Genomic DNA, 230,686 nt, shown 5'->3' with positions numbered 1-230,686 from the left:
CATCTATTCCTGCTTCTTCCCGAACTTCTTTTACTGTATTAGAACCTATCGATTCGAGAACATCACACCAACCTCCAGGCAAAGACCATTTGCCGTTGTTTTCCCGAACAAGCAATATCTTATAATCTTTAAAAATAACTGCACGGGTATCGATTTTAGGTGTCTGATATCCTTTTTCATTGCAGAAAAGCACTTTCACCTTGTCTTTGGGTATCTCTGTTTTTGTACTGATCATTTCAGCAGATATTTCCCTAAGTCGTTCATAGCGTTCTTTATCAAAAATATCTTTGCAATATGTCAGTCCATTCTGAGCAATACTTTGTATCTCTATTGCCCATTTCAGCCACGGCTCGTTAAGAAATACATCATCACGCATAGTTTATTACTTCTGCCATATTGCAGTCGAACCGCAAGGCAATACTCCGCCGGTAGCCTCGACAGGCAGTCCTATCTCATCAGCTGTTACCTTTCCGCCAAAACGTGTTCCAAGAACATCATTGAGTATATATGCCATTACAGATGGCGAAAGTCCTGTTGTATAGCTGTTAAGCAAGAAAAACAGCGGATCATCACTAAGTACACCGGCACAGGTCTTAACAAGGTCATAAACACAGTCCTCAAGCTTCCAGACCTCTCCGCCCGGACCACGTCCATAACTCGGTGGATCCATAACTATTGCATCATAAGTTTTTCCACGCTTTATCTCACGTCTTACGAACTTTTCACAATCATCTACAAGCCAGCGTATAGGCTTATCGGAAAGTCCCGATGCAGCTGCGTTTTCCCTCGCCCATTGCACCATGCCTTTTGATGCATCAACGTGTGAAACACTTGCCCCAGCCTCAGCACAGGCAAGAGTAGCTCCACCCGTATATGCGAAGAGATTGAGAACCTTTATCTCACGTCCCGCATTTCTGATCTTATCAGCCATAAAGTCCCAGTTGACAGCCTGTTCAGGGAACAGACCAGTGTGCTTAAATCCTGTTGGTCTGATAATAAATTTCAGATCACCATATCCTATATTCCAGCTTTCGGGAAGTCTTTTTCTATACTCCCACTCTCCGCCGCCTTTTGAGGAACGATGATACACTCCGTCAGCCTTTCCCCACATATCAGAACGCTTTGGAGATTTCCAGATTATCTGCGGGTCAGGTCTTACAAGTATCTTGCCGCCCCAGCTTTCCAGCTTATCACCGCTGGATGTATCTATTATTTTATAGTCTTTCCAGTTTTCTGCAACTCTCATGATTTTAGTCCTTAATTAATATTTTTTATTGTCTAGATTGCTTAAATACTACTTTTTCCAAGGCCTTTTATTCTCTGTCCAGCCTTTTGCTTTCCAATATTCACTATCAGCAGGATTCCAACCTTTTTTATTAGCAAAATGAAAAACAGTAAAGTACAGCCAGCCTTTAAGGCTTACCTTAGGTTTGAAATCTGAACTTTTTATCTTAGAAGCTATCCTATCTGTTTTTCGTTCTATTTTTGCCCGCATCTTCTCAGATACGCCCTGCCAGTTTACTGCATGAATACCGAATCCGATATTATATATTGCAGGGATTCCCCAGAACGACAAGCTGTCAGCCATATCTTTATTAGTAGATCTCATTCCTGCACCTGCTGCTGTTGAAATAACTACGGCTTTCTTTGAAAACATTTTTTCTTCAGGACGGTGTACTATCCACCGCCAGCCGTAATGATCCAGCCATGCTTTCATCGAACCTGTGCAATGATAAACATAGACAGGAGACGTGAGAATAATAACATCTGCCTCATCAACAGCATTTGTCAAAGGTTTTAATTTGTCATAATGCGGACATTTATCCTCACCCTTTAGGAAGCAGTTTGTACAGCCGCAGCAGAACTCACCAAAATCCTTTGGAAGAAAAAATTCTTTTACCTCACCGCCAAGCTTATCAGCAAGCATTTTACCTATATGGTATGTCGAACCTTTATGATTCTGACCATTTACTACACAGATCTTCAAATTAATTACCTCTGATTTTGACGTACAGCTCACATTTTCTCTACAAGTTCAGCTATCTTATAAGCATACTCTGTGATTATACCTGTTCTTTTACCCTCTATCATTACTCGCACAAGCGGTTCTGTACCCGATTCACGAACAAGTATCCTGCCTTCGTCACCAAGCTTTTCTTCATACATCTTTATAGCATCGGTTACTTTTTTGCACTTATCCCACATACCCTTTTTATCAGGAGTTATTTTTACATTTACAAGTATCTGCGGATAACATTCCATACATGAAGCAAGCTCGCTTGCTTTTTTACCTGTCTTAGTCATTATTGAAAGCAGCTTTGTTCCCGTTAGTTCTCCATCACCTGTATTGGCATGGTCAAGGAGAATAATATGACCTGACTGCTCACCGCCGATATTATATCCGCCTTTCTGCATCTCTTCAAGAACATATCTGTCGCCTACCTTAGTAGTTGTTGCAACGATACCATTTGCCTTAGCGAACTTGAAAAATCCAAGATTAGTCATTACTGTTACAACGCAGGTGTTGCTTGCAAGAGTACCCTCATTTTTCATAAAATCGGAGAATATCGCAAGAAGCTTATCACCGTCAATAAGCTCACCATTTTCATCTACCGCAAGACATCTGTCAGCGTCGCCGTCAAAGGCAAGACCAACATTGCACTTGTTCTCAACAACAGCTTTTTTCAAGCTTTCCATATGCGTTGAACCGCAGTTTTCGTTGATATTCGTTCCGTCAGGCTTATCATGTATCATAATGCATTTTGCGCCAAGTCCTTCAAAAATCTTCTGAGCGCATACGCTTGAAGAGCCGTTAGCGCAATCTATACATACTTTAATTCCCTTAAAATCAGCGTCTACTGTTTTCATTATGTATCTGATGTAATCCCATACGGCATCTTTCTCATAATAAATTCTTCCGACTTCAGAACCTTCACATAGAGCCTTATCCATTTCTTCAGGTCTGTCGAGAATAAGTTCTTCGATCTCGTTTTCGATCTCATCTGAAAGCTTGAAACCGCTGCCTGAAAACAGCTTTATTCCGTTAAACTCAACTGAATTATGTGAAGCGGATATCATAACGCCTGCGTCAGCCTCATATTTTTTTACCAGCATTGCTACCGCAGGAGTAGGAACTACGCCAAGAATATGTGCGTCTGCGCCAACTGAACAAATACCTGCAATAAGTGCTGATTCAAGGATATCACCGGATATTCTCGTATCTTTTCCTATAATTATCTTAGCTTTATGCTTTGTTTCCTTTGTTAAAACCAATGCGGCAGCTCTGCCGATTTTCATAGCGAGTTCGCAGGTAAGCTCTGTAATTGCTACCCCTCTCGCTCCGTCAGTACCGAATAATCTACCCATTATCGTAATTCTCCTTCTAGCAATTTATATAAATTATAGCATTGAGATCTAAAGATGCGTTTGTCCGTCCTTTAAAAATCCAAGATGATCGTAGGCAAGCTGAGTTGCACATCTTCCTCGTGGAGTTTTTGAAATAAAGCCCAGTTGCATAAGATACGGTTCGCACTCATTTTCAAGAGTTATAGCCTCTTCACCAATAGCTGCAGCAAGCGTAGCCAAACCGACAGGTCCGCCGTTATAACCCTTGATTATCATTGTAAGATAACGCTTATCCAGCGTATCAAGTCCAAGATTATCTACTTCCATGCGAATAAGAGCAAGCTTAGCTATATCCTTAGTTATTCTTCCATTTCCCTCTATATCCGCAAAGTCACGCACACGTTTAAGATATCTATTAGCAATTCTCGGAGTTCCTCTTGAACGGCTTGCTATCTCCTCTGCACCGCTCCTGTCACAAGGTACTCCAAGCAGAACGGCAGAACGCTTAACAATATCTGCCAGCTGTTCCACAGTATACAGTTCAAGGTGCTGAATGATACCAAAACGATCTCTCAAAGGTGATGAAAGCTGACCTGAACGTGTTGTTGCACCTATAAGAGTAAATTTATTAAGTTCTATTCTTATAGATCTTGCGGCAGGGCCTTTGCCCATAATAATATCCAGTGCAAAATCTTCAAGCGCAGGATATAAAACCTCTTCTACCTGTCTTGAAAGACGGTGTATCTCATCAATAAAAAGCACATCTCCCTTTTCAAGATTTGTAAGCAGTGCAGCCAGATCACCCGGTTTTTCAATAGCAGGACCTGATGTAGTCCTTAAATTTACGCCCATTTCATGAGCAATAATATTTGAAAGTGTTGTTTTTCCAAGTCCCGGAGGTCCATACAGCAAAACATGGTCAAGGCTGTCGCCTCTGTTTTTAGCTGCCTGAATATATATCTTCATATTCTCCTTGACTTTATCCTGACCTATATACTCACTGAGAGTCTGCGGTCTGAGGCTGACTTCAAAATCGTCGGTAGTTTCCTGATTAGTTTCTTTGGGAGTAACTACACGTTCAAACTCAAAATCTCCCTTTTCAATCATTTAACAGCCTCTCCTTTGTTATATTCATAAAATATCATAAATGTTAATAGTCTTATCTGAACATTTTTCCTGCAAGTCCACGAAGCGACTGCTTTATAAGTTCTTCAACTGACAATTCAGGATCAAGTTTGGATATGACCTGCATAGCCTCTCCCTCTGTATAACCAAGAACAACAAGTGCGGTAACAGCTTCATCGACATTGCTTCCGCTCACTGCAACAGGTGTTATGCTTTCGCTGTTTCGTACTGATATAGCATTATCCTTAGCTACCTTATCTTTAAGTTCAAGTACAATACGCTGTGCAGTTTTTGCACCTATTCCTTTGCATTTAGTCAGGCTTTTTGAATCCCCGGTAGCAACTGCAAGCGCAAACTGTGACGGCGTATTTGCTGAAAGAATAGATATTGCAGCTTTCGGACCTACTCCCGAAACAGTAATAAGCATTTTGAAACACTTAAGCTCTTCCTGTGAACTGAAACCAAACAGTTCAGCAGCATCTTCCCTGACAGCAAGATGAGTATAGAGCATTACCTCTTCCTGCCCTGCAATTTTCTGTAATGTATAAAATGTTGTACGGCAGCCATAACCTACTCCGCCGCATTCAACAACAGCAAGCTCATTATCTGTATGAATAAGCTTTCCTCTTACTGAATATATCATTATATCACCTATTTCTGATTTAAAGCTGTCCGCCCGTCTTGCCCATTATCTTTCTTGTATTGACAGAAAGTCCATGAGTAATAGCAATAGCGACAGCGTCCGCTGTATCATCAGGTTTTATTATGCTTTTAAGTCCAAGCATTGTTCTTGTCATTTCCTGGACCTGCTTTTTTTCTGCTCTTCCATAACCAACGATCGAACACTTTACCTGAAGCGGTGTATATTCATATATTGGTATACCATGCATTATTGCGGGCAGCATTGTAACTCCCCTTGCCTGAGCAACATCAATAGCAGTTTTTTCGTTGGTGTTGAAAAAAAGTTTTTCTATGCCCATTTCATCAGGCTTGTAAGTTTCCACTATCTCACACATATCAAGGTAGATAGCTTTTAATCTTGACTGAAAGTTCATTCCGGCTTTGGTAGTGATCGCCCCAAAATCGACAACATTAAAATTACCGTGGGAAAAATCTAGCACTCCATAGCCGACAATAGCATAGCCAGGATCAATTCCAAGTATTCGCAAAACCAAAAGCCTCCTCGAAATGCAATGCGCAACTAGATACAGCATCTCATAATAACAATTAATTATACCACATATTTCGCACAAATGCAAGTAGAATTCCTGTTTTAACACAATGTTATTTGTTGAAGATCAAACGTATATTATACTTTTTTAACAAATTTCTCCGCAGCATTCCGCAACGGCGAAAACCATAATCTTTGTGTACAGATACCTGTAAAGAAACCTGTTACTATTCCGCTTATTATCAGATAAGGAGCAATACCAAACACAGCAGACTGACCAGTAATAAAGCAAGCTGCGGTCAGCTGACCAATATTATGAAAAATTCCGCCTAAAACCGAAACTACCCATATCTTATGCTTGTCAAGTCTGTTTACAGTCAATGCCATTACGGCGAAAGCAAATACACCGCCTGTTACTGAAAAAACAAAGCTTACAAAAGTACCATAAAAAGCCGTCGCCAATACTATACGCATAGCAAGTATTATTCCTGCATCACGTCTGCCTATAAAAAGCATTGCTAAAAGTGTAACTATATTGGAAAGACCAAGTTTTATCCCTGCCATAACAGGAAGCGGAAACTGTGCTTCAATAACAAATATAGTGAGAGAAACTGCCGTAAGCACAGCCATTAGTGCAATTTCTTTAACAGATATCTTCATTTTTTCTCCTACTGAACCGCATCAATACTATCATCTTCACCGACAAGTATTACGACCAGCTTATGCGGCGCACAAATAATACTCTGACCCGAACTTTTTATTTTTCCGAAATTAACACATACCTGATTACTGCAGTCTGATGTTTTCATCCAGACAGCGCCATTGCCATACACGATCATATTTTCACCAAACTTATTCGATATTTTATACTTAGACTCATCACCATTTATATCATAAATAACCTTTACTAACTCGCCGTCAACATACACTTCTACATGAACTGCATCACTATTTGACCTAAAGATACAAAAAAGACAAATAATTATTATGATAATAAAAGACAATGCCCACATAATATTGCTTTTTTTATTATAAGACATAAAGCAGAAACTCCAAACAAAAAAATAACAGCCCTCAACTGCTGTTGAAGACTGTTTAAATGGCGGAGAAGGAGGGATTCGAACCCTCGATGAGCTATTAACCCATACACGAGTTCCAGTCGTGCGCCATAAACCGGGCTAGGCGACTTCTCCACAGTTATTAAATTCACAACAATATGATTATAGCATATATAGATCAGAATGTCAATACTTTTTTCAAAAAAGCACACAAAAAAAATTTCACTACCCTGCTATGGCTTGGCAGGATAGTGAAAAATCTGAATTACCTAAAATCTATTCATCATCAGATTCGTCTTCAATGTCAAGATCATTTGCTTCATTAACATCGTCGATCGAAGGGATATCAAGATCATTTAACTGATCCGGTGTCAGCGGAACTCTTTCCTTTGGCTTTTTATACAAATGCTCTATATCATTCATATAGAATGAAGTTTCAACAGGCAGTTTCTTTTTGCGTAATTTTTCTTCAACATAGCTTCTTGAGAAACTATACAGAAGTGCAAATGCAGGTACAGCCAGAACCATACCAACAAAGCCGAACATTCCTCCGAATACAAGCAGCGATATAAGCACCCAGAACCCCGGAAGTCCCGTTGAATCGCCAAGTATCTTAGGACCAAGTATATTTCCGTCAAACTGCTGAAGTATCAGAATAAATATAAGGAAAAATATCATTTTCTTTGGTTCGATAAGCAATATAAGAAGCGCAGACGGTATTGCTCCGATGAACGGACCGAAGAAAGGAATAATATTTGTAACACCTATCAATACGCTTATCATTATATTGTATGGCATATCCATTATTGTCATACCTATAAAACAAAGCAAGCCTATGATAATAGAGTCAATGATCTTACCTGTGATAAAACCTGAGAATATTTTATTTGCTTCAGAACTGAAATTCATTATCCTTTCGCAGTTCTTTTTTCTGGTAATAGAAATAATTATCTTTTTTATCTGCGCAAGCAGTTTTTCTTTACTGCAAAGCATATAAATAGATACGATAAAACCAAGCAAAAAGTCTTTTACAACGGTAACTACACCCCATGCGCCTGTAAGTATGTTTTCAAGCATAGGCTGAATTCTTTCGATTATTGCTCCGATATTAGTATTGAAATCCTTGAGAACACTTGTTGCAGCCGCTTCTATATCAGGATAGTTGCGGAAGATCTTATTTATCCAACCCTGCACATTTCCTGCAATAGTAGATGCGTTGTTGAAAATATCTATTATCGAATTAATAAGCTCAGGTATTACTATCGCTATCAAGCCTATAACAATGCCCAAAAAGACAATAGATGACAGCGTTACAGAACAGGCTCTCAAAAGTTTTCCGCTCTGCTCCTTTTTGCTTTTGCTGAAGGCACGTTTACAAAGCTTTTCTATCTTTACCATTATAGGATTCATAAGAAATGCGATAACAAGTCCCCAAATAACAGGACTAAGCACAGATAAAAATCCCATAAGTGTATTTACGATAGAAGGAAGCTTAAACAGCGCAAGCACCAGAAGGACATTTATCGCAATGACTATCACAGCGTAAAAAGCAATAGTTGCGTAACGTCTGTTGGTATACAGTTTCATAATTTATCCTCTCTGTTCATATTCACAAAAAATTATTATAAAATTATTATACACTAATTCAAACATAATTGCAATAGTTTTACTATTTTATGTTTCATTTTTTATGTAAATTTATCTGCAATATTATCAGAATCATAGTATTATTGACAAAAACATTTCACAATATTATAACACTAGTAATTAATCTATTAACAAAAAATTAATCGACGTGCGTTAAATAATTCTGTAAAAGCTATTGACAAATTACTAAAAAGAGAATATAATAGCATTAAAGTGAATATAAGAAATCCGATGAACAAAAGTAAGTAGCCGTTGTGAATGAGTTTCAGAGAGCTGTTGTTTGGTGCAAAACAGTACAAAGTCTTTCGGTGAATGGATTTGTGAGGAGCAGTGTGAAAGTATTTTATATAAGTATCACTCGCCGTGTTTCCTACGTTAGTGTGACAGGATATTGATTTTCTTTACGAAATGCGTATCTGTGAGCCGATAAGTCTTCTTATCGGGAAATTGGGTGGCACCACGGTTCTATCGTCCCATAACTATCAGGTTATGTGGCATAGGACTTTTTTTATTGTCTGAAATAAGTTCTTTCCCCATTTCGGCTTAAAATTTATCAGGAGGTAGTTGTTATGCTTTACCCGTCAATGGAAACTGTAAAAAAATATTTTGAGGATTATGAAACAGTTCCTGTTTTTTATGAACTGCTGATGGATTCATACACACCGATTCAGCTTTTTAACTGTCTGCATGAGACGTATGATAATTGTTTCATACTGGAATCTGTTGATAATAAAGACAAATGGGGCAGATATTCATACGTCGGCATTGATCCGACAGCAGAGATCATTCTTAAAGACCATGTTATCACCATGAAATCAAATGGTGAGGTAATTGAAACAACAGAAGTTGATAATCCGATAGATTATCTTTCAAAAATTATAGACGCACACAAATCGCCAAGATTTAATAATTACCCTAAGCTTACAGGCGGTCTGATGGGATTTTTCACATATGATATGGTCAGATATTTTGAGAAAACTCTGACAAACATACCAAATGATGATCTTAATCTCCCCGATGCTGATCTTCATCTTTTTGAAAAAATCGTTGCTTACGATCATCTTTCAAATAAAGCAGTAATAATTCTTAACATTAATAAAAGTGATGATTTTGAAAAGAAATATGCTGAATGCGAGAAGATAAGTGAAGAGATAGTTCAGATACTGAGAAATTACAAGCCTGTAATAAAAGCTCCAAAAACAGCAACAGCTGATATCACAGTTAAATCAAATATAACTAAGGAACAGTATCTCGCCAACGTGGAAAAGGCAAAAGAATATATCAAGGACGGAGATATATTCCAGGTAGTTCCTTCACAGAGATTTGAGATCGACAATCCGCCTGACAGCTTTGATGTTTACAGAATGCTTCGTTCAACTAACCCTTCTCCATATCTGTACTATTTTAAACATAATGACTATGCAGTTGCAGGTGCTTCACCGGAAATGCTCGTAAGCGTCGAGAACGGAACAGTCGTTACAAGACCTATCGCAGGTACTATTAAAAGAGGCGAAACTCAGGATGAGGATATCAAAAATGAGCAGCAGCTTATAAACGACCCTAAGGAAAGAGCCGAACACACAATGCTCGTTGACTTGGGAAGAAATGATATCGGAAAAGTTTCAAAGTTCGGCAGTGTAAAAGTCACAGACTTTATGGTAATAGAAAGATACTCAACGGTAATGCATATAGTATCCAACGTCAAAGGTGAGCTGAGAGATGATAAAAAGCCTCTTGACGCACTTATGGCAGTTCTTCCAGCAGGAACACTTTCGGGAGCACCTAAAGTCAGAGCTATGGAGATCATTGATGAACTTGAAACAACCAAAAGAGGTCTTTATGGCGGCACAGTCGGCTATCTGGCTTTTGACGGATCAATAGATACCTGCATCGCTATAAGAACAGTACTTTTCAAAAACAATAAAGCCTATGTACAGGCAGGCGGCGGAGTCGTTGCTGACTCGGTCGGTGAAAATGAATATATGGAATCATGCAACAAAGCTCTTGCAGTTATTAACGCAGTAAAAGAAGCAAGCAGATTATAAGGAGTTTTAATTATGTCAAATTCAGCAAACACAGAAAAGAAAATAATACTTACAGGTGACAGACCGACAGGTTCTCTTCACCTCGGACATTATGTTGGTTCACTCAGAAAGAGAGTTGAACTTCAGAACACAGGAGAATACGATCAGTTCGTTATGATCGCAGACCTTCAGGCACTGACCGACAATGCAGACAATCCCGGAAAGATAAGAGATAATATTCTTGAAGTTACTCTGGACTATCTCGCAGCAGGATTAGAGCCTGATAAAACTACTATCTTTGTACAGTCACACGTTCCTGCACTTACAGAACTTCCTATGTTCTATTCAAATCTCGTTACAGTTTCAAGACTTGAAAGGAACCCCACAGTTAAGGCTGAAATAAAGATGCGTAACTTTGAAAGAAGCCTTCCTGTTGGATTTATGACATATCCTATAAGCCAGGCTGCCGATATAACAGCTTTTAAGGCAAGATATGTTCCAGTTGGCGATGACCAACTGCCTATGATCGAGCAGACAAGAGAGATCGTTTCTAACTTCAACCGTATTTATGGTGAAGGTATACTTGTTGAACCGGAAGCTATCCTTTCCTCAAACAGTGCTTGCAAGCGTCTTGTCGGAACAGACGGCAATGCAAAAATGAGTAAATCTCTCGGCAACTGCATTTATCTCAAAGATGACGCAAAAACACTCAAGCAGAAGATAATGTCAATGTACACCGATCCGCTTCATATAAATGTTTCTGACCCAGGTCATACAGAGAACAACCCTGTTTTCATTTACCTTGAAGCATTCTCAACAGATGATGATTTTGCAAACTTCATGCCTGATTATAAAAATCTTGCAGAGATGAAAGAGCATTATGAGAGAGGCGGCTTGGGCGATATGAAGTGCAAGAAGTTCCTTAACAGCGTAATGCAGCAGATGCTTGAACCTATCAGACAGCGCCGTGAAGAATATGCTAAGGACAAAGGCGCTCTTCTTGAAATGCTTAAGAAAGGCACAGAAAGAGCTGTTGAGGTTTCAAATGAAACTCTCGCTCAGGTAAGAAATGCTATCGGAATAAATTATTTTGATGATAAAACGTTCCTTGACAAATACATCTGATAATAAGGAGGAAAAAGCAATGATTCTTTTAATAGACAATTATGACAGCTTTACCTATAACCTCTATCAAGCTATCGGCGTACTTAACAGTGATATAACAGTAGTCAGAAACGACGAAATAACAATAGAAGAGATCGAAAAAATGGCACCGCAGGCTATCATCGTTTCTCCGGGTCCATGCTACCCTAAGGACGCAGGAATATCTGTTGAGGCGATAAGACATTTCAGCGGTAAGATCCCTATACTTGGCGTTTGCCTTGGACATCAGTCCATTGCGGAAGCTTTTGGCGGTAAGATAATCCACGCTAAAAAACAGCTGCACGGAAAACAGACGGAAATTTTCCTCAACACAGCAAATCCACTTTTCAGCGGACTGAAAGATACTATAAAAGCTGCAAGATATCATTCTCTTATAGTTGACAGCGTTACACTTCCAAGCTGCCTTTCTGTTATCGCAACAGACGATCAGGCTCAGATAATGGCTTTAAGACACAGAGAACATCCGACATACGGAGTTCAGTTCCACCCTGAGTCAATACTTACAGAAGTAGGTACTATTATAATAGAGAATTTTCTCAATGATATCGCAGGTATCAAGACAACAAAATCAAAGGCTGCTGCACTTCCTGATAATGAGAGAGTTGAGCTTAAGCCTTATCTGAAAAAAGCTGCTGACGGAATCGACCTTACAGAAGATGAAGCTTACAAGGCAATGGACATAATCATGTCAGACAGAGCAACTACTGCTCAGACAGCCTGCCTGCTTACAGCACTCAGAATGAAAGGTGAAAAGATCGAAGAGATCACAGGTTTTGCTAAGGTAATGAGAGAGAAAATGGCTAAGGTAAACTGCTCAGATTCTCTTGATATAGTTGGCACAGGCGGAGATCTTGTAAACAGCTTCAATATTTCTACTACATCTTCATTTGTAATCTCAGGTGCAGGACAGACTGTTGCAAAACACGGCAACAGAAGTGTATCTTCAAAAAGCGGAGCAGCAGATGTTTTAGAGGCTCTCGGCGTTAAGATAGCGTCAACACCTGCTCAGGCGGAAGAGTGTATTAAAAACTGCGGAATTTCATTCCTTTTCGCTCAGTCATATCACTCAGCAATGAGATTTGTCGGACCTGCCAGAGCACAGATCGGAATAAGAACTGTATTTAATATACTCGGCCCACTTGCTAATCCTGCAAAAGCAGATTACATGATACTCGGTGTTTATGATCCTCAGATACTTGAAATAATGGCAAAGGTATTGATGAACCTTGGTATAAAGAGAGCCATGCTTGTATACGGAAATGACGGACTTGATGAGATATCCATATCTGATTCTACGACTGTTTGCGAGATCCGTGACGGAAAGATAATCAAGTATGAGATCTCTCCTGAAGAATTTGGTCTGAGAAGAGCTAAGAAATCAGATATCGTTGGCGGAAATGCGAACGAAAATGCCGAAATAACAAAAGGTATTCTTGAAGGCAAAATCAAAGACGCTAAGAGAGATATCGTTGTACTTAATTCAGGATGCGCTCTTTACATTACCGGAAAAGCTGATACTATTGAAGATGGTATCAGACTTGCTGAAGAGTCGATCGACAGCGGAAAAGCACTTGAAAAACTTAATGAGCTTATAAGCTTTACAAACAAAGAATAACGGTGAAAAAATGATACTTGACAAAATCGTTGACAGACGCAAGGAACAGCTTGAACGTGAAATATCGGCTGTTTCAAGAGATGATATCAAGGCAATGGCTGCACAGGCAGACTTCCCTTCTCTTTCTTTTTCAAAAGCTATAAAGAAAGATACGCTTTCGGTGGTAAGCGAAGTAAAAAAAGCTTCACCGTCAAAAGGACTTATATGCGCTGATTTTCATCCTGTTAAAATAGCTTGTGAATATGAGGAGCATGGTGCAAATGCTATATCATGCCTTACAGAAGAATATTACTTTCAGGGCAGCTCGGCTTTTCTCTCTGAGATAAGAAAAAACGTGAGTATACCTATTCTCAGGAAAGATTTCATAATAGATGAATATCAGATATATGAGGCAAAAAAACTCGGTGCAAATGCAGTTCTTTTAATAGCAGCAATTCTTTCACCTGAACAAATGAAAGAATATTCCGAACTTGCACATACGCTCGGTCTGGAGTGTTTAGTGGAAGTCCATAATGAGGAAGAATATGCAAAGACAACTGCTTTCAAGCCTGATATGCTGGGTATAAACAACCGAAATCTTTATACATTTGAAGTTGATCTTGAAACCACAGGCCGCCTGAAAGAAATAATCGGTGAACATTCTGTTCTTGTATCTGAAAGCGGCATAAAGGATAATGCCGATATGAAAAAGGTACGTTCACTTGGCGCAGACGCAGTGCTTATAGGTGAAACACTTATGAGAAGCGGAAATATAGGCGCAACGCTTTCAGCTTTACGGGAAGGCGTATAACAAAAATAAATATGAAAGAAGGATCACAATGAATAAAACAGGACGCTTCGGTGAGTTCGGCGGACAGTATATACCTGAAACAGTAATGACTGCCGTACAGGAGCTTGAAGAGGCTTACAATAAATATAAAGACGATGAAGAGTTCAAAGAAGAATTGAAAAAGCTTTATCGTGATTACGCAAACAGACCATCTATGCTTTACTATGCTGAGAAAATGACTAAGGATCTCGGCGGACCTAAGATCTATTTAAAGCGTGAAGATCTTAACCACACAGGTGCGCACAAGATAAATAACGTTCTCGGACAGCTTCTTCTTGCTAAGAAAATGGGCAAGAAAAGAATAATTGCTGAAACAGGTGCAGGTCAGCATGGTGTTGCTACTGCTACGGTATGCGCACTTATGGGGCTTGAGTGTGAGGTATACATGGGTGCAACCGATATGGAAAGACAGTCACTCAACGTATACAGAATGAACCTGCTCGGCGCTAAGGTAACAGGTGTTGACAGCGGTACTGCAACACTTAAAGATGCGATAAATGAGGCATTCAGAGATTGGTGTTCAAATATCGACACTACTTTCTACTGCATAGGTTCTGTAATGGGTCCTCACCCATATCCAACTATGGTTAGAGATTTCCAGAAGATCATCAGTGAAGAGATCAAAGCACAGATGATCGAAAAGGAAGGCAGACTTCCTGACTGTGTCGTAGCGTGTGTGGGAGGCGGCTCAAACGCTATGGGCGCTTTCTATGACTTTATTGGTGATGAAGGTGTCAGACTTGTCGGCGCTGAAGCAGCAGGAAGAGGTGTTGATACACCTGACCACGCAGCAACTATGGCAAAGGGTACACTTGGTATTTTCCATGGTATGAAGTCATTGTTCCTGCAGAATGAATATGGTCAGATCGATCCTGTTTATTCTATTTCAGCAGGTCTTGACTACCCAGGCGTAGGTCCTGAACACGCATATCTTAAGGAGATCGGCAGGGCTGATTATCTCAGTATCACTGACGAAGAGGCTGTAAGCGCATTTGAATATCTTTCAAAGACTGAGGGTATTATCCCTGCAATAGAATCTTCTCACGCAGTTGCAGCTGCATTAAAGATCATACCTGAAATGAACAAAGATCAGATACTTGTTATAAACATCTCAGGACGAGGCGATAAGGACGTTTACGCTATTGCAAGATACAGAGGAGTGAAATTAGATGAAGAATAGAATCGATATCTGCTTTGAAAAACTGAAAAAGCAGAATAAAAAAGCGCTTGTTACTTTCCTCACAGCAGGTGATCCTGATATGGCAACAAGCGAAAAATGTGTACTTGAAATGTTCGATAATGGAGCTGATATAGTTGAGATAGGTGTTCCGTTCTCAGATCCTATCGCAGAAGGTCCGACAATTCAGAAAGCTTCCAAGCGTTCACTCAGCAATGGTACGAACCTTGATAAGATATTTGACCTTGTTAAAAGCCTTAGAACTAAGACAGACAAGCCGATACTTCTTATGATGTATCTTAATACACTTTTTAAGTTTGGCACTGAAAAGTTCTTTAAGCTTTGTAACGAATGTGAGATCGACGGTGTAATAGTTCCTGATCTTCCTTTTGAAGAGCGTGACGAAATTCAGGACGTTGCAGATAAGTACGGAGTTTACAGCATATATCTTGTTGCTCCAACATCTCATGAGAGAATAAAGATGATAGCATCTGAGGCAAAAGGATTTCTTTATATCGTATCATCGCTCGGTGTTACAGGCACAAGAAAAGAGATCAATACTGATTTTGATTATCTTCTTGAACCTCTCAAGAATGGCAGCTACTGTCCGTCATGCATTGGTTTCGGTATTTCTGACGGTAAACAGGCTAAAAAAATGGCTGCATACTGTGACGGTGCGATCATGGGAAGCGCAGTTGTTAATATCATAGCTGAACATGGCGTAAATTCTCCTGAATACGTTGGTGAATTTATAAAGAATGTCAGAACAGATATGGATGCATAAAATATAAAATTAAAACCGACAGGGAGCATTTCAGAATGACTTCCCTGCCGGTTATTTTTATTTATGCATTGTCGCTGTTGAATTTCTTTATGCTTTCGTTAAGAGTTTTTATTTCTGAATCTACTGTTGCAGAATATTTTTCTCTTACCTGTGCCCAGGTCATCTGAGAATCTTCTACTATCTGTGAAGAGTAATTATACAGAGCGTCAGTAAGACAGATATTGCCGTCAAAGGAATTAGGATCGCCGAGCATTGATGATACACCAAAAGCATAGTCAAATATCATATGATATTCGTCAGACTGAACATCCATTTTAACCTGATACATCTCATCTGTCCAGTTAGGATTGTTCTCCATAAACTTCTGCTTATTAGTTTCAAGATACTGTGGATCTGAATATGCAGATCTGTAACACTCGAACCAGCACTTTACAGCTTCAGGTTTAGTGGATCCTCTTACCCACATAAATGCTTTCATATCAGATGTAGTGATCTTCTGCGGATTATCAGGATACTGCGGATGAGGAACTATTGCCCAGTTTTCTCCGTCCTTAGGAGTATTTGTACCTGTATATGCCCAGTCACCCATAGCATAGAACAGACAGCCCTTCTTGAATGCATCTCTTGCAGAACCTACCCAATCAGTGTAAATAAGATTGCTCTTCATCATTTCATAAAGTGCATTCTCACCCTTTTCAATATCAGGGTCTTTAAGGTTTGATTCAAACTCACCTGTTTCCTGATTGTAATTTACCATATTTTTGCCTGTCTGCTGAATAAAATGCTGTCTGAAGAAACCATTGATACCATATCTGTCAGTACCTGCTTCAGCACCGCTGACATATTCGCTCATAATATCTTCAAAAGCATTCCAATCCCATGTACCTTCAAGATACATCTCATATGGATCATCAAGTCCCTCAGCCTCAATAACGTCTGTATCATAGCAAAGCATTGATGATGCCACGAAAGTCAATGGTGCAACGTAATGCTTACCGCCAAGTACAAACTGATCTGCTGTGGATTTTACACCGCTCCAAAGAGGCTGATCGAAATCAACAAGTTCATCTATTGGCTGGTACATATCCTTAACGACCTGAGCAGGGAAAGAAAGCCACTCATAGTTAACGATATCCGGAACGTCCTTGTTTGACATAATAGCATCTGCGAGCTTATCAAATCTTTCAAACTGAGATGTCTGAGAATACTGGATCGAACCGCCCTTTGACTCAAAAAGTGTAAGCTCTGTACTCTTCTCAGGATTTCCTCTTGTTGGATTAAGATCCTGAACACCAAGATAAAGTATTGTTCCGTCAACACCATCAGGGATAGCCTCGATAGCCTCTGCATCAGCTACTTCAACATTTTCTGTTGCCTCAAAGCTGTCATCATCTTTTTTTGACGAGCTGCTGTCAGCAGAACTGCCGCAGCCAACTGTTCCAAAAACAATTCCTACTGCAAGAAGTGTGGCAATATACTTCTTATAATTCTTCATATGAATTTTCCGCCTTTCTGATTTAAAATTTTAATTAGATACGTTATTATTAAAGGCAATATCCTACAAAAGCATGATATTGCCTTTAAACACAATTAATATTTTATGAATGATTATTTATTCTTTGCAATATAATCAGCTACTGACTGATTAAGAGATTTAAGCTCTGAATCAACAGTTGCAGAATATGACTGACGAAGCTCTGACCATGAATACTGCTTTCCTGAATCATCGCTCTTATTTGTATATTCATACAGCTTTCTTGTTACGCAGCTGCCGTCTTCTGAAGCATTGTCGTCAGAAAGTGTTGATGAGATACCGTAGCCATAGTCAAATACCATCTTATTTTCGTTTGAAGATGCGTCCTGAAATACCTGATACATTTCTTCTGTCCAGTTAGGATTTGCATTAAGGAATTTTTCCTTACCATTTTCCTTATACTGCTCATCAGTATTAGCCATACGGCAGCACTCATACCATGTCTTAACAGCTTCCTTAGCTGTTGAACCTCTTACCCACATATAAGCGAGCATATCAGCTGTCATATACTTTTCTTCTGAGTTAGGATCAGAAGGAACTGGTACGATTCTCCAGTCATCACCTTCAGAAGGACCATTATTGCCTGTCATAGCCCATGTACCCATGCAATAGAACAGAATATTTCCGTCCTTAAGAGCCTTCTTAGCGTTACCTGTCCAGTCACCGTAAACAAGACCCTTCTTGCCTATATCGTAGAGCATATTTTCAGCACGTTCGATGTCAGGGTCATTAAGGTTTGAAGTGAATGTATTGCCGTCATAGTTGACCATTGTTTTGCCTGTCTGCTGAATGATCTGAGTCTGGAACCAACCGTTGATACCATATCTCTCAGTATCGGCAGCTGCACCGTCGCAGAATTCCTGCATGATATCCTGCCATGTATCCCAGTTCCAGTTGCCGTCAAGATATTCTTCATAAGGATCGGAAAGACCATTAGCTTCAATAAGAGCATGATCGTACATCATTACAGTACCTACTGTAAAGCTGATAGGCGCAACATAGTGCTTTCCGTTAAGAACGAACTGATCTGCATTATCCTTAACATCAACCCAAAGCGGATCATCAAAATTAACTATATCGTCAACAGGCTGATACATATCTTTAAGTACCTGTGCAGGGAAAGCCATCCACTCATACTTGAATATATCCGGAACGTCTTTCTGTGACATAATAGCACTGGCAAGCTTATCGAACTTTTCAGAATCAGTTACCTGAATATATTCAACTGTACCACCTTTATTATTAAACAGAGTCATTTCAACTGACTTATCTTCGCCCTTTCTCTCGTTAGGGTTAAGATCGTATGTACCCATCCACTTGATATTTTTCTGAGCATCATCAGGAATATCTTCGATCTCTTTTGTATCCTGAACTTCTACTTTCTTTACAGTTGTAACCTTTGAGCTTGAATCACCTGTCGAACCGCCGCAGGAACAAACGCCCATAACTGAGGCAACAGAAACTGCAAGTGCAAGTGCTCTTTTAATTTTGGTCATAGCAATCACATACCTTTCAAAATATTAACTTGTTTAAAATAAATTAGGTCAAAAATTTAGCTTTATAAATGCATCCAAAACAAGTTCGTATACGTTTATTACTTTTAAATTATATTACATAATGTAAACGATGTCAATTCTCAAATTACACAAAGCAAATTGATGCTTTTGTACAAAATTAACAAGTTAAACGTTTAAAATTTGTACGTTAGCTAAAAAAATTATATAGTTTATTTTTTTTATATACCAAAACAGCTATAATAATCACTAAGCTGTAAGTTTGAAACTGCTGCAATATCAGAGCAATATTGTGCTAATTATATTACAATAATCAGCTTCAGAAATAAATTTATGATTAAACAAAAGCATTTGACATCTGAACTTTCTGAACACAGCGACAATACAGCTTTTTTCATTTACGTAAAGAATAAGGCTTGAAAAAAAGCAAAAAATGTAGTATAATATATTCTGAAATAATTGGAACGGAGAATTTATTTTGTCAATGAAAAAGATAGAGATATTTACCGACGGCGCTTGTTCGGGCAATCCGGGACCTGGCGGTTATGGAGTTATATTAAGGTATAAAGACAATACCAAGGAATTATGGGGCGGTGAACCCGAAACAACAAACAACAGAATGGAACTTACCGCTGTTATCACAGGACTATCGGCTTTAAAAGAACCATGCGAGGTAACGCTTTACAGTGATTCAAAATATATAATAGACGCAGTGACAAAAGGCTGGGCTGTGAAATGGAAAAGCAACAACTGGATAAAGAGCGATAAAAAGCCTGCTCTCAACTCAGATCTATGGAGCAAGCTGTTAGATCTCCTTGATATCCACAAAGTTCAATTTATCTGGATCAAAGGTCATGCAGGTCACCCCGAAAACGAACGCTGCGACGCATTAGCCGTTATGGGTTCAAAACAATTCAAGTAGTAACTTACACATTGCTGGGGCTTGCCTTTCACTAACATATGTATAAAATATTAAATTTACAAATTATGATTTTACCCCTTGCAATTCCTAGTAAAAAGGTATATAATATACTTGTACAAATTATATATGAAAGGTATGATTTAATTGAATAAGCGTTTTGTTTATGCGGATAACTCCGCAACCACAAGAGTTTCAGATAAAGCACTTGCAGCAGCATTGCCATATTTCACAGAGCAGTATGGCAATCCCTCCAGCATATATACTCTCGGAATGGATGCTGCAAAGGCAGTTCTGGCAGCACGTCAGCAGGTTGCCGATGCACTCGGCGCACAGCGTGTTAATGAGATCTACTTCACCAGCGGCGGTTCAGAGGCCGACAACTGGGCAATCAGAGGTGCAGCTGCACTTGGTGCGAAAAAAGGCAAGAAGCACATTATCACAACTGTATTTGAGCATCATGCTGTTCTTCACACCTGTGACTACCTCGAAAAGCTTGGCTATGAGGTAACATATCTACCTGTTGATGAAAATGGACTTATAACTGCACAGCAGGTCGAAGACGCTATCCGTGAGGACACCTGCCTTGTAACAATAATGTTTGCAAACAACGAGATCGGCACTATCATGCCGATAGCTGAGATCGGTGCTATCTGCAAAAAGCATGGTGTGCTTTTCCACACTGACGCCGTTCAGGCTGTTGGCCATATTGACATCAATGTTAAGGAAATGAATATTGATATGCTGTCACTTTCAGGCCATAAGATCCACGCTCCAAAGGGCGTAGGCGCACTTTATTGCCGCACAGGTATCAATCTTCCAAATCTTATTTACGGCGGCGCTCAGGAGAGAAACAAGAGAGCCGGTACAGAAAATGTTCCGTCTATCGTTGCTCTCGGTGTTGCTATAACTGATGCAACAACAGGTATCGAAGAAAAGAACAAGAAGATCAAGGCTATGCGTGAAAAGCTTATTGACGGCATACTCAAAGTTCCTCAGACAAGACTCAATGGTGACAGAGATCAGCGTCTTGCGGGAAATGTAAACATTTCTTTCAGAGGAATCGAAGGTGAAAGCCTGCTGCTTACACTTGATATAAATGGTATAGCTGCATCTTCAGGTTCAGCTTGCACAAGCGGTTCGCTTGATCCGTCACACGTTCTGCTTGCGATCGGACTTCCTCATGAGATCGCTCATGGTTCACTCAGACTTTCTATAAGCGAAGAAAATACAGATGAAGACGTTGATTATATACTCAGCGTTATCCCTGGTATCGTAAAGAAACTTAGAAAGATGTCCCCTCTCTGGGAAAGAATATGCAGAACCGAGAATATTGAGGACTATACATTAGAATAATATAACAGGAGGTTTTAACTATGATATACAGTGAAAAGGTTATGGATCATTTCGCAAATCCAAGAAATGTCGGCGAGATCGAAGACGCTGACGGAATAGGCGAAGTAGGTAACGCTAAGTGCGGCGATATAATGAAAATGTACATCAAGGTAGATAACGGCATTATTACAGATGTTAAGTTCAAGACATTCGGCTGCGGAGCTGCTGTTGCCACATCTTCTATCGCTACTGAAATGATTAAGGGCAAGAAGCTCGAAGATGCTCTTAAGCTTACAAACAAGGCAGTTGTTGAGGCTCTTGACGGACTTCCGCCAGCAAAGCTTCACTGCTCAGTACTTGCTGAGCAGGCAATGAAAGCTGCTATTTCTGACTACTACACCAGACAGGGCATTGATCCAACTCCATTTGTAGGAAAGAATACTGCTCCTGACTGTGAAAATTGCAATGTCTGATAGAGTTCTTGTTGCAATGAGCGGCGGTGTTGACAGCTCAGTTTCTGTTAAATTGCTACTTGATGAGGGATATGACGTTGCGGGTGCAACTATGCACCTTTACAACAATGAAGATATCGGACTTGAACGCAGCCGCACCTGCTGTTCGCTGAATGATGTTGAGGATGCAAGACTGGTTGCGCTTAAACTCGGTATAGATTTTCATGTATTCAACTTTTCAAGTGATTTCAAGGAATATGTTATCGACAATTTTGTGGATACCTATCTCCATGGTGCAACACCAAATCCCTGCATAGAATGCAACAAGCATTTAAAGTTCGGAAAATTTCTTGACAGGGCATTGCTTCTTGGCTATGACCACATTGCAACCGGTCATTATGTAACAAAAGAGTTTGATGAAAATTCACAGCGCTGGCTTTTAAAGCGTTCTGGCGACAGAATGAAAGATCAGAGCTATGTACTTTACGGAATGACACAGGAGCAGCTGAAACGTACGCTCTTCCCTGTCGGCGAAATGAACAAAGATAAGATACGCAGCATAGCAGAAGAAAACTCACTTGTGAATGCTGACAAGCCTGATTCTCAGGATATATGCTTTATTCCTGACGGAGATTATGCAAAGTTCATTACAGAACGTGCAGGTGAACAGCCTGACGGTGATATAGTTTTATCCGACGGAAGTGTACTTGGCAAGCACAAGGGACTTATAAACTACACTGTTGGTCAGCGACGTGGAATTGGTGTTTCATATTCTGAACCGCTTTTTGTGATAAACAAGGACATCAACAGTAATAAACTTGTTATGGGAACTAAGGACGAAGTTTTCAGCATCAGTCTTACAGCATCTGATGTGAACTTTATACCGTTTGACAAACTGACTGAACCGATCGAATGTACTGCTCAGACTAGATATCATCAGCAGGACGTTCCTTGCTGTGTTTATCCTCTTGATGATAACCGAGTTCGTGTTGAATTCAAAACACCACACAAGGCTATCTCAAAGGGTCAAGCAGTAGTTTTCTATGACGGCGAATATGTTGTCGGCGGCGGAACTATTGAATAAAAAACTAATAGCAGCATCACAATACAGATGCTGCTATTTTTAATGTGCGTTTAATATTTTTACATACCTGCTTTTTTATGAAGTGAACGGAACTCTGCCGGTGAAAGCATTTCATGCTTTTTAAATACTGCGCAAAAGTAGCTGCAGTCATTATATCCGACCTTTGCTGCTATCTCGTTTATGTTAAGCTTATCCTCCAAAAGCAGCATTTTCGCCTGCTGTATACGTTTTCTTGCAAGGAACTCAAATGGTCTGAGATTAAGGCACTCCTTAAACAATCGACAAAGATACTGTGGTGAAAGGTCTATAAGTTCAGCAAGTTCAACAAGTGTAAGTTCTTTCTGATAATTATTATTTATATAGTCGATTACAGGCTGGAGCTGATTAAGCTTCTGACTATCCTGACTGCCGTTCTGCAGATTTACTACTCTGTTAAGCTCAATAAGGAACTGATAAAGATATGCAGAACACTGATGACCGCAATAATAGTAGTTAGTTTTCATAAGATATACTATCTTCTTAAAAATAGCGTCAACTGCATTGAGATCATTTATATGAAAGACCTTAGCTTTATCAAGGCGTATATGTTCCAGCAGCTGAGGAAATTCCCTGCCGTCAAAGGTTATCCAATGAGTTTCCCAGATATCCCCCACAGGGTAATATTCATGCGGAACTTTAGGAGGAAGATAAAAAGCGTCACCCGCACCTATATTATACGTTTCTTCGCCCAGCTTCAGAACGCCTGAACCCCTTGTACAATAAATAATCTGATAACTCGGATAGCCGTCATCTCTTATAAAATGCCATTCACGATCTCTTGCACCTGCTCCTAAAACATACATAGGCAGATTATATTCATCACTAAGCACAGGATAATAAAAATCCGTCACAAAACTCACCCTCCAGATCAAATATATAACTAACAAGTAAATTTACAAATTTCATATTTTTTTATTATATAATATCACAACACGGCAAAAAAGTCAAGAAACAATCTATTAATTGGCACATTTTCCTACATACAAATGATTTTTTGTAATAAATATTTTGATATTGAAACATGACTTTTCATATAATAAAATAATTTCATTCCGTATCTTGAAAAAAGCGAAAAAACAGTTGTACAATATTATAAAATGTGGTACAATATAATAAATATAGAATGGGGGAATGAGAACCATGAAACGATTTATTGCATTTCTTACAGCCGCTGCTGCAGCGATCTCAATGACTTCGTGCATGAAAAAAGACGTAGAAGTAGAACATAAGGTAAGTCAGCCTCCAAAGCTTGTATTCATGGGGGACTCAATAGCTGCAGGTTATGGACTTGAGGGGTACACTTCCACTGACAATTACAACTGCCAGTCATATTCAAATATACTGAAAGATAAGTATACAGACGCATTAAAGGACAGCTGTGGGCATGAAATGCTGAATGTCGCTGTATCTGGAGATACTTCTGCAGAACTTCTTGAACATATCGACAATGGTGAATTTGATAAGGATCTTAAAGGCAGCGACGCTGTTGTCATTTCTATTGGTGGAAATGATATATTAGAGATTTTCACAGAATTTCTATCTGAGAATTTTGACAGTGATACAGGAATAATGGGGCTTTTCTCAGCCATTGATTCTATCGGAAGCATTGGTGATGATGTTGATGCGGCACTTGATAACTTTGAGCCGAATTTGAAACAGATCGTTATGGATATACGCAAAAGAACCAATGGCGAAATATTTATTCAAACGCTCTACAATCCACTTGAATATTTCGATAAGCTTTCTTTTCTGGTTGACTTTTCAAACGAAAAAATCGGAAAACTTAACGATATCATAAAGGAAAATTCTGAAACGAACGGAATACCTCAATATACTGTTATAGATGTTGCCCCTACTTTTAAAGGAAAATGCGGTGAGCTGACAACTATAAAGAATTTTGATATTCACCCCAATGCAGAGGGACACAAAGTTATCGCAGATGTTGTTGATGAAAGCTTACAGAGTAAAAAATACAGTTATACAGTCATAGAGAAACAAACAGACGTAAAAGCTGTGGTAATGCTTACAGTTGCGTGTTGTGCAGCAGCCGCAGTAATAATAACTACAAGTGTAGTGATCTACAAAAAGAGAAAATCACGCAAATAGTAAATGAAAGGAATTGATGTAATGAAAACCTATTTGGTAGATTTTGAAAATGTAAAATCAAAAGGTCTTACTGGTATTGACAGCCTTGATGAAACAGACAGCGTCATTATATTTTACAGCGAAAACTCAGATACTATCAGCTTTGAAATGCATCAGAAAGTACTTTGCTCAAAGGCTGATATTGAATACTTTAAAGTAAATGTAGGCGGAAAAAACGCACTTGATTTTCAGCTTTCCACACTTCTTGGTTATCTTGTTGGAAAAGGTGTTTACAGCCATATTTTCGTTATTTCAAACGACAAAGGCTTTGATTTTCTTCACGACTTCTGGCATGGTAAATACATATCGTCACCGAATTGTGTAGTTTACAGGACCCGCACAATTTCAGCGGCTATTAATTATTCAGGTGACAAGAAAAAAATACAAGCTGATACTGAAAATCAAATACAGATCGAAATATCAGAAGAAAATACTGAACCCGTGCTTTCTGTTGAAAGCGACAATACTACAAATTCTGAGCCTGTGGAAGTTGAACCTATCAAAACGGAAGTTGTATTATCAACAGAAGAAAATAATGATACAGCTGTACTTGATGGCACAGAAAATGACAGCATTATGATAAATGCTTCTGAGGATAATAACGTTTCAGCAGAGGAAGTTTATTTAACAGCACCAACTGAAAAACCTGATACAACAGATAAAGCTGAAAATTCTGAGATCATATTAACTGATGAAAAGATAACTGCCGTAGAAGCTACTGATTACAGAAGTAAGCTTGATGAGATCTTATCCAAAACGGATTGCTCTAAAGAAGATATAGATACAATATCTCAGCTGCTGCCTGCATCTTCAACGAAGGAAGAATTTCATAATCTTCTTGCCAAAAGCTTTAAGCAACAGGCAACAGATCTATACAAAATTCTGCGTCCAATGTATCTGAAACTCAAAGATCTCTACAATACAGAAAGCCCAAAAACAGATATTATTGAAAGCCCTGATTTACAAGCTAAATCGTCAGAAGAAATAAAAAGCATTGACAAAGATGAGAAGTTGCCTGCAAAGAAAAAGAACAGATCCAAAGCGGCTAAAAGAGAAAAAAATGCAGCTGCCAAAGACGAGGAGAAAATTTTCAGCGGTGAGATATCCCCTAGGCTCGCTGAGCTGCTTGCTGGTCAATGCTCAGATGATGAGTTAAAAACTATCAGTGAGCTGTTTGAAAGCGCTGCAACACGTCAGCAGCTTTATATACGAATGATAAAAGCTTTTAAAAAGGATAAGGGCTGCCAGTTCTATAACGCTGTCAGGGCGGAATATGCGGCTCAGCACAAATAATAACTTACAAAAAGGAAGATAAAAATGAAATTATTTATTGCATCTGACATTCACGGCTCTGCATACTGGTGCAGAAAAATGCTTGAGGCATTTAATGCAAGCGGAGCAGAAAAACTTATTTTGCTTGGTGATATTCTTTACCATGGTCCTAGAAACGATTTACCGACAGAATATGCACCTAAAGAAGTTATTGCTATGCTTAACCCTTTGTCAGACAAGATACTCTGCGTCAGGGGAAACTGCGACACAGAAGTAGATCAGATGGTTCTGAACTTCCCTGTTCTGGCTGAATATGCACTTATTTATGCAGACGGAAAAACTATTTTTGCTACTCATGGTCATAAGTTCAACTGCGAAAATCTGCCGCCGATTTCTGACGGTGATATTCTTTTACATGGACACACACACGTTCCTGTTATAAAAGACTGCGGAAAATACACATATATAAATCCCGGATCAGTTTCAATACCAAAAGAAAATTCGGATCACAGCTATCTGATCTTTGAAAATGGAGAGTTTACTTTTGGCAAACTCGATTAACAACAAAACCACAAAATGCACGCTGAGTTTGACTCAACGTGCATTTTTTATAAATATTTAATTTCTCCACATTTTGCGAAAGGCAGTGCCTGTCATTCCCTCTGCTTTTTTAAACTGACGATTGAAATAGCTCTGATCAGAAAATCCGCAGGCAGCGGAGATCTCATCAATGGTTTTATCAGTAAATCTAAGCAAACGTTTAGCAAGCGTTATACGTTTGGTGTTTATGTACTCAAAAATAGTTATACCGCAGCATTTTTTAAATTCACGTTCCAAATGATACTTTGACATAAAAAACTGAGCAGAAAGCTGTTCAAGGGTGATCTTGTCTGTAAAGTTGCTGTTAAGATATCTCTTAACAGCCTTAGCGGTTTCAGGTACAGCCTCTTTGCTGATACAGGTGCTTTCAAGTATGTCTGTAAGCAAAGAAACTATCAATAATGACGAACGTATTGCGCAGTTCGCAGTTGCTGCGTCATTAAGCTCGATAATATTTCTCAGTATATTTTCCATAGAGAATGAATTTTCAGGCACAAAAACAGCCGCTGATTTCTGATAGAATACATTAAAATACTCTTTAGAAGTTGCACCATTAAAATGCACCCATAATATCTCCCAAGGGTTGTCCTTGCTGCTGCGATAACTATGCTTTTTGGAACAGTCAATAAAAAAAGCCTGACCTTCCCGCAGATTATAATGCCTTCCGTCATATTCAAGAGAGCCTGTGCCGCCAAGAACAAAAACGATCAGAAATGAATTGAGATTTTCTCTCTGAGTAGCTTTACTATCGCCAAGCTTTATATATCCTGTTTCCTGAACGTAAAAAAAGCTTTTCCTGACTTCATCTGACGGAGTATTGATAATGCGCACCGAACGCTCCTCCGTCTGCAAGTTCTTTGTCATCGGCTGCCCTCCTTTTAAAAAATTACTTATTTTTTCGGAGCAGGCTTTTTGCTGTATTCTTCAAAAGCCTCTTCAACAGTTCCATCTACCTTGACCATACCGTCTTTCAAAAATATTGCTCTGGAACAGGTTTCCTGCACTGCGTCTTTTGAATGAGAAACAAAAAGCACAGTAACTCCCGATTCAATAAGGTCATTGATCTTCTGACGGCACTTCTTCTTAAATTCTGCATCTCCGACGCTGAGTGCTTCGTCTACTACAAGTATATCAGGTCTGATATTGATATTTATAGCAAATCCCAAACGCATTTTCATACCGCTTGAGTATGTTCTCACAGGCTGGTCGATATACTCTCCAAGATCAGCAAATTCAATTATATTAGGTTCGATCTCTTTTATCTCCTCATCAGTAAGACCGAGAAGATATCCTTTCAGGTATATGTTCTCCATACCCGTCATATCTGGTGAAAAACCTGCTGTAAGTTCAAGGAGAGCTGCAACCTTTCCTCTGACAATGACTTCACCGTCAGTAGGAAAAGATACACCTGTTATCATTTTCAATATGGTAGACTTTCCTGCGCCGTTCTTACCAATTATGCCAACAGATTCTCCAGGATAAATTTTAAAACTAATGCCTTTAAGAGCGCTGTGTCTTTTTACACCTTTGTTTTTAGTGAATATAGCTTTAAATCTCTGCTTTTCATTCTTGTAAAGCAGATATTCTTTTTTTACGTCTTTAAACTCTATAATTGGTTGTTTTTCCATTAACCAACTTCCGTCCTTTCAAATTGCTTTACAGTACATCAGGCAGAATTTTTCTGAATTTCTTATAAAAATGCGATCCCACAAAAATGAGTGCAATAAACTCTGCGTAGAACACAACAGTTTCGGTAGTATAATTGCTGTCGAAAATAAAAGTGTCAGTAAGGAAAGATTTTCTGTATCCGTTGACAAAATAGTTTACAGGATTAAAGTACATGATTTTTTTCAGCCATGGCTGTGAAAGATCATATGTACTCCAGAAAATGCCTGAAAGCCAGAAAAGTCCTGTAATTATAGAGTTTACAAGGTTTTCAAAGTCCTTGCTGAATGCACTGAGCGGTGCAGTTGCCCAAGAAAGCACAAGGAAGAACAAGAACATCATTGCACAGTAGTAAAAATACTGCAAATTATATATGCTCGGAGCATATCCCATACAAATAAGAATAATATACATTATCACGCAAAGCATAATATGGATATACAAAGACGCTAATGATGTAAATGTCATAATATTTGAAACAGGGAAACTCAGTTTTGTAACGAATTGCTTATTACTGCGAATCGACCTTGAACCGCCGACGATCATTTCAGAAATATAAAACCAAGGTACATAACCTGTCAGCATAAACACAAAACGTTTATACTTTTCACCCATAAAAATTACATCACTTGAACCTCTGAGACCGATCGCAAAAGCGAACCAAAGTATAAATAATGTAAATGACGGCTTGATAACCGCCCAAAGCGGACCAAGAGCTGCTCCCTTATATTTTTTCTTAAGTTCATTTACGGACAAAAGTGCAATTTGTTTGAATTTACCTTTATGTTCGGAAATTATTTCAGTAATTCCCAAACTGCTGTCCTTACTTTTTTTATTATCTATTTTTATCATCTCCGTATATATTCAAGTATCCTGCTGCTGGAGTGTCCGTCACAGGAGGACATATATTTATCAGCAAATGCCTGCATCTTTTTTTGATCGTAATTTTCAAGTGAATTGATTACCTCAACAGCAAGTTTTTCTCCGTCAGTTATGATCTTAGCCGGCATTTCATTTTCAAAATCAAGATAAAAACTTCTGCTTTTACTATACTCCTCATAATCGGGACAAAAAAGTAAAAGCGGTTTACCAAAAAGCGAATATTCAAACACCAATGAAGAATAATCGGTTATCAGCAGATCTACCACAGGAAAAAGCCTGTTAGTTTCAATATTACAGTTAGTAAGATCACTTTTTAGTCTTGGGTGCATCTTTATCAGAACAGCATAATCATCACCAAGCTTATTTTGAAGCTGTGCTGCATATTCCTGACCTACGCAATACGCTCCCGATGCATTTCCACGAAAAGTTGGTGCATAAAGAATAATTCTCTTACCCTTATACTGTGGATAATCTTCATAGAACTCATCTATACAGCGCTGTTTAAAATCAGCTTCAAAAAACGTATCTGTTCTGCTTATTCCCATAGGCTTTACAGTATCGTCATTTAATCTAAATGCTGAACTAAATGGCTTAACACACTCAGGGCTGCTTACCGTAATAAGATCTATGTTTTTTGTAACACTGCCTTTATAGTGTACAGAGATATCATCTGCACTATCATAGCCAAACTTTTTTAAGCAGCCTGCACCATGCCACAACTGTACAACAGTCGTTTCCTTACGTTTTTTGCATGATGTCACAGGTACAAAATAATTGCATATAAACACAGCTTCTGCGACTGCATATTCTTTCATAAAGTCCAGCATATATTTCATAATGCTTTTCAAGCCATGACCGGAAAAATCAAGATACATTTCTGATACATCATAACCATTGCTTTTCAAACATTCTTTCATGCATATCATGCTGTCAGGTGTGCTATCACAGTTTGAATCAGCCAATATTACATAGTTCTTTTTTACAGGTTTGTTTTTATACAAGCTATAATAAAAAGGCAACAAGGTTTTCTGTAAGGCAGACTTGAAATATTGCTTTAATACTATTGAAATCTTATTCATCAGCCTCGTAAAAACCTCTTATATATCTTTCCTGTCATTGATGCAGGCAGCAGGAATATTACAAGCTGTCCTAGGCATGGTATAAGAAAATCACTAAGCTTTGAATAGCCGGAACGGTATATCCTCCAGCGAACGTTTATAAATGATTTTGTGTTTGCCCAGTTCTTTCTGCGTTCATAATTGCCTTTTGTAACTCTGTAACGAACAAGCACACGTCCAAGATTTCTTCCTCTTGCGCCTGCCGCAAGCATTCTGACAACAAAATCATAATCCTCACAGCGTTTTATATCAGAATATCCTCCGCATTTTTTTGCTAAAGATTTCTTATAAACAAGAGTCTGATTATTAAACGGATTTCTGCGCTTTGAATATTTTTTTATCTCCTTATGACTCAAAGGTGTTTTTCTGACTGCAATAAAGCTGCCTTCTTCGCTGTCAAACTCTTCAATATATGCACCAAGTATATCTATTTCAGGGTGTTTAGCCATTGTGTAAAGCGAAACCTCGCATCTGTTAGGCAATGCAACATCATCAGAATCCATCTTAACGATATATTCGTTTACGCATTTATCAATTCCTGCATTGGCACATTTTCCAGTACCAACTTTTTTAGACATACGCAGCGGATGAAAACACTCATAGTTATCCTCAAACTCAGTAACAACACTATCCAGCTCAGTTGTAAGATTTCCGTCACAAACTAATACAAAGTCATTTGTAAGATATGTCTGATCCATCATGCTTTGAATACTTGCTCTCAAAAATTCCGGCTTTTCTCCTGCATATACAGACATAAGCACGCTGTATTCAGGAAGCTTAACATTATTCTTTATCATAGTTGACACAGCGCACACCACCTCACAATAATTATTATCATAAAACATACAAAAATACATTTTACAATCTATATTATTATATCATTTACAGTGTGTTTTGTCAATGACAGATGCCCTATTTTTCAGGCTTTTTACAAAATAAAACATCCGCAGGAAAACTATCCTGCGGACAAGATCAATTGAAAATTTTTATTCTGTATCACGTTTTATCTTAAAAATCATTCTGAGAATTCCTGACAGAGCCTTAGGGCTTTTTACAACTACAACTTTCATAAGTAAAACCTCCATATAAGTTATAGTACATAATATTCATTCTTCAGAATTTGGTGCATAGATCAGACTGTATTACCAGCAAAACACCCTTATTAAACTCAATTTCAGCATGATCTGCCGTAATTTTATTTGATATACCAAGCGGAAAGTTATTGGTGAGAACGCAATCATCTACTTCATATTTAGCACCCTTTATGCTCAGCCCTCCGACTATTTCAGAATAGGCGGCAAGGGAAAGTGAAAAATCTTTTATCGGATAAATATTATATTTTCCGGGTGAAAGCAGCTGTATACGTTCGCTGTCTGATATTATTCTTCCGACACAATTATGTTCGAGCAGATACGCAAGGCTTTGGATATTTCCTATCATATGGTCAAATCTTCCGCCTGTTGCGCCAAAAATCGTAAAATCATTATAACCAAGCGCAATGCCCTCCTTTATGGCGAGCATTAGATCTGTATCATCTTTTTCAACCGGATAAACCTTGGTCGGTTCATTTTCAGGCTTTAGCGACGAATCAAAATCACCGATCACCAGATCAGGCTTTATATCATTTTTATCCGCAAGCTCCCAACCCTTATCAGCGCATATCACATATGGCTCTTTAGGAAGATATGAATAGATCATCTTTCTGCTGACAGGTTCTCCGCCTGCAAAGATAATGCAGTTTTTACTCATTCTTAAACTCCCACTCTTTCAGCTGCTTTGCCTGCTCATACATCTCAGCATAACTGTCAAAGCGTGACTGTGCTATTTTTCCTTCTTTGACAGCATTGATAACTGCACAGCCCTTTTCTTTTGTGTGACTGCAATTCGGAAATTTACATTTGTCTGTATAATCTCTGAATTCTATGAAACAATCTGCAAGCTCATCTTTGAAAATAATATCATAGCGGTTTGTATCAAAAGATGAAAAACCTGGCGTATCAGCAATGTATCCGCCGCCGTCAAGCTTATAAAGCTCAACGTGCCTTGTAGTATGTTTACCTCTTCCAAGCTTCTTACTTATCTCATTCGTAGCAAGCTCCAGTTGAGGGAACATATTGTTCAAAAGCGAGGACTTCCCTACTCCCGTATTTCCCGTAAATGCTGAAAGTTTACCTTGCAGCGCAGCCTTTACAGCCTGTGCGCCGTCACCGCTTAAATTATCAACTTCGTATACCTGAATCCCAGCCTTTTTGTATATATCAGAATATTCCTTACTGCTCTGTTTATCTATCTTAGTAAAAACAATTATAGGAGTGATTTTTTTGTATTCAGCAATAACTATAAACTTATCGAGCAGAAGAAGATTAGGCTTAGGCTCACAGGTAGCACACACAAATCCAAGTATATCAAGATTAGCCAGCGGTGGCCGTATAAGTACTGATTTTCTCGGATATATCTCATTTATCACACAAGAGCCGTCTTTTTCGATCAGTATTTCAACATTATCACCGCATACAGGTGAGATCTGTTTTTTACGGAAAATGCCCCTTGCTTTACATTCATAAATGCCTTCGGAGGCTTCTACTGTGTAGAGACCTCCGATTGCTTTCGTTATTATACCATTCATAACTCACACTTACTGCTGCTCATCTGTATTTTCCGTCTGTGGCGGTTCAACAGGAGCCTGTGTTGTAGTTGTAGTAGTTGTTGTGGTAGTTTCTTCGGTTGTAGTAGTTGTGGTAGTTGGTGTGATATCAAGAAGTCCTGACTCATTCAGTGAACCATTAAGCTTTACAGTCTTTTCATCATAGTCGATGTCATATACTGCGTAGTTTACAGTTCTTCCTGTTTCATTATTTCTGATAGAAATTGTAAGAGTTTCTTTCTTCTTACCTGTGATATCAATATTTACTGTGCTTCCCGCAACTGTTTCACCACTAGCAATAGGCTGGGTATAAGCAACGTTTCCATTCTTGTAGACTTCGATAGAATATGAACCGTGGATACCAGTCGGCATCGGAAGTGCGATCGTCAGGTCAACCGGATCAGTTTCACCTGTTGAAACATAGATCGTTACTTCTGTATCTCTGTCTACCTTTTCGCCCTTATCAATAGACTGGTCAACAACCTTGCCCTTATCACCCTCGTGTGCGATTTCTTCGACCTTAGGTGTGAGCTTATTCTCCTTAAGTGCTGCAATAGCCTTTTCCTTAGTCATACCAACAACGCCAGGAACCTTTACCTTAGTATCAACAGGGCCCTTACTTACAAAAACTGTTACAGAACCGCCGACAGGATATTCCTTGCCTGCTGCTGGCTCTGTCTTGATAACAAGGCCTTCTGCTACTGAATCATCAAACATAGTTCTCAGAACTACTGTAAAGCCTGCTGCTTTAAGTTCACTCTGAGCGACCTCAGACTCTGAACCATTCATATCAGGGATTATAGTCATCTGCTTACCCTTAGATACCTTGATCGTAAGAGTATAGCCTTCCTTAACTGACTTACCTGCTGACTGGCTCTGCCAGAATATGATACCCTCATCATACTCGTCATTATATTCATTTACAAGATCAAACTTAAGCTTATCCTTCCAGTCCTGCTCGACCTGAACAATATTCTTTCCGACAAAGTTAGGAAGAGTAACTGTTCCTGTATGGATACTGCCGTTTCCTGCAAATGACTTAATTACTACCCAGCCGATAACAAACGCTGCAATAATTACAACTGCTACTGTTACAGCAAGAAGTATCGGAACAACATATGAACGCTTCTTTTCGTCCTCTTCATCGTCCTCATCTTCATCATCTGAAATATCATCATCGTCATACTGGTCATCATAATCATCATACTGATCGTTGATATGTTCAACAGGCGGTTCATACACGCTCGGTGCTGCATCCTTATAACCGAATACAACTGACTGATTGAGCTTGAATGTGTCGATATCTCTTATCATCTCAGCTGCTGACTGATAACGTCTTGCAGGATCTCTTTTCATTGCATGGATCACGATCTCTTCAAGTGCCTCAGGTATAGAAGGCATGATCTCTCTAGGACTTACAGCCGTTTCCTGCATATGTTTCAGAGCGATAGCAACAGGGTTTTCACCGTCAAAAGGCTTTCTGCCAGTAAGCATTTCATAAAGCATTACGCCTACTGAATAGATATCTGAACGCTCATCAGTCATATCACCTCTTGCCTGTTCAGGTGAAATATAATGAACTGATCCGATAGTCTTATCGGAAAGGGTCTTGCCGTCGATCCTTGAAAATCTTGCAATACCAAAGTCCATTACCTTTATAGTGCCATCAGTAAAGAGCATGATATTCTGCGGCTTGATATCTCTGTGTACAATACCCTTATCATGTGCGTGCTGAAGCGCTCTGAGTATCTGTGTCACAAAATGCAGAGCATCTTTCCACTTGAGTACTCCCTGCTGTTCAATAAATTCTTTAAGAGTAATACCGTCAATATACTCCATAACGATAAACTGAATCTCGTCAGTAAATCCTACGTCATATATTTTTACGATGTTAGGGTGTGAAAGCACAGCAATAGCCTTGCTCTCATTTCTGAATCTTCTCAGAAACTCTTCATTCTGAGAGAATTCAGGTTTAAGAATTTTAACAGCAACTGTACGGTTTTCCATTACGTCATTAGCCTTATAGACATCAGCCATACCGCCAACGCCGATAAGTTCTGTGATTTCATATCTGCCGTCAAGCTTCTTACCGATGTTAGAATCCATTTTATTCAACTCCTATATATTAATTGTTTACTTAATTTGCTATAACAGCGGCTGAAATATTATCACGTCCGCCCATTTCGTTTGAATGATCTATAAGCGAAGCTACCGCATCATCCAGATTATTTCCAAACACAGTATCGTAGATAAGCTGTTCGTCACAGTAGCCCGACAATCCGTCCGAACAAAGCAGAACAGAGAAGTTTTCTTTTTCCTCAATTTCAAAGTAATCCACTTCAACGTCAGGTTCAACTCCCACCGCCTTAGTGATAACATTTTTCATAGGGTGATTTTCTGCTTCTTCGTCTGTGATCTGACCGCTTCTGCGGAGCATTTCCACATATGTGTGATCGGTAGTGATCTGTCTTATTCCGTCATCGTCCATAAGATATGCACGGCTGTCGCCGACATTTACTGCATAAATGCTCTTTTCGATAACCAATACCGCTACGCAAGTCGTACCCATACCGTTTTTGTCGATATCTTCACGGCTTTTTTCATACACGATAGTATTGGCAAAATGCACAGCATTCATCAGCATATTCCTAATGGAATTTACATTCATATCCTTACGGAAATTTTCATGTATCCTTTGCATAAAAGCGTCAATAGCGACCTGACTTGCAACGCCGCCAGACGCTGCACCGCCCATTCCGTCGCAGACAACTGCAACAGCAGTATTTTCGTCAAGAAATTCTGCACGGACTCTGTCCTGATTTTCACTTCTTCTTTTGCCTATATCAGTAGCCGATGCCAAAAACAAACAGCTCACCACCCTTCTTTGATTCAATTAAATCTCATACTCACGTCTGAGCTGACCACAGGCTGCGTCAATATCTGCACCAAGCGTCCTTCTCACCGTAGCATTTATGCCAAGATCCTCAAGATACTGTCGGAATCTGTTGGCAGATTTTCTGTCAGAACGGTAATTGCGTTCCTTTATCTTATTAACTGGGATTATATTTACATGACAGACAAAATTCTTCAGCAGATCTGCAAGTTCTTCTGCATCTTTCCTTGAATCGTTATGCCCGTCGATCAAAGCATATTCAAAAGATATCCTTCTGCCTGTGACTTTAAAATAATGTCTGCAAGCAGTCAGAAGCTCATTTATATCATACCTGTCATTTATCGGCATGATCTCACTTCTAGCCTGATTATTTGAAGCGTGAAGTGAAATAGAAAGCGTTATGCCAAGCTTAAGTTCAGCAAGTTCATATATCCGTGGAACGATTCCGCAGGTCGATACAGAAACGTGCCGCAATGACATATTCGTTCCGTTTTCATCAGAAAGCAGCCTTAAAAAGTCAACAACATTTTCAAAATTGTCAAGCGGTTCGCCTATTCCCATAAGCACCACACCTGAGATCTTTCGACCGCTGTCACGTTCAGATTCATATATTTGAAGTAAGATCTCAGACGCCGTAAGGCTTCTTTTATAGCCTGCAATAGTTGAGGCACAGAACCTGCAGCCCATTTTACAGCCGACCTGAGTTGACACACAGATCGTATTGCCATAGCTGTATTCCATTATTACAGATTCTATATGATTGCCGTCATTTAATCTATATAGATATTTTACAGTATTATCGGTATTAGATTCAAGTCTTTTTGCTATAAATAGTGATTTTAGACAAAATTTTTCTTTCAGCAGGTTTCGTAATTGTACAGAAAGATTAGTCATATCATCAAAACTTTGCACTCTTTTTACGTGCAGCCAGTTAAAGATCTGTTTAGCACGAAATTTTTTCTCTCCAAGTGCTAAAAGCTGTTCTTCAAGTTCATTTGGCAAAAGACTTAAAATATCAATTTTACCATCATTATATATAAGCATATGTCACCTCCGACGGACGAATTTTGCTATAAAAAATCCGTCAGAATTATACTCAGCAGGTGTAATAGAAATTCTGCACTTGTCAGAATTTACACTAAATACAGAACCAAGTGGAGCAGGCTCAAATTCACTATGTTCCTCTAAAAACTTATCAGCAACATTATCATTTTCCGCCCTTGAAAGAGTACAAGTGGAATATACCAGTGTGCCGCCGACTTTAACGTATGTCGATGAAGTGTCAAGTATTTTATATTGAATATCAGGCAAACGCTCAAACTCAGCTGGGTCTTTATATTTTATTTCAGGCTTACGTCTTATAACACCCAGTCCAGAACATGGAACATCACAAAGCACTCTGTCAGCCATTGGAAGATCATTGTTAAACTCTTTTGCATTGTTGACAGAAGCTTCAACAATATCTAAACCTAAACGTTCTGCACCAGATTTGATAAGCCGCACACGATTAGCATGAAGATCAAAAGCCATTACTTTTCCCTTATTATTCATAAGTTCGGCTATCGTAAATGTCTTACCGCCTGGAGCAGAGCAAAGATCCAATACTGTATCCCCCTCTTGCGGATCAAGTGCTGCACAGCAAAGCTGACTTGAAAGATCCTGAACATGAAATCTTCCCTCTTTGTATGCAGTTGTTTCTTCAGCGCCGCCTGCAAAACAAACATTAAGTGAATTTTTCACCATACTGTTTCGTTCAAAAGTCGCACCGTCAGCCAATAGCACATCAAGAGTATCATTAAAATCATCTGTCAATGTATTCACCTTTACAACAGTAGGCGCACGTCCGAGTGAACTGCTTAACATATTGATCGTCATTTGCCTGCCGTATTCACTATCCCATTTTTCAACTAGCCACACTGGACATGAATATTCAATAGCAAGATTTTCAATATCATTATTACCCTGAGGAAGTTTTTTATCATTTCTGATAAAAGCTCTGAGCATTGCATTGACGAACCCTGGAATAGCAGGATTTCTGTTCTTTTTAGCAAGCTTTACAGCCTCATCAACGGCAGCTGAATCTGGTACCGAATCCATATATTTCAGCTGATAAAGGCCCGTACGCAGTATATTTCTGACAGTATGATTTATCAGATTTTTAGGATTTTGAGATAAACTCTTTATTATCTCGTCAAGAGTATATCTTCTCTCAAGCACACCATAAAACAGTGCAGTAGCAAACTTCTTATCCTGCGGTGTAAGACTGCTTCTTTTTAAAGCTTCGTCAAGCAGGATATTTGAGTATGAGCTGTTATCATCTATACTTGTAAGAAGTTTCACAACAAATTTCCTGGAATTTCCCAATTAGCTACCTCCATAGCTGTAAAGTAAATAGTCTTTACAGCTGATATTTATCCTAAAATCGTACCCTCAGCAACAGGTTTTCCTCTGAGATAATCTTCAGCTTTCATTCGCTTTGAACCCTCTGCCTGTATCTCAGTAAACCTGATAACACCGTCTGAACAAGCTACCAAAAATTCTTTGTTTCCGACAAACGTTCCTGCCGCTTTGCCGCAAGGCTTATATGATACGATCTCTGATTTATAAACCTTTAGCCTTTTACCATTAAGCATTGTAACTGCACAAGGCCAATCAGATAATCCGCATATCTGCTTATGGATATTTCTAACGTTGTTATTAAAATCTATTGCACAAAGGTCTTTTGAAAGCATTGGTGCATAACTTGACAGCTTTTCGTCCTGCGGAACTGGGGTTATCTCGCCCTTTTCCAACTTTTCAAGAGTTTCAGCAAGTACATCTGCACCCATTTCGGCTAATCTGTCAAAAAGTTCAGCAGCTGTTTCATTCTCACCTATGGCTGTTTCTCTTTGAATCAGCATATCACCTGTGTCAAGTCCCTCTGCCATAAGCATTGTTGTTATGCCTGTCTTTTCCTCATCATTCAATACAGCCCATTGTATAGGACCTGCACCTCTGTACTTCGGAAGCAGTGAGCCATGAACATTTACACAGCCATACTTTGGAATATCAAGTACAGCTTTAGGCAGCAGTTTTCCGTATGCTGCAACAACTATGCAGTCAGGTTTAAGATCCTCAATTATCTTAATATACTCCTCGCCGTTTTTCTTCAGGCTCTCCGGCTGATAAACAGGAGTATCATGTGACAAGGCAAGCACCTTTACAGGCGGCGGAGTGAGTTTATATCCTCTGCCCTTCGGTTTATCAGGCTGTGTAAAGACTGCCTGCACATTATGACCATCTTCATAGAGCCTTTTTAATGTAGGAACTGCAAAATCAGGTGTTCCCATATAAATTAAATTCATTTATTCATCGACCTCAACAAATTCTTCAACGATCTCAGTAAAAAGATGACCGTCAAGGTGTGCAAGTTCATGGCAAACTGCCTGTGCGAAAAGTCCTTCTGCGTCCATTTCATACCACTCGCCATGTCTGTCCTGTGCCTTGAATTTTACTTTCATAGGACGTGTAACATATCCCCATTCACCTGGGCAAGACAAACAACCCTCAACAACTCTCTGCTTTTCTTCAGATTCCCATGTTATCTCAGGGTTGATAAGCTCATGAACAATTCCGTCACCAACATCAATGATGCAGAAACGTCTGACTATCGCCACCTGTGGTGCTGCAAGACCAACACCCTGTGCTTTAGCAAGAGTCTGAGCCATGTCATCAAGCCAAGTCCACAGTTTCTCATCAAATTTATCAACAGGCTTGCAAACCTTATGCAGAATTTCATCATTTTTATTCAGTATATTTCTTACTGCCATTAATAATTCCTGTCCTTTCTTATACTTTCTTATAAACCTATATCGCCGTTTATGTCGGCATGAATATGTACAGTCCTGAAATCAGTGTTCTTGTAAAATTCATTAAGCACAAATTTTATCATCGAACGGAAATCCTTTGTATTCTTTGATTTAAGTATCAGTCTGTACCTGTATTTATTATTTATAATTTCCAAAGTGCAGGGTGATGGACCTATTGCACGGAGCGGAAATGTTATTTTATTGTTTCTTATATACTGCCCGATGAGATTTGTGACCCAGTTTGATGCAGCAATAACCTTGCTCTCCATAGGGGCAGAAAATCCCAACACACAGATATCGCAGAACGGCGGATAGATCAACGCCTGTCTTAGAGCTATCTCTTCATCATAGAACTCATCATAATTCTGCTGTGCAGCAAGATTAAGTACATAGTGATCCGGAACAAAAGTCTGTACAAGAGCTGTACCGGACTTCTCACCCCTGCCGCTTCTTCCTACGACTTGTGTGAGCAATGAAAAAGTTCTTTCATAACTTTTAAAATCACCTGTAAAAAGCGACTTATCAAGCGATATTACACCAACGAGAGTAACTTCCGGAAAATTTAATCCTTTGGCTATCATCTGTGTACCGAGCATAATGTCATACTCATGATTTCCAAATGCCTTGAAATTTTCCTCATAAGAATATCGTGATGTAGTAGTATCTGCGTCCATACGAAGAATCCTTGCCTGTGGGAACAATCTTGCAATCTCGTCCTCAACACGCTGTGTACCTACTCCGCCTGCTTTAAGCTTATCTGAACCACATGACGGACAAACACTGTGATTATCCATAGTATAGCCACAATAATGACACATAAATCTGTCATTCTTTTTATGATACGTCAGCGGTATATTACAGTTAGGACACACAACAGGCTGTCTGCATTCTGTACAGCTTATATAAGTTGTAAACCCTCGTCTGTTAAGCAGCAGGATAACCTGTTCATTTTTCTCAAGTGTTTCTGTTATCTTATCCGCAAGCCGTCGGCTGAGCAGACTGTCATTGCCCTGTGCAGCCTCATTCAGCATATCAACGATCTCGACCTCAGGCAATGAAACATCAGAAAACCTATGTTTCAATTCAAACAGATTAAAACGGTTATTCTTTGCATAATAAAATGTTTCAAGAGATGGCGTAGCTGATGCCATAAGCAGCACACAGTCATTATAACCGCATCTTTGGATAGCAACATCTCTTGCATGATACCTTGGAGATGAGTCCGATTTATAGGACTGTTCACCCTCCTCGTCCATAATTATGATGCCGAGGTCTGATACAGGTGCAAACACCGCACTTCTTGTACCGATAACTATCCGTGCATCACCATTTTTTATCCTTTTAAATTCGTCTGTTCGCTGTCCAAGCGACAGTGAGGAATGAAGCAGAGCGATCTTATCTCCAAAAAACGATTTAAACTTACTGACTGTCTGTGGAGTGAGAGATATCTCAGGAACAAGCAGAATAGCTGTCTTGCCCATTTTGACCACAGAATCTATAAGTTTAATAAAAACAGAAGTTTTTCCGCTTCCCGTAACACCATACAGCAATGCCCCAGCAGGCTTTTGTGCCTTTACCAAATCAAAGATGCCATTATATGCTTTCTGCTGTTCATCATTAAGTACGATATCATCAGGATCCTGATGCTGCGATATATCACTGACAGCATTTCTCATAACATCATACTTAAAAGCGTGTAAAATCTTCTTATCACACAAGCGCTTTACAATAGTAGGGGTACAGTTTGTCATATAACACACCTCTTTTACAGATGCGCTTCCGCAGTCCTCCAACAGCTTTATTACTAAAGACTGTTTAGGTGTAAAAGCAAACTTTTCACGTTCGTTAAGGAATTTTTCTGAAAGCTGTACCATTTTTACGCTTTCGTCCCCAACTTTACGCTTAAGATTATCGACTACCTCAATATAGCCTTTATCTATAAGTCCCTCTACAAGTTTCTTTTTCCTTGTATCATTTTTGGTATCAAGAAAATTATCAAGTTCACGCTGATTTTTAGAAACCTGCATAAACTCAATTATATTTCTTTCGTTTTCATCCAGCGTATCAAGGTCGATATAAGTATTGACCAGTTTATAATGCTGAGAAAAGCTATATGAAAATCCCGTCGGAACAACAGACTTGTACGCATCAAAGAAAGTACAGAATGTATGCTCTTTAAGCCAGAAAATTATATTCATCATTTCCTCAGTAAGAAGGCTTTCCTCGTCTATTACTGAAAAAACAGGCTTTATTTTCTCGTTATAAGCTGAATCAAGATACGTCCTTGTAACAAACCCTATAACGTGTCTGTTACCCTTGCCGAATGGAACGATAACTCTGACACCGCATGATATCTTATCATTTAGTTCGCTTGGAACGATATAGCTGTATTCGGCATCAAAGCTGTATGCGGCGCTGCTTACAGCGATTTTTGCAACTGTAAATGGACCCCGCATAGCTTATCCCTCCGTAAAAATCAGCCTCTGAGGCTTGGGTCTTCTATGATCTTATATTCGCCAGCGGCAAACTCATCTACTGCTGTCTTAACAGGCTTTTCATCAAGTGATATCTCATTTTCAAAAGCCTCTTCAGTTATCTCTCTCGCTCTTTTTGCTACTGCGATAACAAGTGAATAGTAGCTCTCATTGTTCTTTAAAATCTGACATATTGCCGGTCTAAGCATTTTCAAGCACCTCTCCGATTAATTTCTTTGTTTCTTCTCTATCTGATTTGAATTTATCAGCTTTATCATCTTCAGCTTTTGCTGAATTAAATACTATATTAAAATCTTCAACAGCCTTTTCAAGTTCGTCATTCATAATGACATAATCATACTTGTCAGCCTGTTTTATCTCACCAACGGCTTCGCTGAGTCTTTTCTGAATAACAGATTCTTCCTCAGTACCTCTCTTATGAAGTCTTCTGTCTATCTCTTTTATAGACGGCGGAAGAATAAACATAAGCACGGCTTCAGGCATTGCCTTTTTCACCTGAAATGCTCCCTTGGTTTCGATCTCAAGTACAACATCTCTTCCCTGCTCCAGATTGCCCTTTACAGTTTCAAGCGGTGTTCCATAGTAATGATCTGCATAACCTGCATATTCAAGGAACTCATTATTCTGAGCCATTTTCTCAAACTGGTCATTCTTTATAAAATGATAATGAACTCCGTCTATCTCACCCTCACGAGGCTTTCTGGTGGTACAGGAAACTGAATAATACACATCTCTGTTCTTAAAAACTTCTGCGAGTATGGTTCCCTTTCCGCAGCCTGACGGAGCCGAGATAACAAACAGCTTGGCATTATTGTTCATTAGCTTCACCCTCCTGATAATCTTTTTCATCATCCGATGCTCTTCCGCCAATAGTTTCCGGAGCAACGGCAGACAAAACAACATGGTCGCTGTCCATAACAATAACTGTTCTTGTACGTCGTCCATAAGTCGCATCAATAAGCGTTCCCTTATCCTTTGCGTCCTGTATGATCCTCTTTATGGGCGCAGAATCTGGGGCAACTATTGCGATAACTCTTGCTGAGGAAACCATATTACCAAAACCGATATTTATCAGCTGCATTGCATTTCCTCCGCACTATTCTATATTCTGAATCTGTTCTCTGATCTTTTCGATCTCAGCCTTAAGATCTACTACCTTCTTTGTAATAGTAAGATCATTAGCCTTTGATCCGATAGTATTGACCTCACGATTGACTTCCTGCACAAGAAAATCAAGTTTTCTTCCGACAGGCTCTTCCGAATTTATAAGATCACGGAACTGAGCAATATGACTTCTAAGTCTTACCGTTTCTTCATCGATAGCAACCTTGTCGGCAAATACTGCAACCTCAGTCAGCACTCTCTGCTTATCGATATTATCAAGTTCTGCCTGACCGAGTGTTTCCATGATCTTTGCATAAAGTCTTTCGCTGTATGCCTGTGAAACGGACGGCTGATGCTCTTCTATCTCGCCGACAGTTTTCTCGATATAATCAAGTCTGCCGCTAATATCATCATACATCTTTTCACCCTCTGTGACACGCATACTAACAAATCTGTCCAGAGCTACCTGAGCAACAGCTTTTACTTCATTCCATATGACCTCTTCGTCCTCTGTTTTCTTCACAACAGTAAACACATCAGGCAGTCTTATAATGTTTGAAAGCACAAGATCATCATCAAGATCAAGGTCGTCAGCGGCATTTCTCAGAGCGTTAAGATAACCCATTGCAACAGGCTTGTTAAGCTCGATCTCGGCGTCAGTACCCTCCTGATTATATATCGAAACCGAAGCCTCGACCTTTCCTCTGGAGATACCGCTTTTAAGAAAGCTCTTAAGCTTTTCATCAAGGTATCCGTAGGCTCTTGGTGTTCTCGATGTAAATTCGTAATATCTGTGATTAACGGAACGTATCTCGACGATTATTTCACGTCCGTTTGCCACAATATGTTCACGGCCGAAACCGGTCATACTCTTTATCATTTTCAGCAGATCCTTTCATTTTTCATAATACAGACTGCATAATTAGTCAAATTATATTATACCATTTCTATTACAAATAAGCAAGCTTTTTTCATAATATTTTAAAATTGTTTTTACCTACGCTTAACATATAGCACTGTCAGCTGTTAAATATGTCAAGCAGGCTGCTGCCTATATAAACATGAGGATATTCCTTAAAATTCTTCCTGTCTGTAGAACCAGTTGTAACACCTGCAAAATCAACACCTGCATTTAACGCAGTTTCTGCATCTATATAGCTGTCACCAATGTAAAGAACATCGCTCTTATCAAGATTAAGACGCTTTATCATTTCATTAAGTCCCTGCGGATCAGGCTTTGCATTCTTTACATCTTCTCCGCCTATTATCTCATCATATGGATGTGAATTTGCCTGAACAGAAAATGTGTCTTCTATCCTGTAACGGAACTTTGTGGAAACTATACCTACTTTCTTTCCTGCGTGCTGCAGCACCTGCATAATAGCGATCGTATCATCATAGAAGTATGTGTATTTAACCATAACTTCATCGGCTTTATGTACATACTCCTTGCGCATATCCTCACGCTGAGGATTATTCTCTATGCCTGTCAGTACATCAAAAGCGTCTACAAGCGTAAGACCAATGGTATTGTATATCGTTCTGTCGTCAGGTATCTCATAACCAAACTTTTCAAGAGTATGCTTAAAGCATATCAATATTCCCTTAGATGAATCTGCAAGAGTCAGATCAAAATCAAAAACATATGCCTTATACTTTCCTACTATACTCATTTCATATCTCCATTTCTGAATATTGCTGTTTTACACAAACAGACAGCCACATTGACTGTGCTGTCTGCTTGAAATAAATTATTCTACTGTAACTGATTTTGCAAGGTTTCTCGGCTTATCAACATCGTTTCCTCTGAGTACAGATGTATAATATGCAATAAGCTGGAGCGGAACAACAGCAGTCATAGGCATAAGAAGATCATCAATAGTCGGCAGACCTATTTTATAATCTGCTACGTCTTTATCTACCTGTTTTCCTTCATGTGTAACAAGAACAACATAAGCTCCTCTTGCCTTGACTTCCTTTACGTTACTTACTGTCTTATCAAAAAGATCACGCTGTGTTGCTACTGCAATAACAGGCATACCGTCTGTAACTAGTGAGATAGTACCATGCTTAAGCTCACCGGCTGCATATGACTCTGAATGGATATATGATATCTCTTTAAGTTTCAGTGAACCTTCCATTGAAAGAGCATAGTCAAGACCTCTTCCGATATAAAGGAGGTTTTCTGAATTTACAAGCTGTGATGCAACATACTGACATTCATCAGGTTTTTTAAGGATCTCTTCAATTACATAAGGAACATTCTGCAGTTCAGATGTAAGTCTGATACATTCGTCCTTTGTGATCTTTCCGACAGCATAAGCAAGTGAAAATGCTATCAGATAGAAAACAGAAAGCTGAACCATATATGCCTTGGTCGATGCAACTGATATCTCAGGACCAGCGTGTGTATAGATAACCATATCAGCAGTTCTTGCAATGGATGAACCCTTTACATTAACTATTGCAAGCGTATCAGCTTTATTCTTCTTTGCAAGTCTGAGAGCTTCAAGAGTATCGGCGGTTTCACCTGACTGCGATACAAGTATAACAAGATCCTTGTCTGTCAGTATCGGATCACGATATCTGAATTCAGATGCCACATCAACTGTAACAGGCACTCTCGCTATCTTTTCAATAACATACTTGCCCACAAGACCTGCGTGCATAGCTGTACCGCAGGCAACAACAAATATGTTGTTGTAATTTCTAAGTCTTTCATATGTCATACCACATTCTTCAAGACATGGCATACCATCTGCGATTCTAGGAGTGATAGTTGTTCTTACAGCTGTTGGCTGTTCATGAATTTCCTTTATCATATAGTGAGGGAAATTACCCTTCTTTGCAGCCTCTTCATCAAAATCAGCAACAAGCATCTGCTTCTTCACAGGTGCTCCGTGGTCATCATAAAATTCGACCTTGCCGTTATCAAGCACAGCTATCTCGTCCTGTTCAAGAAGATAATAATTCTTTGTATATTTGAGGATAGCAGGAACGTCAGAGGCAATAAACGCTTCATCTTCACCAACTGCAACTATAAGCGGAGAATCTTTTCTTACAGCATATATCCTGTTTGGATAATCTCTGAACATTATACCCAAAGCATATGAACCCTCGATCTCGTCCAGAACTCTCTGTATAGTAGAAAGCGGATTACCTTCATAGAAACAATCAAGAAGCTTTGCAACAGTTTCGGTATCTGTCTGGCTCTCAAATGTGTAACCCTTTTTCTCAAGAAATTCTTTTATTTTCTTATAATTTTCGATAATACCATTATGAACGATAGTCACATTAGCATTACCATGCGGGTGAGAGTTGATATCCGAAGGCTCGCCATGAGTAGCCCACCTTGTATGACCTATTCCGCAGTGACCGCTTAATCTGCCTTCTGCGTCCATTTTTGCAATAAGATCTGATATCTTACCCTTTGATTTCTGAGTTTTTATCTCTCCATTTTCCATAACAGCAATGCCTGCTGAATCATATCCTCTGTATTCAAGCTTGGCAAGAGAGTCAAGCAGCACTTCTGTACATTCTCTTTTTCCAACATAACCTACTATGCCGCACATAAAAAACAGCTCCTTTCGACCGGCTTAAAGCCATAAACATTTTATTTATATAATCAAACTAATATTCAAAATTTATATAATAAAACTAATATTCAAACAAACCTATGATCCTTTATATACAGGACCGCTATGAAAATTTATCTGCTCATATTCAAATAATAACACAAATCCTGCTTAAAATCAATAGAGGTCGTAAAAATTTATAAAAAATACTTTTCTTATGTCTAAAAGTGTGATATACTTACTTATAATATTAGTGATAATAGCCAATACAGTTTTACATACAGGAGGTTCTATATGTCAAATATAACAGATAATAAAGAGAAATTTGTACAGATATATCAGGAACACATTACAAGACCGGGTTCAGAAAAACTGCTTAAATACCTTTTAAGCGAAAGCAGCGATTTTTTTACAGCACCTGCATCCACAAGATATCATGGAGCATACGAGGGCGGGTTATGTGAACACAGCCTGCACGTTTATGAATGCCTTAAAGATTACCTTGAACGCACAAGGGTAATAGAAGAATACGGACTTAATTTTCCAGATGAAAGTATAGCTATATCTTCACTTTTACATGATATATGCAAGGTCAACTTATACAGAGTCAGCTATCGTAATGCAAAAAACGAGCAGGGTGTGTGGGAAAAAGTACCTTATTATGAATATCACGATATGCTGCCATATGGTCATGGTGAAAAATCTGTTTACATAGTCAGCAGTTATATGCGACTTACTCGTGAAGAGGCTATGGCTATACGCTGGCACATGGGCTTTTCTGGAGAAGAAAATACAAATACCATAGGACGTGCCTTGGAAATGTACCCTCTCGCCTTAGCAGTACATATTGCAGACATGGAATCAACATTTTACATTGAGGGCAAACAGGAAATATGAAATTATACATAGATGCCGACGGCTGCCCTGTTATAGATGCAGCTATCAAAACAGCGGAGAAATACGGCATAAGATGCGTTATAGTATGCGACAGTGCCCACATTTTCAATAGGACAGATGCTGAAATAATAGTCGTAGGAACTGGTGCTGACAGTGCAGATTTCAAATTAGTAAATATGATAGGCAAAGCAGATATTGCAGTCACACAGGATTATGGCCTTGCTGCAATGTGCCTTGCTAAAAGTGCTTTCGTACTAAATCAGAACGGACTTGTATTTACCAATGACAATATCGACGGTCTGCTGCTTTCACGTCACACTGCCAAAAAGCTAAGGAACAGTGGAAAAAAGCTTAAAGGACCGTCAAAACGTACCCCTCAGCAGGATAAAGATTTTATAGCAGCTTTAGAGCAGATCATCATTAACAATATGTAAAATTCTCACAAAATATGTGGATTTGTAAACGATTTTATGTTAAAATCATACTAGCAAATAAATCAGAAGCAGGAGGTAAATTCAATGAATATAAAGAAAATTCTTAATGAACTTACGTTGGAAGAAAAGGCATCACTTTGTTCGGGTGCTGATTTCTGGCACACAAAGGCGATCGAAAGACTTGATATTCCTCAGATAATGGTATCTGACGGACCTCATGGATTAAGAAAAAACGTTGAAGGATCTGAAAATCCGAATGAGGCAATAAAAGCTGTATGTTTTCCTACTGCCAGCGCTCTTGCATGCTCCTTTGACAGGATTCTTATTGAAAGTATGGGAAAAGCTCTCGGTGAGGAATGCAGAGCTGAAAATGTTTCAGTTATTCTTGGACCGGGCTGCAATATCAAGCGTTCACCGTTATGCGGAAGAAACTTTGAATATTTTTCAGAAGATCCGTATCTTGCATCTGAAATGGCAGCTGCACATATCAAAGGCGTTCAGAGCAAAGGTATCGGCACTTCTTTGAAACATTTTGCTGCAAACAATCAGGAAACAAGGCGGCTTACAGTTGACGAAAAGATTGATGAACGCACACTTCACGAAATATATCTTGCGGCATTCGAGAACGCAGTTATCAAAGCAAAGCCATGGACTGTCATGTGTTCATATAACAGGATAAACGGAGTACATTCATCACAGAATAAAATGCTGCTCACAGATGTGCTCAGAGATAAATGGGGATTTAACGGACTTGTTGTCAGCGACTGGGGTGCAGTTGATGACAGAGTTGAGGCTGTTAAGGCAGGACTTGACCTTGAAATGCCCGCTAGTTTCGGAAAGAATGACAAGCTTATAGTCGAAGCCGTACAGAACGGCGAACTTTCTATGGACGAACTCGATAAGTGCGTTGAAAGGATTCTTGCGCTTATCGACCGAGCAGACGAAAACAGTACAAAAACTGAATGGAACATGGAAAAGCAGCATGAACTTGCAAGAAAGATATCTTCACAATGCTCTGTACTTTTGAAAAATGATGAACATATACTTCCGCTTAATAAAAACGATAAGATCTGTTTTATAGGTTATTTTGCTGAAAATCCAAGATATCAGGGCGGAGGAAGTTCGCATATAAACTCATTCAAAACTACATCTGCACTCGAAGCAGTTAAGGAATACTGTGATGTTGAATATGCTCAGGGATATGTAACAGACAAAGACGCTACGAATAAAGCATTGCTTGATGAGGCAGTTGAATGTGCAAAGCGCAATGATAAGGTTATTATTTTAGCTGGACTTCCTGACGCATTTGAGTCAGAAGGTTTTGACAGACAACATTTAAGAATGCCGAACTGTCAGCTTGAACTTATAGACGAAATAAGGAAAGTAAACCCTAATATCGTTATCGTACTTCATAATGGCGCACCTGTTGAAATGCCGTTTGTAGATGATGTAAAGGGTATACTGGAAGTTTATCTTGGCGGACAGGCTGTCGGCGGAGCGGTTTGCGACATTCTGTTCGGCAAAGTCAATCCGAGCGGAAAGCTTGCTGAAACTTTCCCTATCAAGCTTGAAGATAATCCGTCTTATCTGAATTTCCCGGGAAAAGGTGATGATGTGCATTACAGTGAGGGAATATTCGTTGGTTACAGATATTATGAAAAGAAACAGATGGAAACGCTGTTCCCATTTGGATTTGGTTTATCATACACAACATTTGAGTACAGCAATATGAGCATTTCATCAGAGGAGATAGATGAAAATAAGACTCTTACAGTGTCCTGTGATATAACAAATACAGGTGAAACTGACGGTATGGAGATAGTTCAGCTTTATGTCAGCGACAAGCAGTCCTCGGTTATAAGACCTATAAAAGAACTCAAAGGTTTTGAAAAAGTATTCTTAAAGGCGGGAGAAACTAAAAAAGTAGTATTCCACCTGAATAAAAAGTCATTTGCATATTATGAGCCTGCCATTTCTGATTGGTTTGTTGAATATGGTGAATTTGAAATACTTATCGGTGCATCTTCAAAGGATATTAGATCAAGCAAGTCGGTATATGTTAATTCTGACGTAAGACTTCCTCTGAAATTTGATTTTAACAACACTGTTGGTGATATAATGTCATGTGATGAGGGAAAAGAAGTATTCGGCGAATTTGTGGAAAGCTTCTGTAATTCTATGCTCTCCATAAATGGTGACGGACTTGGCGAGGCATCGAAAGATATGGCAATATCTATGTTCAAGGATACTCCTCTCAGAGGAATGCTCTGCTATGATCCAAGAGAAGAATATAACAGGGCAAAGCTTGCAGAAATGATCGACAAGGTCAATAATATGCTTGAGATAAACCATTCATAAAATGAAAAACAAGATCAAAGAATTTCTTAGCGACAAAGGAATTTATATCATTCTTATTGTTCTAATATCTGTTACAGCTGTTGTTTCGGTAATTATAGAAAACTATAAAAGCCGTGAGGTATATATTTATAACAGCAATGATATCCCACAAAGCAGTTTAAGTGACAGCTCTTCGGACACTAAAAAGAAAAGCAGCTCATCGGCAACAAAAACAACTTCGATCAGAACATCGCACAGCAGTTCAGCTGAACTATCATCAGAAACTAATAGTAATGATGAAAATTCTGAAAGCGAAGAGGAGTTCACATTCCCTGCTGATATCAATAAAATTACATATGAACAGCTTATAGCGATAAAAGGCATAGGCGATGTTACAGCCAACAAGATACTCGATTACCGCAGTGATATTGGTGTAATATACAATATGGATCTTCTGACAGAAATATCAGGTATCGGCGATGCTACTCTTGAACTTTTAAAAGAGTATCTTTATGTATCTGATGAAGACTACAAAGACATTACTGATATTTCTCAGCCCGACGAAACAGAGCAGCCATATGAAGAGCCGTATGAAGAACCAGAGGATAACACAAATGAAGAGGAACAGACGCATACAGCACAGACAACTGCTGAACAACCGTCTGAACCGGTAAGACAAGCGGTTAATATCAATACGGCTGACGCTGACGAGATATCACAAAAACTGCTTATCGACATCAAGCTTGCTGAAAATATTGTCGCTCTGCGTGAACAGATTCATGAATTTTCTGATCCGTTGGAATTATTATATGCAGACGGAATGACTCATAAACTGTTGTCAGAACTTAAAGATTACATTGAAATATGAGCAGACGTATAATGCGCCTGCTCATTTGCGCTGATATTATGCATTTTACTACTTGAAATTCAGCGTAATATGTAGTATAATAATTAAATGTAACATCTTCTGAAAGGACTGAAATGTATAGAATGAGCAAGTGTAACGTTATTTTAAACAGCAAACCTGAAAAAGTAATTGCAGCAGCTTCTGCCTCAGTTGCAATGGCTATACTTTTCAGCGGCAATAAAAAACATAAAAGGAACAGGAAAAATAACAAGAGTTTCTTTTCAAAAGTTGCATCAAATTACAGGATTGCAGACAGGCTGCTTTCAAATACTATTGCACGTTCTGCTGCTGATGAGCTGAAAAACAAGCAGGAATTTAAAACAAAGCTTAAAGATCTTGAAATTATAGATGCGATACCTCTTGATCTTTCGGAGGAGCTGACGCAGAATGACTAAATATCTTACAGAATACAGAAAATATATTCTGTCGTGTCTTGAAAACGAAAACTGTGATTTTAAGCAGCTGCTTGATTACCACACAGAAAAGATAAGATTTTTTCAGCATGAGCGTTTGATACATCTTATTGTAACGGTGCTTTTTGCGTTATGTACAGTTGGTGTTCTTACTGCGGTAGCTATAACGCAGACATTGGTGCTTATACCTTTAGGGGTTCTGCTGCTTGTGCTGCTCATACCTTACATCAAGCACTATTATTTTCTTGAAAATACAGTTCAGCTGCTGTACAAGGATTACGATAAGATATATAAGAAAGTATATGGATTTTCTCAGGAGGCATAATATGTCCTTTACTAAATACACAAAAGAACATTGGAAAGGCAGCGTTATAACCTCTCCCCTGCCGCCGACGCTTGTAAGCTGCGGATATGAGGGGAAAGAAAATGTTTTTACAGTTGCCTGGACAGGTATTCTTAACACACAGCCTCCTGTTACTTACATCTCGGTAAGACCGGAGCGTTTTTCTTACGAGCTTATAAAAAAGAGTGGCTGCTTTGTAATAAATCTTCCGACGGAAGAACTGGTAAGGGCAGTAGATTACTGCGGTGTAAAAACCGGTGCAAAGATAGACAAGTTTAAAGAAACGGGTTTGCATACAGAAGAAAGCATTAATGTATCTGCTCCGCTTATCGCAGAATGTCCTGTAAACATAGAATGCAAAGTCCGTGATATCGTCAAGCTTGGTACTCATGATATGTTTATTGCTGATATTGTTGGAATAGACGCAGCAAAGGAACTTCTTGATGATAAAGGCAGACTTTGTCTTGACAAGGCAAAGCTTATTGCTTATGCACACGGTGAATATTTTGCACTCGGCAGAAAACTCGGCAGTTTCGGATATTCCGTCAGAAAGAAAAGCAAGAAAAAGAATACTGCTAAAAGATCGGTAAAATAATAATTATGATATAGAAAAGGATTTGGATCTATGAAAAAAGAACTGGCACTTGCTGCCGCTGTTACGGGGCTTTACTTAAAATTCGGCATAAGAAAAGCCTATGCATGGAGCGGTATAACCCATGAGGACATTACAAAAAAGGCTCTCGTTTTGCTTGAAAAGGAGAAAAAGCTCAGACCTGCCGCTTTTTATAAAGATTGGCACACGCAGCTTTTTGAAGGCTCAAAAGCGCCTGACAAAGAGGGAGATATTGATAAAGGTCCCGGAAAGCACTACTATTCCTGCATAAATTCAAAGGGCAAGGAGCTTCCCGAAGTAAACGGCTACTACAAGAACAGACTTGGAGATTTTATGCCAAGTGCAAGAACGCTTTTTACGACTAACTACACAGCGGCTGTTTCATACTATAAAAGCGGCAACACTGAAAAGGCCATGACATACCTTGGAAGAGCTATTCATTTTATTTCAGATATGGGCTGCACAGTTCACGTTGCGAATATGAAATATCAGGAAAAGACAAACAATGTACACTTTGCTCTTGAAAGACACGTTACGACTACCTGTGCTAAGCACACAGCACAGTCTTATGACAAACGTCTGAGCAAGTACTATGAAAAAGACAATGTTGGTGAAGCTTTAGGCAAGCTTATAAAATACGCAGGAAAATTCTATGACACGATAACTCATCTCGATCCCCGTGCATTTGACGATACAGCAAAGAATACTCTTCCTGTAACACAGCAGAACGTTATGGCTGTACTGCTTAAATTTTATAACGACTGTACATCTGACAAGGGAAATTATGTTGTAGACAAAAAGCTTTACACTTTCAAAAACGAAGCTACCGGTCTGGTCATGACAGTTTCACCTAAAGGAATTTCTCTTGAAAAGCCTGATAAGGAATCAGAACAGAAATTACAGGTTTGTTTCAGCGACAATGGTACTGTCGGATTTAAGATAGCTGACGGCGGATATGTTAATGCGTCATGCAAGGGATACGATTATCTTAAAATTGACGGTGAACCTGCTCAGTTCCGTTTTCATGGACTTGGAAACAGAAGATTTGTTATCACTACTGAATCCAGTGATTATGAAAAGGTACTTACAAATTCAAAGGGCGGAAGTGTTTCAGCAACTGCATTTGAACCCGAAAATCCTCTTCAGGTATGGATACTTAACTAAATAGTATAATAAAAAAGTCATTTCTGAGATGCACTCGGAAATGACTTTTATTTTTATGATATTATACCGAACGTTTTGTAAATCCGTCCCATGCTGTAAGAATGAACACTGTCATATATGCTATAATAACACCTATTGCAAATGTCAGAGAATGCTGCGGGAACATTGATGAACCCTGTGAAATCGAGAGAAGATCTGTATTTGCAAAAATAAGGTATCTTGCCCAATCCTGTCCCAGCTGTGCGAGTATAGTTGTTATTGTTTCACCTGCAAACATAAGGAAAACGCTCAGACCGATAGCCAGTGCACTGCTGCGGATAAGTGATGACACCGCAAACGCAAGTGTTGCCATTACAACCATTTCGATACTCGAAACCAGATATGACCTTGCTGCAACAGCAAATGAATTTATAGAAACTATGTTTCCGTTTTCTACTGTAAGATACGGTGTTGATATTCCGTCAAAGCCTATTATCAGGCCGACTATCGGTATACAGATAAGGAATAAGAGGACAAGAAGAATATATCCAAGACTTATAACAGAGAAATACTTTGACATAAGTATCTTCCAACGCTTTACTGGATTTATAAGCAGGAATTTGATAGTACCTTGATTAAATTCAGAGGCGACTGAACCTCCCGCAATTACGATCATCACCATACCAATTACTGTTACGAGGTAAGGAGTCATCATATACACATTCCAGAATCCGAACTTTTTAGACGGATCAAGATTTTCAAGACTTGACATTTCAGCAGTATTATCATACACACCATTTTCAAGCTGATATGTGCCTATGAGTATTTCATTAGTTGCTGCTGTTTTTTCGGCTGAATCTCCCGCATCGCTATATGACAGTGATGTTTTTGCAGCGTTTACGGTTCTGATTATTTCAGACTGCTTATCAAACTCTTCTGTATATCCTATATCCTTTTCAAGACGATATGCATACTCCCACTTGTCGCCGTCAGTTGCAGCATTTTTCAGCATCACCTTGCAGTAGCCTTTCCAGTCGCTGTCTTTAAGTGCTGCAAGCGCAGTGTTTACATCACCATTGCTGATATTATCAATATTCATAATATCAGTTATCAGATCCTGACGCCAATCATCATAGCCTATTTTATTATTAAGCATAAACTTATATATTCCGACCTGTTTTTCATATCCCTCAGGCTTAGTCTGTTCATACCAATCTATCTGATTCTGATAATCCTCTGCATAGTTGCTCGTGTCATAATAGAAATCAGATTCACTCATACCTGTTCTGTTCATAAGCATCATTATGAAAGAAAGTCCTACGGCAGTTAAAAGAACAATGGCTATCATAACTTTGGTAGATATTTTTTTCAGTATCTTTATATACTCGTTATGGACAAGTCCGAAAAATCTAACCAATCTGACCATCTCCTTCCTTATTACCTGTAAGTTCAATAAATACATCTTCAAGCTTTTTGTTCTCAGTGCGGTGGACGGTATAAAGCTTAAATCCGCTGTTTATAAGCTTCGCATTGATCCTTGAAATTTCTTCACGTTCGTTTTCAATATTCACGCTGATAACAAGATCATTATTTTCTGACACTCTGCATGGGAACAGCTCTGAAAGAAGTTCTGACGCTTTTGCAGCGTTGTCTGTTTCAATGATATATTCTGCTGCGCTGCCGTTTGAGCGGGAGGTAAGTTCCTCCATAGAATATGTACCGATCATTTTTCCGTTTGCTATGATGCCCACACGGTCGCACATAAGCTCCATTTCACTCATAAGGTGTGATGATACTACCACGCAAACGCCGTCATTATGAGCAATATGCTTCAGCACATCACGAAGTTCCTTTATGCCCTGCGGATCAAGACCATTAGTAGGTTCATCGAGGACAAGCAGCTTAGGTTTATGAAGAAGTGCCTGCGCTACTCCCAATCTCTGACGCATACCGAGAGAATACTTTGAAACCTTCTCATCTATCCTATTGGAAAGCTTAACAAGATTTACTACTTCGTCGATACGCTTTTCATCTTCGACTCCTCTCATTCGAGCATATTGTCTGAGGTTCTCCCTGCCTGTCAGATATTTATACATTTCAGGATTTTCGACAATGCCGCCGACGTTTGCCATTGCCTGCTCAAACTTCTTTGAAACATCATAGCCGCATATTTCAATAGTACCCTCGTCAATATTCAAAAGACCTACTGCAATTTTTATGGTGGTGGTTTTTCCTGCTCCGTTAGGACCTAAAAAGCCGAACACTTCGCCGCCGTAACATTCCATATCAATATCGTGAAGTATATGCTTTTTGCCAAGCGTTTTGTTAAGTCCCTTTATACTAAGTATTACATTATTCTCCAACACTGTCTGCCTCCTCTGCCTTTTCTGAGGATATTTCCGAAGTTACTTCGGAATCTGATGACTCACTATCAGTTTCAGTATCGTCAAGTTTTCTTACGGATGAACTATATCCATGATAGTCATTCATAGACGCAATTTTCCAGCCGTCACTTTCTTTTATCATATAAAGCTCGGCATTGCCCGAAATAGTTTCAGCATAGCTTCCGTCATATTCGGTAGGTATTTCATTGCCATATTCATCATACTCATAATTATCGTCAAGATAAGTGATACCATTAAAAGTAAGAGCAACAGGTGCGCTGCCGGAATATTCAAAGTACATGGAATAGCCTACATTAACTGTTGCGCCCGTTTTTCCGCTTTTTGAAACGCTTATGTCTGTGATCTCAGCCTGTGCAGCTGTGATAGTGCCAATATTTTCACCGAAGCCATATTCCGACTGTATCTCGCTGATAATATCTGACTTTTTGATCGAGTAATCATTCTGATTCCGATAATCGGTCATATAACTACCCACAAAACCTCTCCAGCGTCCATAATTATCTTTCAGCTCACCAATGTTGGATTCAGCCATTGCTGTTATGGACTGTTCAGCTGTTTTTTCTATATCCGGAATATTCTTTTTAAAGGCATGGTTGCCATATACGACATAGCATACTGTGCCGACTATCAATACTCCGCCAAGAACAAGTCCACGATTGATATTCTTTAGTTTCATTTATCGTTCTCCCTTTCTTTAAGTTAAATTAATTATATCATCTTACATTATAAGTGTCAACACAATTAAGAATCACTTAAGATTATTTTAAGAACGCAAAAAGGGGCAAAATGCATAGGACTTGCAGATTGCGGCATAAAATTAATCGGGGTCAGAAAGCGGCGTTTCCGAAGCCATAGGCGGGGGCGCTGCAAGCCCCGACAAAGATATGAAGGGCGGTATTTTTATGCTGATAACTTTGCTTAATTTTCTAAGCTCAAACTTTTTATTCTTTGCACTGCATTTTGACAACACAAGCGTTTTTCCAAAACCCCTTTCAGCCAAGGAAGAACGTGAATGTTTTGAAAAAATGGCCGACGGTGACAAAGGAGCGAGAGATAAGCTTATCGAACACAATCTTCGTCTTGTTGCTCACATTATAAAAAAATACTACTCCGCTGCCTCTGAGCAGGATGATCTGATCTCTATCGGTACTATCGGTCTGATAAAGGCTGTTTCAACGTTCGACTATAAGAAGGGGTGCAGATTTGCTACTTATGGGAGCAGATGTGTGGAGAACGAGATCCTCATGCATTTTCGTGCGCTTAAAAAGAGTGCATCTGATATGTACTTTGATGAACCTGTTGAATCAGATAAGGATGGTAACAGCCTTCGTCTGATAGATATAATTTCAGACGGAGCTGATCTGGGTGATAAAATAGAATTGATGATAAAATCAGAGCAGCTGTATAAATTTATAACAGAATATCTTGATGACAGAGAACGTCAGATAATCTCCATGAGATACGGATTGTACAATGGTATTCCCCTGACGCAGCGTGAAGTTGCGGCAAAGCTTGACATATCACGCTCATATGTTTCACGAATTGAGAAAAAGGCTTTGCAAACTCTGCGAAAAAAATACGAAAGCGGCTGAATCCAACCGCTTTCGTATTTTTATTTATATTATGCATAATTACATATATTGGTGATACAATAATATCGACGAGTATGAAACGAATTTGCCGTCGGTATCAAAATTTACGCTCAGAACGACAGGCTGCACATCACCGCTGTCATTTTCATACCAGTATCTGTAACCATATGACACGCTGTCTTTGGTATAGGTCACGCTGTAATAATCCATATCAAGCTCGGTTTCAACATTTTTTAGTGACGCACCTTTTTGAAATTTGTCGAGATTTACAGTATGGTCTTTTTTATAGCCTTTGATATCGCTTTTTATGAGATCAAAGTTGGTATATTTAACTGTGAGTATTCTTTCCTGTTCGTCAAGAGTAACTGTAACAGACCATTCGGGATATGTTACGCCGTCTACCTTAACGCTTTTATCTGACTCTGCCACACGGCTGTAATCTATAACATTTGTAAGACCTCTATAGGCGGAATCCTTTTTGAATTTTCCGTTAAGCTTTTTTTCTGCGGTATCAAAGTCAGCACCGATAAAATCAGATGTTCTCTGAGCAAGCTTTTCGCCCTCACCTTTACTGAGTGAAACCACAATTACAACCACAACGACTATCAGCACGATAACCGCAGCTGCTATAAGGATAAACTTCAGCTTTTTACCTGTAACCTTATTTTTTAACTTGTCAAGCTTTTCCGATTTTTCACGTTTAGATTTTTTACTGCCTGAATCTTCAAGGCTTTCTTTCTTTTCAAAAATCTTATCGGCAAGAGCCGTATCAATGAACAGTTCCGCTCCGCAGTTGCCGCATAATGCATCATGGTCGCCAACAGGTTTGCCGCACTTAGGACAATTCATACTCACACTTCCTTATAATTCTGATATGACCTTTTAATTATTATATCAAATACATTCAGAATTGTCAATCAGCACATATAAGGCATAATTCTTAAAATTTATATAAAAGGACTGAACATAAATGAAACAGGAAAACCGCAAGATAAAAATAACACACTTTATAAATCTATACTTATTTCGTGCGCTTCTGACAGGTGCGCTGGCGCTGATACAACTGGGATTGATACTGGCTTGTTTTTGTTGTGCATATTATGCATTTGTTATTTTCAGATATGTTCTGTTTTTCACTGCTCTTTTTACTGCGCTGAAAATCGCATCTTACCCTGAACACTATCCCACTAAGACAGGGTGGATAATCGGGATAATGGCTCTGCCTGTAATATTTCTTCCGCTGTATTTTCTGTTTGGAAGAGGGAAAATTATCAGAAAGATAAAAGAATACACAAAGGATCATCCTCTTACCGCCGAAGGCTGTATAGATATAAAAGATAAAATACCTGCAAAGTATGCAATGCAGTTTTCTGCTGTTGCCAAAAAAGGCGGGTTCGGTATTTACGACAACACCGCTTGTGAATATTTATCTGACGGAATGGATATTCTCATAAAGCTGAGAAATATGCTTGAGTCAGCCGAAAAATATATTTTTATCGAATTTTTTATTATTGCAAAAGGTGCAATGTGGGGAGAAGTTCTTGAAATACTAAAACGCAAAGCCGCAGAGGGAGTAAAGATATATATACTGATCGACGATATAGGAACAATATGCCTGCTGCCTTACAAATATCCGAAAAAGCTTAAAAGTTTCGGTATAGAGTGCAGACGTCACAATAGCTTTGCGCCTAAAATAACCCCTGCGGTAAATTATCGTGACCACAGAAAGATAGTAGTTTGTGACGGCAGGACTGCGCTTACTTGCGGTGCTAATATTGCAGATGAATATATAAACCGAATATCTCCATACGGATACTGGAAAGACACTGGCATATTTTTTGAAGGTCAGGCTGCTGAAAGCTTTGCGGATATGTTTATTCAGATGTGGAATTTAAACGGCGGTGATCTTAAAGCTGAGGATCATATTACTCCGTATAAAAATAATCAAAACAACAATAATGAGTTTGGTGTATGTATGCCGTTCGGTGATTATCCTACCAGAAGTATTGGCTATTCTGAAACGGTATTTTTAAATATGATAAACTCGGCGGAGAAGAGCATATATATAACCACACCATATCTTGTTCCCGACGAAAACATAACCTCTGCACTTTGGAGGGCGGCTGAACGTGGGATAGATGTCAGGATAATTACACCGCTTACGCCAGACAAGCGATTTGTACACACGATAACAAGGCAGAATTATATTCCTATGATCGAAAAAGGCATAAAGGTTTATGAATATGATCCGGGATTTATCCATGCTAAAAACATTCTCTGTGACGGGAAGTTTGCTTATGTTGGTTCGGCTAATCTTGATCTTAGAAGCTTGTATCTTCATTTTGAATGTGGTGTGCTTATGTATAAATGTGAAGCTTGTGAACAGCTGAAAAAAGATTTTGACGAACTATTTACAATATCTCATCTTATGAAAGATACTGACGAAGTGCTGATACAGGCGAAAAAAAGCTTTATCGGACGTATTATGCGGTTTATTGCTCCCCTTTTATAAAAGCGAAAAGGACAAGCGTAATATTCACATACGCTTGTCCTAATTTTTAGTCTTTCTTATTTACTTTATTGAATATCATAGCAAAAAGTGAGAACGCTATCTCAGCTATTGCGGCAATAGTGAAAATATTCATTACTGTTTTTCCTGCGGAAGATCCTGTTTTTGGATTTTCACTGCTTGGTGATGATGCTTTCTCTGCCGCACTGTCTACTGCATCAATTATCTCCTGCGCTTTGGTCTGTTCAGTCTGAACTGATGAGGAACTATCGGCTGAGCTTTCAGACATTTCAGGAGCTGAGGTCACTGCGCCTGACTCCATTTCAGATTTCTCCGGCTCTGTAACTGTTTGACTGTCAGAAGAAGTTTCCTGTGGGGCGGCTGCTGTTTCTGTTACGGCAGGTTCAGATGCAATAGTATTCTCAGACTCACTGGTAGTCTGTTCATATGATGTAACAGTTTCTGCATGGTCGGTAGTTGTTGTCTGCGTTGGCTCATTGGATTCTGCAGGCTGTGCTGCTGACTCTGTTGTTACAGCTGTTGTGGATATCTCAGCAGGTGTATCGAAAGTATCCGAAGGAACTACCTCAACAGATGTTATATCCAGCTGGGCATTTGCCTTAAGGTAATAGACCTGCATATAAATAAGATCTGCAGTTGTATTTGGATCGACATTATAAAGCGTCCAATGATCGCTGTTTACACCAAAGCTTTCATAATAATTGGAATCCCATTCGCCATTAACAAGCGTACCAACTGCACCGCTTACATTTCCTGTGGTGTTGAAATTAAATCTTACATCATAGTTCTGTGTATAATCGGTGATATAATCTGAAAGTCTTGCAGAGAACTGCAGTGCCTCTTCACTTTCAAAATCATTTTCTCCCTGCACATATGAGAACAACGGCTCTGTATAAGAAGATGTTGTCTGAGCAGTAGTTTCGGCAGTGGTTTCAGAAGTTACTGGCTGAGTAGTTGTTGTAATCGAAGTGGTAGTTGTAGTTTCCGCAGAAGTTGTTTTTGAGGTAGTTGTTGACTTTTCCGTAGCAGTTGTGGTGGTAGTTGTGGCTTTTGTAGTTGTGACAGCTTCGGTAGATGCTGCTGTAACGGTCGTAGTCTGAATGGGAGCTTCTATTGTGAATGGCGAGCTTTTTGATGGTGCGGAATATGCAGCTGAATCATAGCCGTCATCAGTTTCAGCTACCATAGTTTCAGCCTCTACCCAGAAATCAATGTCACCCTGTGCGCCGTCAAGAACAGTAAATTCAGCACGGGCAACAGGAGTTCCCTCTGTTACATTTCCGCCGCCAAGCTTTGCTCCGACAATTTTAACCGTACTTTCCGATGCTGCATAGTTAGTAATTACTGAAAATTCACCGCCAAGGTCAAAATCAGTATCCATTTCATCATCTGTCGGGACATACACAGCTGTTTTCTGAGGATCGTAATGAAGAATAAGCGTCACACCAGCCACACCGACATCGTCAGGTGAATAGCTGACAGTAAGTTCTATCTTATCACCAGCCTGAGCAAATGTTTTATCAGCTGACAGCTTTATTTCATTTGTACCGGCAGCGGAAGTTGCCACAGATACAACTGATGATACCATTAGGAATGCTGTTGAAAGTGATAATGCTGCTTTATTTACTCTTAATTTCATTTCAGATCCTCCTTTGCGGATATTTAGTTAATACATTTTAATTCTTGTAAGCAATAAAAAGTTACGGGTATTGTAACTTTTGAATATATAAATATTACATTTTGTTACCTTTTGCAAATAAAATTATAGCATATTTTCATAGACATCGTCAATAGTCAAAACAGCGAAAACAGGCTGCTTTTTTTAGTCACAATGATATGGATAGAATTTACTGACTACATATATGTATTACTGATATGCGATTATCCAATATATATTGTAACTGAATTGTAATTTAAGCTAGTATAACTGCTTTTTGTATTATAAATTTTTTATGAATTATATAAGTACATACGATCATATACCTGTACAGCATAACGGATAGTTATTTATATCCATTATTAAGCATAAAAAAGACAGATGATCGTGCGATCACCTGTCCAAAATATTACACTTTTTTAAATCCTGTCGAAATTCCTCCGACGGTTTCTGAAACGTCGGTAACTGAGGCAAATGCATCTGAATCAGCGGTTTCTACGATCTTCTTGACCTTTCCGATCTCAAATCGGTTTACAACCACATAGATAACAAGCTTTTCTTCACCAGAATAAACTCCTCCTGCCTTATAAACTGTTGCACCTCTGCCAAGAGTTTCCGTCAGCAGCATAGGAAGTTCGCTGTCCGCTCTTGTGATAATCATAACCGCTTTTGCCTTATCAAGACCTTCAACTACAAAGTCAACTGCTTTGATTCCTACCGCATATGTAATTATTGAATAAAGCGGGATAAGCCAGCTATGGAATATAAATGCAGAAACTGTATAAAGTAAAATATTATATGCCATTACAAAAGTTCCGACAGAACAGCCGATTTTTTTAGAAAACAGCACTGCCATTACTTCAACTCCGTCGATCGCTCCGCCAAATCTTATTACTGTTCCGCTGCCGATACCCGAAAGAAGTCCGCCGAATATGGCTGAAAGCAGCTTATCTTCTCCTGTAAAAGGTGAGCCTCCTGAGAAATCTATTGGAAGGACATTTCTAAAAAGCAGTGCGGCAAGTGAATATATGCCGATAGCATAAAGGGAATAAATTATGAAATCCCAGCCAAGTTTTTTACCGCCAAGAATATAGAATGGCACATTCAAAATAATAAGAAACATACTCATTATAAGGTATGGCGGCGTTATCATATCAAGCAAAAAGGCTGTTCCTGAAATTCCGCTGTCGAACAATTTTACGGGTGCTAAAAACAGTGTTACACCCACAGCATTAATGATACCAGCCAGCGTCAGCATTACAAAATTCATCAGTTTAAGATTTAGTTTTCTCATTAGCATCTCCTTATCTGTCTATATTTTACATTTTATAAAAAAACCGCAGGGATATTGTTCTCTGCGGCTTTGCATTCCTTGTTATTTTTGCAGACTATCAATCCTTAAGCGAATTGAGAAGTCCGTTTGCATTGATAATATTTATCAGAAACTCAGGGAAAGACTGTCCCTTATAAGTTTCGTTCTTTGTCTTATTTGTTATAAGACCGCTGTCAAAGTCGATCTCAACTTCATCGCCATTTTCGATCTTTTCAGCAGCTTCTTCACACTCAATGATCGGAAGTCCGATATTGATAGCATTTCTGAAGAAAATTCTTGCAAAAGATTTTGCGATAACGCATGAGATTCCGCTTGCCTTAATAGAAGCCGGTGCGTGTTCTCTTGACGAGCCGCAGCCAAAGTTTGCCTTCGCTACCATGATGTCGCCCTCTTTGACATTTTTCGCAAAGTCAGCATCTATATCCTCCATACAATGCTTTGCAAGCTCCTGCATATTTGCAGTGTTAAGATATCTGGCAGGAATAATAACGTCGGTATCAACATTATCTCCGTATTTATGTACTTTTCCGCAAGCCTTCATTATGAAAACTCCTTTCAAAATTAGCCTCTTTTATATTCCTTGGATTCAAAAATATTATCACCGTTAGCCTGTTTTGACAGTTCATCATATATCTGCTCAAGATATTTTCCGTCAACATTATCCTTACTGCGGGTAATAAACCAGCAGACTTTGACCTTATGGAACATACCTTCCTTTGCCAAAGCATACACAGATTTTCCGTTGACCTGTGTGGTATAAAAATTATTGAAACCAATTTTATTTATCAGCAGCTGTGTTTTTTCAACAATAAGAAAATTATTTTCATGCAGTTCGCTGATAAATTCTTCAGCCTTTTCTTCCTTCTGGCTGTCGTTAAGCGATGTACCAAATTTTTTGGTTACAATGCTAAGTATGACATCATACAGCACATCTCTGAGATAATCCTTCATTTATTTTCCTCCGAATATAACCATTCAAGTAAAACAATAATTGATAATTCTATTTAATGATGTACCCCTACGTCATATTTTATTTTTATGTAAAAGTTATACTACTTCAGAAGGCTGAGCGATCTTTCCTGCTATTGCGGAAGCCGCTGCTACATATGGTGATGCGAGATAAACTTCTGATTCAGTATGTCCCATTCTTCCCACAAAGTTACGGTTTGTGGTCGCAACAGCCTTTTCGCCCGCTGCCAGAATTCCCATGTGTCCCCCAAGACATGGACCGCATGTCGGTGTTGAAACAACACAGCCAGCATTGATGAATGTTTCAAGCAGACCTTCCTTCATTGCTGTAAGATAGATCTTCTGAGTTGCCGGGATCACTATGCATCTTACATGCTTAGCGATCTTTTTGCCCTTAAGTATCTCAGCAGCGCATCTCAGGTCTTCTATTCTTCCGTTTGTACATGAACCGATGACAACCTGATCTATTTTGATATTAGGGATATCGTCAAATGTTCTTGCGTTCTCAGGAAGATGAGGGAAAGCAACTGTCGGCTTGATCTGAGAAAGATCAATAGTATACTCTTCATCATATTCAGCGTCAGGATCAGCCTCATATACACGGAACTCTCTGTCCGTCTTATCCTTAAGGTAATCATATGTAACCTGATCCACAGCAAAGATACCGTTCTTAGCGCCAGCCTCGATAGCCATATTAGCCATACAAAGTCTGTCTTCCATAGTCAGATTTATAAGACCTTCTCCTGAGAATTCCATAGACTTATAAAGCGCACCGTCAACGCCGATCATTCCGATTATATGAAGGATAACGTCCTTAGCAGCGCTGTACTTAGGCAGCTTGCCTACTATGTTGAACTTTATAGCAGAAGGAACTCTGAACCAATCCTTACCCTTAGCCATACCTGCACACATATCTGTTGAGCCTACGCCTGTTGAGAAAGCACCGAGAGCGCCGTATGTACAGGTATGAGAGTCAGCACCGATAACGCAGTCGCCTGGAACTACCAGACCTTTTTCAGGGAGAAGAGCGTGTTCGATTCCCATATCTCCTACATCATAATAATGCTTGATATCATACTTAGAAGCAAACTCCCTGCACTGTTTGCACTGAGCCGCAGCCTTGATATCCTTATTAGGTGTGAAATGGTCCATTACCATTGTAACCTTAGTGTTATCAAATATTCCTGTAAATCCGGACTTATTGAACTCATTTATAGCAACCGGTGTTGTTACGTCATTTCCGAGAACAAGATCAAGATCAGCCATTATCAGCTGACCAGCCTTTACCTCGTCAAGACCGGCATGAGCAGCCAGGATTTTCTGAGTCATCGTCATACCCATAAATATCATCTTCTCCTTAATTCTATAATCCCTTTTAAAAAATAAAACTTTTCAAATCTATATGAATATATTATACTCCAATTTGCATGAGTTGTAAAGTGTTAAATAGTATTTTTTATATGAATTTTGTTATACTGAAACGTTTTAGAGATAAACTATTAAATTGTTTTGTGCATATCATAAATATTCTGAACGGATAAAATTTATGATTAAGTTTATCTGAACCAAGATTTCTTCCGTCATTATCCTTGTATTTTAGTCGGCTGCCGTGCGATAATAATATCGAAAGGAAGTGATTAACTTGAAAATGAAGCCTATTATAACAGGGATATCAATGGGAATTGCAGCAGGCACAGTTGCTTACGCTATGACGACTGCAAGTTCCAGAGATAAGCGTATGCTCAAAAGCAGAACAGGCAAAGCTCTTCATGCAATGGGCGATGTAGTAGACGGAATTTCTATGATGATGAAATAGTTTTCCCTTAACGAGCCGCAGTTATGCAGATACAAACAAAAACCGATATTCTTTATTTTGTTTTATTGTGTCTGCATATTCTGCGGCTTTACATAAAAACAGCGGCAATTTTCAAACTGCCGCTGTGATTCTTTTATCCTTATTTTTTACTTGCTGTTTTTCTTCTTTCTTTTACCTTTTACGGTAGCCACAGCTGTACCGAAAGCGGCTGCTGATATATAAAGCGCAGCTGCTGTACCTGTTTTAGGGTTTTCGCTTGGTGCTGAATTAACATTTTTATTGCCGTTAGCGTTTGGCTTTATGCCGCCGTTGTTTTTATTATCACCTGAACCCTTTACGGTTATTTTAACAGCATTGCTGAAACCTATACCGAACTCATTCTCAGCATAATATCTGATAAATGCGCCATTATATTCAGATGTCATGACCTGTTCTGGATCAAAAGTCTGCCAGTTGTTTCCGTCAAAGCTTATCTGCCAGAAACACTTGCTATCTGAATTTGAGTCAACATCAGGAACAGTAAGTTCAAGTTTTTCTCCTGCCTTGACAGCCTTAGGAGTTTTAAGTGCTCCTACGACCGGCGCTCCGCCTGCATAGACAGCTGTATTATAAGCCTTATCCATTACAGAAATGCTGAAAGATTCAAGGTCTGTAACATCATATTTTACACTCATAGTACCGTCAGAATTTTTATCAGCAGGAATAATATCAAGAAAATCTATCTTATACTCTTCCTTGCTCTCCGAATCAGCAGAAATATACTGAGTTATAGGAATAATAGATTTCATATCTACCGAACCAGCACCGAAGTCCGATTCTCCGCTGTTAGTCAGCAATGAGATAAGTTGAAGCGTTTGTTCAAGTGTTTCGATATCATATCCGCACTTTGACGGATCATCAGGATCATACTTATCCGCAGTTCCGCCTGTTCCGTTTCCAAGAACATAGATGCCCTCTATATTATCATCACTTACATTAAGTGTGACATATTTTCTGCCGTTCTCTTCTGACAGTTTAGCAGAATTGATCTTAGGAACTGTATTATCCACAGTAAAATCAAAAGTAAGCTTCTGAGGATCCTGTTCTGCACCGGGATAATTTATATAGCCTGATATCTCGCCAACATATTCTCCGTCTGCAATATCTGTCGGAACATATGTGTACATATTGAACTGTGATTGTCTGTCATAAAGCATAGGTGACATTTCATCGGCAAATATCTCATTTCCGCTCTTATCATATATATTTACGCCGCTTACATACGCTTCACGGAGATTGCTCAAATTGTAGTTGATAACATCACCGATATAATCTTCATTAGGTGAGAGATAGAAATTCTGAACTACTCCCTCAAAAGTAGTACTGATGCCGTCAATCAGCTCCTCCATAGACATACCTTCTGCATCTTTCATTATTTTAGCGAGCTGTGACAATGAAAGTCCTGCTATGGTCTGATAATTGCCTATGTATGTGCCTGCAAAATTAGAACCTAATACGGAATTTTCAGAGAACATATTTTCATCAAAGATCGGAACTTTCGTCCAGTCACCTCTGAAACCAGTGAGAGGTATGGAAATATCACAGCAGTTTTTCGCACCGCTGAGCAGAATATATCCGTCAATAAAGAAACCGTTTGTAAATACAGAAGCTATTTCTTCAAGCTGTGACGGATCAAGTTCAACATGGATATTTTCAGTTAAGCTTTCGCCTGCGCCAATAGTTTTAAGAGATGACAGATCAGCTGTGCAGTCAAGAGCAACTGCTCCGGATATTACAGTACCCTCTTCAGAATTGCCAACGTCGTCGGTAGTCAGAACGAGTTCAGCATTTTTAAACTTAACAGTGTCACCGCTTATGTTCTTTATGTTGACATTCATATCAAAGCTGTCATTTATTTTATCATACAGCTCGATCTTAGCTTCGCCGCTGTCACCTGTAAGAATTACTTTATCATCAAGAAGATTTGAAAGGCTTACAAAACCTGCACCCTGTCTTCTAGGTGTGATATAAAGTCCATTATCGTCCTTATACAGCTTTGCAGAATTCATGAGCAGATTTTTAATATATTGATTTTTCTCCGCTCCCTGCAAATCTGAACCGCTCTCCTTAAGATACTCATTTACAAGAGCGCAGCAGCCTGCAAGATAAGGAGTAGCCATAGAAGTTCCGCTTAAGGAACAATACTCACCGTTATATCCTGCTGACGTAACATTACCGCCAAGACCTGTTATTTCAGGTTTAAGTTTCAGATCTTCGCTGACTCCCCATGATGAAAAGCTGCTTATTGATGATGTAGTAGATACCATATCTCCCCACCCATCAATATAAGAGATAGTTTTCTTTTTCAGCGCTTTAAGCTTATCACCGTCTGCTTTTGAAATAAACGCAGCTGAGATCTGATAGCTGCTTATATCCAAAAGGGGTTCATCAATATTGTCACAAATTATAAGACCAGCCGCACCAGATAGAATGGCATTGAAAAACTTCTCTTCAAAGCCTACCTCTCCCCTGTCGCAAAGAGCGATCTTATTCTCCAAATCAAGATCTTCAAAGTCCTCAGAGCTGCCATATCCACAGTAAACATACTCTGCATCGTCAAGTTCATCAAGATCATACGCAAAGCTTCCAGCCTCAATATAATCTATCAGACTTCCATCAGACAACTCAAAACGCTTTGTAGACGCATAGATATTGTCTGCTGAGGCTACTGATATAACAGAGTTATATACCGACGGCATATTTACAGTTGAAGTATCAACGTTCTCTGGCTTGTTTTGACCGGCTGTCAGATAGCCGTCAGCCTCATTTCCTGCCGCAGCACATACAGTTACTCCTGCATTATCTGCAAGCTCAAAAGCCTCATCAAGGACAGAACCCTGATAGCTTTCCGTATCTGATCCAAGGCTGAGATTTATAACAGAAACATTGAGTTTTACAGCATCTTCAACGGCAGCCGCAATAGTTGCATCATCGGCAAGATAGTCGTCTGTCGATTCATCATATGAGAATATATCCATGAAAACTATTTGTGCATCAGGAGCAACACCTGAAATTTCTCTGCCTGCTTCATCAATAGTTTTATTTCCTGCTGCGATACCGCTGACATGAGTTCCGTGATAAGCATTTTCATCTGCAACGCTGTACGGATCATCATTTGTATAGCTATATACGAACGGAAGTTTACTGCTTACATAGACCTTTTCAGGGTCAAAATCTGCATTAAGTTCATCTGATCCGGCAAAGGCGGCTATGTCATTCTCTGTGAACTGAACATCTTTATCATCGATAGGTGCAAACATAGGATGAGTTACATCAAGTTCAGTATCAAGCACCGCAATAGTTTCGCCCTCACCATATGAACCTGTACTTTCATAATACTTATCAGCACCGTTCATTTCATATGATCTATAAAGCTGAGGTTTACGGTAGCTATGAACCTTTTCAACACTGACTACCTGAGGACACTTTTCGATATCCTCTACAATACTTTCAGGAATTTCGCAGGAAAATCCATTGAGTACAGAGGTATAGCTGTATTCAGTTTCAAGGTCGGGATAAAAGCCCTCGATATAACATTCAGCCTGTGACTGGACTTTTTCGAGGTCCTTTTCAGCGTCCTTTGCATCGTCTGTATTAAGATAATCTATACCATAATCCTCTGCGGCAGCTGCTGCAAGGACAGGATCTCCATCGACCTTTACAATAACGGAGATCATTTCATCGTCATCATAATCTCTGAACTGTCTGAGATCAACACCGCTCGATGTTATCACATTAAAGCAAACACAAGCTGTGCAGACAGCGGCAGGCAGAGCTTTCTTCATAATTATGCTCTTCATATATGTTCCTCTTTCTTACAATATAAAATAATTGTAATATATTTATGAACTAATTATACATATATTATTATGCTTTGTCAATACCAAAAGTTAAAAATTAAGAAAAAAGGCGGAAATGAATCGATCATTTTCGCCTTTAAACATATATTTGGTTTTCGCAGTAAAAATTACTGACCTATTCTCGAAATAGCTTCCTTTGTGCTGTTTACAGCATCAAGGTTCTTCTGGAGAACTGCACTAGCTTCTGAAAGTGCAGAATTGATATTCTCTACCATAGCCTCTCTGATAGCGATCTCCTTTTCTCTTGCCTGATTAAGGATAGCGGCAGCTTCTTCGTCAGCTCTCTGAGCCTGAGCCTTTGCATATTCATTTGCTCTGCCGATGATCTCCTGCTGAGAAACAAGCTGATCTGCCTGTGCCTTAGCCTCTTTAAGAAGCTCGTCAGCCTGCTGTCTTGCCTGACTGATTATATTGTCAGCTTCCTTATTTGCATCAGAAAGGATAGCTTCCTTTTCTCTAGCCATATCATTTGCACGCTTGATCTCGTCAGGAATGTTAAGACGAACTCTGTCAACCAGTTCATGTATCTGGTCAGCGTCGATCATTTTTTTATTTGCAAATGGAACAGTAGATGCTGTATCCACGATCTCATCTAATTCTTCAAGAAACTTTTCGTATTCTCTCTTTTCTTTTGCTTCACTCATATTATTACGTCCTTTCATGATCTGATTTATAATTTAAAATTTAATTTACTCAGGCTTATAAAGTCTGTTTTTGATCGTTTGAAGAATTTCAGGCGGAACAAATCCGTCAATATCCCCTCCGAAGCTTGCTATCTCCTTAACAACGCTTGAAGAAAGGAACATATTCTCGCCCGTTGTAGTCAGAAACACAGTTTCGGCATCATTATAAAGCTTTTTATTTGCAAGCGCCATCTGAAATTCATATTCAAAATCCGACACTGCTCGCAATCCTTTAACAATGGCAGTTGCATTTGACATTTTTAGATAGTCAGCAAGCAATCCGTCATAACAATCAACCACAACATTGTCAAGATGTTGTGTGACAGCCATTATCATTTCCATACGTTCCCGTGATGTAAAACTTGCTGTATTCTTACTTTTATTAAAAGAAACAAGTACAATGACTTTATCAAAAAGCTTTGAGGCACGATTTATAATATCAAGATGTCCAAGAGTTACCGGGTCAAAACTGCCCGGACAAACAGCTATTCTCATTAATTACTCATCCTTTGATGGTATTTTATAAATTGTCACTGCAATTTTACCGTATTTGTATCGTTTGTGGAGAACCAATCTGCCAACTGTTTCTGGCAGCTGAAGTTCCTTTTCATGCTCACAGACAACTATCGCACCCTCGTTCAGCTTTGGATCAAGCAAAGGCAGAGCCGTTTCGATCAATCCATTATTATACGGAGGATCAAGCAAAGCTATATCCAGACCACTTTTAGCGACTTTGAGGTACTCGATACTATCCATATTAAGCACTCGTGAAGAATTATTAAGATGACAGGACATTATATTTTCTTTTACAACAGCAACTGCTGCAGGATTTTTGTCTACAAACACGCAATGGCTTGCACCCCTGCTGAGTGCCTCGATACCAAGCTGACCGCTGCCTGCAAAAAGGTCAAGTACATTTGAACCTGCAACGTCAAACTGGATAGCAGAAAAAATAGCCTCTTTCACCATATCGGTAGTCGGACGGGTATCCATATTTTCAAGAGTTTTCAGTTTTTTTCCTCTGCACATACCGGTAATTACTCGCATAAAAAATACCTCATCCAATCACATAAAAAAGTTAATATCACTAAAACGATACTATAAAATTATTATACAATATTTATTTTGATTTGTCTAGTATATTTTACACATTTTTTGATTTTCTATACACGCCACAAAAAAGGGACCTCCTATCGGAAGTCCCTTAGTTATTTTTTAACAGCAGTAATTATATTACTTAATTACTTTCTCTTAGCTACAACGATTGCTGCGCCTGCAAGTGCAAGACCTGCAAGAGCAATACCTGCTGATGCGCCTGTGCTTGCATTTGTGTTGTCAGAAGCCTTTGAGCTTGTTGCAGCAGCTGATGTTGAAGTTGTACCCTTCTGTGTGCCTGTTGTGCCAGCCTTAGATGATGTAGAGCTGCTCTTTGAAGAGCTGTCCTTACCAGCTGTTGAGGAAGAATTATCCTTACCTGCATTTGAGGAAGAGTTATCCTTGCCTGCGTTTGAAGAAGAAGTATCAGCAGCCTGTGGCTCATAGCTCTTGTTCATAGCCCACTTAAGAGCGTCGCCGTTTCTCTCTGTACCGTCATCAAACTTCTGGATCTCACTGTTGATAACACCGCTTGTAGCGATAGAGATAGAATATGTACCGTCACCATTAACTTCTGTATCCTTGCAGTCAACGGCTGTATCAAAACCATAAGCAGCACCCTGAACACCTACTGTTGCATTTGGGAATGTTGCTGGGCTTGCATCACCATAGCAGTTACGGAAGTTCCATGTTGTATTTGTCTGGAATGCGATACCAGCATTACCTGCTGTGCCGCCAAGACCTTCGATTGTGAAGTCGATCTCCATTGTATCGCCCTCGCCAGGGATAACATAATCAAATGTGTCAAGCTTATTGTTGTATGTATTGATGAGCTGGAACGTAAGATAATTAGCATCAGACTTATGAGGAGCAACAGCGAGCTGATACTCATTTCCTGCCATCTTAAGTGTAACATCCTTACATGTAACAACGTTGCCATCAACAACAGCCTCATCATTGTCATTAACTTCGCAAGGGATATCTGTTGTGATCATAATAAGGTTAAATTTATCAGTTTCCTTCTCACCTTCGCCAAGTTCAACAGCTGATGTAGACATAGCAAAAGCAGTCATTGCAATAGCTGAAGCAGCCATGCCTGCAAAAATCTTCTTAAGTTTCATTATAAAAACTTCCTTTCTTAAATTGTTACTTGTATTATACTTTATTTTGCTTAAAATTTCAATCGACTAATTTAACAAATGTGATAACGTTTTCTTATTCACATTTAACAATTTTGAACATCAAAAATTATAAATAACAGAGAAAATACCAAGGCGCATATAAATATTTGAAACTATATTTAGTAATTAAACTTTGTTATTTTAACTTTTTGCTCTGAACGCCTGATGCAAGTCTGACAAGGACCTTTCTCGGAACGAATTTTGAACCGCCTGCAACAAAGCGCATTTTCTTCTCAGGTATGATTATAAGTTCACGGGAGAACATACCGTCAACGGCAGCTCTTGCACAAAACTCCGCTGTTATGCCCCTTATTGCAAAATTGCACTGTGCCACATCATTGAATTCTGTATCAACCGGTCCTGGGCAGAGGGCAGATATATGCACGTTTGAATGCATTTTCTGAAGTTCTCCGTATATAGAGCTGGTAAGGCTTGTCACATAAGCCTTTGTGGCATAATATGTTGCCATAAGCGGTCCGCCAGGCATAAGTCCTGCCGACGATGCAACATTAAGTATATATCCCCTGTCGGCTTTTACAAAGTCTTTAATGAACAGCTTAGTAAGCGTATGCAGAGCTGTAACATTTGTATTTATCATATCTATCTCGCTTTCAAGCGGAATATTGACAAACATTCCAAGCTTACCAAAACCTGCGCAGTTCACAAGTACAGAGATACGCTCGTCCTTTACCTCATTATAAAGTCTTTCACATTCGCTCACTTTTGAAAGATCACATACTATTACTCTGCTTTCGCCGTTAAGCTTTTCAGCGACCTCCAGAAGTCTTTCCTCACGCCTTGCACAAAGGATAACTTTAAAACCTCTGTTGCTCAGCTGTTCTGCAATAGCGCTTCCTATTCCAGAACTTGCTCCTGTTATCAATGCTGTTTTAGCCATATATCAACGTCCGAACCGATGTGATACACACATTCGGACTGCCTCCGTTTCTAATATAATAATGGCATATTTTATGCTGATAATCATTATAGTACATTACTTAACATTTGTCAACTGTTTAGTTTTATTATTTTATGTACAATCTTTCATAATATTAAGAGTATGTTTACATTTCTGAAAACGTAATCAGTATTGACAAATTAGCAGAAATATGAGATAATTAACCTATGACAAAATTAAACATTTGTTCACAATCAAAGGAAAATTTACGAACAAAATAATAATAGGATTGGAGATCAGAATTATGGGATGTACATTGGTTATCATGGCAGCAGGTCTTGGCAGCCGTTTCAAAGGCGGTATAAAGCAGCTTGAGCCATTCGGACCTAATGGCGAGATCATTATGGATTACTCTATTTACGATGCTGTTGAGGCTGGATTTGACAAAGTTGTTTTCATTATCAGAGAGGACATAAGAAAGGCTTTTGATGAGATGATCGGCAACAGGATCTCAAAGTATGTCAAGGTGGATTATGTTTATCAGGAGCTTACTTGTCTGCCTGAAGGTTTTTCACTTCCTGAGGACAGAGTAAAGCCTTGGGGACATGGTCATGCAGTATGCTGCTGCAAGGGCGTTGTAAACGAGCCTTTTGCTGTTATAAACGCTGACGACTTCTATGGCAAAGAAGCTTTTGTAAAGCTTCATGATTTTCTTGTTGAAGATCACGATGATGATAAGATAAGCCTTGCTATGGCCGGTTTTGTTCTTAAAAACACTCTCAGTGATTTTGGTTCAGTAAACAGAGGCGTATGCAAGATCGACGAGAATAATATGCTTGAGGACGTTGTTGAAACATACAATATCCGCCGTGAAGCTGACGGAAAGGTTTATTCGGGTGAGAATGAGAGCAACGAACTCAGCGAGAACTGTTATGTATCTATGAATATGTGGGGTTGCCCTGTTAAGTTCATTGACAGAATAAACGAGCTTTTTGTAGAATTTCTTAAGAAGAATCAGAACAACATAAAGGCTGAATTTCTCCTGCCTGAGGGCATAGATTATATGATAAAGCATGGTGAAGCGACCTGTGAGCTTCTTGAAAGCAATGACAAATGGTTCGGCGTAACTTATGCTGAGGATAAGCCAAGCGTTAAGAATGCTATTGCAAAGCTTATTGAAGACGGAGTTTACCCGGAGAAACTCTGGAAGTAATTATTTAATTAATGCATAAAAAATTAAGACGTTCGGATAAGCGATTTTCCGAACGTCTTATTTTGTTAAAATGTCATCTGATCGGGGTCTTCAAGATCCTTTGCAAGGCAGCCTGCAACAGGTATAGTCTTGCTTCTGAATTTTTTCAGATCTGCTGTTTCATTAGTATCTACAAGATAAGCCTTTTCCACAAAAGCAGATTTGGCTTTCAGAGTCATTACCTGAACGCCCACAGTATTTCTTGTTGCTTTCGGCATAAGAAGAGCTGTATCAAATATCATTGCTCTGCCGTTTGAAGTCCTCAGCATTATCTCTGCATTTTCCTTAACGAATATGACCGCTGTAAGTGCAGCCTTATCTGAATAAGCATTTGTAAGCTTCTTGCGGTTTGTTTTTGTTTCATAAGCGTTAAGAGGAACTTTGGCTGCTTTTCCGTTATCGTAGATAAATATAAGATATCCGGAATAATCAGCGGTTTCTATCAGAGCCTTTACTCCCTCGCCGCTGTCAAAGCAGAGAACAGCAGGGATATAATCTCCGAGATCGCTCGCTTTGGTATTTTTGAACTGCGATGCTTTTGTCTTATAGACGTTAGCCTTGTCTGAGAAGAAGAGAAGTTCAGCCTTATTTGACGACTCTATTTCCTGCGACATAACATCGCCTTCTTTAAGTTTTTGATCGCTTGCCATTCTAAGCGACTGCATTGTACACTTTTTAAAATATCCGCTTTGTGACAGGAAAAATCTGCACGGATAATCTTCGATCTCTTCCTCAACATCTATATCTTCAATATCTGTTCTATAGAAGAACTGGGTCTTTCTTTCCTGTCCATATTTTTTAATAACATCTTTAAGCTCAGCTATAATGATATTCTTTATCTTTCTGTCGCTGCCAAGAGTTTCTTCAAGGTCGGCGATCTCACTTTCAAGCTTATCGGTTTCTGCGGTTCTTTTAAGAATATACTCTCTGTTGAGATGGCGCAGCTTGATCTCAGCCACATATTCTGCCTGTATCTCATCTATTCCGAAACCGATCATAAGGTTTGGCACTACCTCTGCCTCTTCCTCAGTTTCTCTGATAATTCTTATAGCCTTGTCGATATCGAGAAGTATTTTTCCAAGGCCTTTAAGTAAATGGAGCTTTTCTTTTTTCTTTTTGAGATCAAAGCTTACTCTTCTTCTGACACAATCCATTCTGAACTTTATCCACTCATCAAGTATCTGATAAACTCCCATTACCTTTGGATAGCCATGCACAAGGATATTGAAGTTGCATGAATAGCTGTCCTGAAGTGGTGTAAGCTTATAAAGCTTCTGCATAAGCTTGTCCGGATCTGTTCCCTTTTTAAGATCTATACCTATTTTAAGACCATTGATATCCGTTTCGTCACGCAGATAGGATATTTCTCTTATCTTGCCTGCCTTGATAAGAGCGATTATTTTTTCGATTATGGCTTCAACGGTAGTGGTCGCAGGAATTTCAAGTATCTCCAGACAACGTTCTGACGCATCATAACGATATTTTGCTCTGAGCTTTACAGAGCCTCTGCCTGTGCGGTATATCTTGTCAAGCTCCTCTTCATCATAAAGGAGATAACCTCCGCCCGGGAAATCAGGTCCTTTAAGTGTATCCAGCACGTTATGATCCGGATTTTTCATTATTGCAATGGCTGTTTCACAAACCTCGCTGAGATTAAACGGGCATACCGCAGACGCCATTGACACGCCGATGCCGACGTTTGCATTTACAAGAATAGTCGGAAAGCTTGCAGGGAAAAGCGTAGGTTCCTGCATTGTATTGTCATAGTTAGGAACAAAATCGACTGTTTCCTTATCTATATCCTTAAAAAGCTCTTCACAGATTGGTTCAAGCTTTGCCTCAGTATATCTTGATGCAGCATATGCCATATCTCTTGAATAGGCTTTACCAAAGTTACCTTTACTAAGGATATACGGATGCAAAAGCGCCTCATTGCCTCTGGACAGTCTTACAAGAGTTTCATATATCGCACCGTCGCCGTGTGGATTAAGACGCATGGTCGCTCCGACAATGTTTGCGCACTTTGTAAGTTTGCCGTTCAGAAGTCCCATCTTATACATTGTATAAAGCAATTTTCTATGTGAAGGCTTAAAGCCGTCGATCTCAGGGAAAGCTCTTGAAACAATTACGCTCATTGCATACGGCATATAGTTTTTTTCAAGAGTCTGAGTGATTTTTTCTTCAGCCACAAGACCTGCGCCTTCTATATAAGCGTCGATCTTATGGGCGGCAGGCTTTTTAGGCTCTGCTTTTTTTCTTGCCATAAGATTTTTCCTTTCTCAGATTTTTATGTCTATGGGGTTAAGAAATATCCGCCATTTCGAGATAGTCTGCACCGTTATTTGTGATAAATTCCTTTCTGCCTGCAAGATCATCGCCCAACAGCATATTGAACATCCACTGGGTCTGCTCAACATCATCAGGATTTACCTTTATAAGTCTTCTGGTTTCAGGATTCATTGTTGTAAGGCTCATCATTTCGGCTTCGTTCTCACCAAGTCCTTTTGAACGCTGGAGAGTAAAGCTCTTATTACCTATCATTTTAAGTATCTTATCCTTTTCAGGCTCGTCATAGGCAAAATAAGTCTTATCCTTTGTTGTTATCTCAAAGAGCGGTGACTCTGCAATATAGACATAGCCCTTCTCTATAAGTGTAGGAGTAAGCCTGTAAAGCATAGTCAGTATAAGTGTTCTTATCTGAAAACCGTCAACGTCCGCATCGGTACATATAACTATCTTATTCCAACGCAGGTTATCAAGGCTGAACTGTGAAAGATCTTTTTTCTTGCCAGTATTTACCTCAACTCCGCAGCCAAGCACCTTTATAAGGTCTGTGATTATCTCATTTTTAAAGATTTTATCATAGTCGGCTTTAAGACAGTTCAGTATCTTTCCTCTAACAGGGATAACAGCCTGAAACTCCGCATCTCTAGCAAGCTTTACAGAGCCGAGAGCCGAGTCGCCCTCCACTATATAAAGCTCTCTCTTTGAAAGGTCCTTAGAACGGCAGTCAACGAACTTCTGTACCTGATTAGACAGATCGATAGTACCCTGCAATTTCTTTTTAAGGTTAAGACGTGAGCTTTCAGCACTTTCACGGCTTCTCTTATTTACAAGCACCTGTTCAGCTATCTTTATGGCTTCATCAGGATTTTCGATAAAGTAAATTTCAAGGTTATGCTTAAGGAACTCAGTCATACATTCCTTGATAAATTTATTTGTTATAGCTTTTTTAGTCTGGTTAGCATAAGAAGTCTGTGTAGAAAATGAACTTGAAACAAGCACCAGACAATCTTCTACATCCTGAAAAGTTATAGGCTTTTCATTTTTATTATATTTATTATTGTTTTTCAGATAAGCATTTATCTGTGAAACAAAAGCTGATTTTACAGCGTCCTCCGGTGAACCGCCATGCTCAAGAAAGCTTGAGTTATGGAAATATTCTATCTGCTTCACTTTATTTGAAAAAGTAAATGCAACGGAGAGCTTTACCTTATAATTGTCCTTATCCTCTCTGTCACGTCCCTTTCTGTCGCCTGTGAAATACTGAACAGAAGTAAGGGAATCTTCTCCTGCTATTTCCTTAACGTAATCGGCAATACCGTTTTCATAGTAAAAAGTCTGTTCTTCAAAAGAATTATTCTTACGCTGGATCCTGAGTACAAATGAAATGCCGGGGTTTACCACAGCCTGCTTTTTCATGACGTCTTCAAAGAACTCACGATGTATATTTATATCGGTAAAAACTTCAAGGTCAGGACGCCAGCGTGTTTTTGTACCTGTTTTCTTGCTCTTTATCTCTTCCTTTTTCAGTCCGCCTACGTTTGCGCCCTTTTCAAAGTGAAGATCGTATTTATATCCGTCACGGTATACCTCAACGTCCATATACTCAGATGAATACTGAGTAGCACAAGCGCCCAGTCCGTTAAGTCCGAGAGAATATTCATAGTTTTCGCCGCTGTTATTATTATACTTGCCGCCTGCGTAAAGTTCACAGTAAACAAGCTCCCAGTTATATCTTTTTTCACGCTGATTATAGTCTACGGGACAGCCTCTTCCGAAGTCCTCGACTTCAATAGAGTTATCGTTATACTGTGTAACGATTATCTTGCTGCCATGACCATCTCTCGCCTCGTCAATGGAGTTGGAGAGTATCTCAAATACCGAATGCTGGCAGCCGTCTATGCCGTCTGAGCCAAAAATTACTGCCGGACGCTTTCTTACTCGGTCAGCGCCTTTCAGCAGTTCTATATCCTCATTGCCGTATTCTTTTTTGGTAGTCTTGCCTGCCATTGTCAGCTTCCTTTCTGTAAATTAAGATCTTTTTGATTGCATACTTATTTATTATAGCACAAAATATTTGATTTTGTAAATACCTTAAAAAATTTTCTCTGAAATGCACAAACTTTTTGTTAAACGTTATTTTATCCAGCTTAAACGATTATATTTGCAGTTTTTCTCCGTCAAAGTTTAAAAAGTTACAAAGTTAAAACAAATTAAAAACGTCACAAAATCTCGCATCTAGGCGGTTTTGGGAATATATTTCCTTTTTAATTGTGCAAAATGCAGAATGTTTTAGTGCAAATAGGAGAACAGGGAGAAAATCTGTTGTCATTTTGTAACCTTTGTGATATTCTAAAACTATCGTATTAAAATATGTATATATTTAACCAAATTCTTCATCTTCACAAAATATTTTTGGTTATAAATAAATCAAGGAGGAACAGCCACTATGAACATACAGCACAGGCAGACAGCAAAAGTTACGGTACTTATTATATTTTTTCTGATAATTTCTATATTCATGTCTGGTATGTCATGCGGCAGTATGCTTGACAGATCAGTTTCATTGACTGCTTCTGCTGCCGGTTACACTGAAAAAACTATTACGGTAGATCATGAAGGTCAGGTAGTTGACAGCTTTTATGGCATTGACGCAATGTATGTGACTACATACTCAGATGTCGGCGAATACAGCTGTGCAGGATATGTATCACGTTTTTACAGCGAGCTGTTCGGCGTAACAGTATACAACATAAACATTATAGATGATAAGCCTGACGTTTACTGCTGGGGAAAGAATGTTGAACTCCGTGCGGTAGAAACTCCTCAGCCTGGTGATATAATGCAGGATAAGGATTATTCACACGTTGCTATCGTAAAAAGCTGTTCAGGCGATGAAGTCACAATAATCGAGCAGAATTACAAATGGTCATCAGGCACAGGTGATGACAGAACAGTATATACAGTAGTAAACAGAAAACTTATCAAAGACAGACACTATTATTACAGACTCTATATTGACGGCAAGGCACAGTCGCTCCCAGGAACAGCTCCTGCTGAAGAGGCTGACAAGACTGCTCCTGTAATATCCAACATGGCAGCAAGCTCGGTTACATCAAGCGGATTTACTGCATCAGCAAGCATAACAGACAACAAGGCTGTTTCCAAAGTAAAGGTAGGCATTACAGTTCCAAGCGGAACTACTACATATAAAACTTACACAAACCCTTCTTCCAACTTTAAATATGTTCTTAAAATAGCTGATTTTGGCGGTACAAGCGGAACATACACAGTTGCTTTTACAGCATATGATGCCGCAGGAAATTATATTGCAAAATCAGTAAAGAAATACATTGACGCAGACTCCCCTGTTATTTCATCTCTAAAAGCAGAAAATATCAATGCAAAGGGATTTGATGTAAGCACAAAGGCAGTAGATGTCGGCGGCATAAGCAAGGTCACATTTGAAGTAACGCCTGTCAGCGGCAGTTCATACAAGAAAACTTATACGGCAAAACTCAGCGGTTCTACCGCATCTTACAGCGTACTTCTTGCAAATCACAACGGCATTGCAGGCACATACAAGATAAAAGCAACAGCTGTAGATAAATTCGGCAACACATCTTCAAAGACAATACAGATAAGCGTAAATCCTGCAAAGTCTGTCAAGCTTGACACATCATCATGCTCAGTTGCAAAGGGTTCATCTAAGACTATAAAAGCTGCTATGACAGGCAATGTAACAGGAACGATCACAGATTCGGTAGTCTGGAAATCATCAAACACTTCCGTTGCAACGGTAAAGGACGGCAAGATAACCGCTAAAGCTTTAGGTACTGCAAAAATATCCGCCACTACAACAGGCGGAAAGGTTGCTACCTGTAACGTTAAAGTAACTACACCTATCTCCAAAGCTTCGGCTACATCTATCCCTGACAGAACATACAATGGTTCTGCTCACAAACCTGCTGTAACAATAACCCTTGACGGCAAAAAACTCAGCAGCACAAATGACTACAATGTGGCTTACTCAAACAATGTAAGTACAGGAACTGCCACTGTAAAGCTTACAGGAAAAGGCTATTACACAGGCAGCAAGACTGTTACTTTCAGGATCATTCCTGCACAGGTCAAAAATCTTAAAACAACAGTTGTGCTTGATAATGAGTTAAGAATATCATGGTCAGCTGTAAGCGGTGCTGACGGATATGAAGTTTACAGATACAACAGTTCAACTGCAAAATGGGATAAGATCAGAACAACATCTGCATTGAAATTCGTTGACAGCAAGCTTTCCGGCGGAACTGTATACAAATACAAAGTCAGAGCTTACAGACTCTATGACGGAAAGTCTGTATTCGGTTCATATTCAAGTACGCTTTCAGAAAAAACTCTTCCCGCAAAAACTACTATGACTGCGTCATCGACTAAAAGCGGAAGCATAAGCGCTTCATGGAAAGCACTGAACGGTATTTCATCTTATGAGATATACATTTCTTCAACAGGAAAAGAAGGCAGCTTTACAAAGCTCACAGAAGTTAAGGATACTTCCTGCACAGTAAGCGGACTTCCTAAAACCTGTCTGAGATTTGTTAAAGTAAGAGGTGCTTATGTACTTAATGGCGAGAAAAAAGTCGGCAGTTTCTCCCCTGTGGTCATGGTAATGGTAAAATAAAATATAAAAACGCACAGGAAAGCTTTTCAAATGGACCTGTGCGTTTTTATATGTAGATTTTTGTCGAAATCAACAGCTTGACAACATATTTGCATAGTGATAAAATATTTGTAGGGGTAATATCAGGAATATAACTTGAAACGGGGGCAGATTCATACTGGGATCATTACCATAGTATGATTATCACAATGTATATTGATGATTCGATAGATTTCGGATACTCAAAGCGGTATACGGTTTATGACAAATTCAGCGGACGCATAATGCTGAACACGGACAGCTTTAAAGAAGCCAGCGGCTATATAAGACAAAACACAAGAAAGACCTGTACTAAATATGTACTGTATGACAAAAAGCTGCGGTCATTTGATACAAAACTTATCCGTGACACCGCCTTGCAGGAAAAATCACAAATAAAAGTCAAGGTGCATAGAAAAGGCACACAGAAAAAAATTACTCTGTCACATAATACTGGAGGGAAAACTATGACTTTGCAGGAGATCGTAAACAGTTCAAAAAGGATAGTATTTTTCGGCGGTGCAGGAGTTTCAACGGAGAGTGGTATTCCTGACTTTCGCTCTGTTGATGGTTTATATAATCAGAAATATGATTATCCGCCCGAAGAGATACTCAGCCACACATTCTTTATGAAGAAAACAGATGAGTTTTACAGATTTTATCGTGATAAGATGCTTTGCCTTTCCGCTAAGCCTAATAAGGCACATTTAAAGCTTGCTGAAATGGAGAAGAAAGGCATTTTAAGCGCAGTTATCACTCAGAACATAGACGGACTTCATCAGGCGGCAGGAAGTCAGAATGTATTGGAACTCCATGGTTCGGTGCTGAGAAACTACTGCATGGAATGTGGAAGATTTTATACTGCTGAGGATATCCTGAATTCAGAGGGTATACCGACCTGCTCCTGCGGAGGTGTGATAAAGCCTGATGTGGTGCTTTATGAAGAGGGACTTGACAACAACACAGTTACCGAGGCTGTAAAACAGATAGAGAATTGTGATACACTTATCATTGCAGGCACATCACTTACGGTGTACCCTGCGGCAGGTATGGTGAGATATTTCAGAGGAAGAAATCTTGTGCTTATAAACCGTGACGCTACGCCTATGGACAGTCAGGCTGATCTGGTCATACACGAAAAAGTCGGAGAAGTTCTGTCAGAGATCAAAATTTAGCGCAGACAAAAGGGAGCATTTCAATTAGCGAAATGCTCCCTTTAATTATTTTGAAATTGCTGTTCTTATAGCTCTGAGTTCGTCAGGTTTAAGCTCTCTGTATTCTCCGGGTTGGAGCATACCAAGCTTTAACGGACCGATAGCTGTACGTTTAAGTCTTGCGACTTCAAGTCCTACTGCCTCACACATTTTTCTGATCTGTCTGTTTCTGCCCTCATGTATCGTCATCTGAAGGACTACTCTACCAGGCTGCTTGTCCAATACAACTACGGAACATTCAGCTGTTTTTCTGCCGTCGATAACAACACCAGACGCAAGCTGTACAAGCTGTTCATCATTTATGTCAGGACGTACTGTAACACGATATGTTTTTGAAACATGCTTTGACGGATGCATGATATCATTTGCAAAATTACCGTCATTTGTGAGCAGCAGCAGACCTTCTGAGTTCTTATCCAGTCTTCCCACTGGATAAACTCTTTCAGGAAAATCAGAAAGCAGCTCGGTAACGCACTTTCTGTCAAGCTCATCATTCATAGTCGTTACATATCCTCTTGGCTTGTGGAGCATGATGTAATATAGATTTCTGCGCTTTGCAACTAAGATCTTGTTTCCGTCAACGGTAATAAGGTCTTTGCCTGGAATCGCTTTGTCGCCCAGACTGCATGGATGACCATTAACTTTAACTTTTCCGGCTGCGATAAATTCCTCAGCTTTTCTTCTGGAACACATACCGCTTTCTGCAATTATTTTCTGTATTCTTACTTTTTCCATAACTTCTCCTTTTATGTATGCGGCTAAGATCACCGCATTTTAACTTAACTATCCACATTCAAACAAGCTTTTGAATTTTGACCAATAATGTTCAAGCACCGACGGCTCTGCATCAGTATGGCTGAACTCCACGCTTTCAGCAGCAAGAATCGGCTTTTCTGAAATTTTTCTGTCATTATAATAATACTCTACCCTGCCGACTTCATCATTCTTTTCTACTGGAGCATAAAGGAATCTTGAAACATAAACCTTATACGTTACTTCAGATGCTCTGCTGTTAAGCAAAACTGCCGAAGTGCTTTCAGTAATACACCTGACCTTATCAGATGCACCGCCTGCCACATCGATTTCAATACCCTCAAATGGAGAATCGATACGCTGTTCTGATAAGAAGTCAAATGTCCTGTCATAAAGTTTCATATGGTCGTTCCAATCATCAGGCGCATTCAAGGTCACGCATATAAGTTCCGTCCCATTGCGCTTGCAGGCTGACACTAGGCATCTTCCCGCTTTATCCGTAAAACCAGTCTTAACGCCTGTTATATCGTCGCTCCTTTTAAGCAGCTTATTAGAGTTAGTAAGCCAACGGTCAAATGGCGGATCACCGAAATTCAGTTTTATAGACGATCGTCCGCAGATATCTCTGAACGCTTGGTTTTTCATAGCCTCTGACGCAAGCAGAGCCATATCATAGGCTGTTGAATAATGCTCATCTGTGTGATCATCAAGACCCGATGGAGTTACAAAATGAGTATTGACCAAGCCATAAATTTCTGCACGTTGATTCATTATATCAACAAAGCTTTCAACATCTCCTGCAACCATTACGGCAGCAGCATTAGCGGCATCATTTCCGCTTGGCAGCAACATTCCGCAAGCCAGATCACGCAGGGAAACTTTGTCGCCCTCTTTAAGCCCCATTGAAGAGCCTTCTGTCTGTATCGCCTGTGAATCAACAACAAATTTCTCGTCGATATCGTCCTGTTCTAGCACTATGAGCGCAGACATTATTTTAGTTGTGCTTGCCATTGGCAGCTTCTCGTAAGCATTTTTTTCAAACAGTATATCCCCTGTTTCAGGGGCATAAACTATTGCACTTTTGGCACTGATACTGCTGAGATCCTCTGCATAAACCTCCGCAGTGTTCACATAGACCATTACAGCAGCAAAACAGAAAGCCGCAGACAGGCATATTATTTTTCTGAAAATATTCACATAAACACTTCCCTTGTTTTTAAGGGTAGTTTATGCTTTCTCAGAAAAATAATTCAATGGAAAATCATGTCGCCGTAACAGGATCTAAAATTCTTCAGCATTGTCAGAAGAATCTTTTTTCTTGTCAATAAAAGATGTTATTTTATCAATTACCTGTGGCACCATATCTATTACAGCATTTTCCTTAGGTGCATTAGCTGTGAGCTGCAGAAGCTTTGCTTCACCCTGATATACTGCAATAAAAGCAACAGGAGTAATAGTTACTCCTCCGCCTGAACCTCCGCCAAATGTTTCCTTAGTCGTTTTTGTCGGCAGGTCAGATCCGCCTGATGCAAAGCCTACGGATATTTTTGACACAGGGATAATTGTAGTACCGTCCGCTGTAACGATCGGCTTTCCTACAACAGTTTCACATTCTGCAAGCTCGTGGACTTTTTCAAGAGCGGTTTTTACAAGTCCCTCGATTTTTGTGTTTTCGTTCATATTCAACAACCTTTCCTGTTAATTATCATGCGGCTTTGCCGCTGTCGCTGATCTTTTCGCTGTTATCTGAATTCTTGTTCAAAGATTTTTTCTTACTTTTATTTTTAGTCTTTTTCCTTTCAGACATAAAAATAATAAGGAAATTCACGCCTGTACATACTGCAATATGGATAAGTGTACTTGGGCGCACTCTTATGAAAGTTTCTCCCTGCGCTTCAAACTTCTTTTCATTGAAAACGCAGTTTACATTTGCCTCTTTTATTTTAACCGTAAATATCCCCGAAATTACTGCAAGAAGATTAAACAACGCTGCCTGTATCTTTCCGTAGAACATTGCACTCTCATATGCGTCCTCCTTGCCTGTGACAACGTTGATGCGCACACCGGTAAAACGTATAGTTTTAAGCAGCTTTTTAACTGATTTCCAGCCGAGCGGGATATACGGCTTTATAAGCTTATATTTCGCCTTTATCTCATCAAGCTTTCCGCCTGATTTTTCTTTTTTTGACTTTTCAGCCTTTTTGATTTTTTTCTTTTCTTTTTTATCTTTCTTATCTTTTGAGTCAGAGCTTTTTGTCACAACTGGTTTCTGTGTTTCTTTTACATCATCTTTTTCCTTTGTTACAGAAACCTGCGGAACTGTTTCCGTAAGCTCTTTCTTTATGTCCGCCTTATCTTCATTGACTGACGATTTTGTTTCATATGCATTATCATATCTTTCTGTATTGATCTGCTCTGTGCTTTCGATAATATCATCAGCCTGAGTTTGCGGAACATTCAATTCCTGCTCAAGATCATCAGCAAAATCTCCTGCGTCATCAAATGTAAAAGTATCTTTTTCTTTAACATTTTTTCTTGCTTTCTTTTTGCGACGCTTTTTCTTCGGTTTTCTTTTTTCTTTAGGCGGTCTTGGGTAGATCTGAAATCCGAAATATCTGACTTTTATAACAAACTCGCCGTCAGCTCCGCCTTTAATATACACACTTACAGAAAAATGCAGCAGCACTACTATAAGGGCAATAAGCCCCAGCAATATCCATAATACTACTATTTTCACCGCCTCATTTCTGTAATCATTACCTTTAATATTTAGTCTTTTTCGCTTTCACGATTTATAGGATTATCGGGATCGTTCTCAGCGCTCTCGATAACCTCTTCCATTGTTATCTGACCTGTCTGCTCAGGCAGTTCGGGGAGGTCTTTTAAGCTGGAAAGCTTGAAAGCACGAAGAAAATTATCCGTAGTTTCATATGCGATAGGTCTGCCTGGGAGATCAAGTCTGCCTGCCTCCGCAAGCAAGCCTTTATCCACAAGAGAATTTACAACGCCCGATGAATCCACACCTCTTACGCTTTCAACAAAGCCTTTTGTTACAGGCTGGTTATATGCTACTATTGCCAAAGCCTCCATTGCGGCTGGTGACAATGCAGAATTACGTTTTATTTCAAGGGCATTTTTTATATACTGCGAATATTCCTTCTTTGTGGCAAACTGATAGCTGCCATTCAGCGTAAGAAGGTCTATTGCGCTGTTTTCATATCTTTCTTTAAGCGTCTCGATTGCTTCTTCTATCCTGCTTATTCCGCAGCCGCAGGCAGCGCAAAGTCTGTCAGGTTCAACGGGATCTCCGCTGGCAAAAAGTATAGCCTCAACAGCGCAAACAAGCTGTTCATTAGTCATATTCTAACCACGTCTTTCATAAATTATCAATATCTGTAAAGTCCGTATTTCCAATAGTTGCCCTGTACATTATCACCCTCCGGAGAATATCCCCAGTAATAATGTATATAACCTTTATAATTAGGTTTGAAAACAGGTCTAATATCTTCCACAGGCAGTTTTGAGAGCAATTCCAGCTCTTCGATCAAAGCCTCATCAACATCATTCATATTGTTTTCCTCAACTTTTTCAATAGGTTCTGTAATATCAGAATTGTCAGGAGTTTCCTCAGTATATTCACCTATCTCAGTAACTTCATTTTCAGCCGTTTCAGATTTTTCAAAAACTTCATCTTCCTGTTCTTCTGAAATATCGCCAACAGGAGAATAAACATCTGAATGTACTGTTATAGGTGCTGTACATTCAACAGCTGCTATTTTTGCCGTAGCATAATGCTTTTTAGGCTTGGCAGGCTTATAACTTGTTGCAATTTCAGAAGTCTGTACATATTCAGCTGTACTCACCGATTCAATTTCATTATGTAAACTATTTGAAGTATCAAGCTCTTCAAGAGGGACAGCTTCTGACTGTGTACTAGCATTCTGAACCGTCGGCTGTTCTTCGACCGGCTCATATTCAGATGTGACCTTTGCATTTCTTCTGTTATGACTAATGGAATTCATACGGATCATCGTATTATCATCATTTAAAAATATCCTGCCCGATTTCGTAAGTTCAAGGACAGCAAGAAAAGTTGCTACTCTTTCACTTTTTCCCTTTATGCCGTCATAAAGTTTATCCATTTCAAACTCACCGACAGTATAAAGCTTTTTCAGAATAAAAATGATTTTTGATGTGACCGATACTATTTTATGAGAAACAATAGGCTGAAAAACATTAGCTTTCAGCGGCTTTGCCGTTCTTGCTTTTTCGGAGATACCGAGCATTGCTGCACGAAGTGTTTCTGGGTCACGCTCACCAGTAAAGGTTTTATTTACAGGAAATTTTATCGGTGACCGCACAAAGACATCTCCGCCCACATAATTTTCAGCAAGTCCCTGAGCAGCTTTTTTGCAAAGCGAATATTCGATTATTCTTCCCTCAAGTTCTTTTTTCAGTTCATGAGCTTCTTCGTCCTGCGGGAGAAGTGAACAGGTCTTTATATAGATAAGCCTTGCTGCCATTTCAAGAAAATCCGCAGCGTCCTCATAGTCCTCATGGTCAAGATTAGCGAGATAATCGAGGTACTGTTCAAGCAGCACAGCTATTTCTATATCATAAATATTCAGTTTATGCTTGCTGATAAGATGCAGAAGAAGATCAAGAGGTCCTTCAAACATATCCAGCTTAAACCGAGCTGATGTCATTTATCCTATTCCTTTCAGAAGATCATATTTACTATCGGGTCTACCCAGAAAGTCAATTTATCCATTATCCAGAAAAATCCTGACTGGAGATATGCTATCGGACCGCTGAGAGCGCCGACAAAAAGCAGTATGAGAAAACCGATTGAAATATACTGATGATACTTATACATAAATGCATTGAATTTCGGACCTGTAAAATAAGACAGTATCTTTTCGCCGTCAAGCGGTGCGACAGGTATAAGGTTAAATACTGCAAGTCCGATATTGATAACAACGATATACTTTGATATCAATGTAAGCCAGTACAGCACCTCTGCTCCGCTGCTAAAATATGCACCATAGAGTACCTTATATATTATCATACCGACAAAAGCGCAGATAAGATTGGATATCGGACCTGCCGCAGCTGTGATAGCCATACCCTTGCGATACTTTTTGAAACGTATCGGATTTACCTGAACAGGTTTTCCCCAGCCAAAACCGCAAAAGAGAATACCGATAGATCCCAGCGGATCAAGATGTGCAAATGGATTAAGAGTTAATCTGCCCTGATATCTTGGGGTATCATCACCCATTTTTGTGGCAGCCCATGCGTGTGCAAATTCGTGGATCGGTATGCACATAAACAGAACTATCAAACGTGAACCGATCTGAAGTAGCATTTCCTGCGTCATTTTACGTTTCCTTTCCTTTAATAACAGCCGACAATTATTAAGGTCAGCCGTATGGATTATAGTCATTTGCGAATGAATTTATACAGTTTTAATTATACAACATTTCTAAACAGATTTCAAGAGTACAGGCATAGTTTTTATAATTTTGACGAAAATAAATTTTTTCTGTAATTTTGTATTTTTTTTTGCAAAAGGGGTTGCATTTTCAAAAAATGTATGCTATAATATTAAATATTGTGATTTAAGTTATTGTATGTAAAGGAGGTGCAACCTGAAATGGCAAAATGCGAAATTTGCGGTAAGGGTGTTACTTTCGGAATTAAGGTTTCTCACTCTCACAGAAGATCAAACAGAACCTGGAAGCCTAACGTAAAGAGAGTTAAGGCAGTAGTAAACGGTTCTCCTTGTCATATCTACGCTTGTTCAAGATGCCTCCGTTCCGGTAAGGTAGAGAGAGCGTAAGATCAAACGGGAAAATTATTCCACAAATTAGACTGAAGCTGTAAAGCTGAGGTCTTTTTTTGTTTTGTAGTATTGCGAACTTATGCATAATTAAAAGCTCCCAGCGGTTGGGAGCTTTTTTGTCATATCATATTCTTTTCAGCTAACCATTGCACTGCATCAAAATATCGTATATTTCATCAGCTGTCATTCTCTTATAGCTGCCCGACGAAATATTACAGGATTCAGCAACTGTTTTAAAGTCAACCGCTTTTTCTCCGATAAGCTCGGATATAGTCAGCGGAAGTCCTATTTTTCTTATAAAATCTTCTAGTGCATCTATTCCTGCCAGAGCCGCAGCTTCATCAGTTAAGCCATTATGATCTATTTTCCACACGTTCTTTGCAAACCTTACAAATCTCTTAACTGCGCTTTTATAAATGTGTCTGTAATATACAGGGTGTATCACTGCAAGTCCCGCTCCGTGTACACAATCTGTATATGCCGCAAGCTGATGTTCTATCTGATGAACTTCAAAGTCGCACTTTTTTCCAAGTCTGATAAGTCCGCTGAGGGCAAGTGATGATGCCCATGAAAGATTGCTTCTTGCAGTATAATTATATGGATCTTTTATTGCAATAGGAAGATTTTTTATAACACTTCTCATAAGAGCTTCTGAAATATCATCGGAAATATTATCATTGTCATCTTCGCTGAAATATATCTCCATAATGTGGCTCAATATATCAAATCCGCCGCTTGCAGTTTGATATGGCGGTACTGAATATGTATAGCACGGGTCAATAATTGCAAAAGCAGGGTTACATTCAATATAATTATGCCCTGTTTTTATTCTGCTTTCCTCATTTGTGATTATTGAATCTCCATTGAGTTCAGAACCTGTTCCAGTTACTGTGACAACAGCGCCAACAGGTATAGGGGTAAAATTAAATTTGCCTGCATTTATAAAATAGTCCTGCCACCAATCGCCATCATACACTGTCGCTATGGATATCGCTTTTGCACAGTCCATTACAGAACCACCTCCTACGGCAAGTATAAGGTCTATATTTTTGCTTTTCGCAAGTGCTGCACCTTCGGTAACTTTTCTGTATGTCGGATTTGCCATTATTCCCGAAAACTCCGTTACGCTGCAGCCTGCGCTTTTCAGAATAGCCATTATATCATCATATATGCCGCAGTGTTTTATTGAACCGCCGCCATAACACATAAGTATCCTTTTTCCATATGTACTCAGAGCATTTTTTAGATGCTTTTCTGCCGCATTTTCTCCAAAGTAAACCTTTGTCGGGTTATTAAAAGTAAAGTCAATCATATGCCACCTCATCATAGGCTGATTTAAGATCTTCAAGCGCTTTCAGAAGAACACTTCTTGGACAAGCTATATTAAATCTTTCAAAGCCTTCGCCCTCTGCACCGAACATTTCTCCTCCGTCAAGCCAGAGTTTAGCTTTTTCTTTCATAAATTTATCAAGTTCTGACGCTGTCATACCCAGTTCCCTGCAATCTACCCACAGCAGATATGTACCCTGCGGAGCGATCAGATGCAGCAAAGGCATATTCTTTTCAAGATAGTCTTTGAAAATTCTGATATTTTCTGCAAGATATATCTTTAATTCATTAAGCCACGGCTCACTCTGCAAATATGCAGCTTTAAGCGCTGTTATACCCATACAGTTTAAAAGCTTGTGGCTTGTTCTGTTAAGCACATTTTTAAATTTTGATCTCAGTGAAGGATTTGAAATAATAATGTTAGATGTCTGAAGTCCTGCAAGATTAAATGTCTTACTTGGTGCTGTACAGGTGACAAGAATATTTTTAACTCTCTCATCAACATTCATCATAGGAAAATGTCTGCCCTCAAAGACGAAATCAGAATGTATCTCATCGGACACAAGTATAACATTGTTTCTAAGGCAGATCTCAGCGATCTTTTTAAGTTCGCATATGCTCCATACTCTGCCCACAGGATTATGCGGACTGCACAGGAAAAACATCTTCACCTTTTCAGAACGTATTTTACGCTCGATATCATCAAAATCCATTCTGTATATTCCGTCTGACAGGATAAGAGAACTATTTACAACATTTCTGCCATTTTGCTCGATAACATTTGTGAACGGATAATATACTGGTCTTTGTATCATTATTTTGTCGCCACGTTCTGTAAAAGCCTCGACAGCTGCTGCTAATGCTGCAACTACTCCCTGTGTTACGACTATCCATTCTTTTTCTATTTTCCAGTCAAAATGCTTTGCGTACCAGTCGATAACAGCATTATAGTATTCATCATCAGGCTGGCAATATCCGAAAATGCCAAACTCTGCTGACTTGCGTACAGCTTCACATACGGCAGGCGGAGATCTGAAATCCATATCTGCTACCCACATAGGCGTAGTTGAACTGCCAAGCTTTATGTCACTGTCATATTTCATTGAGCAAGTATTATGTCTGTCAATGACACTGTCAAAATCATACTTCATTATATTCATTCCTTTCCTGCTGCTTGTTTTTTCTTGCTGTTTACTACATAGATACCGATACAAACACATATCAGGGCAGCTATGTTGGATAAGTTCGCAAATTCTTCACCAAGTACGATACCAGATAAAATTGTTCCGATTATCGGCACAAGCAGATTGAAAACCGTTATCTCTTCTGTTGGGTTATATCTTAAAAGCAGCATCCATATTACAAATCCAAAAGATGATATTACTGCAAGATAAAACATCATAAGCCACGCTGACGCTCCTGACGGAGTTACAGTTCCGCCGCCTGCCAGTCCGACGATAGTAAGTGTGATACCGCCCAGTAAAAGCTGCCATCCGTTAAGGGAAACGGAATCTATTTCAGACGGAACTTTTTTGCTTATAACACTGCCTGCCGCAAAGAAAAGCGATGATAACATTATACATCCCTCATTGCTGAAAGAAAAGCTGAAATCTATCCCTCCGTCAGCTGTCAGAGCTATTACAGCACCGCCTATCCCCAGAATACAGCCTATGGATTTTTTCATATCGAGCTTTTCATTTCTGAAAAATATCAGACTCAGAACTACCATAAATACAACATAGCTTGTACTTATCAATATAGCACTTTTTACACCTGCTGTATGAAAAATCCCTACATAGAAAAGTATGTACTGCAAAAACGTTTGAAAAAATGCCAGCAGGATAATATATACGGAACTTTGTTTTGTGGGGAATATAAGCTTTTTGTTCATTACTGCTGAAAGTATCAGCGCTATAACTCCCGCTATGGAAAATCTTATGCCTGCGTAGAGTATCTTTGATGACAGGCTGTCCTGCGCAACGCTGAAAAGTTTATACCCGATCTTCACACACGGATATGCACTGCCCCACAGCAAAGCCACAATGCTTGCAAGAAAGACTATAACTGTCTTTCTGCGGAAAAAGTCTGCATTGAACATTTTACACTTTCTTTCTGTTAATCAATATCAGGTTTCCGCAAGAACGCAGAAACCTGATATTTTTGTTTTTATAAACCTGTATGAGTTGTACGATTGATGATATTTTCCTGAACTGCTTTATCCAGTTCAACAAAGTATGCTGAATAGCCTGCTACTCTTACCATAAGGTTGCGGTACTTATCAGGTTCTTTCTGCGCTTTTCTCAGTGTATCAACATCTACAACGTTGATCTGGATATGCTCACCATTGTTATCAAAATATGTTTTTATAACAGTGTCGAGTATCTCATATCCCTTTTCACCCTTTATGATAGCAGGGTCAAATTTCTGATTGAGCAGTGTACCAGAATTAACAAGCAGCTGGTCTATCTTTGCAACAGACATTACAGCTGATGTCGGACCGTTCTGATCGTAGCCGACAGTAGGAGAAGCGTTATCTGCCAGAGGATCAAATGCACGTCTGCCGTCTGGTGTTGCACCTGAACGTCTGCCCTGCCAGATATTATACGACTGTGACAGATTGATGAGAGTATACATTCCGTTACGGCTGTCCCTGTACTTTGGAAGTTCATCTGCAAACACTTCAATAAGCCAGTTTGCATAGTTATCTACCATATCGATATTATTGCCGTACTTAGGCGCTTTGTTCTTGAAAAGCAGTCTGTAATTCTCCTTGCCCTCCCAGTTGCTGTCCAAAAGCTGCATCATTTCGGAAAACGACATCATTTTCTTATTGAATATGATCTCTTCGATAGCTGCAAGTGAGTCTGCCGCATTTGCAACACCTGTTACGAATGTTCCTGTATAGCTGAACTTAGCTCCGCCTGCCTGCAAAGTCTTTCCGCTTTCGATCGTTCCGTTTACGATGCTTGATGCAAAGATCTCTGGGAATATCTCTGTATGCATACTTGATACCATATTATAGCTGTTGAGGTGCATCTTGATGAAATACTGTATCTGTTTCTTGTATGCTGCGAGGATATCGTCCATGCAGGTAAATTCAGATATATCGCCTGTTTTAAGTCCGATCTGTTTCTTTGCAATGGGATCATATCCGTTATGGATAGTAAGTTCAAATATCTTAAGGAAGTTTACAAAGCCTGCAACAGGACGGAAATCACAGTATTCAGGAACAGCAGGTTCAACACAGCCTACGATAGCGTATTCTCTTGCTTCCTTTATAGTTGCTCCGTGGGAGATAGTCAGCGGGATATTAACATCATCGTTGAAGAAAGCAGGCTGCCCCAGTCCTTTCTTTGTAAGTTCAAGAGCCTTTCTTATATACTTATAATCTTCCTTTTTATTGTATCTGAATGAGATAGCAGGCATAGTTGTCTGAACGTTCTCAGTTGCGTCAAGGACAAGATATGTAAGTTCGTTGCAGGCATCTCTTCCCTTTTTGTCTATTCCTCCGATAGTAAGGTTTATCCACATAGGATAGCCTGCATACGCCTCTGATTCTACATGGTCACGGAGTTCAAAGATAGATGTAATATTTATCCACAGGTTTTCAATGATCTCCTCGATCTTATCATCGGTCATTGTACCGTCCTCGATATCCTTTTTATAGAACGGATACATATACTGGTCAAAACGTCCGAAACTGTGATTATGACCATTGGATTCGATCTGATAGCAGAGATGTGTAAACCAGAAGAACTGTGCTGCCTGCCAGAAATTCTTTGGCGGTTCAGCAGGAACTGTACGGCAGTTTTCAGCAATAGTAAGCAGCTCTGACTTTCTCTGTTCATCACTGCATTCGGCTGCCATTTTCTCGGCAAGATCAGCATATCTTCCTGCAAAGTCTATAACAGCCTGACAGGAGATTATCATTGACTCCCACAGATCCTTTTTCTGCTGTATCTCATTATCCACAACATCAATGGCTGCGATCTGTTCACGGCACTGCTTTATGATACCGTTAAGACCTACTGAAAACAGCTTTGTAAATGCTGCAACGTGTGACGCAGTCGGAACGTTTCTCGAACCGATAGTAATTACGCCTGCGTCAACAGCCTCAAGTGCATCTGCTGAAAGCTTGGAGTTTACGATTTCCTGAAAACTAGATCCATTCCATTTTTCAAGTATCTTCTTAAGCTCTATCTTATCATTTTCATCAAAGACAAGAGGATCTGTGGTTCTTGTATCGAATGTATGCATATCCTCAAGTATCCACTTTGAACCTACCTCAGGATAAACAGGGCAGGCTCTGTATCTGCTGGAATGATTTCCGACAATAAGCTCATCATCACGGATATATATGGTCATATTTTTCAGAAGGTATTCAAGCAGATGCGCTCTTCTTGAAAAGGTGCTTTCAAAAGTGCATTTCTGATAAAACTCTGTTACAAGTCTTGCACGCTCGATACAGATAGATGGTTTTGTTCCACGAAGTTCAGACTTCAGATTTTCAATACGTTTGGTCAACATTGATAATACCTCCTAAAATAATGATTCATAGAAACATTTTTTATTTCTCAATACTGAATTAGCCTTGTCCACAAGCCTGTTCATAAACTCTGCCGACGGCTTTTCTACATTATGAAGTTCATACTTCCTTCCCAGTGCGTCATATTTATTCTCGCCGAGATTATGATAGGCAAGGAGTTCATAGCCCTTTACCATATTAAGATCGTTCAACATTTCAGCTGTGGCAATGATATTGTCCTCACTGTCATTATAACCTGGGATAACAGGTGTTCGTATTACGATCTCTGTTGTTCCCATATCGTTTATGCCTTTGAGATTTTTCAATATCATTTCATTGCTCATACCTGTGAGCTTTTTATGTATCTCAGGATCCATATGCTTAACATCAAAATACATAAAATCTATATACTTCATAGCTTGCCTGAATTTTTCAATATCACCGCAGCCGCAGCTTTCCATTGCTGTTTTTATACCATTCTCTTTGCAAAGCTTAGCTATCTCTTTAAGAAATTCTGGCTGCATAAGGGGTTCGCCGCCAGAAAATGTAACTCCGCCGCCCGAACGGTTGAAAAATCCCTGATCCTTTTTTATCTCTTCAAAAAGTTCCTGAACGGTGATCTTCCTGCCCATAAGTGTTCTCGCTTCTGCAAAACAAACCTCGGCACATTTTCCGCAGCCATCGCACAAGCTGTAATTGATCTCATATCTTCCGCTGTCAGATCTGTAAATACATTTCTTTTCGCACACGTCAATACACATCATGCAGGAAACACATCTTGAATACATATTCATTATCTGCGGCGCAAAGCTCTGAGATTCAGGGTTTGCACACCATTTGCATCGCAGAGGACAGCCCTTGAAAAATACAAGCGTTCTTATTCCCGGTCCGTCATGAATAGAACATTTCTGGATATTGAAAATTGTTCCTGTTGGCATTGCTATTCACCTTCTCATTATGGTTTCTTTACATTATTAACTATCCTGTTCACCTTGTCATATTCCTTTTTCAGATAGAACACAAGATTTCTGCTGGATATCTCCTGAAGTCTTACCAGCGATTCGTTTGAATAAAAAGCTGCGTGAGGAGTTATTATTACATTATCCATACCTGCAAAAGGATTATTTTCAAGGTCGGGGTCTTCCGATTTGAACACATCAAGACCTGCTCCGCTTATCATATCATTTTTCAAAGCGGTAAGCAGTGCAGCTTCGTCAACGCAGCCTCCCCTTGCAACATTTATAAACAAAGGTCTTTTCTTTAGGCTACCGAAAAATCCACTGTTATAGAAGTTTACATTTTTCTCGGTCTGGAGCATATGATTTGAAATAACGTCTGCTTTTTCAAAAACATCTTCAAGTTCCGCAGGCTGCGCTCCAAGCTGAGTTATGATATCCTTATTTACATAGGGATCATATGCCATGATATTCATTCCGAATGCCTTTGCACGCTGTGCAACCGCTCTTCCTATCTTGCCAAAACCCATAACCGCAAGATTTTTTCCCTTTAGTGAGGGAAGATCGCTCACCGCCTTGTATTGCCAGAGCTTTTCGCTGTCTATAAGATGTATGTATCTTTTTATTCCTCTGTTTAGCGAAAGCAGCAGAGCCATGGTATGATCTGCGACCTCGTCTGTACAATACTCTCCGATAGCTGTTACGCCTATACCCTTGCTGTCTGCATATTCAAGATCAACAAAGTTATATCCAGAGGAATTAAAAGAGATACATTCAAGCTTTGGACAGCTGTCCATGATCTCCTTATCTATCATAACGAATGCAGTTTTGACAGCGGCACAATCGGACATTACTTCGATAAGCTTTTGCTTGTCGCCGTCATAAACATATTTGATTATCTCTGCATCGGGAAGACCTTCTTTTATGATCTTTTCTTCAAGAGTTGTATCCCTTTTTATAGTTTCGGGATAATCAGTAATCAGAATTTTCATTGAGCTCACCCTGCTTTAAGATCTTTTACAAACTTTTCAATACGGATCAGAGCCTTTTTGATATCGTCCTCGGAAATAACATAGGATAATCTAACATACCCTTCTCCTGCGCTGCCAAAGCCGTCGCCCGGGATAACTGCGACCTTTGCCTCTTTGATAAGTCTGACAGCAAACTCCTCTGAGCTAAGTCCTGTATCCTTGATATTTACGAACAGATAAAATGCACCCTGCGGGACACGGCAGCTTAGACCGTCTATGTTATTTATTCCGCTGCAAAGAAGATCTCTCCGCTTTTTATATACAGATATCATATGTTTTTTATCATCCTGCGGACCTGTGAGCGCTTCAAGAGCGCCGTACTGCAATGCGGTATTAACGCAGGCGACCATTCCCTCCTGCATTTTGGTCATCAATCTGATAAGCTCTTCATTTGCACAGACGATACCTATTCGCCAGCCTGTCATTGCATATGATTTTGAAAAGCTGTCTATGGTAATTGTACGTTCTGCCATGCCCTCAAAAGCGCCTATTGAATACGGCTTTACGTCATCATCATAAATAAAGTCACGGTACACCTCATCACTTATGACATACAGATCATACTTTTTTATCACCTCTGCCAGTTCGGACAAGGTTTGTTTGTCTATAACGCTGCCAAGCGGATTGGAAGGCGAATTCAAAAGCACCATTTTTGTTTTCGGTGTGATCGCAGATTCCAGCAGCTGAGGAGTGAGTATAAATCCGTTTTCTTCAGAAAGATCGACTGTGACCAGCTTTGCTCCGCACATTGCTGCCTGAGCTGCATAGTTTGAGAAATATGGTGAACCAATAATTATTTCGTCACCCTCCTCCAAAATCGCCTGCATAGTCATATATATTCCCTGCATAGCGCCTGCGGTTATCATAACATTTTCAGTTGTCAGAGCCAATCCTCTTTCTTCTGAGAACTTCTTTGCCGCAGCCTCTCTGAGTTCAAGCAGTCCTACGTTTGCACCATATCTGGTCGCTCCATGCTCCAGCTTATCAACTGCAGCTTTCACTATATTGGAAGGAGTATCAAAATCAGGTTCGCCGACTGCAAAACTTATGATATCCTTATCCTCCAAAACCATATTGAATATTTTTCTGATCTTTGACGCAGGCACAGCCTCCATTCGTTTTGAATATGGTTTCATATCCCGATCTTTCCTTTCAACAAAATTTTATTACTTATGTTATTATGCCGCTGACGGCAGGAACTTTGAAAGTTTCTTTTCCATTATCTTGAGAAGTTTTTCTACAACGATACAAAGTATCCAGTACAATGCAGCTGCAACTATATATGCCTCAAAGAACTGAAATGTTTCTGCCGCAACGCTTCTCGCCTCACCAAGCATTTCTGTTACCGCTACCATATACACCATACTTGTGGCTTTGAGCATTGCCATAAAGTAGTTGGACATATTCGGCAGTGAAATAATTGCTGCCTGCGGGATTATTACTGTTCTTAGTGTTGCAAATGCGCTCATGCCTATGGAAGCTCCTGCCTCCATTTGCTTTGCGTCTACCGCAGCAAATGATGTCATTACCACGTCACACATATAAGCTGAATAGTTGAGCGACAAGGCGATCACTGCGATAGCTGTAAACGGCGGATCTCTCAGATCAAAATTACAGAACGGGAGAAAATTCAGCTTTACCAATGCATACGGAAGTGATACATAGCAGAAAAACAGCTGTACGATCAGCGGCACACCCTTGATAAAGGAACATATGCCTATAATGATCTGCTTTAATACAGGTATATTTTTTGTCTGAACATATGCGAAAACACAGCCGAGAGCCAATGCCCAGAACATTGATATGATTGTCAGATACATTGTCATAGGTATTTTTTTCGCTATTGGAATAATGATGCTTAACGCAAAATCAAAATCAAATGTCATAACCGATCACCTCTGTATTTAAGCAGCCTGTGCTGCGATCTTTTTATTATTCTTTTTCTTATCAGCACCGATCATTTCAAAGCCCTTGCTGTTAGCCTTTGCTATAACAGTAAACACTATCTCAACAATGATATCTATTACCCAGTATATAACTGAGGCTGTAATATATATCCATGTTGAACCCAATCCGAAATGTACGGCGCAAAGTTCATGAGCTTTTCCCATAATATCTACAACACCTATTGAAAAAGCAAGAGCGGTGGATTTAAGTCCCTCTGTGGTAAGGTTTTTCATATTCGGCATCGCTATTCTCAGACACTGTGGAACGATAACGAACATAAAGTTTTGTACTGTTCCAAAGCCGATACTTTCGCCTGCCTCAAGCTGTCCCTTATCAATGGACAGATATGCGCTTCGCCATGCTTCACAGTAATAACAAGCCTGATTAAGTCCGAGCGCTATTATCGGAAAAACTATCGGGTTCCATAGGTTTGCATTCACATCGAAATTTTCCATTACTACCGGTATACCAAAGAACACCAAAAAGATCTGTACTGTCATCGGCGTACCTCTGAAGAATGAAACAATGAGCGAAACGATCGGGTAGAATATACCCTTTTTCTTTACTCTCACTATTGCAAAGGGCACGGAAAGCAAAAATGCCAGCGCTACAAAAATGATAAACATTTCAAGTGTAACAGGTATCTGTTCCACGATCTTTGGAAATGAATTTTTTATGATCTCAAAGCCTTCCTTCATAGATACCATTCCTTTCGTTTTTTATAAGCAGCAGGTGCGGCATATACCGCACCGTTCCGCTTATATGGAGATTATTATGACTATTATTCAAGACCAAGCTTTTCAGCAGCGGCAAATACATCTTCGCCGAGCCACTGTTCGCTGAGTTCAGACAGCTTTCCTTCTTCACGGAGCTGTGCGATCGCACCGTTGATATCCTCCTGAAGCTGCTTTTCGTCCTTATTGATGAGGTAAACTGAGTCACGTCCTGCAACGTAGTCAAGGACCTTCATCTTAAATCCAAGCTCGTCTTCAAGTGCATAGTAGGAAGAACCGCCGATGATAGTAGCGTCCCATCTGCCCTCGTTTGTTCCGATAAGTCTGTCGGAAATATCAACATACGATGATGTATCTGCAAGCTTGATGTCGATGTCAGGGTACTTTGCACAGAGATCCTGATAGATCGCATAAAGTCCGTCTGTCTTGGTGAATGGGCTGAGTGTCTTTCCGTCAAGATCTTCAACGCCATTGATATCGCTGTTTTCAGGAACGATCAGATTGCACAGGTAGTAGCAGATAGGATCGGATAAGAGGTATGTTTCTGCTCTGGCATCTGTTCTGAGGTATGAGCATGATGTCATCTGATATTTACCGTTCTGAGTGCCGACAAGACCTGTATCCTGATCGACCATAGAATATTCAAATTCATACTGCGGAAGAAGTTCATCTACCAGCTTGAGTGTTTCTGTATCGTAGCCTGTATAGTCACCGTTCTCATCGGCATATGTATAAGGCGGCTGACCGCTGCAAAGTGCGACCTGAATGGTTCTTACCTCTGTTCCGTCTGATGTCGTTTTTGTAGATGAGGATCCGTCTGAGTTTCCGCACGCTGTAAGCATACCTGTTCCCATTGAGAGTACGAGTGATAGTGAGATAAAGTTTCTGAGTTTGTTTTTCATTTTAAATTCCTCCATTACAAATAAGATCATATATTTTCTATACCGCAGTCCAGCCGCCGTCTACTGACAGCGTATGTCCTGTAATATACCTTGAAGCGTCTGACGCAAGAAAGATAACTGCGCCGTCAAGTTCTTCCATATTGCCCATTCTTCTCATAGGCGAACGTCTGCCGATCCAGTCAACAAAGGCTTCATCTTTCAAACATTCGGTCAGGATCTCTGTTGCAAAATATCCGGGTGCAATAGAGTTTACCGTGATATTGTACTTTGCCCATTCACTTCCCAGTGCTTTGGTAAGTCCGATAACTCCCGCCTTTGAAGCGTGATAGCTGACCTCAGTAGCATTTATGTTTGCAACCTTGCCGTACATTGATGATGTACTGATGATCTTGCCGTACTTGCGGCTTATCATATGCTTTCCGACTTCTCTTGTCATAAGGAAAACTGCTTTCAGGTTTACGTCCAGCACCTTGTCCCATGACTCGGTGTCATACTCTTCACAAGGTTTTTCAATACAAATTCCTGCATTGTTCACAAGAATATCGATCTTTCCGAAATCACTTATAACTGTGTCTACCACCTTTTTAATGTCATCTTCATCTGCAAGATCACAGGTGATCGGCACACATTTTACCCCATATTTCTCGATAACTTTTGCATTTTCAGCAAGTCTGTCAGCACGTCTTGCAACGATGACCACATCTGCTCCTTTTGAGGCAAGCGCCTTTGCATATTCAAATCCGATGCCTGATGATGCTCCTGTCACTATTGCGATCTTGCCGCTCAGATCAAAAATGTCCTTCATTTTTAAATTACCTCCTTAGAAATTGGTTGCAAATCTTTCTTCATAATTCCGCTGCGACTCTTCATCAATGCCGCTGTTCGGATTGGTTATTCTTGAAAGGAATGTTTTTGTTCTTTCCTCCTGAGGATTTACAAGAATCTCCTCCGGCGCTCCCTGTTCAACAATGTTGCCGCCCTCCATAAAGATAACTCTTGAAGCAACTTCCCTTGCAAATGCGATCTCATGTGTAACAACGATCATTGTAATACCTGTCTTTGCAACTGCCTTGATGATCTGGAGGATATCTCCTACCAGCTCAGGGTCAAGGGCTGATGTCGGTTCGTCAAGAAGTATAACGTCAGGGTTAAGGCTCAGCGCTCTGCAAATACCTACTCTCTGCTGCTGACCACCCGAAAGCTGTATCGGATAATCGTTGCACTTATCTTTCAGTCCCACATCGTCAAGCAGCTTTAAAGCATATTTCTTTGCTGTATCGGACGGTACTTTTCTTACCTTTACCATACCCATTGTGATGTTCTGAAGAATAGTCTTGTTTTTGAAGAGGTTGTAATTCTGGAACACCATTGCGGTATGTCTTCTGAGTTCGATAACTTCCCTCTTCTTATGCTTCTTACAGTCAACGCTGCATTCGTTGATCCTGATAGTTCCTTCATCGGCACTGTCAAGGAAGTTGATCGTCCTGAGCAGTGTGGTCTTACCTGAACCGGAAGGACCGAGGATAACGACTACCTCTCCTTTCTCAACGGAAAGGTCAACACCTTTAAGCACATGATTCTCTCCGAACGACTTATGTATGTTCTTAAGCTCAACTATTGTCTTGTTTTTCATAATACACACACTCCTCAATTTATGTTATTTGACTATTCCCTGACATATAAGTTTTATCAGCGGAAGTGTTGCTAAAGATACTAATGTTGAAATTGTAAATATCTGCGATGAATACATATAATCTTTTTTGTATTTCATTGCTAAGATAAATCCTGTTACTGCGGTGGGACAAGCCGTTGCAATAATGACTATATTTTTCAGCTGTGCTGAGCAAGGGATAAACGTAAAGACCAGCATAACTGTCAGCGGTACTATTAGAAGTTTTGCTGCACAGGTCTTATAGATCTTTCTGTTTTTACAAGCCTGTCTGAAATCGGTGGAATAAACTGTAACGCCTGATATTATCATTGCTAGCGGGGTATTCATTTCTGCGACGTAACCAACTGTGGTATATATCACCTTTGGAAAACTCAGTCTGCAAACGAAAAGGATTATTCCTATGAGCGTTGCTATAAGCGTCGGGGAAAGCAAGATGTTTTTAAGATCTTCTTTTTTTATCTTGCCGCAGACAGTTGCAACACCGTGAGTCCATACCATAAGGTTAAAAGCTGTAAGATAACCTGTGAGGTAAAATACTCCGTCTGATCCATACAGACCATTGATAAGCGGTATTCCCATAAATCCACAATTTGAATACACTATCGAAAACTTTTCGATGCTCGTATCGGCTTCATCAGTTTTTGCAAATAATGCAGATACTATAATAGCAAGAACGTAAGACAAAACCGATAATCCAAATGTCACAGCCAATCCATGCAGTTTGTTCATATCAAATTTTATCTGATATGCCTGCAATATCATTGCGGGGTTTACTATATTAATAACAAACCCCGAAAGCTTATCGTTCGCTTCATCAGATATTATATTGAAATGTCTGCACAAAAAACCGATCATTATCAGCAGAGCCATAACCGCCACTTGATCGAGTATTACCATCGGCATCACCTTTACTGCGCTTTCTTTCTGCAAAAAAAATAGCAAAGGCGAAATGCTCTTCAGCATAGCTCCCTTGCTATTTGCAGATATCTTATTGTTTTTCTGTGGTAGTACCACGTCTTATCTTGTCTATAAGTATACACGATAATGTTCAAGTTGTCAATCGTAACATTTAACAAACATAAGTGTCTTATTTACACGGTACATCAACAATTTGTACAGTAAGCAGCTCAGCAAAGTCAATATTTGTGGTACTACCACAAATCAGGCGTCTTATGTTATATATGCCTTAAACACTAGATATTTTCTTGTTTTAGCATAAATATATACAAAAAGCGGTAGTACCAGATGTGCATATCTACAAAATGATCTTTCACTTACCTTTAAATTCTTGACATTATCCTTTTATTGTTATATCATAAAGTAAGGATTGGAGGGATTTAAAATGAGTCAATCATTATACCGACAGATCGCACAGCAGATAGAAGATAAAATAAAGGCTGGCGAACTTAATATTTACGACAAACTGCCTTCTGAAAGATATATGTCTGCCAACTACGGCGTAAGCAGAAATGTAATAAGAGAATCATTGAAATTACTGAATGAAAAGGGCATAGTTGAGATCAGAAAGGGACAAGGCTGTTATATCACCAAACCCGGAAAAGAAGAAATAACAGAACGTGTCAAAGACGCTATTATATATAATGATTTCAGTTTGAATGAGATACTTGATGTCAGAAAGTCCCTTGAACTGAGTTCATGTGAAAATATAGTAAAAAACTGCACTTTGGAGAACATACAGAATTTAAAAAAATACTATTCAGCTATGAGCAAAAGCTTTTCCGACAGTATGGAATATGCAAGAAATGACTTTTTGTTTCATCTTGAGCTTATAAACTGCTCCAAAAACAGGCTGTCAAAGCTTCTTGTGAATGCGATCAATGATGTGTCAGATGAGGAATTATATAAGATCAAAAGGACGCACAGCTCGCTCAACATTTCTCAGCGGCATCACAAAGAGATGATAAAGGCTATTGAAAAAAGTGATGTTCAAAAGCTCTACGAAGTAATGACAAAGCATTTTGAGGCACTTGGCAATGATATAAAGGGACTTTGAGTTTCACACTATTTAAAATATATTCTTAACGGCAAACAGCCCCGACTTATACGATATATACAAGTCGGGGCTGTTGATCTTTTAGGTTTTGAAATAAGTAAACTTAAGCTACTGTGTAAGTTTTAGTAACTGTACCTGCGAGGTTGCCCTTGCCTGTGAGTGTTACCTTGACGGTCTTTTTGTCAGATGATGTAACGTACTTTACAGTATAATTGCCGTTATAGATAGTGTTTGAACCTATCTTTACGGCTACGTTCGGCTGATATTTGTTAGCTGAATTTTTGGTAAGGCTTATAGTGCAGTTAGCGATATTTCTAGGATTGATCTTGAATGTCTTAGTAACTGTACCCTTGAGATTTTTCTTACCTGTGAGGGTAATTGTTGCTGTGCCTGCGGAGAGGTTATTGCTGTATGCAACAGTATAGTTGCCGTTATACATTTCTGTGCCGTTGCAATATACCTTTACGGACGGCTTGATTCTTGTACCGTTGAAGCTGTAAATGTCAGAATCAAGCATGACATCACAGTTATTTATAGAACGTTGAATTATATCATATGTTTTAGTCACACTGCCCGTGTACTTACCAATACCAATAATAGTAACGGTAGCTGTGCCAACAGAGAGGTTATTTGAATATACAGCCTTATAGTCTGTTCCGATTTTTAATGTTTCCGCACCGTTTTTAACAGTGACAACAGGTTTTATTCTTGTGCCACGGAAAAATTGTGACGTTGATGTTAAAGCTATATCACACAACTCCATATTTATTCCAGTTGCAGGAATATTTTCAGTTTCAAGAACAGTTTTGCAAACTGTACATTCCTTATGCTTGGAACCTGCTGTTACTTCTGTTGCAGGTTTATCAATTATCCAATCAGATGATTTATGACCCGTTGCAGATATCTTAGTTTGTGCTTTAATAACTGCACCACAAACAGAGCAATGTGAACCTTCTGTTTTGCCGTCTGTTGTGCAAGTTGCTGTCACAGCTTTGTCGATCACAGCTTTATGCCCAGTTTTATCAATGCTTTGTGTTTCTGTCTTTCCACAAACACTGCAAGTTCTTTTCTGTGATCCAGTTTCTGTGCAAGTAGCAGATTTTGTAATAGACCAAGAACCAAACGTATGTCCTGCAACAACCTTTATTTGTGCGTTTGCTGTTAATCCGTTAGTTGTTTTTGCTGTAATTGTGACTGTTCCTGCCTTTTTACCAGTTACAGTGCCACCATTTACTGTTGCAATAGAAGAATCACTAGTAGACCACACAATTGTTTTATTTGTTGAATTTGTCGGTGAAATTGTTGCTGTTAATGACTTTGTTGTTCCAACTTCTATAGTTGCAGAATTAGAGTTTAAATTGACTTTTGATGGGAGTATATAACTATCAAGTTTGTATATAGCAAATTTTTGTGAATCACTATAATTTAAATCACAAACCTGTACTTTATCACCTGCAGTGATATTACCATTTACATCAAGCACAATGTTTACACTCTTGGGTTTGAAGTAATACTCTCCGGACCATCTTCCGAAAATATACCATTTTTGCGTATTTGACCCACTATATTTTTTTGATTGAGCCAATCCACCATTGGGACTGCAGGAATCCAAATAACTTCCATCAGCACAGTTCTTTATAAGATACGAACCATCACTTTGTCTGTCAAAAAACCATATCTGTCTTGCCGAAGCATTTTCACTTTTCTGCACAGATATTGAACCATCTACATTAGTAACATTAAGCCAGTTCTTGTATATAAGTAATGAAGCGTAAAAATCATCACCTATATCCAAATACTTTCCATCTGTAATAGTAAATTTAATAATATTTGTACTCATACTGCATTCATAGCTATTTCTGCTGTCAACATAAGCTTCATAATAGCCAGAAGGCAAATTTACAAGGCAACTTGTTCCTTTTTCACCCCAAAGGATCTTATACGCTTCACCCTTTTGAGCTGTGCCTTTCCATATCTTAACATCATATTCGTCGGTATTTGCTGTTTTTAACCAAGAAATTTGTGTAGGAGTATAGTTTGTTCCTACAGCAACAGATACAGTTGTATTGCCCGGAACAGGATTGCCTTTTTCGATGGTAAACTTAACAGTATTACTGCAGGTGTATCCTGCATCATTACACGAATCAACATATGCCTCATATGTTCCTTCTGGAAGAACCACACTCCAACTCGTTCCTGCAGTAGTATTTTCTTTAAAGCAAGTGCCATTTTTCCATATTTTAATTGAGTATACATTTGTATTACTTGAACTTGTCCAATTGAATATTGTACTTTTATATGATGTACCAGTTTTAACACTTATTGTTGATTTTCCGGGAAGTGGTTTACTATTCGATTTAATGAATTGGAAGTCAGAAAATTGCAATTTGTGAGTAGACTTACACGAACTTTCCGTTTGCCAAGTATAACCATTTGCATACGTATATCTGTTTGAAGATTTATAAGAATCTAAAATGAGAAACTTTCCAGTTGAACTATCATAGTCGACAATAGCCATAAGATGACCTGGCGCACTTCCTATTGCTACGTCACCTGCTTGAAGATGGTTTCTTAATGTTGAATATGAACTTGAAGAACCATTATACGTAATCCCATATGTTCCACCACATGAATTTGCAAAAGCTTTATATAATCCTAAACTTGTACCTACACCATTGACTCTGTATCCATTTTTTACAGACCAATCTGCTAAAAATGTTGGCTCAATAAAAGAACCATTTAAATAATAAACTGCATTTACATATGATAAAATTCCACAACCTCCAGTACTAATCGTAGCATGTTGCGTACATGCGGTATCACTATATCCATAATAGTGTCCAGCCCATCTACTATCAGTTTGTGAAAATACTGTTATTGCTGCATTAGTAACAATACTCAATGGCATTGTTACTGTCAAACTGAAAACAATTAGTAAACTTGTAAACAGACTTACTATTCGTTTTTTCATTCTAATACCTCCTAAAAATACTTATATTATAATTTTACAACAAATATTTATTTTGTCAATACTTCTCAATGGATAAATTTTCTGTGTAATTTTGTCGAAATGTGACATATGTTTCAAAATACAAACTAATTAACTGACTACAATTAAATACTATAAGCATAAATAAAAATTCACCTTGACGAACTATAACAAATCCGCTGTCAGCAGAAAATGCCGACAGCGGATAGTTTCTATTTTAATTTATGATTTTTCCGTCTGAAATTTCAATGATCCTATTGCATTGCTGAGCAACTTTCAGATCATGTGTAACTATTATTATCGTACTCCCCTGCTTGTTCAGCTCTTTAAATAAGTTCAAGATCTCCTCAGAAGTTTTGTTGTCAAGCGCTCCTGTGGGTTCGTCAGCTAAAATTATCGCAGGCTCGTTGACGATAGCCCTTGCTATGGCAACACGCTGTTTTTGTCCGCCTGAAAGTTTATTGCATGGCTTTTTTGCAAGCTCCGCAATGCCTGCTGCTCTTAGCGCAGACAGAGCTTTTTCCTTTTTATTTTTCACTTTTTTCTTTGAAAAATCCAATGGTATCATTACATTTTCTATTACAGTAAAATCATCTATCAATGCAAAATCCTGCATTACCATACCTAGTTTTTCATTTCTGATCTTTGCATACTGATTTTCTGAAAGGTCTTTCACAAGTGTTCCGTCAAGGGTATATTCACCACTCTGATAGCTGTCTATACACGCCAGTATATGCAGCAAAGTGGATTTGCCTGCACCTGATTTGCCTATAACAGCGACCATTTCACCGTCCTTTATCTCCGCAGAAACTCCATGCAGAGCCTCGAATTCATTAGGCTTTTTGATGTTATATATCTTTACGATGTTTTTTAATGTTATCATTTGTTACTCCTTTTGCAGCAATTCCTTTGGATCGGTTTTTCTTAGTGTAAAATATGGTATCACCGCAGCTAAAATTATAGTAATGACAATAAAGATAATTACAAAAGCAAACGATCTGGTGTTGAAACTGATATATGTACTAAATGGTTCTTTCAGCTGATCGTATGGTATTCCTAAAGAATCAGATACCTCTTTTGCCTCTTTACAGTCAGCTGAATATCTTATTGAGCCTGATATTATCCTTTCTGCCGCAAACAATATCAAAGCCACCGCCGTCATACATATATTTCCGAGATTTGATATAAGCAAACTTTTACGCCAAGGCATACCATTTATATAATATACTGCATATGTTTTGATATCCTGAATATAACTTAACGCTGTAACTCCTATTACGCCTATCAAACAGATAACAGCTGCCATAATGATAAAAACTATATCATTTTGCATATTTTTAAGTTCTTCAGCGTATGTGTTGTCATAACAATTTTTCATAGACATAGAATAATAATTGTTATCAGAAAGATATTTAAGATATTCTTTGTACTGTGCATCTGTAATGTCATTATCGAGTGTTATTATATGAGGTTTATCGTTAAGTTCAATATCTTTCAGCAGTACATTATCCGCATCGTATAAACCAATAACACCTGTATAACTGTTAGGTGAAATATAATCGTCAAGGGTTTCACTTACTCCGTCTGCCGCACCATTGTTTTCGCAGCAGCTTTCAAGATTTAAAAAGCCGTCATTCTTTACGATGCCAACTACCGTTCCAACGATTCCGTCGCCGTAATTCAGGTTATATATACCGTTTTCCGCTGTATATGTTACTGTTTGATAATTCATTTTTACTTTATCGCCTATACTATATCCAAAGCCTTCAAATGCGATCAGCTGAAGTTCGCCGCTATCTGTATCAGGATCAAACCATTTTCCTGAAATCACTTTCATATTGCTGACAGCTGCATAATCATCTGACATAAGCAGCAATGGCATATCTGTATCACGCAGCACGATATTTGTTTCTGAGATAAAACAGTCTGAAGTTATATACGAAAGATTAGAAATACTTTTTTGCTTTGTTTTCAAGGCTTCTATTTCATGATCTGATTTTTCCATAGCTTCTGCACGCTTTTTACGATATTCGTCTTCGTCTGATATTTCTCCGTTATTGTAAGCGTCCAGCAGAGGTGTTACATATTTATCAGTTATCTTTTGACTTTGTTCTTCTATGTAATGCTCATACTCCACGGTGTTAGCGACATAATAGGAATTTTCCCCGCAGAACGGTTTCGCAATATTTGTTTTTGTAAAATAACCATCTATTCTCTCGAAAATATTTACACACAAAAGTATAGCTATGGTATACATTAAAATTATAATAAAGGTGATGATCGGACGGCGTTTAAGATGAATAATACTTTTTTTCAAATACATCTTATACCCCCCTATCGTATGCTTTTAAAGATTTCAACAGTATTCTTTTTTATGTAATAAACTGCCACAGGACAAACTGTTATCATAAAAATTATCAGCATGGACAAAGCTGACGCAACATAGTGCTTTAATGACAGACCTAAAGCAAAAGCTATATCCCTTTCACTTATTACAGGATAAATACAGAACTGGAAGAGCAATACTGCCGCTAAAAAAGCCGAAATAATTATCATCATAAACTCCGCAATGAAAACCGCCAGTATAGTACTGTTCTTCACTCCGGACAATTTGTATACATATATTATTTTCAGCTTTCTTTTAAGAACGTATATATACAGATACGCTACATTAACAGACGCTATGATACCCATACAAAGCATTGCTGTATTTTCGCTGTCAAACACACCTGCTTTGTCGTCTGCTTTTTTGCTCAGTTCTGATTGTACTTTAAATTCAGGAAAGCTGTCGGAGATGTCATTTACAAAGGCTTCAAGCATAGCATATGTCATATTTGAAGACGCTGTCTTAAATGTAATATACGAAACCGGTATATTGTTTTTTTCCACTGTACTCAAAGGGACATAACCGCACGTTGGACTGCTTTCGTTCATAATGCCCACCACATTAAGTTCTGTACTGCCGCAAAACACCTCTGATATTTCCGAATAATTCATTCCGCTCAGTACACAAACGGGTGAACTTTCTTTCAGTTCGTCATTACTGAACCATTTTCCACTATACATTATATTTGTGTTCAGCAAATCAGCAAAATAATTATTGTTATCAGACAGATCACATATAAGATATGAGTATTCATCAAAATCCTCATTGCCTGTTACTGATATATTTGCATATACATATTTTATAAAATCATTATTGCTGCAGTAAGCAGCCAGCCGTTCTGAAATTTCAGGTGAAAGTGTTATATCTGTATCTTTTGACATAACTATTTCCGACAAGTCAGTTTCGGCTGTGCTGGTTATTGCATTATAATAATCTATCCTTACAAAAGTGTAAACAAATGTAATAACTGAGGTAATCATGCCTATGACCAAAATCACAAAAGCGATATTATTAGTTTTTATAAAAACTTTTAAGTTACGCAATGCATTACCGCAAATATTCATTACTTTTCTCCTTATTGTCAGTGTTTAAGATCTGTGCTGATTTTCATTGACTAATAAATCCAATATATCACGCTTAAATTAGTCAAAATCAGCATTAATTATAATAACATATTGTTCCATTAATGTCAAGGATAATTTTATAAAAGTGTAATATTTTATCTATTGCTGTTAAATTTTAAGATTTTATAACAATACAAGATCTGAAAATAGCTATGATCGTGTCTTGTATTTGCAAATATATTAACAACGTGATAAGTTAATTTTTCTACAATATATTAAGCAACTTTTATAATTGAGCTTAAAACTCATAGTGAAATATGATCATAAATATATTCAGCTAAACAACAAAAACTGACTCCACTTAAATTGCGAAGCCAGTTCGTTATTATATTATAGTTTCATTGTTAATTTTTCTATTTTCCCGATTTCGTATCTTGCAAAAGTTTCACTTCGTCCCCATTTACTTCAACCTTTTGCTTTCTGACAAGCGTGTATATTGCAGTGATAAACTTTTCTCTGATTATCCTTCCCACACGATGCCAATCATATCCCAAATTTGCTGCATCTCTGATAAGGTTATCAATTTGCCTGCTTCCATAACCATCTTCCAGGATCTTCAGCAAAGTAACCTCATACTCATAACTTGGAATTTCCTGCGGTTTACATCCGGCATAGGCAGAACGATAATTTTTCTTCTGCTCGATCTGTATTTCCGTTTCGGTTTTCTCTGTTATATCAATATATTCTGTTTTTATGTCCTTTTCAGGGGGAATATTCATAGTTGGTTCGCTGTAATTCATTATTGAAATATTGATCGCATCGATCAAACGTTTTTTCTCTGAAACAGCATCTTTGATCCAATCCGTTGACCATATACGATAAATTTTCCACCCCATATTTTCAAGTACTGTTTGTCTGAGGCGGTCACGTTCACGGGCGGTTCTTGCAGAATGGTATGCCGCACCGTCACATTCAATACCGATAGCAAATCTGCCCTCGTAATTTGGATGATATACTGCCAAATCAATACGATATCCCGAACATCCGACCTGTGTCGCAACTTTAAATCCCTGCGATGTCAGGAAGTTATAGACCGATTCTTCAAAAGGAGAATCAAACCAAACATTCTCTTCGACCTGCAATTCGGATTTGAGAACACTTTCACCATGTATAGCAAAATCAATATAATCTCTTAAAAGGCTTGGACCAACGGCTGATATCCTGTCTGTTTTTATATCCGACGGCAGGATAGAACCAACAAGCTTTAGATTATATCTTGCTCTTGTTACGGCAACATTAAGTCTGCGTTCTCCGCCCTCACGGCTTAATGGTCCGAAATTCATAAGGAATTTACCATTCTGATCTTTTCCATATCCTATGCTGAAAATGATCGTATCACGTTCATCGCCCTGTACAGATTCAAGATTTCTGATAAACAAAGGCTCATCACGATTATCCCTAAAATATTCTTCAAATTCCGGATGTTCCCGTCTAAGCTTCAGAACCTCGTTTTCTATTATGGTCTGCTGCTTTGCACCGAACGCAATAATACCGATACTTCTTTTCGGATGATCAGTGAAATGCTCGACCAAAAGACTGCATATCTTTTCAGCTTCCTTTAAGTTTCCGCCTTTTCCGCCTCTTTCATAAACACCGTCCGATAAGTATATATATTCAACACCCAGATCAGGAGCTTTCTTTATTGCAGACGGAAAAGTGATAAGACTTTTCTGATATATCTTATAGTTTGAAAATGCGATAAGATGTTCATGCTTACTTCTGTAATGCCATAACAGCGTTTGTGACGGCAAAATTGCTGCTTCGTCCAAAAGTGATTCATAAGCACCGGCATCGTTGATCCCTTCGTCATCATCATATAATTCGTCAGGACCTAACGCTGATGAACTGAAGAAATCTGTCGGCGGAAGCTGTTTGCTATCACCGGCTATTATGACCTGTTTAGCTCTGAATATAGAGCAGACAGCTTCTTCGGTACGGACCTGTGAAGCCTCGTCAAAAATAACTGTGTCAAAGCCAAAATCTGCATTGCCAAAATATGTACTTACCGACAAAGGCGACATCATCATACAGGGTTTTAGTGCAGGTAATAACGAAGGAATAGCTGCTATCAGCTTTCTTATCGGCATAAGACGGCTTCTTTTGTTAAGTTCACGTTTCAATATTGCAGCTTCGTCACCGGCACCAGAAAAATTAAGATTAGGCAGCCGCTCAATAAGCTGACCTTTCAATATGACCTGTGAAATTTTAAGATGTGTAATATCGAGTTCTTTAAATTCTTTGATTTTTTCTTCTTGTCTGTCATGACGGAACATATTGATCTGATCAAAACGTGGTATCACATTATCAAGCCACGATCTGTAAAAACACTTTTCATAGCACGGAAGTATTTCAGAACTGTCAAGCTCCATATCCTCAATAATATCAATGAACTGTGAAAGTCCATGCTTTTCTATGACCTGTACAGCATTATTATGATCAATAAGATTTTCAAGTTTATTGAAATTATCACGACAATCAGCAACAGCCTGTGCAAGCTTTTCGACAGGAAGTTCAGTAAAGGTCTTCTGACGTTCTTCATCAAACTGACTCATGAAAAAGGCTGTCATATCATTAAACTCATGATTCCATACTGAAACTTTTTCAAGCATTTTTTCAACTGATCTAAGATGTTCGGGAACAGCGGCAGCTGTCATTTTCATAAAGCTTTCAGAGGCATTGTGAGCTTTAGCTGCTGATAAAAAGGCATCGATCCACTCCAACTTGTTCGCAATATCTTTTATATCACTGTTTTCAGTTATTGTATCATTAAGGGTTTCGGATAATGCTGCAAATGATATTGAAATATTATCTGATACTTGCTTTAAATGATCTTCATAATGTGATATCAACTGCTGTGTTTTTGTCACAAACAGATCATATGATCCCTTATACTTCTGTTTGGATAGTGGATATTCATTATTGAGATCATGTATAGTATCATTTAGTTCTTTAAGCTTATTCTGCAATTCATCGAGCTGTTCGGATATTTTACGGACAATCTTATCCTGATCTTCAAGTTCAGATCTCTTCTGCTGTGCGTCAGATATCTTTTCCAGCAATTCAACTATCATCTTATATTTTGAACGTTCATTTGTTCTGGAATAGCTTCTTAACAATTCGCAGTCTTTGCGATACTGCGAATTAAAAGATCTCAGCAATGATCTATAATTATCGTTAAATCTCACCTTAAGTAATGAAATATCAAGATCAAGTATTTCTTCTTTATAAGATACTGTTACAAGTTCATCTGCGTTCTTGCTTTTATTTCTGAATTCATCAAGAATAATATTCTGACGTGCTTTATCGTCTGTGAGATCGCTGATATTTTTTTCAATTTCTGCTTTTTCATTTTTTTCAGCTCTCAGCTTGTCAAGGATATCTTTATAATGCTGCATGGAATAAACAACATCAGATTTATTATACGATACTATACTCTCTTCTTCATTAGATAACAAAGAAGATAAATTTGTATAATCATCGTTAAACTGTTTAAGAACGATATCAAGCTCGCTGTCATTATCTGACATTATATACTCAAACATTTTTGAACCGCCGAAAGTAAGCTTGTTTATGATATTACGAACACTTGGCAGTGATTCTTCACTATTATTCCTTTGTCTGATATCCGCCTCGATCTGATAGAGCCTTTTCTTTGTTGCATTAACATCGATAGAAAGCCAACTATAAGGTACATTTGGTGACTTTAAAGCTAACTTCAGGATATTCTCAAATTCTTTTCCTCCCTTATAGTTAAGATCATCGTATCCGTTACTGATAAATATACTGACATCATTAAGCATTTCTGCACCATTAATTAAATATGGCAACAGCTTTTCAGAATATGCAAAAAACTTCTGACGAAAAAGATGATTCACATCCTTAACATTACTGCCAAGCCATGGATTATCGTGCTGATATCCGCTTTTTGCAACGATCCTTATATACTCGCTTAACGCCGCTCTGTTTACTGCCAGATCAGAAGACGACATTTCTCCTGCGTTTTTCTGCACAAAATCAATATCAGGATAATCATCGAACTTCGATATATATCCATTGACCTTAAATATAGTTTCACCAAGAGGTTCTACTTCTGTGTGAAGCTGTGCAACATACTTATTTAAACTTTCCCGCACTATTTTCAGTGATTCAAGCTTCTCAAAAGCTTCATTTTTGAATTTGACTTTACTTTCTGACAGCTTAACGGATACGGCTAACTGTTCCATTATCTCTTTTCTCTTAGCATCAGGGTTATGAAGAGTCAGACAAAAGTCACCCAATCCCGATGAAACTAACCTTCTGTAAACAACATCAAGCGCAGCCATTTTTTCTGAAACAAAAAGCACTTTCTTTCCCTGACCTAACAATTCCGCAATGATATTTGTTATGGTCTGGCTTTTTCCTGTTCCCGGAGGTCCTTGCAGAACAAAGCTTGCCCCTGACTTTGCAAGCGTTATAGCATCCTGCTGACTTGAATCTGCATCAACGACCGAATAAACTGTGCGTGGTTCTTCTGCGTCATGATCTATTGAACCAACATCCACAAATTCATTATGATCAAGCTGATTTGTTTCTCCATTTAAAGTTCGTATTATCGGATGCGATCTTATAATGTCCTTATGAATGGCAATATCATGATACATTGCCATTTTCAAATAACTCAGCATAGTCAGCTGTACAGAATTACGATCTACTGTCCAGCCCAAAGGTCTGCATTCATGTTCTACTTTATCAAAATAAGTTTGCAGATCATCATTTTCATCAAATACCGGAATATTTATGTTGAATTCACTAAGTAACTTCTGCTGGAGAGGAGTGTTTCCAATAGGCTCCTCATCGGTTTTTGATATAAAAAAAGGATCAGCAATACTCTCCTGCGTGATAGACACAGGAACAAGAACAAGCGGTGAACGCAGCTGCTGACCGGTCTGACCATTGTCTTTCCAATCTAAAAAGCCAAATGCAAGATAAAGGGCATTCATACCCTTGTTGTCCATAAATTCTCTTGATTTTCTTTTCATAGCCAAAAGGGTTTTACAGGTATCTGTTACTGATTGATCTGTTTTATATCCGTTAATAAACGTGGTATTTTGGGCGAGCCTTTCTTCATCATCTTCATTGCCTTCAACATAAGTATTCAGGTCAACAGGAAATTCTATACCTTTTTCAACGTTCAGAACAGTATCCCATAATTCTTGGATCTCAGGTATCTCTATCATTATACTGGAACGTGAAACACGTTTGCCTGTTTTAGGCAGAGGGCAATTTATCATTCTGTTTCGTTTTCCGAGGTCGAGCAGTTTATTTTCCCAATATTCTACTTTTGTTTCTATTTTCAAAAAGAATCACCGACTTTTACATGAAATTGTTAAATGCAAGTATATTATATCATATTTTGTTTTTTTATTCAATAGATAAGAACAACAAAGTAGATCATTGCCACTGTCTATTTCACCGATCAGCAAGCTTATGCTATTGATCGAATTATGATATCGCTAAAGTCCACAAAGAATATCCATTTGCATTGTTAATGATTTTGGGTATAAAAAGTAAGCGCTTGCCATTTTGACAAACGCTTTTTAATCTCATCTTTTCGATTACTTTTTATAGAATTCAGCAAATGTGTCTAACAATTTTTGTTTATTTCAAAAGCTGTACGTTAATTATTATATTTTCCCCAAGTGTAAATTTTATCATCTGTGTTGGGATTTGGATATTGACCAATTATCGTTTCTTTTGAAGGAACAGGATTTCTTAAACCGACAACATTGTTGTCTATCTTTTTACTAAACTGTACATAAAATAAAATTTTTCCATTATCATCATACGTTCCGATATATACATATCCGTTTACATCATCTTTTATTGCATCATTAACTTCATTTATGATATAGCTTTTTTCGTATGAATAGTTATCATTGTCATCGTTATCATATTCGTCATCTTCATCATATGAATAATTATACTTATAATATTCATCATAATCTTCATATGTGTGAAAAGAAATATTGTTTAACAAATCAATTTTTATATCGTCTATATTCGCTCCTTGTGTTTCCCAATCTGCCAAAACCCCCTGCAATGCGTTGTATGCAATCTTTGCATTTGCGTTAGCTGTTTTTAATTCGCCAAGCCTTATTTCTTCATTAGTTATGATTTTTATCTTATCGATCTTACTGTTTTCCGAATTCAGCTTATTTACAGATTCAAACTTATATGACCATTTACCGAACTTTGCATAATAATTGTTAAGCTCCCCTACGGATGTGATATCAAGCTTTTCAACATAATTATTTTTTATTGTAAAATCAACATTTAAAGTGTATTTTATTTTTTCCGAATCTTCAAAATGTGAAAATATATCTATAACGCTTTTTTTGACCTGTTTGCCATAATCAACATCAACTGTCTTTATCAGTTTGGAATAGTCAACTTTAAATGAATATTTATCACCATCTTTTGTATATTCTTTTATACAGTCACTCTTTCCCTCTTCAAAGTACTTTTCAAGGATCTTTTCTAAAGCAGGAACTGCATTAGATGATAAAATATACTTCTGCTGAAAGAAGATATCATCATATAACAAATAATCATTTAAGAAATTATTTCTGGTAGTAATTATGGAATACAGACCTTTTTCCATTACTTTTTTTGAATTTTTTCTGGATTCATCGTTTTGTGAATCTACATAAACAAATTTTTTTGTGTATGTATCATATGCATATAATTCTCCGGCAATGTATGCAGTTTTGTAATGAGCAGATTCTTGATCTGAATCTACATAGTATGAATCAAAATAGTATTGATCACTCTTTTTCGATTTGTCATAACATTTTTCAATATATGCTATATGTTTTTCGTCAGGGTCAAATCCATCATCATCTATCGGATAGCATGTCAATGTACACTTATAGTTTTCCGCACCAAAAGTATTTTCAAAAGCGTTTACTATCTTTTTATCATCTCTTTGTGTAAGCTTCGTAAAAAACATTACTGCTATTACTATGATAGCTGCACCTATAATTGCTGCAGCTGTGAATATTATTTTCTTTGAACTCTTCTTTTTAACTGCAGCCGACTGCCCTAAAACAACATTTGAATTTAATTGAGCAGTTATGGAGTCGTTTTCACAAGAATGATCATCTGTCGTTACTACTCTTTCACCACATCTTCTGCAAAACATTGAATTATCTGATAACTCATTACCGCATTTTCTGCAAAATTTTTTCTGCCTGCTTGTTTCATTCAGTTGTTCTAATGGACTGCCACAGTAATTGCAAAACTTCGCATCACCGTTTGTTTCATTACCGCATATTTTACATATCATTTTTAGCTCTCCTATAATCATTTAGTATTAACGTACTTGGTTTCAATATATCCGATCTTTCTGACAGTTTCGCCTTCTGAATTAGTTGCTCCGTAATATCCAACTTCATACCATTCTTCACCATTCAGTTCAACTAATAAAGCACTATCTGCGTCATAACCAACTATCTCTATATCATCTCCGTCTTTAACCATCCACAAACGTGCGCTTTCACTATCATCAGCATTTGGAACATTTCTTATCCACGCATTACCGTCTGAATTTTTAATGGTACAGTCAAAATATGGCGGTTCTCCATAAGCATAACCGATCGAAGCACCTATACATTTTTTATCAGTATGGCTTAGATCAACAAACGGATTCGGATCATACTCTTCATCGGAGAACTCATATCCTGATACGTCAAAATACAGATTTACAAGTTCATTATCAACGATCGATGCTGAATAGCCACTATTTCGTACTCCGGCTATACAATCTACATGACTTGACATATATTTATAGGTATCGCCGACCTTTGAATTATCGCCTATCAGACCGCCTTCAAATGCTTCAGCCACAAAAATAAAACCGTTGTCTGTATCTTCAAACATTTCAGCCAATGTGTCCTCATCATAATAATTGCTGTCAGGAGGGAACACGAGAATATTCTTGAAATATGTATCACTGGTGATACCTGTTACTTCTGTTCCGTCATATCTCGTTCTGGTAGTAACATAATAATCATCACCTATATATTCTCTGAGAGAACTGCTGTTCATATAATTAAATTTCGTATAAAGATCAACAAGAGAAAGCTCTTCATTTGCAGAAACTTTACTTTCTTTTTTGGTAGTAGTTTCTGTCGGTGCAGTGGTAAGTGCTGTTGTTTCCGGCTGTGTGTTAAGATCTTCGTCTTTGAGCGGAAGAGCAGAAGTTGTGACCGATGAACTCTGTACTGAGGTTTCTGCAGAAGATATCATTACTGCGGCTTCCTTTTCTGTTTTTATATCTTTATCATTTGGCTTTGAAAATAACATTAACAGTAAAGATATACATATCGCAGCAACGCATACCATACATGAAACTGCCGTTATTATCTTAAAAGTATTTGATGATTTTGCAGATGTATTTTCATCTTCTTTATGTTCCTGTGGAGTCGGCTCATATAATAGTTGTTCGGCATGATCTTCGGACTGTTCAGCCTTATCAAGATCAGAACTTGAATAAATTTCTTCCTGATAAACAGGATCATTAGGCACTTCGATCTGACTGCCGCAAAATTCGCAGAACACACTATCAGACATAACTTCTTTTCCGCATTGTCTGCAATATATTTTTTTAACGCTGCTTTCTTCATAAGTGTTTTGTGCATCTACCTTAGATCCACAGAACTCACAGAACACACTATCATCAGGTATTGTATGATCACATTTTAAACACTTCATATTTTCTTTCTCCGATCTTAAAGCTCATATATTTTTTTACAAATATCTATTACATTATCAAATCCATAGGCAGGTCCCGAAAGCGGATATTCATCCAACAGTGCATTATACTCATTCTCTGAAACTTTGCTGCTGTCAATATAGTAGTCTGTTTTATATCCGTCTGCTTGGATATAAAATTGGCTTTGCAATTTATACAACGAATTACTTATCCAGTTATCATCTGTCTTTACAATATTTATATCTCGGTTATGTCCTGCACTAAAATCTGAGGTCATAAATATGTTCTTCCGTTCAACATATCCGTAAAAAGCATTTTCACCGTTTACTCCGTTGCTGAATCCTTCTGATATGACTTTTACTTCTCCGTCTGCATAAGTAAAAAGGTGTATGTTATTTTCATAGTCCATATCATCTTTGAAGTCATATATCAGCAATTCAGGTATATCATCATCATTTATATAAATAAGTTCATATGGAGCATTGACTGAGTCAAAACTCTTGCAGTAAGGATAATCATTTTTTATTTTTTGAACATAAGCTTTTTTCCATTCATATCCCTTTGGAGGTGCAATAGAAAGCATTTCTGCTAATTGACCTATATCCGATGCGGTAATTTTATCGTTTGAAGTTAATGCGGCAATATCATCTGAATTGATCTTATCATTCTGCTGAACAAGTTTATTATCTATAAGATAATACTTTTGGGAAAATTCGGGATCATTGGCATTAGCAACATAAATTCCCTTGTCCCCATTCAGAGAATATCCCAGCTGTAAGAGAAAAATAGAATCATCGGTGTCATTTTTATCATAGATCGTAATGATCTCACCATTGCTGTATGTATACAAACCTCTCGCAGCTATTCCACCGCCGCCTGATCCTTCGATGTACATTTCCGGAATACCATTTTGGTCTATATCAAACAGCACATACTTGCAAAAATACGGATAACCCTCAAGCTGCTCCGGAGCAATCTCCCACGCCTTATCCATATATGCCTGTTTCCAACCATCATCAGATGTTTCAAATGAGGATCGTAAATTTGAGTCAGTTCCACTGTCAACAGAGAGACTGTCTGACGATGTTTCAGAAACAGTAATTTCCGAAGAAGTTTCGTCAGACACAGCCGATATGGTTTCTATATGCGAAGATACCGATGTACTGACATCTGAATTAGTGTGTACCTCTTTGTTTTTTTGCATATTAGAGATCAATACAACAGCGCAGGTGACAAGTGTTGCAGCACATATTACAGATGATACCACTGCAGCAGTCTTATATTTTGAAACGTGTTTTGGTTTTGAAAGTGTGGCACACACTTTTGTATTATCCGGAACTGTTTTATCGTCTGTCGTTTCTCCACTATATGTATCATTATATTTAGTTTTTTCTGAATGATCAGTACTATCAAGCTCATTAATGCGATTTCCGCAGAATTCACAAAACAAACTGTCATTCGGGATCGTACGAGCACATTTTGAACATTTCATATATATGATCTCCCCTTATATTCTATAGTCAAAAATTTTATCTAAATTTCCATTTGACTATAATTCCTTCTAAATGTAAACAATCTCACATTTTGCATACTATTATATTAATGATATATGAAACATTTAATAAATTATTGGATTTTATGATAATAATATGTAAATTTTATTATTAATCTGTTCCGAGAGTGTAACGGCCGAATCAGCCTCGCCATAAGTTGCTGTCGAGTCTACTAACAAAATGTTGATATGATTGGTTTCAACAGTATCTGCAAATGCCGCTATTTTTTTTACAGCCTGCGCCGACAGTTCTCGGAAAAGCAAAGGGCAGCAAGGAGATCAGATATATTTTCCGTGAAGATAATGCTGCATTTTCTACGGACGCAAATGTTCTTGCAAGCGCACTCGGTCTTGATGCTGATATGACCCATTCATCGCTCGGTTACACAACTGTTATGGGATATGTTTCAGCTGGCAGATATAAACGTTCGCACATAAGAGGGTTCAAAAAAGGCAGCGTAATATGCGGTACATTAAAACAGCAAACCACTAAATATATCACCATAGGTGAAAGGCATAATGAAGGATTTGGCGTAATAAAATTCTGCACAAAAGAAGAGCTTTTAAAGCTTGGTACAGCTGTGCCTAAACTTTCGGACTTGTCTGACACTTCTGCTGTCAGTGCATTAAGCGAACTTATAAATACAAACGATACCATTGAAAAAATGCGTATAACAGCGCTTGATTATGCTGATAAAAAATTTAATGATGTCAAGTGGATATTTAACCCTGCATTTGTCGGCAGATTATCAATGATGAACTCTCAGGCAAAGAATTTTGATTATCTTATTAAGCGTGTAAATTCAATAAAAACTGAAAAAAAGCGTACGACTGCCATAGGGTTTATAAACAATGCTGAATCTGACTGCATCGAAAAGGCCGACAAAATGTATGGGAAACGTACTGGAGAGATTTTATCGGCATTTTGCTTACAATTATCAGCATATCACTCACGCTGAAAAGTACGCTTTCGATCAGAAGCTATGCTACGGAACTTCAGTACGGAAATAAAACTTCTGCGCCTGATTACAAATATCTTTCACTTTGTACAACACCACTGTTATCCCGGGAACTACTTAGGCAGGTGCATTCAGAGAAAGAACAGCACAGCTTATTGGTGAAAATAAAACAGCGGTGAGGCTGTAAAAAAAATATTTGGATATATTATCAGCGGAGCAAAAGATACTTCAACAATATTCTGTCAGCTCGCAGTTCTGCTCCAAAACTCCCATGTATTCTTGTCTGTAAAAATAAAAATACAACAAGGATATCGAAGACATCGAAAACAAGTGTACCTAAGAAAGCGAACGGCTTTATAAAATGGGTCATGGAAAGCCGCTTGGACTAGGTTCACGCAACTCACAAGGATTCGGAATGTTTGAAATAAAGAGTGAATATTGAATAACTAACTATAATTAAATCCCCACTATTGGAATATCTCCAATGGTGGGGATTATTTTTTTGCAGCAAAAATATCATATGTTGACACAGCCGCACCTTATGCAATTATTCCTCCATCGCATATTTCTATAACGCTCTCGCACTGCTGTGCCACATTTTGATCGTGAGTAACGATTATTACTGTTTTGCCTTGTTTATGTATTGAGGTAAGGATATTCATTATAATATCCCTGTTTATCGGATCCAGCGAACCGGTAGGCTCATCTGCCAATACTATATCACATTTTTTCAGCATAAGCCGAGCCAATGCAACTCTCTGCTGCTGACCGCCCGATAAGGTATATATTTTACTGTCCTTTTTATCTTCCAATCCCACACGTTCCAGACATTCGTCCAAAGAGATATCATTCCGATATTTCTTTTTTACTATATCCAGATTATCATATACAGTCAAATTTTCGATCAGAGCGAAATTCTGGAACAAAAAGCCTATCTTTTTTCTGAACAGCTCCAGCTTATTATATTTTCTTGAAAGATCAATATCGTCGATCACTACATCGCCGGAATCATATGGCTCGATCGCTCCAATTATGTTAAGTAAGGTCGTTTTTCCAGAACCGCTTTTACCCGTTATAGCCACCATTGAATTGTCAGGTATCTCAAAGGATATATCCTCAAATAATGGTTTATCATTAAAGGACTTATACAGCTTGCTGACTTTTATCATTAAATAGCACCACCCTTCAGTATTCTACATATATTATCTTTTTCAAATTTGATAGATCTGTAAAAAATGAATACAGTTTCAAACAGCAATAATGCTGAACCCACTATAATTATATATCTGCACGATAAATAATTGCTGATAAACTCATATTTGCAGGAGAGAACAGCCAGTATGATCGTTTCAATCACTATCGTACTCAACGATGCGACCCATTCAATGGAGAACCTTTCGATCATTGAATATCCATGCAGTTTATATAGACACAGCTCAACTCCGTTTATAATAAAATCATTCCTGATTATGAATATCAGTATGCTGATCTCAAAGAATATTATTCCGCAGGAGAACATCGCAAATAATAAAAGTTCCGTTTTATTGTAATGCCAGCTGTAATTGAACTGCTCACTGACTTTTGTTATCATCACACTGTTGAAATCATAATCCCTGCTGATAGCTTCTATATCGTCATCTGTGAACTCATACATAATAGTATTATATATATCGCCTTTATTAACAACATACTCCCCTTCGGATAATGCGGGGCGTGTGTTATTAATTATCAGTACAGGATCGTTTACTTTTTCAAAACTTGAATCAACGCTTTGATTGATACCTACTATGCTGTATTTAAACGGCAGTTCATATTCATCATAAGAGAACAGAGCAGCACTAGGGTCATAGTCACTGTCAAAGTCCGCTGTAGATATAACTCCAAGAACATCGTCTATTGTACAGGAAGAATTCTGACTGCGGAAAATGGTGTAATCACTGTTACAGCTGTACTCCTTTATTTTTGGCAGCATATCAAATATCATTTGCTTTCCGTTTGAATTGACATAAATAATATCTGAAACGAAATCATTATCAAAATCAATGTTGGAAATCATAACTGCTTTGTCATAATATTTTCTATATATTTCTTCATTATATTGTCTGTATTTATCATGTGCTTCTATCGGATCATCACCAAAGAAATCAACATCTAAGTTAGCCAGTACAGCATTGCTGTCCGAATAAAACTTTTCAGCTTTCAAAAAAGTCATACTATTGTTCAGCGAATTGAAAAAAGCTGAAACTGAAACAATGCATACAAGTACGATAGGGATATTTATGATATATCCAAACAACAATATCTTTGCTCGGTTGTTTTTGCCTTTGATAGTAGAGTTTATATCAAGATGCAAAAGCATAAAATAAGGTATCAGGTCGGCTAATACTATGGAAATAAAAAGTATACTTATCTCCTTATAGCATTCACCAATGGAAGATACTCTTCTCAAAACAATAATTGAAACAACAAAGTATACTGCAAATAACAAAAAGTCTGTCAGAAACTTTTTCAGTATAAATTCAGCTGAAGAATATCCCATTATTTCTTTTATTGCAGCTGTCCTTTTGCTGTTTACAGATTGAAAAGCTCCAAGTATCAACACTATTACTCCGGAGAATATTGCTAGGAAAACTATTCTTTTTATGAGATAATCATTATATTCGTGAAGCATCTGATTGATGATATCGTATGAGTCGCCTATTTCGTTATATGCTTTATCGACTGATATATCGTCACCAAGAAGAAGAAAACTTGTGCTTATATCAATATAGTCTATGTCCTCCACATCTTTGTATGATATATTAAGTTTTCCCGATATGACGCTCTTAATACTTTTAGGAGCGACACCTGTTGTATCTGCAAAGAACTGTTCTGAGTTGTCAAAGCAATAGACTGAAATATCGGTAGTTATCAGACTGGGATTGCTTTCATTGACGATATACAGTTTAACATCATTCCTTTTGCAGATATCATACATCTCATCAGTAATTTCTTTTATGCTGTCACCGTCTACTACTTTTGGTGTATCTATGACCAAAAGTGAGCCGGAATGGTAAAGTCTTTCCGTTTGATCCTTTATGTAAAATTCCCCCACTAGCAGTATTCCAAAGAACACCAATACAAATGAAAGAAAATGTTTTATTTTCATTTAACTGTTAACTCCTTTTGTCGGAAGTGTTATATGCTAATTACTTATTAAAATAATCTTCGCCAAATGTGCCTATAAGGTAATTATCATAGTAGAATTGCATTCTGTCTTTACATTCCTCGTAATTTAGGTATGAATTTAATATTGGAGTTTCCTCGATCAGATTCAGACGATCATCTGTTATGATCGTACAACCTTTATCACTTAATTCTCCATCGCTATCATACTCCATCACTTGCCATATTATTTCATTATTATCATCTTTAATTTTCGGCCAATATAACATTAGAATATCATATTTAATATCGTCCAATTGATCATCACAATCAACCATCAAGTCTTGAGAAATACAGATATTTCCTGAAAAAGATAAAAATGAAGGTACACTAAGAGTAAGCGTCGCCCAATTACTAAAGCTTTCACCCGTGAAGTGCAATGAATAAGAATTATGATCATCTTTATCTTGTTCAAGTTTAGTATTGTTGAGCAATGGTTTGAATAGTATTGCATATCTTATGTACCATATCAAAGAAATAACAGCAAAAACTAAAAGAATAGCCGAAATAACAATTAGTACCTTATTAAGATTTTTTCTTTTCATATTTTCACCCCATAAAAAACATAATATGTTTTTACTTTTTATAAAGCATTAATTTCTGTATGTTTACCGTGCGAAACATACAGAAATTAACTGTCATATAGTCAAACAATTGAAGTCAATGCAATTTTAATTCAGTTATTGTCAAATTAAAATTGTAACTATTCAACTAATAAAAAAGTTACTTTGAATAATTAGGTCAATACTGTACCGCCAAAATAAATTGATTTATCACTTTTAGGTTTAACTTTGTCAGTTGTTGCCGTCTTAGTCGCTCCAACATCATCAGACGTTGAAACGGACTTTCCTTTTACTACCGCAAAATGTTTATATCCATCTGATGTACACTTAGAATAACCTTTACTTCCGGTCCAATACCAGTGCAATTCACCAATCTTTCCACCTAATGTTGCACTTGTAATATTTTTTTTACCATCACATTTGCCATAACGATCCACATTATATAAAGTATAGCTTTTTGCATAGGAAGCACTTGCTCCTATAGCTGACATAGACATCACCATAACTGCAGCAGCACCTATAGCTGCTATTCTCTTTTTAATAGACATAATTTAAAACCTCCATTTTGTTTGTCATTTAATTGTTCTTAGATCACATTATTAATTAGCACCATGCCCATATATTCTGAGTAACGGCACTATCTATGCAAAAGCAAATTTACCACCCCCTTTAATTTCTTAATTATAAGTTGTTTTTTTATTTATATATTTTTTCAGTTAAAAATCATTGTTATCTGAGAAACCAAAAGTAATTAAAACAGCAAAGCATCGTTTACTTCCAAAAATAACAAATCGATTCATGTTAAATTATAACATAAATCGATTTGTTTTTCAATAGATTTCCGGTGAACGGTAGGTTATTGGCGGTGAACGGTAATTTTCTGGGTTATATCAAACGCACTTTTTAAATCAAAATAGGGTAAATCGAGCCAGTGAAAAGCTTGATTTACCCATGTTACAATTTATTTCTGTTTCGCACCCATATTAAGTGATTTTATACCAGTTTGGTTATATTCTCAAGATTTTTAGACTATCTGGTCTGTACCTTAGTAAGCATTATCACGCACTCAACATGGCTTGGTTGTTCAACGAAAAAACATACTCAATTCTATTGTACAAATCAATGGCGGAGTACCTATTTATGCACTTAAACTGGCAGATTGAACTGACTAAAACCTTAACTTGACCTATTACTCGTGTAAGCAAATAGAGTGAATCTCTATTTGCTAAATTTCAATATACTCCATTTCATTCTTCATTTGCACAAATCCGAACTTATCATATAAAGGTTTGCCTATTTCTGTCGCTTCAAGAGAAATAGCATTGATACCTCTTCTCTTTGCATCTTCAACTAGTAATGTCAGCGTCTTTGTGGCAATACCATTTCTGCGATATGAAGGACTAGTATATATATTCATAATATATGCTTTCTTTCCACTTGGATTATGATAGGTAGGCATAACTTGGTAATAACTAACTCCACCTGCACCAACAAATTTATTGCCATCAAAAACCAAATAAGCGGTGTGAGAGTCATTAAGAAAGGCTTGTCTATAATACTCATAAGAAGCCCTTTCTACTTCATACATATCAATATCAGACGATAGTTTATTAGCTGCCCGCAAAACTTCTATTCTTGTTTTGGTCAGTAGATCTATATCTTCTATCGTTCCTTTTTTATATATAAGATCCAAACGAATCATCCTCTCAATTAAGCCAAAACACAGGTATATGTTTATTTCAAAAAACGCTGGCACGCATAGGATCAAGATTCCTTTGTCAACATTACCACGCACTCGACATGGCACGTCCCCGGAAACAGATCAACACCGCAAACTTTCTCTGTTTTGTAACCAAGTTCACCTAGTATCGCACAGTCACGTGCTGCTGTGGAGTGATTGCAGGATATCATTACTATTCTGTCAGGCGACATCTTCGCCATATATTCAAGGCTCTGTCTGTCGCAGCCTTTTCTCGCCGGATCAGCTATTATTACTCTGGGGCGCTCTCCCCTGTCGTAAAGTATTTTTGCAATATCTCCTGCGTCTCCGCATATGAATTCAGCATTATATATGCCGTTCATCTCAGCGTTTGCTTTAGCATTTTCTATGGCTTCGGGAATTATCTCTACGCCCACAAGCTTCTTTACGTTTCTGCACATTGACAGGCCTATCGTTCCTGCGCCACAGTAAAGATCAAGAAGTACATCATCTTTATCCAGCTGTGCATACTTCTCCGCTATGCTGTAAAGCTTCTCAGCCTGAACAGTATTCACCTGATAAAATGAAAGTGGCGAGATCTCTATTTTGTTGCCGCACATAATGTCTGTGATTCTTCCGCTGCCGTATATTGCTATGCATTCTTTACCCATTATAACATTAGTATTTTTGCTGTTCTTATTAAGCACAACTGTTTTTATATCGGAATATTTTTCAGTAAGTATCTTCACAAGGTCACAGAATTTATCGCTGTTCTTAAAGCTTGTCACCACAAGACAGACCATTATCTCGCCGCTGTGTTCTCCACGTCTTAAATAAATATGTCTTAGCAGACCTGTAAGACTTATCTCATCATAAGCTTTTATCTTTCTCTTATTCACATAATCAAGTATATCAGCCAGAATATCTGAAAATATCTTCGGCTGCAGCTTACAGTCAAGATATTCTATTACCCTATGAGAACGCTTTGCGTAAAAGCCGCATACCACTTTTCCATTGCTGTTTGCCACAGGATACTGAGCTTTATTGCGGTAAGAATAAATGTTCTCACAGGGAACAAAATCATCATAGTGTGCAGTAATTTTGCCTATGCGTTCAAAAGATGCAGCTATAAAATTCTGCTTTATCCTGCTTTCCTCTTCATAATCCATATGCCTGAATGAACATCCTCCGCACTGCTTATATACAGGACAGTCAGGCTCCTTCCTCTTATCAGAGGGAGTAATGATCTCCTTGATTATGCCGTAGCAATAGCTGCTCTTCACCTTTACTATCTGACACTTTATAACATCTCCGACCGCTGTCATTGGTACGAAAACAGCGGTGTTTTCATATCTTCCAACACCGTTGCCTTCATTTGTTATATCTGTTATTGTCAGTTCTACAATCTCATTCTTTTTAAGCATAAAAATCCTCAATTCCCTTTTTGCGTGATATCATAAGATCAAAGTGCTTGTCATATTCAAGTGGGAATTTGTAATTAAACACTCTCTCCAACCTGCGTGGATCAAGAGATACAAGCTTAGTTGACGCACCTGCGCCCATTGCAAGTATCGTCTGTACCTCTTCCATAATGTATATATTATACAGGCTCTCAAAGCCCTGCCTGCACCAGCCGATATTTTCAAGGTTTCCCACCATATTTTTCTGTCGGTACAGATAATAAGGCTTATATTCGTTGCCCATGAGCATTTTAGTAGCATATTCCACCATTCTGTCAGCAGGATTTTCAAGTTCGCTCTTATCGCCATGATTAAGACGTGCCGCACGCTTTATCGACAGGGTATGTACAGTAAGATTTTCTGGTGCAAGTTCTATAAGCTTGTCTATTGTAAATTTAAAGCTTTCGATAGTATCCTTTGAAAGTCCTGCAATAACGTCGGTATTTATAGAATCAAACCCTATTTTTCTTGCAAGTTCAAAGCTGTCATAAAACTCTTTTACGGTATGTCTGCGCCCCATTGCTTTAAGAACTTCATCGTTAAGCGTCTGCGGATTTATAGACACTCTTGTACAGCCATTAAGCTTAAGAGTTCTCAGCTTTTCTTCTGTTATAGTATCAGGTCGTCCTGCCTCAACCGTATATTCTGCCACGCCCGACATATCGAATGAATCTTCAATAGTTTTCATAAGCAGTTCAAGCTGTTCGGCTGTCAATGTGGTAGGCGTTCCTCCGCCGAAATATACCGTATTGAGCTTTAGTCCTATTCTTTTTACAAGTTCGCCCGTATATTTAATTTCTCTGCAAAGGTGTTCGATATATTCAGGAATTATCTTTAAACAGCTTTCCACCGACTGGGACACGAAAGAACAATATGAACATCTCGAAGGGCAAAATGGGATAGATATATACAAGCTGAAACTTTTAGGATCAAGCGTGTCAAGAACCTTCTTTTGTGTGAGAGCGGTTTCATACGCTATGTCACACTTTTCACGGCTGCAAAGATATTTTTCTTCCATTGCGTCAAATATCTCTTCCTTGCTCCTGCCCTTGTTAAGCATATCATTCACCCGCTTAACAGGCCGTATGCCTGTAATAACTCCCCACTTAGGGACTATGCCTGTCAGCTCCGACATAGCTTTATACAGTAATTGTGACAAGTATAATTCCTTGTCACAACTGAGGATCTCATTTCTGTCAGTTATTCTTCTGACTTTGCGGCAAATTCTGCCCTTATAGCTGCATATAACATACAGCAAAACAAAGTTCTTATAATTTTTCTCTCTTATAAAAGCAAAATCGTCCTCTGTTTCTATTTTATCAGAAAAAACGTGTGTGAAAAGAGTTGCGGGAATAAAAAGCTTCATTACTCCCTCAAGCTCGTATTTATAGTCATTACCGCTGAAAATTAAAGTCATTCGGCACCGCCTTAGTAATTGCTCAGATATGGATTCAGCCGTCTTTCCTCATCCAGTGTAGTGGTACACATATGTCCCGGATAGACGTTAAGATTTCCGCCCAGATCTGCAATTTTCGCAAGAGATTTTACTATGGACTGATAGCTGCCGTCGGGCATATCTGTTCTTCCTATGGAACGTGCGAAAAGTGTATCGCCTGTGAAAATATTGTTTCCGCATATAAAGCAGACCGAGCCGCTTGTATGTCCTGGGGTTTCGAGAACATCGAACTCCAGCTCGTCCAGCGTTAGCACATCATTCTCAGTAAATGTTATAACGTCGCCTGTATACTTTCTGTGACCTCTTATTCTGAAAAGATTTACAAGCGTACCATTATCATCAGTAAGCTTTGGCTTGTCAAACACATGAATATATACCTCGCAGCCAGTCTTGTCAACAAGATCTGCAACTGCGCCCACATGATCGAAATGACCATGTGTAAGGAAAATTTTCTTCAGCGTTACGCCGTAAAAATCCAGCTGTTCCATAATATAATTAGCGTCCGACGGTGCGTCTATCAGCACAGCGTTATTCTTTTCGCTTGCAACGATATAGCTGTTCGTTTCGCATACACTGAGAGGTTTCAATTTAAAAATTCTCATTTTGCTCCTACTTTCCGCTTCTCTCAACTGAGATAACATTCTTAATCTTCTGAAGCTTTGATATTACTGTATTCAGCTGTTCCATGCCCGCTACGCTTACAGTTACCGTAAGCAGAGCATTGCTGTTTTTAAGTTCTCTTGATGATGATTCATAAATAAATACATTTATCATGGCAAGTGCTGTGGAAACGTCTGCCAGCAGTCCGATTCTGTCCACTGCAACTATTTCAAGAGTAGCCTTGAAATACTTTGTGTCGGCCTTTCCGCTGGTCTTTTCCCAGTTTACCTTTACCCATCTGTCGGCATTATTCGGGTCGTCTTTCTGGCTCTGATAATTTATGCAGTCCTTTTTATGAACGGAGATACCATGACCTCTTGTGATAAATCCGACTATCTCGTCGCCTGGGAGCGGATTACAGCACTGGGCAAATTTGACCACGCAGTCATTTATGCCGTCCACGATAACGCCCGATGATGACTTGACCGTCTTTGGCTGTTCAGCAGGGACTTCCTCAGCCTTTTCGCCGTATTTTTTATTATACTCAGCTTTAAGCCTTTGCATAAGCTTAGATAACTGCACTCCGCCGTAGCCGATAGCGGCAAAGAAATCGTCAAGCGTCTCGCAGTTATGACGTTTCATATCAAGCCGCAGGAACTCTTCAAGCTCGTCCTCAGGAACTCTTATCATATTACGTCTGAATTCACGTTCAAGAGCATTTCTACCCTCAAAGATATTTTCCTCACGGCGTTCTTTCTTGAACCACGATCTGATCTTTGACTTGGCTTCATTTGTCTTTGCGATATTGAGCCACGAACGGCTTGGACCATGTCCCTCAACGTTGGTAGTAAGTATCTCGATTATCTCGCCTGTTTTGATCTGATAATCATAAGACACCATTTTCTTGTCAGCCTTTGCGCCGCACATCTTATGACCTACCTGCGTATGGATAGCGTAGGCAAAATCTATTACTGTTGAACCGGCAGGGAGCGTTATCATATCGCCCTTTGGCGTGAACGCAAAAACGTCCTCAGGAGCAAGGTCATTTTTGATAGCCCTTACTATTTCCTCAACATCGTTCGATTCCTGCTGTGATTCGATTATCTGTCTTATCCACGCAAGTCTGTTATCGTCCTTTGAGTTGCTGCGAACACCCTCTTTATACTTCCAGTGAGCGGCGATACCATACTCTGCTGTTCGGTGCATATCCCATGTTCTTATCTGTACCTCAAAAGGTATGCCAACTCTGCCTATAACGGTAGTATGCAGCGATTGATACATATTTGCTTTAGGTGTAGAGATATAATCCTTGAAACGGTTCGGTATAGGCTTGAACATATCATGGATAATACCCAGCACATTATAGCACTCTGTAACTGTATTAACGATTATACGAACGGCATATCTGTCATAGATCTGATCTATTTCCTTTCCGTCCCTGTAAACTTTTTTATAGATTCCGTAATTGCTCTTTACTCGTCCCTCGATAGTTGGGATAGGGTCAAAATCCTTAGCAAGTCTTTCAGATATCTTAGCCTTTATGCTTTCAACAAGGGCTTCCCTGCTCTCCTTACGCATAGCCATTTGCTCTTCGATATCCTCATAGGCATATGGGTCAAGATAGAAAAAGGCAAGGTCTTCAAACTCGTCCTTGATAGAACGTATACCTAATCTGTGAGCTATCGGCGCATAGATATTCATAGTTTCGTGTGCGATAGTTCTTCTCTTTTCCTCACGGCAGAAATTAAGAGTACGCATATTATGCAGTCTGTCGGCAAGCTTGATTATGATAACTCTTATATCCTCGCTCATGGCAAGCAGTATTTTTCTTATATTCTCCGCTTTCTGCTCTTCCTTTGTGAATATCTCCACCTTGCCCAGCTTTGTAACACCGTTTACGAGCATTGCCACGTCAGAGCCGAATTTTTTCTGGAGGATCTCAAGTGTACACTCTGTATCTTCAACAACATCGTGAAGCAGTGCCGCACATATCGTATCAGTATCCATACCCAGTTCAAGTAGTATATATGCTACTGCAAGAGGGTGTGATATATATGGTTCGCCTGATTCTCTTTTCTGATCGTGATGATATCTTTCGGCAAGCTCATAAGCTGAAACTATTTTGGATAGGTCGTATTGCTTTTCGCTGTCAAGTATCTTCTGGATTATAGTGTCGATAGTATATATCGTCTTGCTTGCCTCGATGATATAATTCGGTACAGGTACGGGAAAGCCCGGAACATTTACAGATGACGACAGCTTTTTGTCTTCAGCAGCTGATGATAGATTTGTTGGTTGATTTGTCTGAGTCATAATTATTCCGCCTTTCACAACATTGATCTTAATTTTACAAGCGTTTCGGAATCTTCAAGATCCACACGCTTTGAAACAGGCAGCAGCTTTATCCTGCCTGATGATGGCTTAAACTCTATAAGCTCCTTATCAGTAAAAATATCAGTACAGATATGCAGCTTGCAGTAATTCATACTGTCGCTTGTCAATCGCATAAACAGATCGTCTATGCTTGTCTGTCTGACGCTGCTTATATATTTATAAACTGCGACCAGCTCTTCACGGGTCGGTATTATCTTTCGCACAAAGCTTTTGGGAAGTTCTTCTCCACGCATAAGCTTTTCATATGTATCTTTAGCGGCAAAATATCTTTCCTGCTTTACTCCGCTCAACCTGTGATCTATGACCTTTACTGCAACAGATTCACGTCCTGAGAAAGAGTTTATTTCAAGATTTACTAGCATATCGATATTGTCGCCGATATTAAAGCAGAGCTTTTCTGGATTTTGCCCGAACATCAAAGCCTGCGCCTTTACTCCGCCGTAAGTAAAATCTATCTTGGTATGCTTGCCCTGCGAAAGCGGAGTGATACCTCTTACCGCTGCACGAAGTATGGCAAAAACAGGCTGAGGATTTTCCGCTCCTGTTGGTTCAAGCACCGAAAGTCCCTTAACGCTCTCGACGTTTATATCCTCCGGTGCAAGCAGCTTATCGGCTGTAATGACCGCTGTCGGAGCTTTTTCAAACTTAGCGGAAAACTCATACACAAGATTTATAAAGGCAGGAATATTTTCTTCTTTAAGTGAAAGTCCGCCTGCACATTCATGTCCGCCATACTTTTCAAGAACGTCCTTACAATAAGTCAAACATTCAAAAATATTAAAGCCTTTCACAGATCTTGCAGAACCTCTCGCCTCGCCGTTATCCTCAATGGAAATTATAATAGCAGGCTTTCCGAAATAGTCGAGTATCTTCGCCGCAACTATTCCGATAACTCCGTGGTGCCAGCCATGTCCTGCAAGCACAAGCACACGGTGATCCAGCACATCTGGGTGAGCATTTATATGATTGACTATATCAGTCATAATTTCAGTTTCGGTCTGTTTACGCTGTGCATTGAGGTTCAGTATTGTGGTAACATAGCTGTCTGCGTCCTCTTCGTCCTCGGAGAGCAGTGCTTTCACCGCAGTGATCGGCGAGCCAAATCTACCTGAGGCATTGATAACGGGAGCTATACGGAATGCAACATTGGTCGAGGTTATATTTTTTCTGTCTATCTTGGCTTTGTCAAGAAGTGTATCAAGTCCCACAGATTCAGTATTGGCAAGATATCTTAGACCATTTTTCACTATTGTCCTGTTTTCTCCATTAAGCGGAACGATATCGGCAACGGTACCTATGGCGCATATATCAGAATACTGCTCTGTAACAGCGTCATAGCTGCCGCCGTCAAGTGCGGCACAAAGCTTAAAGGCTACCCCTGCACCGCAAAGGTCTTTGTAAGAAGATCCGCAGTCGGCTCTATGAGGATTTACTATTGCCGCAGCCTGCGGAAGTTCCGCACCGGGCTGGTGGTGATCGGTTATAACAAGCTGCATATCAAGTTCAGCTATCCTTTTTGCCTCCTCAATAGCGGAAATTCCGTTATCTACTGTAACGATAAGTTTTACACCCTGCTCTGCAAGCATTTCGACAGCTTTGATATTCATTCCGTAGCCATCCTCACGCTCAGGTATATAGTACATTACATTTGCGCCCATACTTTCAAGGTAGTTAAAAAGTATAGTTGTGGAAGTAACACCGTCGCAGTCGTAATCTCCGTATATACAAATAAGATCATAAGAATCAACAGCTTTATTTATTATCTCAGCCGCCTTATCCATATCCTTTATCTCAAAAGGATCGGCAAGCTCATCATCGGTAAAGAAATCGACTATCTGCTGAAAGTCGTTATACCCTCTGGCTGAAAGCACCTCAAGAGCAAGCTTATTTATATCACACTTAGCTAAAAATTCCTTTACCTTATCATCGTCACATTTATTTATCTTCCATTTTTTCATAAACAGAACCTCAATACATATTATTTCAAGATATATTATACCACACAGCTATACATTTTTCAAGCACCTCTTACATCTTTACAGCATTATACAGGCAAAAAAATCAACCTGCCGTTCAGCAGGGGCTTTGGCGGCAGGCCGATCTTATTATTTTATAATATTGTCATAACGCACTCAGATATTATGCTTACACTCATTTTCTCGCTTCGATCTCCTCTATCATCTTTCCGCAGACAGCATTTATACTGTCAAAGTCCATTGCGCCGATATAATATTTCTCGATCTCATCGTGTATCGCCTTTGCAGTTTTTATCGTACTGTACACCTCTTCGCTAAGGCTTTTCACAGCCGCTTTATTCAGGCGCAGTCTTTGCTTATACTTGTCGAGAGTATCCTTTGAATAAAACCTTGCAAGGTTAACAGGCTTTACACTCTCGTATTTCAGCTGTGTAAGCGGAGTTGATGATACCACAGCCACGCCAAGTTCAGGTATAAGCATATGCTCAAACACGTTATTATTAAAGGCATGGGACGGGCAGATAATTACATCAAAACCTCGTCTTGCCGCCTCGGCTGAAACCGCCTCGATAATAAGGTGAGAGCAGGCGAAATACTCATCATTCAGCTTATAGACATCAAGGTAATTTTCAAGAGTATCCGTCTGTGTCAGGCAGCCATGCTCTGTCAACGCTGTCAGCTGGCGGATATCCTTTTTTCCACTGCCCGAACCCTTTTTGGTGAGTATCTTTTTTATAAATCTTTCGGTAAAGCCATCGAGTTTATCTTTATCTACCGCTGAAAGTGCGCAGAAATAAGTATCACCGCAGACATTTGAAAGAGCAGTTGAAAAGCGCTTTGCTCTTGCAAGCATAGACTTATTTTTGTCGGTAACAGCAATTATATCATCTTTAGCGGCTTTCAGTTTTTCTTCGTCCCAGTTTTCACCTAAGTTGATTATCTTCTGACAAGCGCCTGGGTATATCGGATCAAAAACGTGCGGAGAAGTTCCGTCAACGATAATGACCTTTGAACCTTTTAGCACAACTGCGTCAAGGGAATCGGGGTCAGAGGAACAGTAAAATCTCACTACGTCCTCGTTCGGTTCAAAATGTGCCGCAACCTTTTTCATAAGAGAGGATTTTCCCGTTCCTGCTCCGCCTTTGAGAATGTAAGTAAAATAACTGCTGTCCTCGATAAGCTTTCCGAACTCCGTTGAAAATCCATACTGAGTCATTGCTCCCAAAAAATATTTTTCGCTGATATCACACATAAAACATACCTCCTGTATCTGATATGCTTTATTTTATGCAAAACACTGCGCTATGGTTCGATTTTAATAAAAATGCACATCAAAACTATCAAGCTTTGATATGCATTCTGAAAACATATTCAATTTATACAGCCGTATTATCCTTACAGTCTGAGTACCCAAGCTATTGCGGAATCTACCCACTTAGCTGCAACAGGCTGATAATGACCCTCCCATGTTGCGGTGGTATCATCGCAAAGTGCAAGTCCATGTCCGCCATGCTCATAGATATGAGCCTCAAACGGTATATGATTTTTTGAAAGCGAAGTCATATAGAAAAGTGAATTTTCCACTCTTACACAGCCGTCATCAGCACAATGCCATAGGAAAGTCGGCGGTGTTGACTCTGATACTCTGTCTTCCATAGCAAGGAACTTTCTCAGTTCTGGGTCACGCTTTTCGCCGATAAGATTGAGTATCGAACCCTCGTGTGTATACTCAGGATCTGACGTAAGAACGGCATAGCTGAGCAGTGAACCGTTGACCTTTATGTCCTCAGGCTTACAGCCGAGAGGTTTTGTGAGTATCTCGCTCTGCCACAGATTTGAAACAGTAGCGGCAAGATGTCCGCCTGCTGAAAAGCCTGCGACAATAATTTTATCAGGGTCTATATCAAATTTTTCAGCATTATCTCTCACATACTTTATAGCAGCCGCACATTCAAGAGCGTCTGTCGGGAACATTCTCTGACAGGTATATCTCAGCACAAAGCAGCTTATTCCGTACGCAATAAAGCGGAATGCGATAGGTTCAGCCTCACGCTCTGAGCAGTAATCATATCCGCCGCCCGGACAGATTATCATTGCACGGTGCTTTTTTCTGCCTATCTCTTCAGTAAGAGTGCTGTAATAGCAGTCAAGAACAGGCTTGCAACCTTCGGACGAAACGCCTGCCTTTTCATAATCAACTTTAAGTTCAATAGTTTCCTTCAACATAATACTTTCCTCACATTTCATCTGAAATATCAGGCGGTTTCCTGCTGAGAGCTTTCGGTCTGATCTGCCGCCTGAGTATTATTCACAGGTGTTTCATCAGACAGATCTACGCTAACAACATAGCCGTCATAATTATTGCCCGAAATATCATAGTGATACTCGGTATTATCATCACGCAGAGGCACTGGCACTTTAGATGTAGTGCTTTCAAGCGCCGCCTTTGTATAATACACAGCATAGTTCGTTTCATCATCAGCAGTAAAGAACAGCGGTGATTCAAAAGAATAATCCTTTACCTTTTCAAGAAAATCTTCAAATGACAGATCATTGTTCTTCATATATTCGGCATAAGGTTTTCCAACATATCTTAACCTGCTGCCGCTGCGCATAATAAAACCATATTTGCTGCAGTTATCCTTTATCCAGCTGTAATCTCCCTCAGTATTGAAATTTGAAAAAGTTCCTGCGGCTGTATCGTATATCATAAGGTCAATACAAGTGCCTGTGTACGCTTCATCATACTTTGAGGAATCATCATCGGACTGTGGTATCAGCTGGGATACCATAAGTGTTTTAAGTCCTGTACTTGAACTGAAATCAACGCCCAGCTTATTAAAGCTTTCAAGAGTCTGTCTGTCGCCGTTTATAAGTGTGCTGGAGGCATACATTATCTGATTTTGAGCGGTATCAAAAAGATATCCGTACACACCGTCCTGATCTGACGCTTCACCTGTAAACGGGTGGTCTGAATCTACCAGCAGAAGTCTGCCGCTGTTCAGAGCCGTACCGTTTTTCAGTTCATCATATTTATAATTGCCGGTAAGTTTTTTTACGCTCTTGTCTGCGGTACTGTCATTTTTCTTATCAGATCTTTTATCTGCAACAGATGACGAAGTATCGTTTTTAACAGTTTTATCTGACGCTGACGTAACGTTTCCGTGCGTGGATAAAGCAACGCATATCAGCAGAACTGCGGCAAGTGCTGCGGCAATATTTTTATATTTATATACTCTTACTTTTTTTGCTTCTGCCATAATCAATTCACCCTTTTCAGCTTGGATATAAAATAATTATAACATATTTTTTTAGTAAAGTACATATTTTAGCTGGCCACACCATGTACTTTTGTTACAGCACACAAAATACGCAGCTAAGTTTTGTGCAAGACAACAATTCGTAATTTATATTCTTTTATTTTTTGACATAATCCACAACCGACTTTATGAACAGTCTGCCCTCGGCAGTTTTGGAAAGAGCTTCAAAGTCACAGTTGCACACAACGACCTTTCCTCCGTCCTTTTCATACTCATAAAGCAGGGCAAGATTATGGTTTCTTTCAAAGTTGTCGATAGTACGGACGATGACATTTTTGCCCTCGGCATTGTCGTCAAGTATTTCAGAACGTGAATTCTGAACGATATCCCACCATACAGGGGTAGAATATTTTTCACTTGGGAACTCTGCAAGAGCAGGGTGCTTATTGTCAATGAGAAGTCCCATTGTACCCACAGGCTCAGGCTTTTCCATCATTCTTGAAATTATCGCAAACATATGATAGCACCAGAAATCCTGACAGTAGAATCCCTCGATAGAATTTTCAAGCTTGCTGAGATCAGGAACGATAAGAACAGTTTTGCCGTCCTTAAGGAGCTTTTCAGCCTCGTCATTAACGCTTTCAAAGATATATGCGCCGTTAAGCTCAACGCTCTTCACATCAGGTATAAGCTCCAGTTCATAGGTATTGCATATCTCAGTGCCGCTAAGTGCGATCTTAAACACAAGCTTATTTGACTTCGCAGCAGCAGGGAGTTTTACGCTGATATCGCAGATATCGGTATAGTTCTCATCAGCTTTTTCTGATATCTCAGCCTTTCCGCTGTCGATAACTTCGCCGTCCGCATAGGAAACAGACCATTCGAGAACAGAGTCGTTTATGCTCTTATCGCTGTAATTTACAGCTTCAATATGCGCCTTGAAATTCTCGCCGAGGGTATAGGTATACTTATCGAATCTTCCGAGAAGAACTATATCATTGCAGAACTCACGCCATTCTTTATCAGTAATGATACCCTTATTATCCATAAATGCGTCGAGCATACCGACAAGAGCAGTACCCTGACCGCTGAAATCCTGAATATCGAGTATCTGGAAACCGCCTAGCAGACGTGAACGGAAAACAGCCTCCATTTCCTCTTTATAGCAGGCTCTTGCAAGCTTTCCTGAACACTCAAAATAATCCTGTGCAAGCGGAAGAAGTCCCTTTGCGTCAAGTCTTTCTCTGAAAACTTCAAAGTTTCTTGCTTTGAGTGAGCCTGTGTATTTTTCAATTTCTCTGAAATCAGGATATGTTTCGTACTGACCGATCTCATGGGTAACTATCGGTACATTAGGGATAAAGTCTGCGTCAGCCTCGCTGGCTTTAACAGTTTTCATTGTAGTGCCGTACTGTATCTGAACTGTGCCGTCAGCCGCACATTCTGCAGACTGAGCCTTTTTAACAGGTCTGATTATGCTGTCATAATCGTGATCTGCGGCAGGCTTGTCTGTCTGTATATGACCGAGAGGAGCGTCACACATTGCATAAGAACCTCTTATAAGTCTGTCCTTAGCAAGTCTTACGCCAACAAAGAAATCATCATTTTCAATAACATTCGGGAACCACTGGAAGTTATTTGAACCCTGTGTATACAGATGTCTGTTATCGAAAGCCTTATAACCGCCGATAATATCGTTAAGCGTTTCCTTTGAACCCCAAAGCTCGTTGCCCATTGACATCATGCAGAACGAAGGGTGGTTGCCGAACGCTTTAAGGATAGCAAAGCCCTCAGAGGTGAGAAAGTCAAGTTCTTCTTTGTTATAGCCTTCTTCGCCCTCAACATAGATAGTTCCCCAGAAAGGCAACTGCGGTTCCATATAGATACCCAGCATATCCGCAGCGATAAATGCAGCCTCAGGAGGACAGCAGGTATGGAATCTGTAATGGTTCATACCGAATGACTTTGATATCTTCATCACTCTCAGCCACTCATCAACTGTACATGGAGCGAAAGATGTTTTCGGGAAGATCATACCGTCATGCTTTCCTCTGAGGAAAGTTTTCTTTCCGTTTATAAGGAACTTACAGCCGTCTGTCTTGAACTCACGCATACCTGCGATAACAGTTTCGCTGTCGCCGTTCACATCGAGTTTCAGCTTATAAAGTGCAGGGGTATGTTCGCTCCAAAGCAGGCAATCTTTGCCCATTTTATAAACAGCGTTTATCTTTCCGCCGCTGAAAGCAAATGTCTGAGTTTCGGGTGTATGTACTGTATCGCTGTTAAAGCTTTCAGCGCTGATAGTAACCATACCGTTTTCTGCGCCCACAACATCAGCCTTGACATTGAAAGTCTTTTTCTCAACATCTGCATAGATCATTATATTTTCGCAGTACGCCTGAGCATACTCGATCATTTCGATCCTGCCTGTTATACCGTTCCAGTTTGTCTGAGTATCAGGCGAGGTAAGATGACCGCCCTTTGTTTTATAGCCGACATTTGCAACGCAGACAGTGATCTCATGAACTCCGCTGCCGATATAGTCGGAAAGGTCATATATATGAGGCGAGCAAAGGCTTTCCTGTCTGCCGATCTTTTTTCCGTCAATATAAAGCTGAGTGATCCTTGTTCTTTCTAAGAAAAGCTTCAAATATTTGCAGTTTTCACTTGTATGTGCTGAAAAATCATAGCTTTTAGAAAACCATGCATAACCTTCAAAAAGATAAGTATCGGTAAGAAAACCCTCTTCCCTTTTGTCATTATACTCTCCTTTTTTAGCATTTGAAGTTGTATTAGGAAGATCTATGGTATCATTAAAAGCAGGTATAACGTCATTGTACTCCTTGTCAAGGAACAATTTCCATTCGCCGCTAAGATCGGTAGTTCTAATCATTTGTTCAAGCCTCCATATTCAAATATTAATAATTTACTTCACAATAATTATATCATAGAGCCGCTTGATTTGCAATAGCATTACTTGATTTTAACAAAGCGGTGCAAAAAATTAGTTGTATTTCATAAAAAAATATGATACAATAAAAGAAAACTAAAACGCATAAGGCGGTGATGAAAAATGCCAAAAAGAATTGACATTGCTATGCTGGCGCTTGCTATGATCTTTCCTCCTGCAAGCAGTTATTTTCATGAGTTATACTGTCATTATGAAAGTAGTGATGAACTGCTTGAAAAAGTTCTGAAAGACAAGACATATGATCTTCCGCCTTTTATTCGTGAACGTGCGGAAAATTTCAGAATGCATTATGCATATGAGCTTGCGGACTACTGTTATCAGAACGGGATAGATATTATTTCACTGGGCAGCGAGGATTTTCCGCATCAGCTCGCTGAAATAAGCTGTCCGCCAATAGTCATTTTCTGCAAAGGAAAAATTCCCGCAGTAAAAGGCATCTCAATAGTTGGTGCAAGAAAAGCTGACTCATACTCATTAAAAGTGGCTGAACATTTTTCTGCTGAATTTGCAAAGCAAGGCATATCTGTCATAAGCGGATTTGCAAACGGTATAGATACAGCCGCCCACCATGCTGCCGTTGAAAACGGTGGAAAAACTGTTGCTGTACTTGGCTGCGGCATAGATTTTGATTATCCTCACGGCAAGGGAGAACTAAAAGAAATTATTTCAGCAAACGGAGCTGTTATCTCGGAATTTCCGCCGCTATCCCCTCCTAAACCCGAATATTTTAAAATACGCAACCGAATGATATCCGCCTTATCAGAAGCAGTTTTAGTTATACAGGCATCACGACACAGCGGTGCGTTAAACACAGTTTCACACGCTCTTGAACAGGGCAAGGACATTTTCGTCATTCCGCCGAGAGATATTTTCAGTTCTGCTTACGCAGGGCAGATACTTCTTCTCAAAGACGGTGCGCAGGCAGCATACTTGCCTAAAGACATTTTGCTTTCCATATAGAAAAAAGCGGCAGGCTTTTACACCTGCCGCTTAAATATTGCAAAAATTACTTGATCATTGAAGCGATCTCGTCAGCGAAATTGTCTTCCTTCTTCTCAATGCCTTCGCCACGCTCAAAACGTACAACGTCAGCGATCGTGATAGTGCCGCCAAGCTTCTTAGCCTCTGCGTCAACATAACCCTGAACTGAAAGCTTATCATCCTTAACGAATGCCTGCTCGAGGAGGCAGTTTTCCTTATAGTACTTTCCAACCTTACCCTCAACGATCTTAGCCTTTACCTGCTCAGGCTTGTTAGCCATCTTAGGATCTTCTGACATCTGAGCGAGCATGATCTCCTTCTCCTTCTCAAGAACCTCAGCAGGAACCTGTGAACGATCAAGATATGCTGGGTTAAGAGCAGCAGACTGCATAGCTACGTCCTTACCGATAGCTGCAACAGCGTCAGCAGCAAGGTCTGTATCCATCTTAACGAGTACGCCGATGCTTCCGCCGTTATGAACGTATGAAGCAAGCTTTCCTTCGAGTCTTACGAAACGACGGATAACGATGTTCTCTCTGATCTTCATGCCTGCGAGTTCTGTAAGAGCCTCGTCAACAGTAGCTGAACCGCCGCTGATCTTTGTTGCCTTAAGAGCGTCAACATCAGCTGGATCAGCCTCGATGATCGTATTAGCAACAGCTGAAACGAATGACTTGAAGTCATCTGTGTTAGCTGCAAAGTCTGTTTCTGTGTTTACTTCAACGAGTACGCCAACTTCGCCGTTTACAACAGCAGCTACCATACCCTCAGCAGCAGCTCTGCCGCTCTTCTTAGCCTGAGTAGCGAGTCCCTTTTCTCTGAGTGTTTCAATAGCCTTATCCATATCGCCGTCAGCCTCTACAAGAGCCTTCTTGCAGTCCATCATACCAACGCCGGTAGCTGTCATAAGTTCCTTAATTTCCTGTACGGATACCTTACCCATTTTATATTCCTCCAAATCGTATACTTAATCAAGATAAGGCAGACAAATATTTTTAATTGCCTGCCTTGAAAAGTTCTTATTACTCAGCAGTTTCTTCGGTCTCTTCAACCTTTTCTGCTTCTTCAGCGGAAGCCTCAGCGTCTTCGCCCTGTCTGCCTTCGATGATTGCGTTAGCCATGCAGCCAGCGATGAGCTTTACTGCTCTGATAGCGTCGTCGTTACCAGGGATAACATAGTCAACATCGTCAGGATCACAGTTTGTATCTACGATAGCTACAACTGGGATACCGAGCTTCTTAGCCTCAGCTACTGCGATCTTTTCCTTTCTTGGGTCAACAACAAAAAGTGCGCCAGGGAGCTTCTTCATGTTCTTGATACCGCCGAGGAACTTCTCGAGCTTTTCAATTTCAAGCTTGAGCTTTGTAACTTCCTTCTTAGGGAGAAGGTCGAATGTGCCGTCCTCTTCCATAGCGTGGAGCTGCTCAAGTCTCTTTATTCTCTGTTCGATAGTCTTGAAGTTTGTCATCATACCGCCGAGCCATCTAGCGTTTACATAGTGTGCATTAGCTCTGAGGGCTTCTTCCTTAACAGAATCGCCAGCCTGCTTCTTTGTACCTACGAAGAGAACTTCGCCGCCGTTAGCTGATACTTCACGAATGAACATATAAGCTTCTTCAAGCTTCTTAACTGTCTTCTGAAGATCGATGATGTAAATTCCGTTTCTTTCTGTGAAAATGTATGGTGCCATTTTCGGGTTCCATCTTCTTGTCTGGTGACCAAAGTGTACGCCAGCTTCAAGAAGCTGCTTCATTGATACTACTCCCATTGTAGTAACCTCCTGTTTGGTTTTATTTCCGCTTATGCGGTTTACTTATCCTCCGGACGTCTTGACTTGCTTTCACCCTGAACTTTATCAGGGACCAACAGCAAAAGCCGTCCGTGCGAATTGCTTTAATATTATATCATACTTTCACCGATATTTCAAGAGCTTACAGAAATTTATTTTAACAAATCGTCGATCTTACAGCTTATATTTTTTGTGCATTTTGCATCATCAAAGTTCACAAGAATAGTATCCTCGCCTATAAGACTTATATTACTGCACTTTATAACTATATCCTCATCTCTGCCCATTATGCCGAAAGCCCTTGATCTGCCGTATACGATTATGGAAACTACGTTGCTGTTCGATGTATCCAGTTCTATATCATCGGCATATCCGATCTTAAGTCCTGTTTTGATATTGACTATCTCTTTATTTCTCAGACTGGAAAAGCTGCATATCATAACAAATCACCTGCAAATCAAATAATTTTGCGGAGATACCGCTTATGATATCATATTCCCATTGCAGCTTGTCTAATTACCGTTTTCTCTGTAATATTTATCAAAATACTCTCGATATTTTATATAGAGGCAGTCTGATATGTTCAATATAAACTCAGAATTTGTTGGCTTTTTATCCATTGCAAAGCATTCGGGAAAATACTTCTTTCTCACATAGTCGGGAGCATTCTTCCACATACTTTGTATGGCAAGCCTTATGCTTCTTTCAACTCTTGCAGCGGTCACACCGTAATGCTCTGCGGTATGGGGATAGACTACGCCCTGCATATTTACCCTTCTGCTGCGTTCAAACAGAAGATACATTACAGAATCTATAATATATGAACAGCCGCTGCGTGAAGAAAACAGTCTGAATTCTTTAAGTATTTCATATATTTCCGAACGGACTACTGTTTTAAAGCCTGCTGCGTCAAGCGGGGCATTCTCGCAGAGATATTTCATATGGCAGGCAATGGTCGAACAATTATACGGTGACGGAACACTTATGTCAACGCCTATTCCGGTCAGCTGCTCGATCACCTCATTATCCTCGTATGTATATATATTGTACAATATCGGAAAATGTTTTTCGCCACGAACGTCACTTACGATTTTCCGCACCTCGGAAACACCAAGCTTATTGCCGTCAAACACAACGATCGACGGTTTCAGATGCATGATATCTACCTGTATATCAACAGTTTTGTTTTTGCACAAAGAAACCAGAAATCCGAAATCTATAAGCTGATTTTCCAGATTTCTGTACTGTCCGTCATAATCCTGAGCGATCAGGATAGTATATTCTGAGAACATTATTCTCGCTCCTTGGATATGTTTTACTATACTTATAATTTGATTATAGCAAATTCAAACCGGATTATCAATGATTTATCCGATTATTAACAGCTAATACTTTTTTAGTTTACTGTTTTATATTCGGCGGTTTAAAGTAATTTAATAAATGTCGAACATTGCGCCATTATCCATTAATTTGCATTTTTAAGTTATGTGGAATATGATACCAGAATTTTTTCTGCATACTATGAGATATGGCAGGCAATAATTATATTAAACAAATCAAACCGACAGAAAAGATATGACGCACTAAAAAAAGTTAATTGTGCAGGTGTTGATATGCAATATAATAAAGTAGAGATCAGCGGCATAAATACCAATGATCTGAAAACTATCAAGGAATCGGAAAAGATCGAACTGCTTAAAAAGGCTCACAGTGGAGACAGGGCAGCAAGAGAAGAACTTATAAACTGCAATCTGAGATTAGTCCTCAGCGTACTTCAGAAATTCACAGGGCGGAGCGACTCCCCCGACGATCTTTTTCAGGTGGGAGTTATCGGTCTTATCAAGGCGATAGACAATTTTGACACATCATTAGATGTAAAATTTTCGACCTATGCTGTGCCAATGATATCGGGAGAGGTGAAAAGATTTCTGCGTGATTACCGCCCTATGCGTGTAAGCCGCTCTCTCCGTGATCTTGCGTACAAGGCTATGCAGGCTAAGGAGGCATATATCTGTCAGCATCAATGCGAACCCACAGTAGATCAGATAGCAGAGATCATTGGTGAAAAACGTGCTGATGTTGTTACAGCTATCGAATCGGTAACGGACCCTGTTTCCCTTTACGAACCTGTTTACTCTGACGCCGGGGACGCATTATACATTCTCGATCAGGTGGGAGATAATGATGATGACAAAAGCTGGCTGGACGAGCTTACAGTTAAAGAAGCCATAAGCAATCTTCTGCCGAGAGAGAAAAATATACTTTACCTGCGCTTTTTTCAAGGCAGGACGCAGGTGGAAGTTGCCAAGCAGATAGGCATTTCGCAGGCGCAAGTATCAAGACTTGAAAAAAGTGCGCTCAACAGAATAAAGTCACAGCTTTAGTCTAAGCAAAAGCTGTAAAAAGCCGCTCGGATATATCCTCCGAACGGCTTGCTGTTATATTTTTATAAATTCAGGCTTATGCTTTTCAAAGCAGGCAAGATATTTAAAGCCCGCAGTTTCAGCAAGCTCTATACCTTCTGAGATACCTTTTCCGAGGTCTTTTACGCAGTGCGCATCTGAACCCACAGTGATTATCTCGCCGCCAAGTTCTTTATACAGGCGGACATATTTTTCATCAGGGAAGGTCTTTCCGTATTTTTGTCTTAAGCCGGAAGTGTTTATCTCAATTCCCTTGACGTTATTGATGATAGTCTTGAATATTTCTCTTATGATTTCATCATATGAAGAGAGGTCTATATCTATTCCATATTCGCCGCAGATATATCTCAGCGGATAGGTAAGATGACCGAGAACATCAAACTTTCCCCATTTGCACATTTCAAGCATTTGTTCAAAATAGTCATCAAGGAGTTTGTATATCTCAGCTTTAGTCATAGAGTCATATTTAAGGTAGTAAAAATCATTTTCTCCTCTGTTCTGATGATGAGAACCGATTATAAAATCCAGATCCTTGTCAGAGGCAATAGTTTCGGCATTTTCTATATCCTGCAAAGGCTGACCAAGCTCTATGCCGATGATTATTTTCACACCGTTAAGTTTGCTTTTAAGATGTTCTTTGAGCCTTTTCTGCTCAGTAATGCTATCAATGGAATATTTTCCGCTGCCGTACATCATCATATCGTCCTGAGGTATATTATCCCTTTTATAATGCTCCACAGGATACCAGAAGTTGCAGTCGCAGTGATCCGTCAAGGCATAGTAAGACAAGCCTATCTCACTTGCACGTTTATACATAAGTTCAGCGCTGTCCGCAGCATCGGGGGAAAAGCTGCTGTGGGTATGCATATCCATAATCAGTCTGTTCATAGCATTACACCTCTTTTTTTATAAGTTCATACTGCTGAGTTAAAAATCTGCCTGCTTTTGCAGCCTCGCTGACAAAGGTTTCATATGTGGTTTCATCATACAGATTTGATTTTCCCATATACAGCTCCAGCGACATTGCTCCGCTGTAATCCACAGCTGCAAGCTTATGGAGAAACGCACTATAATCTATATTTCCGTCATAGGGTATAAGATGTCCGTCGGTCAAGCCGTCATTATCGTGGATATGAAGTCCGCTCAGTTTGTCAGAAAATTTGCTCAGGCAGTCTGTGCCTTTTGAGAAACAATTTTCGTGACCTATATCATAGCAAAATCTCACACGCTCGCTCTCACCGAACTCATTGAATATGGTATCAAGGAACTGCGGCATTTGTATATTTTCAAAAAGAAGATCCACTCCCCTTTTCTCAGCATGATCGACAAGCTTACTAAAGTTCACAAAACCAAATTTTGTGGGTTCAAAAGGCTTTATACCGTCTGTGGGGTGTATGACCATTTTTCTGATACCATTTTTCCCGCATATGTCTATACATTCAAGAGTACGGTCGAGAATATACTCACTTACATCACAGATATTCCACAGTGCATTCATTCTGTCAAATGGAGAATGAACATTTTCAATCTCCAGTCCGAATTTATCGGCAGTTTCATACTGAGTATATTTCAATCCTTCGGAGAATCCCAGCATGATTCCGTCAAAGCCGCTGTTCTTTATCAGCAGCAGTCTTTCCTCAAAGGATATCTTATATGTAAAGTCCGCATAAATATTAAGCTTCATATGATTCCTCAATTCTAAAAAATCGGGGAGAAACGAATATGTTCCTCCCCTGTGAAAATGTGATATCAGTTTTTAAGTGAATGCAGCGGTGCAGGGATCTGTCCGCCACGATTGATGAATTTGCTTGCAGATTCTTTCTTAAGCGGCATTACAGGTCCGCAGCCGAAAAGTCCGCCCCAGTCAAGTTCTTCACCGACTTCCTTGCCGATAGCAGGGATAACTCTTACTGCCGTTGTCTTGCAGTTTACCATACCGATAGCAGCCTCGTCAGCGATGATAGCTGAAAGTGTATCGGCAGGAGTATCACCAGGAACAACGATCATATCAAGACCAACTGAGCATACAGCTGTCATAGCTTCAAGCTTTTCGATACAGAGCGTACCGCTCTTTGCAGCGTCTATCATTCCTGCGTCCTCAGAAACAGGGATAAATGCGCCTGAAAGTCCGCCTATTCTTGAGCAAGCCATTACTCCGCCCTTCTTAACTGCGTCATTAAGGAGAGCAAGTGTAGCGGTAGTTCCGTGAGTACCGCACTTTTCAAGTCCGATCTCCTCAAGGATATGTGCAACAGAGTCGCCGACAGCAGGAGTCGGAGCAAGTGAAAGGTCAACGATACCGAATGGTACGCCGAGCCTTTCAGAAGCGATAGTTCCTACAAGCTGACCTACTCTTGTTATCTTGAATGAGATATCCTTGATAACGTCAGAGATCTTAGTGATATCAGCGTCAGGATACTTTGCAAGAGCTGCTCTTACAACTCCAGGACCTGATACGCCGACATTTATCATGCACTCAGGTTCGCCAACACCGTGGAAAGCACCTGCCATAAACGGGTTATCCTCAACTGCATTACAGAATACAACGAGCTTTGCTGCACCGAAACAAGCAGAATCAATGGTCTTTTCAGCACATTCTTTGATAATGCCGCCCATCATTTTTACAGCGTCGAGGTTGATGCCAGTTTTAGTTGAACCGATATTTACGGAAGAACATACTCTTTCGGTTTCTGCAAGAGCCTGTGGGATAGACTTTATAAGCTCGATATCTCCGTCAGAAAATCCCTTAGGCACAAGTGCGGAATATCCTCCGATAAGGTTTACGCCAACAGCCTTTGCAGCATCGTCCATTGCGTGTGCAAATTTCACAGGTGAACATTTGCAGGCAGCAGAGATTATAGCGATAGGTGTAACGGAAATTCTCTTGTTAATGATCGGTATGCCAAGTTCCTTTTCGATCTGCTCACCTACTTCGACAAGACGTGCAGCCTTTGTTGTGATCTTGTTATATACCTTTTCGCAAGCCTTATCTATATCGCTGTCGATACAGTCAAGGAGCGAGATACCCATTGTTATTGTACGGATATCAAGACATTCGTCCTGAATCATACGAATGGTTTCAAGTACGTCATATGTATTTATCATCTGTCAGAAGTCCTCTCATTAAATATGGTGCATACAGTTGAATATATCCTCATGCATTGTATGGATCTTAACGCCCATACTGTCGCCAAGCTCGGTAAGAGCATCAGACAAAGATGCAAAATCCGAATTGAGCTTAGATATATCAACTACCATTATCATAGCAAAAAGCTCCTGAAGTATTGACTGAGTAACTTCCTCAACGTTTGCATTAAATTCAGCGCACTTTGTGCTTACCTTTGCGAGGATACCTACTGTATCCTTACCAATAACTGTAACAACAGCTCTCATAAATCTATACCAGCCTTTCTGATCTAAGTATTGCTTTTAATATTATAACACATATAATCAATTTTGCCAATAGCTTTATTATGAATATTAAAGTAATTGATTTACTTCAATAAACTTTTAAAGTTCTGCAACAACGGCTTCTGACGCTTTTCCAAAAGCCTTTATACGTTCGTTTATCTGAGTATAGGCTGTCAGACGGACATAATATGTACTGCCCATGTTAAGCCCGCTCAATGTATATGATGTTTTATCTTTTCCGACAACAGTCTTATATCTGCTGTTTCGGAAATTTTCATTATCGCTGTACTCGATGCGGTATCCGAATGCGCCGTCGATCTCATTCCATGATACGGTCAGCGAACTGTTGCCGATCTTTTCAACTTTAAGATCCTCCGGTCTTTGCGGATAAATAGTGTAGTAAGCAAGTCTTATTCCACTGTAATTCCCCTTGAAGGTTATTTTTGCTATGGCAAGTCCCGTATAGTCATTGTTGATATACTCAACATCAAAGTCAGTACCCTCCTGAACTCTGACATCACCATTATATATATCAGGCAGAACTTCTATTGTCTTGCCCTCATATACATAGCTGCCCATTTCGGAATATGTAAGCTCATCTGATCTTTTCGGGAGAATGTTGAAATCCTTGACAACAGTCCCCTTATAATTTCCTTTGAAGTTTACATTTATATGACCTACGCCTGCGTTGATGTTGTCAGTATAAGTGAAATAATAATCCTTGCTGTAAGTCATTTTTTTGCCGTCCATATATACATCTAAAGACGGACGTATCTCGCTGCCTGTAAAGTATCTTGTGTTGACATAGCCAAGCTTCACATTTTCGGCAGTTTTAGGCTCTATCTTGAATGTTACTGTCTTTACACCCTTGCAGCTGCCCGTTCCTTTTATGACAGCATAGGCTGTTCCTGCTGAAACATTATTTACATAGGATATGCTGTAATGCTCCCCTGCTTTAAGTTTTGCAGAGCCGTATGAAACCTCAAGGTTTTCCTGCGTTTTGGCTGTACCGTCATAGGTACATTCTTCAAAATTATCGACTGTACATTCAGAAAGGTCAACTGACACTACATTATAAACGGCAGATATTACAGTGTCCTCAGTAATATTCTCAGAGCTGCCCTCCCAATGGTCGAACTTAAGTCCTTTGACATATGGTGCGGCAGGTTCTTCGGCATTTTCGCCGTAATTTACGGTCTGAGTTTTTACAGTATTTCCGAAATTATCAAGGTATGTTACTGTAAAAGTCTGCTTTTCCCACTTTGCATAAAGCACGTTATCCTGCGATATATCGGAAAGTACCTCTATTGGTTCAGAAGTAAATTCGCTGTCAGCATACCAGCCTGCAAATACATAACCCTCTCTTTCGGGAGCGGCAAGTTCAACTGTATCACCCTCGTTTACTTCAACAGGGTTATCTTCGCTGTTGACACCACCGTTGAGCTTATATGTTATTGTAAAGCTTTCAGCCTTTACAGCCTTTGCGGTTACTGTTGTATCGGCGGTGAAAATATTATTTTCGCTTATCTGCTCATCATCAAGATACCAGCGGAACTTATATCCGTCATCCGCTTTTACCTGCGGAAATTCTGCCTTGCCCTGTGAGTCTGAATAAGACAAATAAATATCGTCATTTACATTGAAAGTTATCTTATGAACAGGCTCTTTGCCGTAATTTGCAGCCTTTGGTATCTCGTCAAAGCACCAATCTCCACTGTCATATTGCTCTCCGCCAACAGTATTCAGCATATATGCGGTTTCCTTTGTATCATCAGCATACGAATTTGACACAAAGGAATTTTCAGCCAAGCCGAACAATTTTTCTTCGCTGTCGTCAGATTTTGAATTGCCGTAACAGCTGTCTGCTGTGGAGTTTATAAGCTGAGCCGCAATAAGACCGCTTTGCTCTTCTGCAGTGATATTTCCATTAAATCCACAGTGTAAAATATAGGAATCCTCTGCTTTTCCGACTATTGCACCGACATTTTTTCCTGTAAAAAAACTGTCTTTAACAGTAAGGTCGCTTACAACTGAATTACTTGTTATAAGCGGAAAAACGCTTGCTGTGCCGTCAGTATTTACACATTCTATGGAGCTGAGCATATATCCGTTTCCGTCAAAATATCCTTCAAACGCATTGTCATCACTGCCGGCAGGAACAAAATCACAATCAGTAAAATCTATATCATTTTCAAGATATACTATTTTCCCTTTATATGTATTGCCCTCTGCAACGCTTTCGGCAAATTCGTTCCATTCTTCCGCTGTGGAAATGGTTTTACGACTTTCTTTTTTCTCTGCTGCTGAATTTAAAAGCAGACGGCTGTTTCTTACATCTGACACAGAGGCATTTTTATTTGCGGCTGTTTTAAGCGCTTTATTTCTGCTCTTAGCCATTCCTGCGGTTTCGGAATATGAGTCGGCAAGTTCTTTCAAGCCGTCCTTATCTGGTTCAGATACATCGGAAGTATAGGCATTTATATAAATGTTATTATATCCCGAAGTTTTGCAGTCGTACCACTTTCCGCCTGTGGAAACAAAGCTTTCTCCGCTGCCGCTTTGCGATGTACCGCCGCCCTCGCAGAGAATATAGCTGTATGTTCCGCTGTATTCAAGGGTCAGCACGACAGAAAATTTTTCTCCTGCTTTAAGTTTCGGATCATTTTCGGTTTTAACGGTGTAAAATCCGTCACGGCATACACTGCCGCTCATTTGTGATATTCTCTCTCCGCTCTGAGGGGCGGAGCTGTTTGGCGATCTGTAAACAGATATCTTATAGTCAACATTTTCGCCTTTGGTGTTCATAAGAAAGAACGATACTTCGGACAGTGTTTCTTCCTTTTCTGCTGTGAACACATTTGCACCTGTTATAGAATTTTCAGCATAGGCAAGCACCATATTAGTGCCGTTCGTATATGTATAAACATTGTCGGCATTGCTGTTCTCTTCCATTTCATAGGTGCAGAAATATTTCATTTCAGGCTCTTCATAAGAGATGTAGTAGCAGCCGTCCTGTGAAAATCCTCCCCATGAGCCTTTGACGAGCCATGCGCCGTTATTTTCGGGGCGGTTATCCTCTGAGAAATTCTCTCTGCTGTAATCATCGTCCCAGCCTATGATAGTGACAGAATGATTTATCATACTGCTGTTTGGGCAGTAATAGCTTTCATTATCGGCAGAAAAATATTTTTCATTGGTAAAATACGATACCGATACTCCGCCGTTATTCATTACCGCAGCTTTTATATCTGCTGTATTTTCTTTAGGAATGTTCTGAGCCGATCTCAGATGATATTCACACACATCACGCTGCCGGTCAGACAGTTTTGCATTCTCTGCCGTTCCGTCAAGGAAAGGTGCATCGTCCTCATACTCAACACCTGAAAATCTCGACATTGCAAGGGCAGCCGTTATCCAGTTACCGCCGTTCTGATACGGATCATCGACCTTTGTTCCCTCATTGCTGCCTATGGCTGTATTCTGACCGAACCATGTCAGTGCAGATTCAGAAAGGTCAACAGTGCTGTTGGCAAGTCCCTGTGAAACAAGGTTTTGCTCTGCACAAGCGATAGCTGAAAATGCCCAGCAGGACTGTGTTGACTGCTGATTTTTTACAGGCGTTACAGTATTGCTGTTTCTGAGATCAAATGCTGAGGGTAGCTCAGATTCATCAGTCTGAGAATTATCCGCACCTGTATTTTCTTCCGACAGGCGCATTTCTTTCAAGGGTTTTTCAGCCTGCTCAATAGAATAGCTCATATTTCCCTGTGAAAAAGAGATATCCAGAGTTTTAGGCTCAGCATTTTCCCCTATATCCACAGCATACACTGAGGACATACACACTAACAAGGCTGTTGTAAATGCAGCAGCACGGCTCATAAACTTCATTTCAATGCCTCCATTATCCTATTATTTTTATTTTTTTCTTATAATCATTTATGCGTTCTGTATTTTGGCTATTGATGCACATTTGCTGCAATGCAGACGCTTTAAGCTCCAGCGAACATATCCTGCGGCTATGCTCAGACAGATTTTCAAGTCTGCTGAGAGATGTATCATAGGTCAGCGTTCTGTTGGACGCTTTTGAAAGTATTTCTGTTCCTCTTTTATTAAACGCCAATATCCTGCCGTAAGGCACAGGCTTTATATCTTCGCACCTCACACCGAGAACAAGGTGTAACAACATTCTTCTTACCCTTGCCATTGTAATATTACGGCTCTTGAATTTCTGACAGAAATCAGCCGCAGAGGTGCAATTCTCACGGACAGCCATAAATCGGTTTATCATATTTTCGTTCATATCGGGCAGCAGAGAAAGCTCATCTCTGTCGGCTGTAAGTATCTTATATAGAAATATCCTGTCAGCACAGCGGATATCATAGACCGTACTTTCAGGAACATAAGGCATAAATCCGCCCGCATTTTCTGAATTGCATAGCAGACTTCTTATATAAGACGCACTGGCCATTGAATTTTCAGCTGTATGGCTGTCATGGTCGCTGCCTGATCTTTTTACACAGTTCGGTTTTATCCACTCCGCAAGATCGTTAACGGCTTTTATATACTCTACCGCAAGCACATTATTCGGCTTTGAAAAGATCTCCCCCAAGCCTGCCTTTTCCGCAGCTTTTGCAACTGCAAGAGGATATGACGCTCCCGCTGAAAGCAGTTTTTTTACTTCATCAGACTCTTCAAGTTCAGCTGAAAGTTTTGCAGCCTGTTCAAGCTGACTTATATCCTCATTCTCACAGCCGAAAGATATCATATCCACAGTCCCCTCGCCCAGTCCTGCAAGGAGCTGAACTGCCGCTCTGGCAAAGACTTCCCCGTTTGAGCATGAATAAGGCGCAGGCAGCTCTATAACAAGATCAGCTCCGTTTTCCACCGCTTTCTGCGCTCTGTAATACTTATTGAAAACAGCTATATCGCCACGCTGAACAGAACAGCCGCTCATCACCGAAACGATATGAGTTGCCCCTGCTTTTCTTGTCTGCATTATCTGATATTTATGACCGTTATGAAAAGGATTGTACTCAGCCACAATGCCTGCTGTCAGCATATATGCCTCCCTGAATATAAGTTAAAATATTACGAAAGATAAAAACATTCACTATAAAATTGTGCAATATGTATATTTAAGTCAAACGCACTTGAAATTTCTTTAAAATACTGATATACTATTAGTATATGATATTATGGACTTAAAGTCAAGTCCATTATACCACAATCTTTTTCGGAAGGAGATAATTTCCAATGAAAATTTTAGTAGTAAACGCAGGTTCATCTTCACTTAAGTATCAGCTCCTCGATATGACGGACGAGTCCGTTATCGCAAAGGGTAACTGCGACCGTATCGGCGTAGACGGTCATGTAAGCGCTAAGACAGGCGACGGCAGACACCTTGAGGCTGACTGCAACTTCCCTACTCACACAGAGGCTTTTGAAAAGCTCGTTGAGGTCCTTACAACAGGTGAAACAAAGGTGATCGACTCTATGTCTGAGATCTCCGCAGTAGGTCACAGAATAGTGCAGGGCGCTGAGGAATTCAAGGAGACCTGCCTCGTTACAGATCAGGTCATCGACGATATCGACAATCTCGCAGAACTTGCTCCTGTACATAACCACCCACACGCACTGGCTCTCAGAGCTTGCAAGGCTGTACTTCCAGAGGGTACTCCACAGGCTGTTGTATTCGATACAGCTTTCCATTCAACAATGCCTAGAAAGGCTTATCTCTATGGTCTTCCATATGAGTGCTATACCGATCTCCATGTAAGAAAGTACGGTTTCCATGGCACATCACACAGATATGTTTCAGGCGAGCTTGCAAAGATCATGGGCAAGCCTATTGAAGAACTTAAGATAGTTTCATGCCACCTCGGCAACGGTTCTTCTATCACAGCTATCAACGGCGGCAAGTCTGTTGATACATCAATGGGATTTACTCCTCTTGACGGTCTGGTAATGGGTACAAGATGCGGTTCAGTTGACCCTTCTGCTGTTGACTACGTTGAGAAGAAAATGGGATTTACTCCTGACCAGATGACAGAATACATGAACAAGAAGTCAGGCTTCCTCGGACTTTCAGGAATCGGTTCTGACAACAGAGATATTCAGGCTGCTGCACAGGACGGAAATGAGAGAGCACTCATCGTAAGCGAGATCTTCGCTTATCAGATCAAGAAGTTCATCGGCTCATATGCAGCTGCAATGAACGGTGTTGACGCTGTTATCTTCACAGGCGGTATCGGTGAAAATGCTCCTGAAGTAAGAGCTGCTGCCTGCTCAAATCTTGATGTTCTCGGAATTTCTATCGACGCTGAAAAGAATCTTTGCAGAGGTATCTGCAAGGAGATCTCAACTGACGATTCCAAGACAAAGGTTTACGTTATCCCAACAAATGAAGAACTTCTTATCGCAAGAGATACACTTGCACTTATTTCAAAGAAATAATTTTATCAGATACAGAAGATACAGAAAAATCCGCTGTCAGTTAAGTCAGCGGATTTTTTATGCTTATTTTGCTTGTTCTTCAAGTTTCTTTGAAATACTTTTTGCGATCGTTTTAAGTGCCTTGATGCGGGCATATTTCTTATCGTTGCCCTCTATAACAGTCCACGGTGCAAATTCGGTAGAGGTCTTTTCTATCATTCGGTCTACTGCCTTTTCATACTCGTCCCATTTTTCTCTGTTACGCCAATCCTCATCGGTTATCTTCCAGCGTTTGGACGGAGTATTCTCACGCTCCTTAAATCTGCGGTACTGCTCATCTTTATCAATGTTTATCCAGAACTTGACTATTACAGCGCCCCAATCGCTTAGCTGTTTTTCAAACTCGTTTATCTCCTGATAAGCCATATCGGCACGTTTCTGCGGAGTTATCTTTTCGATAGGCTCTACCATTACTCTGCCGTACCACGTTCTGTCAAAGATAGTAAAGTGACCGTCATTTTCAAGCCTTGTCCAGAAGCGCCACAGATAATGTCTTGCAAGCTCAGACGGTTCGGGTGCAGCTATGGGGTGGACTTCATAACCTCTCGGATCAAGTGCAGAGGCAAGCCTTTTGATATTTCCGCCCTTGCCGCCTGCGTCCCAACCCTCGTAAGCTACGATAACAGGTATCTTTTTCTGATAGCAGATATTCTGCAGTTCAAAAAGCTTATCCTGCCATTTTTTCAGCTGCTTTTCATAGGTTTCATCATCTATTGACTTATCCATATCTATCTCAGCAAGTTTCTGAGTGCTTTCCGTTTTGAATTTTTGTGGGATATTATCTGACAGAGGAAGTTCGGATTTTTCATAATAAGGAGCATTTTTCTCCGCCGCTGCACAGGCGCACTTTATGGCATTAACAACTGTATCAAGCACAGTCAGCTGTGCAGTCGTTTTATCATTTGCAGGAATGATATGCCATACTGCATTGGCGGTATTGGTTTCGGATATCATTTTATCATAATGCTTTAGATATTTGTCATAGTGATCGTGATTAAAACTGTCTGACTTTTCAACTCTCCATGAGGTTATGCTGGAATCAGCAAGCTTTTCAAGCCTTTCTTCCTGCTCGCTCTTTGTGATATGCAGGAAGAATTTTATTATAAGACAGCCGTCGTCTGTAAGCTGACGTTCAAAGGTTTTTATATCGGCTATCCTCTGTTTGCATTGGTGCTTATCTATCTCACCGAGCATATATGCATTTACAGTGTCACGATACCAGCTCCTGTCCAGAAAGAGAAGTTCTCCTTTTTTAGGCAGAGCCTCCCAGTACCTTGTCATCCACGGTTTTCTCTTTTCAGACGCACTGGGCGCACGGAAAGATACCACTCTGAAAAATCTCGGATCAAGGTATTTAATGAGTTTGGCTATCTGAGAACCTTTGCCTGAACATGACCAGCCGTCAAAGGTGATTATGACAGGCAGCTTTCTTTCCTTGATAACATTTTCAAGTTCGGAAAGCTCACAGCGCAGCGCCTCGATAGTCTGCTGAACATCTGATTTTTTAGTCTTTTTCTGTTTTACGTTTTCAAGCATTTTATCATCTCCTGATATATTCTTTAATTCATTATACATAATGTATCCACAAAAGTATATAGTCATTCTGTATAAAAATATAGCTTTTTATTTGTTAATACGGAGTTAATATATGTGATGTATACTATCTAATCATAATATATTATACCCATAAATATAAAGGCAACACCGCACGAGGCACACATAGCGGATTTGCCTTAAACATTTTTGCATTGAAAGGTCTTGGATATGTCCGATAAAAATAATATCGAAAATCAGAATCTTATTCCTGATGACGATTATGAATACGAAAAAAAGCTTGCTGAGGAAGAGCGTTCTCGCCGACTTGCTGAAGAGGAAAAGCTCAGAGAGCAGGCTGAAAATGAAAAGAAGCTTGAACGTCAGCGTGAGAAGGAACGTGAAAAGCGTATCGCTCAGGAAAGGCTGGAACTGCTTCAGCTGAAAAACGGCGTTATTGATGAATCTCAGTCCACTATCAAAGAGGAGCATGAAGAAAAAACAAAGCTCAAAGGTATGGCTTGGATATCAAATTTCTGGTATCATTACAAATACATGATAATATTCATGTCATTTATTGCAGCTGTGGTGATCTTTATAACTTACAGCGAAATAAAGAGAGAACGTCCCGACCTGACTATATTGATGATAGCTGACAACGGACTTGCACAGCGTGACAAAGAGCTGGAAGAGTTTTTTGAAAAGTACACAGACGATACCGATGATAACGGATACGTCCACGTTTCAGTAATAAGTGTGCCGCTCAGTCCTAACAGCGATTATCAGACAGCAAACGCAAACTCTTCAAAGTTTTTTGCTCAACTGCAGGCAGGCGACGCTATGATAGTTATAACCGATTCCAACACGGATGAGGAATATAAAAACCTTATGGATCCTACGCTTGGCGAAGATTTCCCAGGAAACAAATATATTGACGAGCTTGGATTCAGCTTTAATTCAAGAGTAATGGCAGACGAACTAAAGTATGAATATATGCCGAACGATGTGCATATGTCAATCAGATATCCCGCAAAGACTATGGATCTTTCACTTGAAGAGTCACAGGAGAATTACGATAAGAGCTTTGTGGTATTCAAGCGTATAGTTGATGATATCACTCAGAGATGTGAAGAGTCAAATGATCCGGGACTTGAAACTGAGCCGATAAAATATGACACCGACGAAAAGTCCGAAGAAAGCACACAGGACAGCATAAAGGCTGATGAAAAAGACTCATCTACTGTCGGTGCAGGCAACGATCAATAAACTAACTTAAAACTGAATAATAAAAAGATCCTCGTTCAACAGAATCGGGGATCTTTTTATATGTTAATATGTTATGGGAAAATTATTATTTTAATTTGTTTACATCATACTGTAAAGGTTATGATATATTGGCTGACCGCTGGCAATAGATTTATCCTGCGATGAAAGCAGATAACTGCAATACTCCTTAAGGTCATAGTTATTCTCGCCGCTTTCGGTTATCTCGATATTGTATTCCTCAGAATAGATCAATGTGCAGACATAGCCGCTGCTGCGCCATGAAAATGATTTGAATTGGCTGAAATTGCTGAACTTACAGGTGAAACAGCCGTCATTTTCAATAACTTCCGATATTTCAAGAACGTCCTTTTCTGCCTTAAGACCAGTACCGAGAAGCTTTCCGAGGGCCTCCTTTGCTGTCCATAGGACGGTCAGGATAACGTCCTGCTCATTTATAAATGAGGAGAAATCAAGCATCATTTTTTCACGGAATGTGAGCATACTTTTCTCCATTTCCATATTGCGTGGATCAAACTTTTCAACGCCCAGACAAACAGGAAATCTCAGATCAAAGACTGCCGCCGCACCGAGTGATTCAGTATGAGATATGCTTACGTTATACTTATCCGCCCCGACTATAAGAGGTTTGCCGAACACGTCGTTTACTATCGACACAGATTTAGGATCAAGTTCATTTTCAAACTCACCCACAGCGGATTTTGCAGATATCCTGCCCATAAGGTAGCTCTTTTTTCTTTCCTCATTGTCAAAAGAAGAAAAAACTCTGCGCTCATAATCGCTTATCATATTCTTGCTGAAAGCCATAAGCTGTTCTGAGCTTTTTTCTGTTATGATAAATGACACTACTCCCGAAAAGCAATTCTCACCATTTTCAGCTTCGATTTTGAATATCGGCATAATATAAACACGTCTTTCTGTTAGTTAATTAAGTTAATTTCGTATTTACAAGCAAACAATAAAATTAGAATAATTTTTCATATTGTTATAACTTATAATAATATAATACCATATATACGCTGCATATGTCAAGTTTATCACTGCAGATTAATTGAATTTTGTTATGTTTGTATATTTATATAAGTTAATTTTATTGTTTATTCCTAATTGTTAGTTTGTTTATATAAATAGACGATAACTTTTTTATTAACTATGCCGAAAGCTCAAAGTTCATTTATTCTGGATATGCAAAGCTTTCAAAATTATCTTTTATCATTCCATAATTATCATCGAAATTCTACATATATTTCTTTGCATTCAAAAAATCATCTGCACCGCTCGGTATTACCCGAACAATGCAGATGTTTAATTAATCAAATTTTAAGATATTATGTTTATTCTCTGTTTTTAAGCACCTCAACAGGTGAAACCTTTTTGAGTTTGTTTACAAGCAGAGCGTTTATAATCAAGTATATCACCATTATGCCTGCAAATATACCCGCATACAAATACCATGGGAATTTCATATTCATTCCGCAGCTTGTGTTTGCGATCATCCAAGGGTATATAAGATCGGCAATAAGCTTTGACAGAGGTATGCATATTACCGCTCCGATAGCAACGATATACATATTGCCGTTGAGATAAAGCTTTCTTATTTCCTTTACTCTGAATCCGAATATTTTTATCAGCGATATTCCGAATCCTGCTCGGTCTATCATAACGTTCATCATAAGGTACATTACCACAAAGAAAATCACAACAGCCACACTCGTAAGCATCTGCACCAGCGGCATAAGAAGTTCAAGGAAAACGTCTGCTGTGCGGTTGATATCATCTTTGGTCGTGATAGAATAGATCCTTCCGCTGTCAATATCAAGTTCCTTGTCAGAAAGGACAGCATTGTAATAATCATCGTCCTGTCCGAACAGCTCACGCATACTGTCTATATCCATAAAAACAGTAAGTCCTGCGGAATAATCTGCAATGCCGTTGATTGTGAAAGCATAGTCCATTTCATTTGCACTGTCGGTCAGTATAAGTTTATCACCTACTGACAGTCCATATTTCTGCTGAACAGATTTGCTCATAACTATGCTTGACTTTCCGCTGACAGTTTCGCAGTCGAAATATTTGTTGTTATCATCGATTCCCATTATCATAACGTCAAGAGTATAATCAAGATATGTTTTGGAAAGTGACTTTGTATATACAGCTTCTCCGCCCTCTGGGACTTCCTTTTCAGGATATTTCAGAGTGTACATATATTCATACTTAGTATCCGCTTTGGTTTCCTTCTTGACATTATCGCAAAGCACATAGCAGTTAAGACCTATCATAAATATCAGCAGTGAGATGAGCATAGCAAAGACAACTGTAAGTCCTGTTCTTGCCTCTCTTATCATTTGTCTGATCTTGAAAGTAGTTATAAAATTCTTACTTTTAAGGTTTATCTTCTTTACATCGGTCACTTTCTGTTCGTCCTTTATAAGTGAGAGCGCTGTCTGTGACAGACGTTTATTTATAACAAGATAGTTGACTATTGCCGAAACAACAGGCGGCATTATAATACTGTAAACAAGCAGATACGGAGGTATTGATGTGCTTATTTTTGGTATCGAGAAATAATTATAGCTGTCCTGCATCTGATACTGCACACCTATCGGCGTCATAGCCACAAGTGTACCTATAATTCCGCCTATGAAACATATTACAGTCGGCAGAGTTATATAATGCTTTAAAAGGTCACGTTTTTTTACGCCAAGCGCATACATTGCTCCGATAACGCTGCTTTCTTTCTGTATCTGATGTATAACGAATACTGAAATAACGTATGTGAAAAGTATCATTACTATTACGCCTGCAACTATACCGGCCTGCTTATGTATAAGCACGTCAGCAGCCGCACCCTTTATTCTCGGATTATCCTCCGCCTTGATAAATGTAGTGAGATTATCTATTTCATAATCGAAAAGCTCGTCGATAACATCATTTGTTTCCTTATCGAGATCTGTTACACCGTCATAGAGTTCTTTTGAGCCGTCAGCAGCGTCTTTTACGCCGTCTGCATACTCCTTTGTTCCGTCAAGGTACTCCTTTATGCCGTCCAGTGAGGTTTTAAGTGATTTTATATCTTCGCTTTTTGTCTGGCTGTAAAGTTCATCAAGTGTCTTTCCATAATTATCGGCTTTGAGCGTCTTGTTTACACCCATTGCCGCAAGTGATGAGTTTGCCTGTGAGATAAATCCGTCAAATATCTCCTCTGCTCCGTCGGTAAGCTCTGAGCTGTTTTCATCAAGCTCTTTTATGCCGTCATTAAGCTCTTCCGCTCCTGATCTGAGGTCTGCTATGCCCTCAAGCAGGTCATCTTTCTTTCCTATGGTATCTTCGATAGTTTCCTGAAAGAATTTATCTTCGACCGCATTGTAGTCAAAGGAAAAATCCTTTATCATTGATTTCAACTTTTCATCGCTGAGCTTGCCATTCAGAAGATATGCATATGTATACTCCTCTGCCGCCTGTGAATTGTTTTCACACATTTCGGTATACTGTGAATCATCGACAAAAGCAAGTCCGAAACCCTCGCTTTCAGCCGCTGTATCTGCTATATTTTTTACAGGAAGATCATAATCGGGAACACTTCCGATACCGACTATTTCAAGTTCGCTGCCGCTGACAGTTATACTGTCGCCGACTTTATATCCATTGACCTCAGCGAAACGCTTTTCGATAACCATTTCGCCTTTTTTATCAGCAAGTCTGCCTTCATCAAGATCTATCAGATTTACCTTCTGACGTTTTTCCATTACCCTCAGAGTTTTTCCGTCCTTGATATCTATATCCATGCTGAACTCTTTTTCAAGTGTGCAGCCTTTCTTTTCTATCTTAGCGATCTGATCGTCCGTCAGAGGTATAAATACGCTGAACTCGCCGTCCTCACATTTGTTTGAAATACATTTTTCATCTGTTCCGTCGATAATACTGTCTGCCGCACCGACAACGCTGATCACGATATACATACCCATAACTATGAGCAAAGTAAGCGCAAGATAGCGCATGAAATTGCTTTTGAGATCACGGGGCAGACGCTTTCTTAAAACCTTATTCATTATAGATCCTCCAGCTCTGCGGCAGGTACTCTGCTTTCGTTTTCATAATCTTTTTTGATAAGTCCGTCCTTGACGATTATAACTTTATGCACCATATTTTTTATTGAATTATTGTGAGTAACGATAAGCATGGTCGTTCCATATTTCTCATTTATCTTTTCCAGCAGGATAAGAATATCTCTGGAAGTTTTTGAATCCAACGCACCTGTCGGTTCGTCACAAAGCAAAAGCTTAGGATTTTTTATAAGCGCTCTCGCAATGGCACATCTCTGCTGCTGACCGCCCGAAAGCTGTGACGGGAACTTGTTCTGATGTTCGGTAAGTCCCAGAGTATCAAGAAGTTCGTCCATATCAAGAGGATCTTCCGCAAGATATTCACAAACCTGAATATTCTCCCTCACCGTAAGGTTTGGCACAAGGTTATAAAACTGAAAAATAAATCCGAGATTATCTCTGCGGTAATCGGAAAGCTTATCGGGATCAAGTCCGAATATCTCCTTGCCGTCAACCTTGACCGAACCTAAATCCATAGTATCAAGTCCGCCGATACAGTTGAGCAGCGTGGATTTTCCCGAACCGGAAGTTCCCTGTATAACGCACATCTGACCCTTTTCAACACCTGTTGATATCCCTTTCAACACCTGAATATAACTTGAATCCTTACCATAGCTTTTCTTCAGATCCTTTACTTCAAGATACATAAAATAGCCCCCTTGATAGTCTTTATATAAGTTAGATATAGCTAACTTATAATCAAAATAGTCCAAATTCTTTACAGTTACGCACGACTTGCATAACGCTGTTATGTAGATAACAATGTTATGTTAGCATAAATTTTTCGAATTGTCAAGTGTTTTTCAGCATTTTTTTAATAATTGCGCAAATTGCACATTTCAGCAATAAAATAAGGTCTGCACAGGATATGTTCTGCACAGACCTTTATTAAGATCATTGATATTATGATAAAATTTTATTCTCATTATCAGCAATGTGTTTTCTTATAACAAAGCATTCAATTTCAGATCATCCGTCTAAAAATATCAGACCATTGAGTCAAGCTTTTTCTGCAATTCTATCATATGGTTTCTGCAGGCGGTTATCTCACCTGTATACTTGTTGAACCATTCAACATCGTTTTCATTAGGCTCTTCCTGCAAAAGGATAGCCTGCACAAGCGCCGACTGAGAACGTGATCTTTTTCTTTCGATCTCTTCAATAGTCTGCTTGCACTTCTTTATTTCTTTTTTCAGCTGCCTTTTCTCGTTCATAAAATACCATCCTTATCTATAAGTATTCTGAAGATCAGTTTCCCAGTTTATCGACAGACTCTACTATCTCGTCTGCCTCGTCATATCCTTTATCCAGATCTTTGATTATATCCGTCAGAGCAGTTTTCGTATCTTTCAGCTTGTCTTTCATCTGCTCAGGATATTTCACATAGCAGTAATGCAGTTCGTTTATGGTTTTCTGTTCATCGGTATAACCGTCTATAAGGAACACCATATTTCTTGCTGCGCCAAGATCTGAGATCATCATATTATACCTTATCTCAAAGTCCTTTTCGTCTTTAAGGTAGGTATCTATCTCATCTACTGCCTCTTCAAGATTCTGCTTATATTTCGCCTTGTATGTATCCTGCACCTCTTTGGATTTATCAACATAAAGACCTATCATCACGAAAAGTCCTGCGAGAGCGGCAAAGAACATAATAAAAGCCGTTACCATTTTAGCCTTCATTATTTTCTCTTGATTCATCTTCTCCCGCCTCCTTTTCTGATATTTTTTCTATATAGTTTTCTTCATAGAGCTTTTGCTTTTCTTTTTCGATAGCCTCACGGATAAGCTTTTCCTTTTCCTCGTCAGCATCTTCCTGTGAACTGTCCCTGCTTTCAAACCTTATTCTGCGTATGGTGATGACCTCATACACCGATATACACAGCATAGGGATTATCACCGCCACCATAAGCAGCTTTTTCCCCGACGCAAAAGAATTTATCCATTTCAGAAAAGCCGATTTGCCGCTGTATATGCCAACGACATTTTCTTTCTTTACAGCTGTGCTGTCCTCATAGGTATTCGCATCGCCTTTGGTAATAAATTCGCCGTTTTCATTTACACCAACTATCCTATGTGTATTCAGCATTCCGTATATTTCGCTGTCCTCAGAGTAAAACGTTATTATATCCCCTGTTTTCAGCTTATCTGTATCAACGCTTTTTATGATAACATAGTCACCCTCATGTATCGAAGGCTCCATACTGCCCGTAAGCACTCTCGCAACGCTGCGCCCAAATACTTTAGCAGGCTTTCCCTGATAGTTACACATTGCGACATACACAACAAATATCAATAGCACCGCAAGCAGGATACCTGCAAGTATGCTTATGATTTTTTTCAGACGATTGAATAGATCAGCGATCTTGACTACCTCCCTACTTAAGACTTCTCGCCTCAGCTCTTTCCTTGAAATATCTTGCTATTCTCTGAACTGTGCTTACATGATACTTCTTGTAAAGCTGTTTCATTTCATTATCAATAGCAGCCTGTTCCTGCGGTGTACGCTGTACAGGAATATACGGCTTTGGATTTTTCTTGTTGTTCTTACGCTTTTTGCGCTTGAACTTCATAAAATCTATCTGACGTTTTATCTTATATTTCAGCATAGGTGAATACTTTGCGTACAGCCGCTCCATTTCACGTTCATGCTGCTTTTCCTGTTCTTTTTTCAGCTTTTCTGCCTTGATCTCTGCAAGCTTCTTTATAAGATCAGGATTATCCGTATCCTCAGGTATAATACCGAATACATTGGCAAGGAGTGCTTTTGTACCTCTTCTGAGCATATGGAAAGGATTTTTGGAATACTCTCTGTAAATTTCCGAGAAATCCTTGCTTTCGATCCTTGCACGATCTGCTCTGAGCTTATCAGCACGTTCTCTTTCACGTCTTTCAATCTCAATCTGCTGTTGTTTTTCCTTTGCCTTTTGTGCAGCGACCTCAGGACTTTCGATCTCTTCAAATGCGGGAGTTTCCTCTTCCTGAGCAAGCTCTTCTGTCTGAACAGGCTCTTCCTGCTCATCATTCTTCTGAACTTCATCAGCAACAAATTCTTCCTGTGCAGCAGCAAGTTCATTTCTTATAGTTACCTTATCTTCCCTTATCCTCTGCTGTTCAGCAAGCTGGCGCTCTTCCTCTAAGCGGCGCTGTCTTTCTTCCTCTTCATGTCGGAGCTGTTCAGCGATACGCTCCTGCTCTTCTCTTTCAAGACGTTCACGTTCCTCACGCTCGGCTTTCTCTCTAGCCTCCTGCTCAGCACGCTTTTTAGCAAGCATTTCCTGCACCCTGCGTTCTTCCTCTTCCTTTTCACGCTGGATACGTTCTCTTTCTTCCTGCATCTCACGCTCGATACGCTCACGTTCAAGACGTGCATTCTCAGCCTCGATGCGCTTTCTCTCAGCCTCAGCACGAGCTTTTTCTTCGGCAATACGCCTGTTTTCCTCGTCCTTGAAGAACTGAGTTTCTATTTCAATTATCCGATTAAGTTCCCCTGCGATCTCTCTGACATTATCAGGCATATTATCCGCATCACGGCTCAGACTTTCAAGTCCATTGCCGTAGTAGGAAACATCATACCTATCGGAATCCTCTTTTTCAAATTTTCTCAGGAATTTAGGTGCAATGGTCTTGCTCCTCTGAGTTTTCAGCTCAACCGCTGACTCAGCCCCCTTATTCGTATATGTCCTCAGCAACAGAAAATTCATTGCTGCCAGCTTATAGATATCATCTACATAATTCTTGTCGGGTTTCTTTGCTGTATTGGAAATATTTATCTCATAGCCGACTTTATCATATCCCTCTATGTACTGCCACAGAACAAGGCAGGCTTTGAGGTCCACGTTTTTCATTATGGCATTTGTACGCATAACAGGCGGTCTGATATAGGTGTTTCCAAGAGTGGTACAAAGTATGGAGCCTTTATAACCCTCGATAGCTTTCTTTATCTTCTCCACCCTGTCCCAAACAGTAAAACCCATATCGTTGGCTGTTTCAAGACTGTCAGCAGTTTCTACTTTCAGACTTATGTTCATTTTTCTGCCAGCCTCGTTATCTACTGAGGCTTCATAATCGAAAGTATAGACTTCCTCGTCCCTTGCCACCTGCAAAAGTTTCTGATATCTTATGTTAATAAAAACGAAAAGTCTGTCAACAAGAGTATTAACAAACTTATTTTCGTAAGTCATAAGACTTTCTTCTTTATGGATATTAAGTATCTTTGACGGAGTGATCTTTCCCGTTTTCTTGTCGATATCCTGTATAAGGTCTGTATGCTGCGCAAGGTGCTTTACAGATTCAACAGTTATCTTTCTCGAAAGAGCGATAGGAACGATCTCTTCCACATCTTCAATGGTTTTTCTAGGATTTCGCAAAACATTATCAAGGTGCGGAAGTCCGTTTTCTATTGCCTCTACCCATGAAACGTCGATAGCTTTTTCCATTATCTTTCGGTTAAAGGCAAAGGTATTTTTACCTGAAAGGAGGAGGGAATAAACGGCGTTGAACTGTTCGTCAGTTTCCAGCATTTCCACAGACTTCATAAAATTATCATACCAGTCTTTGTATGCGTTCAACTTATTCCCTCCTCTTCATATTTTTTATGGATCAATAGAGCTTCTGCAGTCTTTCAAGATATTCGATAGATTCCTTCATAGAGTTCTTACCAAAAGATTTCTGAATGTAAACGCAAAGCTCTTTAAGCTCATCTCTGAGCATTGCAAGGTTAAGAGATTCAAACTTTCTGAATATCTTAGTGGCAAGCACATAATCGATACCGTCAATCTCTTCTCCGCCGCAGGCAACGTATACAGGCACAAACAGGTTCATCTGTTTAAGGATACGGTTACCGAAAGCCACACGCAGCTTTTCGATTACCCAAAGGTCAAGCTGCTGTATCTTTTTAAGGTTTTCCTGCGAAACAGGATATGCCTTAAATGCCTGTTGGAACAGATCGTTAAGATGATCGTAACCCAAATTTATAGGCGGTGTATCAGGTGCGTCAAAGGCAATTCCCTTAGCGTCAAGGTTGATCGGCTGAGCACGGTCATATACCTTATCTGAAATAGCGAATGTAGAATCGTCGTTATTCGCAGTACCGATATACCATATATTCTGCGGAATGCAAAGCTTACCTTTATCAAGATGTATCGGGTCTGTACTCCAAACGCTCGGCACAAGGTCAAGTTTCCACTCATCCGCATTAGGCATTTCGAGTATGGAGAGCATTTCCGCAAAGTAATACTCAATTCTTGCGATGTTCATTTCATCGAGAAGAATGAGGTTGATATCATTATTAAAGCTTGAGGAATATATTCTCTTGAGGACTTCCGTTTCATTGAAGTTCTTGGTAAATTCGTTGAAGTAACCGAAAAGTTCCGTTCTGTCACGCCATGATGGCTGAACCGACGCTATGGTCGTATCGTTTTGCAGGAACTTACCGAAAGAATACGGCAACGATGTTTTACCTGTACCGGAAATACCTTGCAGGATAATCAGCTTTGTAGATGCCATACCTGCAATGAAAAGTCTGATAGTTTTGATATCATAATACAGATGCATTCTTGAGCAGGCAAAATTTCTGTATGCCTCGCATATGCCGCTGAGTGTTATCTCGTTGTCATACTCAGGCGGAGTATAATCGGCATAGAATGTATCCACTTCGATAAGCTTTGAAAATCTGTGATCCGCAGTCTGGATAACGCCGTCAGATGTAACAGCACCCTCGCCGCCTGCCGCATCAGGTTCGCCATTCTCATCATACACAGCACCGCCGGCAAGAGCAAGAGCCTCACCCGTTCTGTTCGGCAGACCCATCTGAGCGACTTTCATCGCCATGATATCGTCCTTTTCCTTAGTCATTTTTATGACCTTATGCTGGAGATCAGCGATCTCTTCAATAAGATCTTCGTTGCTGACGATCGAATGTCTGAATCTCAGATACTTTCTCACAGCAAGCACTATCATAAAAACAATAAGAGCAAAGATAGCCACAACTACCACTACTGCAATAACAGCCAGTATCCAGCCCAGCACACCAAATTCGGTGGAGTAATTCTTGAATATTTTTATGTATTCCTTAATATTAAAAATCTGTTTTATGCCATTCCACAAACCCTTGAAGATAAGACCGAAACCTCCAAGCATTTCAGATATAAACACAAAAAACCATTTCAGAAATCCGTTCATAACATTCTCCTGATCCAATCATCAGCAATATATCAACTTGATCTTTTTAATCTTTGTTTTCAGTATCGTTCTGCTGCGAATTTTCTTCCTCTTTTTTCTTCTGCTCGGCAAGATATTCCTCGACAGCACGTCTTTTGATCTCTTCCTCGTCACTTTCCGTGATAACAGGGCGCTTGATCTCTACAATCGTAACGATCAGCTTATAAAGCTCGAACAGGAAGAAAAGTGCGATAGGGATAAGTATGCAGATAAAGAAGCCTGTCTTTGTACGCAGGAAACTCATCACCTTGCCGAATCCGCCCAGCTTTGCGTTTGTCCACTGACCGATTATGTCGCTGGCATACACGTTATAGCTATCGTTTGCATCGTTTGCATCGCCTCGTGTAACGAAACTCTTTGTGCCGTTTTCTTCTACGACTTCAACGATACGGTGGGTATTTTTTACTTTCTGTCCCTCAACGATATCTATTGTCCAGAAAGTGATAACGTCGCCCTTTTTAAGGCTGTTGATATCGTCTATCTCCTTGACGATTATGAGATCGTCCTTTTTGAATGTCGGTTTCATAGAGTCAGACTCTACCGTCAGCGGAATATAGCCGAAGATGTTCGCCACACCGTTATTCCTGTCTGACGAAAATACAAGTATCGTCACGATAAGTGCAAGCACAAGGACGATCCATGCTATGACGTTAAATCCGATTTTTAAAGTTTTTTTCATTTTTCTTACCTCAATTTCTTATTTTTTGATCAGGTTCCCTCTACAATTTTAAAGTCCATTCCAAGTTTCATTGTTCCGCCGATTATATTATCCAGACAGTCGGGATCGTTTCCCTCAAGCCAGATAACAACGGTAAATTTATCTTTATCCCCCGGAGCAAACTTTTCACGTCTTGAAGTCATAACTTTTGTGGACGATGCAAACTCTGAATCACAGTCGGATTCTTTGCCTGTACCGTTGGATTTTGTTTTGCCGTAAACTGTTTTTTCGCCGTTCACATAAAGCGCTACTCTTATCGCCTCGTCAACATTGTTTGTGACATTTTCGATAGTCATTTCGCTGTCGTATGTAAGAGTATCCTTACCCGAATTTATCAGGTAAAAAGTATAGGCAATATAGCTTTCGCCATTATGACTTCCGTTGACCATATCAATATTATCAGGAAGATCCTCTCCGCTGATATTTGTCATATCATAAACTATATCCGCATTAAGTCTTGCGTTTGAACGCTCATAGTCGGGAGTTTCCGACAGAGTAAGTCCCTGATCTATCATATCGTATTTATTGATCTTAACTGTAAAGCTGCCGTACTTGTCATAGAAATATGATACCGCATATGCCGCCGCCACAACTGCTATCAGAATAATAACAAGTATCCCGAAGACACGCATTATAACGGTATAGCGTTTAGCCTCTTTCGCCGTTCTTCGCAGTTCAAGCACGTCTACGACTTTATTGCGCTCGTCCCTTTCGATAACTTTTTCTTCCAAAATTGTATCTCCTGTAAAATTAGTTTTTAATTAAAAATCAGAGTTCTGATTACTGCGCCTGCGCATATATCTCTCAGCAATGCATTTTCCTGCACTGTCGCCTGTGTAGTAAAGGCATTGATATTCCGAAAGCTGACTGCGCTGTGAGTTTTCAAATATCTCAGCCGCAACAGGTTCTGCCCCAAGATCGTTTACAAAATTGATAAGTGAGCGCACACAGCTGTCCGCTCTTTCATTACTGCCGAGAGTTTTTATCACTGACGAACTGAGCATAACGAAATCGACATTGAAATCAGCCATTTTTATCATATTGCAGTTATCGCCGCCAAAGCTGTTCAGCAAAAAGTGAAAGCCTTTATCCCTCAGCGCATTGATATTTTCAGCGGCTGAGCCGTCGGTTTCCAAAAGCAGGTTGTCAGATATCTCAAAGCATATTTTCTTGCTCATAACGTCAAGCTTGCCGCACAGGTCTGTAACGGTTTTAACGCAGTCATCACGGCGGAGAAATCTGACAGGCATATAGACAGATATCCACGAAAAGTCGATATCACGGCTTTTGAATTTATTTATTGCCTGCAAAAGCTGAACAAAAGCGAGTTTGAAAATACTGATACATTGTTCGGAAAGCTCCGCCACGGGGATAAAATCCTTAGGGAGAAGTACGCCGAGCTGAGGTCCGTTAAGCCTTAATTCGGTCTGATAGAAAGATGTATCATTATCGTCAACATTCTTTATGGGGCGGTACAGCAGTTCAATAGCACGAACGCCGTCAACGGTAGAAAAGCCGTTATTTTCGATCATATCAAGCCGCCCTCCTCAATTCGTCAAAATAGTCCTTAAAACCACATAATACTTAATAATATTATACAATAAACGTATATAAAAGTCAAGAAAAAGCGGCGGCTGATTTTCCATTTAATGCAAAGCAACCGCCGTATTTGTTAATATTCAAAAAAGCTTTAAATTCCAAAAAACGCCGATTTTGGTCGGCGTTTTTGTTGTATTTAGTTTAGATTTATACACCAGTTCTCTGATCAAGTGAGAAATCAAAATTGATATTCCAATCCTGATTAGCTGTAAGGTCTGAACAATATTCACTTTCGCCTTCAATCCATACTCTTACTATAAAACTCTCTACACCATAAGTAGACTCTGTTGCTGCTGGAAGTTCAAATACCGCTTCATTTTTTGCAGTTATATAATCTGATGTACCGTCATTAGCATCCTTAACAGTTGGTGCAGCAATTGTAGTACCAGTAGCTGAGTACTTGCCTACTGCATTCAAGACTTTAGAATTATAGGTATCACTATTTAAACCAAAGATAGTTGTTGTACCTGCATCTGATGTATTTGCTGTTAAATCACTAGCTGCACCAGTCATAGTAGCTGAGCCTGTCAATGCTACAGAATCATTACCCTTATTTACAGGAATAATTGCAACACGAACAGCCTTTAAAAGATCAGTTCCAGTAGCAGTTGTATCAGCATTTTCACCATCTACAATTGAAACAGTACAATAAACTGTACTTGCTGTCTTATTACTCGATCTGATCCACATAGGAACATCAATAAAATATCCGCAATCCCGATCTTCTGTCAACTGTGCAATTTTACCTGTTGCTTTTCCAGGGGTAAGCTTAGCAGTATTATTAGTTTTTACCGCCTCTACATCTGTATCATCAGCAACCTTTGTACCACCGGCATAAACTCCAGTTTCGTCAACATGATAAAGTACATTACCAGTTGCAGAAGAAGCAGGCTTAAGTTTTCCAATTTCCTTATAAAAATCACTAACAGCAATCTTTCTTGTCCAAGTAGTACTATCCTTTGCAGGATTTGTAACAGAATCGAGTTCTCCAAGTGAAATTTCAAGTGAACTACTTGTTGTTGCTGACATCTGAAGTCCCTCAACCTGTGCTGATCTATTCATTGTAAACCATGCATATGTAGCGGTTGTCAGCATTACGGCTGATGCGGTAAGCATTGCGACAGCAGGTATCAGTTTTTTCTTAGCTGATGTTTGTCTTTCATTAGTTTTCATTTCTAAATCCCCTTCATAAATAAATTTATCGTTTTTCCGATACAAAATAGGAGTTCTATTTTTTCCACGAATAACCCCTTTTCTTGTATATTATTATACATTTTACTGCACAATTTGTCAAATGTTCGTAGACTATTAACAATCGAATTTACTTTTAACCATATTCATATCCTAGTCACAAATCAGTGTAATCGAAAACATTTCCCCACATTTTTCGGCATTTTTACACTTCAACAATTTATTACTAAATATAAATTAGTAAAAATGTATGCTTAATTATAGCAAAATTTACTCAAGCATTTCGGGCGTAAAAAAGCTGTATCCACCGAAATGAATACAGCCTTTGATTTATGACCAGTATGCGAACACAGGTGTACCTTCGGCACAGTTTTCATAGATGTACTTCGCCTTGTCGAACGGCAGATTTATACAGCCGTGAGAACCCCATGTGCTTGACTTATATTTCTCTCCGCCGAACACACCGTTCTGCCATGATGCATCGTGGAAACCTATGCTTATGGTACTGATATTGTTCCAGTATTCAACATATGAAGAATAGGATTTTCCGTCGGAACTTCCTGTCAGAGTTTTTCCTCTCTCCTTGAGCCAGAGCTTATAAACTCCCGCAGGGGTATTTCTCGATTCGCTCGGATAGCCCGAAACTATGTCGCTTTCCATTTTAACAACACCGTTTTCATAATACCACATATGCTGAGCAGACAGGTCAACTTCAAAATATGTATTGCTGTAATCTGTATCAGCTGTTCTCCAGTCAGGATCGCAGGTATATGTATATGACGAATACGGATTTACATAGTAAACAGGCTCAGTTTCGGCAGACTCGCCTGCCTCGATAAGCTCGCAGATAAGATCTCTTGTCTTTTCCTGATCTATCCACCAGCCGTAACAGCCGTCGCCCTGCGGCATTGTGATAGTACCTCTGTTGGTAGTCTTGAAAGTTCTGTCCTTGCCGAAAGTATCGTACTTGTCAGCAAGTTTTTCGACATAGGTCATTGCCTTGTCCTTATCGACGGTATAACCCTCAGCAGGATCGTCTGCGTCAAATTCGATCCAGTCCATTATCTCAGAGCCTTCAAGGACTTCTGTCGTATAGTTGAAATCAAATGTAAGCTCAATATTGCTGAGGTTATTGAGATGATCGCAGTCCTCCTGCAGGTCAGCCGCAGTTACCTTAGCCTTTTCGTAGCAGTCAACACCCGAAATGTTTATCTCAAAAGTATCCTCGTCAAGAGCAGACTCAACGTACTTGTAAAGCACATCTATCTTGTCAGTATCGACCTTATCGCCGTTGACCTCATTGACGATAGTGAACACACCGCTGCCGTCCTCAGTTTCCTTTATATAAGCGTCCTCAGGAGTTATTGTGGTCTGAGCGTCAACGACCTTTCTTTTGAGTATTCCCTCAAGGGATTTTTTATCATACTTGAAAGAATGGTCTATCTTATATTCAGTTTCATTGAACTTTGATGACAGCCATGAATAATGATCCTGCTGTTTATAGAACTCTGTGACTTTTTCCTTTGTGCTGTCCTTATAGCCGATATCCTCCATTTTTATGGAGATAGTGCTGCCGTCCTTTTTGGTGATGACAACGCTCTTAGGGATATCTGATGCCGCCTCAACAGCCTTTGCTGCGTCAGCCTGTGTCATGCCGCTCACATCTATGCCGTTGATATATGTATTGTCCAAAAAAACTCCCTTATAAGCATTAAGTCCTGCAAGGTAAAGTCCGCCTGCTCCTGCGCACATAACGACTACGCAGGCAGAAAGAATGATAGCAGCTTTCTTTCCTGCGGAAGATTTTTTCTTCTTTTTGCCTTTTTTCTTGCTTGGATTCTTGCTGTTTTTTCCGCTTTTAGCTGAATTTGCAGAAGTCTTTTTCTTTGCAGATGATCCGCTTTTTCTTTCTGCACTTCTTTCAGCCGTTTTCACAGAAGAATATGCTACCGTATCCTGCGGCTCGAAATAGTCCGAAAAGTCAGTAACACCCTCAGACTGAGCATTCTGCTCCGAGGAGTTCCCTGCTGCGGCAGCCATAGATCTTGCGATTGCTTTAGCCATATCTTCCTTTTTGCTGCCTGTTTTTTCGTTCTCTTTCGGCGAAGATGTATCTTTTTTCGCAGCCTTTACAGAGCCTGTGAAATCATCATCTGAAAGACGCAGACCGTCTTCATTGAATGAAAAATTGAAATCGTTTTTGTTATCCATTCATTACATACCTTTCCCGATCCTGTACAGCTTCAGCCATACATTAAACACATAATAATACACTTTTAATTATTATACAACATTCTTTTGCGAATTGCAACCGATTTCCCGAATTTTCACAAAACTATAAAAAATCAGACGGCCGCAGCACAAGTACGGTCGTCTGATAAAAATTCAGATGCTTTTATTACTTAATGATAGACTCTCCTGTCATCTCTTCAGGCTGCTTGAGATCAAGGATCTTAAGCATTGTTGGTGAAAGGTCAGCAAGAACGCCGCCCTGTCTGATCTCAACATTTCCTGCGCCTGCAATGATGAGCGGAACAAGGTTAGTTGTATGAGCTGTGAATGGTGAGCCGTCCTCTTCCATCATCTTGTCGGCATTACCGTGGTCAGCTGTGATAAGAGCAACTCCGCCCTTAGCAAGAACAGCGTCAACAGTCTTTCCAACACACTCGTCAACAGCCTCAACAGCCTGTACAGCTGCCTCGAACACACCTGTATGTCCTACCATATCGCAGTTAGCATAGTTAAGGATAATAACGTCATACTTATCTGACTCTATTCTCTTAAGTACCTCGTCGCATACAAGATATGCGCTCATTTCAGGCTGGAGGTCATATGTTGCGACCTTAGGTGAGTTGATAAGCGCTCTGTCCTCATTCTCAAACGGAGCTTCAACACCGCCGTTGAAGAAGAATGTAACGTGAGCATACTTTTCTGTTTCAGCGATTCTCAGCTGTGAAAGTCCGTTCTTTGCAACGTACTCGCCGAATGTATTTACAAGGCTTGTAGGACGGAAAGCAATGTCAACGTTAGGCATTGTTGCGTCATACTGAGTCATGCATACATAGTAAACAGGGAATCTGCCGTTTCTTCTCTCAAAGCCCTTGAAATCATCATCAACGAAAGTTCTTGTGATCTCTCTTGCTCTGTCAGGACGGAAGTTGAAGAAGATAACGCTGTCGTTAGCAGAGATCTTTCCGTTCTCGTCGATAACAGTAGGAACAACGAATTCGTCTGTAACTTCTGCTGCGTAGGAATCCTTGATAGCCTGAACTGCGCTGTCAGCCTTGTTGCCCTCGCCGTAAGCCATTGCAGCATATGCCTTTTCAACACGCTCCCAACGGTTATCTCTGTCCATTGCATAATAACGTCCCATTACGGAAGCTATCTTACCTACGCCGATCTCAGCCATTTTAGCTTCAAGCTCAGCTACGAAATCTGCACCGCTTGTCGGAGGAACATCTCTTCCGTCCATGAAGCAGTGAACGTATACCTTTTCAAGTCCTGCCTTCTTAGCAAGCTCCAGCAGACCGTAAAGGTGTGAATTATGTGAGTGAACACCGCCGTTTGAAAGAAGTCCGAACAGGTGAAGTGCGCTGCCGTTCTTCTTACAGTTTTCAACAGCTGCTGTGAAAGCCTCGTTAGAGAAGAAATCTCCGTCCTTGATGGACTTTGTTATTCTTGTAAGCTCCTGATAAACGATCCTTCCTGCGCCGATATTTGTATGACCTACCTCTGAGTTACCCATCTGTCCCTCAGGCAGACCAACGTCCATTCCGCTCGCACCAATAAGTGTATGCGGATAATTCGCAAGAAGTCTGTCAAGATTTGGAGTTTTAGCTGCTCTTATGGCATTGCCATAGCTGCTGTGATTATAGCCAAAACCGTCCATAATAATAAGCGCTACTGGTTTTTTAGACATAATTTATTTTCCTTTCAAATTTTCAAATTCATTCCCGATAACCGTTTCGGGACAGATAATCAATAACGTCCTGCTTGTAATTATCTTCAATATGATAATACTCTTTGTTGAACCGAACATAGTCAGATACAGAACTTTCAAAATATATTACAGAGCCGTTAGAAAGCTCGATCTTTAGCCAATCTCCGCCTTTATCGGCTTTCTGCGAATTAGGCTCGGCTTTCTGTGCGTTTTCCTCGATATATTTACAGAATTCAGCAGTCCTGTCCAAGATCTCACTGTCCGTAAACTCTACACCATAACCAAGGTTGGTGCTGTCCATATAGACTGTAATACTGTCAAAAGCAGATTCATCATTGGAACTATCCGAAATATCATCAGCCATAGCTGAATCGCCCCAATAACCGCCGGCTTCAAGGAAACTGATAACATACTGCTTGTATTCCGTTTCTTCATCGGGAACAGAATAATAATCAGTTCCTATCCTTACAATATCAGATTCTCCCGATTCAAAACTGATCTGCGGTGCATCTGGAATGTCAATTATAAGCCAATCTCCGCCCGCAACCGATTCACGAGAATCTGGTTGGATAACATTGCCGTTTTCCATAACAGACTTATAGAACTCAGAAGTTTTTGCCAGCAGTTCGCTGTCATTAAATTCTACACCCTCATGAAGATTTGTAGAATCCATTCTAATAGTTACGCTGTTCACCTGTATATCATTTGTTGGTGTTTCAATCTGCTGATTTTCTGATGACTCTGCCGTACTCTGTGAAGAGTCAGTATTTTCTTCACTTCCACAGGCAGTGAATGCAAAGACCTGACAAATACATAATGCAAGAACGAGTAGTTTTTTCATAGTTGTACTCCTTTCGGTTGTGATCTCACCAACTGGCAAGATCTGTTCACTTTCTATCTGATTACAGTATCTCTGATCTATATTTTATAACAACTGTACTGAGTTTAGGATATTCGCCGAAAGATAAATGAAAGCATTATATGAGTGCAAGTCAAATATGAAACACGTCCCTGACTTTGCACCTTTTATATATTTTCTTCCTATAATAAATACAGGGACAGCCGCAGCCGCCCCTGCGGAACGTTTTTTTATTTTGATATTATATTAGCCCTCAACAGCAGCCTGTACGATAGTATTGAAATCGTCAGCCTTGAGTGATGCGCCGCCGATAAGACCGCCGTCTACGTTCTCCTTAGAAAGAAGTTCTGCACAGTTCTTAGCGTTCATTGATCCGCCGTACTGGATAGTAACTGCCTCAGCTGTTGCCTCGTCATAGATCTTAGCGAGTGTTGCTCTGATGAATGCGCAAACTTCCTCAGCCTGATCTGCTGTTGCTGTCTTGCCTGTACCGATAGCCCATACCGGCTCGTAAGCTACTACGCACTTCTTGATATCCTCAGCAGAAACACCGAAGAAGTCAAGCTTGATCTGTCTTGCGATAACTTCCTCTGTGATATCGCACTCACGCTCCCAAAGAAGCTCGCCTACGCAAACGATAGGCTTAAGACCGGCAGCAAGAGCAGCCTTTGTTCTCTTGTTTACTGTTTCGTCTGTTTCGCCGAAATACTGTCTTCTCTCGGAGTGACCGATAACAACGTACTCAACGCCTACCTCAACGAGCATATCAGCTGAGATCTCGCCTGTGAAAGCGCCGCTCTTCTCAAAGTGAACGTTCTCTGCACCGATCTTTACATTTGAACCTGCTGTTGCATTTACAGCTGTTTCAAGGTTTGTGAAAGGTACGCAGGCAATAACCTCTACCTTGCCGTCAGCGTTAGCTACCAGCGGCTTGATAGCCTCGAGAAGCTCCTTAGCCTCAGGTCTTGTCTTATTCATTTTCCAGTTACCTGCAATAATTGCTTTTCTTACAGATTTTTTCATAGTAAAAACTCCTTTATTATAAATTTCAAGAATAAACTTTGACATCAATATTATACACTAATAAGCCTGCTTTGTCAACATCAGAAAGCAGACAAACACTATGTATTTACAGTATCAGCATAACTCCCACGACAGCCACGAGCAGACCTATTCCTTCAAAAACATAGCCGTTGAAGTTCTTGTCCGAACTCTTTTCATTTTCCTGTTGTTCGTCCTGTTCTGCATCATCGGTAAGCGTACCGTTATCGAGATAATACTCCTGCGGAGCGTCGGGATCGTACTTTATTTTTAGTATCTGTCCCTTTTCATAGCCGTCATCGGGTATTATCTGAGTATACTTTTCGCCGTCCACTTCATAGCCTATCTTCCACTCGACGAACTGGACTGTACCGCTGCCGTTGAAATCAGGCATTTCTGTTTTCTTCTTTTGCAGCACTTTTGCCTCGGCAGGCACATAGTTATCCTCTTTCGGGATATTCTGTTCATGCTCAGGCAGGAATTTATAACCTCTCAGCACCTTTATGCCAAAATATATTATCAGCATTCCCACAATGAGCAGCACAACTCCGACCTTAGCCTGCGCTCCGTGCAGAAAGCCTGAAAACGCTGTATTCTCCAATGCATTTTCTTCGCTGTCGGCTGAAAGGATAGTAAGCATATCCAACATTATTGATAATTCACCACGTTTCGGTTTAAAATCATGTATAAAAAAGGGCAGGCAAATCAATGCCTGCCCAAGCTTTAGCTAAAGCGGAAAAATATATTACTTGTCAGCAATAACGTCGATACCTGGGAGAACCTTGCCCTCGAGGTATTCGAGTGAAGCTCCGCCGCCTGTTGAGATGTGGCTCATCTTGTCAGCGAAACCGAGCTGGATAACAGCAGCTGCTGAGTCGCCGCCGCCGATAATTGTTGTAGCGTCTGTTTCAGCAAGAGCCTTAGCAACAGCGATCGTACCTGCTGCAAGTGTTGGGTTCTCGAATACGCCCATAGGTCCGTTCCAAACTACTGTCTTAGCGGACTTAACTGCATCGCCGAAGAGAGCCTGTGTCTTTGTACCAATGTCAAGACCTTCCTTATCAGCAGGGATCTTATCGGAATCAACAACTTCAACTTCGATAGGAGCGTCGATCGGATCAGGGAAACCTGCTGCAACTGTTGTATCGATAGGGAGAAGAAGCTTCTTGCCGAGCTTTTCAGCCTTTTCCATCATTTCCTTGCAGTAGTCGATCTTTGTATCGTCAACCAGTGAAAGACCAACTTCCTTGCCCTGTGCCTTAAGGAATGTATAAGCCATACCACCGCCGATGATAAGTGTATCGCACTTCTCAAGGAGGTTTGAGATAACGTTGAGCTTATCTGCAACCTTTGCACCGCCGAGGATAGCAACGAATGGTCTTACAGGTGTTTCAACTGCATTTCCGAGATAGTTGATCTCCTTCTGCATGAGGTAGCCGACAGCTGTTTCCTTAACGAACTTTGTAACGCCTGCTGTTGAAGCGTGTGCTCTGTGAGCAGAACCGAAAGCGTCCATTACGAATACTTCACCGTCAACGAGATCAGCGAGTTCCTTAGCGAAACCTTCGCCGTTCTTTGTTTCCTCTGCGCCTCTGAATCTTGTGTTCTCGAGAACAACGATATCGCCGTCAGCCATAGCTGCAACAGCCGCCTTAGCATTGTCGCCTACTACTGTATCGTCAGCTGCGAAAGTAACCTTTGTTTCAGGAAGAAGCTCTGCAAGTCTTGCAGCAGCAGGAGCCAGTGAGAACTTAGCCTCAGGACCATTCTTAGGCTTGCCCAGATGTGAGCAAAGAACTACCTTTCCTCCGTCAGCAACCAGCTTCTTGATAGTTGGAAGAGCTGCTGTAATTCTGTTATCGTTAGTAATTACGCCGTCCTTGAGCGGAACGTTGAAGTCAACTCTTACGAGGACTCTCTTGCCCTTTACATTAATGTCATCAACAGTAACCTTGTTTAAACCTGCCATTTTAAAGACATCCTCTCATAATAAAATTTCGGGGAGATCCCGATAAAAATATCTGTTGTTACAAATTTAACAACCTTACAATATATTATATAATATACTGCCGAAAAAATCAAGCTTTTTTACATATTTTTTTCGCACTGCAAAAGTATGCATAAAAAATCCCGCACCTTTGCGGTACGGGACAGGTATCTCAGATCATATGATATTATCTTCTGTGCTGTGATTTGAAGATAACTCCTGTTACCTTAGGACCTGCGTTGATGGTGATAGCAGCTCCTATCTGATAGCAGTCCTCAGGGGGATATCCCATTTTCTTTGTCATAGCCTGTGCCATTTCGTCACGGACAGATTCATCATTTCCGTAAACTATGCAGTAAGGTGTTTTAGGGATCATTTCATTAACGCAGAGGTCAAGTATCTTAGGCACGATAGCCTTATCGCCTCTAACCTTTGTTTCGGTAGTGATAGAACCTTCCTGAATCCTCATTATCGGACGGAGTCCCATTACTTCTCCCACAAAAGCCGCAGCGGACGGTATTCTTCCCGACTTCTTTGCATATTTCAGAGAATATGGTGCAAAGAAAATAACGCAGTTATCTATCCAGTCCTGAATATAATCAACTATCTCATTGGCAGGAACGCCACGCTGAGCCTTGATAGCACCCTGAACCACCGGATAGCCGTAAGCGCCGGTATAGTTTCCGGAATCTATATTATAGATATTGAACTCGCCCTTTGCGTCAGGTATCTCCTCAAAGAACTGCTGCGCAGCCATAACGGCATTGTTATATGTTGCAGAGCCGTTGCCGTTTATGGTCACGTTTATTACGTCTGTATAATCGTTATAATAAAGCTCCTTGAACATCTCAACATACTCATAAGCTGTTATCTGAGAAGTTGTTGGGATACCGTCATAACCCTCTATCATCTCATAAAATTCTTCATTATCAAAGTCTATTCTGCTGGTATAGCTTTTTTCGCCCATGGCTACCTTAAAAGGCATTATCTGTATATCCAGCTTTTTCTCATTTTCAAAAGAAATATCACTTGCGGAGTCGGTCAGAAATTTGATTTTTGGCATAATTATCCTCCTAAAAATTTTATTTTATGTATCTTATTCGTCCCATGTATACTGCGTAAGCTTGCCTTCCCTGCCGAGGTCTGGGTAATCCCACTGCCTCAGCACCTCATAAACGGCTATTGCCACAGAGTTCGAGAGGTTAAGACTTCTGAGGTCGTTCCTCATCGGTATCCTGACACAGCTGTCTGGATTATCGTACAGCAGCTTTTCGGGAAGTCCTTTATCCTCACGTCCGAAAACTATGTAAACGTCCTTATCTGCGGGATAATTTGCATCTGAGTGTACATTTCTCCCTTTAGTGGTGAAATAGTAGAACTCACCGCTGTTCTTTTCAAAGAACTCGTCCATATTTTCGTACTCGTATATTTCAAGCTTGTCCCAGTAGTCAAGACCTGCACGTTTCAGCTTTTTATCCGATATCTCAAAGCCATAAGGCTTTACAAGATGAAGCACCGCACCCGTTACGGCACAGGTCCTTGAAATATTCCCTGTATTCTGTGGTATCTGCGGTTCTACAAGAACTATATTCAGTTTATACATAAGCTGCACCTGTTTCCATAATCATAATAAGCCGCATTACAGATTCGTGTAATCTCCAAGCTCCTGATAGCCTGTAAGCCACGGCAGCTGACTTTCAAGCATAAGTCCCTCTGTCCAATGTTTCTGATAGCTGTAAGTGGTTTTTACGTTAAGCTCTGTAAAGGCAGTTGCTCTGTTCATTGCGATAGGCAGGCTGTCCCCTTTAAGCACAGAACCTGTAAGGACGCTTGTGAACATATCCCCTGTTCCTGAATAATGTGCGGGAACATAATCATTCTTTATCTTCCAGAAGCTGTTGTTGCCCTTGTCATAGCCTATGGTATGCATACCGCCGTCAGCAAGATTAACGCTGGTGATAACGACTATCCTTGCGCCCTGCTCGGAAAGTCTTACAAGCCATGATTTTGCCTGTGAAGTCGTTATCGTTCCGATAGGATAAGGTTCTTTAAGAAGTATTGCAGCCTCGGTAAGGTTAGGAGTTATGATATCAGCCACAGCAACAAGCTCACCCATTCTGCCGCAAAGTTCATCTGTATAAGTGGCATAAGCCTTGCCGTCATCACCCATAACAGGATCGACCACTTTCAATGCGTCGGGATAAGCCGCAAAGAATTCAAGACAATGGTCTATCTGTTCACTTGACGCAAGAAAACCGCTGTAAATACAATCGAACTCAGTATTCATACGTCTGTAATGCTCCAGCGCAGGTTTCATAAAATCGGTAAGATCCCTCATCACAAATTCGCTGTAACCTGTATGTGCAGATAACACCGCAGTAGGAACAGGACATACCTGTATACCCATTGCAGACAGCACAGGGATAACCACTGTAAGTGAGCATCTTCCCAAACCCGAAATATCCTGAATTGCAGCAACTCTTCTGCAGCCTGTCATATGATCGCCCGTATATTCGGCTGAAAACCTTTCAGCTGAACACAGACACTCCTCCGTTTCTGTTTTCAAATATTAGTGCAGACATTGCAGAGAAAGACATTGAAAACCCGCTGTTCCCACATCTGCATAATAAGGTATTATAACATACAGCTGATATTTTTTCAAGACCTGATGTAAATTTTAATACATTATTTATGAACTAAAGGCGGTCAGGTCTTTCGATTGACATTTATTTTAATATGTGATATCATAAAACATAGAGGTTTACTAGGAACTAAAAAATAACGATCGGACGGCGAAATTTTTGAAGAAGTCAAAGAATGTTAATGAGCCTTGCTCCGCAGAAAACACATCATATATAAACTGTGTAAGTATAAATTACAAGCTGTGCGATGAAACATTCCGCAGCCTTTTCACCTTTTCGGAGGAAGAACGTGAAAAACTGATATTATTATGCTGTGAGAAAGATCCTGTTCTGCTTTGCACCTGCAACAGAACTGAGATATATTTCAAAGGCAGCATTGAGGACGGCATAGATATGCTCTGTGATATGAAAGATATCAGCGGATACACCAAAAGTGAACTGAAAGATATGCTTCGCTACAAGGCTATGCTTTACAGCGGTGAGGGTGCATTAAAGCATCTGTTCAAGGTATGCTGCGGCATAGAATCCATGGTCATAGGCGAGGACGAGATACTGGGGCAGGTAAAGAATGCATATGCTTTCTCTAAAGAGCGCATAAAGCTAAGTGCTGAAATGAACCTTATTTTTCAGTCTGCCATTGCTGCCGCTAAAAAGGTCAAGACGCAGACAGACTTGTCAAGGACTTCTGTTTCCACCGCCACTCTTGCCGCAAAACAGGCTGCAAGAGTATGTGAAACACCTACGGTCATGCTCATAGGTTCAAGCGGAAAGATAGGTTCGATACTTCTTAAAAATCTGCTGTCATATAAAAATGTAAAAGTTATAGTTACCACACGTTCACACAAAAATGATATCAGCTTTTATCCCAACAGTCCTGCACTGAAGATAGTGCCGTATGAGGAAAGGTATCATTACTGCGGAGAATGTGACTGTCTTATATCTGCTACGTCAAGTCCACATTACACGCTGACTGCAAGGGAGTTTGGTGATCTGCTTTCAGACATCAGAAAAAGGCTGTTTATCGATCTTGCTGTACCAAAGGACATTGATCCTAAATTAAGTGATTATGAAAATAATCAGCTGATAGGGATAGATCATTTTGAAAAGCTTGCGGCAGAAAACAATGCACATAAGACGGACAGTGTGGAGCAGTCAAAAGAAATAATAAGCGAAGAGCTTGACGAGCTGAAAAAGCAGCTTGCATTCCATAGCTTTATGCCAAATTTCAAGGCTGAAAAGCTTGCGGCAAAAACGGCGGTAGAGCTTTTTTACAGACTTAAAAGCGAGCTGTCATTTGACGCTTTTGAGCAGGTACTTAATGTTATAGATGATTTCGGAGATGAATAGATGCCTTACTTTCCTTTTTTTATAAATATTGAAAATATGCGCTGTGTTATTATCGGCGGCGGACAGGTCGCATTGAGAAAGATAGAAAAGCTTATGCCTTTCAAGCCTGATATAACAGTTATCGCACCTGAGATATGTCAGGAGATAAGAGATATACAGGGACTTTCGCTTATTAAAAGAGAATATGCGGACGAAGATATTGCGGACGCTTTTTTTGTTATTGCGGCAACCGATGATACAAAGACGAATATACATATATCAAAACTGTGCAAAGAGCGAAATATTATGTGCAATGCGGTGGATATACCGGAAAGCTGTACATTCTACTTTCCTGCCCTTGTGCAGAACGGAGATATCACAGTAGGTATTTCCACAAGCGGAAAAAGCCCGCTGCTTGCCTCATATTTAAGGAAGCAGATAGAGGGTATAGCAGACGAAAGGTTTGCGGATATATGCTGTCTTATGGGCGATATCAGACCTTATGTAAGGGAAATGTTCAGCGAAGAGGCGGACAGAAAATCTGTTTTAAGCTCAGTTTTGCAATATTGTCTTTCAAAGGAATATCCGCCGGATAAACAGGAACTATATAAATTTATACAGGAAATCAAGGAGCAGTTCAGCAAATGAAAATAAGAATAGGAACACGAACAAGTCCCCTTGCTATGGCGCAGACTTATATGTATCAGAAAGCTTTGAAAGCTGCTTTTCCTGATGCAGAAACGGAGATCGTCAGATTTACTACCAAAGGCGACAAGATACTCAGCAAGCCGCTTGACAAGATAGGCGGAAAGGGTGTATTTGTCGGAGAGATAGAGGACGCTTTATGCAAGGGAGAAATCGACGCAGCTGTACACAGCGCAAAGGATCTCCCTGCTGAACTTGCTGACGGTCTGGAGATATCTGGCGTACTGCCGAGGGGAAATTACAGAGATATGCTCATAACCCCTAAAGGCAGGCATTTTTCGGCAGATGAAATATTTACTGTCGGCACAGGAAGTCAGCGCAGGCAGATAAATTTTTCAAAGATATATCCTAAAGCCGTTTTTTCGGGTATACGGGGAAATGTTGACACACGGCTTAGAAAACTTGAAAGCGGAGAATATGACGGCATTATACTTTGTGCCGCAGGCATAGAAAGGCTTGGCATAAGTCTTGACGGATTTGAAACTGAGATATATGACTATGACAGATTTCTCCCTGCGCCTTGTCAGGGCATAATAGCCATAGAATGTGCTGTTGGCAGCAAGGCGGCTGAACTTACTGCTGAGATCTCAGACAGGAATACTATGCTCAGCTTTGAAGCAGAACGTGAAGCGGTAAGACTTCTCGGTGCGGACTGCACCGTGCCTGTTGGGGTATTCAGCGAAGTAAGAGATGATGATATATTCGTCAGAGTTTCCGACAGATGCGTTAAATATACCGAAGGCAGAGCGGCAGTAAAAGACAGACTAAAGCTTGTAAAGGAGCTGACAGCAAAGCTATGAGCAAAGATGTAATAAATACGGAAAACACAGATATCGGAAGAGTTATTCTGGTCGGCGCAGGCTGCGGTGACTTTGATCTTATCACTCTGCGTGGAAAGAGATGCTTAAAAGAATGTGACGTTGTTGTGTATGACAGTCTTATCGACAAGCGTCTGATGGACTTCTGCCGCAAAGGTACTGAGAAGATATGCGTAGGAAAACGTGCAGGAAAACATTCAAGCTCACAGGAAGAGATAAATTCTCTGCTAGTCCAAAAGGCGGCTGAGGGCAGGATAGTTGTACGACTTAAAGGCGGCGATCCTTTTGTTTTCGGACGTGGCGGTGAAGAGATAATCGCTTTGAAAGAGAACGATATCCCATTTTCCGTTGTACCTGGGATAACCTCGTCGGTAGCTGTGCCTGAGCTTGCCGGCATACCTGTCACCCACAGAGATACAGCAAGAAGTTTTCACGTTATAACAGGGCATACGTCAGAAGATATGCTGCCTGAAAATATGTCCCACTATGCAAAATGCAAAGGCACTCTGATATTCCTTATGGGACTTAGGAAACTGCCTGAGATAGCAGCAGGACTTACAGAGGGCGGAATGTCAGCAGATACTCCTGCCGCCGTTATATCTAAAGGCGGTACTCCGCAGCAGAGAGTAGTTCGCTCCGATCTGGGAAATATCTGCTCCGAAACAGAAAAAGCGGGTATCGAGGCTCCTGCCGTCATAGTTGTGGGCGAAACAGCGGCTTTTGACTTCAGCGCAACTTTTAAGCCTCCTCTAAGCGGAATATCTGCGGCGGTAGCAGCTGCACCCGAAACTTCCGTTAAAATAGTTTCCGCACTTAACACTCTTGGGTCACACGCTTTCAGAACAGGTGATTTCCACACTAAAGAGCTTTACAGGGAGGATATATACAAGGCTTTTGCCAACATAGAAAATTACAGCTGGATAGTACTTTCCAGTCCTAAGGGTGCAGAATATTTTCTGAAAAAGCTGAGAGCAAAACGCATTGATATAAGACGGCTCAGCAATATAAAATTCGCCGTTATCGGCAGCGGTACTGCCGCAAAGCTTGAAGAGTCAGGCATTTTTGCCGACCTTATCCCCGAAAAGTACACATCAGCGGCTTTAGGGAACGCTGTTGCATCGGCGGTGAATGCTGACGATAAAGTGCTTATACTACGTTCAAAGGAGGGTTCTCCTGCGCTGACAGAGCCTTTGAAACAGAAAGGCATACAGTTTGATGACATAGACACCTATGAGCCTGTATACGGCGGCGGCGAGGACATATCAGCAGACTATATAATTTTCACAAGTGCAGGCGCTGCAAGGAGCTTTTTCGGTTCGGGCGGCAGTATTTCTGAACACACCAAAGCAGTGGCTATCGGAGAAGTGACTGCAAAGCAGCTGAAACAATTCGGCATTGAGAAATGCCTTATACCTGAGGTCAGCAACACCGAGGGGATAGTTGATAAGATACTGGAGGAAGTAAAATGCGAAGATTCAGACGTTTAAGAGTAAATCCGCAGATGAGAAGAATGGTTCGGGAAACTAAGCTTTGTCCGTCAGAATTTATTTACCCTATATTCGTGGCTGAGGGACAGGACATAAAAAAGCCTGTTGACTCTATGCCGGGAGTATATCAGTATTCAATAGACAGACTTGAAGAGATCCTTCCTGAGATAGATGAGAGCGGTATATCGGGCATACTTATTTTCGGGATACCTGCTCATAAGGACGAAACTGCCAGCGAGGCATACAATGACAACGGCATAACGCAGAATGCTGTAAGATACATCAAGGAGCATTATCCTAAGCTGCTGATAATAGCTGACGTATGCCTTTGCGAATACACTAGTCATGGTCACTGCGGCATGATATGCGGCGACAAGATACTCAATGATGAAACATTGCCGCTGCTCTGCAAAATGGCTGTGAGCCTTACTAAGGCTGGAGCGGATATAATCGCTCCGTCGGATATGATGGACGGACGTGTTGCAGCGATAAGGCAGGCTCTTGATGAAAATGGATTTACCGACACAGCTATAATGGCTTACAGTGCAAAATTTGCGTCGGGGTACTACTCACCTTTCCGTGACGCAGCGGAATCTGCGCCGAGTTTCGGTGACAGAAAGACCTATCAGATGGATCCTGCAAACGGCAGAGAGGCTCTGAGAGAGATAGCAGATGATATTGACGAGGGTGCGGATATGGTCATGGTCAAGCCTGCACTTGCTTATCTTGACATAGTAAAGGCGGCAAGAGAAAGTTTTGATCTGCCACTTGCGGCATACAATGTCAGCGGAGAATATGCCATGGTCAAAGCAGCCGCACAGCTTGGCTGGATAGATGAAAAGCGTATCGTTATGGAAAACCTTATTGCGATAAAACGTGCCGGTGCTGATATAATTATCACTTATCATGCACTTGACGCTGCAAAATGGCTGAAAGAGGAGGCTTAAAGCAATGAATATCCGTACTGAGAGATCAGAAGAACTTTATAAGAAAGCCTGCAAATTTATGCCCGGCGGAGTAAACAGTCCTGTAAGAGCCTGCAGAAATGTCGGAACTGTACCGCTGTTTATAAAAAGTGCGTCGGGTTCAAGGATATATGACGAGGACGGAAACGAATTTATAGACTATGTATGCTCATGGGGACCGAATATTCTAGGTCACTCTTTCAAGCCTGTTACAGACGCAGTAAAGGCTGCCTGCGATTCTGGACTTACTTTCGGCGCTTGCCACAAGGGTGAGATAACTCTTGCGGAGATAATTCAGGCACATTTTCCGTCAATGGAAATGCTCAGACTTGTAAATTCAGGTACTGAGGCTGTAATGAGTGCTGTCAGGGCGGCAAGAGGTTTTACAGGCAGGGATAAGATAATCAAGTTCGAGGGCTGCTATCACGGCCATTCTGACGGACTGCTTGTAAAGGCAGGTTCGGGACTTATGACTCATTCTATCCCATCGGGAGCAGGAGTTACGGAAGGCTGTACGAAGGACACGCTGCTTGCCAAATACAATGACGAAGATTCGGTAGAAAAGCTTTTTAATGAGTACGGCAATGATATCGCCGCACTTATAGTTGAGCCTTGTGCTGCAAATATGGGTGTTGTACCGCCGAAAAAAGGCTTTCTCAGATTTCTGAGAGAAATAACGGAAAAGTACGGCGCAATGCTTATATTTGACGAAGTTATAACGGGATTTCGTCTGTCGGCAGGCGGTGCGCAGGAGCTTTTCGGTGTTACACCTGACCTCACTACTCTGGGAAAGATAGTCGGCGGCGGAATGCCTCTTGCGGCTTACGGCGGAAAACGTGAGATAATGGAATGCATTGCCCCACTCGGTTCGGTATATCAGGCAGGAACTCTTTCGGGAAACCCATGTGCCGTTGCTGCGGGAATAGAAACCATAAGACAGATCGAGGCTGTTCCAGATTTCTACACTAAGCTTGATGAAAAGGCGGCAAGGCTCGAAAAGGCTATGACTGACGCAGGTCTTAATGTGAACCGCTGCGGCTCGCTGCTGACTGTATTTTTCAACAGCGAAAAGGTAGTAAGCTATGATGAGTCAAAAGCCTGCGATACAGAAAGCTATGCTCGATACTACCGCCATATGCTTTCAGATGGCATCTACACAGCACCGTCACAATTCGAGGCTATGTTCGTGTCCAACGCTCACTCAGACGAGGATATAGAACGCACGATAGACGCTGTAAGGAAGTTCAGCAAATAAATTTATGCGTGCGCGCATAAATTTCCAATGTTTATTTTTAATTTGGTAAAATCAGCTGATTTTATTCCGCCATTGTAAAAAAAGTAATCAGAAACTAAAAAAAATATAAGTTTTTTGGAAAAGCACTTGAAATCTTTGCAGCAATGGTGTATAATAGTATCAGAAATTTTTTTAGGAGGTAAATTAATTATGGCAGTTAAAGTCGCAATTAATGGTTTTGGACGTATCGGACGTCTTGCATTCAGACAGATGTTCGGTGCAGAAGGTTATGAGGTAGTTGCTATCAACGATCTTACTAAGCCTTCAATGCTTGCAGATCTTCTTAAGTATGATACCGCTCAGGGCGGATACTGCGGAAAGATCGGTGAAAATCTTCACACAGTAGAGGCTGATGACGAAGCTGGTACAATCACAGTTGACGGCAAGACTCTTAAGATCTATGCAATGGCTAACGCAGCTGAACTCCCATGGGGCGAGATCGGTGTAGACGTTGTTCTCGAGTGCACAGGTTTCTATTGCTCAAAGGCAAAGAGCCAGGCTCACATCGACGCTGGTGCTAAGAAGGTTGTTATCTCTGCTCCTGCAGGCAGCGACCTTAAGACAATCGTTTTCTCAGTAAACGAGGATACACTTACAGCTGACGATACAATCATTTCTGCTGCTTCATGCACAACAAACTGCCTTGCACCTATGGCTAAGGCACTTAATGATTATGCTCCTATCCAGAGCGGTATCATGTCAACAATCCACGCTTACACAGGCGACCAGATGATCCTTGACGGTCCTCACAGAAAGGGCGACCTCAGAAGAGCAAGAGCAGGCGCAGCTAACATCGTTCCTAACTCAACAGGTGCTGCTAAGGCTATCGGTCTTGTAATTCCTGAGCTCAACGGCAAGCTCATCGGTTCTGCACAGAGAGTTCCTGTTCCAACAGGTTCTACAACAATCCTTACAGCAGTTGTTAAGGGTGCTGACGTTACAGTTGACGGCATCAACGCTGCTATGAAGGCTGCTTCATCTGAGTCATTCGGCTACAACACAGATCCAATCGTTTCTTCTGACGTTATCGGCATGAGATATGGTTCACTGTTTGATGCTACTCAGACAATGGTATCAAAGATCGCTGACGACCTCTATGAGGTACAGGTAGTTTCTTGGTACGACAACGAGAATTCTTACACATCACAGATGGTAAGAACAATCAAGTACTTTGCTGAACTTGCTTAATCTATCATTAGTATAGACAAAGAGCTGTCCGAAATGGCAGCTCTTTTTTTATCTGTTGGTTTCTTTTTTGTCAGTGCGGTTGAGGATATAATCAACGGAAACATTATGAAAATTGGCGAGTTTGATAAGGATCTCCGTCGGGATATCAAGCTCCCCTCTTTCGTAATTGCTGTAAACACGCTGACTGCAATAGAGTATTTTTGCTATCTCCGCCTGCGTCATATCTGCGTCCTCACGCAGATTTCTTATTCTGATGTACATAGCCGCTCCTTTTTTGGTAAATGTAACTAAAAATTTGTTATTTACTTTGTTAAGTTTATTATATATCATTATGTAATTTTTTATTGACATTTAGCGGATTATCCGCTATAATATTAAATAGGGTAAAAAGTGCAAAGTGTTTTTGCGCTGCATTTTAGCGGATTTTCCGCTAAGAATATTTTATGCTAAAATATTCTGCCGAATCACATAAAATAAAGGAGTATAGGTATGAAAGTAAAGACGAAGAGATTATTAGCAGGATTTTGTGCTGCCGCAATGGCTTTCAGCACAGCATTTGCTGTTTCAGCAGCAGATACAAATGTAACAAGTATGCCTGATTTGCCAACTGAGGACGAGGTTGATGATGTTGAAGGCGTTCCAATGTATGTAAACGGCAAAGATTTTAAAACTGGCGATGAACTGCCGTCAAAGATACTTAATGTATGCAAAGATTCTATTGAAACAATAAAGAATAATAATCATAATTGTGTAATATTAGATTATTCAGGAGTAGAAGGATATGAAGATGAGCCATATGTATTATATGATTTAGAGCAAAATCAGCTCACAGAAGACGGTTGGCTTTATTACAAATGCTCTAGCGAAGCAGAATGGCCATTTTCCGATGAAAATGGTGATTGCTATGCTGTTACAGGTTATGTTGGATACGAATCTAATGTAAAAATTCCAGAAGAAATCAATGGACTGCCTGTAAAAGTTTTTGGATATGAATCTTTTTCATGGGAATCATTTAACGATGACCATTTTTTAGCAGGTGGCGGTGCCGGATACGATGGTTCAGTTCATTCATTTTACGTTGGAACAGTAAATGTCAGAATAGCCGTTCCAGATCATATAACTAATTTCGCAGGTCTTGATGTAGATATACTTAAAAACATGGGTATCAGATTCGTTGTAAATGAAAATACTGCGGCTAAAGATTACTTTGATAAAATGGGAATTGATTATGATATAAACAACGATGATGACAGCTCTGATACATCTTCCGACAACTCATCAGACGTTTCTTCTGACAATTCATCAGATGTTTCCTCCGACACAACAAGCAATTCAGATGATTCCTCAAATTCTTCATCTGATTCATCAGACGCAAGCTCTGCCGTTTCAAGCAGCAAGTCTTCGTCAACTTCAAACAAGGTATCTTCTTCAAGCACAGCTAACCCTAACACTGGCGCAGCTGCCGCAACTTTCGCAGGCGCAGCCGCTCTCGGTATGGCAGTAGTTGCTCTCAGAAAGAAAAAGTAAATAATATACCTTGACAGAAAGAGCCGAACACAGCAGTTCGGCTCTTTTATTTTGCCCGAAATGGCATAAAAAACTGCCGCACAAACTTCATGCGACAGTTATATATCAAATGCTTTGGAAAATATTGAATTTATATCGTCATATGGGTTCGGCGGTATTGGAAAGGGATTTGAGCGAAAAACATCGGGAATTTTTTTCTCAGACTCAGGGAAGATCATTTTTGCACAGGTGAACTCCCCCTTTTCAGAGCTTATATCAAGCTTTCCGCCGAAAAATTCGCAGCATTTATTTGCCACTGCGATACCAAGAAATTCACGTCTGTCATATTCTTTGAAACAGCCGAACGGCTTTTTTGCTCTTTCCGCAGTTTCGCTGTCTATTCCGTCACCGTTATCTTCAACGGTTATTTCAATGGTTTTATCAACACGGTGCAGACTTACCTTACAACGTTTATCATCTTTGGAATTGTACTTCACGCTGTTGACAATAAGATTTGAAAGCGCAAGCTTTAACCTTTGGGCATTCATATCAAGATAGATCATGGGCTCGATATCAGTTTCAAAGCTGACATTTTCCTTTTTCATATGCTCTGAGATCTGCTCGCAGACTTCCTGCACGATAGTGGATATATTAATAAATGAAACATCAAAAAATCCGCTGTAATATCTTGAAAGCTCGTTATAGTTCACAGTTGCGGAGAATGTTTTCATCACCGCATTTCTCGCCTGTCGGTCAAAGTCAAGGCTGTTTTCATTTTCAGAAGTATCTGCCAGCCGACAGTCAAGGAGATTTATGAGCTGTGCCATTTCAACTCTGATATTTCCGAGAAAATTTGCTTTATATTTCAGATGTCCCGAACGGTCAGAGATAAGCTCGATATCCTCACAGGTATACAGATGAAAAAGATATCCGACTATCTCATCATTCTCCCTCAGAGGCTGAATTTTAAGCGCAGACGAGCCGCCAAAGCCGCCTTTATACTCACAGGTTTCCGACTTAGTGAACGGCAGGACAGCATCTCTTTTATAATAAAGCCGTATTCTCGATATATCTATTCGGTCGGGCAGTTCGGGAAAGCTTTTCCAGACAGTATTCAGATCTGTGTCTGTAAGCAGTATCTTCTCATCACTGCCGCTGTAAACAGATATAAGAGTTTCAAAAATATCCATTACTTTTACCTCTTTATTATCAAAAACGATCTACTGATATTATAACCCAAATTCCCATACAAGTCAAGAAATGTCCCTGTTCAGCCATTATATTTTACAATTTGGAAACCAAAGACGGAACTTTCCAGCATATCGGCTGACAAAATGCATATCATATGTACAGAAGCAAAACAAATTACGGCAGGTGGTAGAAATGGCAAGTTTAAAAAACATGAACAAGAAGAAAATAACAGAGCTGCTGATATTCATAGTTTCGGCAGAGCTGGTAGGTGCGCTTTCGGCGCTGATCGCAGGGAACTCATCACACTTTTACAATGAGCTTGCTCAGCCGCCCCTCTCGCCGCCCAGCTGGCTTTTTCCAATAGTATGGGCTATACTTTATGCCCTTATGGGAATATCCGTTTATATGATATACAGAGCCGATCTGAGCGAAGACAGCAAGAGAAAGGCATATATTATCTATGGGGTACAGCTTTTTGTAAACTTCCTATGGAGCATTGCGTTTTTCAGAATAAAAATGATAGGGATATCGGTAGGCATCATCGTCCTGCTGGACGCACTTATTATAGCTATGCTGGTTGTCTTCCACAAGTTGAAACCTGCGTCTGCATATCTTAATATTCCCTATCTGGTGTGGACTTTATTCGCAACTTATCTTAACATCGGTATACTTCTTTTAAACTAGGATATTTGACCTCCGCCGTGTATGTGTTCGGCGGAGGTTTTTATATGCATTTGAACAGCTTGGAATGTGCTTTATATAAAGCTTTGTTCACACATTAGTCTTTTTGCTGTGTTGAAATGTGTCGCTTTGTGTGATATAATTGATTTTATATATTCGTAGTTTTATATTTTTACTTTATAAATTTTTATTGGAGGAGAATTATGAACTTTTTAGAGGAACGCATTCAGAAAGACGGCATTGTAAAAGCAGAACACGTTTTGAAAGTAGACAGCTTTCTTAATCATCAGATGGACATTTCACTTCTTGAGGAAATGGGAAAAGAATTCAAAAGACGTTTTGCTGACAAGAGGATAGACAAGATACTGACAGTAGAGGCTTCGGGTATTGCTATCGCCTGCTTTGCCGCAAGATATTTTGACGTACCTGTCGTTTTTGCAAAGAAGTCAAAGAGCGTGAACATTGACGGCGATATGTACATAGCTGAGGTCGAATCCTTTACACACAAGTGTAAAAATCAGGTCATCGTTTCAAAGAAATTCCTTAACGAGGGCGAACACGTTCTTATCATTGACGATTTTCTTGCCAACGGCTGCGCTCTTCAGGGACTTATCTCTATCGTAACAGAGGCAGGCGCTGAGGTCGAGGGTATCGGTATTGCTATTGAAAAGGGCTTTCAGGCAGGCGGAAAGATCATACGCAACCTTGGCTATCATCTTGAATCACTTGCTATCGTTGATGATATGGACGCTGAAACAGGCGAGATAGTTTTCAGAGCGCAGTAAGTCTTCGGAGGAAAAATAAAGATGAAATTTATGAAGTCAAAAGATGATACCCCGTCAAGCATCAATAATATTTACAATCTTAACGGAAAAGTTCCTATTGCAAAGGCTGTGCCTTTCGGTCTTCAGCACATACTTGCAATGTTCGTTGCAAACATTGCACCGATACTTATAGTCGCCGGTGCAAGCGGTCTTTCAGACAGTCAGTCTGCCGCACTTATACAGAACGCTATGATAATCGCAGGTATCGGAACGCTTATCCAGCTGTTCCCGCTGTGGAGGATAGGTTCGGGACTGCCTATCGTAATGGGCATAAGCTTTACATTCGTTTCAGTTTTCTGCTTTATAGGCGCACATTACGGTTACAGCGCTATTATGGGAGCTGTACTCATAGGCGGACTTGTTGAGGGTATTCTCGGTCTGTTTGCGAAATACTGGATAAAGCTTATAACGCCTATTGTTTCAGCCAGTGTTGTTACTTCTATCGGTTTCTCTCTCCTCTCGGTGGGAGCGTCCTCATTCGGCGGCGGTTCGGGCAGTGCAGATTTCGGTTCAGCTAAGAACTGGATCTTAGGAACTATCACTCTCCTCGCCTGCATACTGTTCCACATTTTTGCAAAATCATTCTTCAAACAGCTGTCTGTACTTTTCGGACTTGCAGTAGGTTATATAACGGCAATATGCATGGGTATGGTAGATTTCTCTGCTCTGTCGGGAACACCTGTTATTGCGGTTCCTGAGATAATGCCTTTCAAAATGGAATTCAATGCAAACGCTATTATTTCTGCTGTGCTTATCTTCCTTGTTTCGGCAACAGAAACTATCGGCGACACCTGTGCGCTGTCTTCTTCTGCACTCGACCGTGAGCCGACCACAAAGGAAATATCGGGTTCACTTGCCTGTGACGGCTTTATAAGCGCTTTGTCATCTGTATTCGGCTGTCTGCCTATCACATCATTCAGCCAGAACGTAGGACTTGTGGCTATGACAAAGGTCGTAAACAAGTTTGCTATTGCGTCTGGCGCAGTAATAATGATAATCGCAGGAATTTTCCCTGTATTCGGCGGAGTGCTTGCTACGCTCCCTGATGCTGTACTTGGCGGCTGTACAATAATGATGTTCGGAACTATCGTTGTAAGCGGTCTTCAGATGATAGGAAAATGCGGCTACTCTCAGAGAAACATAACTATCGTTGCACTTTCACTCAGCATAGGAATTGGATTTACACAAGTACCTGAGCTGTTCTCAGTTTTCCCACAGATAATCGAAAACGTATTTGCTGAAAACTGCGTTGCAGTGGTATTTATCGTTTCGATAATCCTCAATCTCCTGCTCCCTGAAAATATGGAGGCGCACATTCCCGAAAACGCTGATACAGCTTCGGAAAACAAGTAATACATATTACAAACAGAAATAACCCCCGCAGACAACATATCTGCGGGGGTTATTTTATTATGGGGTCATTTTATTTTCTTTGACTTTTCTGTGTTTTTTCTGTCAAGATATCTGCGAACGCCCGCTTTTACGGCTAGGTCTGCTGATATCGGTATTGCCGCTGCAAGAGCAGCTATCAAATATTCATTCATAAAAATCCCTCCATTTTAACTGAGGAGCATTACTCTGCATTCTTCAAAGCTTCGTCCAGCGGAACTTTCTTCACCTTTCTGAAAAGCATAAGTGCTACTACTGCGTAGGATACAACACCCAGCACGATCATCTTAACGAATGTTACAGGAGGCATATAGTATTCAAACCAGCCGGGGTACTCTGAGAATACTGCAATGCACACATACTTCATAATAGCGTTACACAGCGGAATGGTTATTACCAGTGACAAAAGTGTAACTATGGTCGTTGAACGTATATACAGCTGTTTTATTTCCTTGTTGCTGTAACCAAGTATCTTTGTCATAGAGATAGACTGTGAGTTTCTTTCGATAATGATCTTAGCAAGCAGATAAATTATCAGCATGAACATTACAACACCGAATACTAAGAATATGGTCATCATGCTGCCCATAGAACGTATAAGCTGTCTTGACGTTTTTGTAAGATCGTCCTGAGTTATTTTTGTTGCGATATAATTATCGTCGATATCTGTTATTTCATTATCTGAAAGATAGCCGTTATAGTATCCGTCGTCCAGATCAAAGACTTCTGTATAGTATTCATTGTTCATGAATATTGCGATAGTTGCAGGATAATCATAGATGCCGCCGACCTTGAATTTGTACTCCTTATCCTCATACTTATTTTTGAGAGTAAGAGTATCTCCTATATCAATATCGAACTTTTTATGCATTGCTGATGATATCATGATCTCTTTTTTGCCTGCATCCATCTTGATGTATTTGCTGTCCTCTTCAACACCGTAAACACTTACTTCCTCGCTTTTCAGCTTGCCTGGGATAGTGTCAAGTGAAGTGATAGCGAACTTTTCTGCGCCATCTGTTTCTGTTTCAACAGGAGCTTTGAGGATATACTGATAATCGCAGAACATACTGGATATTGTATTATCTTCAAATTTTTCAAGCATTGGTGCAAATACAAAGCCGAAAAGAAGAATGAAGTTTGCAAAGAACAGACCTATAAAGATAATGATATAGTTAGGAATGTTCTGGAAGATAACTCTCAGTCTGAATCTTGTCATTATCGGTATCTTGGTATTAAGACGGAAAGCTTTCTTCTTTTTCTTCTTGCCGAGGTCACGTCTGATAAATTTCAGCGGTGATATTCTGAGCTTTACTGTAAGTGAAACAAGGAGGATAACAAAAAGTATTATCATAGGAGCTATTGTTGTTTCAAGAAAAGCTTCAGGGTTGATAAGGATAGTATAAGCCGGCAGGCTGTAACTAGCAAGATACTGGTCAGCGAATACTTCTTCAAATGCTGTATAGCCAAGTATATTTCCTACTATTGCTGCCGCTAAAAGCACAAGCATAGGAACGACCATATAGTGTCTTACCATTGCGCCTCTCGAATAGCCTGTGGCTCTGAGAGTACCGATCACATTTGCTTCCTTGATGATCGTATTATTGATAGTTATCGCAAATACAAAGGCAAGGATCACAACAACTATGTAAAGGAATGCGATTATCATTAAGCGGTCGCCGCCCATATCGTCGCCTGCAAAGATGATAGCCTGATTTGTATACTCAGGTATGTAGTTCTCCATAACGCCGTTTACAGCGAGAACTTTCATAAGATCATCTGATTTGTCCTTTGCTTCCTTATCGGTTGACGGCTTATCATCATATATCCATGAATAGCTGTAATGGATATGATTGTTTCTCAAAGCATCAAAGGTTTCCGATGTAACTACGCCGACACCGAACTTATCGTTATCGAACATCATATCGGAAGGGTTTTCATAAAGCGTGGAATAATCTGAAAGAGCAACTATTCCGCAGATCTTGAAGTCCCCTGCTTCTGTCTTAACTGTATCACCTATCTCCAGCTTATGATTTTTAGCGTAAAGTCTGTCGATAGCGATCTCGTCCTTCTTTTCCGGAATATCGCCATCAAGAAGGCTGACCTTATCTACTTCTTCTCTGTTCTTGAAAATTCTGAGTTTGCTATCAAAATCCTTGGTTTCTTCCTGTTTATAATAATTCTCATAAACAGTTACGCCTTCTTTTTCAATATTCTCTATGGCTTCGTCTGTGGCAGGCTCGGCATATTCAAAATTACCGTCCTCGATATTGTACTTCTCAAAGCTGTCGTCATAAGCCACTTTCAAGCTTTCGCAGGATATCAGAAATCCCGATACCAGCGAGATAGAGGCTACGAAAAACAAGAATACTACTACATATTTTCCGAATTCGCCTTTCAGCTCTCTTGGCAGACGTTTGTTAAGCGGATTTTTTATCTTCATATTACCCAGATCCCCCTTACCAATCAAGCTCAGCGGCTGGTATCTTTACTTCGTTGATATAATTCTTTCTTATCATGCCGTCACGCAGTTTAACAACTCTGTCAGCCATATTCTTTATAGCGTCGTTATGAGTTACCATAACTACTGTATTGCCGTACTTCTTGTTAAGATCCTCAATAAGCTTGAGTATCTCTTTTGAAGTATTATAGTCAAGCGCACCTGTCGGCTCATCGCAAAGGAGGATATCAGGATTTTTTACTATTGCACGTCCGATAGCCGTTCTCTGCTGCTGACCGCCTGAAAGCTGGTTAGGCAGCTTGTGTCTATGCTCATAAAGTCCGAGAGTTTTAAGAAGTTCGTCAACGTCCAGCGGATTATCGCTGAGGTATGCGCCGACCTCTATGTTCTCCTTGATATTAAGATTTGGTATGAGGTTATACATCTGGAATATGTATCCGAGGTGCTTTCTTCTGTAAAAGGTAAGCGCCTTTTCATTCATATCTGCGGTCTTTTCGCCGTTGATTGAAATATATCCGCTGTCTGCGCTGTCGATGCCTCCGATAATGTTGAGGAGAGTAGACTTACCGGATCCTGACGGACCAAGCAGAACGCATATCTCACCTTTCTCGATACCTATATCAATGCCCTTAAGTACCTCTGTTAAACTTTCTCCTTCACCATAATGTTTTTTTATCCCACTGATCTCCAAAAACACTTTCAATACCTTCTTCCTATAATTTTGCGCTATAATAAGTTAGGCGAAGCTAACTTATTATAGCAGTTAGTCTTAAATAACTATATACATAGTTTACCTCTAAAACCCCCATTTGTCAAGGAATAAATACAATATTTTAAAATTTTGTATAAACATATATAGCGGCGGCTGTACAGAGATATTTTTTTGTACAAAAAGTTAGTTTTAAATAACCTTTGACGCAAAAACGCCGATATAGGGGCAAAAAAAGCAGGGACGGATAAGAAGATCCGTCCCCAAAAGAGATTTATATGTACAGATTTGTCGGGTTATGCTATGATTATATGCTTTGCTTACTTTGCAAGCTTTTCGCCCAGTGCCTTGCAGTCTGCAAGGTCATCATCGGAAGGTGTTTCGTTTACGATAAGACCTTCATCGTTAAGAAGAACTGCTCCTGCTGACTTTACTCTGTCTGCCCAGAGGCGCATCCATTCGCCGTCACCCCAGCCGTATGAACCGAAGAGGGCTACTGTCTTTCCGTTAAGCTTATCTTCAACACCCGCAAAGAACGGCTCGAACTCGCTGTCCTCAAGCTCCTCTGCTCCCATTGCAGGGCAGCCGAAAGCTACTCTGTCATAAGCGGAGATATCTCCGTCAAATTCTGAAACTGAGAAAAGGTCAGCTCCTGCACCCTCTGCGATAGCCTTAGCCATTGCTTCGGTGTTGCCTGTACCGCTCCAATAAATTACTGCTGTTTTCATTTTAAATTACCTCCTGTTATTGTTAAGTATTAGGTTAGTATCGCCTAACCTAATAGCAAAACTTTTGTAAAATATAATTATGCAAAGGTGCAATATACCGCTCACTGCTTGCAAACATGCTTTTCAAGCACTTTTTTCAGTGCTGAACAGCTTGAAGAATGGCATATCTCAACAGGAAACTTATTTTTATCAGCGCCCTGCTTAACACCTGTAAGCATTTTATGAGAAACTGTATCTGAAAATACTACCGCAAGATCGGGCGAACCGATCTGCTTATCGAACTGTGCGGGAAGCTTTATAAAAACCTTAGCCTTACAGTTATATGATTTACAGATATCCTTGTATCGTGTTGTCATTCGGTCGTTTCCGCCGACAATTACTATGCTCATGATTCACCTCCTGTAAATTTCACTCGGTTAGTTTTTCCTAACTGAATATATATTAACACACATATAGTCTGTTTGTCAAGGGTGACTTATGAACATACAGAAAACATTAAACTTATACTCCGCCTTTTAAAACAAAAAAGCTGCGCAGACATTCTCTTCTGCACAGCTTTGGATTTTGATTTTTTGTTATTCTATTCGATACCGCTTAAAGCATCAATGGTTTTATTATACTGCTTTTCAACTTCGGAAAATAATTCATCAGAACCTTCGATAACTCTTCCCCTGAGTTTTTCGGTCAGTTCATAGCTTGCCTTATACAAGCCGTCAAACCCCAGATTAAGACATATCTCCTTTAAAGTATGAGCTGCACGGAAAGCGTTCTCAGCATTACCCTCTTCAAGCGCCTGTTTAAGGTCTGAAAAGCTTGTATCGCTGAGGAATTTCACAGCAAACTTTTTCACAAAGACCTCGTTCATAAGTCTTTGAAGTACACACTCGTAATCTGTCCCATTTTCTCATAACATTCTCTGACTGTCATTATTATCATTCAAAATTCATCCACTCTTATCTAATCCGAACAGCACTGTTAATAAAGCGGTACCGCTGCCTCTCCGCCTTGTTTCTGCGAATATTCTTCCTTTATCTTATCCTTTATATCGGTAAAACATTCAAGAAGCAGTGGATTAAACACTCCGCATTCACCGTTAAGTATCATCTCGACTGCCTTTTCATGTGAATAAGCGTCCTTATAGACACGCTTGCTCACAAGAGCGTCGTACACATCTGCCACAGAAACCACCTGTGCGCAAATAGGTATGTTATCCCCTGTCAAGCCGTCAGGATAACCTTTTCCGTCATATCGTTCGTGATGCCATCTGCATATCTGACGTGCGACTTCTATGAGCGGCTCATTTTCATCAAGCTCCAGTTTTTTCAGTATCGACTCGCCTATAACAGTATGCTGTTTAATATGAGCAAATTCCTCCGCCGTAAGCTTACCGGGTTTATTAAGTATCTGCTCGTCTATACCTATCTTTCCGATATCATGGAGAGCCGAGACAGTAACTATAAGCTGGCTGTTGAGAAGTTCGTCTCTGTACTTATCGGTCTTCTGGCTGAGCCGTTCAATAAGCAGCTGAGTAAGGCTGTTTATATGTATAACGTGACTTCCGCTCTCGCCATTTCTGAACTCGACTATCTGACTAAGTATGCCGATCATCATACGGTTGTTTCTTTCCTTCTGATAGATCTGATCCGTCAGCAGCGTCACAAGTCTTCTTTGTTTTGCGTAAAGCTTTATGGTATTGAACACACGCTGATATACGACCTTTGCATCAAAGGGTCTGCTGATATAGTCGGACACGCCAAGCTCATAGGCACGTCTTACAGTAAGGTCAGAATCCTCGCTGGAGATCATTATAACAGGTATATCCTCTATCCAATGGTTGTCGCTCATTGCCCTCAGAACCTGAAAACCGTCCATAACAGGCATAATGATATCCAGCAGCACAAGGGATATTGCTGTACCATACTGATTAAGCACCGCAAGACATTCCTCACCGTTGGAGGCTTCATGTATCTTATACTCTCCGCCAAGCATTTCTGAAAAAATAGCACGGTTCATTTCAGAATCGTCAACAATAAGTATCTCCTGCCTGTTCTTTTCGCTATCAATATCTTTTTTCGTTGTCTCAGTAACAACAGTATTCTTCTTGTTCTTTGCCTGATACATAAGCTTATCGGCTTTGCTTACAGCCTCTTCAAGAGGTTTGCCGTCCGACATAACTCCGCCCATGCTGACAGAAAGACGTATCCTTGAATAGCCGGGAACATCAACGTGATTTATTGCACGGCGGATCTGACGCAGTTTCAGGGTAAGGTTTTCCTGATTTATATCGGGCATTATAAGAAGAAATTCATCACCACCGTAGCGGATAAGAGTATCAGTTTTTCTTATACATTCTCTAATTACTCTGACTACAGTATCAAGCACCACATCTCCTGCATCGTGACCGCAGGTATCGTTATAAAGCTTGAAATCATCGAGGTCGATCATAACAACGCCCGCAGACATCTGAGATTTTTTTATCTTCTCTTCAAAATAGCGCCTGTTATACGCACCTGTAAGAACGTCCTTATACAGTTCATCGTGATAAAGGCTGAGCTTTGAGAACAGCTTTTCACGTCCGCTGAAACACATAAGGAAATCTTCATCAAGACGCTTTATAAGTTCCATTATATATGGCTTGCCGTCTATTTCAAGATATCTTGCGATAACATGATAAATATCAGAATTTATAAATTCAAGCTTTGTTCTGTCTTTTTTCTCAAGAAATGCTTTCATTGATATGCAGTTTTCACATGGGTGATCTTCCTGCCAGAAAGAATAGCACTGGCAAAGTTCCTTATTCTCCATATCAAAATCAGGGTCATGAAAATCATCAGGTCTTAAAAGCCGAACAACTGTAAAAACCTTTTTAAGGCTTTTCATTTCGTCCTCAGCCTGCTTCATCGTCATTTTATAGACAGGCTCACCGTCGTCTTCAGTAATCGTATCTATTACACGCATTTATTTTGCTCCTCCAGATAGGCTGCCTTTAAAGATCATTTTTTCAGCAAGGCTTTGATTTCGGAATTCAGGCAACGCACCTGACGTTACTTTAGAACAACAAAAAAACTATTGCTGAATTAATTATACTTCAAAAACAAAAATGTCTGATAAATATGTTATAAACATATTGTAAAGTTTTTACTGACATTTATAATACGCAAAAATGCAGAAAGCCCTATATACCGCATGGCTTCCTGCATTTCAATTAATTTCCTAATTTCCGTATTCTTTTGAAAGCACCTGATCTACCCACTGAACAAGGCTGACAAAACTTTCCTTATCAAGCTTTGTGAAATATTTGTTTACAGTCTGATCCTTTGCGGCAGTATTGTCCGTAAAGCAAAAGCCGTCAGCCGATATGGTTATGATCTTCTTATCATCGCCGTTATAGCCGAATTCTATCTGTATAAAATCAAGGGCAGGATCTTTGCTTGGAGTTTTTACAGCATTGCTTGAACCAAAGCTTTTTATCATCTTAGTAAGCTCTCTGTAATCCCCTCCGCTGAGGATATAGCATTCTCCGTAAACGCTTCCTACTTTCAGCCTTACAAAAGCGTATGCGCCGTTGTAGATAGTATAGTTATAGTATCTGTCAAGGCATATGAAATAATAGTCGTTATCCTTTACAGCCTTGTAATATCCGCTGAAGACCTTAGTCGTATCGACAGAGTCTATCTTAACTTCTTCAACGCTGTCCCATTCGCCGAGATCACCGCCGTCTGTTATCTTTCTTCCGCCAGGCAGAACTATCTCGCTGGTCTTTTTCTCTGTATTTTTACCGTCCGATGCACCTTCATTATCGTAAGATATTTTTTCATTTATAATGACATTTGCGCTGTCATAAGAAAAATCATCAGCCATAGTAACTGTGCCGTTTTCGTTAAAATACGCATATTCATCGGGAGCATTAAGTTCCTTATTTCTGGACAAAACCAGCAGGCCGTCAGAGACAGCGGTTATTTCAGCATATGTATCCGCCTCGATTATCTCGTTGCCGGAAAGGCTCAGAAGTCCCTTGTACTTGCCCGACTTATAGACATAAAGCACATCATCTATAACGGCTGTGCAGGTATAGTCATCAAAAGGCTGCTCCTCGACCTCTTTAACGTGATCCGATGTCTTGAAACTGCTGTAAACAGGGTTTGCCAGCATATCAGGCTGCTTTATATCGTTAAGAAATTCGGGGAACTCATAGTTTTTTATCTCAACCTTTTCAGGCTTGTTTTCAGTTTCAGCTGCCGATGTGGTAACTTTTCCGCCCGAACTGCTGCTTTCGCCCACAGTGCAGGCAGAGAGGCTCAGCGCCCCAGCTGCGCAGCACAGGGCGATAGTTATATTTATAATAGATTTTAAAATTTTTCTTGATTTCTCTGATCTGTACATCTGTATTTTTCTCCTTAAAAGCGGGATTATCCGCAGTACGAATTGTTGTCTATTTAATTATAATATAAAGCATAATTTTTTTCAAGTCTTTTCAAAGATTTTTATACATAAATAAAGTCAGAAAATATTATGAAAATGTTAAATATCGTTAAAGAGTGTTTACATAAGAAATGTTTTGTGATATACTATTTAAGTGGTATTGTTTTTGCTTTAGTATATTAAAGAGCGAAAACGATTATATAATACCCTAATTCTGCTATTACAGCAAGGAGGACAAAATTAAATGGTAAGAGCAATCGTAGGTGCAAACTGGGGCGATGAAGGTAAGGGTAAGCTTACCGATATGATGGCTCAGGAATCCGACATCGTTATCAGATTTCAGGGCGGTGCGAATGCAGGTCACACAATCGTAAATCATTACGGAAAATTTGCACTTCACACTCTCCCTTCAGGCGTTTTTTATGATCATACAACTAACATCATCGGCAATGGTGTTGCACTGAATATACCTGTATTCTTCAAGGAGCTTAACGAGGTAGTTTCAAAGGGCGTTCCTATGCCGAAGATACTTATTTCGGACAGAGCGCAGATGGTTATGCCTTATCATGTTCTGTTTGACCAGTACGAGGAAGAAAGACTGGGCAAGGCAAGCTTTGGTTCAACAAAGTCAGGTATCGCACCTTTCTATTCAGACAAGTATGCAAAGATCGGTTTCCAGGTTCAGGAGCTTTTTGATGAGGACGAACTCAGAAAGAAGATAAAGAGAGTATGCGAAACAAAGAACATTCTTCTTGAGCATCTCTATCACAAGCCTGCTATCGATGAGGAAGAGCTTTTCAATACTCTTATGGAGTATAAGAAAATGGTTGAGCCATATGTATGCGACGTTTCTGCATATCTTTGGAATGCTATCAAGGAAGGCAAGAATATCCTTCTGGAAGGTCAGCTCGGTTCACTTAAAGACCCTGACCACGGCATTTACCCAATGGTAACTTCTTCTTCAACACTTGCAGCATACGGCGCTATCGGTGCAGGTATTCCTCCTTATGAAATAAAGAAGATCGTAACAGTTGTTAAGGCTTATTCTTCAGCAGTTGGCGCTGGCGCATTCGTTTCAGAGATTTTCGGCGACGAGGCTGACGAACTCAGAAGAAGAGGCGGTGACGGCGGAGAGTACGGCGCAACAACAGGCAGACCAAGAAGAATGGGCTGGTTCGACTGTGTTGCATCAAAGTACGGCTGCCGTATTCAGGGTACAACTGACGTTGCATTTACAGTTATCGACGTACTCGGCTATCTTGACAAGATCCCTGTATGCGTAGGTTATGAGATCGACGGAGAGGTCACAACAGACTTCCCTACTACGCAGAAGCTTGAAAAGGCTAAGCCTGTACTCAAGACTCTTGACGGCTGGAAATGCGATATCAGAGGTATCAGAAACTATGATGAGCTTCCTGAGAACTGCAAGAAGTACATAGACTTCGTTGAAGAGCAGATCGGATTCCCTATCACAATGGTTTCAAACGGTCCTAAGCGTGAGGATATCATCTACCGTGAGAGCAAGCTCAAGTAATTGCAGCTGACAAATAAGTTATATACAGCGTTCGCTATATGCGGGCGCTGTTTTTTTGAAAAACTTATTGCTGTACATAAAAACGGACTTATACCATATGGTACAAGTCCGTTTTTCTTATATATCGAAGTGTAGGTGCAAACTTATTACTTGATGTTCTCAATATCGCTCTTATTTACAGAAGCAACGCAGAAGTCTATTCTTTCGTCCTCATCACTGTCATCATTTGAACCAGTGAGAGCGATCTCCTTATTAGGATCAATGCCGTCTACGGTTGTTACCTGACCTGTGCCTGCGCCGACAGATGCGCCAGGTACTCTGAATGTGCTTACGTCAATAGGCTCGATAGAAACCTCTTCAGGCTTTTCAAGCTGTGGTACCCACTCATAAGGAACTCTGTATGCACGGTATACCATATTGCATGAGAACTCACCTGCAAAGGCTTTGAAGTATGGATTGATGTATTCCCATACTATCTCATGGTCAGGAGTTACCTCGATAAGACGGCCGTCAGAACCCTCTGTGATGAGAGTATTTCCGTTAGGAAGTCTTTGAGCTGCGCTTATATATGAGCTGTAAAATTTAGATGCGTCTGTAAAGAGAAGATGTCCTGCTTCGAGAGGAGTATACTGCCATGTGATCTCCAGCGTTACAGGGTTGAACTGAAGAACTCTTGAATAATCTCTGTGAGCATTGTTCACGCCTGTTGGTGACGCAGGGTTAGGAACACCATATCCGCCCTCACCGCCGTTATCAAATACAAGCAGGTCGCCCTCGCCAGGGAGTCCCTTTGGTATCATGTGGAGGTGGTGCTGTCCGATTATCCAGCCAAGCTTTCTTGTTGCTGCATTTTCATTGAAATCAGGTCCTAATCTCCATACGATCTTTCCTGTTGCTCTTTCGATTATAGCAAGGATATTGGAGTTTCTTGCATCGAAGATGATATTGTCTGGTTGGAATCTTTCGTCGCCTGCGTCATACCACTTGTTCTCGCCAAGTGTTGAGAAGTTGTTTATATGCATCCAGTCGCCGCCTGCTTCACCATGCAGACCAGGGTTTCTGTAAAGAGCGTTCTTTGCAGCCTCATCAAAACCAAGCTCATCAAAATGATCGCTCGCTCTCCAGCTCCAGAGGATATTGCCCTCCCAGTCAACTTCGATTATCTTATCGTCGATAAGTCTTTTATCTGAAATATCGTGATTATAAAGATTTTCATGTGTAAGGATAAGAGTTTTTCCGCCGTCAGTCTTAGGCTCGCCGTTTGGATAATAGTAGCCTACTGTGCTGCCCTCACGCTGATAGTCGTGGTGCTGTCTTGCCATGTAGACTGGATCTTTGCCTGGGTCTGCAACAAGCTCTGTTTTGTCGAACTTCCATACGATATGTCCGTCCCAGTCAACTTGAACGAGGTCAAGCTGATCCTGATATGCGTACTTGCCGCCTCTTGCGCCTGTTGTACCCATTACATATCCGCCCGGAAGTATCTTGTTCGGGAAGCCGCCAAGACCTGCCCAAAGCTTCACTTCATTTCCGTTCATGTCTACAAGAAGTGCGCCCTTTGCTGACGGGAAGATAGTATAGCCGCTGTATGCCTTTTCTTTATTGTAAATAGTTGCTCCTGTTGGAAAAATACTTGGATAACCCATGATCTTTACTCCTCTCTGTTATTTAAAATTACTTGTCTGCATTTGTAAGGTCTACTGTTACGTTGTCAGGAAAAGCTTTCTTTGCAGCGTCTGCAAAATAGAACTTTCTGACGTTATAGCTTTCAGGATACTTGCCGTTCTCGAATGCCCAGTTGTTTATTTCGTCAAGATGAGCGGCAGCTTCTTCTGCAAGACCGAACTTTATTGTATACTGCTCCCAGTTTGTCTTGAAGTCATCTTCTTCGATACCGAATTTCTCTGATATCTTCTTTGCCGATTCATCAAGGTTGTCATTTATGTATGCAACACTTTCGTCAAGTGCTTTAAGATAGTCTGCAAGAAGATCTGTATTGTTCTTTGCAAATTCATCTGTTGTGATAAGGTAAGCAGAAACGTTTATTCCGACCTCTTCTGCTGTTGCTACCTGCACCCAGCCTTCAGCCTCATACTTCTTTACGCCTGAACCTGTAACGATAGCTGCTGACGCTTCTCCGTTATGAGCGACTGCAAGCTGTGTAGAGATAGAATCGGTGTTCACGCTCTTCTGCTTTGAAGGATCAAGTCCGAGATATGTCTGACCCTGCCAGTTAAAATACTCAGAAACTGTACCGATAGTTGTTATCCAGCCTTCGCTGCCGTCAAGTGCGGCAAGGTCGTCCTTATACTTTGGTGCAACGAAAAGTCCGCCGTTATAAGATGTGCTTGAACTGAGGTCTGAGAATATAACAAGGTTTGAATTATCAAGTGTATTGCCGAAACGGTTTACTGCTGCGAAATCTGCAAGCAGACCTGTATCTGCTGTTCCTGTTGAGATAGCGTCGATAGTGTTTATGCCTGCCGCATACTCTGAGGTTTCAAGTGAGATGCCATACTTTTCAAATATGCCCTGCTCTGTACCGATATAGTCTGCGTACTGGTCAGGCTGACCTGTCATGTTGGCAACTCTGAGGACTTTAAGTTCCTTGCCGTCCTTTGTTGTTACCTTTGCGGCTGTGTTTGTATCATTTGAATTTCCGCAAGCTGTCAGCAGGGAAAAACTTAATGCCGACGCTGCTAAAACTGAGATTATTTTTGTAAATTTCATTGTGATCTGCTCCCTTAAATTTATTTTTGGTTGTTTTTGATTATTTAACTCCGTAATGTTTCAATTTCTTTTTACCGATAAACTGCAGTATTCTGTCTGCTGCAAAGCCTATAACTGCAAGAGTTACGATACCTGCGAATGCCCAGCTTGTTTTATAATAAAGCTTTGAGCTGTTGATAAGATATCCAAGGCCGTCGCTGCCTACGAGCATTTCTGCTGCGATAACGCAGATGATAGCTGAGCTGAGTCCAAGACGTATGCCTGTATAGATATTCGATACTGCTGACGGTACGACTACTGTAAAGAAAACTCTCGCTTTCTTTGCTCCCATACACGATGCAGCTTCAACAAGTGATCTGTCCGTTGAGGCTACTCCTGCAATGGTGTTTACGAACATAGGGAAGAATGATGCGTAGAAGATAAGCGCTATCTTTGACTCTTCACCAACTCCGAACCACATGAGGAAAAGTGTTGTAAGGGCAATAGCGGGAACGAATCTGAAAAAGCTCAGGATAGGTTCTACCAGCCAGCGTACTGGCTTGAAGTTTCCCACCAGAAGTCCCATCGGAACTGCAAAAACTATTGCAAGCAGCCAGCCTTTTATTACTCTGCTGATACTTGCCGCAATGTCTGCCCAAAGTGTTCCGTCCTGTATGAGCAGCTTTAAACTGTCAAGTGTTTCTTTTGGGCTTGGAAGAAAATATTCGTCATATGCAAGTGAACCAAGTCCCCATATCGTAAGTATGACCGCCCACGAGATGATGCCGCATTTAAGTATCTTCTGCACGATCTTCCCGGAGGATCTTGTATTTGTATTTTCCATTTCGACTCCTCCTAGATGTAATACAGCTCTGAATCATCAAGAGCCTTGTTTACAAGAATTTCTGTGCTGTCATTATTTATGGTATACAGCTTTTTGATAAGGACTTTTACCTTATCTCCCTTTTTAAGTCTTGGTGCATTGAGCGGATATCTGCCTGTAACGGTTATGCCGTTGATCTTTGTATGGACTTCAAAGTTGCTGCCTCTGAATGAGATATCCTCAACAATGCCGTCCTCCATGGCACTTTCAAACTGGTGGTAGCCGCTGTCCTCGAATTTATTTATTTCGATAAACTCAGGTCTTATTACTGCTGAAAGATCACTCTTATCAGATTCAAAGCCTTTAAGTCTGCTGAAATCTTCTATGATAGCTGACTGACCGATAAACTGTGCAACGAAAGGTGTTTTAGGTTCAAGGTAGATCTCAACAGGATTTCCGACCTGTTCAACTCTTCCCTTATTTGTAATTACGATCTCGTCTGCAACTTCTATCGCCTCGTCCTGATCGTGAGTAACGAAGATGCTTGTTATTCCGATCTTGTCGATAGTTTCACGAAGCCAAGTTCTCAGTTCCTTTCTTACCTTTGCGTCTATTGCTGCGAAAGGTTCATCAAGGAGAAGGAGTTCAGGTTGAGGTGCAAGCGCTCTCGCAAGAGCTATACGCTGACGCTGACCGCCGCTGAGCTGATCCGGATATCTGTTTGCTGTATCGGGAAGTCCCACAAGCTCCAGCAGCTCGGTAACACGCTGTTTTATGTAAGCCTTATCTTTTTTCTGAACTTTAAGTCCGTATGCAATATTATCATATACAGTCTTGAACGGGAACAAAGCGTAGCTCTGAAAAACAAAGCCTATTCCTCTTTCGCTCGATGCAAGCTTATTAACGTTCTTGCCGTTTATAAAAATGTCACCGCTGTCCTGTTTTTCAAGACCTGCAAGCATACGGAGGATAGTTGTTTTTCCGCTGCCGCTCGGTCCTAACAGACCGATAAGCTTTCCTTTTTCAATTCCGAAGCTTACGTTATCCGACGCTTTGAAATCTCCAAAGCTTTTATTTATATTCTTTAATTCAATGTACATAGCTGACAACTCCGATATAATATTTTTTCAGGCAGATCTTCTTTCTGCCTTTTGGCATTCCCTGCTGTCAACATCGCTGCATTCGCTTATGTTCAAGATAGTTTTTCATCATCTTACCTCATTCCATATTAACTCGATAGGATTAGTATGTTTCTTATTATACACATTTTTCTCAGAATGTCAACCATTTTTTTCAGTTTTGTAGCAAATTACTAATAATTCTAACAGTTGAACCGATTATTGTGTATATTAATCATAATTAACCTATATGCAAATTATGATTTGTAAAATATGCCGCAGTTTACGCATTTTTTCTCCGTCATAGGTCAAAAATAAAATATATTATAAAAGCAGATTTCTTTCTCACAAAGCCTTGACAACTGCTTTTAAAAATGCTATACTGTCATTAATTCATATTATTATGATATGATTACAATGAATTTTAAGGAGGACGATTTAAAATGCTTACAGAGCTTACAAATCAGAATTACAATGAGATCATTTCAACAGACAAACCTCTCGTTATTGAGTTTTATTCACCGACCTGCACACACTGCAAACGTACTGAGGCAGGACTTAAAGAAAATGCTGATGAGCAGGGTGAGAATGCTGTTATTGCAAAGTGCGATATCACTGCACAGCCTGAGCTGGCTCAGAGATATGATATAACCGCTTTGCCAACGCTTCTTTTTATAAAGAACGGTGACATCAAGGAAAAGCTTACAGGCTTTACACACAAACTCATCATTGCAGAAAACATCAAAAAGCTTAAATAAGTCAGGACAGAAAATCAGCTGCTGCACCGATATGAAGTGCAGCAGCTTTTTTGTGCATCTGCAATTTTATAAGATCAGAAATTTTCTGAAATATATTTTTCAGCTGAATTTACAGCGTTTGCTCCGTCTGCTGCGGCGGTCACTACCTGTCTGAGAGGAGTTGTACGCACGTCGCCTGCGGCAAAAAATCCTGCTGCTGATGTTACAGTATCCTCCCCTGCTACAACATAGCCTGAACCGTCAAGGTCGCATACGCCGTCTAGCAGCTGAGTATTAGGCACACTTCCCACTGCGCAGAAAATTCCGTCAAGAGCAAGTTCTTTCTTTTCGCCGTTCACTGCATAGATCATGCCCTCGGCATTTTCTCCGCCTGTAACTTCCAGTACCTTTGCATTCATTACAGGAACGATATTTTCAGTCTGACTTACCTTCTGCTGGAGCGACTTGTTAGCTCTGAACTCGTCACGGCGGTGTACAAGATATACTGTTTTTGCCAGCTTTGAAAGATAAAGTGCGTCACCAAGAGCCGTATCTCCGCCGCCGATAACTGCTACGGTCTTATCCTTATAGAAAAATCCGTCGCATACTGCGCAGTAGGATATTCTCTGCTTGCCGTCACCCTCCACACCAAGATGTCTGTAAGACGTTCCTGCTGTATAGATAACTGCTTTGGCTGTTTTTTCTGTGCCGTCCTTAAAATGAATTGTCCACAGACCGTCCTTGTTTTCGATCTTATCTGCCTCGCCCTCAAAAAACTCTGCGCCGAGGGTTTCAGCGTGTTCTCTGAACTTTTCACCGAGATCATATCCGCTAAGACCATAAAGTCCCGGATAATTCTCCACACGTTCGGTAACGGATATTTGTCCCGTACCCATATAATCCTTTTCCGCCACAACAACGCTCAGCAGCGCTCTTTTAGCATATATAGCGGCAGAAAGTCCCGCAGGACCGCTGCCTATAACTATAATATCATACATCAAAGTTACCTCGCTTTCAAATCATATATAATACATCGGCTCGCTCTGCTGTTCATCAAGAGCGTTCTCATAGAATTTTACAAGATCATCAAGAGTTACCGATGAAGTGAATGACTGAACATCATTTTCTATCTTGCTCCACAAAAACTTATCTATGGCTTCTGTGAGCTTATTGCTTTCCTCATTCACGTCTGCTATCTCATTACCTATTATAGAAGGATCGAGAGCGTCGATTATCTCGCCGAGTGTGATCTCTTTAGCCTTTTTAGAAAGAATATACCCGCCTCTTGAGCCTTTTATACCTTTTATCAGCTTTGAATGTCTTAAAGATGTAAGTATCTGTTCAAGGTATTTTGCTGATATATTTCTGCGTTCAGCGATACTATATACAGTAACAGTTTCTCCGTCAACAGAAAACATTGCTATATCTGATATTGCGATTATGCCGCATTCTACTTTAGTTGATATCTTCATAGCTGCTTTTGCTGCCTCCTTTTCTCATTAAACATATTATTCCTATCACTTTAGTATATTTTATATCATTTTTTCATATATGTCAATAGGCAGAATGAAATAAAAATCACAAATTTTTATAACTAAAACCACAAATATATATCCTAAATGTAAAAAATCCACTATTCCTATTGACTTTGTATGTTTTATGCTGTATAATAGCTTCAGCAAAGGAAAAATTACACAAGGGGGTATGCTGTATGAGGTTCAATACCGAACTTATACACGGCGGTTTCGAGGCTGAAAAATCAGCCGGTGCAACGCTTACACCTATTTATCAGGTAAATGCTTTCGCACAGGAATCTGCTGAACAGCTTGAAAAAGTATTCAATAACAAAGCTCCGGGTTTTGCATATACAAGAATAAGCAATCCTACTGTTTCCTCTTTTGAGAACAGAATAAATACTCTTGAAAAGGGTATCGGCGCTATATCCTGTTCTTCGGGAATGGCGGCCGTAACGATGTCGCTGCTGAACATTCTTAAAGCAGGCGACGAGGTCATTGCAAGCGCAGGTCTTTTCGGAGGAACGATAGATCTTTTCGGTGATCTTGAACCATTCGGCATCAAAACACGATTCGTTGACCACGTTACTGTCGAAGAGATAGAGCCGCTTATAAATGAAAACACAAAGGCGGTCTTTGCAGAGCTTATCGGAAATCCGGGACTTGAGATAGTTGACCTCAGATCAGTTTCCGAGCTTGTTCATTCAAGAGGCATACCGCTTATAATCGACAGCACAACGGCAACACCGTACCTTATAAATCCTGCCGATTTCGGAGCAGACATAATCGTTCACTCCACTTCAAAATACATAAACGGCGGAGGAAATTCCATAAGCGGAATAATCGTTGACAGCGGAAAGTTCAAATGGAATTATGAAAAATTTCCAGGGCTTGCAGAGTATAAAAAGTTCGGCAAGTTCGCATATCTCGCAAAGCTGAGAAACGGCATATGGAGAAATGTGGGCGGCTGTCTTGCACCGATGAACGCTTTTATGAACAGTGTCGGTATGGAAACCTTAGGTCTGCGAATGGAACGATGTTGCAGCAACGCTCTTCAACTTGCTGAATTCTTTAAAGGATACAGCGATATCGATGTAAATTATCCTGCTTTAAAGGATAATCCTTACTACGATCTCTGTCAGAGCCAGCTGAAAGGCAAAGGCGGTGCGATACTCACTATCAGAGCGGGATCGAAAGAAAGAGCGTTCAAGCTTATAAATGGTCTTAAGCTTGCTACCAATGCAACGAATATCGGCGATGTAAGAACGCTGGTCATTCACCCCGCAAGCACTATTTACACTCACAGCAGTGAGGAACAGAAAACAAACGCAGGAGTTTTTGAGGACAGTATCCGCATAAGCGTGGGAATAGAGGATATTGAAGATCTTATAGAAGATTTCAGACAATCAATAGAAAAACTCTGATAAGATACAGAGGAGGATATAAATATGGCAGTAGATTATGCTACACTAAAAAAAGGCGGCTTTATGCGCCAGAAACAGAAAAATAATTTTTCACTCAGACTGAGAGTTGTGGGCGGAAACCTTACAGCAAAGCAGCTTGCTAAAATTGCGGAGGTCGCTGACAAATTCGGCGAGGGACACGTTCACCTTACATCACGTCAGAGTGTTGAGATACCTTTTATAAAGCTCAATGACGTTGAAGAAGTTAAGGCTGCACTTGCAGAGGGTGAAGTTGAACCGGGCGTATGCGGACCGAGAGTAAGAACCATTACAGCCTGTCAGGGCGCTGCGGTATGTCCAAGCGGATGTATAGATACATACGCACTGGCTAAGGAGCTTGACGACAGATACTTCGCAAGAGAGCTTCCGCACAAGTTCAAGTTCGGCATCACAGGCTGTCAGAACAACTGCCTTAAGGCTGAGGAAAACGACCTTGGCATAAAAGGCGGAATCAAAGTTGAGTGGAACGAAGATCAGTGTATCCACTGCGGCGTATGCGAAAAGGCTTGCAGACAGAAGGCTATCACTATCGAGGACGGAAAGATAATCGTTGATAAGAGCAAGTGCAACTTCTGCGGCCGCTGCTTCAAAGCCTGTCCTACTGAGGCATGGGATACTGTTCACGGTTACATAGTTTCTTTCGGCGGACTTTTCGGAAACAGCATCAACAAGGGAGAAACTATTATCCCATTCATCGAGGACAAAGAAAAGCTTATGAAGATCTGCGACGCTGCTATCAAGTTCTTTGAAGAAAACGCAAATGCAGGCGAAAGATTCAAGTTCACTATCGACAGAGTGGGCAGAGAAAAATTTGAGAAGAGAATATTGGAGGTATACAACAATGGCTGATTACAAGATCGACGATACAGTAGATATAACAAATGTGGTTTGCCCTACGACATTCGTAAAGGCAAAGGTCGCTCTCGAAGAGCTTGACGAAGGACAGATACTTTCCATCAGAATGAATGACGGAGAACCTGTTCAGAACGTTCCGAGAAGCATAAAGGAAGAGGGTCACAAGATCCTCAAGCTCATCAACAATGAGGACGGCACATACGACCTTATTGTAGAAAAGGTGGGAGATTAATGGCGGTAAGAGCTAACACACAGACTATAAAGGCTGAGATCTCAGAAAAGGATAAGCTTGTTATTGCGGATTTCTATTCCGATTCATGCATACCATGCAAAAGAATGTCACCGCTGCTTGCGGAAACAGAAGAAAGTGATCCCGAAAACATCAAGCTTGTAAAGCTCAATATCAATTTTGACGCTGAAGCTGCTGCCGAATACGGCGTAACATCAGTACCGACCCTGATATTTTTCAGGAACGGCGAAGAAAAAGCAAGACTTACAGGAGCTGTGAAAAAAGCACAGCTTGCTGAAACAATAAATAAGATCGAACAGGAGAATGTATAATGAATATCACAGTTGCAGGAAACAAAAAGGAAGTCGCAGAAGGTCTTACAGTTGCACAGCTGGTAATTGACGAAAAGGTAGAAACACCTGAGTACGTTACAGTTACTATCAATGATGAATTCGTTGAAAGCGGCGCATTTGAAAGCACAGTTCTTAAAGACGGAGATGTAGTTGAATTTCTTTACTTCATGGGAGGCGGACAGTAATGGCATTTACAGATGAACAGATAGAGCGTTACTCACGCCATATCATTCTTAAAGAAGTCGGCGCTAAGGGACAGAAAAAGCTCCTTAACGCAAAGGTACTTATCATCGGCGCAGGCGGTCTGGGTGCACCTGCCGCTATGTATCTTGCCGCAGCAGGCGTAGGTACTATCGGCATTGCAGACGCAGACGAAGTTGATCTTTCAAACCTCCAGCGTCAGATCATTCACGCAACAGAGGACGTTGGCAAGGCAAAGGTACAGTCTGCAAAGGAAACTATGGAAAAGCTCAATCCTGATGTAAAGGTAAACACTTACCGTACTTTCGTTGACAGCGAAAACATTATGGATCTTATCAAGGATTATGATTTCGTTATCGACGGAACAGACAACTTCCCTGCTAAGTTCCTTATCAACGACGCTTGCGTAATGGCTAAAAAGCCTTTCTCACACGCAGGTATCATCAGATTTAAAGGTCAGCTCATGACTTATGTTCCGGGTCAGGGACCATGCTACCGCTGCGTATTCAAGAACCCTCCTCCGAAGGACGCTGTTCCTACCTGCAAGCAGGCAGGCGTTATCGGAGCAATGGGCGGAGTTATCGGCAGCTTACAGGCTATGGAAGCAATAAAATATATCCTCGGTGTAGGCGATCTGCTCACAGGATATCTTCTTACATATGACGCACTTAAAATGGAGTTCAGAAAGGTCAAGCTTCCTGAACATACAGAAAACTGCGCAGTATGCGGAGATCACCCAACTATCACAGAGCTTATCGACTATGAACAGGCAGAATGCGATGGTGTACATTTATGATAAAGCTGAAAAGATCAGATTACGAAAAGATACTTGCTCATGCAAAAAGCGAGCTGCCTAACGAGGCTTGCGGTCTTATAGGCGGAGTAAAAGAGGGCGATGACAAGATCATCACAAAGGTGTATCTGCTCACAAACATAGATCATTCTAACGAACATTTTTCACTTGATCCGAAAGAGCAGCTTGCAGCTATAAAGGATATGCGTGCGAACGGAGCAGTTCCACTTGGCAACTGGCATTCACACCCTGAATCCCCGTCACGTCCTTCAGAGGAAGATAAGCGTCTTGCATACGACAGCAAGGCAAGCTATATGATCCTCTCTCTTATGAACGCAGACGAACCTGTACTTAACTCATTCAAGATCACAGGCAGCGATGCTGAAAAAGAAGAGCTTATAATCGAATAAAAGTCAAAACCTTCACTAAAAAAGCTGAAACTTCCCGATATCAGGAAATTTCAGCTTTTGTTTTTATGTTTTCATTTTCAAAATGTTTATACATCACAAATCCGATAGCAGTTGTTATAATTTCTGTAACAGGATAGGTTATCCAGAAATAATCAAGTCCTGCTCTTGAAAAGAGCCATGCCAGCGGGACAAAGAGAACTACCGTCCTCACAATGGTAAGAAGTGAACTGCGCAGCGAATATCCTATTGCCTGAAAGAAAACAGGGAATATAAGAGATGCTGACATTGGGATAAAGCTTGCTCCTATCCAGCGGAAAGCTACTGTTCCTATCTTAATTACAAGGGGATCCCCTGAAAATACGCTGAGAAGCTGACTGGGGATAATCTCAAAAGAAAGCGTACCTATGAACATCAGAGCCATTCCCATAAGCACAGAATCAATAAGAGTTTTTTTGCACCTTACATATCTGCCAGACGCATAGTTGAAGCTTATGACAGGCACTATGCAGGTCTGGAGCGCACCAAGGGGGATAAAGAAAAACGTCTGCCATTTATAATACAGACCGAGGGCTGTTACAGCCTGATCGGAAAATTCTTTGAGAATAAGGTTAAGTCCCAGTATGTATATCGTATACGCAGACTGCATCAATATATTCGGAAATCCCAGCTTGTATATCCTTTTTATGAGCGACGGAAATTTTCTCACAGCAGGAGGTTTTCTGAACCCTTTTTTCATTACTATGAGCGCAGCAGCAGCCTGACCTATGACAGTTGCCAAAGCCGCCCCTGCGATACCCATTTTAGGGAATATCCACACTCCCCATATAAGCAGCGGATCTAAGATTATATTTACAACAGCACCTATTATTTGTGCTGCCATAGGGAGTTTCATATTTCCCTCAGACTGTAAGATTTTCGTCCATACGCTTTCGGTGAAAAGACCGACACTGAAAACGCAGACTATCCTGCCGTATATCGTGACTGATCTTACTACCTCATCTGAATCGGTTGACATTCTTCCGTAAGACGGCATTATAAGATAACAGACAACGGCAAACACTATCCACATGGCTATGGAAAGCACCGTTCCGACGCCTGCGGCTTCCTGCGCCTTTCTGTTCCTGCCTATGCCGAAAAAATGTGACATAAGGGTATTTATACCTACGCCTGTTCCAACAGCAAGAGCTATCATAAGCAGCTGTATCGGATAGATCACCGACAGGGCCGTAAGTCCCTTTTCAGAATATCTGCCGATAAAGAAACTGTCAATTATATTATAAAGCGCCTGTATAAGCTGAGCAAGCATAACAGGCGGCGCAAGCTTTAAGATAAGCTTTGAAATACTTCCGCTGCCGAAATCAACTTTTTCTGCGGTCTGTGAACTCATTTCCCATTACTTCCTCTAATTAATTATCTGCTGTTATATTATATGACAATGCCTGCACAAAGTCAATAGCAAAAACAGGCATATAAAAGATCGCCTTGCTTTTTCAGCAGGGCGATCTTACTATTTAACTTATTTATCAGCTGTTATTCTGCGATCAGTCTTTCTTGCTGTCGTTTTCTCTGATCTCGACACGTCTGATCTTACCGCTTATAGTCTTTGGAAGTTCATCAACGAACTCAACTATTCTAGGATACTTGTAAGGAGCTGTTGACTTCTTTACATAGTTCTGGAGTTCCTTTGCAAGCTCGTCAGACGGCTTATAGTTCTTTGTCAGAATGATAGTCGCCTTTACTACCTTGCCTCTGATAGCATCGTCAGCAGCTGTGATAGCGCATTCCAATACAGCAGGATGCTCCATAAGGATACTCTCTATCTCGAAAGGTCCGATACGATAGCCTGATGCCTTGATAAGGTCATCTGTTCTTCCGACATACCAGAAGTAACCGTCCTCATCTCTGTAAGCTGTATCACCTGTATGATAAACTCCGCCTGCCCATGCTGCGTCAGTAACTTCCTTATTTCTGTAATACTCTTTGAAGAGTGCAGGGTGCTTTCCTCTTTCAGCACGAATAACGATCTCGCCTGTTTCGTTCACCTTGCAAGGAGTGCCGTCCTCTTTTATGATATCAACATCATAAAGCGGTGAAGGCTTGCCCATTGAACCCGGCTTTGGTGTCATACCGAAGAAGTTTGCTACGATAACAACAGTTTCTGTTTGACCAAAGCCTTCCATAAGCTGAAGTCCTGTATACTCCTTCCAACGGTTGTATACCTCTGCATTAAGAGCCTCACCTGCAACGCATGAATATCTCAGTTTAGAGAGGTCATAGTTGCCAAGACCTTCCTTGATGAAGAATCTGTACATTGTCGGAGGTGCGCAGAATGATGTGATATTGTAGTTCTGGAGAACTGCAAGGAGCTTGTCTGGGTGGAATCTGTCCATATCATAGATAAATTCTTCAGCACCGCAGGTAAGCTGACCAAACATCTTGCCCCATGCACACTTTGCCCAGCCTGTTTCGGAAACCGTAAGGTGAACAGAGGTTTCATCAACGTGATGCCAATGCTTAGCTGTTGAAATAGAGCCTGCGGCATAAGCATAAGCGTGGAGGACCATTTTAGGATATCCTGTTGTACCAGAGCTGAAATATGCAAGCATAGGATCGTCCTTGCTATTAGGTATTCTCTCAAGTGTGTCAGGATATTTTTTCAGCTCGGACAAAAAGTCTGTCCAGCCTTCCTTTTCGCCGTGAGTTATGAACTTTTCGATCATACCCTCATACTCTTCACAAGCCTCATCAACATGATCTGTAACATTGTCCTCATATGTTGCAACGATATATTTTACAGTTGCAGCTTTAAATCTGTAAGTATAGTCCTTCTTCATAAGCTGGCTTGTTGCAGGGATAAGAACTGCGCCGATCTTCATAAGACCGTATGCAAGTATCCAGAACTCATAATGTCTTTTAAGAACAGCCATTACCATATCGCCTTTTTTAACGCCGTGATTCAGCATCATATTAGCACACTGGTTGCTGAGCTTTGACATCTCCTCATAAGTGAACTCAACATCGCCGCCATGATCGTTTACCCAGTGAAGAATTTTCTTCTCCGGCTGGATAGCTGCTATCGCATCTATAACATCATAGCTGAAATTGAAGTTATCCTTAAGCTTAAGCTCAAACTTGCTGAGTATACCGTTCTCATCGAATTCCTCATTTACAAACTGCTTATAAAAGTTATTCATTCTGCATCCTCCAAATCAAGATCTTTAAACTTTCTGCGCTGCTTTTACTATGTCCTCAGGCTTTTGCGCAATGATATCTGCGCCTGCATTTTTCAGTTCAGACTCTCCTCTGAATCCCCAGCAGCAGCCGATGCATTTTAAGCCTGCGTTATGCGCTGTCAAAACGTCTACGTCGGAATCTCCCACTATAACTGTATTATCTTTTTGTGCGTCGAGGCTGTTCATTATACCATAGATTATATCAGGCGCAGGCTTTGTGGGTACGCCCTCCTTTTTACCGCAGATCATATCGAACGTATCACGTCCGAACAGAGTTTCTACAATAAAGCCGGTGAACTTATCAGGCTTATTGGAAGCCACTGCAAGCATACAGCCGTCAGCAGAAAGGGTTTCAAGCACCTGCTTTATGCCGTCATATGGACGGGTCTTTGCAACGGCTCTCTTATTGTATTCCTCAGAGAACTCTTTATGCAGCTGCTGTACAGTTTCCTGTGTGCGTACATTTTCGGGAACGGCTCTTTCAATAAGCTTCAGCGTTCCGTTGCCTACAAAATGCTTATATTCCTCAACGTCGTGAGCAGGCATTCCATGTCTTTCCAGAACGATATTCGTAGCGTCGGCAAGATCGAATATTGAATTAACCAATGTTCCGTCAAGATCAAATATAATTAATTTTCTTGTTTTTTTCATCACTTGTCACTCTTTTTTACATCAATCTGATTTTTATACACCTGTCAAAATTTCAACATTGCTATTATACTCTCATTATATGTACAGTTTATTAATATAGCTGAGATTAATTATTAACTTATACGATATTATTTAATCACAATTAGGCATTATTTTATGAATAATGAGTTATCCTTAACTATTTTATCATAATATGACTACTGGTCATATTACATGGGAAATAAATATCTTTAAACCGATAGCGATCAGCGCTAAACCTCCTGCTATCTCTGCGGCACGGTCGGGTATCCTGCCGAATTTACAGCCTGCGGCAAAGCCCGCTGCTGATATCAGCATGGTTACAGAACATATCACAGCTGCGCTTGAAACTATATTCCCCGACAGAGCGGCAAAGCTGACTCCGACAGCAAGTGCATCAACAGAAGTGGCAAAACCCTGCACCATTATCATTCCGAAAGACAGCTTATCCTCTGATAGAGAAAGCTCCTCATTGTCCTGCTTTTTCTCTCCGATAAGCATTTTTATTCCTATCGCACCAAGCAGCACAAGCGCTACATAGTGGTCTATACGTTCTATGCGCTCCCCGAAGCTTGCTCCGAGGGTATAGCCTATAACAGGCATTGCTCCCTGAAAAAGTCCGAAAACTATACCGCAAATCAATCCTGCCGGCAATATGCCGCTCTTTTTGCCGAAACACATTCCATTTGAAACCGACACGGCAAAAGCGTCCATTGAAAGGCTGACGGCAATAATAAAAATCTCGATAAGACCCGTAAAAATCCCCTCCGCAAATATAAGATCAAAAAAATAAAAAGGGCTGCACAAAAGATAATATTTGTACAGTCCTTTGAAAATTTTAAATTCCGATCGTCTTATCAGTCCTCGCATTTTGACGCAAGCAGTGAAGAATATCTGTTCCTGAACTCAGTAAATCTTCCATCGTCCAGAGCTTCTCTTATCTTTTCGGTAAGAGTATTGTAGAAGTAAAGATTATGCATGACCGCAAGTCTTCCCGCAAGCTGTTCGTCCGCTTTGAAAAGATGACGAAGATATGCCCTGCTGAAATTTCTGCAGCATGGGCAGTCACACTGTGAATCAACAGGTCTGCTGTCAAGCTCGTACCTTTTGTTCGCAATGTGGATTATTCCGCTCCATGTGAAAAGCGTTCCGTGTCTTGCGTTTCGGCTCGGCATTACGCAGTCAAAGAAGTCCACACCTCTGTAAACAGCCTCGATTATATTCTGCGGAGTGCCTACTCCCATTAAATATCTCGGCTTATCCTTTGGCATAAACGGTTCGACCTGCTCAATGACGTGATACATTACCTCTGTCGGCTCGCCTACGGCAAGTCCGCCGATAGCATAACCTGAGCAATAGTCAAGCTCTCTTATAGCTTTCATATGCTCAATACGCAGATCGTCATATGTACAGCCCTGATTTATCCCGAAAAGCATCTGATTCTTATTAATAGTATCTTCAAGAGAATTCAGTCTTTTCTGCTCAGCGATACATCTTTCAAGCCAGCGTGTAGTCCTCTCGCAGGAAGCCTTTGAGTATGAATGTTCAGCAGGATTTTCCACGCATTCATCAAAAGCCATTGCAATAGTTGACGCAAGGTGCGACTGGATCTGCATACTCTCCTCAGGTCCCATAAAGATCTTTCTTCCGTCAACGTGTGAATTGAAGTACACACCCTCTTCTTTTATTCTACGCAGCTTGGCAAGAGAAAATACCTGAAATCCGCCGCTGTCCGTAAGTATAGGCTTATCCCAGTTCATAAACTTATGAAGTCCGCCCAGTTTATAGATTATCTCATCGCCCGGACGAACGTGCAGATGATAGGTATTGCAAAGCTCCACCTGAGTTTTAAGCTCATTTTTAAGATCTATTGACGACACTCCGCCCTTTATGGCTGCGGCAGTTCCCACATTCATAAATACAGGCGTTTGTATAGTGCCGTGAACAGTTTCAAACTGTCCTCTGCGGGCTGCGCCCTCCTGTTTTAATAATGTAAACATAAATTCTCCTTTATTTTTCTATTATATCAGACGGCAGCCAGCCGACTGTGGCATTTTCCGTAATTACCAAAGACATTGTTTCATCTTCGTCAAAGACCGATACCCGCTCACCTTTTCTGACAGAGGGGAAAGATGACAGAAACTGATATACATGAGGCTTTTCGTCAAAATACCATATTTCACGGTCAGGGATATAACCCTCGCCACCTGTATACTCATCTCTTACCTTTGTCATATATCCCTTTTTCTCTATTATCGTTATGTCCTGCTTTTCCCAGTCAATATAGACAGGTTTCAGATCACATGAATGATCCTTTATGACCGTTTTCTTTGGTGCGTCTGTATCCCATATCATTTCATGAGAATAATTCTCACCGCACTTATCAATGATAAGCATATTCATCTGACAAGCCTTTTTGATAGTCATTCCGCCGTCAATGCATATCATTTTCTTTTTGCTGTCGATTATAGTAAGGTTAGTCACATTTGAACGTTTATAATTGTATGTGGGATAATGACCGAATACAAGCTGCTTTCCTGTTGGATTTTCTTTTCGCAAAAACCACGGAACAGTTATAGCGTAAATATCATCTGTATTTCTCCAGTCGGGACGATCTTCAAGTCCTGCATGAACAAAAACATATTCGTCTGTTTCAAGGCATATTGGAAGATCTCTGATAAAAGATAAAAGCTCGCCATACTTCTCAACGACTTTTTCTCTTATTTCAAGCCAGTTGCCTTCCCAGCAGTCAACATATCCCAGTGTATTAGCCATTTGCCTGAAAGTGTTATGCTCATTGCGGTAAAACTGCTGCTGAAACCGCTCGAAATCATAATGATAAGCCATTCTTGAACACATTATATCGTTATTGCCCATCAATAATATTGCCTTGTCGCTTTTATCGCAAAGAGCCTTGACATATTCAAGCGTTTTTATATTGTCACTGCCATGTTCAAGTATGTCGCCGACGATCACAAGATAGTCATTTTGAGGATCATATTTTGCTTTTTTCAGCAGTCTGTCAAAAAGCTGCCAATGCGTATGGATATCACTGACAGCAAGTATCCTGCATTTTTCAGGCAGCGAAAGATCAATGATCTTATTCATTATTTCTCACCATTTTTAAGATCGTACATAGCCATACTTTCTCTTGTTCTGTACTCGTGCTTTTCATAATATCCGATAAGCTTGCCGTTTTCATCACGCAGGGCTATCATATAAACGTCCTTGTTTTCCTTTTCATTATAAAAGGTATACACCTTGTTATGCTCTGTGCTTTCGCCGAACCATTCTATTACCTTATTTATCTTATCATTTGACTCGCTGTTATGGCAGTTAAGGAGAGATCTTCCTATAAGCGCAGCCCCTCCCCTTTTTGCATATCTTTCAACTGCAGTCGGGTTCATATAGACGATAGTATGTTCAAGATCGCATATAACAACAGGTGCGCTGTCTGCGTCTACTACGGCTTTCAGAAATTTATCCACATTAGTGCTGTTCATAATATTTTACCTCATTATATATTACTTGTCCAGAATACACATACTGTCGCCGAAGCTGAAAAAGCGGTACTTTTCCTCAACGGCTATCTTATATGCATTCATTGTATTTTCGTATCCTGCAAAAGCCGAAACCAGCATTATAAGTGTGCTTTCAGGCAGGTGGAAGTTAGTTATAAGTCCGTCAAGCACCTTAAATTCATATCCGGGATAGATAAATATTTCAGTATATCCGCTGCACGGCTTTATCTCGCCATAGAATGTTGCTACGCTTTCAAGTGTACGGCAGGAAGTCGTTCCGACAGCTATTACACGTCCGCCCTCAGCCTTTGTTTTATTAATAAGTTCTGCCGTCCTCTCAGGAAGTTCATAATGCTCTCTGTGCATTTTATGATCCGTTACCTTATCCTCCTTAACAGGACGGAATGTACCCAGACCGACATGGAGGGTCACATAGGCTATATTTATGCCTGCCTCTTCAAGTTCTTTAAGCTGTTCCTTAGTAAAATGCAGTCCTGCGGTAGGTGCTGCGGAAGAACCTACTTCGTGAGAATAGACAGTCTGATAGCGTTCCTTATCCTTCAGCTTTTCAGTGATATAAGGCGGCAGAGGCATCTGACCTATCTTGTCAAGCGCTTCAAAGAAGCTGCCCTCACATTCAAAACGTGCTATTCTGTTTCCGTCCTCAAGGACTTCGGTTATCTCTGCGGTGAGCAGACCTTCGCCAAACACAAAGCGTCTGCCTACTCTCGCCTTTTTACCAGGGCGGCAGAGTATCTCCCATTCGAGATTTCCCCTCTGCTCCACAAGCAGAAATTCTATAAAGGAATGTGTATCCTCAGTTTCGCCGTATATCCTTGCAGGCAGAACTCTTGAATCATTAAGCACAAGAAGATCACCTTTTTTAAGATGATCGCATAAATTATAGAAATGGTCGTGAGTGACCTCTCCCGTTGTGCGGTCAAGGCACAGCATACGGGAAGAATTTCTCGGTTCAACAGGTGTCTGTGCAATAAGCTCCTGCGGAAGATCATAGTAAAAATCGGACCTTTGCATATTTGTGAGATCAAGCATTTTTAACTCTCCTAATATATTAATTAAATTACGATAGTCATGTTAATTTACAAAATATTAAATAATTTCTTGCTATATGTATTGACAAGAGTCAGAATATTTGTTATTATAAAACAGAACAGATAGAGGTGCGGTTGAGATCAGTAGCATTTTTCTGCGTGAAGTACCCTTAGTACCATAACGCTAAGGCAATGCCTATTGCTTAAAGGAAAATGTGAAAGGCAAAACTGCCGAAGCGCAGGAAAAGGCATCCTGCTGCTGACTGATAATTTAACAGATTATCGGTTGTCATCATTACATGATGGAGTGCTATCGGCAAATTTTATTGCCAACATTCTTATTATATTGTATGATGCGCCGGTTTTCAACCGGTTTTTTTATTATTTGTTTAATTTTTATGTTTTGCGAAAAAATATAACTGTAAAGCGGCTTTTATTTGGCTATATTGACATATCAGCTGTTTTGCGAACAAATTTTTTCCGCAATAGAAAAGGAGTTTTATTGATGAAAAAGTACAAGGTTGGCATTATCGGCGCTACCGGCATGGTAGGTCAGAGATTTTCCCTTCTTCTCGACAAACACCCATGGTTCGACGTAGTATGCGTTGCCGCTTCACCACGTTCAGCCGGCAAGAAGCTAAAGGACGCTGTTGCAGGCAAGTGGAAGCTTTCAGAGCCTCTGCCGGAAGCTATCGGCGAGCTTACAGTTTTCAACGCTGAAGAAGATGTTGAAAAGATCGCTTCAATGGTAGATTTCGTTTTCTGCGCAGTTGATATGAAGAAGGACGAGATCAGAGCGCTTGAAGAAAAGTATGCTAAGGCTGAGTGCCCTGTTGTTTCAAACAACTCTGCTCACAGACATACTCCTGACGTACCTATGGTAATTCCAGAGATAAATGACGATCATATAAACATTATCCCTGCTCAGAGAAAAAGACTCGGCACTAAGAGAGGATTTATCGCAGTTAAGTCAAACTGCTCACTCCAGTCTTACGTTCCTGCACTTGCTCCGCTCATGGATAAGTATAAGGTAACAAAGGCTCTTGCGTGCACATATCAGGCTATCTCAGGCGCAGGAAAGACTTTCGAGTCATTCCCTGAGATCCTTGACAACGTTATACCATACATCGGCGGCGAGGAAGAGAAGTCAGAGAAAGAACCTCTTAAGATCTGGGGACACATCGAGGGCGACGTTATCGTTGACGCTCAGTCACCTGCTATCACAACACAGTGCCTGAGAGTTCCTGTTTCTGACGGTCACACAGCTGCTGTATTCGTATCATTCGAGAACAAGCCAAGCAAGGAAGAGATCCTTGAGGCTTGGAAGAACTTCAAGGGCGCTCCTCAGGATCTTGATCTGCCAAGCGCACCTAAGCAGTTCCTCAACTACTTCACAGAGGACGATCGTCCACAGGCTAAGCTGGACAGAAACCTTGAAGGCGGTATGGCTGTATCTATCGGCAGACTCCGTGAGGATTCACAGTATGACTACAAGTTCGTTTGCCTTTCACACAACACACTGAGAGGTGCGGCAGGCGGAGCTGTTCTTCTTGCTGAACTTCTTGCTGCAAAGGGTTATTTCGACTAATGAACGTTACCTTTAAAAAATGTACAGAGGAGGATATACCTCTGCTGTACAAAATGACGGGCGAGCTTATTGAAATGCACAGCAGTTTCGGTGATTACACAATGACCGAGGAACGGCTTGCAGAGCTTGAAAAAAGCGGAGCAGTTATAAGCTATATGGCATATGCTGATGATAAGCCTGCCGGTATCATAAATTTCTTCTACAAGTACACAACATTTTCAGGGCGCAAGGTGCTGTATCTGGAGGACCTGTATGTAAGGCAGGAATTCAGATGCGATGGCATAGGAGCAAAGTTCATTGAACTGCTCAAAAAGATCGCCGCTGAAAATGACTGTGAAGAGATCGAGTGGAAGTGTGCCTCATTCAACGAAAAGGGAAAGCGCTTTTACGACCGAATGGGGGCAAAGCGCATTACCGAATGGGACACTTACACTATAAGCAGAGAACAGTTTTAATTACTGCTCTCACATAAAATACGACACTTAACGAAAGGAGTTAGTGCTTATGAAAAAGACTATATTTACAGGCGCAGGCGTTGCTATCATCACGCCTATGAATGCAGACGATTCTATCAACTATGACAAGCTGGGCGAACTTATAGACTTCAATATCGACAACGGCACAGACGCTATCATTATCTGCGGAACAACAGGTGAAAGTGCAACTATGACCGACGACGAGCATATCGAGTGCATCAGATATGCCGTTGAAAAGACAGCTCACAGAGTTCCTGTTATTGCAGGAACAGGTTCAAACCACACTGAGTATGCGGTAAACCTTTCAAAGAAAGCTGAGGAGCTTGGAGCTGACGCTCTGCTCTGCGTAACTCCATATTATAACAAGACTTCACAGGCAGGTCTTGTGGCTCACTTCACTGCTATTGCAGAGGCTGTTGAACTGCCGATCATTCTGTATAATGTTCCGTCAAGAACAGGTGTTAATATTCTTCCTGAAACTCTTAAAAAGCTTTCTGCTATCGACAACATCGTTGCAGTAAAAGAAGCAAGCGGAAACATCTCACAGGTAGCTAAGGTAGCTGCCCTCTGCGGAAATGATCTTGACATCTACTCAGGAAATGACGATCAGATCATTCCTGTTATGTCACTGGGCGGAAAGGGCGTTATCTCAGTTCTTTCAAACTGTATGCCTTTTGAAACTCACGAGATCGCTGCGCTTTGTCTTGAAAACAAGTATGATGAAGCAAGAGAAAAGGCTTACAAGGTACTTGATTTCACAAACGCTCTGTTCTGTGATGTAAACCCTATCCCTGTTAAGGA

General features: G+C 40.0%; 207 protein-coding genes, 1 tRNA gene, 1 riboswitch and 1 other annotated feature (2 of these 210 cut by a window edge). Of the genes, 58 read left to right on the top strand and 150 right to left on the bottom strand.

Annotated elements, in window-relative coordinates; all coding sequences use genetic code 11:
* The 11 genes from Q0E19_RS04330 to Q0E19_RS04280 form a co-directional block, all read right to left on the bottom strand.
* Window positions 1-376: the 5' portion of an NUDIX hydrolase gene (locus Q0E19_RS04330; protein WP_294407758.1), read on the bottom strand. Its footprint begins 257 nt before the window's first position; 376 of the gene's 633 nt are visible here — the first part of the coding sequence; the start codon lies at window positions 374-376; its stop codon lies off the left edge, out of view.
* A 6-nt stretch (window positions 377-382) separates the two neighbouring features.
* Entirely contained in the window at window positions 383-1,246 is an 864-nt protein-coding gene (locus Q0E19_RS04325; RefSeq protein WP_294407757.1) for a class I SAM-dependent methyltransferase, read from the bottom strand.
* A gap of 48 nt (window positions 1,247-1,294) precedes the next feature.
* Window positions 1,295-1,987, bottom strand: a complete 693-nt coding sequence (locus tag Q0E19_RS04320; protein ID WP_294407756.1) for an NAD(P)H-dependent oxidoreductase — start codon at window positions 1,985-1,987, stop codon at window positions 1,295-1,297.
* Between the two features lie 29 nt (window positions 1,988-2,016).
* Window positions 2,017-3,366 (bottom strand): phosphoglucosamine mutase, encoded by a 1,350-nt coding sequence (glmM, locus tag Q0E19_RS04315; protein ID WP_294407755.1) that lies wholly within the window; start codon window positions 3,364-3,366, stop codon window positions 2,017-2,019.
* A 48-nt stretch (window positions 3,367-3,414) separates the two neighbouring features.
* Window positions 3,415-4,452: a Holliday junction branch migration DNA helicase RuvB gene (gene ruvB, locus Q0E19_RS04310; RefSeq protein WP_294407754.1), complete on the bottom strand. Its 1,038-nt coding sequence runs from the start codon at window positions 4,450-4,452 to the stop codon at window positions 3,415-3,417.
* A gap of 52 nt (window positions 4,453-4,504) precedes the next feature.
* Entirely contained in the window at window positions 4,505-5,113 is a 609-nt protein-coding gene (ruvA, locus tag Q0E19_RS04305; RefSeq protein ID WP_294407753.1) for a Holliday junction branch migration protein RuvA, read from the bottom strand.
* Window positions 5,114-5,132: 19 nt separating this feature from the next.
* Window positions 5,133-5,639, bottom strand: a complete 507-nt coding sequence (gene ruvC / locus Q0E19_RS04300; protein ID WP_294407752.1) for a crossover junction endodeoxyribonuclease RuvC — start codon at window positions 5,637-5,639, stop codon at window positions 5,133-5,135.
* A 140-nt stretch (window positions 5,640-5,779) separates the two neighbouring features.
* Window positions 5,780-6,301 carry a Gx transporter family protein gene (locus Q0E19_RS04295; protein WP_294407751.1) on the bottom strand — a complete coding sequence of 174 codons (522 nt, stop codon included), beginning with the start codon at window positions 6,299-6,301 and terminating at the stop codon, window positions 5,780-5,782.
* Window positions 6,302-6,309: 8 nt separating this feature from the next.
* Window positions 6,310-6,654 carry a NusG domain II-containing protein gene (locus Q0E19_RS04290; protein WP_294407795.1) on the bottom strand — a complete coding sequence of 115 codons (345 nt, stop codon included), beginning with the start codon at window positions 6,652-6,654 and terminating at the stop codon, window positions 6,310-6,312.
* Window positions 6,655-6,741: 87 nt separating this feature from the next.
* A tRNA-Ser gene (locus tag Q0E19_RS04285) sits at window positions 6,742-6,834 on the bottom strand.
* Window positions 6,835-6,975: 141 nt separating this feature from the next.
* Window positions 6,976-8,286: an AI-2E family transporter gene (locus Q0E19_RS04280; protein ID WP_294407750.1), complete on the bottom strand. Its 1,311-nt coding sequence runs from the start codon at window positions 8,284-8,286 to the stop codon at window positions 6,976-6,978.
* A 282-nt stretch (window positions 8,287-8,568) separates the two neighbouring features.
* Window positions 8,569-8,825, top strand: a binding site (T-box leader).
* Between the two features lie 90 nt (window positions 8,826-8,915).
* On the opposite strand from Q0E19_RS04280, the gene trpE reads away from it, so the two are divergent.
* Genes trpE through trpA form a run of 6 tightly spaced genes read left to right on the top strand, consistent with a single transcriptional unit; the run spans window position 8,916 to window position 15,939 of the window.
* Complete coding sequence (gene trpE / locus Q0E19_RS04275; RefSeq protein WP_294407749.1) at window positions 8,916-10,391, top strand: anthranilate synthase component I; 1,476 nt, start codon at window positions 8,916-8,918, stop codon at window positions 10,389-10,391.
* Window positions 10,392-10,403: 12 nt separating this feature from the next.
* Window positions 10,404-11,495, top strand: a complete 1,092-nt coding sequence (gene trpS, locus Q0E19_RS04270; protein ID WP_294407748.1) for a tryptophan--tRNA ligase — start codon at window positions 10,404-10,406, stop codon at window positions 11,493-11,495.
* Window positions 11,464-13,149 carry a bifunctional anthranilate synthase component II/anthranilate phosphoribosyltransferase gene (locus Q0E19_RS04265; protein ID WP_365904575.1) on the top strand — a complete coding sequence of 562 codons (1,686 nt, stop codon included), beginning with the start codon at window positions 11,464-11,466 and terminating at the stop codon, window positions 13,147-13,149. The genes trpS and Q0E19_RS04265 overlap by 32 nt, the downstream gene beginning before the upstream one ends.
* A 10-nt stretch (window positions 13,150-13,159) precedes the next feature.
* Complete coding sequence (gene trpC, locus Q0E19_RS04260) at window positions 13,160-13,939, top strand: indole-3-glycerol phosphate synthase TrpC (protein WP_294407744.1); 780 nt, start codon at window positions 13,160-13,162, stop codon at window positions 13,937-13,939.
* Window positions 13,940-13,967: 28 nt separating this feature from the next.
* Window positions 13,968-15,158 (top strand): tryptophan synthase subunit beta, encoded by a 1,191-nt coding sequence (gene trpB / locus Q0E19_RS04255; protein ID WP_294407743.1) that lies wholly within the window; start codon window positions 13,968-13,970, stop codon window positions 15,156-15,158.
* Entirely contained in the window at window positions 15,148-15,939 is a 792-nt protein-coding gene (gene trpA / locus Q0E19_RS04250) for a tryptophan synthase subunit alpha (RefSeq protein ID WP_294407741.1), read from the top strand. Before trpB ends, trpA begins: the two co-directional genes overlap by 11 nt.
* A gap of 61 nt (window positions 15,940-16,000) precedes the next feature.
* On the opposite strand, the gene Q0E19_RS04245 is transcribed toward trpA, so the two are convergent.
* Together Q0E19_RS04245 and Q0E19_RS04240 are read right to left on the bottom strand one after the other, a co-directional pair.
* The gene (locus tag Q0E19_RS04245; protein WP_294407739.1) at window positions 16,001-17,434 is read right to left on the bottom strand and encodes an extracellular solute-binding protein; all 1,434 of its coding nucleotides are present in this window, start codon (window positions 17,432-17,434) and stop codon (window positions 16,001-16,003) included.
* 113 nt (window positions 17,435-17,547) lie between these two features.
* Window positions 17,548-18,969, bottom strand: a complete 1,422-nt coding sequence (locus tag Q0E19_RS04240; RefSeq protein ID WP_294407738.1) for an extracellular solute-binding protein — start codon at window positions 18,967-18,969, stop codon at window positions 17,548-17,550.
* A gap of 502 nt (window positions 18,970-19,471) precedes the next feature.
* On the opposite strand from Q0E19_RS04240, the gene rnhA reads away from it, so the two are divergent.
* From rnhA to mnmA, 4 genes are all read left to right on the top strand, one after another.
* Window positions 19,472-19,909 carry a ribonuclease HI gene (gene rnhA, locus Q0E19_RS04235; protein ID WP_294407737.1) on the top strand — a complete coding sequence of 146 codons (438 nt, stop codon included), beginning with the start codon at window positions 19,472-19,474 and terminating at the stop codon, window positions 19,907-19,909.
* 144 nt (window positions 19,910-20,053) lie between these two features.
* Window positions 20,054-21,262, top strand: a complete 1,209-nt coding sequence (nifS, locus tag Q0E19_RS04230) for a cysteine desulfurase NifS (RefSeq protein ID WP_294407736.1) — start codon at window positions 20,054-20,056, stop codon at window positions 21,260-21,262.
* 20 nt (window positions 21,263-21,282) lie between these two features.
* On the top strand, window positions 21,283-21,714 hold the full coding sequence (nifU, locus tag Q0E19_RS04225) for a Fe-S cluster assembly scaffold protein NifU (protein ID WP_294407735.1): 432 nt from the start codon (window positions 21,283-21,285) through the stop codon (window positions 21,712-21,714).
* Window positions 21,707-22,777: a tRNA 2-thiouridine(34) synthase MnmA gene (mnmA, locus tag Q0E19_RS04220; RefSeq protein WP_294407734.1), complete on the top strand. Its 1,071-nt coding sequence runs from the start codon at window positions 21,707-21,709 to the stop codon at window positions 22,775-22,777. The genes nifU and mnmA overlap by 8 nt, the downstream gene beginning before the upstream one ends.
* A gap of 59 nt (window positions 22,778-22,836) precedes the next feature.
* Here mnmA and Q0E19_RS04215 read toward each other — a convergent pair whose 3' ends face one another.
* Window positions 22,837-23,667, bottom strand: coding sequence for an AraC family ligand binding domain-containing protein (locus tag Q0E19_RS04215; protein WP_294407733.1), 831 nt, complete (start codon window positions 23,665-23,667; stop codon window positions 22,837-22,839).
* A 289-nt stretch (window positions 23,668-23,956) separates the two neighbouring features.
* On the opposite strand from Q0E19_RS04215, the gene Q0E19_RS04210 reads away from it, so the two are divergent.
* The 3 genes from Q0E19_RS04210 to yfcE are packed head-to-tail and all read left to right on the top strand — an operon-like array spanning window position 23,957 to window position 26,794.
* Window positions 23,957-24,922: a GDSL-type esterase/lipase family protein gene (locus Q0E19_RS04210; RefSeq protein ID WP_294407731.1), complete on the top strand. Its 966-nt coding sequence runs from the start codon at window positions 23,957-23,959 to the stop codon at window positions 24,920-24,922.
* A gap of 21 nt (window positions 24,923-24,943) precedes the next feature.
* The gene (locus tag Q0E19_RS04205; RefSeq protein ID WP_294407730.1) at window positions 24,944-26,254 is read left to right on the top strand and encodes a PIN domain-containing protein; all 1,311 of its coding nucleotides are present in this window, start codon (window positions 24,944-24,946) and stop codon (window positions 26,252-26,254) included.
* Between the two features lie 24 nt (window positions 26,255-26,278).
* Window positions 26,279-26,794 carry a phosphodiesterase gene (gene yfcE / locus Q0E19_RS04200; protein ID WP_294407729.1) on the top strand — a complete coding sequence of 172 codons (516 nt, stop codon included), beginning with the start codon at window positions 26,279-26,281 and terminating at the stop codon, window positions 26,792-26,794.
* A gap of 57 nt (window positions 26,795-26,851) precedes the next feature.
* On the opposite strand, the gene Q0E19_RS04195 is transcribed toward yfcE, so the two are convergent.
* The 21 genes from Q0E19_RS04195 to glmS all read right to left on the bottom strand — a co-directional run bounded on the left by Q0E19_RS04195 (window position 26,852) and on the right by glmS (window position 47,054).
* A complete protein-coding gene (locus Q0E19_RS04195) occupies window positions 26,852-27,697 on the bottom strand; it encodes an AraC family transcriptional regulator (RefSeq protein WP_294407727.1) in 846 nt (281 codons plus the stop codon).
* A 26-nt stretch (window positions 27,698-27,723) separates the two neighbouring features.
* Entirely contained in the window at window positions 27,724-28,461 is a 738-nt protein-coding gene (locus Q0E19_RS04190; protein ID WP_294407726.1) for an ABC transporter ATP-binding protein, read from the bottom strand.
* 28 nt (window positions 28,462-28,489) lie between these two features.
* The gene (locus Q0E19_RS04185) at window positions 28,490-29,311 is read right to left on the bottom strand and encodes an ABC transporter permease (protein ID WP_294407725.1); all 822 of its coding nucleotides are present in this window, start codon (window positions 29,309-29,311) and stop codon (window positions 28,490-28,492) included.
* A gap of 35 nt (window positions 29,312-29,346) precedes the next feature.
* Window positions 29,347-30,459: a CDP-glycerol glycerophosphotransferase family protein gene (locus Q0E19_RS04180; protein WP_365904550.1), complete on the bottom strand. Its 1,113-nt coding sequence runs from the start codon at window positions 30,457-30,459 to the stop codon at window positions 29,347-29,349.
* Entirely contained in the window at window positions 30,459-31,295 is an 837-nt protein-coding gene (locus Q0E19_RS04175; RefSeq protein ID WP_294407794.1) for a glycosyltransferase, read from the bottom strand. The genes Q0E19_RS04180 and Q0E19_RS04175 overlap by 1 nt, the downstream gene beginning before the upstream one ends.
* Window positions 31,296-31,484: 189 nt before the next feature.
* Entirely contained in the window at window positions 31,485-31,568 is an 84-nt protein-coding gene (gene spoVM / locus Q0E19_RS11905) for a stage V sporulation protein SpoVM (RefSeq protein ID WP_365904572.1), read from the bottom strand.
* Between the two features lie 43 nt (window positions 31,569-31,611).
* Entirely contained in the window at window positions 31,612-32,247 is a 636-nt protein-coding gene (locus Q0E19_RS04170; protein ID WP_294407723.1) for a thiamine diphosphokinase, read from the bottom strand.
* Window positions 32,240-33,124, bottom strand: a complete 885-nt coding sequence (gene rsgA / locus Q0E19_RS04165) for a ribosome small subunit-dependent GTPase A (protein WP_294407721.1) — start codon at window positions 33,122-33,124, stop codon at window positions 32,240-32,242. Before rsgA ends, Q0E19_RS04170 begins: the two co-directional genes overlap by 8 nt.
* Before the next feature lie 9 nt (window positions 33,125-33,133).
* Window positions 33,134-35,248 carry a Stk1 family PASTA domain-containing Ser/Thr kinase gene (gene pknB, locus Q0E19_RS04160; protein WP_294407720.1) on the bottom strand — a complete coding sequence of 705 codons (2,115 nt, stop codon included), beginning with the start codon at window positions 35,246-35,248 and terminating at the stop codon, window positions 33,134-33,136.
* Window positions 35,249-35,279: 31 nt separating this feature from the next.
* The gene (locus Q0E19_RS04155) at window positions 35,280-36,017 is read right to left on the bottom strand and encodes a Stp1/IreP family PP2C-type Ser/Thr phosphatase (protein WP_294407793.1); all 738 of its coding nucleotides are present in this window, start codon (window positions 36,015-36,017) and stop codon (window positions 35,280-35,282) included.
* Between the two features lie 18 nt (window positions 36,018-36,035).
* Window positions 36,036-37,079, bottom strand: coding sequence for a 23S rRNA (adenine(2503)-C(2))-methyltransferase RlmN (rlmN, locus tag Q0E19_RS04150; RefSeq protein WP_294407718.1), 1,044 nt, complete (start codon window positions 37,077-37,079; stop codon window positions 36,036-36,038).
* A 3-nt stretch (window positions 37,080-37,082) separates the two neighbouring features.
* A complete protein-coding gene (gene rsmB / locus Q0E19_RS04145; RefSeq protein WP_294407717.1) occupies window positions 37,083-38,399 on the bottom strand; it encodes a 16S rRNA (cytosine(967)-C(5))-methyltransferase RsmB in 1,317 nt (438 codons plus the stop codon).
* 47 nt (window positions 38,400-38,446) lie between these two features.
* Window positions 38,447-39,379: a methionyl-tRNA formyltransferase gene (gene fmt, locus Q0E19_RS04140; protein WP_294407716.1), complete on the bottom strand. Its 933-nt coding sequence runs from the start codon at window positions 39,377-39,379 to the stop codon at window positions 38,447-38,449.
* On the bottom strand, window positions 39,380-39,844 hold the full coding sequence (gene def / locus Q0E19_RS04135; RefSeq protein ID WP_294407715.1) for a peptide deformylase: 465 nt from the start codon (window positions 39,842-39,844) through the stop codon (window positions 39,380-39,382).
* Window positions 39,845-39,873: 29 nt separating this feature from the next.
* The gene (gene priA / locus Q0E19_RS04130; RefSeq protein ID WP_294407714.1) at window positions 39,874-42,339 is read right to left on the bottom strand and encodes a primosomal protein N'; all 2,466 of its coding nucleotides are present in this window, start codon (window positions 42,337-42,339) and stop codon (window positions 39,874-39,876) included.
* Window positions 42,340-42,359: 20 nt separating this feature from the next.
* The gene (rpoZ, locus tag Q0E19_RS04125) at window positions 42,360-42,566 is read right to left on the bottom strand and encodes a DNA-directed RNA polymerase subunit omega (protein WP_294407712.1); all 207 of its coding nucleotides are present in this window, start codon (window positions 42,564-42,566) and stop codon (window positions 42,360-42,362) included.
* Window positions 42,559-43,197, bottom strand: coding sequence for a guanylate kinase (gene gmk / locus Q0E19_RS04120; protein ID WP_294407710.1), 639 nt, complete (start codon window positions 43,195-43,197; stop codon window positions 42,559-42,561). The genes rpoZ and gmk overlap by 8 nt, the downstream gene beginning before the upstream one ends.
* Window positions 43,187-43,459, bottom strand: a complete 273-nt coding sequence (locus Q0E19_RS04115) for a DUF370 domain-containing protein (RefSeq protein ID WP_294407709.1) — start codon at window positions 43,457-43,459, stop codon at window positions 43,187-43,189. Before Q0E19_RS04115 ends, gmk begins: the two co-directional genes overlap by 11 nt.
* 15 nt (window positions 43,460-43,474) lie before the next feature.
* Entirely contained in the window at window positions 43,475-44,362 is an 888-nt protein-coding gene (locus tag Q0E19_RS04110) for a YicC/YloC family endoribonuclease (protein ID WP_294407708.1), read from the bottom strand.
* 139 nt (window positions 44,363-44,501) lie between these two features.
* Entirely contained in the window at window positions 44,502-45,155 is a 654-nt protein-coding gene (locus Q0E19_RS04105; protein ID WP_294407706.1) for an HAD-IA family hydrolase, read from the bottom strand.
* A 78-nt stretch (window positions 45,156-45,233) separates the two neighbouring features.
* Window positions 45,234-47,054 (bottom strand): glutamine--fructose-6-phosphate transaminase (isomerizing), encoded by a 1,821-nt coding sequence (glmS, locus tag Q0E19_RS04100; protein WP_294407704.1) that lies wholly within the window; start codon window positions 47,052-47,054, stop codon window positions 45,234-45,236.
* A gap of 297 nt (window positions 47,055-47,351) precedes the next feature.
* Between glmS and Q0E19_RS04095 the strand changes: the two genes are divergently transcribed.
* The 8 genes from Q0E19_RS04095 (at window position 47,352) to Q0E19_RS04060 (ending at window position 54,165) form a co-directional block, all read left to right on the top strand.
* Window positions 47,352-47,954 carry a hydrolase gene (locus Q0E19_RS04095; RefSeq protein ID WP_294407703.1) on the top strand — a complete coding sequence of 201 codons (603 nt, stop codon included), beginning with the start codon at window positions 47,352-47,354 and terminating at the stop codon, window positions 47,952-47,954.
* A complete protein-coding gene (locus tag Q0E19_RS04090) occupies window positions 47,951-48,388 on the top strand; it encodes a YaiI/YqxD family protein (protein ID WP_294407702.1) in 438 nt (145 codons plus the stop codon). The genes Q0E19_RS04095 and Q0E19_RS04090 overlap by 4 nt, the downstream gene beginning before the upstream one ends.
* Window positions 48,389-48,472: 84 nt before the next feature.
* Window positions 48,473-50,746: a glycoside hydrolase family 3 C-terminal domain-containing protein gene (locus Q0E19_RS04085; RefSeq protein WP_294407701.1), complete on the top strand. Its 2,274-nt coding sequence runs from the start codon at window positions 48,473-48,475 to the stop codon at window positions 50,744-50,746.
* Window position 50,747: 1 nt separating this feature from the next.
* Window positions 50,748-51,593 carry a helix-hairpin-helix domain-containing protein gene (locus Q0E19_RS04080; protein ID WP_294407700.1) on the top strand — a complete coding sequence of 282 codons (846 nt, stop codon included), beginning with the start codon at window positions 50,748-50,750 and terminating at the stop codon, window positions 51,591-51,593.
* Between the two features lie 113 nt (window positions 51,594-51,706).
* Window positions 51,707-52,027, top strand: coding sequence for a hypothetical protein (locus tag Q0E19_RS04075; RefSeq protein WP_294407698.1), 321 nt, complete (start codon window positions 51,707-51,709; stop codon window positions 52,025-52,027).
* Window positions 52,020-52,370 (top strand): hypothetical protein, encoded by a 351-nt coding sequence (locus Q0E19_RS04070; RefSeq protein WP_294407697.1) that lies wholly within the window; start codon window positions 52,020-52,022, stop codon window positions 52,368-52,370. Before Q0E19_RS04075 ends, Q0E19_RS04070 begins: the two co-directional genes overlap by 8 nt.
* A gap of 1 nt (window position 52,371) precedes the next feature.
* Window positions 52,372-52,983, top strand: a complete 612-nt coding sequence (locus tag Q0E19_RS04065; RefSeq protein ID WP_294407696.1) for a flavin reductase family protein — start codon at window positions 52,372-52,374, stop codon at window positions 52,981-52,983.
* A 30-nt stretch (window positions 52,984-53,013) separates the two neighbouring features.
* Window positions 53,014-54,165, top strand: a complete 1,152-nt coding sequence (locus tag Q0E19_RS04060; RefSeq protein ID WP_294407694.1) for a zinc dependent phospholipase C family protein — start codon at window positions 53,014-53,016, stop codon at window positions 54,163-54,165.
* 61 nt (window positions 54,166-54,226) lie between these two features.
* On the opposite strand, the gene Q0E19_RS04055 is transcribed toward Q0E19_RS04060, so the two are convergent.
* The 3 genes from Q0E19_RS04055 to Q0E19_RS04045 are packed head-to-tail and all read right to left on the bottom strand — an operon-like array spanning window position 54,227 to window position 57,225.
* Window positions 54,227-55,561 (bottom strand): ABC transporter permease subunit, encoded by a 1,335-nt coding sequence (locus tag Q0E19_RS04055; RefSeq protein WP_294407693.1) that lies wholly within the window; start codon window positions 55,559-55,561, stop codon window positions 54,227-54,229.
* Window positions 55,554-56,510 carry an ABC transporter ATP-binding protein gene (locus Q0E19_RS04050; RefSeq protein WP_294407691.1) on the bottom strand — a complete coding sequence of 319 codons (957 nt, stop codon included), beginning with the start codon at window positions 56,508-56,510 and terminating at the stop codon, window positions 55,554-55,556. The genes Q0E19_RS04055 and Q0E19_RS04050 overlap by 8 nt, the downstream gene beginning before the upstream one ends.
* On the bottom strand, window positions 56,497-57,225 hold the full coding sequence (locus Q0E19_RS04045) for a hypothetical protein (RefSeq protein ID WP_294407687.1): 729 nt from the start codon (window positions 57,223-57,225) through the stop codon (window positions 56,497-56,499). The genes Q0E19_RS04050 and Q0E19_RS04045 overlap by 14 nt, the downstream gene beginning before the upstream one ends.
* Before the next feature lie 226 nt (window positions 57,226-57,451).
* Between Q0E19_RS04045 and sigK the strand changes: the two genes are divergently transcribed.
* Complete coding sequence (sigK, locus tag Q0E19_RS04040) at window positions 57,452-58,141, top strand: RNA polymerase sporulation sigma factor SigK (protein ID WP_294407686.1); 690 nt, start codon at window positions 57,452-57,454, stop codon at window positions 58,139-58,141.
* Between the two features lie 39 nt (window positions 58,142-58,180).
* Here sigK and Q0E19_RS04035 read toward each other — a convergent pair whose 3' ends face one another.
* Complete coding sequence (locus Q0E19_RS04035) at window positions 58,181-58,990, bottom strand: zinc ribbon domain-containing protein (protein WP_294407685.1); 810 nt, start codon at window positions 58,988-58,990, stop codon at window positions 58,181-58,183.
* A 121-nt stretch (window positions 58,991-59,111) separates the two neighbouring features.
* Here Q0E19_RS04035 and Q0E19_RS04030 point away from each other — a divergent pair, with 121 nt between their 5' ends.
* Window positions 59,112-60,653 carry a phospholipase D-like domain-containing protein gene (locus tag Q0E19_RS04030; protein ID WP_294407684.1) on the top strand — a complete coding sequence of 514 codons (1,542 nt, stop codon included), beginning with the start codon at window positions 59,112-59,114 and terminating at the stop codon, window positions 60,651-60,653.
* Window positions 60,654-60,699: 46 nt separating this feature from the next.
* On the opposite strand, the gene Q0E19_RS04025 is transcribed toward Q0E19_RS04030, so the two are convergent.
* From Q0E19_RS04025 to leuC, 5 genes are all read right to left on the bottom strand, one after another.
* A complete protein-coding gene (locus Q0E19_RS04025; protein WP_294407683.1) occupies window positions 60,700-62,310 on the bottom strand; it encodes a cohesin domain-containing protein in 1,611 nt (536 codons plus the stop codon).
* A gap of 427 nt (window positions 62,311-62,737) precedes the next feature.
* A complete protein-coding gene (locus tag Q0E19_RS04020) occupies window positions 62,738-63,622 on the bottom strand; it encodes a YitT family protein (RefSeq protein WP_294407682.1) in 885 nt (294 codons plus the stop codon).
* 97 nt (window positions 63,623-63,719) lie between these two features.
* Window positions 63,720-64,202, bottom strand: a complete 483-nt coding sequence (gene leuD / locus Q0E19_RS04015; RefSeq protein ID WP_294407792.1) for a 3-isopropylmalate dehydratase small subunit — start codon at window positions 64,200-64,202, stop codon at window positions 63,720-63,722.
* A 20-nt stretch (window positions 64,203-64,222) separates the two neighbouring features.
* Window positions 64,223-64,612 carry a hypothetical protein gene (locus Q0E19_RS04010; RefSeq protein WP_294407681.1) on the bottom strand — a complete coding sequence of 130 codons (390 nt, stop codon included), beginning with the start codon at window positions 64,610-64,612 and terminating at the stop codon, window positions 64,223-64,225.
* 96 nt (window positions 64,613-64,708) lie between these two features.
* Window positions 64,709-65,971: a 3-isopropylmalate dehydratase large subunit gene (gene leuC / locus Q0E19_RS04005; protein ID WP_294407680.1), complete on the bottom strand. Its 1,263-nt coding sequence runs from the start codon at window positions 65,969-65,971 to the stop codon at window positions 64,709-64,711.
* Between the two features lie 307 nt (window positions 65,972-66,278).
* On the opposite strand from leuC, the gene Q0E19_RS04000 reads away from it, so the two are divergent.
* Window positions 66,279-66,446, top strand: coding sequence for a hypothetical protein (locus tag Q0E19_RS04000; protein ID WP_294407679.1), 168 nt, complete (start codon window positions 66,279-66,281; stop codon window positions 66,444-66,446).
* A 146-nt stretch (window positions 66,447-66,592) separates the two neighbouring features.
* On the opposite strand, the gene Q0E19_RS03995 is transcribed toward Q0E19_RS04000, so the two are convergent.
* The 6 genes from Q0E19_RS03995 to Q0E19_RS03970 all read right to left on the bottom strand — a co-directional run bounded on the left by Q0E19_RS03995 (window position 66,593) and on the right by Q0E19_RS03970 (window position 74,202).
* Entirely contained in the window at window positions 66,593-70,285 is a 3,693-nt protein-coding gene (locus tag Q0E19_RS03995) for a S8 family serine peptidase (protein WP_294407678.1), read from the bottom strand.
* A 167-nt stretch (window positions 70,286-70,452) separates the two neighbouring features.
* Window positions 70,453-70,989: a hypothetical protein gene (locus tag Q0E19_RS03990; RefSeq protein ID WP_294407677.1), complete on the bottom strand. Its 537-nt coding sequence runs from the start codon at window positions 70,987-70,989 to the stop codon at window positions 70,453-70,455.
* A gap of 45 nt (window positions 70,990-71,034) precedes the next feature.
* On the bottom strand, window positions 71,035-71,523 hold the full coding sequence (gene coaD / locus Q0E19_RS03985; RefSeq protein ID WP_294407675.1) for a pantetheine-phosphate adenylyltransferase: 489 nt from the start codon (window positions 71,521-71,523) through the stop codon (window positions 71,035-71,037).
* Window positions 71,524-71,526: 3 nt separating this feature from the next.
* Window positions 71,527-72,075: a 16S rRNA (guanine(966)-N(2))-methyltransferase RsmD gene (gene rsmD, locus Q0E19_RS03980; protein WP_294407674.1), complete on the bottom strand. Its 549-nt coding sequence runs from the start codon at window positions 72,073-72,075 to the stop codon at window positions 71,527-71,529.
* Window positions 72,076-72,269: 194 nt separating this feature from the next.
* Window positions 72,270-73,244: an NPXTG-anchored protein gene (locus tag Q0E19_RS03975; RefSeq protein ID WP_294407672.1), complete on the bottom strand. Its 975-nt coding sequence runs from the start codon at window positions 73,242-73,244 to the stop codon at window positions 72,270-72,272.
* 196 nt (window positions 73,245-73,440) lie between these two features.
* The gene (locus Q0E19_RS03970; protein ID WP_294407671.1) at window positions 73,441-74,202 is read right to left on the bottom strand and encodes an SDR family oxidoreductase; all 762 of its coding nucleotides are present in this window, start codon (window positions 74,200-74,202) and stop codon (window positions 73,441-73,443) included.
* A 304-nt stretch (window positions 74,203-74,506) separates the two neighbouring features.
* Between Q0E19_RS03970 and Q0E19_RS03965 the strand changes: the two genes are divergently transcribed.
* The gene (locus tag Q0E19_RS03965) at window positions 74,507-75,415 is read left to right on the top strand and encodes a sugar phosphate nucleotidyltransferase (protein ID WP_294407670.1); all 909 of its coding nucleotides are present in this window, start codon (window positions 74,507-74,509) and stop codon (window positions 75,413-75,415) included.
* A 65-nt stretch (window positions 75,416-75,480) separates the two neighbouring features.
* On the opposite strand, the gene Q0E19_RS03960 is transcribed toward Q0E19_RS03965, so the two are convergent.
* Window positions 75,481-77,718, bottom strand: coding sequence for a DNA topoisomerase (ATP-hydrolyzing) subunit A (locus Q0E19_RS03960; RefSeq protein ID WP_294407669.1), 2,238 nt, complete (start codon window positions 77,716-77,718; stop codon window positions 75,481-75,483).
* A gap of 37 nt (window positions 77,719-77,755) precedes the next feature.
* The gene (locus Q0E19_RS03955) at window positions 77,756-79,747 is read right to left on the bottom strand and encodes a toprim domain-containing protein (protein WP_294407667.1); all 1,992 of its coding nucleotides are present in this window, start codon (window positions 79,745-79,747) and stop codon (window positions 77,756-77,758) included.
* Window positions 79,748-80,186: 439 nt separating this feature from the next.
* On the opposite strand from Q0E19_RS03955, the gene Q0E19_RS03950 reads away from it, so the two are divergent.
* Both Q0E19_RS03950 and Q0E19_RS03945 read left to right on the top strand, forming a co-directional pair.
* Window positions 80,187-82,412: a CHAP domain-containing protein gene (locus Q0E19_RS03950; RefSeq protein ID WP_294407666.1), complete on the top strand. Its 2,226-nt coding sequence runs from the start codon at window positions 80,187-80,189 to the stop codon at window positions 82,410-82,412.
* 485 nt (window positions 82,413-82,897) lie between these two features.
* Entirely contained in the window at window positions 82,898-83,605 is a 708-nt protein-coding gene (locus Q0E19_RS03945; RefSeq protein ID WP_294407791.1) for an NAD-dependent protein deacylase, read from the top strand.
* Window positions 83,606-83,650: 45 nt separating this feature from the next.
* Here Q0E19_RS03945 and Q0E19_RS03940 read toward each other — a convergent pair whose 3' ends face one another.
* The 7 genes from Q0E19_RS03940 to Q0E19_RS03910 all read right to left on the bottom strand — a co-directional run bounded on the left by Q0E19_RS03940 (window position 83,651) and on the right by Q0E19_RS03910 (window position 89,777).
* Complete coding sequence (locus Q0E19_RS03940; protein ID WP_294407665.1) at window positions 83,651-84,379, bottom strand: pseudouridine synthase; 729 nt, start codon at window positions 84,377-84,379, stop codon at window positions 83,651-83,653.
* Between the two features lie 48 nt (window positions 84,380-84,427).
* Window positions 84,428-85,594, bottom strand: coding sequence for a D-alanyl-D-alanine carboxypeptidase family protein (locus tag Q0E19_RS03935; RefSeq protein ID WP_294407664.1), 1,167 nt, complete (start codon window positions 85,592-85,594; stop codon window positions 84,428-84,430).
* Window positions 85,595-85,678: 84 nt separating this feature from the next.
* Window positions 85,679-86,077, bottom strand: a complete 399-nt coding sequence (gene ytfJ / locus Q0E19_RS03930; RefSeq protein ID WP_294407663.1) for a GerW family sporulation protein — start codon at window positions 86,075-86,077, stop codon at window positions 85,679-85,681.
* 25 nt (window positions 86,078-86,102) lie between these two features.
* On the bottom strand, window positions 86,103-87,134 hold the full coding sequence (locus tag Q0E19_RS03925; RefSeq protein ID WP_294407662.1) for a DUF2953 domain-containing protein: 1,032 nt from the start codon (window positions 87,132-87,134) through the stop codon (window positions 86,103-86,105).
* 32 nt (window positions 87,135-87,166) lie between these two features.
* Window positions 87,167-87,757, bottom strand: a complete 591-nt coding sequence (scpB, locus tag Q0E19_RS03920; RefSeq protein ID WP_294407661.1) for an SMC-Scp complex subunit ScpB — start codon at window positions 87,755-87,757, stop codon at window positions 87,167-87,169.
* Between the two features lie 26 nt (window positions 87,758-87,783).
* The gene (locus tag Q0E19_RS03915; RefSeq protein WP_294407660.1) at window positions 87,784-89,103 is read right to left on the bottom strand and encodes a segregation/condensation protein A; all 1,320 of its coding nucleotides are present in this window, start codon (window positions 89,101-89,103) and stop codon (window positions 87,784-87,786) included.
* 14 nt (window positions 89,104-89,117) lie between these two features.
* Window positions 89,118-89,777, bottom strand: coding sequence for a site-2 protease family protein (locus Q0E19_RS03910; RefSeq protein ID WP_294407659.1), 660 nt, complete (start codon window positions 89,775-89,777; stop codon window positions 89,118-89,120).
* A 276-nt stretch (window positions 89,778-90,053) separates the two neighbouring features.
* On the opposite strand from Q0E19_RS03910, the gene rpmB reads away from it, so the two are divergent.
* Window positions 90,054-90,239 carry a 50S ribosomal protein L28 gene (rpmB, locus tag Q0E19_RS03905; protein WP_294407658.1) on the top strand — a complete coding sequence of 62 codons (186 nt, stop codon included), beginning with the start codon at window positions 90,054-90,056 and terminating at the stop codon, window positions 90,237-90,239.
* A 142-nt stretch (window positions 90,240-90,381) separates the two neighbouring features.
* On the opposite strand, the gene Q0E19_RS03900 is transcribed toward rpmB, so the two are convergent.
* The 13 genes from Q0E19_RS03900 to Q0E19_RS03840 all read right to left on the bottom strand — a co-directional run bounded on the left by Q0E19_RS03900 (window position 90,382) and on the right by Q0E19_RS03840 (window position 104,280).
* On the bottom strand, window positions 90,382-91,554 hold the full coding sequence (locus Q0E19_RS03900; protein WP_294407657.1) for an iron-containing alcohol dehydrogenase: 1,173 nt from the start codon (window positions 91,552-91,554) through the stop codon (window positions 90,382-90,384).
* Window positions 91,547-92,731, bottom strand: a complete 1,185-nt coding sequence (locus Q0E19_RS03895; protein WP_365904533.1) for a MalY/PatB family protein — start codon at window positions 92,729-92,731, stop codon at window positions 91,547-91,549. The genes Q0E19_RS03900 and Q0E19_RS03895 overlap by 8 nt, the downstream gene beginning before the upstream one ends.
* Complete coding sequence (locus Q0E19_RS03890) at window positions 92,728-93,669, bottom strand: DMT family transporter (protein WP_294407656.1); 942 nt, start codon at window positions 93,667-93,669, stop codon at window positions 92,728-92,730. The genes Q0E19_RS03895 and Q0E19_RS03890 overlap by 4 nt, the downstream gene beginning before the upstream one ends.
* A gap of 68 nt (window positions 93,670-93,737) precedes the next feature.
* A complete protein-coding gene (locus tag Q0E19_RS03885; RefSeq protein ID WP_294407655.1) occupies window positions 93,738-96,098 on the bottom strand; it encodes a formate C-acetyltransferase/glycerol dehydratase family glycyl radical enzyme in 2,361 nt (786 codons plus the stop codon).
* A 12-nt stretch (window positions 96,099-96,110) separates the two neighbouring features.
* Complete coding sequence (locus Q0E19_RS03880) at window positions 96,111-97,034, bottom strand: glycyl-radical enzyme activating protein (protein ID WP_294407654.1); 924 nt, start codon at window positions 97,032-97,034, stop codon at window positions 96,111-96,113.
* Window positions 97,035-97,051: 17 nt separating this feature from the next.
* Complete coding sequence (locus Q0E19_RS03875) at window positions 97,052-98,044, bottom strand: NAD(P)-dependent oxidoreductase (protein ID WP_294407653.1); 993 nt, start codon at window positions 98,042-98,044, stop codon at window positions 97,052-97,054.
* A 5-nt stretch (window positions 98,045-98,049) separates the two neighbouring features.
* Window positions 98,050-99,219 (bottom strand): pyridoxal phosphate-dependent aminotransferase, encoded by a 1,170-nt coding sequence (locus Q0E19_RS03870; protein ID WP_294407652.1) that lies wholly within the window; start codon window positions 99,217-99,219, stop codon window positions 98,050-98,052.
* Window positions 99,220-99,261: 42 nt separating this feature from the next.
* On the bottom strand, window positions 99,262-99,969 hold the full coding sequence (locus tag Q0E19_RS03865; protein ID WP_294407651.1) for an amino acid ABC transporter permease: 708 nt from the start codon (window positions 99,967-99,969) through the stop codon (window positions 99,262-99,264).
* 18 nt (window positions 99,970-99,987) lie between these two features.
* Window positions 99,988-100,737, bottom strand: coding sequence for an amino acid ABC transporter permease (locus Q0E19_RS03860; RefSeq protein ID WP_294407650.1), 750 nt, complete (start codon window positions 100,735-100,737; stop codon window positions 99,988-99,990).
* A 74-nt stretch (window positions 100,738-100,811) separates the two neighbouring features.
* Window positions 100,812-101,666 (bottom strand): transporter substrate-binding domain-containing protein, encoded by an 855-nt coding sequence (locus Q0E19_RS03855; RefSeq protein WP_294407649.1) that lies wholly within the window; start codon window positions 101,664-101,666, stop codon window positions 100,812-100,814.
* Window positions 101,667-101,703: 37 nt separating this feature from the next.
* Complete coding sequence (locus Q0E19_RS03850; protein WP_294407648.1) at window positions 101,704-102,471, bottom strand: glucose 1-dehydrogenase; 768 nt, start codon at window positions 102,469-102,471, stop codon at window positions 101,704-101,706.
* 15 nt (window positions 102,472-102,486) lie between these two features.
* Window positions 102,487-103,284: an amino acid ABC transporter ATP-binding protein gene (locus Q0E19_RS03845; protein WP_294407789.1), complete on the bottom strand. Its 798-nt coding sequence runs from the start codon at window positions 103,282-103,284 to the stop codon at window positions 102,487-102,489.
* Between the two features lie 39 nt (window positions 103,285-103,323).
* Window positions 103,324-104,280 (bottom strand): AEC family transporter, encoded by a 957-nt coding sequence (locus Q0E19_RS03840; protein ID WP_294407647.1) that lies wholly within the window; start codon window positions 104,278-104,280, stop codon window positions 103,324-103,326.
* A 400-nt stretch (window positions 104,281-104,680) separates the two neighbouring features.
* Between Q0E19_RS03840 and Q0E19_RS03835 the strand changes: the two genes are divergently transcribed.
* Window positions 104,681-105,352 (top strand): GntR family transcriptional regulator, encoded by a 672-nt coding sequence (locus Q0E19_RS03835; protein ID WP_294407646.1) that lies wholly within the window; start codon window positions 104,681-104,683, stop codon window positions 105,350-105,352.
* Window positions 105,353-105,455: 103 nt separating this feature from the next.
* Here the strand turns inward: Q0E19_RS03835 and Q0E19_RS03830 are convergent, their stop codons facing one another.
* The 8 genes from Q0E19_RS03830 to Q0E19_RS03795 all read right to left on the bottom strand — a co-directional run bounded on the left by Q0E19_RS03830 (window position 105,456) and on the right by Q0E19_RS03795 (window position 122,095).
* Window positions 105,456-108,323, bottom strand: coding sequence for an RICIN domain-containing protein (locus Q0E19_RS03830; protein WP_294407645.1), 2,868 nt, complete (start codon window positions 108,321-108,323; stop codon window positions 105,456-105,458).
* Between the two features lie 235 nt (window positions 108,324-108,558).
* Window positions 108,559-109,224, bottom strand: a complete 666-nt coding sequence (locus Q0E19_RS03825) for an ABC transporter ATP-binding protein (protein ID WP_294407644.1) — start codon at window positions 109,222-109,224, stop codon at window positions 108,559-108,561.
* Window positions 109,225-109,227: 3 nt separating this feature from the next.
* A complete protein-coding gene (locus Q0E19_RS03820) occupies window positions 109,228-110,664 on the bottom strand; it encodes a hypothetical protein (RefSeq protein WP_294407643.1) in 1,437 nt (478 codons plus the stop codon).
* An 11-nt stretch (window positions 110,665-110,675) separates the two neighbouring features.
* Window positions 110,676-111,791 (bottom strand): FtsX-like permease family protein, encoded by a 1,116-nt coding sequence (locus Q0E19_RS03815; protein ID WP_294407642.1) that lies wholly within the window; start codon window positions 111,789-111,791, stop codon window positions 110,676-110,678.
* Window positions 111,792-112,204: 413 nt separating this feature from the next.
* Window positions 112,205-117,187, bottom strand: a complete 4,983-nt coding sequence (locus Q0E19_RS03810; RefSeq protein ID WP_294407640.1) for a DUF4011 domain-containing protein — start codon at window positions 117,185-117,187, stop codon at window positions 112,205-112,207.
* 320 nt (window positions 117,188-117,507) lie between these two features.
* Complete coding sequence (locus tag Q0E19_RS03805; RefSeq protein WP_294407638.1) at window positions 117,508-119,175, bottom strand: zinc ribbon domain-containing protein; 1,668 nt, start codon at window positions 119,173-119,175, stop codon at window positions 117,508-117,510.
* Window positions 119,176-119,192: 17 nt separating this feature from the next.
* On the bottom strand, window positions 119,193-120,602 hold the full coding sequence (locus Q0E19_RS03800) for a zinc ribbon domain-containing protein (RefSeq protein WP_294407636.1): 1,410 nt from the start codon (window positions 120,600-120,602) through the stop codon (window positions 119,193-119,195).
* Between the two features lie 17 nt (window positions 120,603-120,619).
* Complete coding sequence (locus Q0E19_RS03795) at window positions 120,620-122,095, bottom strand: hypothetical protein (protein ID WP_294407635.1); 1,476 nt, start codon at window positions 122,093-122,095, stop codon at window positions 120,620-120,622.
* 275 nt (window positions 122,096-122,370) lie between these two features.
* On the opposite strand from Q0E19_RS03795, the gene Q0E19_RS03790 reads away from it, so the two are divergent.
* Together Q0E19_RS03790 and Q0E19_RS11900 are read left to right on the top strand one after the other, a co-directional pair.
* Window positions 122,371-123,114: a hypothetical protein gene (locus tag Q0E19_RS03790; protein WP_294407634.1), complete on the top strand. Its 744-nt coding sequence runs from the start codon at window positions 122,371-122,373 to the stop codon at window positions 123,112-123,114.
* 361 nt (window positions 123,115-123,475) lie between these two features.
* Complete coding sequence (locus Q0E19_RS11900; protein ID WP_365904569.1) at window positions 123,476-123,556, top strand: CRISPR-associated endoribonuclease Cas6; 81 nt, start codon at window positions 123,476-123,478, stop codon at window positions 123,554-123,556.
* Window positions 123,557-123,653: 97 nt separating this feature from the next.
* On the opposite strand, the gene Q0E19_RS03785 is transcribed toward Q0E19_RS11900, so the two are convergent.
* The 14 genes from Q0E19_RS03785 to Q0E19_RS03720 all read right to left on the bottom strand — a co-directional run bounded on the left by Q0E19_RS03785 (window position 123,654) and on the right by Q0E19_RS03720 (window position 142,619).
* Window positions 123,654-124,283, bottom strand: coding sequence for an ABC transporter ATP-binding protein (locus Q0E19_RS03785; protein WP_294407632.1), 630 nt, complete (start codon window positions 124,281-124,283; stop codon window positions 123,654-123,656).
* Window positions 124,283-126,262, bottom strand: coding sequence for a hypothetical protein (locus Q0E19_RS03780; protein WP_294407631.1), 1,980 nt, complete (start codon window positions 126,260-126,262; stop codon window positions 124,283-124,285). Before Q0E19_RS03780 ends, Q0E19_RS03785 begins: the two co-directional genes overlap by 1 nt.
* A 40-nt stretch (window positions 126,263-126,302) precedes the next feature.
* Window positions 126,303-126,863, bottom strand: a complete 561-nt coding sequence (locus Q0E19_RS03775; protein WP_294407630.1) for a hypothetical protein — start codon at window positions 126,861-126,863, stop codon at window positions 126,303-126,305.
* 191 nt (window positions 126,864-127,054) lie between these two features.
* On the bottom strand, window positions 127,055-127,429 hold the full coding sequence (locus Q0E19_RS03770; protein ID WP_294407628.1) for a hypothetical protein: 375 nt from the start codon (window positions 127,427-127,429) through the stop codon (window positions 127,055-127,057).
* Between the two features lie 677 nt (window positions 127,430-128,106).
* On the bottom strand, window positions 128,107-128,574 hold the full coding sequence (locus Q0E19_RS03765; protein WP_365904523.1) for a GNAT family N-acetyltransferase: 468 nt from the start codon (window positions 128,572-128,574) through the stop codon (window positions 128,107-128,109).
* Window positions 128,575-128,645: 71 nt separating this feature from the next.
* The gene (gene rlmD, locus Q0E19_RS03760) at window positions 128,646-130,004 is read right to left on the bottom strand and encodes a 23S rRNA (uracil(1939)-C(5))-methyltransferase RlmD (protein WP_294407627.1); all 1,359 of its coding nucleotides are present in this window, start codon (window positions 130,002-130,004) and stop codon (window positions 128,646-128,648) included.
* On the bottom strand, window positions 129,997-131,457 hold the full coding sequence (hemZ, locus tag Q0E19_RS03755; RefSeq protein ID WP_294407626.1) for a coproporphyrinogen dehydrogenase HemZ: 1,461 nt from the start codon (window positions 131,455-131,457) through the stop codon (window positions 129,997-129,999). Before hemZ ends, rlmD begins: the two co-directional genes overlap by 8 nt.
* Window positions 131,458-131,468: 11 nt before the next feature.
* On the bottom strand, window positions 131,469-132,098 hold the full coding sequence (locus Q0E19_RS03750; protein WP_294407625.1) for an MBL fold metallo-hydrolase: 630 nt from the start codon (window positions 132,096-132,098) through the stop codon (window positions 131,469-131,471).
* A 7-nt stretch (window positions 132,099-132,105) separates the two neighbouring features.
* On the bottom strand, window positions 132,106-134,409 hold the full coding sequence (locus Q0E19_RS03745; RefSeq protein ID WP_294407624.1) for a bifunctional (p)ppGpp synthetase/guanosine-3',5'-bis(diphosphate) 3'-pyrophosphohydrolase: 2,304 nt from the start codon (window positions 134,407-134,409) through the stop codon (window positions 132,106-132,108).
* Window positions 134,410-134,423: 14 nt separating this feature from the next.
* A complete protein-coding gene (gene recJ / locus Q0E19_RS03740; RefSeq protein WP_294407623.1) occupies window positions 134,424-136,448 on the bottom strand; it encodes a single-stranded-DNA-specific exonuclease RecJ in 2,025 nt (674 codons plus the stop codon).
* 193 nt (window positions 136,449-136,641) lie between these two features.
* On the bottom strand, window positions 136,642-137,718 hold the full coding sequence (locus Q0E19_RS03735) for an ATPase (protein ID WP_294407622.1): 1,077 nt from the start codon (window positions 137,716-137,718) through the stop codon (window positions 136,642-136,644).
* Window positions 137,719-137,861: 143 nt separating this feature from the next.
* Window positions 137,862-138,692, bottom strand: coding sequence for an alpha/beta hydrolase (locus tag Q0E19_RS03730; protein WP_294407620.1), 831 nt, complete (start codon window positions 138,690-138,692; stop codon window positions 137,862-137,864).
* 29 nt (window positions 138,693-138,721) lie between these two features.
* Window positions 138,722-139,726 (bottom strand): hypothetical protein, encoded by a 1,005-nt coding sequence (locus tag Q0E19_RS03725; RefSeq protein ID WP_294407619.1) that lies wholly within the window; start codon window positions 139,724-139,726, stop codon window positions 138,722-138,724.
* A 157-nt stretch (window positions 139,727-139,883) separates the two neighbouring features.
* Complete coding sequence (locus tag Q0E19_RS03720; protein WP_294407618.1) at window positions 139,884-142,619, bottom strand: beta-glucuronidase; 2,736 nt, start codon at window positions 142,617-142,619, stop codon at window positions 139,884-139,886.
* A gap of 180 nt (window positions 142,620-142,799) precedes the next feature.
* On the opposite strand from Q0E19_RS03720, the gene dprA reads away from it, so the two are divergent.
* A complete protein-coding gene (gene dprA, locus Q0E19_RS03715; RefSeq protein WP_294407617.1) occupies window positions 142,800-143,657 on the top strand; it encodes a DNA-processing protein DprA in 858 nt (285 codons plus the stop codon).
* Window positions 143,658-143,703: 46 nt separating this feature from the next.
* Here dprA and tsf read toward each other — a convergent pair whose 3' ends face one another.
* The 4 genes from tsf to Q0E19_RS03695 all read right to left on the bottom strand — a co-directional run bounded on the left by tsf (window position 143,704) and on the right by Q0E19_RS03695 (window position 146,760).
* Entirely contained in the window at window positions 143,704-144,621 is a 918-nt protein-coding gene (tsf, locus tag Q0E19_RS03710; protein ID WP_294407615.1) for a translation elongation factor Ts, read from the bottom strand.
* Window positions 144,622-144,700: 79 nt separating this feature from the next.
* Window positions 144,701-145,447, bottom strand: a complete 747-nt coding sequence (gene rpsB / locus Q0E19_RS03705; protein WP_294407612.1) for a 30S ribosomal protein S2 — start codon at window positions 145,445-145,447, stop codon at window positions 144,701-144,703.
* Between the two features lie 173 nt (window positions 145,448-145,620).
* Window positions 145,621-145,908, bottom strand: coding sequence for a YlmC/YmxH family sporulation protein (locus Q0E19_RS03700; RefSeq protein ID WP_294407610.1), 288 nt, complete (start codon window positions 145,906-145,908; stop codon window positions 145,621-145,623).
* Window positions 145,909-145,980: 72 nt separating this feature from the next.
* Entirely contained in the window at window positions 145,981-146,760 is a 780-nt protein-coding gene (locus Q0E19_RS03695) for a sporulation initiation factor Spo0A C-terminal domain-containing protein (RefSeq protein ID WP_294407606.1), read from the bottom strand.
* A gap of 321 nt (window positions 146,761-147,081) precedes the next feature.
* On the opposite strand from Q0E19_RS03695, the gene Q0E19_RS03690 reads away from it, so the two are divergent.
* Window positions 147,082-147,852 carry a SigB/SigF/SigG family RNA polymerase sigma factor gene (locus Q0E19_RS03690; protein WP_294407605.1) on the top strand — a complete coding sequence of 257 codons (771 nt, stop codon included), beginning with the start codon at window positions 147,082-147,084 and terminating at the stop codon, window positions 147,850-147,852.
* Window positions 147,853-147,906: 54 nt separating this feature from the next.
* On the opposite strand, the gene Q0E19_RS03685 is transcribed toward Q0E19_RS03690, so the two are convergent.
* From Q0E19_RS03685 to Q0E19_RS03660, 6 genes are all read right to left on the bottom strand, one after another.
* The gene (locus Q0E19_RS03685) at window positions 147,907-148,779 is read right to left on the bottom strand and encodes a histidinol-phosphatase HisJ family protein (protein ID WP_294407602.1); all 873 of its coding nucleotides are present in this window, start codon (window positions 148,777-148,779) and stop codon (window positions 147,907-147,909) included.
* A gap of 4 nt (window positions 148,780-148,783) precedes the next feature.
* Entirely contained in the window at window positions 148,784-149,575 is a 792-nt protein-coding gene (locus Q0E19_RS03680; RefSeq protein ID WP_294407600.1) for a sugar phosphate isomerase/epimerase, read from the bottom strand.
* Window positions 149,576-149,640: 65 nt separating this feature from the next.
* Complete coding sequence (locus Q0E19_RS03675; RefSeq protein WP_294407597.1) at window positions 149,641-150,996, bottom strand: PFL family protein; 1,356 nt, start codon at window positions 150,994-150,996, stop codon at window positions 149,641-149,643.
* An 18-nt stretch (window positions 150,997-151,014) separates the two neighbouring features.
* Window positions 151,015-151,284 (bottom strand): ACT domain-containing protein, encoded by a 270-nt coding sequence (locus Q0E19_RS03670; protein WP_294407594.1) that lies wholly within the window; start codon window positions 151,282-151,284, stop codon window positions 151,015-151,017.
* Window positions 151,285-151,401: 117 nt separating this feature from the next.
* Window positions 151,402-155,190: a lectin like domain-containing protein gene (locus Q0E19_RS03665; protein WP_294407590.1), complete on the bottom strand. Its 3,789-nt coding sequence runs from the start codon at window positions 155,188-155,190 to the stop codon at window positions 151,402-151,404.
* A gap of 13 nt (window positions 155,191-155,203) precedes the next feature.
* Complete coding sequence (locus tag Q0E19_RS03660; RefSeq protein ID WP_294407588.1) at window positions 155,204-156,361, bottom strand: nucleotidyltransferase family protein; 1,158 nt, start codon at window positions 156,359-156,361, stop codon at window positions 155,204-155,206.
* 194 nt (window positions 156,362-156,555) lie between these two features.
* Here Q0E19_RS03660 and Q0E19_RS03655 point away from each other — a divergent pair, with 194 nt between their 5' ends.
* Window positions 156,556-157,755, top strand: a complete 1,200-nt coding sequence (locus tag Q0E19_RS03655; RefSeq protein ID WP_294407586.1) for an acetate kinase — start codon at window positions 156,556-156,558, stop codon at window positions 157,753-157,755.
* Between the two features lie 63 nt (window positions 157,756-157,818).
* On the opposite strand, the gene pap is transcribed toward Q0E19_RS03655, so the two are convergent.
* Window positions 157,819-159,330 carry a polyphosphate:AMP phosphotransferase gene (pap, locus tag Q0E19_RS03650; RefSeq protein WP_294407584.1) on the bottom strand — a complete coding sequence of 504 codons (1,512 nt, stop codon included), beginning with the start codon at window positions 159,328-159,330 and terminating at the stop codon, window positions 157,819-157,821.
* A 228-nt stretch (window positions 159,331-159,558) separates the two neighbouring features.
* On the opposite strand from pap, the gene Q0E19_RS03645 reads away from it, so the two are divergent.
* Window positions 159,559-160,593 carry a hypothetical protein gene (locus Q0E19_RS03645; RefSeq protein ID WP_294407583.1) on the top strand — a complete coding sequence of 345 codons (1,035 nt, stop codon included), beginning with the start codon at window positions 159,559-159,561 and terminating at the stop codon, window positions 160,591-160,593.
* A 99-nt stretch (window positions 160,594-160,692) separates the two neighbouring features.
* Here the strand turns inward: Q0E19_RS03645 and Q0E19_RS03640 are convergent, their stop codons facing one another.
* From Q0E19_RS03640 to Q0E19_RS03540, 21 genes are all read right to left on the bottom strand, one after another.
* Entirely contained in the window at window positions 160,693-161,511 is an 819-nt protein-coding gene (locus tag Q0E19_RS03640; RefSeq protein WP_294407582.1) for a 4'-phosphopantetheinyl transferase superfamily protein, read from the bottom strand.
* Window positions 161,512-161,945: 434 nt separating this feature from the next.
* Window positions 161,946-164,660 carry an FtsX-like permease family protein gene (locus Q0E19_RS03635; protein WP_294407580.1) on the bottom strand — a complete coding sequence of 905 codons (2,715 nt, stop codon included), beginning with the start codon at window positions 164,658-164,660 and terminating at the stop codon, window positions 161,946-161,948.
* Window positions 164,660-165,361, bottom strand: a complete 702-nt coding sequence (locus tag Q0E19_RS03630) for an ABC transporter ATP-binding protein (RefSeq protein WP_294407578.1) — start codon at window positions 165,359-165,361, stop codon at window positions 164,660-164,662. The genes Q0E19_RS03635 and Q0E19_RS03630 overlap by 1 nt, the downstream gene beginning before the upstream one ends.
* Before the next feature lie 339 nt (window positions 165,362-165,700).
* Window positions 165,701-165,928, bottom strand: coding sequence for a hypothetical protein (locus Q0E19_RS03625; RefSeq protein WP_294407574.1), 228 nt, complete (start codon window positions 165,926-165,928; stop codon window positions 165,701-165,703).
* Window positions 165,929-165,962: 34 nt separating this feature from the next.
* A complete protein-coding gene (locus Q0E19_RS03620) occupies window positions 165,963-166,415 on the bottom strand; it encodes a hypothetical protein (protein ID WP_294407570.1) in 453 nt (150 codons plus the stop codon).
* A complete protein-coding gene (locus Q0E19_RS03615) occupies window positions 166,387-166,998 on the bottom strand; it encodes a signal peptidase I (RefSeq protein WP_294407786.1) in 612 nt (203 codons plus the stop codon). Before Q0E19_RS03615 ends, Q0E19_RS03620 begins: the two co-directional genes overlap by 29 nt.
* 94 nt (window positions 166,999-167,092) lie before the next feature.
* Window positions 167,093-169,285, bottom strand: a complete 2,193-nt coding sequence (locus tag Q0E19_RS03610; protein ID WP_294407567.1) for a DUF2357 domain-containing protein — start codon at window positions 169,283-169,285, stop codon at window positions 167,093-167,095.
* 31 nt (window positions 169,286-169,316) lie between these two features.
* Window positions 169,317-170,897 carry a hypothetical protein gene (locus tag Q0E19_RS03605; RefSeq protein ID WP_294407564.1) on the bottom strand — a complete coding sequence of 527 codons (1,581 nt, stop codon included), beginning with the start codon at window positions 170,895-170,897 and terminating at the stop codon, window positions 169,317-169,319.
* 46 nt (window positions 170,898-170,943) lie between these two features.
* A complete protein-coding gene (locus tag Q0E19_RS03600) occupies window positions 170,944-171,615 on the bottom strand; it encodes a signal peptidase I (RefSeq protein WP_294407559.1) in 672 nt (223 codons plus the stop codon).
* Between the two features lie 29 nt (window positions 171,616-171,644).
* A complete protein-coding gene (locus Q0E19_RS03595; protein WP_294407556.1) occupies window positions 171,645-172,385 on the bottom strand; it encodes a hypothetical protein in 741 nt (246 codons plus the stop codon).
* A gap of 30 nt (window positions 172,386-172,415) precedes the next feature.
* Window positions 172,416-173,186: an EAL domain-containing protein gene (locus tag Q0E19_RS03590; RefSeq protein WP_294407554.1), complete on the bottom strand. Its 771-nt coding sequence runs from the start codon at window positions 173,184-173,186 to the stop codon at window positions 172,416-172,418.
* A 214-nt stretch (window positions 173,187-173,400) separates the two neighbouring features.
* Window positions 173,401-174,426 carry a hypothetical protein gene (locus Q0E19_RS03585; protein WP_294407549.1) on the bottom strand — a complete coding sequence of 342 codons (1,026 nt, stop codon included), beginning with the start codon at window positions 174,424-174,426 and terminating at the stop codon, window positions 173,401-173,403.
* Window positions 174,427-174,774: 348 nt separating this feature from the next.
* On the bottom strand, window positions 174,775-176,655 hold the full coding sequence (locus tag Q0E19_RS03580) for a L,D-transpeptidase family protein (RefSeq protein WP_294407545.1): 1,881 nt from the start codon (window positions 176,653-176,655) through the stop codon (window positions 174,775-174,777).
* Window positions 176,656-176,842: 187 nt separating this feature from the next.
* Complete coding sequence (gpmI, locus tag Q0E19_RS03575; RefSeq protein WP_294407542.1) at window positions 176,843-178,363, bottom strand: 2,3-bisphosphoglycerate-independent phosphoglycerate mutase; 1,521 nt, start codon at window positions 178,361-178,363, stop codon at window positions 176,843-176,845.
* Window positions 178,364-178,391: 28 nt separating this feature from the next.
* A complete protein-coding gene (locus tag Q0E19_RS03570; protein ID WP_294407538.1) occupies window positions 178,392-179,225 on the bottom strand; it encodes a hypothetical protein in 834 nt (277 codons plus the stop codon).
* Window positions 179,226-179,489: 264 nt separating this feature from the next.
* Window positions 179,490-180,266, bottom strand: a complete 777-nt coding sequence (gene tpiA, locus Q0E19_RS03565; RefSeq protein ID WP_294407534.1) for a triose-phosphate isomerase — start codon at window positions 180,264-180,266, stop codon at window positions 179,490-179,492.
* A gap of 106 nt (window positions 180,267-180,372) precedes the next feature.
* Complete coding sequence (locus Q0E19_RS03560) at window positions 180,373-180,933, bottom strand: hypothetical protein (RefSeq protein ID WP_294407531.1); 561 nt, start codon at window positions 180,931-180,933, stop codon at window positions 180,373-180,375.
* 96 nt (window positions 180,934-181,029) lie between these two features.
* The gene (locus tag Q0E19_RS03555; protein ID WP_294407529.1) at window positions 181,030-182,253 is read right to left on the bottom strand and encodes a phosphoglycerate kinase; all 1,224 of its coding nucleotides are present in this window, start codon (window positions 182,251-182,253) and stop codon (window positions 181,030-181,032) included.
* A gap of 205 nt (window positions 182,254-182,458) precedes the next feature.
* The gene (locus tag Q0E19_RS03550) at window positions 182,459-183,334 is read right to left on the bottom strand and encodes a DegV family protein (protein WP_294407526.1); all 876 of its coding nucleotides are present in this window, start codon (window positions 183,332-183,334) and stop codon (window positions 182,459-182,461) included.
* Window positions 183,335-183,367: 33 nt separating this feature from the next.
* Window positions 183,368-183,874 (bottom strand): tRNA (cytidine(34)-2'-O)-methyltransferase, encoded by a 507-nt coding sequence (locus Q0E19_RS03545; RefSeq protein WP_294407524.1) that lies wholly within the window; start codon window positions 183,872-183,874, stop codon window positions 183,368-183,370.
* Between the two features lie 36 nt (window positions 183,875-183,910).
* Window positions 183,911-184,768 carry a pyridoxamine kinase gene (locus Q0E19_RS03540; protein ID WP_294407520.1) on the bottom strand — a complete coding sequence of 286 codons (858 nt, stop codon included), beginning with the start codon at window positions 184,766-184,768 and terminating at the stop codon, window positions 183,911-183,913.
* Between the two features lie 304 nt (window positions 184,769-185,072).
* Between Q0E19_RS03540 and hemA the strand changes: the two genes are divergently transcribed.
* From hemA to gap, 7 genes are all read left to right on the top strand, one after another.
* Window positions 185,073-186,260 carry a glutamyl-tRNA reductase gene (hemA, locus tag Q0E19_RS03535; RefSeq protein ID WP_294407517.1) on the top strand — a complete coding sequence of 396 codons (1,188 nt, stop codon included), beginning with the start codon at window positions 185,073-185,075 and terminating at the stop codon, window positions 186,258-186,260.
* Window positions 186,261-186,887: a bifunctional precorrin-2 dehydrogenase/sirohydrochlorin ferrochelatase gene (locus Q0E19_RS03530; RefSeq protein ID WP_294407515.1), complete on the top strand. Its 627-nt coding sequence runs from the start codon at window positions 186,261-186,263 to the stop codon at window positions 186,885-186,887. It abuts the gene before it with no gap.
* The gene (gene hemC / locus Q0E19_RS03525; protein ID WP_294407510.1) at window positions 186,884-187,744 is read left to right on the top strand and encodes a hydroxymethylbilane synthase; all 861 of its coding nucleotides are present in this window, start codon (window positions 186,884-186,886) and stop codon (window positions 187,742-187,744) included. Before Q0E19_RS03530 ends, hemC begins: the two co-directional genes overlap by 4 nt.
* Window positions 187,741-189,249: a uroporphyrinogen-III C-methyltransferase gene (cobA, locus tag Q0E19_RS03520; protein WP_294407507.1), complete on the top strand. Its 1,509-nt coding sequence runs from the start codon at window positions 187,741-187,743 to the stop codon at window positions 189,247-189,249. The genes hemC and cobA overlap by 4 nt, the downstream gene beginning before the upstream one ends.
* Entirely contained in the window at window positions 189,228-190,196 is a 969-nt protein-coding gene (gene hemB / locus Q0E19_RS03515; RefSeq protein WP_294407504.1) for a porphobilinogen synthase, read from the top strand. The genes cobA and hemB overlap by 22 nt, the downstream gene beginning before the upstream one ends.
* Window positions 190,197-190,206: 10 nt before the next feature.
* Window positions 190,207-191,469: a glutamate-1-semialdehyde 2,1-aminomutase gene (gene hemL, locus Q0E19_RS03510; protein ID WP_294407785.1), complete on the top strand. Its 1,263-nt coding sequence runs from the start codon at window positions 190,207-190,209 to the stop codon at window positions 191,467-191,469.
* Between the two features lie 189 nt (window positions 191,470-191,658).
* The gene (gene gap, locus Q0E19_RS03505) at window positions 191,659-192,696 is read left to right on the top strand and encodes a type I glyceraldehyde-3-phosphate dehydrogenase (protein WP_294407502.1); all 1,038 of its coding nucleotides are present in this window, start codon (window positions 191,659-191,661) and stop codon (window positions 192,694-192,696) included.
* A gap of 48 nt (window positions 192,697-192,744) precedes the next feature.
* On the opposite strand, the gene Q0E19_RS03500 is transcribed toward gap, so the two are convergent.
* Entirely contained in the window at window positions 192,745-192,957 is a 213-nt protein-coding gene (locus Q0E19_RS03500; protein WP_294407499.1) for a helix-turn-helix transcriptional regulator, read from the bottom strand.
* Between the two features lie 228 nt (window positions 192,958-193,185).
* Between Q0E19_RS03500 and Q0E19_RS03495 the strand changes: the two genes are divergently transcribed.
* A complete protein-coding gene (locus Q0E19_RS03495; protein ID WP_294407497.1) occupies window positions 193,186-194,223 on the top strand; it encodes a hypothetical protein in 1,038 nt (345 codons plus the stop codon).
* A 98-nt stretch (window positions 194,224-194,321) separates the two neighbouring features.
* On the opposite strand, the gene Q0E19_RS03490 is transcribed toward Q0E19_RS03495, so the two are convergent.
* Window positions 194,322-195,392, bottom strand: a complete 1,071-nt coding sequence (locus tag Q0E19_RS03490) for a HAMP domain-containing sensor histidine kinase (RefSeq protein ID WP_294407494.1) — start codon at window positions 195,390-195,392, stop codon at window positions 194,322-194,324.
* 193 nt (window positions 195,393-195,585) lie between these two features.
* On the opposite strand from Q0E19_RS03490, the gene Q0E19_RS03485 reads away from it, so the two are divergent.
* The 3 genes from Q0E19_RS03485 (at window position 195,586) to Q0E19_RS03475 (ending at window position 198,251) form a co-directional block, all read left to right on the top strand.
* Entirely contained in the window at window positions 195,586-196,077 is a 492-nt protein-coding gene (locus Q0E19_RS03485) for a TspO/MBR family protein (protein ID WP_294407491.1), read from the top strand.
* Window positions 196,078-196,277: 200 nt separating this feature from the next.
* Complete coding sequence (locus Q0E19_RS03480) at window positions 196,278-196,859, top strand: xanthine phosphoribosyltransferase (RefSeq protein ID WP_294407487.1); 582 nt, start codon at window positions 196,278-196,280, stop codon at window positions 196,857-196,859.
* Window positions 196,860-196,880: 21 nt separating this feature from the next.
* Window positions 196,881-198,251, top strand: coding sequence for a nucleobase:cation symporter-2 family protein (locus Q0E19_RS03475; protein WP_365904501.1), 1,371 nt, complete (start codon window positions 196,881-196,883; stop codon window positions 198,249-198,251).
* A gap of 65 nt (window positions 198,252-198,316) precedes the next feature.
* On the opposite strand, the gene Q0E19_RS03470 is transcribed toward Q0E19_RS03475, so the two are convergent.
* The 8 genes from Q0E19_RS03470 to Q0E19_RS03435 all read right to left on the bottom strand — a co-directional run bounded on the left by Q0E19_RS03470 (window position 198,317) and on the right by Q0E19_RS03435 (window position 206,568).
* Window positions 198,317-198,442, bottom strand: a complete 126-nt coding sequence (locus tag Q0E19_RS03470; protein ID WP_294407485.1) for a hypothetical protein — start codon at window positions 198,440-198,442, stop codon at window positions 198,317-198,319.
* A gap of 29 nt (window positions 198,443-198,471) precedes the next feature.
* Window positions 198,472-200,730: an ABC transporter permease gene (locus Q0E19_RS03465; RefSeq protein ID WP_365904499.1), complete on the bottom strand. Its 2,259-nt coding sequence runs from the start codon at window positions 200,728-200,730 to the stop codon at window positions 198,472-198,474.
* A 16-nt stretch (window positions 200,731-200,746) separates the two neighbouring features.
* Window positions 200,747-201,445: an ABC transporter ATP-binding protein gene (locus Q0E19_RS03460; protein ID WP_294407782.1), complete on the bottom strand. Its 699-nt coding sequence runs from the start codon at window positions 201,443-201,445 to the stop codon at window positions 200,747-200,749.
* A gap of 332 nt (window positions 201,446-201,777) precedes the next feature.
* Entirely contained in the window at window positions 201,778-202,185 is a 408-nt protein-coding gene (locus Q0E19_RS03455) for a flavodoxin (RefSeq protein WP_294407482.1), read from the bottom strand.
* 101 nt (window positions 202,186-202,286) lie between these two features.
* Entirely contained in the window at window positions 202,287-202,574 is a 288-nt protein-coding gene (locus Q0E19_RS03450; RefSeq protein WP_294407480.1) for a DUF2325 domain-containing protein, read from the bottom strand.
* Between the two features lie 191 nt (window positions 202,575-202,765).
* Window positions 202,766-203,035, bottom strand: coding sequence for an Hpt domain-containing protein (locus Q0E19_RS03445; protein WP_365904496.1), 270 nt, complete (start codon window positions 203,033-203,035; stop codon window positions 202,766-202,768).
* Between the two features lie 125 nt (window positions 203,036-203,160).
* A complete protein-coding gene (locus Q0E19_RS03440; RefSeq protein WP_294407476.1) occupies window positions 203,161-205,143 on the bottom strand; it encodes a diguanylate cyclase in 1,983 nt (660 codons plus the stop codon).
* A gap of 255 nt (window positions 205,144-205,398) precedes the next feature.
* A complete protein-coding gene (locus Q0E19_RS03435) occupies window positions 205,399-206,568 on the bottom strand; it encodes a hypothetical protein (protein ID WP_294407474.1) in 1,170 nt (389 codons plus the stop codon).
* Window positions 206,569-206,851: 283 nt separating this feature from the next.
* On the opposite strand from Q0E19_RS03435, the gene Q0E19_RS03430 reads away from it, so the two are divergent.
* Entirely contained in the window at window positions 206,852-208,141 is a 1,290-nt protein-coding gene (locus tag Q0E19_RS03430) for an adenylosuccinate synthase (RefSeq protein ID WP_294407470.1), read from the top strand.
* 146 nt (window positions 208,142-208,287) lie between these two features.
* Here the strand turns inward: Q0E19_RS03430 and Q0E19_RS03425 are convergent, their stop codons facing one another.
* From Q0E19_RS03425 to Q0E19_RS03410, 4 genes are read right to left on the bottom strand one after another with little or no spacing between them, the layout of a single operon-like run.
* Window positions 208,288-209,787, bottom strand: a complete 1,500-nt coding sequence (locus tag Q0E19_RS03425) for an aryl-sulfate sulfotransferase (protein ID WP_294407467.1) — start codon at window positions 209,785-209,787, stop codon at window positions 208,288-208,290.
* Window positions 209,788-209,815: 28 nt separating this feature from the next.
* Window positions 209,816-210,871, bottom strand: a complete 1,056-nt coding sequence (locus Q0E19_RS03420) for a hypothetical protein (RefSeq protein WP_294407466.1) — start codon at window positions 210,869-210,871, stop codon at window positions 209,816-209,818.
* 40 nt (window positions 210,872-210,911) lie between these two features.
* On the bottom strand, window positions 210,912-211,694 hold the full coding sequence (locus Q0E19_RS03415) for an ABC transporter permease (RefSeq protein WP_294407463.1): 783 nt from the start codon (window positions 211,692-211,694) through the stop codon (window positions 210,912-210,914).
* A gap of 11 nt (window positions 211,695-211,705) precedes the next feature.
* The gene (locus Q0E19_RS03410; RefSeq protein ID WP_294407461.1) at window positions 211,706-212,773 is read right to left on the bottom strand and encodes an ABC transporter ATP-binding protein; all 1,068 of its coding nucleotides are present in this window, start codon (window positions 212,771-212,773) and stop codon (window positions 211,706-211,708) included.
* A gap of 461 nt (window positions 212,774-213,234) precedes the next feature.
* Here Q0E19_RS03410 and Q0E19_RS03405 point away from each other — a divergent pair, with 461 nt between their 5' ends.
* Window positions 213,235-213,549 carry a thioredoxin family protein gene (locus Q0E19_RS03405; RefSeq protein ID WP_294407458.1) on the top strand — a complete coding sequence of 105 codons (315 nt, stop codon included), beginning with the start codon at window positions 213,235-213,237 and terminating at the stop codon, window positions 213,547-213,549.
* Window positions 213,550-213,623: 74 nt separating this feature from the next.
* Here the strand turns inward: Q0E19_RS03405 and Q0E19_RS03400 are convergent, their stop codons facing one another.
* The gene (locus tag Q0E19_RS03400; RefSeq protein ID WP_294407454.1) at window positions 213,624-214,526 is read right to left on the bottom strand and encodes an FAD-dependent oxidoreductase; all 903 of its coding nucleotides are present in this window, start codon (window positions 214,524-214,526) and stop codon (window positions 213,624-213,626) included.
* Window positions 214,527-214,547: 21 nt separating this feature from the next.
* Entirely contained in the window at window positions 214,548-215,000 is a 453-nt protein-coding gene (locus tag Q0E19_RS03395; protein ID WP_294407452.1) for an Rrf2 family transcriptional regulator, read from the bottom strand.
* Window positions 215,001-215,239: 239 nt separating this feature from the next.
* On the opposite strand from Q0E19_RS03395, the gene Q0E19_RS03390 reads away from it, so the two are divergent.
* The 7 genes from Q0E19_RS03390 to Q0E19_RS03360 are packed head-to-tail and all read left to right on the top strand — an operon-like array spanning window position 215,240 to window position 219,346.
* Window positions 215,240-216,466 carry an aminotransferase class V-fold PLP-dependent enzyme gene (locus tag Q0E19_RS03390; RefSeq protein WP_294407449.1) on the top strand — a complete coding sequence of 409 codons (1,227 nt, stop codon included), beginning with the start codon at window positions 215,240-215,242 and terminating at the stop codon, window positions 216,464-216,466.
* Between the two features lie 24 nt (window positions 216,467-216,490).
* The gene (locus tag Q0E19_RS03385) at window positions 216,491-217,354 is read left to right on the top strand and encodes a 4Fe-4S binding protein (protein WP_294407446.1); all 864 of its coding nucleotides are present in this window, start codon (window positions 216,491-216,493) and stop codon (window positions 217,352-217,354) included.
* Window positions 217,347-217,592 (top strand): sulfurtransferase TusA family protein, encoded by a 246-nt coding sequence (locus Q0E19_RS03380; protein WP_294407443.1) that lies wholly within the window; start codon window positions 217,347-217,349, stop codon window positions 217,590-217,592. The genes Q0E19_RS03385 and Q0E19_RS03380 overlap by 8 nt, the downstream gene beginning before the upstream one ends.
* A complete protein-coding gene (locus Q0E19_RS03375) occupies window positions 217,592-217,921 on the top strand; it encodes a thioredoxin domain-containing protein (RefSeq protein WP_294407440.1) in 330 nt (109 codons plus the stop codon). Before Q0E19_RS03380 ends, Q0E19_RS03375 begins: the two co-directional genes overlap by 1 nt.
* Window positions 217,921-218,127 (top strand): sulfur carrier protein ThiS, encoded by a 207-nt coding sequence (gene thiS, locus Q0E19_RS03370; protein ID WP_294407439.1) that lies wholly within the window; start codon window positions 217,921-217,923, stop codon window positions 218,125-218,127. Before Q0E19_RS03375 ends, thiS begins: the two co-directional genes overlap by 1 nt.
* Entirely contained in the window at window positions 218,127-218,939 is an 813-nt protein-coding gene (gene thiF, locus Q0E19_RS03365) for a thiazole biosynthesis adenylyltransferase ThiF (protein ID WP_294407436.1), read from the top strand. The genes thiS and thiF overlap by 1 nt, the downstream gene beginning before the upstream one ends.
* Window positions 218,936-219,346 carry a M67 family metallopeptidase gene (locus Q0E19_RS03360; RefSeq protein ID WP_294407435.1) on the top strand — a complete coding sequence of 137 codons (411 nt, stop codon included), beginning with the start codon at window positions 218,936-218,938 and terminating at the stop codon, window positions 219,344-219,346. The genes thiF and Q0E19_RS03360 overlap by 4 nt, the downstream gene beginning before the upstream one ends.
* Window positions 219,347-219,386: 40 nt before the next feature.
* On the opposite strand, the gene Q0E19_RS03355 is transcribed toward Q0E19_RS03360, so the two are convergent.
* The 8 genes from Q0E19_RS03355 to queA all read right to left on the bottom strand — a co-directional run bounded on the left by Q0E19_RS03355 (window position 219,387) and on the right by queA (window position 227,822).
* Complete coding sequence (locus Q0E19_RS03355) at window positions 219,387-220,733, bottom strand: MATE family efflux transporter (RefSeq protein ID WP_294407431.1); 1,347 nt, start codon at window positions 220,731-220,733, stop codon at window positions 219,387-219,389.
* A gap of 154 nt (window positions 220,734-220,887) precedes the next feature.
* On the bottom strand, window positions 220,888-222,540 hold the full coding sequence (locus Q0E19_RS03350) for an AMP-binding protein (protein WP_294407429.1): 1,653 nt from the start codon (window positions 222,538-222,540) through the stop codon (window positions 220,888-220,890).
* Window positions 222,541-222,564: 24 nt separating this feature from the next.
* The gene (locus tag Q0E19_RS03345; protein WP_294407428.1) at window positions 222,565-223,230 is read right to left on the bottom strand and encodes an HAD family hydrolase; all 666 of its coding nucleotides are present in this window, start codon (window positions 223,228-223,230) and stop codon (window positions 222,565-222,567) included.
* 204 nt (window positions 223,231-223,434) lie between these two features.
* Window positions 223,435-223,947, bottom strand: coding sequence for a manganese efflux pump MntP family protein (locus Q0E19_RS03340; RefSeq protein WP_294407425.1), 513 nt, complete (start codon window positions 223,945-223,947; stop codon window positions 223,435-223,437).
* 158 nt (window positions 223,948-224,105) lie between these two features.
* The gene (gene tgt, locus Q0E19_RS03335; RefSeq protein WP_294407423.1) at window positions 224,106-225,248 is read right to left on the bottom strand and encodes a tRNA guanosine(34) transglycosylase Tgt; all 1,143 of its coding nucleotides are present in this window, start codon (window positions 225,246-225,248) and stop codon (window positions 224,106-224,108) included.
* A 10-nt stretch (window positions 225,249-225,258) separates the two neighbouring features.
* The gene (locus Q0E19_RS03330) at window positions 225,259-226,356 is read right to left on the bottom strand and encodes a metallophosphoesterase (RefSeq protein WP_294407420.1); all 1,098 of its coding nucleotides are present in this window, start codon (window positions 226,354-226,356) and stop codon (window positions 225,259-225,261) included.
* Window positions 226,356-226,751, bottom strand: a complete 396-nt coding sequence (locus Q0E19_RS03325) for a PAS domain-containing protein (protein ID WP_294407417.1) — start codon at window positions 226,749-226,751, stop codon at window positions 226,356-226,358. The genes Q0E19_RS03330 and Q0E19_RS03325 overlap by 1 nt, the downstream gene beginning before the upstream one ends.
* Window positions 226,752-226,772: 21 nt before the next feature.
* Entirely contained in the window at window positions 226,773-227,822 is a 1,050-nt protein-coding gene (gene queA, locus Q0E19_RS03320) for a tRNA preQ1(34) S-adenosylmethionine ribosyltransferase-isomerase QueA (RefSeq protein WP_294407414.1), read from the bottom strand.
* Between the two features lie 115 nt (window positions 227,823-227,937).
* Window positions 227,938-228,142, top strand: a riboswitch (Lysine riboswitch).
* Window positions 228,143-228,326: 184 nt separating this feature from the next.
* Here queA and asd point away from each other — a divergent pair.
* The 3 genes in view from asd to dapA are tightly spaced (at most 49 nt apart) and all read left to right on the top strand, a layout consistent with a single transcriptional unit that may run on beyond the window.
* A complete protein-coding gene (asd, locus tag Q0E19_RS03315) occupies window positions 228,327-229,409 on the top strand; it encodes an aspartate-semialdehyde dehydrogenase (protein ID WP_294407412.1) in 1,083 nt (360 codons plus the stop codon).
* Window positions 229,409-229,864 carry a GNAT family N-acetyltransferase gene (locus Q0E19_RS03310; RefSeq protein WP_294407410.1) on the top strand — a complete coding sequence of 152 codons (456 nt, stop codon included), beginning with the start codon at window positions 229,409-229,411 and terminating at the stop codon, window positions 229,862-229,864. Before asd ends, Q0E19_RS03310 begins: the two co-directional genes overlap by 1 nt.
* 49 nt (window positions 229,865-229,913) lie before the next feature.
* On the top strand, window positions 229,914-230,686 hold the 5' portion of the coding sequence (gene dapA / locus Q0E19_RS03305) for a 4-hydroxy-tetrahydrodipicolinate synthase (RefSeq protein WP_294407407.1). Its footprint extends 118 nt past the window's final position; only the first 773 of its 891 coding nucleotides appear in the window; its start codon is at window positions 229,914-229,916; its stop codon lies off the right edge, out of view.

It is taken from the genome of uncultured Ruminococcus sp. (genome assembly GCF_934476685.1).
GTDB lineage: Bacteria > Bacillota > Clostridia > Oscillospirales > Ruminococcaceae > Hominimerdicola.
This window is presented reverse-complemented; position numbering and strand designations above follow the sequence as displayed.

Bases quoted from the DNA above. Each gene is read 5' to 3' on its own strand.
- Q0E19_RS04325 (WP_294407757.1), bottom strand. From the start codon at position 1,246: ATGAGAGTTGCAGAAAACTGGAAAGACTATAAAATAATAGATACATCC.
- glmM (WP_294407755.1), bottom strand. From the start codon at position 3,366: ATGGGTAGATTATTCGGTACTGACGGAGCGAGAGGGGTAGCAATTACA.
- ruvB (WP_294407754.1), bottom strand. From the start codon at position 4,452: ATGATTGAAAAGGGAGATTTTGAGTTTGAACGTGTAGTTACTCCCAAA.
- ruvA (WP_294407753.1), bottom strand. From the start codon at position 5,113: ATGATATATTCAGTAAGAGGAAAGCTTATTCATACAGATAATGAGCTT.
- Q0E19_RS04295 (WP_294407751.1), bottom strand. From the start codon at position 6,301: ATGAAGATATCTGTTAAAGAAATTGCACTAATGGCTGTGCTTACGGCA.
- Q0E19_RS04290 (WP_294407795.1), bottom strand. From the start codon at position 6,654: ATGTGGGCATTGTCTTTTATTATCATAATAATTATTTGTCTTTTTTGT.
- Q0E19_RS04280 (WP_294407750.1), bottom strand. From the start codon at position 8,286: ATGAAACTGTATACCAACAGACGTTACGCAACTATTGCTTTTTACGCT.
- trpE (WP_294407749.1), top strand. From the start codon at position 8,916: ATGCTTTACCCGTCAATGGAAACTGTAAAAAAATATTTTGAGGATTAT.
- trpS (WP_294407748.1), top strand. From the start codon at position 10,404: ATGTCAAATTCAGCAAACACAGAAAAGAAAATAATACTTACAGGTGAC.
- Q0E19_RS04265 (WP_365904575.1), top strand. From the start codon at position 11,464: ATGATAAAACGTTCCTTGACAAATACATCTGATAATAAGGAGGAAAAA.
- trpC (WP_294407744.1), top strand. From the start codon at position 13,160: ATGATACTTGACAAAATCGTTGACAGACGCAAGGAACAGCTTGAACGT.
- trpB (WP_294407743.1), top strand. From the start codon at position 13,968: ATGAATAAAACAGGACGCTTCGGTGAGTTCGGCGGACAGTATATACCT.
- trpA (WP_294407741.1), top strand. From the start codon at position 15,148: ATGAAGAATAGAATCGATATCTGCTTTGAAAAACTGAAAAAGCAGAAT.
- Q0E19_RS04245 (WP_294407739.1), bottom strand. From the start codon at position 17,434: ATGAAGAATTATAAGAAGTATATTGCCACACTTCTTGCAGTAGGAATT.
- Q0E19_RS04240 (WP_294407738.1), bottom strand. From the start codon at position 18,969: ATGACCAAAATTAAAAGAGCACTTGCACTTGCAGTTTCTGTTGCCTCA.
- rnhA (WP_294407737.1), top strand. From the start codon at position 19,472: ATGAAAAAGATAGAGATATTTACCGACGGCGCTTGTTCGGGCAATCCG.
- nifU (WP_294407735.1), top strand. From the start codon at position 21,283: ATGATATACAGTGAAAAGGTTATGGATCATTTCGCAAATCCAAGAAAT.
- mnmA (WP_294407734.1), top strand. From the start codon at position 21,707: ATGTCTGATAGAGTTCTTGTTGCAATGAGCGGCGGTGTTGACAGCTCA.
- Q0E19_RS04210 (WP_294407731.1), top strand. From the start codon at position 23,957: ATGAAACGATTTATTGCATTTCTTACAGCCGCTGCTGCAGCGATCTCA.
- Q0E19_RS04205 (WP_294407730.1), top strand. From the start codon at position 24,944: ATGAAAACCTATTTGGTAGATTTTGAAAATGTAAAATCAAAAGGTCTT.
- yfcE (WP_294407729.1), top strand. From the start codon at position 26,279: ATGAAATTATTTATTGCATCTGACATTCACGGCTCTGCATACTGGTGC.
- Q0E19_RS04195 (WP_294407727.1), bottom strand. From the start codon at position 27,697: ATGACAAAGAACTTGCAGACGGAGGAGCGTTCGGTGCGCATTATCAAT.
- Q0E19_RS04190 (WP_294407726.1), bottom strand. From the start codon at position 28,461: ATGGAAAAACAACCAATTATAGAGTTTAAAGACGTAAAAAAAGAATAT.
- Q0E19_RS04180 (WP_365904550.1), bottom strand. From the start codon at position 30,459: ATGAATAAGATTTCAATAGTATTAAAGCAATATTTCAAGTCTGCCTTA.
- Q0E19_RS04175 (WP_294407794.1), bottom strand. From the start codon at position 31,295: ATGATAAAGAATAATGTTAAGCTTCCTGAATACAGCGTGCTTATGTCT.
- spoVM (WP_365904572.1), bottom strand. From the start codon at position 31,568: ATGAAAGTTGTAGTTGTAAAAAGCCCTAAGGCTCTGTCAGGAATTCTC.
- Q0E19_RS04170 (WP_294407723.1), bottom strand. From the start codon at position 32,247: ATGAGTAAAAACTGCATTATCTTTGCAGGCGGAGAACCTGTCAGCAGA.
- rsgA (WP_294407721.1), bottom strand. From the start codon at position 33,124: ATGAATGGTATAATAACGAAAGCAATCGGAGGTCTCTACACAGTAGAA.
- pknB (WP_294407720.1), bottom strand. From the start codon at position 35,248: ATGGATTCTAACATCGGTAAGAAGCTTGACGGCAGATATGAAATCACA.
- rlmN (WP_294407718.1), bottom strand. From the start codon at position 37,079: ATGCTTATATATAATGATGGTAAAATTGATATTTTAAGTCTTTTGCCA.
- fmt (WP_294407716.1), bottom strand. From the start codon at position 39,379: ATGAATTTAATTTATATGGGAACACCTGATTTTGCAGTTCCTACATTA.
- def (WP_294407715.1), bottom strand. From the start codon at position 39,844: ATGGCAGTAAGAAATATACTGAATAAAAATGATGAAATTCTGCATAAG.
- priA (WP_294407714.1), bottom strand. From the start codon at position 42,339: ATGCGGGGTCCATTTACAGTTGCAAAAATCGCTGTAAGCAGCGCCGCA.
- rpoZ (WP_294407712.1), bottom strand. From the start codon at position 42,566: ATGCTTAGACCGGCAATATGTCAGATTTTAAAGAACAATGAGAGCTAC.
- gmk (WP_294407710.1), bottom strand. From the start codon at position 43,197: ATGAACAATAATGCCAAGCTGTTTGTTATCTCGGCTCCGTCAGGCTGC.
- Q0E19_RS04115 (WP_294407709.1), bottom strand. From the start codon at position 43,459: ATGCAGCTGATAAATATCGGTTTTGGTAATATGGTTTCCTCAGCAAGA.
- Q0E19_RS04110 (WP_294407708.1), bottom strand. From the start codon at position 44,362: ATGATAAAGAGTATGACCGGTTTCGGCCGTGAACATATTGTGGCAAAC.
- Q0E19_RS04105 (WP_294407706.1), bottom strand. From the start codon at position 45,155: ATGAGTATAGTAGGAAAGTATAAGGCATATGTTTTTGATTTTGATCTG.
- glmS (WP_294407704.1), bottom strand. From the start codon at position 47,054: ATGTGCGGCATAGTAGGTTATGTTGGAAAAAGAGAATGTACAGAAGTG.
- Q0E19_RS04095 (WP_294407703.1), top strand. From the start codon at position 47,352: ATGTCAAATATAACAGATAATAAAGAGAAATTTGTACAGATATATCAG.
- Q0E19_RS04090 (WP_294407702.1), top strand. From the start codon at position 47,951: ATGAAATTATACATAGATGCCGACGGCTGCCCTGTTATAGATGCAGCT.
- Q0E19_RS04085 (WP_294407701.1), top strand. From the start codon at position 48,473: ATGAATATAAAGAAAATTCTTAATGAACTTACGTTGGAAGAAAAGGCA.
- Q0E19_RS04080 (WP_294407700.1), top strand. From the start codon at position 50,748: ATGAAAAACAAGATCAAAGAATTTCTTAGCGACAAAGGAATTTATATC.
- Q0E19_RS04075 (WP_294407698.1), top strand. From the start codon at position 51,707: ATGTATAGAATGAGCAAGTGTAACGTTATTTTAAACAGCAAACCTGAA.
- Q0E19_RS04070 (WP_294407697.1), top strand. From the start codon at position 52,020: ATGACTAAATATCTTACAGAATACAGAAAATATATTCTGTCGTGTCTT.
- Q0E19_RS04065 (WP_294407696.1), top strand. From the start codon at position 52,372: ATGTCCTTTACTAAATACACAAAAGAACATTGGAAAGGCAGCGTTATA.
- Q0E19_RS04060 (WP_294407694.1), top strand. From the start codon at position 53,014: ATGAAAAAAGAACTGGCACTTGCTGCCGCTGTTACGGGGCTTTACTTA.
- Q0E19_RS04045 (WP_294407687.1), bottom strand. From the start codon at position 57,225: ATGAAACTAAAGAATATCAATCGTGGACTTGTTCTTGGCGGAGTATTG.
- sigK (WP_294407686.1), top strand. From the start codon at position 57,452: ATGCTGATAACTTTGCTTAATTTTCTAAGCTCAAACTTTTTATTCTTT.
- Q0E19_RS04035 (WP_294407685.1), bottom strand. From the start codon at position 58,990: ATGAATTGTCCTAAGTGCGGCAAACCTGTTGGCGACCATGATGCATTA.
- Q0E19_RS04030 (WP_294407684.1), top strand. From the start codon at position 59,112: ATGAAACAGGAAAACCGCAAGATAAAAATAACACACTTTATAAATCTA.
- Q0E19_RS04025 (WP_294407683.1), bottom strand. From the start codon at position 62,310: ATGAAATTAAGAGTAAATAAAGCAGCATTATCACTTTCAACAGCATTC.
- Q0E19_RS04020 (WP_294407682.1), bottom strand. From the start codon at position 63,622: ATGAGAAAACTAAATCTTAAACTGATGAATTTTGTAATGCTGACGCTG.
- leuD (WP_294407792.1), bottom strand. From the start codon at position 64,202: ATGAAGGCTTGCGGAAAAGTACATAAATACGGAGATAATGTTGATACC.
- Q0E19_RS04010 (WP_294407681.1), bottom strand. From the start codon at position 64,612: ATGAAGGATTATCTCAGAGATGTGCTGTATGATGTCATACTTAGCATT.
- leuC (WP_294407680.1), bottom strand. From the start codon at position 65,971: ATGGGTATGACGATGACTCAGAAAATCCTGGCTGCTCATGCCGGTCTT.
- Q0E19_RS04000 (WP_294407679.1), top strand. From the start codon at position 66,279: ATGAAGCCTATTATAACAGGGATATCAATGGGAATTGCAGCAGGCACA.
- Q0E19_RS03995 (WP_294407678.1), bottom strand. From the start codon at position 70,285: ATGAAGAGCATAATTATGAAGAAAGCTCTGCCTGCCGCTGTCTGCACA.
- Q0E19_RS03990 (WP_294407677.1), bottom strand. From the start codon at position 70,989: ATGAGTGAAGCAAAAGAAAAGAGAGAATACGAAAAGTTTCTTGAAGAA.
- coaD (WP_294407675.1), bottom strand. From the start codon at position 71,523: ATGAGAATAGCTGTTTGTCCGGGCAGTTTTGACCCGGTAACTCTTGGA.
- rsmD (WP_294407674.1), bottom strand. From the start codon at position 72,075: ATGCGAGTAATTACCGGTATGTGCAGAGGAAAAAAACTGAAAACTCTT.
- Q0E19_RS03975 (WP_294407672.1), bottom strand. From the start codon at position 73,244: ATGAAACTTAAGAAGATTTTTGCAGGCATGGCTGCTTCAGCTATTGCA.
- Q0E19_RS03970 (WP_294407671.1), bottom strand. From the start codon at position 74,202: ATGGCTAAAACAGCATTGATAACAGGAGCAAGTTCTGGAATAGGAAGC.
- Q0E19_RS03965 (WP_294407670.1), top strand. From the start codon at position 74,507: ATGGGATGTACATTGGTTATCATGGCAGCAGGTCTTGGCAGCCGTTTC.
- Q0E19_RS03960 (WP_294407669.1), bottom strand. From the start codon at position 77,718: ATGGCAAGAAAAAAAGCAGAGCCTAAAAAGCCTGCCGCCCATAAGATC.
- Q0E19_RS03955 (WP_294407667.1), bottom strand. From the start codon at position 79,747: ATGGCAGGCAAGACTACCAAAAAAGAATACGGCAATGAGGATATAGAA.
- Q0E19_RS03950 (WP_294407666.1), top strand. From the start codon at position 80,187: ATGAACATACAGCACAGGCAGACAGCAAAAGTTACGGTACTTATTATA.
- Q0E19_RS03945 (WP_294407791.1), top strand. From the start codon at position 82,898: ATGACTTTGCAGGAGATCGTAAACAGTTCAAAAAGGATAGTATTTTTC.
- Q0E19_RS03940 (WP_294407665.1), bottom strand. From the start codon at position 84,379: ATGGAAAAAGTAAGAATACAGAAAATAATTGCAGAAAGCGGTATGTGT.
- ytfJ (WP_294407663.1), bottom strand. From the start codon at position 86,077: ATGAACGAAAACACAAAAATCGAGGGACTTGTAAAAACCGCTCTTGAA.
- scpB (WP_294407661.1), bottom strand. From the start codon at position 87,757: ATGACTAATGAACAGCTTGTTTGCGCTGTTGAGGCTATACTTTTTGCC.
- Q0E19_RS03915 (WP_294407660.1), bottom strand. From the start codon at position 89,103: ATGACATCAGCTCGGTTTAAGCTGGATATGTTTGAAGGACCTCTTGAT.
- Q0E19_RS03910 (WP_294407659.1), bottom strand. From the start codon at position 89,777: ATGACGCAGGAAATGCTACTTCAGATCGGTTCACGTTTGATAGTTCTG.
- rpmB (WP_294407658.1), top strand. From the start codon at position 90,054: ATGGCAAAATGCGAAATTTGCGGTAAGGGTGTTACTTTCGGAATTAAG.
- Q0E19_RS03900 (WP_294407657.1), bottom strand. From the start codon at position 91,554: ATGATTGACTTTACTTTTAATAACCCGACAAAGGTTTACTTTGGAGAA.
- Q0E19_RS03895 (WP_365904533.1), bottom strand. From the start codon at position 92,731: ATGAATATAATGAAGTATGATTTTGACAGTGTCATTGACAGACATAAT.
- Q0E19_RS03890 (WP_294407656.1), bottom strand. From the start codon at position 93,669: ATGTTCAATGCAGACTTTTTCCGCAGAAAGACAGTTATAGTCTTTCTT.
- Q0E19_RS03885 (WP_294407655.1), bottom strand. From the start codon at position 96,098: ATGTTGACCAAACGTATTGAAAATCTGAAGTCTGAACTTCGTGGAACA.
- Q0E19_RS03880 (WP_294407654.1), bottom strand. From the start codon at position 97,034: ATGCCAACAGGAACAATTTTCAATATCCAGAAATGTTCTATTCATGAC.
- Q0E19_RS03875 (WP_294407653.1), bottom strand. From the start codon at position 98,044: ATGAAAATTCTGATTACTGATTATCCCGAAACTATAAAAAGGGATACA.
- Q0E19_RS03870 (WP_294407652.1), bottom strand. From the start codon at position 99,219: ATGAAACCATATTCAAAACGAATGGAGGCTGTGCCTGCGTCAAAGATC.
- Q0E19_RS03865 (WP_294407651.1), bottom strand. From the start codon at position 99,969: ATGACATTTGATTTTGATTTTGCGTTAAGCATCATTATTCCAATAGCG.
- Q0E19_RS03860 (WP_294407650.1), bottom strand. From the start codon at position 100,737: ATGGTATCTATGAAGGAAGGCTTTGAGATCATAAAAAATTCATTTCCA.
- Q0E19_RS03855 (WP_294407649.1), bottom strand. From the start codon at position 101,666: ATGAAAAACAAACTCAGAAACTTTATCTCACTATCACTCGTACTCTCA.
- Q0E19_RS03850 (WP_294407648.1), bottom strand. From the start codon at position 102,471: ATGAAGGACATTTTTGATCTGAGCGGCAAGATCGCAATAGTGACAGGA.
- Q0E19_RS03835 (WP_294407646.1), top strand. From the start codon at position 104,681: ATGAGTCAATCATTATACCGACAGATCGCACAGCAGATAGAAGATAAA.
- Q0E19_RS03830 (WP_294407645.1), bottom strand. From the start codon at position 108,323: ATGAAAAAACGAATAGTAAGTCTGTTTACAAGTTTACTAATTGTTTTC.
- Q0E19_RS03825 (WP_294407644.1), bottom strand. From the start codon at position 109,224: ATGATAACATTAAAAAACATCGTAAAGATATATAACATCAAAAAGCCT.
- Q0E19_RS03820 (WP_294407643.1), bottom strand. From the start codon at position 110,664: ATGTATTTGAAAAAAAGTATTATTCATCTTAAACGCCGTCCGATCATC.
- Q0E19_RS03815 (WP_294407642.1), bottom strand. From the start codon at position 111,791: ATGAATATTTGCGGTAATGCATTGCGTAACTTAAAAGTTTTTATAAAA.
- Q0E19_RS03805 (WP_294407638.1), bottom strand. From the start codon at position 119,175: ATGATATGTAAAATATGCGGTAATGAAACAAACGGTGATGCGAAGTTT.
- Q0E19_RS03800 (WP_294407636.1), bottom strand. From the start codon at position 120,602: ATGAAGTGTTTAAAATGTGATCATACAATACCTGATGATAGTGTGTTC.
- Q0E19_RS03795 (WP_294407635.1), bottom strand. From the start codon at position 122,095: ATGAAATGTTCAAAATGTGCTCGTACGATCCCGAATGACAGTTTGTTT.
- Q0E19_RS03790 (WP_294407634.1), top strand. From the start codon at position 122,371: ATGCCGCTATTTTTTTTACAGCCTGCGCCGACAGTTCTCGGAAAAGCA.
- Q0E19_RS11900 (WP_365904569.1), top strand. From the start codon at position 123,476: ATGGGTCATGGAAAGCCGCTTGGACTAGGTTCACGCAACTCACAAGGA.
- Q0E19_RS03785 (WP_294407632.1), bottom strand. From the start codon at position 124,283: ATGATAAAAGTCAGCAAGCTGTATAAGTCCTTTAATGATAAACCATTA.
- Q0E19_RS03780 (WP_294407631.1), bottom strand. From the start codon at position 126,262: ATGAAAATAAAACATTTTCTTTCATTTGTATTGGTGTTCTTTGGAATA.
- Q0E19_RS03775 (WP_294407630.1), bottom strand. From the start codon at position 126,863: ATGAAAAGAAAAAATCTTAATAAGGTACTAATTGTTATTTCGGCTATT.
- Q0E19_RS03770 (WP_294407628.1), bottom strand. From the start codon at position 127,429: ATGTCTATTAAAAAGAGAATAGCAGCTATAGGTGCTGCTGCAGTTATG.
- rlmD (WP_294407627.1), bottom strand. From the start codon at position 130,004: ATGCTTAAAAAGAATGAGATTGTAGAACTGACAATAACAGATATAACA.
- hemZ (WP_294407626.1), bottom strand. From the start codon at position 131,457: ATGACTTTAATTTTCAGCGGTAATGACTATAAATACGAGCTTGAGGGA.
- Q0E19_RS03750 (WP_294407625.1), bottom strand. From the start codon at position 132,098: ATGAGAATTTTTAAATTGAAACCTCTCAGTGTATGCGAAACGAACAGC.
- Q0E19_RS03745 (WP_294407624.1), bottom strand. From the start codon at position 134,409: ATGACTCAGACAAATCAACCAACAAATCTATCATCAGCTGCTGAAGAC.
- recJ (WP_294407623.1), bottom strand. From the start codon at position 136,448: ATGAAAAAATGGAAGATAAATAAATGTGACGATGATAAGGTAAAGGAA.
- Q0E19_RS03735 (WP_294407622.1), bottom strand. From the start codon at position 137,718: ATGTGTGATATCAGCGAAAAATATTTTTTGGGAGCAATGACTCAGTAT.
- Q0E19_RS03730 (WP_294407620.1), bottom strand. From the start codon at position 138,692: ATGTTGAAGGAAACTATTGAACTTAAAGTTGATTATGAAAAGGCAGGC.
- Q0E19_RS03725 (WP_294407619.1), bottom strand. From the start codon at position 139,726: ATGGCAGAAGCAAAAAAAGTAAGAGTATATAAATATAAAAATATTGCC.
- Q0E19_RS03720 (WP_294407618.1), bottom strand. From the start codon at position 142,619: ATGATTAGAACTACCGATCTTAGCGGCGAATGGAAATTGTTCCTTGAC.
- dprA (WP_294407617.1), top strand. From the start codon at position 142,800: ATGCCAAAAAGAATTGACATTGCTATGCTGGCGCTTGCTATGATCTTT.
- tsf (WP_294407615.1), bottom strand. From the start codon at position 144,621: ATGGGTAAGGTATCCGTACAGGAAATTAAGGAACTTATGACAGCTACC.
- rpsB (WP_294407612.1), bottom strand. From the start codon at position 145,447: ATGGGAGTAGTATCAATGAAGCAGCTTCTTGAAGCTGGCGTACACTTT.
- Q0E19_RS03700 (WP_294407610.1), bottom strand. From the start codon at position 145,908: ATGATATGCAGCTTTTCCAGTCTGAGAAATAAAGAGATAGTCAATATC.
- Q0E19_RS03695 (WP_294407606.1), bottom strand. From the start codon at position 146,760: ATGTTCTCAGAATATACTATCCTGATCGCTCAGGATTATGACGGACAG.
- Q0E19_RS03690 (WP_294407605.1), top strand. From the start codon at position 147,082: ATGCAATATAATAAAGTAGAGATCAGCGGCATAAATACCAATGATCTG.
- Q0E19_RS03685 (WP_294407602.1), bottom strand. From the start codon at position 148,779: ATGAACAGACTGATTATGGATATGCATACCCACAGCAGCTTTTCCCCC.
- Q0E19_RS03680 (WP_294407600.1), bottom strand. From the start codon at position 149,575: ATGAAGCTTAATATTTATGCGGACTTTACATATAAGATATCCTTTGAG.
- Q0E19_RS03675 (WP_294407597.1), bottom strand. From the start codon at position 150,996: ATGATAAATACATATGACGTACTTGAAACCATTCGTATGATTCAGGAC.
- Q0E19_RS03670 (WP_294407594.1), bottom strand. From the start codon at position 151,284: ATGAGAGCTGTTGTTACAGTTATTGGTAAGGATACAGTAGGTATCCTC.
- Q0E19_RS03665 (WP_294407590.1), bottom strand. From the start codon at position 155,190: ATGAAGTTTATGAGCCGTGCTGCTGCATTTACAACAGCCTTGTTAGTG.
- Q0E19_RS03660 (WP_294407588.1), bottom strand. From the start codon at position 156,361: ATGCTGACAGCAGGCATTGTGGCTGAGTACAATCCTTTTCATAACGGT.
- Q0E19_RS03655 (WP_294407586.1), top strand. From the start codon at position 156,556: ATGAAAATTTTAGTAGTAAACGCAGGTTCATCTTCACTTAAGTATCAG.
- pap (WP_294407584.1), bottom strand. From the start codon at position 159,330: ATGCTTGAAAACGTAAAACAGAAAAAGACTAAAAAATCAGATGTTCAG.
- Q0E19_RS03645 (WP_294407583.1), top strand. From the start codon at position 159,559: ATGTCCGATAAAAATAATATCGAAAATCAGAATCTTATTCCTGATGAC.
- Q0E19_RS03640 (WP_294407582.1), bottom strand. From the start codon at position 161,511: ATGCCGATATTCAAAATCGAAGCTGAAAATGGTGAGAATTGCTTTTCG.
- Q0E19_RS03635 (WP_294407580.1), bottom strand. From the start codon at position 164,660: ATGAATAAGGTTTTAAGAAAGCGTCTGCCCCGTGATCTCAAAAGCAAT.
- Q0E19_RS03630 (WP_294407578.1), bottom strand. From the start codon at position 165,361: ATGTATCTTGAAGTAAAGGATCTGAAGAAAAGCTATGGTAAGGATTCA.
- Q0E19_RS03625 (WP_294407574.1), bottom strand. From the start codon at position 165,928: ATGAACGAGAAAAGGCAGCTGAAAAAAGAAATAAAGAAGTGCAAGCAG.
- Q0E19_RS03620 (WP_294407570.1), bottom strand. From the start codon at position 166,415: ATGAATCAAGAGAAAATAATGAAGGCTAAAATGGTAACGGCTTTTATT.
- Q0E19_RS03605 (WP_294407564.1), bottom strand. From the start codon at position 170,897: ATGAACGGATTTCTGAAATGGTTTTTTGTGTTTATATCTGAAATGCTT.
- Q0E19_RS03600 (WP_294407559.1), bottom strand. From the start codon at position 171,615: ATGAAAAAAACTTTAAAAATCGGATTTAACGTCATAGCATGGATCGTC.
- Q0E19_RS03590 (WP_294407554.1), bottom strand. From the start codon at position 173,186: ATGATCGAAAATAACGGCTTTTCTACCGTTGACGGCGTTCGTGCTATT.
- Q0E19_RS03585 (WP_294407549.1), bottom strand. From the start codon at position 174,426: ATGAAAACTAATGAAAGACAAACATCAGCTAAGAAAAAACTGATACCT.
- Q0E19_RS03580 (WP_294407545.1), bottom strand. From the start codon at position 176,655: ATGGATAACAAAAACGATTTCAATTTTTCATTCAATGAAGACGGTCTG.
- gpmI (WP_294407542.1), bottom strand. From the start codon at position 178,363: ATGTCTAAAAAACCAGTAGCGCTTATTATTATGGACGGTTTTGGCTAT.
- Q0E19_RS03570 (WP_294407538.1), bottom strand. From the start codon at position 179,225: ATGAAAAAACTACTCGTTCTTGCATTATGTATTTGTCAGGTCTTTGCA.
- tpiA (WP_294407534.1), bottom strand. From the start codon at position 180,266: ATGAAAAAATCTGTAAGAAAAGCAATTATTGCAGGTAACTGGAAAATG.
- Q0E19_RS03560 (WP_294407531.1), bottom strand. From the start codon at position 180,933: ATGTTGGATATGCTTACTATCCTTTCAGCCGACAGCGAAGAAAATGCA.
- Q0E19_RS03555 (WP_294407529.1), bottom strand. From the start codon at position 182,253: ATGGCAGGTTTAAACAAGGTTACTGTTGATGACATTAATGTAAAGGGC.
- Q0E19_RS03550 (WP_294407526.1), bottom strand. From the start codon at position 183,334: ATGCCAAAAATCAAATTTCTGACCGACTCCGCAAGTGATATTTCTTTT.
- Q0E19_RS03545 (WP_294407524.1), bottom strand. From the start codon at position 183,874: ATGTATAAACTGAATATAGTTCTTGTAGAACCGCAGATACCACAGAAT.
- Q0E19_RS03540 (WP_294407520.1), bottom strand. From the start codon at position 184,768: ATGACAGGCTGCAGAAGAGTTGCTGCAATTCAGGATATTTCGGGTTTG.
- Q0E19_RS03530 (WP_294407515.1), top strand. From the start codon at position 186,261: ATGCCTTACTTTCCTTTTTTTATAAATATTGAAAATATGCGCTGTGTT.
- hemC (WP_294407510.1), top strand. From the start codon at position 186,884: ATGAAAATAAGAATAGGAACACGAACAAGTCCCCTTGCTATGGCGCAG.
- cobA (WP_294407507.1), top strand. From the start codon at position 187,741: ATGAGCAAAGATGTAATAAATACGGAAAACACAGATATCGGAAGAGTT.
- hemB (WP_294407504.1), top strand. From the start codon at position 189,228: ATGCGAAGATTCAGACGTTTAAGAGTAAATCCGCAGATGAGAAGAATG.
- gap (WP_294407502.1), top strand. From the start codon at position 191,659: ATGGCAGTTAAAGTCGCAATTAATGGTTTTGGACGTATCGGACGTCTT.
- Q0E19_RS03500 (WP_294407499.1), bottom strand. From the start codon at position 192,957: ATGTACATCAGAATAAGAAATCTGCGTGAGGACGCAGATATGACGCAG.
- Q0E19_RS03495 (WP_294407497.1), top strand. From the start codon at position 193,186: ATGAAAGTAAAGACGAAGAGATTATTAGCAGGATTTTGTGCTGCCGCA.
- Q0E19_RS03490 (WP_294407494.1), bottom strand. From the start codon at position 195,392: ATGGATATTTTTGAAACTCTTATATCTGTTTACAGCGGCAGTGATGAG.
- Q0E19_RS03485 (WP_294407491.1), top strand. From the start codon at position 195,586: ATGGCAAGTTTAAAAAACATGAACAAGAAGAAAATAACAGAGCTGCTG.
- Q0E19_RS03480 (WP_294407487.1), top strand. From the start codon at position 196,278: ATGAACTTTTTAGAGGAACGCATTCAGAAAGACGGCATTGTAAAAGCA.
- Q0E19_RS03475 (WP_365904501.1), top strand. From the start codon at position 196,881: ATGAAATTTATGAAGTCAAAAGATGATACCCCGTCAAGCATCAATAAT.
- Q0E19_RS03470 (WP_294407485.1), bottom strand. From the start codon at position 198,442: ATGAATGAATATTTGATAGCTGCTCTTGCAGCGGCAATACCGATATCA.
- Q0E19_RS03465 (WP_365904499.1), bottom strand. From the start codon at position 200,730: ATGAAGATAAAAAATCCGCTTAACAAACGTCTGCCAAGAGAGCTGAAA.
- Q0E19_RS03455 (WP_294407482.1), bottom strand. From the start codon at position 202,185: ATGAAAACAGCAGTAATTTATTGGAGCGGTACAGGCAACACCGAAGCA.
- Q0E19_RS03450 (WP_294407480.1), bottom strand. From the start codon at position 202,574: ATGAGCATAGTAATTGTCGGCGGAAACGACCGAATGACAACACGATAC.
- Q0E19_RS03440 (WP_294407476.1), bottom strand. From the start codon at position 205,143: ATGCGTGTAATAGATACGATTACTGAAGACGACGGTGAGCCTGTCTAT.
- Q0E19_RS03435 (WP_294407474.1), bottom strand. From the start codon at position 206,568: ATGTACAGATCAGAGAAATCAAGAAAAATTTTAAAATCTATTATAAAT.
- Q0E19_RS03430 (WP_294407470.1), top strand. From the start codon at position 206,852: ATGGTAAGAGCAATCGTAGGTGCAAACTGGGGCGATGAAGGTAAGGGT.
- Q0E19_RS03425 (WP_294407467.1), bottom strand. From the start codon at position 209,787: ATGGGTTATCCAAGTATTTTTCCAACAGGAGCAACTATTTACAATAAA.
- Q0E19_RS03420 (WP_294407466.1), bottom strand. From the start codon at position 210,871: ATGAAATTTACAAAAATAATCTCAGTTTTAGCAGCGTCGGCATTAAGT.
- Q0E19_RS03415 (WP_294407463.1), bottom strand. From the start codon at position 211,694: ATGGAAAATACAAATACAAGATCCTCCGGGAAGATCGTGCAGAAGATA.
- Q0E19_RS03410 (WP_294407461.1), bottom strand. From the start codon at position 212,773: ATGTACATTGAATTAAAGAATATAAATAAAAGCTTTGGAGATTTCAAA.
- Q0E19_RS03405 (WP_294407458.1), top strand. From the start codon at position 213,235: ATGCTTACAGAGCTTACAAATCAGAATTACAATGAGATCATTTCAACA.
- Q0E19_RS03400 (WP_294407454.1), bottom strand. From the start codon at position 214,526: ATGTATGATATTATAGTTATAGGCAGCGGTCCTGCGGGACTTTCTGCC.
- Q0E19_RS03395 (WP_294407452.1), bottom strand. From the start codon at position 215,000: ATGAAGATATCAACTAAAGTAGAATGCGGCATAATCGCAATATCAGAT.
- Q0E19_RS03390 (WP_294407449.1), top strand. From the start codon at position 215,240: ATGAGGTTCAATACCGAACTTATACACGGCGGTTTCGAGGCTGAAAAA.
- Q0E19_RS03385 (WP_294407446.1), top strand. From the start codon at position 216,491: ATGGCAGTAGATTATGCTACACTAAAAAAAGGCGGCTTTATGCGCCAG.
- Q0E19_RS03380 (WP_294407443.1), top strand. From the start codon at position 217,347: ATGGCTGATTACAAGATCGACGATACAGTAGATATAACAAATGTGGTT.
- Q0E19_RS03375 (WP_294407440.1), top strand. From the start codon at position 217,592: ATGGCGGTAAGAGCTAACACACAGACTATAAAGGCTGAGATCTCAGAA.
- thiS (WP_294407439.1), top strand. From the start codon at position 217,921: ATGAATATCACAGTTGCAGGAAACAAAAAGGAAGTCGCAGAAGGTCTT.
- thiF (WP_294407436.1), top strand. From the start codon at position 218,127: ATGGCATTTACAGATGAACAGATAGAGCGTTACTCACGCCATATCATT.
- Q0E19_RS03360 (WP_294407435.1), top strand. From the start codon at position 218,936: ATGATAAAGCTGAAAAGATCAGATTACGAAAAGATACTTGCTCATGCA.
- Q0E19_RS03355 (WP_294407431.1), bottom strand. From the start codon at position 220,733: ATGAGTTCACAGACCGCAGAAAAAGTTGATTTCGGCAGCGGAAGTATT.
- Q0E19_RS03350 (WP_294407429.1), bottom strand. From the start codon at position 222,540: ATGAATAACTTTTATAAGCAGTTTGTAAATGAGGAATTCGATGAGAAC.
- Q0E19_RS03345 (WP_294407428.1), bottom strand. From the start codon at position 223,230: ATGAAAAAAACAAGAAAATTAATTATATTTGATCTTGACGGAACATTG.
- tgt (WP_294407423.1), bottom strand. From the start codon at position 225,248: ATGTTTACATTATTAAAACAGGAGGGCGCAGCCCGCAGAGGACAGTTT.
- Q0E19_RS03330 (WP_294407420.1), bottom strand. From the start codon at position 226,356: ATGAATAAGATCATTGATCTTTCGCTGCCTGAAAAATGCAGGATACTT.
- Q0E19_RS03325 (WP_294407417.1), bottom strand. From the start codon at position 226,751: ATGAACAGCACTAATGTGGATAAATTTCTGAAAGCCGTAGTAGACGCA.
- queA (WP_294407414.1), bottom strand. From the start codon at position 227,822: ATGCTTGATCTCACAAATATGCAAAGGTCCGATTTTTACTATGATCTT.
- asd (WP_294407412.1), top strand. From the start codon at position 228,327: ATGAAAAAGTACAAGGTTGGCATTATCGGCGCTACCGGCATGGTAGGT.
- Q0E19_RS03310 (WP_294407410.1), top strand. From the start codon at position 229,409: ATGAACGTTACCTTTAAAAAATGTACAGAGGAGGATATACCTCTGCTG.